Annotated in this window: 209 protein-coding genes, 4 tRNA genes and 2 pseudogenes (1 of these 215 only partly in view); 155 read left to right on the top strand and 60 right to left on the bottom strand. The window is 71.5% G+C overall.

The features are described from left to right. Positions 1-17 precede the first annotated feature (17 nt). Complete coding sequence (locus ACIGQF_RS14965) at positions 18-221, bottom strand: cold-shock protein (protein ID WP_030620150.1); 204 nt, start codon at positions 219-221, stop codon at positions 18-20. A gap of 322 nt (positions 222-543) precedes the next feature. On the opposite strand from ACIGQF_RS14965, the gene ACIGQF_RS14960 reads away from it, so the two are divergent. From ACIGQF_RS14960 to ACIGQF_RS14940, 5 genes are all read left to right on the top strand, one after another. Then, positions 544-1431 (top strand): menaquinone biosynthetic enzyme MqnA/MqnD family protein, encoded by an 888-nt coding sequence (locus ACIGQF_RS14960; RefSeq protein WP_399709908.1) that lies wholly within the window; start codon positions 544-546, stop codon positions 1429-1431. A gap of 426 nt (positions 1432-1857) precedes the next feature. Further along, positions 1858-3582 carry a serine/threonine-protein kinase gene (locus ACIGQF_RS14955; RefSeq protein WP_399709904.1) on the top strand — a complete coding sequence of 575 codons (1725 nt, stop codon included), beginning with the start codon at positions 1858-1860 and terminating at the stop codon, positions 3580-3582. 116 nt (positions 3583-3698) lie between these two features. Beyond that, entirely contained in the window at positions 3699-4895 is a 1197-nt protein-coding gene (mqnC, locus tag ACIGQF_RS14950; RefSeq protein ID WP_399709901.1) for a cyclic dehypoxanthinyl futalosine synthase, read from the top strand. A gap of 16 nt (positions 4896-4911) precedes the next feature. Then, a complete protein-coding gene (locus ACIGQF_RS14945; protein ID WP_399709898.1) occupies positions 4912-5454 on the top strand; it encodes an imidazolonepropionase-like domain-containing protein in 543 nt (180 codons plus the stop codon). 37 nt (positions 5455-5491) lie between these two features. Further along, positions 5492-6190: a demethylmenaquinone methyltransferase gene (locus tag ACIGQF_RS14940; protein ID WP_399709895.1), complete on the top strand. Its 699-nt coding sequence runs from the start codon at positions 5492-5494 to the stop codon at positions 6188-6190. 12 nt (positions 6191-6202) lie between these two features. On the opposite strand, the gene ACIGQF_RS14935 is transcribed toward ACIGQF_RS14940, so the two are convergent. After that, entirely contained in the window at positions 6203-6724 is a 522-nt protein-coding gene (locus tag ACIGQF_RS14935; RefSeq protein ID WP_399709892.1) for a GNAT family N-acetyltransferase, read from the bottom strand. A gap of 55 nt (positions 6725-6779) precedes the next feature. Between ACIGQF_RS14935 and ACIGQF_RS14930 the strand changes: the two are divergent. The 4 genes and pseudogenes from ACIGQF_RS14930 to ACIGQF_RS14915 form a co-directional block, all read left to right on the top strand. Beyond that, a pseudogene (locus ACIGQF_RS14930) lies at positions 6780-8132 on the top strand (geranylgeranyl reductase family protein); the annotation flags it as partial. Positions 8133-8426: 294 nt separating this feature from the next. Beyond that, entirely contained in the window at positions 8427-8585 is a 159-nt protein-coding gene (locus tag ACIGQF_RS14925; protein WP_399709889.1) for a hypothetical protein, read from the top strand. A gap of 52 nt (positions 8586-8637) precedes the next feature. Next, on the top strand, positions 8638-9426 hold the full coding sequence (locus ACIGQF_RS14920; protein WP_399709886.1) for an IclR family transcriptional regulator: 789 nt from the start codon (positions 8638-8640) through the stop codon (positions 9424-9426). Between the two features lie 108 nt (positions 9427-9534). Beyond that, on the top strand, positions 9535-9861 hold the full coding sequence (locus ACIGQF_RS14915) for a putative quinol monooxygenase (RefSeq protein ID WP_399709883.1): 327 nt from the start codon (positions 9535-9537) through the stop codon (positions 9859-9861). Positions 9862-9980: 119 nt separating this feature from the next. On the opposite strand, the gene ACIGQF_RS14910 is transcribed toward ACIGQF_RS14915, so the two are convergent. Beyond that, positions 9981-10796: a C40 family peptidase gene (locus ACIGQF_RS14910; protein ID WP_399709880.1), complete on the bottom strand. Its 816-nt coding sequence runs from the start codon at positions 10794-10796 to the stop codon at positions 9981-9983. Positions 10797-11521: 725 nt separating this feature from the next. Between ACIGQF_RS14910 and ACIGQF_RS14905 the strand changes: the two genes are divergently transcribed. From ACIGQF_RS14905 to nuoN, 14 genes are read left to right on the top strand one after another with little or no spacing between them, the layout of a single operon-like run. After that, positions 11522-11881, top strand: a complete 360-nt coding sequence (locus ACIGQF_RS14905; RefSeq protein ID WP_030262580.1) for an NADH-quinone oxidoreductase subunit A — start codon at positions 11522-11524, stop codon at positions 11879-11881. A gap of 10 nt (positions 11882-11891) precedes the next feature. Continuing rightward, positions 11892-12446, top strand: a complete 555-nt coding sequence (locus ACIGQF_RS14900) for an NADH-quinone oxidoreductase subunit B family protein (RefSeq protein ID WP_052864827.1) — start codon at positions 11892-11894, stop codon at positions 12444-12446. Further along, entirely contained in the window at positions 12443-13204 is a 762-nt protein-coding gene (locus tag ACIGQF_RS14895) for an NADH-quinone oxidoreductase subunit C (RefSeq protein ID WP_399709876.1), read from the top strand. Before ACIGQF_RS14900 ends, ACIGQF_RS14895 begins: the two co-directional genes overlap by 4 nt. After that, a complete protein-coding gene (locus ACIGQF_RS14890) occupies positions 13204-14526 on the top strand; it encodes an NADH-quinone oxidoreductase subunit D (RefSeq protein WP_399709872.1) in 1323 nt (440 codons plus the stop codon). The genes ACIGQF_RS14895 and ACIGQF_RS14890 overlap by 1 nt, the downstream gene beginning before the upstream one ends. After that, on the top strand, positions 14523-15389 hold the full coding sequence (gene nuoE, locus ACIGQF_RS14885; protein WP_399709869.1) for an NADH-quinone oxidoreductase subunit NuoE: 867 nt from the start codon (positions 14523-14525) through the stop codon (positions 15387-15389). Before ACIGQF_RS14890 ends, nuoE begins: the two co-directional genes overlap by 4 nt. Continuing rightward, on the top strand, positions 15389-16765 hold the full coding sequence (gene nuoF, locus ACIGQF_RS14880) for an NADH-quinone oxidoreductase subunit NuoF (RefSeq protein WP_399709866.1): 1377 nt from the start codon (positions 15389-15391) through the stop codon (positions 16763-16765). The genes nuoE and nuoF overlap by 1 nt, the downstream gene beginning before the upstream one ends. Continuing rightward, entirely contained in the window at positions 16762-19308 is a 2547-nt protein-coding gene (locus tag ACIGQF_RS14875) for an NADH-quinone oxidoreductase subunit G (RefSeq protein ID WP_399709863.1), read from the top strand. Before nuoF ends, ACIGQF_RS14875 begins: the two co-directional genes overlap by 4 nt. Continuing rightward, positions 19308-20699, top strand: a complete 1392-nt coding sequence (gene nuoH / locus ACIGQF_RS14870; protein ID WP_399710158.1) for an NADH-quinone oxidoreductase subunit NuoH — start codon at positions 19308-19310, stop codon at positions 20697-20699. The genes ACIGQF_RS14875 and nuoH overlap by 1 nt, the downstream gene beginning before the upstream one ends. Then, positions 20692-21312: an NADH-quinone oxidoreductase subunit NuoI gene (nuoI, locus tag ACIGQF_RS14865; protein ID WP_399709860.1), complete on the top strand. Its 621-nt coding sequence runs from the start codon at positions 20692-20694 to the stop codon at positions 21310-21312. The genes nuoH and nuoI overlap by 8 nt, the downstream gene beginning before the upstream one ends. Further along, complete coding sequence (locus ACIGQF_RS14860) at positions 21309-22166, top strand: NADH-quinone oxidoreductase subunit J (protein WP_399709857.1); 858 nt, start codon at positions 21309-21311, stop codon at positions 22164-22166. Before nuoI ends, ACIGQF_RS14860 begins: the two co-directional genes overlap by 4 nt. Further along, positions 22163-22462, top strand: a complete 300-nt coding sequence (nuoK, locus tag ACIGQF_RS14855; RefSeq protein ID WP_030262617.1) for an NADH-quinone oxidoreductase subunit NuoK — start codon at positions 22163-22165, stop codon at positions 22460-22462. Before ACIGQF_RS14860 ends, nuoK (ACIGQF_RS14855) begins: the two co-directional genes overlap by 4 nt. 12 nt (positions 22463-22474) lie before the next feature. Continuing rightward, on the top strand, positions 22475-24421 hold the full coding sequence (nuoL, locus tag ACIGQF_RS14850; RefSeq protein ID WP_399709853.1) for an NADH-quinone oxidoreductase subunit L: 1947 nt from the start codon (positions 22475-22477) through the stop codon (positions 24419-24421). A 3-nt stretch (positions 24422-24424) separates the two neighbouring features. Next, complete coding sequence (locus ACIGQF_RS14845) at positions 24425-26068, top strand: NADH-quinone oxidoreductase subunit M (protein WP_399709850.1); 1644 nt, start codon at positions 24425-24427, stop codon at positions 26066-26068. Positions 26069-26100: 32 nt separating this feature from the next. Next, the gene (gene nuoN, locus ACIGQF_RS14840) at positions 26101-27744 is read left to right on the top strand and encodes an NADH-quinone oxidoreductase subunit NuoN (RefSeq protein ID WP_399710156.1); all 1644 of its coding nucleotides are present in this window, start codon (positions 26101-26103) and stop codon (positions 27742-27744) included. A gap of 91 nt (positions 27745-27835) precedes the next feature. Here the strand turns inward: nuoN and ACIGQF_RS14835 are convergent, their stop codons facing one another. Further along, the gene (locus tag ACIGQF_RS14835) at positions 27836-28342 is read right to left on the bottom strand and encodes a hypothetical protein (protein ID WP_399709847.1); all 507 of its coding nucleotides are present in this window, start codon (positions 28340-28342) and stop codon (positions 27836-27838) included. Positions 28343-28365: 23 nt separating this feature from the next. After that, complete coding sequence (locus tag ACIGQF_RS14830; protein WP_399709844.1) at positions 28366-28806, bottom strand: hypothetical protein; 441 nt, start codon at positions 28804-28806, stop codon at positions 28366-28368. Between the two features lie 333 nt (positions 28807-29139). Between ACIGQF_RS14830 and ACIGQF_RS14825 the strand changes: the two genes are divergently transcribed. Next, positions 29140-30303: an ATP-grasp domain-containing protein gene (locus ACIGQF_RS14825; RefSeq protein ID WP_399709841.1), complete on the top strand. Its 1164-nt coding sequence runs from the start codon at positions 29140-29142 to the stop codon at positions 30301-30303. Positions 30304-30442: 139 nt separating this feature from the next. After that, positions 30443-31639, top strand: a complete 1197-nt coding sequence (locus tag ACIGQF_RS14820) for an NAD(P)-binding domain-containing protein (RefSeq protein ID WP_399709839.1) — start codon at positions 30443-30445, stop codon at positions 31637-31639. Between the two features lie 256 nt (positions 31640-31895). Here ACIGQF_RS14820 and ACIGQF_RS14815 read toward each other — a convergent pair whose 3' ends face one another. Both ACIGQF_RS14815 and ACIGQF_RS14810 read right to left on the bottom strand, forming a co-directional pair. Further along, complete coding sequence (locus ACIGQF_RS14815; RefSeq protein WP_399709836.1) at positions 31896-33893, bottom strand: CocE/NonD family hydrolase; 1998 nt, start codon at positions 33891-33893, stop codon at positions 31896-31898. 20 nt (positions 33894-33913) lie between these two features. Continuing rightward, positions 33914-35386, bottom strand: coding sequence for a peptide MFS transporter (locus ACIGQF_RS14810; protein WP_399709833.1), 1473 nt, complete (start codon positions 35384-35386; stop codon positions 33914-33916). Positions 35387-35634: 248 nt separating this feature from the next. On the opposite strand from ACIGQF_RS14810, the gene ACIGQF_RS14805 reads away from it, so the two are divergent. The 4 genes from ACIGQF_RS14805 to ACIGQF_RS14790 all read left to right on the top strand — a co-directional run bounded on the left by ACIGQF_RS14805 (position 35635) and on the right by ACIGQF_RS14790 (position 40174). Next, entirely contained in the window at positions 35635-36648 is a 1014-nt protein-coding gene (locus tag ACIGQF_RS14805; RefSeq protein WP_399709830.1) for a polyprenyl synthetase family protein, read from the top strand. Between the two features lie 201 nt (positions 36649-36849). After that, positions 36850-38106: an outer membrane lipoprotein carrier protein LolA gene (locus tag ACIGQF_RS14800; protein ID WP_399709827.1), complete on the top strand. Its 1257-nt coding sequence runs from the start codon at positions 36850-36852 to the stop codon at positions 38104-38106. A 111-nt stretch (positions 38107-38217) separates the two neighbouring features. Next, positions 38218-39261, top strand: a complete 1044-nt coding sequence (locus ACIGQF_RS14795; RefSeq protein ID WP_399709824.1) for an ATP-binding cassette domain-containing protein — start codon at positions 38218-38220, stop codon at positions 39259-39261. Continuing rightward, positions 39248-40174, top strand: a complete 927-nt coding sequence (locus tag ACIGQF_RS14790) for an ABC transporter permease (RefSeq protein ID WP_399709821.1) — start codon at positions 39248-39250, stop codon at positions 40172-40174. Before ACIGQF_RS14795 ends, ACIGQF_RS14790 begins: the two co-directional genes overlap by 14 nt. Before the next feature lie 78 nt (positions 40175-40252). Here ACIGQF_RS14790 and rarD read toward each other — a convergent pair whose 3' ends face one another. The 6 genes from rarD to ACIGQF_RS14760 form a co-directional block, all read right to left on the bottom strand. After that, positions 40253-41263 carry an EamA family transporter RarD gene (gene rarD / locus ACIGQF_RS14785; RefSeq protein ID WP_399709818.1) on the bottom strand — a complete coding sequence of 337 codons (1011 nt, stop codon included), beginning with the start codon at positions 41261-41263 and terminating at the stop codon, positions 40253-40255. A 307-nt stretch (positions 41264-41570) separates the two neighbouring features. Continuing rightward, complete coding sequence (locus ACIGQF_RS14780) at positions 41571-42665, bottom strand: 2-oxoacid:ferredoxin oxidoreductase subunit beta (protein ID WP_399709815.1); 1095 nt, start codon at positions 42663-42665, stop codon at positions 41571-41573. Then, complete coding sequence (locus ACIGQF_RS14775) at positions 42658-44628, bottom strand: 2-oxoacid:acceptor oxidoreductase subunit alpha (RefSeq protein WP_399709812.1); 1971 nt, start codon at positions 44626-44628, stop codon at positions 42658-42660. The genes ACIGQF_RS14780 and ACIGQF_RS14775 overlap by 8 nt, the downstream gene beginning before the upstream one ends. A gap of 331 nt (positions 44629-44959) precedes the next feature. Then, the gene (locus tag ACIGQF_RS14770; protein WP_399710154.1) at positions 44960-45619 is read right to left on the bottom strand and encodes a LuxR C-terminal-related transcriptional regulator; all 660 of its coding nucleotides are present in this window, start codon (positions 45617-45619) and stop codon (positions 44960-44962) included. A 254-nt stretch (positions 45620-45873) separates the two neighbouring features. After that, a complete protein-coding gene (locus ACIGQF_RS14765) occupies positions 45874-47211 on the bottom strand; it encodes a sensor histidine kinase (RefSeq protein ID WP_399709810.1) in 1338 nt (445 codons plus the stop codon). A gap of 193 nt (positions 47212-47404) precedes the next feature. Next, positions 47405-48598 carry a sensor histidine kinase gene (locus ACIGQF_RS14760; RefSeq protein ID WP_399709807.1) on the bottom strand — a complete coding sequence of 398 codons (1194 nt, stop codon included), beginning with the start codon at positions 48596-48598 and terminating at the stop codon, positions 47405-47407. Between the two features lie 241 nt (positions 48599-48839). On the opposite strand from ACIGQF_RS14760, the gene ACIGQF_RS14755 reads away from it, so the two are divergent. From ACIGQF_RS14755 to ACIGQF_RS14700, 12 genes are all read left to right on the top strand, one after another. Beyond that, a complete protein-coding gene (locus ACIGQF_RS14755) occupies positions 48840-49241 on the top strand; it encodes an NADH-quinone oxidoreductase subunit A (protein WP_052864802.1) in 402 nt (133 codons plus the stop codon). Then, positions 49232-49975, top strand: coding sequence for an NADH-quinone oxidoreductase subunit B (locus ACIGQF_RS14750; RefSeq protein WP_399709803.1), 744 nt, complete (start codon positions 49232-49234; stop codon positions 49973-49975). The genes ACIGQF_RS14755 and ACIGQF_RS14750 overlap by 10 nt, the downstream gene beginning before the upstream one ends. Continuing rightward, positions 49972-51402, top strand: a complete 1431-nt coding sequence (locus ACIGQF_RS14745; RefSeq protein ID WP_399709800.1) for an NADH-quinone oxidoreductase subunit C — start codon at positions 49972-49974, stop codon at positions 51400-51402. The genes ACIGQF_RS14750 and ACIGQF_RS14745 overlap by 4 nt, the downstream gene beginning before the upstream one ends. Beyond that, a complete protein-coding gene (locus ACIGQF_RS14740) occupies positions 51399-52364 on the top strand; it encodes an NADH-quinone oxidoreductase subunit H (RefSeq protein ID WP_399709797.1) in 966 nt (321 codons plus the stop codon). The genes ACIGQF_RS14745 and ACIGQF_RS14740 overlap by 4 nt, the downstream gene beginning before the upstream one ends. Beyond that, the gene (locus ACIGQF_RS14735) at positions 52364-52963 is read left to right on the top strand and encodes a NuoI/complex I 23 kDa subunit family protein (RefSeq protein ID WP_399709794.1); all 600 of its coding nucleotides are present in this window, start codon (positions 52364-52366) and stop codon (positions 52961-52963) included. The genes ACIGQF_RS14740 and ACIGQF_RS14735 overlap by 1 nt, the downstream gene beginning before the upstream one ends. Next, the gene (locus ACIGQF_RS14730) at positions 52960-53574 is read left to right on the top strand and encodes an NADH-quinone oxidoreductase subunit J (protein WP_399709791.1); all 615 of its coding nucleotides are present in this window, start codon (positions 52960-52962) and stop codon (positions 53572-53574) included. Before ACIGQF_RS14735 ends, ACIGQF_RS14730 begins: the two co-directional genes overlap by 4 nt. Beyond that, positions 53574-53948, top strand: coding sequence for an NADH-quinone oxidoreductase subunit NuoK (gene nuoK, locus ACIGQF_RS14725; protein ID WP_399709788.1), 375 nt, complete (start codon positions 53574-53576; stop codon positions 53946-53948). Before ACIGQF_RS14730 ends, nuoK (ACIGQF_RS14725) begins: the two co-directional genes overlap by 1 nt. Beyond that, the gene (locus ACIGQF_RS14720) at positions 53945-55981 is read left to right on the top strand and encodes an NADH-quinone oxidoreductase subunit L (protein WP_399709785.1); all 2037 of its coding nucleotides are present in this window, start codon (positions 53945-53947) and stop codon (positions 55979-55981) included. The genes nuoK (ACIGQF_RS14725) and ACIGQF_RS14720 overlap by 4 nt, the downstream gene beginning before the upstream one ends. Before the next feature lie 5 nt (positions 55982-55986). Beyond that, complete coding sequence (locus tag ACIGQF_RS14715; RefSeq protein WP_399709782.1) at positions 55987-57666, top strand: NuoM family protein; 1680 nt, start codon at positions 55987-55989, stop codon at positions 57664-57666. A gap of 2 nt (positions 57667-57668) precedes the next feature. Further along, the gene (locus ACIGQF_RS14710) at positions 57669-59252 is read left to right on the top strand and encodes an NADH-quinone oxidoreductase subunit N (RefSeq protein WP_399710152.1); all 1584 of its coding nucleotides are present in this window, start codon (positions 57669-57671) and stop codon (positions 59250-59252) included. Between the two features lie 158 nt (positions 59253-59410). Continuing rightward, positions 59411-60274, top strand: coding sequence for a zinc metalloprotease HtpX (gene htpX / locus ACIGQF_RS14705; protein ID WP_362212851.1), 864 nt, complete (start codon positions 59411-59413; stop codon positions 60272-60274). After that, positions 60271-60663, top strand: a complete 393-nt coding sequence (locus ACIGQF_RS14700) for a YccF domain-containing protein (RefSeq protein ID WP_362212854.1) — start codon at positions 60271-60273, stop codon at positions 60661-60663. Before htpX ends, ACIGQF_RS14700 begins: the two co-directional genes overlap by 4 nt. Before the next feature lie 130 nt (positions 60664-60793). Here the strand turns inward: ACIGQF_RS14700 and ACIGQF_RS14695 are convergent, their stop codons facing one another. Continuing rightward, complete coding sequence (locus ACIGQF_RS14695) at positions 60794-61282, bottom strand: YajQ family cyclic di-GMP-binding protein (RefSeq protein WP_227046462.1); 489 nt, start codon at positions 61280-61282, stop codon at positions 60794-60796. 199 nt (positions 61283-61481) lie between these two features. On the opposite strand from ACIGQF_RS14695, the gene ACIGQF_RS14690 reads away from it, so the two are divergent. Continuing rightward, a tRNA-Tyr gene (locus ACIGQF_RS14690) sits at positions 61482-61563 on the top strand. Positions 61564-61664: 101 nt separating this feature from the next. Here the strand turns inward: ACIGQF_RS14690 and ACIGQF_RS14685 are convergent. Both ACIGQF_RS14685 and ACIGQF_RS14680 read right to left on the bottom strand, forming a co-directional pair. After that, complete coding sequence (locus ACIGQF_RS14685) at positions 61665-62327, bottom strand: SDR family oxidoreductase (protein ID WP_399709778.1); 663 nt, start codon at positions 62325-62327, stop codon at positions 61665-61667. Between the two features lie 160 nt (positions 62328-62487). Next, positions 62488-63747: an amidohydrolase family protein gene (locus tag ACIGQF_RS14680; RefSeq protein WP_399709775.1), complete on the bottom strand. Its 1260-nt coding sequence runs from the start codon at positions 63745-63747 to the stop codon at positions 62488-62490. 172 nt (positions 63748-63919) lie between these two features. On the opposite strand from ACIGQF_RS14680, the gene ACIGQF_RS14675 reads away from it, so the two are divergent. The 6 genes from ACIGQF_RS14675 (at position 63920) to ACIGQF_RS14650 (ending at position 66528) form a co-directional block, all read left to right on the top strand. Beyond that, positions 63920-63992 (top strand) — tRNA-Thr (locus ACIGQF_RS14675). Between the two features lie 46 nt (positions 63993-64038). Continuing rightward, positions 64039-64111 (top strand) — tRNA-Met (locus ACIGQF_RS14670). A gap of 88 nt (positions 64112-64199) precedes the next feature. Beyond that, on the top strand, positions 64200-64364 hold the full coding sequence (rpmG, locus tag ACIGQF_RS14665; RefSeq protein ID WP_003956487.1) for a 50S ribosomal protein L33: 165 nt from the start codon (positions 64200-64202) through the stop codon (positions 64362-64364). 100 nt (positions 64365-64464) lie between these two features. After that, positions 64465-64929, top strand: coding sequence for a MaoC family dehydratase N-terminal domain-containing protein (locus ACIGQF_RS14660; protein WP_399709772.1), 465 nt, complete (start codon positions 64465-64467; stop codon positions 64927-64929). Beyond that, complete coding sequence (locus tag ACIGQF_RS14655) at positions 64926-65360, top strand: MaoC family dehydratase (protein ID WP_399709769.1); 435 nt, start codon at positions 64926-64928, stop codon at positions 65358-65360. Before ACIGQF_RS14660 ends, ACIGQF_RS14655 begins: the two co-directional genes overlap by 4 nt. A gap of 112 nt (positions 65361-65472) precedes the next feature. Then, entirely contained in the window at positions 65473-66528 is a 1056-nt protein-coding gene (locus ACIGQF_RS14650) for a UDP-N-acetylmuramate dehydrogenase (RefSeq protein ID WP_399709766.1), read from the top strand. Positions 66529-66543: 15 nt separating this feature from the next. On the opposite strand, the gene ACIGQF_RS14645 is transcribed toward ACIGQF_RS14650, so the two are convergent. Further along, a complete protein-coding gene (locus ACIGQF_RS14645) occupies positions 66544-67182 on the bottom strand; it encodes an NAD(P)-dependent oxidoreductase (protein WP_399709763.1) in 639 nt (212 codons plus the stop codon). Between the two features lie 71 nt (positions 67183-67253). Between ACIGQF_RS14645 and ACIGQF_RS14640 the strand changes: the two genes are divergently transcribed. Then, positions 67254-67856, top strand: a complete 603-nt coding sequence (locus ACIGQF_RS14640; RefSeq protein ID WP_399709760.1) for a TetR/AcrR family transcriptional regulator — start codon at positions 67254-67256, stop codon at positions 67854-67856. A gap of 22 nt (positions 67857-67878) precedes the next feature. Here the strand turns inward: ACIGQF_RS14640 and ACIGQF_RS14635 are convergent, their stop codons facing one another. Next, positions 67879-68898 carry an adenosine deaminase gene (locus tag ACIGQF_RS14635; protein ID WP_399709758.1) on the bottom strand — a complete coding sequence of 340 codons (1020 nt, stop codon included), beginning with the start codon at positions 68896-68898 and terminating at the stop codon, positions 67879-67881. Positions 68899-69043: 145 nt separating this feature from the next. After that, entirely contained in the window at positions 69044-70279 is a 1236-nt protein-coding gene (locus ACIGQF_RS14630) for a pyridoxal phosphate-dependent aminotransferase (protein WP_399709755.1), read from the bottom strand. 183 nt (positions 70280-70462) lie between these two features. Here ACIGQF_RS14630 and ACIGQF_RS14625 point away from each other — a divergent pair. From ACIGQF_RS14625 to tuf, 14 genes are all read left to right on the top strand, one after another. Beyond that, positions 70463-70535, top strand: a tRNA-Trp gene (locus ACIGQF_RS14625). 110 nt (positions 70536-70645) lie between these two features. Continuing rightward, positions 70646-70942, top strand: coding sequence for a preprotein translocase subunit SecE (gene secE / locus ACIGQF_RS14620; RefSeq protein ID WP_030619976.1), 297 nt, complete (start codon positions 70646-70648; stop codon positions 70940-70942). A gap of 73 nt (positions 70943-71015) precedes the next feature. Further along, the gene (gene nusG / locus ACIGQF_RS14615; RefSeq protein ID WP_361558173.1) at positions 71016-71885 is read left to right on the top strand and encodes a transcription termination/antitermination protein NusG; all 870 of its coding nucleotides are present in this window, start codon (positions 71016-71018) and stop codon (positions 71883-71885) included. A gap of 295 nt (positions 71886-72180) precedes the next feature. Further along, complete coding sequence (gene rplK / locus ACIGQF_RS14610) at positions 72181-72615, top strand: 50S ribosomal protein L11 (protein ID WP_156726493.1); 435 nt, start codon at positions 72181-72183, stop codon at positions 72613-72615. Between the two features lie 106 nt (positions 72616-72721). Then, complete coding sequence (rplA, locus tag ACIGQF_RS14605) at positions 72722-73444, top strand: 50S ribosomal protein L1 (protein ID WP_399709749.1); 723 nt, start codon at positions 72722-72724, stop codon at positions 73442-73444. A 414-nt stretch (positions 73445-73858) separates the two neighbouring features. Then, entirely contained in the window at positions 73859-74386 is a 528-nt protein-coding gene (rplJ, locus tag ACIGQF_RS14600; RefSeq protein ID WP_361558178.1) for a 50S ribosomal protein L10, read from the top strand. A gap of 128 nt (positions 74387-74514) precedes the next feature. After that, complete coding sequence (rplL, locus tag ACIGQF_RS14595; protein ID WP_030262775.1) at positions 74515-74901, top strand: 50S ribosomal protein L7/L12; 387 nt, start codon at positions 74515-74517, stop codon at positions 74899-74901. A gap of 617 nt (positions 74902-75518) precedes the next feature. Further along, the gene (rpoB, locus tag ACIGQF_RS14590; protein ID WP_361558181.1) at positions 75519-79001 is read left to right on the top strand and encodes a DNA-directed RNA polymerase subunit beta; all 3483 of its coding nucleotides are present in this window, start codon (positions 75519-75521) and stop codon (positions 78999-79001) included. Between the two features lie 96 nt (positions 79002-79097). Further along, positions 79098-82997 (top strand): DNA-directed RNA polymerase subunit beta', encoded by a 3900-nt coding sequence (locus ACIGQF_RS14585; protein WP_399710150.1) that lies wholly within the window; start codon positions 79098-79100, stop codon positions 82995-82997. A 202-nt stretch (positions 82998-83199) separates the two neighbouring features. Further along, the gene (locus ACIGQF_RS14580; protein WP_399709743.1) at positions 83200-83673 is read left to right on the top strand and encodes a DUF1707 and DUF4190 domain-containing protein; all 474 of its coding nucleotides are present in this window, start codon (positions 83200-83202) and stop codon (positions 83671-83673) included. A gap of 377 nt (positions 83674-84050) precedes the next feature. Further along, positions 84051-84422, top strand: a complete 372-nt coding sequence (gene rpsL / locus ACIGQF_RS14575) for a 30S ribosomal protein S12 (protein WP_003948652.1) — start codon at positions 84051-84053, stop codon at positions 84420-84422. 2 nt (positions 84423-84424) lie between these two features. Then, entirely contained in the window at positions 84425-84895 is a 471-nt protein-coding gene (rpsG, locus tag ACIGQF_RS14570; protein ID WP_030262788.1) for a 30S ribosomal protein S7, read from the top strand. Between the two features lie 39 nt (positions 84896-84934). Beyond that, positions 84935-87055, top strand: a complete 2121-nt coding sequence (gene fusA, locus ACIGQF_RS14565) for an elongation factor G (RefSeq protein ID WP_361558187.1) — start codon at positions 84935-84937, stop codon at positions 87053-87055. A 165-nt stretch (positions 87056-87220) separates the two neighbouring features. Continuing rightward, positions 87221-88414, top strand: coding sequence for an elongation factor Tu (tuf, locus tag ACIGQF_RS14560; RefSeq protein ID WP_399709738.1), 1194 nt, complete (start codon positions 87221-87223; stop codon positions 88412-88414). A gap of 142 nt (positions 88415-88556) precedes the next feature. Here tuf and ACIGQF_RS14555 read toward each other — a convergent pair. Continuing rightward, positions 88557-89143: pseudogene (locus ACIGQF_RS14555) on the bottom strand (Uma2 family endonuclease). 315 nt (positions 89144-89458) lie between these two features. Here ACIGQF_RS14555 and ACIGQF_RS14550 point away from each other — a divergent pair. The 34 genes from ACIGQF_RS14550 (at position 89459) to truA (ending at position 109016) form a co-directional block, all read left to right on the top strand. Further along, positions 89459-89989: a DUF4232 domain-containing protein gene (locus ACIGQF_RS14550; protein WP_399709735.1), complete on the top strand. Its 531-nt coding sequence runs from the start codon at positions 89459-89461 to the stop codon at positions 89987-89989. Between the two features lie 210 nt (positions 89990-90199). Next, positions 90200-90625, top strand: a complete 426-nt coding sequence (gene panD / locus ACIGQF_RS14545) for an aspartate 1-decarboxylase (protein WP_399709732.1) — start codon at positions 90200-90202, stop codon at positions 90623-90625. Between the two features lie 439 nt (positions 90626-91064). Continuing rightward, on the top strand, positions 91065-91373 hold the full coding sequence (gene rpsJ, locus ACIGQF_RS14540; RefSeq protein ID WP_003948644.1) for a 30S ribosomal protein S10: 309 nt from the start codon (positions 91065-91067) through the stop codon (positions 91371-91373). A gap of 17 nt (positions 91374-91390) precedes the next feature. Further along, a complete protein-coding gene (gene rplC / locus ACIGQF_RS14535; protein WP_361558202.1) occupies positions 91391-92035 on the top strand; it encodes a 50S ribosomal protein L3 in 645 nt (214 codons plus the stop codon). 8 nt (positions 92036-92043) lie between these two features. Further along, positions 92044-92694 carry a 50S ribosomal protein L4 gene (gene rplD, locus ACIGQF_RS14530; RefSeq protein WP_399709728.1) on the top strand — a complete coding sequence of 217 codons (651 nt, stop codon included), beginning with the start codon at positions 92044-92046 and terminating at the stop codon, positions 92692-92694. Next, entirely contained in the window at positions 92694-93017 is a 324-nt protein-coding gene (rplW, locus tag ACIGQF_RS14525) for a 50S ribosomal protein L23 (RefSeq protein ID WP_030619932.1), read from the top strand. The genes rplD and rplW overlap by 1 nt, the downstream gene beginning before the upstream one ends. A 40-nt stretch (positions 93018-93057) precedes the next feature. Beyond that, positions 93058-93894 carry a 50S ribosomal protein L2 gene (rplB, locus tag ACIGQF_RS14520; RefSeq protein WP_361558211.1) on the top strand — a complete coding sequence of 279 codons (837 nt, stop codon included), beginning with the start codon at positions 93058-93060 and terminating at the stop codon, positions 93892-93894. Between the two features lie 12 nt (positions 93895-93906). Next, the gene (gene rpsS, locus ACIGQF_RS14515; RefSeq protein WP_030262810.1) at positions 93907-94188 is read left to right on the top strand and encodes a 30S ribosomal protein S19; all 282 of its coding nucleotides are present in this window, start codon (positions 93907-93909) and stop codon (positions 94186-94188) included. 44 nt (positions 94189-94232) lie between these two features. Next, on the top strand, positions 94233-94580 hold the full coding sequence (gene rplV, locus ACIGQF_RS14510) for a 50S ribosomal protein L22 (RefSeq protein ID WP_037772835.1): 348 nt from the start codon (positions 94233-94235) through the stop codon (positions 94578-94580). After that, positions 94580-95401, top strand: a complete 822-nt coding sequence (gene rpsC, locus ACIGQF_RS14505) for a 30S ribosomal protein S3 (RefSeq protein ID WP_361558218.1) — start codon at positions 94580-94582, stop codon at positions 95399-95401. Before rplV ends, rpsC begins: the two co-directional genes overlap by 1 nt. A gap of 5 nt (positions 95402-95406) precedes the next feature. Then, on the top strand, positions 95407-95826 hold the full coding sequence (gene rplP, locus ACIGQF_RS14500; protein ID WP_052864765.1) for a 50S ribosomal protein L16: 420 nt from the start codon (positions 95407-95409) through the stop codon (positions 95824-95826). Further along, complete coding sequence (gene rpmC, locus ACIGQF_RS14495; protein ID WP_004950453.1) at positions 95826-96050, top strand: 50S ribosomal protein L29; 225 nt, start codon at positions 95826-95828, stop codon at positions 96048-96050. Before rplP ends, rpmC begins: the two co-directional genes overlap by 1 nt. Beyond that, positions 96050-96334, top strand: coding sequence for a 30S ribosomal protein S17 (gene rpsQ / locus ACIGQF_RS14490; protein ID WP_030619920.1), 285 nt, complete (start codon positions 96050-96052; stop codon positions 96332-96334). The genes rpmC and rpsQ overlap by 1 nt, the downstream gene beginning before the upstream one ends. A 131-nt stretch (positions 96335-96465) precedes the next feature. Continuing rightward, positions 96466-96834 (top strand): 50S ribosomal protein L14, encoded by a 369-nt coding sequence (rplN, locus tag ACIGQF_RS14485; protein WP_003974257.1) that lies wholly within the window; start codon positions 96466-96468, stop codon positions 96832-96834. Positions 96835-96837: 3 nt separating this feature from the next. Beyond that, a complete protein-coding gene (rplX, locus tag ACIGQF_RS14480) occupies positions 96838-97161 on the top strand; it encodes a 50S ribosomal protein L24 (protein WP_030062892.1) in 324 nt (107 codons plus the stop codon). Next, positions 97161-97721, top strand: a complete 561-nt coding sequence (rplE, locus tag ACIGQF_RS14475) for a 50S ribosomal protein L5 (RefSeq protein WP_030262823.1) — start codon at positions 97161-97163, stop codon at positions 97719-97721. Before rplX ends, rplE begins: the two co-directional genes overlap by 1 nt. 5 nt (positions 97722-97726) lie before the next feature. Further along, positions 97727-97912, top strand: coding sequence for a type Z 30S ribosomal protein S14 (locus ACIGQF_RS14470; protein ID WP_003956452.1), 186 nt, complete (start codon positions 97727-97729; stop codon positions 97910-97912). 239 nt (positions 97913-98151) lie between these two features. After that, on the top strand, positions 98152-98550 hold the full coding sequence (gene rpsH, locus ACIGQF_RS14465) for a 30S ribosomal protein S8 (RefSeq protein WP_260639342.1): 399 nt from the start codon (positions 98152-98154) through the stop codon (positions 98548-98550). Positions 98551-98572: 22 nt separating this feature from the next. Beyond that, the gene (gene rplF / locus ACIGQF_RS14460) at positions 98573-99112 is read left to right on the top strand and encodes a 50S ribosomal protein L6 (RefSeq protein WP_361558225.1); all 540 of its coding nucleotides are present in this window, start codon (positions 98573-98575) and stop codon (positions 99110-99112) included. A gap of 3 nt (positions 99113-99115) precedes the next feature. Further along, a complete protein-coding gene (gene rplR / locus ACIGQF_RS14455) occupies positions 99116-99499 on the top strand; it encodes a 50S ribosomal protein L18 (protein ID WP_361558228.1) in 384 nt (127 codons plus the stop codon). A 46-nt stretch (positions 99500-99545) separates the two neighbouring features. Then, entirely contained in the window at positions 99546-100151 is a 606-nt protein-coding gene (gene rpsE, locus ACIGQF_RS14450) for a 30S ribosomal protein S5 (protein WP_361558231.1), read from the top strand. After that, positions 100148-100330, top strand: a complete 183-nt coding sequence (gene rpmD, locus ACIGQF_RS14445; RefSeq protein ID WP_383411262.1) for a 50S ribosomal protein L30 — start codon at positions 100148-100150, stop codon at positions 100328-100330. Before rpsE ends, rpmD begins: the two co-directional genes overlap by 4 nt. A gap of 1 nt (position 100331) precedes the next feature. After that, positions 100332-100787 (top strand): 50S ribosomal protein L15, encoded by a 456-nt coding sequence (rplO, locus tag ACIGQF_RS14440; protein WP_346092392.1) that lies wholly within the window; start codon positions 100332-100334, stop codon positions 100785-100787. Between the two features lie 272 nt (positions 100788-101059). Then, on the top strand, positions 101060-102373 hold the full coding sequence (secY, locus tag ACIGQF_RS14435; protein WP_361558238.1) for a preprotein translocase subunit SecY: 1314 nt from the start codon (positions 101060-101062) through the stop codon (positions 102371-102373). Continuing rightward, positions 102373-103029, top strand: a complete 657-nt coding sequence (locus ACIGQF_RS14430; RefSeq protein ID WP_399709712.1) for an adenylate kinase — start codon at positions 102373-102375, stop codon at positions 103027-103029. Before secY ends, ACIGQF_RS14430 begins: the two co-directional genes overlap by 1 nt. 138 nt (positions 103030-103167) lie before the next feature. Further along, a complete protein-coding gene (gene map / locus ACIGQF_RS14425; protein ID WP_399709709.1) occupies positions 103168-104004 on the top strand; it encodes a type I methionyl aminopeptidase in 837 nt (278 codons plus the stop codon). Positions 104005-104186: 182 nt separating this feature from the next. Beyond that, positions 104187-104408, top strand: a complete 222-nt coding sequence (infA, locus tag ACIGQF_RS14420; protein WP_030262853.1) for a translation initiation factor IF-1 — start codon at positions 104187-104189, stop codon at positions 104406-104408. A gap of 59 nt (positions 104409-104467) precedes the next feature. Beyond that, a complete protein-coding gene (gene rpmJ / locus ACIGQF_RS14415) occupies positions 104468-104581 on the top strand; it encodes a 50S ribosomal protein L36 (protein ID WP_003956441.1) in 114 nt (37 codons plus the stop codon). Between the two features lie 199 nt (positions 104582-104780). Continuing rightward, complete coding sequence (gene rpsM, locus ACIGQF_RS14410; protein WP_030262856.1) at positions 104781-105161, top strand: 30S ribosomal protein S13; 381 nt, start codon at positions 104781-104783, stop codon at positions 105159-105161. A 63-nt stretch (positions 105162-105224) separates the two neighbouring features. Continuing rightward, positions 105225-105629, top strand: coding sequence for a 30S ribosomal protein S11 (rpsK, locus tag ACIGQF_RS14405; protein ID WP_004571845.1), 405 nt, complete (start codon positions 105225-105227; stop codon positions 105627-105629). A gap of 27 nt (positions 105630-105656) precedes the next feature. Continuing rightward, on the top strand, positions 105657-106283 hold the full coding sequence (gene rpsD / locus ACIGQF_RS14400) for a 30S ribosomal protein S4 (protein WP_361558249.1): 627 nt from the start codon (positions 105657-105659) through the stop codon (positions 106281-106283). Between the two features lie 107 nt (positions 106284-106390). Further along, positions 106391-107413, top strand: coding sequence for a DNA-directed RNA polymerase subunit alpha (locus ACIGQF_RS14395; RefSeq protein WP_003956430.1), 1023 nt, complete (start codon positions 106391-106393; stop codon positions 107411-107413). A gap of 182 nt (positions 107414-107595) precedes the next feature. Further along, on the top strand, positions 107596-108090 hold the full coding sequence (gene rplQ, locus ACIGQF_RS14390) for a 50S ribosomal protein L17 (protein WP_361558252.1): 495 nt from the start codon (positions 107596-107598) through the stop codon (positions 108088-108090). Between the two features lie 74 nt (positions 108091-108164). Then, positions 108165-109016, top strand: a complete 852-nt coding sequence (gene truA / locus ACIGQF_RS14385) for a tRNA pseudouridine(38-40) synthase TruA (RefSeq protein ID WP_399709699.1) — start codon at positions 108165-108167, stop codon at positions 109014-109016. Positions 109017-109076: 60 nt separating this feature from the next. Here truA and ACIGQF_RS14380 read toward each other — a convergent pair whose 3' ends face one another. After that, positions 109077-109916 (bottom strand): hypothetical protein, encoded by an 840-nt coding sequence (locus ACIGQF_RS14380; protein ID WP_399709696.1) that lies wholly within the window; start codon positions 109914-109916, stop codon positions 109077-109079. Between the two features lie 109 nt (positions 109917-110025). On the opposite strand from ACIGQF_RS14380, the gene ACIGQF_RS14375 reads away from it, so the two are divergent. The 6 genes from ACIGQF_RS14375 to glmM all read left to right on the top strand — a co-directional run bounded on the left by ACIGQF_RS14375 (position 110026) and on the right by glmM (position 115842). Continuing rightward, positions 110026-111645, top strand: a complete 1620-nt coding sequence (locus tag ACIGQF_RS14375; RefSeq protein WP_399709693.1) for an ABC-F family ATP-binding cassette domain-containing protein — start codon at positions 110026-110028, stop codon at positions 111643-111645. 72 nt (positions 111646-111717) lie between these two features. Continuing rightward, on the top strand, positions 111718-111840 hold the full coding sequence (locus tag ACIGQF_RS14370; RefSeq protein ID WP_399709690.1) for a hypothetical protein: 123 nt from the start codon (positions 111718-111720) through the stop codon (positions 111838-111840). 57 nt (positions 111841-111897) lie between these two features. Further along, positions 111898-113085, top strand: coding sequence for a glycosyltransferase 87 family protein (locus tag ACIGQF_RS14365; protein ID WP_399709687.1), 1188 nt, complete (start codon positions 111898-111900; stop codon positions 113083-113085). 203 nt (positions 113086-113288) lie between these two features. Continuing rightward, complete coding sequence (gene rplM / locus ACIGQF_RS14360) at positions 113289-113732, top strand: 50S ribosomal protein L13 (RefSeq protein ID WP_346092403.1); 444 nt, start codon at positions 113289-113291, stop codon at positions 113730-113732. Positions 113733-113775: 43 nt separating this feature from the next. Beyond that, the gene (gene rpsI, locus ACIGQF_RS14355) at positions 113776-114279 is read left to right on the top strand and encodes a 30S ribosomal protein S9 (RefSeq protein ID WP_361558269.1); all 504 of its coding nucleotides are present in this window, start codon (positions 113776-113778) and stop codon (positions 114277-114279) included. A gap of 153 nt (positions 114280-114432) precedes the next feature. After that, entirely contained in the window at positions 114433-115842 is a 1410-nt protein-coding gene (gene glmM, locus ACIGQF_RS14350; RefSeq protein ID WP_399709682.1) for a phosphoglucosamine mutase, read from the top strand. A gap of 21 nt (positions 115843-115863) precedes the next feature. Here glmM and ACIGQF_RS14345 read toward each other — a convergent pair whose 3' ends face one another. Both ACIGQF_RS14345 and coaA read right to left on the bottom strand, forming a co-directional pair. Further along, on the bottom strand, positions 115864-116805 hold the full coding sequence (locus ACIGQF_RS14345; protein ID WP_399709679.1) for a DUF389 domain-containing protein: 942 nt from the start codon (positions 116803-116805) through the stop codon (positions 115864-115866). A gap of 21 nt (positions 116806-116826) precedes the next feature. Then, positions 116827-117816 (bottom strand): type I pantothenate kinase, encoded by a 990-nt coding sequence (gene coaA / locus ACIGQF_RS14340; protein WP_361558278.1) that lies wholly within the window; start codon positions 117814-117816, stop codon positions 116827-116829. A gap of 205 nt (positions 117817-118021) precedes the next feature. Here coaA and ACIGQF_RS14335 point away from each other — a divergent pair, with 205 nt between their 5' ends. The 3 genes from ACIGQF_RS14335 (at position 118022) to ACIGQF_RS14325 (ending at position 120506) form a co-directional block, all read left to right on the top strand. After that, entirely contained in the window at positions 118022-118222 is a 201-nt protein-coding gene (locus ACIGQF_RS14335) for a hypothetical protein (RefSeq protein WP_399710148.1), read from the top strand. A gap of 71 nt (positions 118223-118293) precedes the next feature. After that, positions 118294-120141, top strand: coding sequence for a glutamine--fructose-6-phosphate transaminase (isomerizing) (gene glmS, locus ACIGQF_RS14330; protein ID WP_399709675.1), 1848 nt, complete (start codon positions 118294-118296; stop codon positions 120139-120141). Further along, positions 120138-120506 (top strand): holo-ACP synthase, encoded by a 369-nt coding sequence (locus ACIGQF_RS14325; protein WP_361558284.1) that lies wholly within the window; start codon positions 120138-120140, stop codon positions 120504-120506. Before glmS ends, ACIGQF_RS14325 begins: the two co-directional genes overlap by 4 nt. Positions 120507-120550: 44 nt before the next feature. On the opposite strand, the gene ACIGQF_RS14320 is transcribed toward ACIGQF_RS14325, so the two are convergent. Further along, entirely contained in the window at positions 120551-121969 is a 1419-nt protein-coding gene (locus tag ACIGQF_RS14320) for an NAD(P)H-hydrate dehydratase (protein ID WP_399709670.1), read from the bottom strand. 186 nt (positions 121970-122155) lie between these two features. Between ACIGQF_RS14320 and ACIGQF_RS14315 the strand changes: the two genes are divergently transcribed. From ACIGQF_RS14315 to ACIGQF_RS14295, 5 genes are all read left to right on the top strand, one after another. After that, on the top strand, positions 122156-123202 hold the full coding sequence (locus ACIGQF_RS14315; RefSeq protein WP_399709667.1) for a L,D-transpeptidase family protein: 1047 nt from the start codon (positions 122156-122158) through the stop codon (positions 123200-123202). Positions 123203-123281: 79 nt separating this feature from the next. After that, positions 123282-124460, top strand: a complete 1179-nt coding sequence (gene alr / locus ACIGQF_RS14310) for an alanine racemase (protein ID WP_399709664.1) — start codon at positions 123282-123284, stop codon at positions 124458-124460. Beyond that, on the top strand, positions 124457-125701 hold the full coding sequence (locus ACIGQF_RS14305; RefSeq protein ID WP_399709661.1) for an alpha/beta fold hydrolase: 1245 nt from the start codon (positions 124457-124459) through the stop codon (positions 125699-125701). The genes alr and ACIGQF_RS14305 overlap by 4 nt, the downstream gene beginning before the upstream one ends. A 70-nt stretch (positions 125702-125771) precedes the next feature. Continuing rightward, positions 125772-126290: a tRNA (adenosine(37)-N6)-threonylcarbamoyltransferase complex ATPase subunit type 1 TsaE gene (gene tsaE / locus ACIGQF_RS14300; protein WP_399709658.1), complete on the top strand. Its 519-nt coding sequence runs from the start codon at positions 125772-125774 to the stop codon at positions 126288-126290. Between the two features lie 249 nt (positions 126291-126539). Then, on the top strand, positions 126540-126776 hold the full coding sequence (locus tag ACIGQF_RS14295; protein WP_399709655.1) for a hypothetical protein: 237 nt from the start codon (positions 126540-126542) through the stop codon (positions 126774-126776). Positions 126777-126987: 211 nt separating this feature from the next. Here the strand turns inward: ACIGQF_RS14295 and ACIGQF_RS14290 are convergent, their stop codons facing one another. Beyond that, a complete protein-coding gene (locus ACIGQF_RS14290; RefSeq protein WP_399709652.1) occupies positions 126988-127548 on the bottom strand; it encodes a hypothetical protein in 561 nt (186 codons plus the stop codon). A 166-nt stretch (positions 127549-127714) separates the two neighbouring features. Between ACIGQF_RS14290 and tsaB the strand changes: the two genes are divergently transcribed. From tsaB to tsaD, 3 genes are read left to right on the top strand one after another with little or no spacing between them, the layout of a single operon-like run. After that, positions 127715-128404 carry a tRNA (adenosine(37)-N6)-threonylcarbamoyltransferase complex dimerization subunit type 1 TsaB gene (gene tsaB / locus ACIGQF_RS14285; protein WP_399709649.1) on the top strand — a complete coding sequence of 230 codons (690 nt, stop codon included), beginning with the start codon at positions 127715-127717 and terminating at the stop codon, positions 128402-128404. 53 nt (positions 128405-128457) lie between these two features. Continuing rightward, the gene (rimI, locus tag ACIGQF_RS14280; protein WP_361558817.1) at positions 128458-128928 is read left to right on the top strand and encodes a ribosomal protein S18-alanine N-acetyltransferase; all 471 of its coding nucleotides are present in this window, start codon (positions 128458-128460) and stop codon (positions 128926-128928) included. Further along, a complete protein-coding gene (gene tsaD, locus ACIGQF_RS14275) occupies positions 128921-130069 on the top strand; it encodes a tRNA (adenosine(37)-N6)-threonylcarbamoyltransferase complex transferase subunit TsaD (protein ID WP_399709646.1) in 1149 nt (382 codons plus the stop codon). The genes rimI and tsaD overlap by 8 nt, the downstream gene beginning before the upstream one ends. Here tsaD and ACIGQF_RS14270 read toward each other — a convergent pair whose 3' ends face one another. Continuing rightward, positions 130070-131323: a methyltransferase domain-containing protein gene (locus ACIGQF_RS14270; protein WP_399709643.1), complete on the bottom strand. Its 1254-nt coding sequence runs from the start codon at positions 131321-131323 to the stop codon at positions 130070-130072. It abuts the gene before it with no gap. A 232-nt stretch (positions 131324-131555) separates the two neighbouring features. Between ACIGQF_RS14270 and groES the strand changes: the two genes are divergently transcribed. Both groES and groL read left to right on the top strand, forming a co-directional pair. Then, positions 131556-131864, top strand: coding sequence for a co-chaperone GroES (gene groES, locus ACIGQF_RS14265; protein ID WP_019329594.1), 309 nt, complete (start codon positions 131556-131558; stop codon positions 131862-131864). A gap of 129 nt (positions 131865-131993) precedes the next feature. Continuing rightward, positions 131994-133619: a chaperonin GroEL gene (groL, locus tag ACIGQF_RS14260; RefSeq protein WP_399709640.1), complete on the top strand. Its 1626-nt coding sequence runs from the start codon at positions 131994-131996 to the stop codon at positions 133617-133619. A 178-nt stretch (positions 133620-133797) separates the two neighbouring features. Here the strand turns inward: groL and ACIGQF_RS14255 are convergent, their stop codons facing one another. Further along, positions 133798-134571, bottom strand: a complete 774-nt coding sequence (locus tag ACIGQF_RS14255) for an SDR family oxidoreductase (protein ID WP_361558321.1) — start codon at positions 134569-134571, stop codon at positions 133798-133800. A gap of 227 nt (positions 134572-134798) precedes the next feature. Here ACIGQF_RS14255 and ACIGQF_RS14250 point away from each other — a divergent pair, with 227 nt between their 5' ends. Beyond that, a complete protein-coding gene (locus ACIGQF_RS14250; protein ID WP_399709636.1) occupies positions 134799-135710 on the top strand; it encodes a LysR family transcriptional regulator in 912 nt (303 codons plus the stop codon). Between the two features lie 97 nt (positions 135711-135807). Here the strand turns inward: ACIGQF_RS14250 and ACIGQF_RS14245 are convergent, their stop codons facing one another. Next, positions 135808-136137, bottom strand: a complete 330-nt coding sequence (locus ACIGQF_RS14245; RefSeq protein ID WP_361558327.1) for a WhiB family transcriptional regulator — start codon at positions 136135-136137, stop codon at positions 135808-135810. Positions 136138-136526: 389 nt separating this feature from the next. Here ACIGQF_RS14245 and ACIGQF_RS14240 point away from each other — a divergent pair, with 389 nt between their 5' ends. From ACIGQF_RS14240 to ACIGQF_RS14225, 4 genes are all read left to right on the top strand, one after another. Beyond that, the gene (locus ACIGQF_RS14240) at positions 136527-137138 is read left to right on the top strand and encodes a response regulator transcription factor (RefSeq protein WP_003948568.1); all 612 of its coding nucleotides are present in this window, start codon (positions 136527-136529) and stop codon (positions 137136-137138) included. A 373-nt stretch (positions 137139-137511) separates the two neighbouring features. Beyond that, positions 137512-138087 carry a sigma-70 family RNA polymerase sigma factor gene (locus ACIGQF_RS14235; protein ID WP_399709631.1) on the top strand — a complete coding sequence of 192 codons (576 nt, stop codon included), beginning with the start codon at positions 137512-137514 and terminating at the stop codon, positions 138085-138087. Between the two features lie 159 nt (positions 138088-138246). After that, positions 138247-139746: an IMP dehydrogenase gene (gene guaB / locus ACIGQF_RS14230; protein ID WP_399709628.1), complete on the top strand. Its 1500-nt coding sequence runs from the start codon at positions 138247-138249 to the stop codon at positions 139744-139746. Between the two features lie 117 nt (positions 139747-139863). Then, positions 139864-140973, top strand: coding sequence for a GuaB3 family IMP dehydrogenase-related protein (locus ACIGQF_RS14225; protein WP_399709625.1), 1110 nt, complete (start codon positions 139864-139866; stop codon positions 140971-140973). A 66-nt stretch (positions 140974-141039) separates the two neighbouring features. Here ACIGQF_RS14225 and ACIGQF_RS14220 read toward each other — a convergent pair whose 3' ends face one another. Continuing rightward, positions 141040-142290 (bottom strand): nucleotide sugar dehydrogenase, encoded by a 1251-nt coding sequence (locus ACIGQF_RS14220; protein WP_399709622.1) that lies wholly within the window; start codon positions 142288-142290, stop codon positions 141040-141042. 212 nt (positions 142291-142502) lie between these two features. Between ACIGQF_RS14220 and ACIGQF_RS14215 the strand changes: the two genes are divergently transcribed. Next, the gene (locus ACIGQF_RS14215) at positions 142503-144209 is read left to right on the top strand and encodes a glycerol-3-phosphate dehydrogenase/oxidase (protein ID WP_399709619.1); all 1707 of its coding nucleotides are present in this window, start codon (positions 142503-142505) and stop codon (positions 144207-144209) included. 67 nt (positions 144210-144276) lie between these two features. On the opposite strand, the gene ACIGQF_RS14210 is transcribed toward ACIGQF_RS14215, so the two are convergent. After that, positions 144277-145611, bottom strand: coding sequence for a serine hydrolase domain-containing protein (locus tag ACIGQF_RS14210; RefSeq protein ID WP_399709615.1), 1335 nt, complete (start codon positions 145609-145611; stop codon positions 144277-144279). 179 nt (positions 145612-145790) lie between these two features. Between ACIGQF_RS14210 and ACIGQF_RS14205 the strand changes: the two genes are divergently transcribed. Together ACIGQF_RS14205 and ACIGQF_RS14200 are read left to right on the top strand one after the other, a co-directional pair. Further along, complete coding sequence (locus ACIGQF_RS14205; protein ID WP_399709612.1) at positions 145791-147662, top strand: serine/threonine-protein kinase; 1872 nt, start codon at positions 145791-145793, stop codon at positions 147660-147662. Positions 147663-147927: 265 nt separating this feature from the next. Then, positions 147928-151026, top strand: coding sequence for a serine/threonine protein kinase (locus tag ACIGQF_RS14200; protein WP_399709609.1), 3099 nt, complete (start codon positions 147928-147930; stop codon positions 151024-151026). Here ACIGQF_RS14200 and ACIGQF_RS14195 read toward each other — a convergent pair. Continuing rightward, positions 150993-152603, bottom strand: a complete 1611-nt coding sequence (locus ACIGQF_RS14195) for a class I adenylate-forming enzyme family protein (RefSeq protein WP_399709606.1) — start codon at positions 152601-152603, stop codon at positions 150993-150995. The two genes, ACIGQF_RS14200 and ACIGQF_RS14195, sit on opposite strands and share 34 nt — an antisense overlap. Before the next feature lie 162 nt (positions 152604-152765). On the opposite strand from ACIGQF_RS14195, the gene ACIGQF_RS14190 reads away from it, so the two are divergent. The 4 genes from ACIGQF_RS14190 (at position 152766) to ACIGQF_RS14175 (ending at position 157035) form a co-directional block, all read left to right on the top strand. After that, positions 152766-153962 (top strand): amidohydrolase family protein, encoded by a 1197-nt coding sequence (locus tag ACIGQF_RS14190; protein ID WP_362212948.1) that lies wholly within the window; start codon positions 152766-152768, stop codon positions 153960-153962. Next, entirely contained in the window at positions 153962-155161 is a 1200-nt protein-coding gene (locus ACIGQF_RS14185; protein ID WP_399709601.1) for an acyl-CoA dehydrogenase family protein, read from the top strand. Before ACIGQF_RS14190 ends, ACIGQF_RS14185 begins: the two co-directional genes overlap by 1 nt. 2 nt (positions 155162-155163) lie before the next feature. After that, positions 155164-156138, top strand: a complete 975-nt coding sequence (locus ACIGQF_RS14180) for an acyl-CoA dehydrogenase family protein (RefSeq protein WP_399709598.1) — start codon at positions 155164-155166, stop codon at positions 156136-156138. 414 nt (positions 156139-156552) lie between these two features. Beyond that, positions 156553-157035, top strand: a complete 483-nt coding sequence (locus tag ACIGQF_RS14175) for an ATP-binding protein (RefSeq protein ID WP_399709595.1) — start codon at positions 156553-156555, stop codon at positions 157033-157035. A 227-nt stretch (positions 157036-157262) separates the two neighbouring features. Here ACIGQF_RS14175 and ACIGQF_RS14170 read toward each other — a convergent pair whose 3' ends face one another. Beyond that, positions 157263-158198, bottom strand: a complete 936-nt coding sequence (locus ACIGQF_RS14170) for a cyclase family protein (protein ID WP_399709593.1) — start codon at positions 158196-158198, stop codon at positions 157263-157265. Positions 158199-158295: 97 nt separating this feature from the next. Here ACIGQF_RS14170 and ACIGQF_RS14165 point away from each other — a divergent pair, with 97 nt between their 5' ends. The 3 genes from ACIGQF_RS14165 (at position 158296) to ACIGQF_RS14155 (ending at position 161695) form a co-directional block, all read left to right on the top strand. Further along, positions 158296-159207: an SDR family NAD(P)-dependent oxidoreductase gene (locus ACIGQF_RS14165; protein ID WP_399709589.1), complete on the top strand. Its 912-nt coding sequence runs from the start codon at positions 158296-158298 to the stop codon at positions 159205-159207. Between the two features lie 39 nt (positions 159208-159246). Next, positions 159247-160314 carry a Zn-dependent alcohol dehydrogenase gene (locus tag ACIGQF_RS14160; protein WP_399709585.1) on the top strand — a complete coding sequence of 356 codons (1068 nt, stop codon included), beginning with the start codon at positions 159247-159249 and terminating at the stop codon, positions 160312-160314. Positions 160315-160393: 79 nt separating this feature from the next. Continuing rightward, positions 160394-161695 carry an MFS transporter gene (locus tag ACIGQF_RS14155; RefSeq protein ID WP_399709582.1) on the top strand — a complete coding sequence of 434 codons (1302 nt, stop codon included), beginning with the start codon at positions 160394-160396 and terminating at the stop codon, positions 161693-161695. Here the strand turns inward: ACIGQF_RS14155 and ACIGQF_RS14150 are convergent. Further along, positions 161676-162353, bottom strand: a complete 678-nt coding sequence (locus ACIGQF_RS14150) for a flavin reductase family protein (protein WP_399709579.1) — start codon at positions 162351-162353, stop codon at positions 161676-161678. The two genes, ACIGQF_RS14155 and ACIGQF_RS14150, sit on opposite strands and share 20 nt — an antisense overlap. A gap of 213 nt (positions 162354-162566) precedes the next feature. Here ACIGQF_RS14150 and ACIGQF_RS14145 point away from each other — a divergent pair, with 213 nt between their 5' ends. Both ACIGQF_RS14145 and ACIGQF_RS14140 read left to right on the top strand, forming a co-directional pair. Then, positions 162567-163136 (top strand): RNA polymerase sigma factor, encoded by a 570-nt coding sequence (locus ACIGQF_RS14145; protein ID WP_399709575.1) that lies wholly within the window; start codon positions 162567-162569, stop codon positions 163134-163136. 6 nt (positions 163137-163142) lie between these two features. Further along, positions 163143-163901 (top strand): hypothetical protein, encoded by a 759-nt coding sequence (locus ACIGQF_RS14140; RefSeq protein WP_399709572.1) that lies wholly within the window; start codon positions 163143-163145, stop codon positions 163899-163901. Positions 163902-163968: 67 nt separating this feature from the next. On the opposite strand, the gene ACIGQF_RS14135 is transcribed toward ACIGQF_RS14140, so the two are convergent. Beyond that, positions 163969-164820: an enoyl-CoA hydratase/isomerase family protein gene (locus tag ACIGQF_RS14135; RefSeq protein WP_399709569.1), complete on the bottom strand. Its 852-nt coding sequence runs from the start codon at positions 164818-164820 to the stop codon at positions 163969-163971. Between the two features lie 76 nt (positions 164821-164896). Next, positions 164897-167167, bottom strand: coding sequence for an acetate--CoA ligase family protein (locus ACIGQF_RS14130; RefSeq protein ID WP_399709566.1), 2271 nt, complete (start codon positions 167165-167167; stop codon positions 164897-164899). A 250-nt stretch (positions 167168-167417) separates the two neighbouring features. Between ACIGQF_RS14130 and ACIGQF_RS14125 the strand changes: the two genes are divergently transcribed. The 3 genes from ACIGQF_RS14125 (at position 167418) to ACIGQF_RS14115 (ending at position 168901) form a co-directional block, all read left to right on the top strand. Further along, positions 167418-167870 (top strand): DoxX family protein, encoded by a 453-nt coding sequence (locus ACIGQF_RS14125; RefSeq protein WP_399709563.1) that lies wholly within the window; start codon positions 167418-167420, stop codon positions 167868-167870. Further along, positions 167867-168295: a Zn-ribbon domain-containing OB-fold protein gene (locus ACIGQF_RS14120; RefSeq protein ID WP_399709560.1), complete on the top strand. Its 429-nt coding sequence runs from the start codon at positions 167867-167869 to the stop codon at positions 168293-168295. The genes ACIGQF_RS14125 and ACIGQF_RS14120 overlap by 4 nt, the downstream gene beginning before the upstream one ends. Before the next feature lie 117 nt (positions 168296-168412). Beyond that, the gene (locus ACIGQF_RS14115) at positions 168413-168901 is read left to right on the top strand and encodes a GNAT family N-acetyltransferase (protein ID WP_399709557.1); all 489 of its coding nucleotides are present in this window, start codon (positions 168413-168415) and stop codon (positions 168899-168901) included. 76 nt (positions 168902-168977) lie between these two features. Here ACIGQF_RS14115 and ACIGQF_RS14110 read toward each other — a convergent pair whose 3' ends face one another. Continuing rightward, the gene (locus ACIGQF_RS14110) at positions 168978-169658 is read right to left on the bottom strand and encodes a pyridoxal 5'-phosphate synthase (protein WP_399709554.1); all 681 of its coding nucleotides are present in this window, start codon (positions 169656-169658) and stop codon (positions 168978-168980) included. A 94-nt stretch (positions 169659-169752) separates the two neighbouring features. Between ACIGQF_RS14110 and ACIGQF_RS14105 the strand changes: the two genes are divergently transcribed. Next, on the top strand, positions 169753-170643 hold the full coding sequence (locus ACIGQF_RS14105; RefSeq protein ID WP_399709551.1) for an alpha/beta fold hydrolase: 891 nt from the start codon (positions 169753-169755) through the stop codon (positions 170641-170643). A gap of 70 nt (positions 170644-170713) precedes the next feature. Here the strand turns inward: ACIGQF_RS14105 and ACIGQF_RS14100 are convergent, their stop codons facing one another. Then, positions 170714-171772, bottom strand: coding sequence for an aldo/keto reductase (locus ACIGQF_RS14100; protein ID WP_399709548.1), 1059 nt, complete (start codon positions 171770-171772; stop codon positions 170714-170716). A 104-nt stretch (positions 171773-171876) separates the two neighbouring features. Further along, complete coding sequence (locus ACIGQF_RS14095) at positions 171877-173067, bottom strand: thiolase C-terminal domain-containing protein (RefSeq protein ID WP_399709545.1); 1191 nt, start codon at positions 173065-173067, stop codon at positions 171877-171879. A gap of 217 nt (positions 173068-173284) precedes the next feature. Here ACIGQF_RS14095 and ACIGQF_RS14090 point away from each other — a divergent pair, with 217 nt between their 5' ends. Together ACIGQF_RS14090 and ACIGQF_RS14085 are read left to right on the top strand one after the other, a co-directional pair. Further along, positions 173285-174481: an acyl-CoA dehydrogenase family protein gene (locus ACIGQF_RS14090; protein WP_399709542.1), complete on the top strand. Its 1197-nt coding sequence runs from the start codon at positions 173285-173287 to the stop codon at positions 174479-174481. Next, the gene (locus ACIGQF_RS14085; RefSeq protein WP_399709540.1) at positions 174481-174753 is read left to right on the top strand and encodes a hypothetical protein; all 273 of its coding nucleotides are present in this window, start codon (positions 174481-174483) and stop codon (positions 174751-174753) included. The genes ACIGQF_RS14090 and ACIGQF_RS14085 overlap by 1 nt, the downstream gene beginning before the upstream one ends. A 255-nt stretch (positions 174754-175008) precedes the next feature. Here ACIGQF_RS14085 and ACIGQF_RS14080 read toward each other — a convergent pair whose 3' ends face one another. Continuing rightward, positions 175009-175656 (bottom strand): TetR family transcriptional regulator, encoded by a 648-nt coding sequence (locus ACIGQF_RS14080; RefSeq protein WP_399709537.1) that lies wholly within the window; start codon positions 175654-175656, stop codon positions 175009-175011. Between the two features lie 250 nt (positions 175657-175906). Between ACIGQF_RS14080 and ACIGQF_RS14075 the strand changes: the two genes are divergently transcribed. Beyond that, a complete protein-coding gene (locus ACIGQF_RS14075; protein WP_399709534.1) occupies positions 175907-176671 on the top strand; it encodes a VOC family protein in 765 nt (254 codons plus the stop codon). A 705-nt stretch (positions 176672-177376) separates the two neighbouring features. Next, complete coding sequence (locus ACIGQF_RS14070) at positions 177377-179974, top strand: PQQ-binding-like beta-propeller repeat protein (protein ID WP_399709531.1); 2598 nt, start codon at positions 177377-177379, stop codon at positions 179972-179974. Positions 179975-180007: 33 nt separating this feature from the next. On the opposite strand, the gene ACIGQF_RS14065 is transcribed toward ACIGQF_RS14070, so the two are convergent. Further along, positions 180008-180883: a hypothetical protein gene (locus ACIGQF_RS14065; RefSeq protein WP_399709528.1), complete on the bottom strand. Its 876-nt coding sequence runs from the start codon at positions 180881-180883 to the stop codon at positions 180008-180010. A 126-nt stretch (positions 180884-181009) separates the two neighbouring features. Here ACIGQF_RS14065 and ACIGQF_RS14060 point away from each other — a divergent pair, with 126 nt between their 5' ends. Beyond that, positions 181010-181510: a hypothetical protein gene (locus ACIGQF_RS14060; RefSeq protein ID WP_399709525.1), complete on the top strand. Its 501-nt coding sequence runs from the start codon at positions 181010-181012 to the stop codon at positions 181508-181510. A 48-nt stretch (positions 181511-181558) separates the two neighbouring features. Here ACIGQF_RS14060 and ACIGQF_RS14055 read toward each other — a convergent pair whose 3' ends face one another. The 3 genes from ACIGQF_RS14055 to ACIGQF_RS14045 all read right to left on the bottom strand — a co-directional run bounded on the left by ACIGQF_RS14055 (position 181559) and on the right by ACIGQF_RS14045 (position 184068). Further along, positions 181559-182329, bottom strand: coding sequence for an enoyl-CoA hydratase/isomerase family protein (locus tag ACIGQF_RS14055; RefSeq protein WP_399709522.1), 771 nt, complete (start codon positions 182327-182329; stop codon positions 181559-181561). Then, the gene (locus ACIGQF_RS14050; protein WP_399710146.1) at positions 182326-182751 is read right to left on the bottom strand and encodes a Zn-ribbon domain-containing OB-fold protein; all 426 of its coding nucleotides are present in this window, start codon (positions 182749-182751) and stop codon (positions 182326-182328) included. The genes ACIGQF_RS14055 and ACIGQF_RS14050 overlap by 4 nt, the downstream gene beginning before the upstream one ends. Before the next feature lie 165 nt (positions 182752-182916). Next, the gene (locus ACIGQF_RS14045; RefSeq protein WP_399709519.1) at positions 182917-184068 is read right to left on the bottom strand and encodes a lipid-transfer protein; all 1152 of its coding nucleotides are present in this window, start codon (positions 184066-184068) and stop codon (positions 182917-182919) included. 177 nt (positions 184069-184245) lie between these two features. Between ACIGQF_RS14045 and ACIGQF_RS14040 the strand changes: the two genes are divergently transcribed. Then, positions 184246-186006, top strand: a complete 1761-nt coding sequence (locus ACIGQF_RS14040) for a FadD3 family acyl-CoA ligase (protein ID WP_399709516.1) — start codon at positions 184246-184248, stop codon at positions 186004-186006. Between the two features lie 71 nt (positions 186007-186077). Here ACIGQF_RS14040 and ACIGQF_RS14035 read toward each other — a convergent pair whose 3' ends face one another. The 9 genes from ACIGQF_RS14035 to ACIGQF_RS13995 form a co-directional block, all read right to left on the bottom strand. Further along, on the bottom strand, positions 186078-187298 hold the full coding sequence (locus ACIGQF_RS14035) for a cytochrome P450 (RefSeq protein ID WP_399709513.1): 1221 nt from the start codon (positions 187296-187298) through the stop codon (positions 186078-186080). After that, complete coding sequence (locus ACIGQF_RS14030; RefSeq protein WP_399709510.1) at positions 187223-188755, bottom strand: cytochrome P450; 1533 nt, start codon at positions 188753-188755, stop codon at positions 187223-187225. The genes ACIGQF_RS14035 and ACIGQF_RS14030 overlap by 76 nt, the downstream gene beginning before the upstream one ends. Further along, on the bottom strand, positions 188752-189324 hold the full coding sequence (locus tag ACIGQF_RS14025; protein ID WP_052864697.1) for an ATP/GTP-binding protein: 573 nt from the start codon (positions 189322-189324) through the stop codon (positions 188752-188754). The genes ACIGQF_RS14030 and ACIGQF_RS14025 overlap by 4 nt, the downstream gene beginning before the upstream one ends. A gap of 37 nt (positions 189325-189361) precedes the next feature. Next, the gene (locus tag ACIGQF_RS14020; protein WP_361558445.1) at positions 189362-189721 is read right to left on the bottom strand and encodes a DUF742 domain-containing protein; all 360 of its coding nucleotides are present in this window, start codon (positions 189719-189721) and stop codon (positions 189362-189364) included. After that, positions 189718-190146: a roadblock/LC7 domain-containing protein gene (locus tag ACIGQF_RS14015; protein WP_361558448.1), complete on the bottom strand. Its 429-nt coding sequence runs from the start codon at positions 190144-190146 to the stop codon at positions 189718-189720. Before ACIGQF_RS14015 ends, ACIGQF_RS14020 begins: the two co-directional genes overlap by 4 nt. Further along, the gene (locus ACIGQF_RS14010) at positions 190143-191729 is read right to left on the bottom strand and encodes an ATP-binding protein (RefSeq protein ID WP_399709505.1); all 1587 of its coding nucleotides are present in this window, start codon (positions 191727-191729) and stop codon (positions 190143-190145) included. The genes ACIGQF_RS14015 and ACIGQF_RS14010 overlap by 4 nt, the downstream gene beginning before the upstream one ends. 167 nt (positions 191730-191896) lie before the next feature. Continuing rightward, a complete protein-coding gene (locus ACIGQF_RS14005; protein WP_399709502.1) occupies positions 191897-193501 on the bottom strand; it encodes a class I adenylate-forming enzyme family protein in 1605 nt (534 codons plus the stop codon). Positions 193502-193731: 230 nt separating this feature from the next. Continuing rightward, a complete protein-coding gene (locus ACIGQF_RS14000; protein WP_399709499.1) occupies positions 193732-193971 on the bottom strand; it encodes a hypothetical protein in 240 nt (79 codons plus the stop codon). 222 nt (positions 193972-194193) lie between these two features. Beyond that, positions 194194-197133 (bottom strand): BTAD domain-containing putative transcriptional regulator, encoded by a 2940-nt coding sequence (locus tag ACIGQF_RS13995; RefSeq protein WP_399709496.1) that lies wholly within the window; start codon positions 197131-197133, stop codon positions 194194-194196. Between the two features lie 221 nt (positions 197134-197354). Here ACIGQF_RS13995 and ACIGQF_RS13990 point away from each other — a divergent pair, with 221 nt between their 5' ends. The 7 genes from ACIGQF_RS13990 (at position 197355) to ACIGQF_RS13960 (ending at position 206743) form a co-directional block, all read left to right on the top strand. Beyond that, positions 197355-198599 (top strand): amidohydrolase family protein, encoded by a 1245-nt coding sequence (locus ACIGQF_RS13990; RefSeq protein WP_399710144.1) that lies wholly within the window; start codon positions 197355-197357, stop codon positions 198597-198599. 62 nt (positions 198600-198661) lie between these two features. Then, complete coding sequence (locus ACIGQF_RS13985) at positions 198662-199573, top strand: TIGR03619 family F420-dependent LLM class oxidoreductase (RefSeq protein WP_399710142.1); 912 nt, start codon at positions 198662-198664, stop codon at positions 199571-199573. A 20-nt stretch (positions 199574-199593) separates the two neighbouring features. Further along, on the top strand, positions 199594-200379 hold the full coding sequence (locus ACIGQF_RS13980) for an SDR family NAD(P)-dependent oxidoreductase (RefSeq protein WP_399709493.1): 786 nt from the start codon (positions 199594-199596) through the stop codon (positions 200377-200379). 122 nt (positions 200380-200501) lie between these two features. Then, a complete protein-coding gene (locus ACIGQF_RS13975) occupies positions 200502-201626 on the top strand; it encodes an LLM class flavin-dependent oxidoreductase (RefSeq protein ID WP_399709489.1) in 1125 nt (374 codons plus the stop codon). 32 nt (positions 201627-201658) lie between these two features. After that, positions 201659-203398 carry an amidohydrolase family protein gene (locus ACIGQF_RS13970; RefSeq protein WP_399709486.1) on the top strand — a complete coding sequence of 580 codons (1740 nt, stop codon included), beginning with the start codon at positions 201659-201661 and terminating at the stop codon, positions 203396-203398. Beyond that, entirely contained in the window at positions 203395-204852 is a 1458-nt protein-coding gene (locus ACIGQF_RS13965) for an aldehyde dehydrogenase family protein (protein ID WP_399709483.1), read from the top strand. The genes ACIGQF_RS13970 and ACIGQF_RS13965 overlap by 4 nt, the downstream gene beginning before the upstream one ends. 322 nt (positions 204853-205174) lie before the next feature. Further along, positions 205175-206743, top strand: a complete 1569-nt coding sequence (locus ACIGQF_RS13960; RefSeq protein WP_399709479.1) for an APC family permease — start codon at positions 205175-205177, stop codon at positions 206741-206743. Positions 206744-207057: 314 nt separating this feature from the next. Here ACIGQF_RS13960 and ACIGQF_RS13955 read toward each other — a convergent pair whose 3' ends face one another. Continuing rightward, positions 207058-208581, bottom strand: coding sequence for a CehA/McbA family metallohydrolase (locus tag ACIGQF_RS13955; protein WP_399709476.1), 1524 nt, complete (start codon positions 208579-208581; stop codon positions 207058-207060). A gap of 161 nt (positions 208582-208742) precedes the next feature. Between ACIGQF_RS13955 and ACIGQF_RS13950 the strand changes: the two genes are divergently transcribed. Further along, the gene (locus ACIGQF_RS13950; RefSeq protein ID WP_399710140.1) at positions 208743-209567 is read left to right on the top strand and encodes an LLM class F420-dependent oxidoreductase; all 825 of its coding nucleotides are present in this window, start codon (positions 208743-208745) and stop codon (positions 209565-209567) included. Between the two features lie 188 nt (positions 209568-209755). Beyond that, positions 209756-212410 (top strand): bifunctional FO biosynthesis protein CofGH, encoded by a 2655-nt coding sequence (locus tag ACIGQF_RS13945; RefSeq protein ID WP_399709473.1) that lies wholly within the window; start codon positions 209756-209758, stop codon positions 212408-212410. Between the two features lie 39 nt (positions 212411-212449). On the opposite strand, the gene ACIGQF_RS13940 is transcribed toward ACIGQF_RS13945, so the two are convergent. Next, positions 212450-212707: a hypothetical protein gene (locus ACIGQF_RS13940; protein WP_361558486.1), complete on the bottom strand. Its 258-nt coding sequence runs from the start codon at positions 212705-212707 to the stop codon at positions 212450-212452. Between the two features lie 234 nt (positions 212708-212941). Here ACIGQF_RS13940 and ACIGQF_RS13935 point away from each other — a divergent pair, with 234 nt between their 5' ends. After that, positions 212942-214051, top strand: a complete 1110-nt coding sequence (locus ACIGQF_RS13935) for an ADP-ribosylglycohydrolase family protein (RefSeq protein ID WP_399709469.1) — start codon at positions 212942-212944, stop codon at positions 214049-214051. Between the two features lie 150 nt (positions 214052-214201). Here ACIGQF_RS13935 and ACIGQF_RS13930 read toward each other — a convergent pair whose 3' ends face one another. The 3 genes from ACIGQF_RS13930 to ACIGQF_RS13920 all read right to left on the bottom strand — a co-directional run bounded on the left by ACIGQF_RS13930 (position 214202) and on the right by ACIGQF_RS13920 (position 218268). After that, complete coding sequence (locus ACIGQF_RS13930; protein ID WP_399709466.1) at positions 214202-215758, bottom strand: sodium:solute symporter family protein; 1557 nt, start codon at positions 215756-215758, stop codon at positions 214202-214204. Positions 215759-216119: 361 nt separating this feature from the next. Then, positions 216120-216905 carry an SDR family oxidoreductase gene (locus ACIGQF_RS13925; protein ID WP_399709463.1) on the bottom strand — a complete coding sequence of 262 codons (786 nt, stop codon included), beginning with the start codon at positions 216903-216905 and terminating at the stop codon, positions 216120-216122. Between the two features lie 148 nt (positions 216906-217053). Then, positions 217054-218268 carry a PLP-dependent aminotransferase family protein gene (locus ACIGQF_RS13920; protein ID WP_399709460.1) on the bottom strand — a complete coding sequence of 405 codons (1215 nt, stop codon included), beginning with the start codon at positions 218266-218268 and terminating at the stop codon, positions 217054-217056. Between the two features lie 196 nt (positions 218269-218464). On the opposite strand from ACIGQF_RS13920, the gene ACIGQF_RS13915 reads away from it, so the two are divergent. Further along, positions 218465-219304 carry a hypothetical protein gene (locus ACIGQF_RS13915; RefSeq protein ID WP_399709457.1) on the top strand — a complete coding sequence of 280 codons (840 nt, stop codon included), beginning with the start codon at positions 218465-218467 and terminating at the stop codon, positions 219302-219304. A 271-nt stretch (positions 219305-219575) separates the two neighbouring features. Here the strand turns inward: ACIGQF_RS13915 and ACIGQF_RS13910 are convergent, their stop codons facing one another. From ACIGQF_RS13910 to ACIGQF_RS13900, 3 genes are all read right to left on the bottom strand, one after another. Next, positions 219576-219785, bottom strand: coding sequence for a DUF397 domain-containing protein (locus ACIGQF_RS13910; RefSeq protein ID WP_399709454.1), 210 nt, complete (start codon positions 219783-219785; stop codon positions 219576-219578). Positions 219786-220067: 282 nt separating this feature from the next. Next, the gene (locus ACIGQF_RS13905) at positions 220068-220934 is read right to left on the bottom strand and encodes a helix-turn-helix domain-containing protein (RefSeq protein ID WP_399709451.1); all 867 of its coding nucleotides are present in this window, start codon (positions 220932-220934) and stop codon (positions 220068-220070) included. 896 nt (positions 220935-221830) lie between these two features. Next, entirely contained in the window at positions 221831-222598 is a 768-nt protein-coding gene (locus tag ACIGQF_RS13900) for a GPP34 family phosphoprotein (protein WP_361558509.1), read from the bottom strand. Between the two features lie 239 nt (positions 222599-222837). Between ACIGQF_RS13900 and ACIGQF_RS13895 the strand changes: the two genes are divergently transcribed. Next, positions 222838-225563, top strand: the 5' portion of a protein-coding gene (locus ACIGQF_RS13895; RefSeq protein ID WP_399709447.1) for a hypothetical protein. 145 nt of this gene lie beyond the right edge of the window; only the first 2726 of its 2871 coding nucleotides appear in the window; its start codon is at positions 222838-222840; its stop codon lies off the right edge, out of view.

The raw sequence follows: 225563 nt of genomic DNA, 5'->3' as shown, positions 1-225563 counted from the left end.
CCGGCCGACCCGGGCAACTAGGCCGGGGTGACGTTCTCCGCCTGCGGGCCCTTCGGGCCCTGGGTGACGTCGAAGGTCACGGTCTGGTTCTCCTCCAGGGAGCGGAAGCCAGACGCGTTGATCGCGGAGTAGTGGACGAAGACATCGGGGCCGCCGCCGTCCTGGGCGATGAAGCCGAAGCCCTTCTCGGCGTTGAACCACTTGACGGTTCCGGTAGCCATAAGCCCTCCTTGGGCCAAAGGGTTGCCCTGCTCCAGAACCTGCAAAGAAGTCTGAAAACTACAAATGCCTGCGGGTCACATGATCCGCAGGCTCTGTACTGCAAGGGAAACCAAACTGCAACTTGCGCTGAGCCTAGCACGGTGCGCTGAGAAGGCGGAAGAGCCAAAGATCACGTTTATCGTCGTGCCGGGGTTCAGGCCACTCCTGGAGCGCCGGACCCGAAGCGCCGGGATCCGCTGCGGATGTGCGCGCATGGCGGGTGCACGCCATACGGAGGCCCCCGCCGCCTTGTGGCGCGTTCCGCGGGTCTAGCCTCCACATGTGGACAATTCAACCGTAGGAGACGCACCCGCACCGACCGCCGGCCACCGCCGGACCCGGCCGCGGGTGGGCCACATCCAGTTTCTGAACTGCCTGCCCCTCTATTGGGGCCTGGCCCGTACGGGCACCCTGCTCGATCTGGAGCTCACCAAGGACACCCCTGACCAGCTGAACGACAAGCTGGTCGCGGGCGAGCTGGACATGGGTCCGATCACCCTCGTCGAGTTCCTCAAGCACGCCGACCAGCTGGTCGCCTTCCCCGACATCGCGGTGGGCTGCGACGGTCCGGTGATGTCCTGCGTGATCGTCTCGCAGAAGCCGCTGGAGCAGCTGGACGGCGCCCGGGTCGCGCTCGGCTCGACCTCGCGCACCTCCGTACGGCTGGCGCAGCTGCTGCTCGCGGAGAAGGTCGGCGTCACGCCGGAGTACTACACCTGCCCGCCCGACCTGGGCGTGATGATGCAGGAGGCGGACGCGGCCGTCCTCATCGGCGATGCCGCGCTGCGCGCCAACCTCCACGAGGCGCCCCGGCTGGGCCTGGAGGTCCACGACCTCGGCCAGATGTGGAAGGACTGGACCGGCCTGCCGTTCGTCTTCGCGGTGTGGGCGGCCCGGCGCGACTACCTGGAGCGCGAGCCGGTCGTCGTGCAGAAGGTGCACGAGGCGTTCCTGGCCTCCCGCGACCTGTCCCTGGAGGAGGTCGGCAAGGTCGCCGAGCAGGCGGCCCGCTGGGAGCACTTCGACGAGGACGTCCTCGCGAAGTACTTCACCACGCTGGACTTCCGCTTCGGCCCCGACCAGCTGCGCGGCGTCACCGAATTCGCCCGCCGCACGGGCCCGACCACGGGCTTCCCGGCGGACGTACGGGTGGACCTGCTGGACGTGTGATCCGTCACCGGGCCTCGCGGGCCCGGTGCCCGTACCGCTCGGTCCGGGATGCGGGGGCCGGTCGCCGGTGGGCGGCGCCGGCCCCTCGCATTTTTCATGCCCTGTACACCTTTCTGCTGTTCTTCTCTCCCCGCGCCCTCTTCCTTCCGGCCCTTCCGGCCCCTTGCGAACCTGCTTCCCGGCTCTCCCGCGCCGGGAATTCTTCGTGAACTCTGCGCGAACGACACGGCGGCATTTCCCGGAATGGGCGGCGCCCGGAATTGAGGGCCGATTTACCGGTGGCCGTTCGCCCCGCCCGCGGCCGGAAAACCTCCCCGCATTCCAGGCGGCGGCCCGGTGCCGGCCCACCCCATTCCTCCGGTGGCCGGATCGCCGCCGTCCTAAGCTGAGGCGAACGGGTGGGATGCGAGGGGGAGGCGGGAGTCCATGCAGCCGCTGGCGGCGGAGGATCCGGCGGAGATCGGCACGTACAAGCTGCTCGCCCGGCTCGGCGCGGGCGGCATGGGCCGGGTCTACCTGGGGCGCAGCCCCGGCGGCCGGACGGTCGCGGTGAAGGCCGTCCACCCGCAGTTCGCGGCCGACGACGAGTTCCGGGCCCGGTTCCGGCGCGAGGTGGCGTCCGCGCGCCGCGTCGGCGGCACCTGGACCGCTCCCGTCCTGGACGCCGACGCCGAAGCGGCCGTCCCCTGGGTCGCCACCGCGTATGTCGCGGCCCCCGCGCTGGACGCCGCGGTCACCGGCCACGGCCCGCTGCCCGAGCACTCCGTACGGGTCCTGGGCGCCGGCCTGGCCGAGGCGCTGGCCGCCGTGCACGGCCTGGGCCTGGTCCACCGGGACGTGAAGCCGTCCAACGTGCTGCTCACCCTGGACGGCCCGCTGCTGATCGACTTCGGGATCGCCCGCGCCACGGACGGCACCTCCTCGCTCACCGCCACCGGCGTCTCGGTCGGCTCGCCCGGCTACATGGCGCCCGAGCAGATCCTCGGCGACGGCGTCACCGACGCCTCGGACGTCTTCTCGCTGGGCGCGGTCCTGGCGTACGCGGCGACCGGAGAGAGCCCGTTCCCCGGGGACAGCTCGGCCGCGCTGCTCTACAAGGTCGTGCACGAGGAGCCGCGCCTCGGCCCCGAGCTGACCGGCGACCTGCGCGCGCTGGTCTCGGACTGCCTGCTCAAGCGGGCCGGGGACCGGCCGTCGCCCGCCGCGCTGGCCCGGCGGCTGGCGGGGGAGCGGGGCGCGGCGGCCCTGGCGCGCGCGGGATGGCTGCCGCCGCGAGTCGTCGAACAGGTCAGCCGCCGCGCCGTCGAGGTGCTGAACCTGGAGGCGGAGAACCGGGACGGCCCGCCGCCGGCCCCCGCCGCTCCCGTCGCCGGCTTCGGCCCGCCGGACCCCTCGTACGCGGCCGGCCCGCCCTGCGCCGCCGGCCCCGCGTACGGCCCCGGGGCGGTCGGCGGGCCCGCCTCCGGGCCCGTGCCGTTCGACTCCCGGGCGGTGGTCCCGCCGCGTCCGGAGTGGCCGGCGCCCGCGGCCGGCGGCGCCGGAGCGGGCACCGGCTCCGCCTCCGCGCGTCCGGCCGGCGGGAAGGAACGCCGGCTCTCGCTGACCGGCATGGTCGGCGGCCGGGTGCGGCCCCGCCGGCTGAGCTGCACGCTGGTGCTGTCCGTCGCCGGGGCGCTGGCCGCCGCGACCACCGCCGCCTTCGTCTTCCAGCTGCTGCCGGGCGGCGGCGGGAAGGGCGGCGGGGACCAGGCCGGGCCGCCGCCCGCCGCGACCCCGCCCGACGCGACCCCGTCCGGACCGGCGGGCGCCGTGTCCAAGGAGTTCCTCGGCACCTGGACCGGCACCGTCCGGCAGGACGACGGCTCGCCCAACGGCTCGGTCCTGGTGACCGTCGGCAAGGGGGCCGTGGGCGAGAAGGTGGCGAAGCTGACGTACGACGTGATGATCGCGAAGTGCCACGCCAAGGGTGAGCTGCGCGCGGCCACCGCCCGCCGGCTCACCCTCGAGGAGACGGCGGACGCCGACGCGGGCGCGCTGTGCACGGGGCAGACCGCGACCGTCACGCTCACCCGGGACGGCGACGGCCTCGCCTACGCCTCCGACGACGAGCGCGGCGGCCGCCCGACCGCACGACTCTCCCGGGTCGGCTGACGCCGGCCGGTGCGTACCGGACGAACCGGCCGACCGCCAACGGCCCCGTCGGACCCCTGGCGTACGCTGGATCGGGCGTGACGCATGCCCGCTCAAGAACCTCGAAGGGACGCCCGGTGACCGAGAACGCCGACCTCCAGTCCGTACTCGACCGCGCCGCGGAGGGCAGGCGGATCACCCCCGAGGAAGCCGTCGAGCTGTACCGGGACGCTCCGCTGCACGCCCTCGGCAAGGCCGCCGACGCCGTGCGCCGCCGTCGCTACGCCGGCACGGAGCACATCGCGACGTACATCATCGAGCGGAACATCAACTACACGAACTCGTGCGTGACGGCGTGCAAGTTCTGCGCCTTCTTCGCCGCGCCCAAGAGCCCCGACGTGTGGACACGGGACCTGGACGACATCCTGCGCCGCTGCGCGGAGACCGTGGAGCTGGGCGGCACCCAGATCATGTTCCAGGGCGGCCACCACCCGGACTACGGCGTCGAGTACTACGAAGAGCACTTCGCGGCGATCAAGAAGGCCTACCCGGAGCTGGTCATCCACTCCCTCGGCGCCTCCGAGGTCGAGCACATGGCGCGTATCTCCAAGGTCTCCACCAAGGAAGCCATCCAGCGCATCCACGCCGCCGGTCTCGACTCCTTCGCGGGCGCAGGGGCCGAGCTGCTCCCGGCCCGCCCCCGCAAGGCCATCGCCCCGCTGAAGGAGTCCGGCGAGCGCTGGCTGGAGATCATGGAGGAGGCCCACAACCTGGGCGTCGAGTCCACCTCCACCATGCTCATGGGCACGGGCGAGACCAACGCCGAGCGCATCGAGCACCTCCGCATGATCCGTGACGTACAGGACCGGACGGGCGGCTTCCGCGCGTTCATCCCGTACACCTACCAGCCGCAGAACAACGCGCTGAAGGGCCGCACCCAGGCCACGATCTTCGAGTACCTGCGGATGATCGCGATCGCCCGGATCTTCCTCGACAACGTCGCCCACATCCAGGGCTCCTGGCTGACCACGGGCAAGGAGGTCGGCCAGCTGTCGCTGCACTACGGCGCCGACGACCTCGGCTCGATCATGCTGGAGGAGAACGTCGTCTCCTCGGCCGGTGCCAAGCACCGCTCCAACCGCCAGGAGATCATCGACCTGATCCGCAAGGCGGGCCGCGTCCCGGCGCAGCGCGCCACGACGTACGAGCACCTCGTCGTCCACGACGACCCGGCGAACGACCCGGTCGACGACCGCGTCACCTCGCACATCTCCTCCACGGCGTTCGACAAGGCCAAGGACCACCCCGAGCTGAAGCTCGTCGAATCGAACTGACGAGGTCCTCGCCGCCGTGCTGACGATCCACCGGGTGACCGGAGTACGCCGCACCGAGCACGGGGCCGTCGCTGCCGGGCACGCGGTGGTCGTCGAGGGCGCGCGCATCGCCGCCCTCGGCCCGTACGACGAGCTGGCCGCCGAGTACGGCGACCGGGCCCGCGTACGGGAATGGGACGGCGTGCTGGCTCCCGGCCGCCACGAGCCCGACGGCGCCGCGTATCTGGAGGCGGCGTACCACCCCGACCCGCGCGAGGCCGCCGAACTGGGCACGGAACCCCTGACGGGCGCGGCTCTGTCCGCCCTCGACATGTCCGAAACCCGCTGGGGCGGCAGCGCCCGCCGCGGCCTCCAGCGCCTCCTGGCCACCGGCACGACGTCCCTCACGGGCCCCTTCACCCGGCCTTCGGTCCGCACGGCCGTCACCCGCTCCGGTCTCCGCGACCGCCCGGCCGCCCTGGCCCCGGGCGCCCCGGCCGACTTCGCGGTCTTCACCGCCGACGGCGACTGCCTCGTGACGGCGCTCGGCGGGCGGCTGGTGTACCGGCGCCGGGGGTGAGCCCGGCCGCCGCGGGGCGTGGTGAACAATGGCTTGCGTGACCCGAGCATCCCTGGACAAGCAGCCGCACGAAGTCGCCTCGATGTTCGACGACGTGGCGGAACGGTACGACCTGACCAATGACGTGCTGTCCCTCGGGCAGGCGCGGCTGTGGCGCAAGGCGGTGGACCGGGCGGTGGCCGCGCGGCCGGCCGAGCGGGTCCTGGACCTCGCGGCCGGTACGGGCACTTCCTCCGTGCCGTTCGCCCGCACCGGCGCGTACGTCGTGCCCTGCGACTTCTCCACCGGGATGCTCCGCGAGGGCAAGAAGCGGCAGCCGTGGCTGCCCTTCACCGCCGGTGACGCGATGAAGCTGCCCTTCGCGGACGGCGTGTTCGACGCCGTGACGATCTCCTTCGGGCTGCGGAACGTCCAGGACACGGACGCCGCGCTGGCCGAGCTGTACCGCGTGACCAAGCCCGGCGGCCGGGTCGTCATCTGCGAGTTCAGCCACCCGACGTGGGCGCCCTTCCGGACCGTCTACACCGAGTACCTGATGCGCGCGCTGCCGCCGGTCGCGACCGCGGTCAGCTCCAACCCCGACGCGTACGTCTACCTCGCCGACTCCATCCGCGCCTGGCCCGACCAGCCCGCACTGGCCGCTCGACTGCAGCGGGCGGGCTGGTCGAAGGTCGCCTGGCGCAACCTCACGGGCGGCATCGTCGCCCTGCACCGGGGGACGAAGCCGGCGGTCTGACGCCCGGCGGCCTCAGAGGTCCAGGCGGTGGCAGAGGCCCGTCACCTTGGACACCGGGGAGATGAACGTTTCGGTCTGCCGCATGCCGAGGCGCCGGGTCACCGCGATCGAGCGGGCGTTGCGCGCGTCCACCATCGCCACGACGTGCCGTACCCCGGCCGCCCGTACCTCCGTCAGGGCGAGCCGGGCGGCGGCCGTGGCGTAGCCCTTGCCCCAGTACTTCCGGCCCAGCCGCCAGCCGATCTCTATCTCGCCGACCGGGCCCCACTCCGTGCTCGGCCACGGCTGCGCGCCGGTGAAGCCGATCACCGCGCCGTCCGCCGGGTCGAGCATCGTGTAGAAGCAGTAGCCGAGTTCGGCGTGGTGGCGACGCTGGCGCGCGGTCAGCTCCTCGTAGACCGACAGTTCGGCGGACGCGCCGCCGTGGAACTCCATGACCTCCGGGTCGTCGAACACCCCGTGCCAGTTCCACGCGTCCTCCTCGGTGGGGACGCGCAGTTCGACAGGGGGAAGGGGCGGAAGCGGCTTCTGCATGGGCCAACCCTTCGGATTCGGATCACATCGGCCTGCATAGACTGCACGGGTCCAGTGCCGGTCGGCACCCAGATATCGAGTTCCGGGAGATTACGCCGTGACCGACGTGACCGAGGCCGACGCGCCCACCCAGGCCCGCTCCGAGCACACCGCCGATGTGATCGTCGTGGGGGCCGGTCCGGCCGGCTCGGCGACCGCGTACCACCTCGCCAAGTCGGGCCTGGACGTCCTCCTGCTGGAGAAGACGGCCTTCCCGCGCGAGAAGGTCTGCGGCGACGGGCTCACCCCGCGCGCCACCAAGCAGCTCGTGTCGATGGGCATCGACATCTCCGAAGAGGCCGGCTGGCTGCGCAACAAGGGCCTGCGGATCATCGGCGGCGGCGTACGGCTGCAGCTGGACTGGCCGGACCTCGCCTCGTACCCGAACTACGGACTCGTCCGTAAGCGCGACGACTTCGACGAGCAGCTGGCCCGGCAGGCGCAGAAGGCCGGCGCCCGGCTGTACGAGCGCTGCAACGTCGGCGGCCCGCTCATCAACGACCTCACCGGCCGCATCGAGGGCGTGACCGCCAAGCTCGGCGAGGAGAAGACCCCGGTCTCCTTCCACGCCCCGCTCGTGGTCGCCGCGGACGGCAACTCCACCCGGCTGTCGCTGGCCATGGGCCTGCACCGGCGCGAGGACCGGCCGATGGGCGTCGCGGTCCGTACGTACTTCGAGTCGCCGCGCCACGACGACGACTACCTGGAGTCCTGGCTGGAGCTGTGGGACCGCAGCGGCCCGCAGGACCGTCTGCTGCCCGGCTACGGCTGGATCTTCGGCATGGGCGACGGCACCTCCAACGTGGGCCTCGGCGTGCTGAACACCTCCAGCTCCTTCAAGGAGCTGGACTGGCGCGAGATCCTCAAGGCCTGGTGCGCCTCGATGCCGGAGGACTGGGGCTACACCCCGGACAACATGACGGGCCCGATCCGCGGCGCAGCGCTCCCCATGGCCTTCAACCGGCAGCCGCACTACACCAAGGGCCTGCTGCTGGTCGGTGACGCGGGCGGTCTGGTGAACCCGTTCAACGGCGAGGGCATCGCGTACGCCATGGAGTCCGGCCAGATCGCCGCCGACGTCATCGTGCAGGCGCACGCGCGCGCCACGTATGCGCAGCGCGAGCTGGCCCTCCAGCGGTACCCGAAGGTCCTCAAGGACACCTACGGCGGCTACTACTCCCTCGGCCGCGCCTTCGTGAAGCTCATCGGCAACCCGAAGGTGATGAAGATGGCCACCCAGCGCGGTCTGACCCATCCGATGCTGATGAAGTTCACCCTGAAGATGCTGGCCAACCTGACGGACCCCACGGGCGGCGACGCCATGGACCGCATCATCAACGGCCTGAGCAAGGTCGCCCCGAAGGCCTGACACCGGGCGCACCCCGCCCGACCTGCCGCCATCGGCCCCGCCGGTGGCGGCTTCGTGCTGCTCGCCGCCGTTGCCCTTCGGCTCTCCGCCCCCTCCGCTCCGGGGCGTGCGGGGCGTACTCGTGTCGAATGTTTGACCGAACGTACGTCTTGACACGTCAAGTTGGCGGATTGTGCCTGCTGTCTTCGCGCCGTGCCTGCGGTCAGGCTGGTGGCACGGAAAGTCCCGAGCTGACCACGGAGCGTGAACCATGGGGATGCCGAGGGCATGGCGCCGGATGCTGAGGGGGGAGCCATGAGTGACGGCCGGGAGGGCGACGAACGGGGCGAGGCCACCGAGCGCACCGAACCGGCGGCACCGCCGGCGGACGCGAAGGGCGTGCCGGACCGGAAGGCGGAGCTGCGCGCGAGGGTGCGCGAGGCCAACCGGCAGAGCAGGCTCCGGCCGAGGTGAGGGATCCTGGAGGGACAGCAGCCGCCGTCCGGCACGTCCGAAGGGATCCGACATGTCCGCCGCACCCGTCAACGGACCCGATGCCGCCGGCGGTGCCGGCGCGGGCGGCGCCACCGGCGGACCGCTCTCCGTCGACCGGGCGCTGGACGTGCTCGACGCGGTGGCCGGGTCGGCGGGGCCGGTGACGGCCAAGGCACTGGCCCGCCGGCTGGGCTGTTCGCTGTCCACGGTCTACAACCTGCTGGCGCCGCTGACCGCGCGCGGCCATCTGACGCGCACGGGCGGCGGCTACGCCCTCGGGCCCCGGATCCCCGCGCTGCACCGGGCCTTCCAGCGGCAGACCGGCATCGAGGACGGCGCGCGCGAGCTGCTGCTCGGCGTACGGCGCGCCACGGGCACGCACGTGTACCTCAGCGCGGTGGGGCGGGGCCGGATCGCGGTCGTCGACAGCACGCTCCCGGTGTCGGCGGCCGGCGGTCCGTTCGCGGTGGGGCCCGACCACGGCGCACACGCCACCGCGCACGGCAAGGTCCTGCTCGCCGCCCTGAACCGGCCCGCGCGCCGCCGCTATGTCGCCGCGCACGGCCTGCCCCGGCTGACGGACCGTACGATCACCTCGCCCGAGCGCTTCGAGGCGGAGCTGGCGCGGGTACGCCGGGACGGCATCGCCGTGTCGGTGGGGGAGACCGACCCGGCGCACACCTGCCTCGCCGTACGCCTCCCGGGCGAGGGCCCCGACGGCTCCGTCCGCGCGCTGTCGGTGTCCCTGCCGACCGCCGACTACCCCGCGCGCCGGGGCGAGCTGGCGTCCGTGCTGCTCCGCGCGGCGGCCGGGGCCTGAGCGGCCGTACCGCTACGGGGCGCGAGCCGGGCGGCGGATTTTCCGGCATCGGTGGAAACGCGGCCGTGCCGGCTCGCGACGGCGCCGCCTCCGGCGCACAGTGGTCGCATGATTTTCATCGCTGTGAAGTTCACCGTCCGGCCGGAGAAGAGCGACGAGTGGCTGTCGCTGACCGAGCCCTTCACGCTCGCCACCCGCGCGGAGCCGGGCAACATCTTCTTCGAGTGGTCCCGGAGCGTCGAGAACCCGCACCAGTTCGTGCTGCTGGAGGCGTTCGCCGGCCAGGAGGCGGGCGTCGCGCACGTGCAGTCCGACCACTTCAAGGAGGCCATCGAGCTGATGTCCGGCCTCGTCGCGAGCACCCCGGAGATCATCAACGTCGAGACCGAGGGCACCGGCTGGGGCGAGATGGCCGAGGTCAAGCCCCGCCCGTAGTGGCGCACATCCGGCTGTAAGGCGCGGAGTACGGCGAAAGGGCCGTCGTTCCCGAGCGGGGGAACGACGGCCCTTTCGCCGTGTGCGCGGCCCTGGGAGGGGCCGGTGAGTCAGCGGACTCAGCGGACGCGGACGGCGCCCGTCGGCTGGTCGTAGCTCATGTCGCGCTGCACGACGCCCGTGCTGGAGTTCTGCGCGCCGATGAACTGGCCGCCGCCGATGTAGACCCCGACGTGGTACGCGCTGCCCGCGCTGCCCCAGTAGAGGATGTCGCCCACCTGGAGGTTGTCCAGGCCCACCTGGGTGCCGGCGGTCGACTGGTCCTGGGAGACGCGCGGCAGGTCGATGCCGATCTGCCGGAACGCGGCCTGGGTGAGGCCGGAGCAGTCGTACGCGGACGGGCCGGTCGCGCCGCTCACGTACGCCTTGCCGACCTGGGCCTTGAGGAAGCTCACCAGGGAGGCGGTGGAGCCGCTGAGCGAGCCGGTGTCCACCGACGCGGAGGCGGACAGGAGGGGGCCGCGGTCCGCGGAGCGCGAAGCGCGGGCCTGCTCGGCCTCCTTGGCCTTGCGGGCCGCGGCGGCCTTCTTCTCCGCCTCGGCCTTGCGCTTGGCCTCGACGGCCTTGTCCTTGGCCTTCTGGGCGGCCTTGTCGGCCTTCGAGAAGACCGAGTCCTGCGCTGCCTGCAGCTCGTACTGGTCCGCAACCTGCTGGGTGGTGTCCGCGGTCTTCGCCACGGACGTCGCGAGCTCAGCGGTGATGGTCGGCAGCTCCTGGGTCTCGGAGGCCGGCTTCTCAGCGGTGGCGTTCGCGGGGACGGCGGTACCGGTCACCGCCAGCGTGAGGATGCCACCGGTGAACCCTGCGCGCACGGCCCGCGAGGTCGCGGAACGGCGGGGCTTCCGGTGGCTGGGTATGAGTGCGTTCGGGGACATGGCACCACGGCTATCAGGCCCCACAGGTTGCTGCCAACAAAGGTGGTGTGCACCACTTTTGACGCGTACACGGTGAACAAAACGGGCCAATCGACCAGCCGTGAGTCGGTCCGAGACGTGTCCGAATTTCGTGATCATGTTCCTGCGCACGGCATTTACCGCTCGATGCGCGCCGGCGCGGCACTTACCACCTTCGCAACCGACTCGCCAATGCTTCCCGGGCGTCAAGGTTTTAGATATGTGAAACGCGTGGGATAGCTCACTCCTGAGTGACCGTTATGTCCTCGTGATGCGCGCTCGTGAAGGGATGCACGTACCGACGATCACGGCGAGGTCACGACTGGGTCACGCGGACGGGTGGGCGAGCGCTATCAGTTGACGGTGTCCAGCGCCAATTTGCTTGCGCTGCGTCACTCTTGATAGTGCAGCCACCTCCCTGACCAGGGGCAACCGCTGATTTTGTCACTTGAAGTGATCACTCGGACGCTTCCGGTGCGAAGATCACCGCTCATCCGACTTCATGATCCTTCGTCAGGTGGTGGAGATCACAAAGCCGTTGTCGCACCCCGTGTCGCAGATCACAGACTCGCGGGCATAAGATGCAGGCGGCCAGGGCTTGTGAACTGCCTCACATGGGCGCGATCTCTGTCGCGTCCCGTCGAGGAGCGAACGGGCCCGAGGCCGGACCGCCAACCAGTCATCGTCGACTGAAGGGAGCGAGGACGGTGAACGCCTATGCGCCCATCCTCGTACTGGGAGCCCTCGGGGCAGGCTTTGCGATCTTCTCTGTCGTCATGGCCACGCTCGTCGGACCCAGGCGCTACAACCGGGCCAAGCTCGAGGCGTACGAGTGCGGGATCGAGCCGACCCCACAGCCTTCAGGCGGCGGTCGCTTTCCGATCAAGTACTACCTGACGGCGATGCTCTTCATCGTCTTCGACATCGAGATCGTCTTCCTCTACCCCTGGGCCGTCACCTTCGACGCCCTGGGGCTGTTCGGGCTCGTCGAGATGCTGCTCTTCGCGCTCACCGTCTTCGTCGCCTACGCCTATGTCTGGCGCCGCGGCGGCCTGGAATGGGACTAGGGGTCACCCAATGGGACTTGAAGAGAAGCTGCCCAGCGGCTTTCTGCTGAGCACCGTCGAACAGGCCGCGGGATGGGTGCGCAAGTCATCGGTCTTCCCGGCCACCTTCGGGCTCGCGTGCTGCGCCATCGAGATGATGACCACCGGAGCCGGCCGCTACGACCTGGCGCGCTTCGGCATGGAGGTCTTCCGCGGCTCCCCGCGCCAGGCCGACCTGATGATCGTGGCCGGCCGGGTCAGCCAGAAGATGGCGCCCGTCCTCCGCCAGGTCTACGACCAGATGCCGAACCCGAAGTGGGTCATCTCCATGGGCGTCTGCGCCTCGTCGGGCGGCATGTTCAACAACTACGCCATCGTGCAGGGCGTCGACCACATCGTCCCGGTCGACATCTACCTCCCGGGCTGCCCGCCGCGCCCGGAGATGCTCATGGACGCCATCCTCAAGCTCCACGAGAAGATCCAGGGCTCCAAGCTCGGGGTCAACGCCGAGGAAGCGGCCCGCGAGGCGGAGGAGGCGGCGCTCAAGGCACTCCCGACGATCGAGATGAAGGGACTGCTGCGGTGAGCAACCCGGACAAGGGCACGCACGGTACGGGGGCCAACGGGGTCAACCCGGACAAGGACCTCAACGCGCAGAACCTCCCCGGCCAGCGCGGCGACCACGGCGAGGTCATCGGCGTCCGCCGCGGCATGTTCGGCGCGAACAACGGCGGCGACACCTCCGGCTACGGCGGCCTCGTACGGACCGTACGGCTGCCCGGCGCCGCTTCCCGGCCGTACGGGGGATGGTTCGACGAGGTCGCGGACGAGCTCGAAGGCGCGCTGGACGAGCAGGGCCTCGTCCCCGAGAACGTCATCGAGAAGACCGTCGTCGACCGCGACGAGCTGACCTTCCACATCGCCCGCGAATTCCTGCCGGCCGTCGCGAAGACCCTCCGCGACGACCCGGCCCTCCGCTTCGAGCTGTGCACCGGCGTCAGCGCCGTGCACTTCCCCGGCGACAAGGGCCGCGAGCTGCACGCCGTCTACCACCTGCGGTCGATCACCCACACCCGGCTGATCCGGCTGGAGGTCTCCGCGCCCGACGCCGATCCGCACATCCCGTCGGTCGTGAACGTCTACCCGACCAACGACTGGCACGAGCGCGAGGTCTACGACTTCTTCGGGCTGATCTTCGACGGACACCCGGCGCTCACCCGGATCATGATGCCGGACGACTGGCAGGGCTTCCCGCAGCGCAAGGACTACCCGCTCGGCGGCATCCCCGTCGAGTACAAGGGCGCCCAGATCCCGGCTCCCGACCAGCGGAGGTCGTACAGCTGATGAGCACTTCCCAAGCATCTGCCCGCGAGACCACCGAGGGCCCGGTCTACACCGTCACCGGCGGCGACTGGGACGAGGTCGTCGAGGCCGCGGCCAAGGCGGACGACGAGCGCATCGTCGTCAACATGGGCCCGCAGCACCCCTCCACGCACGGCGTGCTCCGGCTCATCCTGGAGATCGACGGCGAGACCGTCACCGAGGCCCGCTGCGGCATCGGCTACCTCCACACCGGCATCGAGAAGAACCTCGAATACCGCACGTGGACCCAGGGCACGACCTTCGTCACGCGGATGGACTACCTGACGCCGTTCTTCAACGAGACGGCGTACTGCCTGGCCGTGGAGAAGCTGCTCGGCATCACCGACGACATCCCGGACCGGGCGTCGGTCATCCGCGTGATGCTCATGGAGCTGAACCGGCTCTCCTCCCACCTGGTGTGCATCGCCACCGGCGGCATGGAGCTCGGCGCCACCACGATAATGATCTACGGCTTCCGCGACCGCGAACTGGTCCTGGACATCTACGAGCTGATCACCGGCCTGCGCATGAACCACGCGTACGTCCGGCCCGGCGGCCTCGCCCAGGACCTGCCGCCCGGCACCGTCGACCAGGTACGCGCCTTCGTGAAGAAGATGCGCAAGAACCTCCCGGAGTACGACAAGCTCGCCACCGGCAGCCCGGTCTTCAAGGGCCGGATGGAGGGCATCGGCTACCTGGACCTGGCCGGCTGCCTGGCCACCGGCGCCACCGGCCCGGTGCTGCGCTCCGCCGGCCTCCCGCACGACCTGCGCAAGACCGACCCGTACTGCGGCTACGAGACCTACGACTTCGAGGTCCCGACCACCGACACCTGCGACTCCTACGGCCGCTTCCTGCTCCGCCTGGAGGAGATGCGCCAGTCGCTGCGGATCATCGAGCAGTGCCTGGACCGGCTGGAGCCCGGCCCGGTCATGGTCGGGGACAAGAAGATCGCCTGGCCCGCGCAGCTCGCGCTCGGCCCGGACGGCCTCGGCAACTCCCTGGACCACATCAAGAAGATCATGGGCACCTCCATGGAGGCCCTGATCCACCACTTCAAGCTGGTGACGGAGGGCTTCCGGGTCCCGCCCGGCCAGGCCTACGCGGCCGTGGAGTCCCCCAAGGGCGAGCTGGGCGTGCACGCGGTCAGCGACGGCGGCACCCGCCCGTACCGCGTCCACTTCCGCGACCCCTCCTTCACCAACCTGCAGGCCATGGCGGCCATGTGCGAAGGCGGCCAGGTCGCCGACGTCATCGTCGCCGTCGCGTCCATCGACCCCGTGATGGGAGGCGTCGACCGGTGACAGACGTCAGTTTGGGGATGCCGCAGCTCCCCGCCCCCGATTACCCGGCCGATGTACGGGCCCGGCTCGAAGCGGAGGCGAAGGAGGTGATCGCCCGCTACCCCGGCTCGCGCTCGGCCCTGCTGCCGCTGCTGCACCTCGTCCAGTCCGAGGAAGGCCACGTCACGCGGACGGGCATCCGTTTCTGCGCCGAGCTGCTGGACCTCACCACCGCCGAGGTCACGGCCGTCTCGACCTTCTACACGATGTACCGCCGCAAGCCGAGCGGCGACTACCAGGTCGGGGTCTGCACCAACACGCTCTGTGCCGTCATGGGCGGCGACGCGATCTTCGACGAGCTGAAGGAGCACCTGGGCGTCGGCAACAACGAGACCACCGCCGACGGCAAGGTCACCCTCGAACACATCGAGTGCAACGCCGCCTGCGACTACGCGCCCGTGGTGATGGTCAACTGGGAGTTCTTCGACAACCAGACGCCGGAGAGCGCGAAGCAGCTGGTCGACGACCTGCGGGACGGACGGCCCGTCGCCCCGACCCGCGGCGCGCCCCTGTGCACGTACAAGGAAACGGCGCGCATCCTCGCCGGCTTCCCCGACCGACGGGAGGGCGCGGTCGAGGCGACCGGCGGCGCCGGGCACGCCTCGCTCGTCGGGCTCCGGCTGGCCAGGGGCGAGGAGCTGCCGAGCGGCACGGACCACGTCGTCGCCCCCCGCGACGGCGACCGCCCGACGGACGAGGCGCCCACCGGGCGCGCTCCCGGCGAAGCCCCGGCGACCCACCCGAGCTCGCACGACGCACCGCAGCACACTTCGGCCTCCGACCCCCAGCATCCCGCTGGCCCGGCTGCTGAGGAGGGGGAGTGATGACCGTGTCCACGGAATACGGGGGCGCCTCCCGGCCGGAGGCCGGGGGCGAGACCAGCCCCGAGAAGCTGCTCGCACCCGTCCTGTCGGCCTTCTGGGACCAGCCCAACTCCTGGACCCTGGAGACCTACCGGCGGCACGAGGGCTACGAAGGCGCGCGCAAGGCGCTCGCGATGGCCCCGGACGACGTCATCGCGTACGTCAAGGACGCGGGCCTGCGCGGCCGCGGCGGCGCGGGCTTTCCCACCGGCATGAAGTGGCAGTTCATCCCGCAGGGCGACGGCAAGCCGCACTATCTAGTTGTCAACGCCGACGAGTCGGAGCCCGGGACCTGCAAGGACATCCCGCTCCTCTTCGCGAACCCGCATTCCCTCATCGAGGGGATCATCATCGCCTGTCACGCGATCCGGTCGAATCACGCCTTCATCTACCTGCGCGGGGAGACCGTCCCCGTCCTGCGGCGGCTGCACGAGGCCGTACGGGAGGCCTACGCCGCGGGCTACCTCGGCAAGGACGCGCTCGGCGCCGGTCTGGACCTCGAACTCACCGTGCACGCGGGCGCGGGCGCGTACATCTGCGGCGAGGAGACCGCGCTGCTGGACTCCCTGGAGGGCCGTCGCGGACAGCCCCGGCTGCGTCCCCCCTTCCCCGCCGTGGCCGGCCTCTACGCCTGCCCCACTGTCGTGAACAACGTCGAATCCATCGCGTCGGTTCCCGCCATCATGAACCGGGGCAAGGAGTGGTTCCGGTCCATGGGCAGCGAGAAGTCCCCGGGCTTCACGCTCTACTCGCTGAGCGGCCACGTCGCCAACCCCGGCCAGTACGAAGCCCCGTTGGGGATCACGCTGCGCCAGCTCCTCGACATGAGCGGCGGCATGCGCCCCGGCCACCGGCTGAAGTTCTGGACGCCGGGCGGTTCGTCCACGCCGATGTTCACCGACGAGCACCTGGACGTCGCGCTGGACTACGAAGGCGTCGGCGCGGCCGGCTCGATGCTCGGCACCAAGGCCCTGCAGTGCTTCGACGAGACGACCTGCGTCGTCCGGGCGGTGACGCGCTGGACCGAGTTCTACGCGCACGAGTCCTGCGGCAAGTGCACGCCGTGCCGCGAGGGCACGTACTGGCTCGTCCAGCTGCTGCGCGACATCGAGGCCGGCAAGGGCCGCATGGAGGACCTCGACAAGCTGAACGACATCGCCGACAACATCAACGGCAAGTCCTTCTGCGCCCTCGGTGACGGCGCCGCCTCGCCGATCTTCTCCTCGCTCAAGTACTTCCGCGCGGAGTACGAGCAGCACGTCACCGGCAAGGGCTGCCCCTTCGACCCGGCCAAGTCCACCGCTTGGGCCGACAAGCACCTGGAGGTGAACGCATGACAGTGACCACTAATAACGCGCCCTCCGGGGGCGGCGAGGCGGCGGTCCCGCCCGAAGACCTCGTCTCGCTGACCATCGACGGCATCGAGATCAGCGTGCCCAAGGGCACCCTGGTCATCCGGGCCGCCGAAATGCTCGGCATCGAGATCCCGCGCTTCTGCGACCACCCGCTGCTGGACCCGGCGGGCGCCTGCCGCCAGTGCATCGTGGAGGTCGAGGGCCAGCGCAAGCCCATGGCGTCCTGCACGATCACCTGCACCGACGGCATGGTCGTGAAGTCCCAGCTCACCTCGCCGGTCGCCGACAAGGCCCAGCGCGGCGTGATGGAGCTGCTGCTCATCAACCACCCGCTGGACTGCCCGGTCTGCGACAAGGGCGGCGAGTGCCCGCTGCAGAACCAGGCCATGTCCGCCGGACAGGCCGACTCGCGTTTCGAGGGCAAGAAGCGCACCTACGAGAAGCCGGTGCCGATCTCCCAGCAGGTGCTGCTGGACCGCGAGCGCTGCGTACTGTGCGCCCGCTGCACCCGCTTCTCCAACCAGGTCGCCGGCGACCCGATGATCGAGCTGATCGAGCGCGGCGCGCTCCAGCAGGTCGGTACGGGGGAGGGCGACCCGTTCGAGTCGTACTTCTCCGGCAACACCATCCAGATCTGTCCGGTCGGCGCGCTCACCTCGGCGGCGTACCGCTTCCGTTCCCGCCCGTTCGACCTGGTCTCCTCGCCGTCCGTGTGCGAGCACTGCGCGGGCGGCTGCGCGACGCGTACGGACCACCGGCGCGGCAAGGTCATGCGGCGGCTCGCGGCGGACGACCCCGAGGTCAACGAGGAGTGGATGTGCGACAAGGGGCGGTTCGCCTTCCGGTACGGGCAGCTGCCCGACCGGCTGGAGACGCCGCTCGTCCGGGACGCCGACTCGGGTGAACTGACCCCGGCGAGCTGGCCCGAGGCACTGGAGGCCGCGGCGCGGGGGCTCGCCGCCGCACGCGGCCGGGCCGGGGTGCTGACCGGCGGCCGGCTCACCGTCGAGGACTCCTACGCGTACGCCAAGTTCGCCCGGACCGTCCTGGACACCGACGACATCGACTTCCGGGCCCGGGTGCACAGCTCCGAGGAGGCCGGCTTCCTCGCCGCACACGTGGCGGGCCACGGCCGCGACCTGGACGGGCAGGGAGTCACCTACCGCTCCCTGGAGGCGGCGCCGGCCGTCCTGCTGGCCGGCATCGAGGCCGAGGAGGAGGCGCCCGGCGTCTTCCTGAGGCTGCGCAAGGCGCACCGCAAGAACGGCCAGCGGACCTTCGGGCTCGCTTCGTACGCCACCCGCGGCCTCATCAAGGCGGGCGGCACGCTGCTGCCGGCCGCGCCCGGCACGGAGACGGAGTGGCTGGACGCGCTGGCCGGCGGGGTCGGCCTCGAAGGCGAGGGGCAGGCGGCTGCCGAGGCGCTGCGGGCCGAGGGCGCGGTGATCGTGGTCGGTGAGCGGCTGGCCGCCGTGCCGGGAGCGCTCACCGCCGCCGTACGTGCCGCCTCGGCCACCGGCGCGCGGCTCGTGTGGATCCCGCGCCGGGCGGGCGAGCGGGGCGCCGTCGAGGCGGGCGCGCTGCCCGGGCTGCTGCCCGGCGGCCGGCCCGGCACCGACCCGCGCGCCCGCGACGAGGTCGCCCGCGCCTGGGGCGTGGCCGCGCTGCCGCACCGGCTCGGCCGGGACACCGGGCAGATCCTGGAGGCCGCGGCCACCGGAGAGCTGAACGCCCTGGTGGTGGCCGGTGTCGGGGTCGAGGACCTGCCCGACCCGCGGCGCGCCGTCGAGGCGCTGGACGCGGTCGGATTCCTGGTCAGCCTGGAGCAGCGGCCCGGCGAGGTCACCCGCCGGGCCGATGTGGTGCTGCCGGTCGCGGCCGTGGTGGAGAAGGCGGGCACGTTCCTCAACTGGGAGGGCCGCGCGCGGCCCTTCGAGGCCGCGCTCAAGCCGGACCAGATGACGCGCCGCCACCTGCTCCCCGATGCGCGGGTGCTGCACATGCTCGCGGACGCGATGTCCGCCGTGGACGAGGCGGTGCCGGGCCTGGCGCTGCCGGACGTGCGTGCCGTACGCGCGGAGCTGGACCGGCTCGGCGGCTGGGACGGACCGCGCGCCACCGCCGACGCGCTCGCCGGTACCGAGACGCGGGCGCTGCCCCGGCCCGGCGCGGGCGAGGCGGTGCTCGCCGGTCACCGGCTGCTGCTGGACCTCGGGCGGCTGCAGGAGGGCGACGCGGCGCTGGCCGGCACCCGGCACGCCGCGGTGGCCCGGATGTCCGCCGCCACCGCCGCCGAGGCGGGCCTCAAGGACGGCGCGGAGGTCCTGGTCACGGGGCCGCACGGCGCGGTGGCGTTCCCTCTCCGGGTCAGCGAGATGCCCGACCGGGTGGTGTGGCTGCCGCTCAACTCCCAGGGGGGCGGCGTCCCGCACGACACGGGAGCGAACCCCGGTGACCTGGTGACGGTCGCCGCGATGACCGCGGGCCCGGCGGCCCCGGCGGACGGCACGGAGGTGGCGGAATGATGAACCTCGCCGCGGAACAGCTGGCGCTCGGCGCGGACCGCATCGCGCTGGCCGCCGAGGACCTGAGCGTCTTCGGGCGCGACCCGTGGTGGCTGGTGGGCATCAAGGCGGTCTTCTGCTTCGCGTTCCTGATGCTGACCGTGCTCTTCTCGATCGTCTGGGAGCGCAAGGTCGTCGCCTGGATGCAGCTGCGCATCGGGCCCAACCGGCACGGTCCCTGGGGCATGCTCCAGTCCCTCGCGGACGGCATCAAACTGATGCTGAAAGAGGACCTGGTCGTCAAGCGGGCCGACAAGGCGGTGTACATCCTCGCCCCGATCGTCGCGGCCATCCCGGCGTTCATGGCGTTCGCCGTCATTCCGTTCGGCCCGGCCGACAACGAGATCTCGATCTTCGGTCACCGTACGCCGATGCAGCTGACCGACCTGCCGATCGGCCTGCTCTACATCCTGGCCACGGCCTCGGTCGGCATCTACGGCATCGTGCTCGCCGGCTGGTCCTCGGGCTCGACGTACCCGCTGCTCGGCGGGCTCCGCTCGTGCGCCCAGATGATCAGCTACGAGATCGCGATGGGCATGGCCTTCGCGTCGGTGTTCCTCTACTCCGGCTCGATGTCCACCTCGGCGATCGTCGACGGGCAGCACAGCACCTGGTACGTCGCGCTGCTGCCGGTCTCCTTCCTGATCTACATCGTGGCGATGGTCGGCGAGACGAACCGTGCGCCGTTCGACATGCCGGAGTCCGAGGGCGACCTGGTCGGCGGCTTCAACACGGAGTACTCCTCCATCAAGTTCGCGATGTTCATGCTGGCCGAGTACGTCAACATGGTCACCGTCTCGGCGGTCGCGATCACCCTCTTCCTCGGCGGCTGGCGCGCCCCCTGGCCGATCAGCACGTTCTGGGAGGGCGCGAACCACGGCTGGTGGCCGCTGCTCTGGTTCACCATCAAGGTCCAGCTGCTGCTCTTCTTCTTCATCTGGCTGCGCGGCACGCTGCCACGCGTCCGCTACGACCAGTTCATGAAGCTGGGCTGGAAGGTCCTCATCCCGGTCTCCATGGTCTGGCTGATGCTGGTCGCGACCGTGCGGGCGCTGCGCAACGAGGGCTATGACTTCCAGCGGATCGTGCTGTACGTCGGCGGCGCCGCGGTCGCCCTGCTGCTGATCTCCCTCGTCGTGGACTTCTTCCGCAAGGGCGAGAAGCCCGAAGCGGCGCCGGCCGAGGAGCCGTTCGACGCGATGGCGGGCGGCTTCCCCGTACCACCGCTGCCCGGCCAGACCCTGCCGCCCGTGCCGCGCAGGCGCCCGCGCCACCAAGATCGCGAGCTGATTGTCAGTGGCGGAGTGAATACTGACAGTGACGAAAACGGGAAGGGGGACAACGGTGTCTGATTTCCAGAATCCGGTGGCCGGCTTCGGCGTGACCTTCAAGGCCATGTTCAAGAAGCGGCTCACCGAGCAGTACCCGGAGGAGAAGAAGCCGACCGCGCCTCGTTTCCACGGCCGGCACCAGCTCAACCGCCATCCGGACGGCCTGGAGAAGTGCGTGGGCTGCGAGCTGTGCGCCTGGGCGTGTCCGGCCGACGCGATCTATGTGGAGGGCGCGGACAACACCGACGAGGAGCGGTACTCGCCCGGCGAGCGGTACGGCCGCGTCTACCAGATCAACTACCTCCGCTGCATCCTCTGCGGCCTGTGCGTCGAGGCGTGCCCCACCCGGGCGCTCACGATGACGAACGAGTACGAGCTCGCCGACCGCAGCCGCGAGTCCCTGATCTACACCAAGGAAGAGCTGCTCGCGGGCCTCGACGAGAACATGGTCGACTCCCCGCACGCGATCTTCCCCGGGATGACGGAGAAGGACTACTACAACGGCCTGGTGACCGAGGCCGCGCCGGGCACGGAGCGGCAGGTCGCGGTCAGCAAGGGCGAGTGCCCGGCGGGGCTCCCCGAGACCCCCGCGCCGACCGCCGAACGCCCGGCGGGGACGGGGGCGGAGGCATGAGTCCCTCGATCCTGGCCGCGGCCTCCGCCACCTCCACCGGCGAGGCCGTGCAGTTCTGGGTCCTCGGCACGGTCGCCGTGATCGGCGCGCTGGCCACGATCCTGATGAAGCGGGCGGTGCACAGCGCGCTCTCGCTCGCCGGCACCATGATCATCCTGGCGGTCTTCTACCTCGCCAACGGCGCGTACTTCCTCGGCATCGTCCAGGTCGTCGTCTACACCGGCGCGATCATGATGCTCTTCCTCTTCGTCGTCATGCTGGTCGGCGTGACCGCGGCGGACTCCCTCAAGGAGACGCTCAAGGGCCAGCGCTGGCTGGCGGCCGGCGCCGGGCTCGGCTTCGGCATCCTGCTGATCGCCGGCCTCGGCAACGCCTCGGTGAAGCACTTCAACGGCCTGGCCGAGGCCAACGCCGGCGGCAACGTCCAGGGCCTGGCCGCCCTGATCTTCACCAAGTACGTCTTCGCCTTCGAGATCACCGGTGCGCTGCTGATCACCGCCGCGGTCGGCGCGATGGTGCTGACCCACAAGGAGCGCACCGAGCGGGCCCAGACCCAGCGCGAGCAGGCCGAGCGCCGCGTACGCGAAGGCACCCAGGTCACGCCGCTGCCGGCCCCCGGCGTCTACGCCCGCCACAACGCGGTCGACGTCCCCGGCCTGCTGCCCGACGGCACCCCCTCCGAGCTCACCGTCAATCCGACCCTGCGCAAGCGGGGCCAGATCCGGGACGTGTCGGGGGAGTCGCTGGCCGAGCTGGCGGCGCTGGAGCAGCGCTCGGCGGAGTGGCTGGAGCGCGGCGAGACCGACCGGCGCGGCGAGCAGGCGCGGGAGCGCGGCGAGGAGGCCACGCGATGAATCCGATCAACTACCTCTACCTGGCTGCGCTGCTCTTCACCATCGGTGCGGCCGGGGTGCTGATCAGGCGGAACGCCATCGTGCTCTTCATGTGCGTGGAGCTGATGCTGAACGCCTGCAACCTCGCCTTCGTGGCCTTCTCGCGGCTGCACGGAAATCTGGACGGCCAGATCATCGCGTTCTTCACGATGGTCGTCGCGGCGGCCGAGGTCGTGGTCGGCCTGGCGATCATCGTCACGATCTTCCGCACCCGCCATACGGCCTCGGTCGACGACGCCAGCCTGATGAAGCTGTAAGGGGTCGCACTCGTGGAATCTCTGATCGCGCTGCTCGTCGGGGCACCACTGGTCGGTGCGGCCGTGCTGCTCTGCGGCGGCAAACGCCTGGACCGTGCGGGCCACTGGCTCGGCACCCTGCTCGCGGTGGTGTCGTTCGTCATCGGCCTGGTGCTGTTCACCGACATGCTGGGCAGGGGCGCCGAGGACCGTGCGCTGCACCAGCACCTCTTCAGCTGGATCCCGGTGGGCGGCTTCCGGGCCGACATCGCCTTCCAGCTCGACCAGTTGTCGATGACGTTCGTACTGCTGATCACCGGTGTCGGATCGCTGATCCACATCTACTCGATCGGCTACATGGAGCACGACGAGCGGCGCCGCCGCTTCTTCGGCTATCTGAACCTCTTCCTCGCGGCGATGCTGCTGCTCGTCCTCGCCGACAACTACCTCCTGCTGTACGTCGGCTGGGAGGGCGTCGGCCTCGCCTCGTACCTCCTCATCGGGTTCTGGCAGCACAAGCCGAGCGCGGCGACGGCGGCCAAGAAGGCCTTCCTGGTCAACCGGGTCGGCGACATGGGCCTGTCCATCGCCATCATGCTGATGTTCACCACCTTCGGGACGTTCGCGTTCGGTCCCGTGCTGGGGGCTGCGAGCGAGACCAGCGAGGGCATGCTCACCGCCATCGGGCTGATGCTGCTGCTGGCGGCCTGCGGCAAGTCGGCCCAGGTGCCGCTCCAGTCCTGGCTGGGTGACGCGATGGAGGGCCCGACCCCGGTCTCGGCCCTGATCCACGCCGCCACGATGGTCACCGCTGGGGTCTACCTGATCACCCGCTCCGGGGCCGTCTTCGATGCGGCGCCGGACGCGCAGACCGCCGTGGTCGCGGTCGGCGCGGTGACGCTGCTCTTCGGTGCGATCGTCGGTTGCGCGAAGGACGACATCAAGAAGGCGCTCGCGGGCTCGACCATGTCGCAGATCGGGTACATGATCCTCGCGGCCGGCCTCGGCCCGATCGGGTACGCCTTCGCGATCATGCACCTGGTCACCCACGGCTTCTTCAAGGCGGGCCTCTTCCTCGGCGCCGGTTCCGTGATGCACGGGATGAACGACGAGGTGGACATGCGCCGCTACGGCGGCCTGCGGAAGCACATGCCGGTCACCTTCGTCACCTTCGGCCTCGGATACCTGGCGATCATCGGCTTCCCGGGCCTGTCCGGCTTCTTCTCCAAGGACAAGATCATCGAAGCGGCGTTCGCCAGCGGCGGCGCCCAGGGCTGGATCCTGGGTGCGGCCACCCTGCTGGGCGCCGGGATCACCGCGTTCTACATGACGCGCGTGATGCTGATGACGTTCTTCGGCGAGGAGCGCTGGCGCAAGGCGCCCACCCCCTCGCCCGAGGAGCCGAGCGCGGAGCCCGCCGCCGCGACCGAGGGCGAGTACACCCCGCCGCATCCGCACGAGTCGCCGAAGTCCATGACGATCCCCATGATCGTGCTGGCCTTCGGATCGGTCTTCGCCGGCGGTCTGTTCAGCATCAACGAGGCGTTCGTGCACTGGCTGGAGCCGGTCACCTCCTTCGAGCACGGCCACCCCCCGATCGGGGCGGCGGCCGTGACCGGGTCGACGATCGTGGTGCTGCTGATCGGCGTCGGCCTCGCCTGGCTGCAGTACGGCCGCAAGCCCGTCCCGGCCGTGGCGCCGCGCGGCTCGTTCCTCACCCGCGCCGCCCGGCGCGACCTGCTCCAGGACGACTTCAACCACGTCGTACTGGTCCGCGGCGGCGAGGAACTGACCCGGGCGCTGGTCCGGATCGACGACACCGTCGTCGACGGCGCGGTCAACGGCACCGCGGTGTCGGTCGGCGGTCTCTCCGGCCGGCTGCGCCGCCTGCAGACCGGTTACGTCCGCTCCTACGCCCTCCAGATGCTGGGCGGTGCCGCGGTGCTGGTCTTCGCGACCCTGTTGATGAGGGGTGTCTGAGCCATGTCGTTTCCCCTGCTGACGGCCGCCGCGGCGGTGCCGGCGATCGGCGCCGTCGCCACGGCCGCGGTGCCCGCCGCGAAGCGCACCGCCGCCAAGTGGCTGGCGCTGCTCTTCTCGCTGGCCACGCTGGCGCTGGCGCTGGTGATCGCGGTCCGCTTCGATCCCGGCGCCAAGGGCCCGTTCCAGCTCACCGAGTCGCACGCCTGGATCGCCGACTTCGGCGTCCGGTACGAGCTGGGCGTGGACGGCATCGCGGTGGCGCTGATCGCGCTGACCGCCCTGCTGATCCCGTTCGTGATCCTCGCGAGCTGGCACGACGCCGACGCCCTGGAGGCGGACAACTCGAATAGGCGCTGGCGCCCCACCCAGGGCTTCTTCGCGCTGATCCTCGCCGTCGAGGCGATGGTGATCATCTCCTTCGAGGCCACCGACGTATTCGTCTTCTACATCTTCTTCGAAGCCATGCTCATCCCGATGTACTTCCTCATCGGCGGCTTCGGGGACCGGGCCGACGGCCGGGACGCCGCGGAGAGCGCGAGCCGCCGCTCGTCCGCCGCGGTGAAGTTCCTGCTGTACAACCTCGCCGGCGGTCTGATCATGCTGGCCGCGGTGATCGGCCTGTACGCCGTCACCGCCGACCAGCTCGGCACCGGCACCTTCTCGCTCCAGCAGATCGTCCAGGCCCGCGCGGCCGGCGACCTGACCATGGGCGCGGGCACGGAGCGGCTGCTCTTCCTCGGCTTCTTCTTCGCCTTCGCGGTGAAGGCGCCGCTGTGGCCGCTGCACACCTGGCTGCCGGGCGCGATGGGCGAGTCCACCGCGCCGGTCGCCGTGCTGATCACCGCGGTGGTCGACAAGGTCGGCACGTTCGCGATGCTCCGCTTCTGCCTCCAGCTCTTCCCCGAGGCCAGCAAGTGGGCGACGCCGGTGGTTCTGGTCCTGGCGCTGGTGAGCATCCTGTACGGCGCGCTGCTCGCGGTCGCCCAGAAGGACATCAAGCGGCTGGTCGCGTACGCCTCCATCTCGCACTTCGGCTTCATCATCCTGGGCATCTTCGCGATGACCAGCCAGGGCCAGGGCGGCGCGACGCTCTACATGGTCAACCACGGCATCTCCACCGCCGCGCTGATGCTGGTGGCCGGCTTCCTGATCACCCGCCGCGGCTCCCGCCTCATCGCGGACTACGGCGGCGTGCAGAAGGTGGCCCCGGTGCTGGCCGGCACCTTCCTGATCGGCGGTCTCGCCACCCTCTCGCTGCCCGGCCTCGCGCCGTTCGTCAGTGAGTTCCTGGTCCTGGTCGGCACGTTCAGCCGGTATCCGGTCATCGGCATCATCGCCACGGTGGGCATCGTGCTGGCCGCGCTGTACGTCCTCGTGCTGTACCAGCGCACGATGACCGGGCCGGTCAAGGCGGAGGTCCGGGCCATGCCCGACCTCAAGGCCCGCGAGCTGGTGGTGATGGCGCCGCTGATCGCGCTGCTGCTCTTCCTCGGCGTCTACCCGAAGCCGCTGACCAATCTGGTGAACCCCGCGGTGGACCACACCCTGTCCGTCGTGGACCAGCAGGACCCCAAGCCCGACGTCCGGGTCAACGCCGTGCCGAACGAGCCCGGCACCGATCGAGATGCGGAGGCCGCGAAGTGACATCCGTGGCAGCGGTCCACAGTCTGTGGACGATGGCGGACGGAGCGGCCGGCTCCCCCTTCGCCCCCGACGGCCCGGGCCGGATCCCGGCGCCGCACATCGAGTACGCCCAGCTGGCGCCCACCCTCATCGTGCTCGGTGCGGCGGTGCTCGCCGTGCTGGTCGAGGCGTTCTGGCCGCGCCGCGGCCGGTACTACGCGCAGGTGCTGCTCTCCGTCGTCGCGCTGGCCGCCGCGTTCGCCGCGGTGATCGGCCTCGCGGCGGGCGGCTTCGGCACGACGAAGGCGCACATCGCCGCGATGGGCGCGCTCGCGGTGGACGGCCCGGCGCTCTTCCTCCAGGGCACGATCCTGCTGGTCTCGCTGATCGCCGTCTTCACCTTCGCCGAGCGCCGGCTGGACCCCGCGGCGCACGGCCGGCCGGTGGACTCCTTCGCGGCCCAGGGCGCCGCGGTGCCCGGCGGCGAGGCCGAGAAGGCGGCGGTCAAGGCCGGGTTCACCACCACCGAGGTCTTCCCGCTGGCCCTCTTCGCGATCGGCGGCATGCTGGTCTTCCCGGCGGCCAACGACCTGCTGACGCTCTTCGTCGCGCTGGAGGTCTTCTCCCTCCCGCTGTACATCCTGTGCGCGCTCGCCCGCCGCCAGCGGCTCCTCTCGCAGGAGTCGGCGGTGAAGTACTTCCTGCTCGGCGCCTTCTCCTCGGCGTTCCTGCTGTTCGGCGTCGCGCTGCTGTACGGCTACGCCGGCACGGTCACGTACGCGGGCATCGCCGACGTGGTGAGCGACGGGGCCAAGCAGATCGACCCGGCGCTCGCCGACACCATGGGCAACGACGCGCTGCTGCTGATCGGCGGCGCGCTGGTGGTCATGGGCCTGCTGTTCAAGGTCGGCGCGGTCCCGTTCCACATGTGGACGCCGGACGTGTACCAGGGCGCGCCCACCCCGGTGACCGGCTTCATGGCCGCCGCGACCAAGGTCGCCGCGTTCGGCGCGCTGCTGCGCCTGCTGTACGTCGCGCTGCCGGGCCTGCGCTGGGACTGGCGGCCGGTGATGTGGGGCGTGGCGATCCTGACGATGCTGGCCGGTGCGGTCATCGCGGTCACCCAGACCGATGTGAAGCGGCTGCTGGCGTACTCCTCCATCGCGCACGCCGGGTTCATCCTGGCCGGTGTGATCGCCACCAGCGAGGACGGCATCTCCTCGGTGCTCTTCTACCTCCTGGCGTACTCCTTCGTGACGCTCGGCGCGTTCGCGGTGGTCACGCTGGTGCGGGACGCGGGCGGCGAGGCGACCCAGCTGTCCAAGTGGGCCGGACTCGGGCGGCGTTCGCCGCTGGTGGCCGCGGTCTTCGCGGTGTTCCTGCTGGCCTTCGCCGGTATCCCGCTGACCTCCGGGTTCGCGGGCAAGTTCGCGGTGTTCAAGGCGGCGGCCGAGGGCGGTGCCGGCTGGCTGGTCGTGATCGGTGTGCTCTCGTCGGCCATCGCCGCGTTCTTCTACATCCGGGTCATCGTCCTGATGTTCTTCAACGAGCCGAAGGCCGACGGCCCGACGGTGGCGGTACCCAGCCCGCTGACCATGACGGCCATCGCGGCCGGCGTGGTGGTGACCCTCGTCCTGGGGCTCGCGCCGCAGTACTTCCTCGACCTGGCGGGGCAGGCGGGCGTGTTCGTCCGCTGACCCCGGGGCCAGGTGCCCGTACGTACGCCGCTGCCCGGCTCTCCGCGAGGAGGCCGGGCAGCGGCGTACGTATGCGGGGCGGCCGGGTACGTCAGGCGTTCTGCTGGAAGCCGTCGAGTGACGAGGGGTCGATGGACGGGAGGTCCGTCGTGCCCTCGGTGCGGGTGAAGACGTCCTCCTTGCCCGAGGCCCAGGCGATGGTGAGTTTCTTGCCCCGGAGGCTCTTCACCGTGCCCGAGGCGTGCTCGCTGTCGCCGTCGGTGCACTTGAAGGCGAGCTTGAGCGGCGTTCCGTCGACGACCTTGCCGCCGCAGGACTTCTTGCCGATGAGCACCGCCTTGTCCTTCGAGACGGAGAGGATCAGCAGGCCCTTGTCGGCGTGGAGCGCGTCGGTGGTCCAGCCGCCCTCCAGGGAGGCCAGGGTGACCTTGCCGCCCCCGCCGCCCTCTTCGCCGGGCGTCGGGCCGGCCGACGAGGCGGACGGCGACGGCGACGTCGAATCCTTCTCGCCACCGCCGTTGTCGCTGCCGCCGCCGCAGCCGGCGAGCAGGAGCGTGGCCGTGGCGGCCGCGGCGGCGAACGCAATGCCCTTGCGCACGATGTTCTCCTCGGGGAAGACGGTCAGTTGGCGGCGGTCGGCAGGTCGGGCTCGGGGATCTCCACCTTGCCCTCGGCCTTCTTGTATTCCTCGTTGAGGCCGTATTTCCAGTCGACGGAGAGCGTGCTGCCGATCCGCCGCACCTCGCCCATCGAGCGGGTGTCGTTGCCGTTGCACTTCAGCGCCAGCATGGTGGTTCCCATGTCCCGGACCTTGCCCTGGCAGGCGGTCTTGCCGACGGCCAGGGTCGCGGACTCGCCGATGATCGCGAGGGTGACCGTGCCGTCCCCGGACTGCGTCTGCCAGGCGCCGTCGATGCCGCCGGCGGCCTTGTCCCCGCCGCCCGTCGACGCCGACTCCGACGGGCTCGGCCTGCTCTCGTTGCCGCCCCCGCCGCTGCCGCAGCCACTGAGCAACAGCGCGGCGACGGCGGCCGCCCCGGCGATCTGCGCTGCCTTGCGCACGTACGTCTCCTCCGTTGTGGGACAGGTTTCGAGAGGCTAGCAGTCACGCGCATGACAACCGTCCCGATGGCCCCGGAGGGCATCTTCCGCCCGTCGGGTCGCACGCGCCCGTTTCGTAACGGCCTTCCGAGACGTACATAAAGTGTTGGCAATGTCCTGAAATGGATTGGCGAACGCCCCAGGGGGGTCCTAGCGTCCTTTCGAGGCGCGGCCGGGGTGGGGCTGTGGCCGTAGGGGGGACACGTGGCTCATGCCAGCACACGGTTCACGGTCGACCGGACCGTGCCCGGGCTGATTGTGAAAATTGGTGACTATCCGCTGCACCATGGCGGGGTGGGGGCGATCCGCAGCCTGGGACGGCTGGGCGTGCCCATGTACGCGATCACGGAGGACAGATACACGCCCGCCGCGGCGTCGCGGTACCTCCACGGGCGGTTCGTCTGGCCGACCACCGGACGTGAGGACCCGGAGCGGCTGGTCGACGGCCTGCTGCGGATCGGCCGCCGGATCGGCCGGCCGACGGTCCTCGTACCGACCGACGAGGAGGCCGCGGTACTGATCGCCGAGCACGCCGACGTGCTGGGCGACCGCTTCCTCTTCCCGCGCACGCCGCCCGGGCTCTCCCGCAGAGTGGCCAGCAAGCAGGGCCTGCACGAACTGTGCACCGAACACGGCATCCCGTCCCCCCGGGCGGCCTTCCCGCAGACGCAGGCGGACATCGAGGACTTCGCCGAGCACGCCTGCTTCCCGGTCGTCGCCAAGAACCGCGAGGCGTTCCAGCGCCGCAGCCGGCCCGCGGTGAACGGCACGACACGCATCGCGGACGCGGCGCACCTCCGGCATCTCGCCAAGGGCTGGGGCCCGCGCCCCGGCGTGATCCTCCAGGAGTACCTCCCGCGCGAGGAGGCCGAGGACTGGGTCGTGCACGCGTACTTCGACGCGGACAGCGCGGCCTCGGCGATGTTCACCGGGGTGAAGGTTCGTTCCTGGCCGCCGCACGCCGGGATGACCGCCTGCGCGTACGTCGTGGACAATCCCGAACTGGCCGACATGACCGCGCAGTTCATCAAGCGCATCGGCTTCAGCGGCATCATCGACCTGGACTGGCGCTACGACCGGCGGGACCGCCGCTACAAGCTGCTGGACTTCAATCCGCGGATGGGCGCCCAGTTCCGGCTCTTCGAGAACGAGGCCGGGGTGGACGTGGTCCGCGCCCAGCACCTGGACCTGACCGGGCGCGCGGTCCCGGAGGCCGAACAGCGTGACGGGCACCGCTTCGTCGTGGAGAACATCGACCTGCCCGCCTGGCTGGCCTACCGCCGCAGCGGCTACACCACGCCGCACGTCCCGGCCCGGCCGGCGAGCACGGAGCTGGCCTGGCTGGCCGCCGACGACATGAAGCCGTTCTTCACCATGCTCGCGCGGTTCGTCCGCCCGGGGGCCAAGCACCTCTGGCAGCTGTGGCGCGGCCGGGCGGGCCGGCACCACGACCGCTGAGGCCGCACGGCGCCCCGTACCGCTCCGCGCGATCCGCCGTTTGACCCCGCGCACGGCTCCGGGCAGCGCGGCCCAGAGCCGTGTCCGGCACGCAGTACGCAGCACGACGATCAGCAGCACCCTGGGGAGGGAAACCCGAGTGAACACTCCGGTAGCAGTCATCGGCGCAGGCCCCTTCGGCCTGTCCACCGCCGCTCATCTCCGCGCACGCGGTATACCCGTCCGCACCTTCGGCCGCCCGATGGTGAGCTGGAGCGACCACATGCCGGCCGGCATGCTGCTCAAGTCCACGCCGGCGGCGTCCAGCATCGACACCCCGCAGCCCGGCCACACCCTCGTCGACTACTGCGCGGCCGCGGGGGAGCGGCGGTACGAGTCGGACTGGGACATCATCCCGGTGGAGACCTTCGTCCGGTACGGGCGGTGGTTCCAGCAGCGGCTGGTGCCGGACCTGGAAGAGGTCCGGGTGGTCTCCGTCGACCGGCAGCGGGACGCCTTCGGGCTGAAGCTGGACAGCGGCGAGCAGTTCGAGGCCCGCGCGGTGGTCGTGGCGACCGGCCTCACCGGCTTCGCGCACGTCCCCGCCGAACTGGCCGACGCGGCACCCGACGGACCGGCCCCCACCGGCCCCGTTTCGCACAGCTCCCAGCACGCCGACCTGTCCGGGTTCGCCGGCCGGGAGGTCGTGGTCGTGGGGGCGGGGCAGTCGGCGCTGGAGAGCGCGGTGCTGCTCGCGGACGCCGGGGCGACGGTACGGGTGGTGGCCCGGGGCCGGCAGGCGGTCGGCTTCGGCGCGCCGCCGGACCGGCAGCCCAAGCTGCGCCCCGAGACGCCGTTCGGCAACGCCTGGTCGCTGTACGCCTTCTCGTACCACGCGGGCGGCTTCCGCTACCTGCCCGCGCCGTCGCGGCAGTTCCTGGTCAAGCGGGTGCTGGGGCCGCTGGGCGCGTGGTGGCTGCGGGACCGGTTCGTGGGCCGCGTGCAGGTGACGGCGGGGCGCCGGATCGTCCGGGCCCGGGTCGAGGGCGGCCGTACGGTGCTGTCGCTGCGGGGCGCCGACGGATACGACGGCGAGCTGTCCGCCGACCACGTGCTGGCGGCCACCGGCTACCGGGTGGACCTGGGCGCGCTGGACTTCCTCGGCCAGGGGCTGCGGACCGAGCTGGCGGTCGGCGCGGGCGGGCCGCGGCTGGGCGCCGGATTCGAGTCGTCGGTACCGGGGCTGTACTTCACGGGGCTGCCGGCGGCGGCCAGCTACGGCCCGGTGATGCGGTTCGTGTGCGGCACGGAGTTCGCGTCGCCGCGGTTGGCCGCTTCGCTGGCCGGGCGGCGGTAGGGCTTCGCCGCGGGGCGACCGTGAGTCTGCGGCTGCCGGCCGTGGGTGGCTGGTCGCGCAGTTCCCCCGCGCCCCTGAGCGGGGGGGGGGGGGGGGGGGGGGGGGGGGGGGGGGGGGCGGCGGGGGCCGCGCCCCCGGCGCCCCGCCGCCCGCGCGGCGGGGGGGGGGCGGGGCCCGCCCCCCCCCCCCGCCCCGGGGGGGGGGGGGCCCCCGCTAGATTGGTGCCCCCCCCCCCCCCCCCGCCCGCTCTTCGGGCTCACACCGCCGTACGCGGGATGCGGCGCTCCCAGCTGCGGCGGAAGAGTTCCTCCTCGCCGTCCCGGCATACGACCTCGTTCCGCGTCACGAAGTCGCCGCCGTCCGTGGTGATCTCCGAGCGGGTCTCGATCCGGGCGTCCCAGCCCAGGTCGGGCCGGTGCAGCCGGATCGACCAGTCCGAGCGGGTCGCGGCGCTCTCCGGGGCGTCGCTGTCGATGCGGTACGTCTCCAGCGCGTCCTCGGTGAACTCCAGGCCGTCCGGGTAGATCCGGGTGCCGCCGTACCGGGGGTCGACCTCCAGCGTCCAGGTGCCGGCCGCGACGTCCCGGATCACCTTGCGCTCGGGGCGCTGGTCACCGCCGCCGGGGAACACCACGCCCAGCGGCTCGGACTGCTCCGGCTCGGCGAAGGCGATCTCCGGCTCGTCGGCCCGGGGCGTACGGACCGGCAGTTCGACGGAGCTGGCGGCCGGGTCGACCGTCCAGCCGGCCTCGCTGCCCGCGTGCGGCCAGACCCACGGCCAGTACGCGGAGGAGAGCGCGACGCGGATGCGGTGCCCGGCGGGGAAGGCGTGCCCGATGCCGTTCAGCTCGAACGTCACGTCCTCCGTCGTGCCCGGCATCCACTCGACGGCCCGGTCCCGGCCGTGCCGGGTGAGCAGGTTGAGCACCCCGCGGGTGACCAGCGTCGAGGAGCCGTCCGGCGCCACGTCGCAGATGCGGGCGATGACCTGGCCGTGCGGCACCTCGGACGTCAGGCGCAGGGTGACCCGGGGGCGGCCCAGGATCTCCACCCGCTCGGTCAGCTCCGGCAGGTCGAAGCAGACCGAGCGGCCGTCCTCCTCGCGCTGGTCCGGCGGCAGGTCCGCGTCGTTGCCGAACGGGAAGTAGCGGCCCGCGTCGACGCCGGTGTGCTGGGGCGAGCGGACCAGCAGCGGCCGGTCGCCGGGCAGCGTGTGCGTCGTCGGCGTGACGTGCGGGGAGGGCCAGGCGGGGTCGGCGACCCAGCGGCCCGGCAGCTCGTCGTAGACGGTGGCCGGCGGGTGGGACTCGCTGATCCAGGAACGCAGCAGCGGGTCGTCCTCGACACCGGTGTCCTCGTCCTTGAGCCAGTGGTCCCACCAGCGCAGGGTCTCCTGGAGGAAGCCGATGGCGGGGCCCGGCGGCAGGCCGCGGTCCGGGTACTGGTGCGACCAGGGCCCGACGATCCCGCGTACGGGCGCGTCGAGGTGTTCGATCAGCCGCAGCACGGTGTCGCGGTACGGGTCGTGCCAGCCGCCGACGGCGAGCACCGCCGCCTTGATCGCGGAGTAGTCCTCGCAGGCGCTGCCGTGCTGCCAGTACGCGTCCCGGGACTGGTGCGCGAGCCAGGTGTGGAGGAACGGGTCGACCGCTTCGAGGCGGTCCGTCCACTGCTTGCGCCAGCCGTCGCCTACCTGCGCGGGGTCCGGCGGCCGGGAGACGAAGGCGAGCATCGTGGCGGCCCAGGCGTGCATGTCGACGGCGAGCAGCGAGCCGCCGATGTAGTGCACGTCGTTGTCGAAGCGGTCGTCCGCCGAGCAGACCGTGACGATCGCCTTCAGCGCCTCGGGTGCGCGGGCCGCGAGCTGGAGGCTGTTGAAGCCGCCCCAGGAAATGCCGAACATGCCGACCTTGCCGGAGCACCAGGGCTGCGCGGCCAGCCACTCGATGACGGCGATGCCGTCGGCCAGCTCGGTCTCGGAGTACTCGTCGGTCGGCAGTCCCTCGGAGTTGCCGTGCCCGCGGACGTCCACGCGGACGGAGGCGTAGCCGTGGCCCGCGTAGTAGGGATGGCGCTGCGCGTCGCGCGGCGCGGTCCAGTCGCTGAGCCGGTAGGGCAGGTATTCGAGGAGGGCCGGGACGGGCTCTGTGCCGTACGGGCGCCAGATGCGGGCGTAGAGCTGGGTGCCGTCCGGGAGGGGGATGCGGACGTCCTCCTGGAACGTCCGGTGCGGGAAGTCGGTCCGGATGTGCATGGGGGCAGGTCCAATGAGCGTTAGTGGACGGGGTGCATGGTGCGGCGCAGCCACGGCCCTGCGCCGATCACCGCGAGGCCCACGACGACCGCGAAGGCGCCGTTGAGACCGAAGTACAGCTCGTCGGAGATCTCACCGAAGAACTTCACGGCCTGTGCCTGGATGCCGTTGGCCAGGGCGAGCGAGAGGAACCACAGGGCCATCGTCTGGCTGGCGAAGGCGGCGGGCGCGAGCTTGGTCGTCGCGGACATGCCGGTGGTCTCCAGCAGGATGTCGCCGAGGCCGAGCAGCACGAAGGAGATCAGGATCCACCAGGCGGCCATCTTCCAGTCGCCGGTGCGCCCGTGCGTGGCGGGCACCATGACGAGGAAGGACAGCCCGCCCAGGATCACGCCGTACGCGATCTTGTGCGAGGCGTGCGGCTGGCGCCTGCCGAGCTTGACCCAGACGGCCGCGACGACCGGCGCGAGCAGCACTTCGGCGCCGCCGAGCACCGAGTTGTACCAGGTGGAGGGGAACTCCCAGCCGAGGATCTCGGTGTCGGCATGGTTCGCCGCCAGCAGCGTCATCGTCGAGTACGACTGGAAGAGGACGAAGTTGAAGACCACGGAGGCGGCGAAGAGCACCAGGTAGGGGCGGAGCCGGCCGCGCTCCTCGGCGCTGACCCGGGGGCTGCGGAACATCACCACGAAATAGGCGACGGGCGCGAGCACCGAGATCACCGTCAGGACGTCCACGGTGCGGTCCATGGTGAGCCAGCCGGCCAGGGCCAGGCCCGTGGCGACGGCGGCGACCAGCACGCAGCCGCCGGCGATCAGCCAGGTCGCGCGGCGCATCGCCGACTGCGGCAGGGCGAACTCCGCGCTGTGCTTGCGGCCCGCGAGCCCCTTGCGGCCCGCGATGTACTGGATGAGGCCCAGCGTCATGCCGACCGCGGCGGCCGAGAAGCCCCAGTGCCAGCCCTGCTTCTGACCCAGCCAGCCGATGATCAGCGGGGCGAGGAAGGCACCGATGTTGATGCCCATGTAGTACAGCGCGAAGCCGGCGTCCCGGCGCTCGTCCTCGGTGGCGTAGAGCTTGCCGACCATGGTCGAGACGTTCGGCTTCAGCAGGCCCGTACCGGCGATGATCAGTCCCAGGCCCACCCAGGTCATGGCGGCCGTGGGCACTGCCATGGAGTAGTGGCCGCAGGCGATGAGGACGCCGCCCCACAGGACCGCGCGGTAGGAGCCGAGCATCCGGTCCGCGAGCCAGCCGCCGGCGACCGAGACGAGGTAGACCAGGGTGCCGTAGGCGGCGGTGACCGACGCCGCGGTGTTCTCGGCCATGCCCAGTCCGCCGTGCGCGACCGTGTCGGCGAAGTACAGGACCAGGATGGCCTGCATGCCGAGGAAGGAGAACCGTTCCCAGACCTCCAGGCCCGAGAGGGTCAGCAGGCCTCGTGGGTGGCCGAGGAACGAACGGTCGTCGCGAGGGTGCGGTGGTCCGGACACGGGTGTGGCTCCTGGGGCTGGCGGGCGATTAACTTGCTTCTGCTCTCCGTTCCTCCGAGTACAAAACCCACAACCTTGGGTGATCAAGAACATACCGGGCCCGGGGCCGCACGGCCCGTCGGCCGCGGGGACCATGGAGACGGGCGGGCGCTCACGGTGATCGAACTGGGACCGGATACGCTGGCCAATGGTGGAGACAGCGACAGATCGACAATCAGTTTGATCGTCAGCAGACAGGAGTAACCCTCGTGACCGTCGTCGGGCCCTTCGGGCTGAGCGTGCGGGACCAGGCTCTTGAGGCCGATGTCCAGGCCGGGTTGGCGGCTGTCGAGGAGGGCCTGCTGGAGGCCACCAAGAGCGACGTGCCGTTCATCACCGATGCCGCGCAGCATCTCGTCCGCGCAGGTGGCAAGCGCTTCCGGCCGCTGCTGGGGATGCTCGCCGCGCAGTTCGGCGACCCGCACGCCCCGGGCGTGGTGCCCTCGGCCGTGGTCGTGGAGCTGACGCACCTCGCGACGCTGTACCACGACGACGTCATGGACGAGGCCACCGTGCGCCGCGGTGTGCCCAGCGCCAACGTCCGCTGGGACAACTCCGTCGCGGTCCTCACCGGCGACTTCCTCTTCGCCCGTGCCTCGCACATGCTGGCGGACCTGGGTCCGGAGGCGGTCCGCATCCAGGCCGAGGCGTTCGAACGGCTGGTGACCGGCCAGATCCTGGAGACCGCCGGCCCGCGTGACGGCCGCGACCCGGTCGACCACTACCTCGACGTCCTCGCCGGCAAGACCGGTTCGCTGATCGCCGTCGCCTGCCGCTTCGGCGCGATGATGGCCGGCTCCGATGAGTCCACGGTCAACATCCTCACCCAGTACGGCGAGCGGCTGGGCACCGCCTTCCAGCTCGCCGACGACGTGCTGGACATCGCCAGCGACTCCCACGAGTCCGGCAAGACCCCCGGCACCGACCTGCGCGAGGGCATCCCGACGCTGCCGGTCCTGCACCTCCGGGCGCTCGCCGCCTCGGACCGGGCGACCGACGCCGACCGCGCGCTGGCCGCCCTGCTGGAAGAAGACCTCACCGACGACGCCCGGCACGCCGAGGCGCTGGCCGGACTGCGCGCCCACCCCGCCCTGGAGCAGGCCCGCCGCGACACCGTCCGGTACGCGCAGGAGGCCCGCGCGACGCTGGTGCCGCTGCCGGAGTGCCCGGCCAAGACGGCGCTCCAGGAGCTGTGCGACGCGGTGGTGCACCGGGCGGGCTGAGCCCGGCCGCCGGCCTCCCCTCGTCTCAGGGGTGGTCTCATCCTTCAGCAGTACACCGTTCCAGCCCCGGGGCTGACGCTTTGTGTTGGCGGATTTGGTGGCATTGACACCACCACGCCACGGCGGAGCGGGCCACAATGAGCCCGAGGTGTGGACGAGTGCATCGGGACGGGACCGCCGCCTACGACGGAGGTAGAGCACATGCCACGGAACGAACCGACACGGATCACCGGCGAATGGGACGACGGAGGGGACCGGCCGCGACGGAGCAAGGTCGTCCGTTACGGCGTTCCGGTCGCGGTGGCGGGGGTGGCGGCAGCGACGATCGGGCTGGTCCCGGCGTTCGCCGGCTCCCCCGACCTGCCGGAGATATCCGCTCAGGACCTCATCGCCAAGGCAGCGGCGTCGGACGTGCAGCAGCTGTCCGGCACGGTACAGATCAGTACCGACCTCGGCCTGCCGGAGCTGCCCGGCGGGATGAGCGCCGGTGCGTTCGGCGGCGCGGGAGGGGACAAGGACGGCGGAGCCGCCGACCCCAAGGACAAGCTGATGGAGCTGGCCTCCGGCACGCACACGCTGCGGGTGGCCGCCGACGGCGCCGACCGGCAGCGGGTGTCGGTCCTCGACAAGGCCGCCGAGTACAGCCTGGTCCGCAACGGCGACAAGGTATGGGCGTACGACAGCGGCAGCAACACCGCCTTCCGCGCCACCGGCCCGAAGGCCGAGAAGCACGCGGCGCCGCGGTCGATGGGGGACATGACCCCGCAGAAGCTCGCCGAGGAGGCCCTCGCGGCGGCCGGTGACACCACGTCGGTCACCGTCGACGGCACCGCCAAGGTCGCCGGCCGGGACGCCTACCAGCTGCTGATCAAGCCCAAGCAGTCCGGCTCGACCGTCGGCTCGATCCGCATCGCGGTCGACGCGCAGAACGGCGTACCGCTGCGCTTCACGCTGGCCCCGAAGAGCGGCGGCGCACCGGTCGTCCAGGCGGGCTTCACCTCCGTGGACTTCGCCAGGCCCGAGGCCGGCACGTTCGCGTTCAAGCCGCCCAAGGACGCGAAGGTCATCGACGGCGACGAGGTCCGTACGCAGCACGACCGCAAGGCCGAGGACCGCCCGAACAAGCTCCCCGGCGTCCTGCCGCACGGCCTGGGCGAGGTGGGCGGCCGGGACTCCGGCGGCATGGATGTCATCGGCCACGGCTGGACCGCGATCGCGAAGATCGACGGCGGCGGCAAGGGCCAGGGCGAGAAGGCGGCCCCCGGGGGCAAGCCGGGCGCCACCGGCGACGCCGCCAAGTTCCTGGACTCGATGGGCGAGAAGGTGACCGGCAGCTTCGGCTCCGGGCACGTCTTCAGCACCCGCCTGGTGAACGCCCTGATGACGGACGACGGCACGGTCTACGTCGGCGCCGTCGACCGGCAGACCCTGGTCAAGGCGGCGAACGCGGCGAAGTGACCGCGGTGGTGGCACCCGGCCACCACCCGGTGATTCCGGCAGACGGCCGGGGGCACGTCCGCGCTGAGTGCGCGGCGGTGCCCCCGGCCCCGGATCGCAGTGGGGGAGTGCATGGCGCCACCGTCGTCGGACGGGGACCGTGGAGCGGCACCGGAGACCGGCTTGGATCAGGAGGGCGGCTCGGTACCGGAGGGCGGCGAGGCCGGTCCGCCCGTCATCGAGACGCGCGGGCTGACCAAGGCGTACGGGAGCGGCCGGCCGGCCGTCGAGGGGCTCGACCTGTCCGTGCCGCCCGGCAGCATCTTCGGCTTCCTCGGCCCCAACGGCTCCGGCAAGACCACCACCATCCGCATGCTGATGGGGCTCATCCGGCCGACGGCGGGCAGCGCCCGGCTGCTCGGCGAGCCGATGCCCGCGGCCGCGCGGCGGGTGCTGCCCAGGGTCGGCGCGCTCATCGAGGGCCCGGCCCTCTACGGCTTCCTCACCGGCCGGGCCAATCTGCTGCGGTACGACGCCGCCGATCCGACGGCCGACCCCCGTACCCGGCCGGCGCGGGTGGCCGCAGCCCTGGAGCGGGTCGGTCTGGCCGCCGCGGCCGGCAAGCGGGCCCGCGCGTACTCGCTCGGCATGAAGCAGCGGCTCGGGCTCGCCGCAGCGCTGCTCCAGCCCCGCGAGCTGCTGATCCTGGACGAGCCGACCAACGGCCTGGACCCGCAGGGCATGCGCGAGATCCGCGGCCTGGTGCGCGAACTGGCCGCCGACGGCACGACCGTCTTCCTCTCCTCCCACCTCCTGGACGAGATCGAGCAGGTCTGCACGCACGCCGCGGTGATGTCCCGCGGCCGGCTGATCACCCAGGGCACGGTCGCCGGACTCGCGGCCGGGGCGCGCGGCCGGCTGGCCGTCACCACCCCGGACACCGCGGACGCCGTACGGGTCCTCAAGGAGCAGGGCCTCTCCGACCTCGTGGTCACCGGGGACCGGGTGACGGGGGAGCTGCCGCCGGGGCCGGGCGGGGAGGAGCCGGATCCGGCCGAACTGAACGCCGCGCTCGTCGCGGTCGGGGTACGCGTCCGCGGCTTCGGGACCGAACGCGCCTCACTGGAGGACGTCTTCGTGGCACTGACGGGAGAGGGCTTCGATGTCGCGGGGTGACACGGCGGTGCGGGGGAAGGGGCGGGGCCAGGCGCGTACGCCGGACCGGGCGGCAGACGGGGAACGGGGCGCGGCCGGTGTGCGTGCCCCGCGCCCGCTGTGGTCGCTCGGCCTGCTGCGCAACGAGCTCGGTACGACGTTCCGGCGGCGCCGCACGCTCATGCTGCTCGCCGTACTGGCCTGCGTACCGGTCCTGGTCGGGATCGCGGTACGGGTCCAGACCGCGGACGGCGGGCGGGGCGGCCCTGCCTTCATCTCGCTGGTGACCAACAACGGCCTCTTCCTGGTCTTCACCTCGCTCGCGGCCACGCTCCCGGTGTTCCTGCCGATGGCGCTGGCGGTGGTCGCCGGGGACGCGGTCGCGGGCGAGGCGGGCGCGGGGACGCTGCGGTACCTGCTGGTCGCGCCGGCCGGGCGGACCCGGCTGCTGCTCGTCAAGTACGTCACCGCGCTGGTGTTCTCGCTGGCCGCGACCCTGGTGGTGGCGGCCTCCGCGCTGGCCGTCGGCGCGCTGCTGTTCCCGCTGGGCGAGGTCACGCTGCTGTCGGGTACGGCCGTGCCGTTCGCCGAGGGCCTGCTGCGGGCGCTCGCCGTCGCGGGCACGGTCGCGCTGTCGCTGACCGGGGTGGCGGCGCTGGGCCTGTGCGTCTCCACGCTCACCGGGAGCGGGATCGCGGCGATGGCGACGACGGTGGGGCTGGTGGTCACCGTGCAGATCCTGGACACCCTCCCCCAGCTGGCGCCCGTACAGCCCTACCTCTTCCCGCACTACTGGCTGAGCTTCGCCGACCTGCTGCGCGCCCCGGTCTACTGGGACGACATCCGCGCCAACCTGGGCCTCCAGGCGGTCTACGTACTCGTCTTCGGCTCGGCGGCATGGGCCCGCTTCACCACGCGGGACGTCACGGCCTGAGGGGTCGGCGAGGGCGCGTGGTCCCTGGCCCCCGGCGTCTGGCTCCCGGCCCCTGGCCGGTTACGGCCTGAGGGCCGGTTACGGCTTGGCGGGGGACGGGGTCGTGGTCGGTTCGGTGGCGGCCGCCTCCGCCACGGCCTCCGGGCCGGCGCCCTCCGCCACCGCTTCGGCGGCCGAGGCGCGGGCGGTGGCCAGTGCGGCCCGGGACGAGCGGGCCGTGCGCAGCGCATCCCAGGTCAGGACGGCCAGGGCGAGCCACACCAGGGCGAAGCCCGCCCAGCGCTCGGGCGGCATGGTCTCGTGGAAGACGGTGAGGCCCAGCACGAACTGGAAGGTCGGCGCGAGGTACTGAAGCATGCCGAGCACCGACAGTGGCAGCCGGACCGCGGCCATGCCGAAGGCGATCAGCGGCAGCGCGGTGGCGAGGCCGCTGCCCGCGAGCAGCAAGGCCTGGCCGGTGCCGCCGCTGACGAGCCCGGACTCGCCGCGTACGCCGAGCAGCACGAGGCAGGCCAGCGCGGGCAGGAACTGGATCACCGTCTCCGTGCTGAACCCCTCGATGCCGCCGAGCTTGATCCCCTTCTTCACCAGGCTGTACGTGGCGAAGGAGAACGCGAGCGTGAGCGCGATCCACGGCACCCGGCCGTACGCGATGGCCATGATCAAAACCGCCAGCGTGCCGACGCCCACCGCGGTCCACTGCAGCGGGCGCAGCCGCTCCCGCAGAAAGAGCACGCCGAAGGCGATGCTGACCAGCGGGTTGATGAAGTAGCCGAGGGACGCCTCCAGCACGTGGCCGGTGTTGACCGCCCAGATGTAGAGGTACCAGTTGACCGAGATGACGGCGGCCGCGACCACGATCAGGCCGAGCCGCTTCGGCTGCCGCAGCAGCGGGCGTATCCACGACCAGCGGCGCAGCGCGGCCAGCATGACGAGGACCACCGGCAGCGACCAGGCCATGCGGCTGGCCAGGATCTCGGTGGCGGAGGCGGCGGACAGCAGGTGCCAGTAGAGGGGGAGGAAGCCCCACAGGCCGTACGCGACGAAGCCGTAGACCAGGCCGGTGCGCTGGTCGGACTGAGCGGACAAGGGTTCCTCCTGGGCGGGACGGACGCGATACGGCGCGGCTCTTCGAAAGGTAGCGCCGCTCGCCCCGCCTGTCATGCCCGTATCTTAAATACGGTCGTTACAGATCCGGATCCGGGCAGGGGCGGACGCCGGGGGAGGGCGCGGGGCCCCGTACGGCGGGGCCTCGGGCATCCGGCCGGGCCTCGGGCACACGCGGCCGCCCCCGACGCGGCTGCCCTCGGCCACACGCACCGCTGCCCGGGACCGGTACGTGAACCGGTCCCGGGCAGCCGGGAAACCGGGGCGGCCGTGGCCGCCCCGCGAGGCGTCAGCCGACGACCGTCCAGGTGTCGTTGCCTGCGAGCAGGGTGGCGAGGTCACCCTTGCCCTTCTGCTCGATGGCGGCGTCCAGCTGGTCGCTCATCTCCGTGTCGTAGACGGGCCGGTCCACGCTGCGCAGCACGCCGATGGGCGTGTGGTGCAGGGTGTCCGCGTCGGCGAGCCGGGAGAGGGCGAAGGCCGTGGTGGGGGAGGGGTTGTGCGCGTCGTGCACCAGCACGCCCGCGGTGCCCTCCTGGGTGACGTCGACGACCCGCAGGTCGCCCGTGGCCGGGTCGCGCACGACGCCCTTGGAGCCCAGGCCGTCCTCGGCAGGCACGCCGAACCGGATCGGTTGCCCGTGCTCCAGCTGGATCACGGCCTCCTGTGCCTGCTCCTTGTCCTTCAGCGCCTCGAACGCGCCGTCGTTGAAGATGTTGCAGTTCTGGTAGATCTCCACCAGCGCCGTGCCCGGGTGTTCCGCGGCCTGGCGGAGCACCGAGGTGAGGTGCTTGCGGTCGGAGTCGACGGTGCGCGCGACGAAGGACGCCTCGGCGCCGATCGCCAGCGAGATCGGGTTGAAGGGCGCGTCCAGCGACCCCATCGGCGTCGACTTGGTGATCTTGCCGACCTCGGAGGTGGGCGAGTACTGCCCCTTGGTCAGCCCGTAGATCCGGTTGTTGAACAGCAGGATCTTGAGGTTGACGTTCCGCCGCAGGGCGTGGATGAGGTGGTTGCCGCCGATGGAGAGCGCGTCGCCGTCACCGGTGACCACCCACACCGACAGGTCGCGCCGGGACGAGGCGAGGCCCGTGGCGATGGCCGGGGCACGGCCGTGGATGGAGTGCACCCCGTAGGTGTTCATGTAGTACGGGAAGCGGGAGGAACAGCCGATGCCGGAGACGAAGACGATGTTCTCCTTCGCCAGGCCGAGCTCGGGCATGAAGCCCTGCACGGCGGCGAGGATGGCGTAGTCGCCACAGCCGGGGCACCAGCGCACTTCCTGATCGGACTTGAAGTCCTTCATGGACTGCTTGGCCTCGGCCTTGGGCACCAGGGAAAGCGCCTCGATCTGCGCCGCACCCTCCGCGATCGTCTCAGTCATTGATGGCCTCCTTCGGGCCCTGCTTCATTACCTCTTGGAGGTGGGCGGCGAGCTGCTCCGCCTTGAACGGCATCCCGCTCACCTGGGTGTGCGACTGGGCGTCCACGAGGAACTTCGCCCGCAGCAGCGTCGCGAGCTGGCCCAGGTTCATCTCGGGAACGACCACCTTGTCGTAACGCCCCAGCACCGCACCGAGATTCCCCGGGAAGGGGTTGAGGTGACGCAGGTGGGCCTGGGCGATCTCGCCCCCGGCGCGGCGCACCCGGCGTACGGCCGCGGTGATCGGCCCGTACGTCGAACCCCAGCCGATGACCAGGGTGTCGGCGGTGCCCGAGGGGTCGTCGACCTCCAGGTCGGGCACCTCGATGCCGTCGATCTTGGCCTGCCGGGTGCGGACCATGAAGTCGTGGTTGGCCGGGTCGTAGGAGATGTTGCCCGTGCCGTCCTGCTTCTCGATGCCGCCGATGCGGTGCTCCAGGCCCGGCGTGCCGGGCACCGCCCACGGCCGGGCCATGGTCTGCGGGTCGCGCTTGTACGGCCAGAAGACCTCGGTGCCGTCCGCCAGCTCGTGGTTGGGCGAGGTGGCGAACTGCACGCGCAGGTCGGGCAGTTCGTCGACCTCCGGGATGCGCCACGGCTCGGAGCCGTTGGCCAGGTAGCCGTCGGAGAGCAGGAAGACCGGCGTGCGGTACGTCAGCGCGATACGGGCCGCGTCCAGCGTCGCGTCGAAGCAGTCCGCCGGGGTGCGCGGCGCCACGATCGGCACCGGCGCCTCGCCGTTGCGCCCGTACATCGCCTGCAGCAGGTCGGCCTGCTCGGTCTTGGTCGGCAGGCCCGTCGACGGCCCGCCGCGCTGGATGTCCACGATCAGCAGCGGCAGTTCGAGGGAGACGGCCAGGCCGATCGTCTCCGACTTCAGCGCCACCCCCGGGCCTGAGGTGGTCGTCACGGCCAGCGCGCCGCCGAACGCCGCGCCCAGCGCCGCGCCGATGCCCGCGATCTCGTCCTCCGCCTGGAACGTCCGCACACCGAAGTTCTTGTGCTTGGACAGCTCGTGCAGGATGTCGGAGGCCGGGGTGATGGGGTACGAGCCGAGGTAGACGGGCAGGTCCGCCTGGCGGCCCGCGGCGACCAGGCCGTAGGACAGCGCGAGGTTGCCGGAGATGTTCCGGTACGTACCCGTCGGGAACGCCTTGGTCGCCGGCGCCACCTCGTAGGAGACCGCGAAGTCCTCCGTGGTCTCACCGAAGTTCCAGCCCGCCCGGAACGCGGTGACGTTGGCCTCCGCGATCTCCGGCTTCTTGGCGAACTTCTGCCGCAGGAACGCCTCGGTGCTCTCCGTCGGTCGGTGGTACATCCACGACAGCAGACCGAGCGCGAACATGTTCTTGGAACGCTCGGCCTCCTTCCGGGAGAGGCCGAAGTCCTTGAGCGCCTCGATGGTCAGCGTCGTGAGCGGCACCGGGTGGACGTTCCACGCCTCCAGCGAGCCGTCCTCCAGCGGGCTGGTGGTGTAACCGACCTTCGCCATCGGGCGCTTGGTGAACTCGTCGGTGTTCACGATGATGTCCGCGCCGCGCGGCACGTCCGCGAGGTTGGCCTTCAGTGCCGCGGGGTTCATCGCGACCAGGACGTTGGGCGCGTCACCGGGCGTGAGGATGTCGTGGTCGGCGAAGTGCAGCTGGAAGCTGGAGACGCCGGGCAGCGTGCCGGCGGGGGCGCGGATCTCTGCGGGGAAGTTCGGCAGCGTGGACAGGTCGTTGCCGAACGAGGCCGTCTCGGAGGTGAACCGGTCGCCCGTGAGCTGCATTCCGTCACCGGAGTCGCCCGCGAACCGGATGATGACCCGGTCCAGCCGGCGGACCTCCTTGCCGGCGCCGTTCTCCGTCGCGGGGGCTTGCGACCGCTCTCCCGCGAGTGCACCGTCGGTCTTGTCGGCTGGGCTACTGACCTGGCTGGTCACTGCTTCGGACCTCCCTCGGGGCCTTGGGTGTCCCCGCCATGGGCAGGGCATCCGGGACGCATCGTGCGGACCTGTCGTCCCACGGCCATCGTACGTCTGTAAGGGTCGCCTTCCTGGAGGCGATCACATGGTGGACGTGAAAATGAGACGCCGTGCTCGCATCGTGGACGCGCGAGCGAGGTGCCGCTCTGTCGTACTTCGTCATGAATTATCCGCCCCCCGCGGCTTCTTCTGTAGACGCTCCGTGCTTCAACGCTGGTTCAGCGCTCCGTACTCCGTGCCGGAGTGGCGCCCCCGCACCGGCGCCATTGACTGACAGGGTGTCAGTCGATCAGGAATTGAGGTAGGTGAGTACCGCAAGCACGCGGCGGTGATCCCCGTCACTCGGGGCCAGGCCGAGCTTGAGGAAGATGTTGCTGACGTGCTTCTCCACCGCGCCGTCGCTCACCACCAGCTGCCGGGCTATCGCGGAGTTCGTCCGCCCCTCGGCCATCAGTCCCAGCACCTCACGCTCCCGCGGCGTGAGACCGGCCAGTACGTCCTGCTTACGGCTGCGGCCCAGCAACTGGGCGACGACCTCGGGGTCGAGGGCCGTGCCGCCCTCCGCCACCCGCACCACCGCGTCGACGAACTCACGCACTTCTGCTACCCGGTCCTTGAGCAGATAGCCGACGCCCCGGCTCGAACCGGCCAGCAGCTCCGTCGCGTACTGCTCCTCGACGTACTGCGACAGCACCAGTACTCCCAGGTCGGGGTGGTCCCGACGGAGCCGGATCGCGGCGCGCACGCCCTCGTCCGTATGTGTCGGTGGCATACGGACGTCCGCAACGACCACGTCCGGCGACTCCCCGCCGTCCGCCAGCTCCCCGATGACCTTGATCAACGCCTCGGCGTCCCCCACCCCCGCGACGACCTCGTGCCCCCGGTCCGTCAGCAGGCGCGTCAGCCCCTCTCTCAGCAGCACCGAGTCCTCGGCGATGACCACCCGCACGCTGTTCTCCACGATCTCGGCTCCCCCACCCCGTTCTGATTCGACGTGCTTCAGCATCCCAGGATTCGGACGCGTGTGTCGGATCACCGTGCGGGTTGTGGATAACTCGGAATGGCCGGTTGTGGACGGCCGCGTGAGCGGGCGAAAAGCCGTACGATCACCGGCCCGCGGGCGCGGTACGCCGAACGGCGGAGGCGGGTGTTCCCCCTCCGCCGCGCGAGGTGCTACCCGCCCCGTCTGGCCGCCGCCCGGTGTCAGTCGCGCCAGGGCAGCTCCGCCGTGACCGCCGTCGGCCCGCCCGCCGGCGAGTCGACGACCAGCAGCCCGTCCACTGCGTCCAGCCGCTCGGCCAGCCCCGCCAGGCCGCTGCCGGACCCGGTGTGCGCGCCGCCCCGACCGTCGTCGGAGACCAGCACCATCAGCCGGTTCTCGGTCCGCCACACGTCGACCGACGCGCTGCGCGCGGCCGCGTGCTTGGAGACGTTCTGCAGCAGTTCGGAGACCGTGAAGTACGCGATGCCCTCGATCGCAGCGGCGGGCCGCGCCGTCAGGTCCACGCTCACCTCCACCGGCACGGTGCAGCGCGCGGCGAGCGCCGAGAGCGCCGGGCCCAGGCCGCGGTCGGTGAGGATCGCGGGGTGGATGCCGCGGGCCAGGTCGCGCAGCTCCTGGAGCGCGATCTTCACCTCGCCGTGCGCCTCGTCCACCATGCGGGCCGCCGCCTCCGGATCCTCCTGGAGCTTCTCCTTGGCCAGCCCGAGATCCATGGCCAGCGCCACGAGGCGGGCCTGCGCGCCGTCGTGCAGGTCGCGTTCGATGCGCCGCAGGTCGGCCGCCGCGGTCTCGGACACCGCCGTACGGTCCGACTCCAGCTCCGTGACCCGGTCGGCCAGCCGCGAGGGGCCGAGCAGCCCGTGCACCAGCAGCCGGTCCACCTGGCTCAGGCCACGCACCGTCCCGCCCCAGACCAGGACGAGGAGCAGTCCGACGACGCTGGTCACGGCGATCTCGCCGGGGGTGTCCAGGTAGCTGCCGTGCGTCCCGTCGCCGTAGAGCTGGATGCCGTCCTGGCCGAGGTACATCGGGAAGGTCCAGCGCCACAGCGGGTACGTGAGGAGGCTCCAGCCGGCCGTCCACAGCGTCACCGCGACGGAGAACGCGAAGACGGCCCACGGGAAGTGCAGCAGGCAGTAGAGGAAGTGCCGCCAGGACGCCCCGCTCTTGAGGACGCCGCCCACCCGGCTCATGAGACCCGGCCGGCCGGTCCGCACGGGCTCCGGGGCGCGGACGTCCAGCCCGAGCAGGGCCCGCGCCCGTACCCGCTCCACGGCGCCGAGACCGCGGCAGCCGACGAGGCCGGCGGCCAGCACCGGTATCCCGAGGAAGGTGATCAGCAGCCCCGCGCCGAGCGAGAACATCGTGACCGCGTAGCTGAACATCACGACGGCGACCGGCAGGCCGAGCAATAGATGCAGGAACTCCCGCCAGGTACGGCCGGAGAAGGGCGCGCGCAGTACGAAGGGGATGCGGCTCGTGCCGCGTCCTTCGGGGGCGTGCGGTGCCCGGGGTGCCGGGCCGTATGCGGTGTCCATGGCGTCTCGTCCCGTCCGTTCTGCCGGTGTGCAGCGTTTTGTGGTCGCCCTCGGGAGCCGGGAGCCGGATGCCGGTTGGCGGGCGCTTCGGTGGTCGTGCACGTCCACCTTGTCCGTTCCGGGGCGGAGGGGACATGGAGCCGGTCGGCGTCTTGAACCTCGGGTTTTCCCCACCCCACGCGACGGGCGGACGTCAGGGCGCGCTGCGCCACGGCAGTTCGGCCGTGACCTGCGTCGGCCCGCCCGCCGGCGAGTCGAGGACGAACAGCCCGTCCACCGAGCCGAGCCGGTCGGCCAGGCCGGCCAGCCCGCTGCCCGCGTCCGGCCGCGCCCCGCCGCGCCCGTCGTCGCGCACCTGGAGCAGCAGCCGGTCCCCGGACCGCCACACCTCCACGGAGGCGCTGCGCGCGGCCGCGTGCTTGGAGACGTTCTGCAGCAGTTCGGAGACCGTGAAGTACGCGATGCCCTCGATGGCCGGCGCGGGCCGCGCCCCGATGTCCACCGTGACGGTGACCGGCACCGTGCAGCGCGTCGCGAGTGCCGACAGGGCCGGCCCGAGACCGCGGTCGGTGAGGATCGCCGGGTGGATGCCGCGGGCCAGGTCGCGCAGCTCCTGAAGGGCCAGCTTCACCTCGCCGTGCGCCTCGTCCACCATGCGGGCCGCCGCGTCCGGGTCCTCCAGCAGCTTCTCCTTGGCCAGCCCGAGGCCCATGGCCAGCGCCACGAGGCGGGCCTGCGCGCCGTCGTGCAGGTCGCGTTCGATGCGCCGCAGATCGGCCGCCGCGGTGTCCACGACCGCGCCCCGCCCCGACTCCAGCTCGGCGATCCGCCGCTCCAGCTCGTCGGAGGGCGACAGCAGCCCCCGTACCAGCGCCCGGTCCACGTTCGACAGCCAGCGCGCCAGCCACGGCAGCGCCGGCCAGGCCACGAAGAGCGACACGAAGGTCAGCGTGAAAGTCAGGACGCCCCAGGGCAGCCGCACGAAGGCGTGCAGCGCGTGCCGCCAGCCGACCGGGTCCTTCAGATGCGCCCACAGCCAGGGGAAGAAGCCCGGCTCCCGGACGAGCGGCGGGCTCGGCAGGCCGACGCGCACCCCGAGGAGCACGCGGGCCCTGGCCCGCTCCAGCCTCCCGTACTGCCGGCAGCCCAACAGGACCAGAGCGAGCAGCGGCAGCCCGATGACCGTGACCGACAGCCCCAGGCTCGCCACGAGGCAGCCGACCTGCAGCCCGAAGGCCACCACGGCCACCGGCAGGTTGCACAGCAGATGCGCGATCTCCCGCCAGGTGGCGGCGCTCAGGGCCGCGCGGGGCGGGGGCGGGGCAGGGGCCACGCCGTCGTCAACGCCGGCATCGGCGTGCGTACCCGGGTCGGAGGTCACCGTCATGCCGGTCAGCTTGCCGGGACGCGCGGCCCGGTGCCATGGGGTGGATAGGTGGGGCGAAGTAGGGATATCCCCACCTTCCCGCAGATGGGACTGCTCGGCCGGACCCCCGCAGGGCCTAGACTCCCGTGCGTACAGATCGTCGAAAAATTTCGGCGAAAGCGGTTGCAGAGGGGTGGCCGGACGCCTACGGGGCGTGAAGGCGACCCGCTGCACACGAGCAGTCAGGGAGCGAGGGGCGGACGTGCCGGACACGACCGTACGCACCATCAGCGCCGCGGACTACTTCCAAGGCTATTCGGCCGTCGGGCTCATCGCCGTGATCGGTGTGCTCTTCGTGGCCGTGGCCTTCGGGGCGGGCCGGCTGATGCGTCCAGTGGTGCCCACACCCGAGAAGCTGCTCACGTACGAGTGCGGCGTGGACCCCGTGGGGGAGGGCTGGGCGCACACCCAGGTCCGCTACTACGTCTACGCCTTCCTGTACGTCATCTTCGCCGTCGACTCGATCTTCCTTTTCCCCTGGGCGACGGTCTACGCCGCCCCTGGTTTCGGCGGCATCACGCTGGTGGAGATGTTCATCTTCCTCGGCTTCCTCGCCGTCGGCCTGCTCTACGCATGGAAGAAGGGCGTCCTGGAATGGACGTGACCCCCGCCTCCGCGGCCAACGGAGCCTCGCCGGGCCCCGAGCTCCTGCCCGAGCCGCGCCGCCTCGGCCCGCTGGCCCGTCTCGCCCCCGAACCGATGAAGGTGGTCCTGAACTGGGGCCGCCGCTACAGCCTGTGGGTCTTCAACTTCGGGCTCGCCTGCTGCGCGATCGAGTTCATCGCCGCCTCCATGGCGCGCCACGACTTCATCCGGCTCGGCGTGATCCCGTTCGCGCCCGGCCCGCGTCAGGCCGACCTGATGGTCGTGTCCGGCACGGTCACGGACAAGATGGCGCCCGCGGTGAAGCGGTTGTACGAGCAGATGCCCGAACCGAAGTACGTGATCTCCTTCGGGGCCTGCTCCAACTGCGGCGGCCCGTACTGGGACTCGTACTCCGTCACCAAGGGCGTCGACCAGATCATCCCGGTGGACGTGTACGTACCGGGCTGTCCGCCGCGCCCCGAAGCGCTGCTCCAGGGCATCCTCAAGCTCCAGGAGAAGATCGCCCGCGAGTCGCTGGGCGAGCGCTACGGCCACGGCGGCAAGGCCGGTAAGGCGGGCAAGCGCGCCGGCCGGGCGTCCACCGAGGCGCTGCGCAGCGGCCTGGTCGCTCCGCCGACGCCGCCCGCCGCGACGGACCGGCCGTCGGCCGCACAGCCGGATGCCGGGCAGCCGGGCGCCGGGCGCCGGACCGAGCAGCCGTCGTCCGAGCAGACCGGGGAGGACACCCGATGACGGCCCAGCCGCCAGAGCCGGGCACGCCCGAGGAGCCGACGGGCACGGCACCTGAGAAGGCCGAGAGCGCTGCGCCCGAAGGGGCCTCCGCCGAAGCGCCCGAGGGCGCCGGGACTGCCGAGGCCCCGCCCGCTCCTCCCGCCCCTCCCGTGGGCTGGCTGCCGGAGCCGGCCGAGCGGATCTTCGGTGCCGGGGCCACGGCCGAGGAGGCGTACGGCCTGCTCACCGTCGACGTACCGGCGACCGCCTGGACCGACGCGCTGACCGCCGCCCGGGACGTCCTGGGCTGCACGTACTTCGACTGGCTGAGCGCCGTCGACGAGCCCGGCACGGGCTTCCGCGTCTGCGCGCACGTCGCCGACGTGTCCCGCCCCGGCGGGGCCCGGCGGCTCCTCGTACGGACGACCGTGCCGCACGAGAAGGCCGTGCTGCCCACGGCGATCGACGTGTACGCCGGCGCGGGCTGGCACGAGCGCGAGACGCACGAGATGTTCGGCGTGGAGTTCGCCGGCCACCCGGGCCTCACGCCGCTGCTGCTGCCCGAGAACTTCGAAGGCCACCCGCTGCGCAAGGACTTCGTGCTCGCCGCGCGGGTCGCCAAGGCGTGGCCGGGTGCCAAGGAGCCGGGCGAGTCCGAGCACGGCGGCCCCAAGCGCCGCCAGATGCTGCCGCCGGGCGTCCCCGATCCGAACGAGTGGGGCCCGCTCAAGGGCCAGCTGCCGCCCGCTCCGGCCCGTCCGGCACGCGGGGCCGCCCGCGGCGCCCGAGCGGCCGGCGGTGCCGGTGCCGCGGGGCGTGCGGGGGCCGGCCGGGCGGCCGGTGCGGCCGGTGCGGCCGGTGAGCGTCCGGCCCGCCGGACGCGCAGCGCGAGCGCCGGTTCGGCGAGCCAGCAGGCCGCGGCGGCCACCGAGAAGCCCGAGTCCAAGGGCGTCGAGCCGCCGAAGGACACGGAGGCCCCGAAGGCCGCCGAGGCCGCCAAGGAAGCGGCGGCCGACCCGGCTCGTACGCCGGAGGCCGGTGCGTCCGAGGCCGGCGCCCCTGGGGCCGGCGCGCCGGAGACCGGTACGGCGGCGTCCGCCCCGCGGACTGCTCCGCGCTCCTCGGACGCACCGTGGCACCATGCGCGTCCCGCGTTCGAGGCGAAGACCCCGGGGGCCGAGTCCCCGGGGGCCAAGTCCTCGGATGCCGAATCCTCCAGGACGGAGCCCCCCGAGGCGCGGCCCGCCGAGGCGTCCCCCAAGGAGGCCTCTGAGGAGGCCCCCAAGAAGGACGCTCCCCAGGACGAGGGCGGCGCTTCCGAGGACGTGCCGGCCGACGCCCCCGAAGGCACCGCCCGGCCCGCAGGCGCCGAAGGCGCCCACGGCGCCACCCGCACCGAACGGACCGACGGGTCAACCGACGACGAGACAGGAGGCGGCACCCCATGAGTGACACGCTCGCGATCGTGCTCCGCGTGCTCGCCGTCTTCGTGGTCTTCCTCGTCTTCCCGCTGGTCATCGGGCAGACCGAACACAAGGTCATGGCGCACATGCAGGGCCGTCTCGGCCCGATGTACGCCGGTGGCTTCCACGGGTGGGCGCAGCTGGTCGCCGACGGCGTGAAGTTCGCGCAGAAGGAAGACATCGTCCCGACGGGCGCCGACCGCAGGATCTTCCAGCTCGCGCCGGCCGTCGCCCTGCTGCCGTACCTCCTCGTACTGATCGCCATCCCGGTCGGCCCGGGCAACGCGGTCGGACAGGCGCTCGATGCGGGTGTCTTCTTCGTGCTCGCGGTGATGGGCGTCGGCGTCCTCGGCTCCCTCATGGCGGGCTGGGCGTCGGCGAACAAGTTCTCGCTGCTCGGCGGTCTCCGTACGGCCGCGCAGCTGCTGGCGTACGAGCTGCCGATGCTGCTCGCCGCCGCGTCCGTCGCGATGGCCGCGGGCACGCTGTCGCTGCCCGGCATCCTCGACGCCTTCCACTGGTGGTGGGTGCCGTGGCAGATCGTCGGCGGCCTGGTGTTCTTCACGGCCGGGCTCGCGGAGCTGCAGCGCCCGCCGTTCGACATGCCGGTGGCCGACTCGGAGATCATCTTCGGCGCTTACACCGAGTACACCGGGCTCCGCTTCGCGCTCTTCCTGCTCGCGGAGTACGCCGGCATCGTCGTGCTCTGCGCGCTGACCGCGGTCCTCTTCCTGGGCGGCTGGCACGGTCCCTTCGGCGCCGACGGGCTCGGCTGGCTCTGGATGCTGCTGAAGACCGCCGTCCTGGCCTTCGGCGTCATCTGGCTCCGGGTCAGCTACCCGCGTCTGCGCGAGGACCAGCTGCAGAAGCTCGCCTGGACCTGCCTCATCCCGCTCGCTCTCGCCCAGATCGCCCTCACCGGCGTCATCAAGGTGGTGATCTCGTAATGGGCATCCCCGGCTCCGGCCTCGCCAAGGGCCTCGCCGTGACCCTCCGGACCATGACCAAGCGCACGGTCACCGAGCAGTACCCGGACGTCCAGCCCGAGCTGGCACCCCGTACCCGTGGTGTCATCGGGCTGTTCGAGGAGAACTGCACGGTCTGCATGCTGTGCGCCCGTGAGTGCCCGGACTGGTGCATCTACATCGACTCCCACAAGGAGACCGTGCCGCCGGCGGCCCCCGGGGGCCGCGAGCGCAGCCGTAACGTGCTCGACCGCTTCGCCATCGACTTCTCGTTGTGCATGTACTGCGGGATCTGCATCGAGGTGTGTCCGTTCGACGCTCTCTTCTGGTCGCCGGAGTTCGAGTACGCCGAGACCGACATCCATGAACTGACCCACGAGCGCGACAAGCTGCGCGAGTGGATGTGGACGGTGCCCGAGCCGCCCGCGCTCGACCCGGGCGCGGAGCAGCCCAAGGAGATCACCGCCGCGCAGAAGGCCGCCGACAAGCTGGCGGCCCAGCAGGCCAAGGAGGCCGAGGAGGCCCGGCAGGCTGCCGAGCAGGCCGGCGGGACCGGCCCGGCCGAGGGGGAGGAAGCGTGACGCTCGCCGCCGCAAGCCACGGCTTCCTGACGCCCAGCGGCGTGGAGATCGCGTTCCTCCTCGTCGGCATGGTCACGCTCGGCGCGGCCGTGGTCACCGTCACCACCAAGCAGCTGGTGCACGCCGCCCTGTGGCTGGTGGTCGCCCTCGGCGGGATCGCCGTGGAGTACCTCCTGCTCACCGCGGAGTTCATCGCGTGGGTGCAGGTGCTCATCTACGTCGGTTCCGTGGTCGTCCTCCTCCTCTTCGGACTGATGCTGACCAGGGCGCCCATCGGCCGTTCCCCGGACGCCGACTCCGGCAACCGCTGGGCCGCGCTCCTGGTGGCCGTGGCCTCCGCGGCAGTACTCGTCTGGGTCGTCGTCGACGCCTTCCGGGCGTCCTGGATCGACCTCGACGCCGTCCAGGGCTCCACCGAGGTCTCCGGGCGCAGCCTCTTCCAGCACTGGGTGCTGCCCTTCGAGGCGCTGTCCGTGCTCCTGCTGGCCGCCCTCGTCGGCGCGATCGTCCTGTCCCGCAAGGACGGGGCGGACACGCCGGACGGCCGGTCCGTACCGGGCGCCGCCGCGGCCGTCGTGCCCGACTCCGCACGCCGAGAGGGACAGCGCTGATGCATCTCGCCTACCCCGCCGTCCTCGCCGTCCTCCTCTTCTGCGTCGGCCTCTACGGCGTCCTCGCCCGGCGCAACGCGATCCTGGTCCTGATGTCCGTCGAGCTGATGCTCAACGCCGTCAACCTCAACCTCGTCGCCTTCGACGTCTGGCTGCGCGACGCCCTGCACGCCGGCCAGGCGCTCACCCTCTTCACGATCGCCGTCGCCGCCGCCGAGATCGGCATCGGCCTCGCGATCGTCCTGCTCGTGTACCGCAACCGCGGCAGCTCCGACGTCGACCGGCTCACCGACCTCGCCGAGCGCCCCGCCGGAGACGGCGCGGACGAGCATGCGCACCACCCGTCCGACCAGCAGGCGGAGGCCGCCGCGTGACGACCACGACCACCGCCGTCCTCGTCCCCCTCCTGCCGTTCCTCGGTGCCGCCTTCGGCCTCCTGCTGGGACGGCGCGCGCCCGGGTTCGTGCGGCCGCTGGCCGTCCTGCCGCCCCTCACCGCGGCCGTGCTGGCCGTCGTCGTGGCCGTACGGCAGGGCGGGGGAGCGGCCGTCGATGCGGCGACGGAGCTGACCCCGACCGGCTCGGTCCCCATCGAGCTGGCCCTGCACATCGACGGCTTCGCCGCCCTCGTGGCGGTGCTCGTCGGCGTCGTCGCCACGTGCGTGCACGTCTACTCCACCGGCTATCTGCGCGACGACCCGCGCTACGCCTCCTATGCCGCGCTGGTCTCCCTCTTCACCTCCGCGATGCTGCTCGTCGTCTACTCCGGCGACCTGATGGTGCTGCTGGTCGGCTGGGAGATCATGGGCATCTGCTCGTACTTCCTCGTCGGCCACTACTGGGAGACCGAGGCCGCCCGGTCCGCCTCCCTCAAGGCCTTCCTGGTCACCAAGCTCGGCGACGTCCCCTTCCTCTTCGGGCTCTTCGCGCTGGCCGCGGACGCCGGCACCTTCCGCATCACCGGCATCCTGAACGCCGTCGCCGGCGGCGACCTGCACCACCCGACGCTGGTCGCGCTGCTGCTGCTCGCCGGTGTCGCGGGCAAGTCCGCGCAGTTCCCCCTGCACACCTGGCTGCCCGACGCGATGGCCGGCCCCACGCCGGTCTCCGCGCTGATCCACGCCGCCACGATGGTCGCGGCCGGTGTCTACTTCATCGCCCGGCTCCTCCCGGTCTTCGCGGCGTCCGCCGCCGCGCTGGTCGTGCTCGCCGTGATGGCCGCCGTGACCATGGTCGGCTCGGCGCTCGCGGCCCTCGCCCAGGACGACATCAAGCGCGTCCTGGCGTACTCCACGGTCGGCCAGCTCGGCTACATGACCGGCGCGCTGGCCGTCGGCGACCGCGGCGCGGCCGTCTTCCACCTCCTCTCGCACGGCGCCTTCAAGGCGCTGCTCTTCCTCGGCGCCGGCGTGATCATCCACGCGGCCGGCACCAACTCGCTCGCCGCCATGTCGCGGATGCGCGGCCTGTCCAAGCGCATCCCCGACGCCTTCTGGACGGTGACCGTGGCGCTGCTCGCGCTCGCCGCGATCCCGCCCTTCGCGGGCTTCTTCTCCAAGGAGGCCGTCCTCGGCGCGGCCGAGCACGCCGCCGTCGGCGAGGCCCACCTCGCGTTCGGCGGTGCCGCCCAGGACCACCTCGGCTCCGTACCGACCGCCGCCGGCTGGACCGTCCTCATCGCCGGTCTGCTCACCGCCCTCCTCACGGCCGCCTACGCGACCCGCTTCTGGCTGCTCGCCTTCTTCGGCCGCGGCCCGCAGGAGGCCCCCGACCACGGGAAGCAGCCGCTGGTCATGAACGCCGTGCTGTGGGTGCTCTTCATCCCCACCGCCGCGTTCGGCATCGCCGCGCCCGTCCTCCCCGACTGGTTCGACGGCAACGAACTGGCGCCGACCCTGGTCACCTCCGTCCTCGGCACCGGCCTCGCGCTGGCCGGCGCGCTGATCATGTACGGCGCCTGGCGGCACACGACCGCGGTCGCCGCCCGCGCACCCCTCGGCGCGGTCGCGGTGGACCCGGAAGCCGCCCCCGCGGTCTCCGAGGAGGAGGCCATCGCCACGCACGCCGCGGCGTACGGCGACAACGCCGGAGCGCCGGACCCGGCCGACCCGGGCCGTCTCCTGCTCGGCCCGCTGCACGCCTCCGCCACCCGCGGCTTCCACCTCGACGCCGTCTACACCGCGCTCTTCGTCCGGCCCGTACGCGCCGCCGCCCGGCTCGTCCGCTTCCTCGACCGCGAGGTCGTCGACACGTACGTGCACGGCGCCGGCACCGGAGCCCGCTGGCTGGGCACGGCCGTCCGCCGGGCGCAGACCGGCAACGTGCAGACCTATCTCGGCGCGCTGCTCGCGGGCTCACTCGTGCTGGCCGTCGCCGCCGTCCTCGTCGCTACGGGCACGGGAGCCTGACACTGATGAATCACACCGTCATGCAGATCCTTCTCGCGGGCGTCGTCGTGCTCCCGCTGATCGGCGCGCTCGCGGCGCTGCTCCCAGCGCCGCCGGGACTGAAGGGCCGCAACCCGGACCAGGCCGTGCTCCGCCACGGCGTGACCGTCACCGGTGTCGTGCTGGCCGCGTCCATCGCGCTCGCGGCCGGCTTCGACCACGCCAAGCCCGCGGAGATGCAGGGTCAGACGGATATCAGCTGGATCCCGGCGCTCGGCATCCGTATCCACCTCGGCATCGACGGCATCTCGCTCCCCCTCCTGGTCCTGACCGCGCTGCTGACCTTCCTCTGCGCGCTGTACTCGTACTTCAAAATGCCGGCGGGCCCGTCCCCCAAGGCATTCGTCGCGCTGATCCTCGTGCTGGAGTCCGGCACCCTGGCGACCTTCGCCGTGCTGGACCTGATGCTCTTCTTCCTCGCCTTCGAGATGGTCCTCATCCCGATGTACTTCCTGATCAACCGCTGGGGCGGGGAGAACAGGACGTACGCGGCGTGGAAATTCATCCTCTACACGCTGCTCGGCTCCGTCGTGATGCTGCTGGGCCTCCTCCTCATCGGCCTGAAGTCCGGCACGTTCGACATGGTGGCACTCGCCACTGACAACGGCCCGAAGTCCCAGCTCAGCCACACCGTTCAGCTGCTCGCCGTGCTCGCGATCGGCATCGGCCTGGCGGTCAAGGCGCCGATGTGGCCGCTGCACAGCTGGCTGCCCGACGCCCACACCGCGGCGCCCACCGTCGGCTCGGTCCTGCTGGCCGGCGTCCTGCTGAAGATGGGCACGTACGGTTTCGTGCGCATCGCCCTGCCGATCGCGCCGGACGGCATGCACACCTTCGCGCCGTACCTCGCCGCCTTCGCCGCGATCGGGATCATCTACGGCTCGCTCGCCTGCCTGGCGCTGGCCCGCCGCGGTGCGAAGGGCGACCTCAAGCGCCTGATCGCGTACAGCTCGGTCGGCCACATGGGCTTCGTGCTGCTCGGCATCGCCTCCATGACGCCCACCGGCATCAACGGCGCGCTCTTCGCCAACATCGCCCACGGCCTCATCACCGGCCTGCTCTTCTTCCTGGTCGGCGCGCTCAAGGACCGGTACGGGACCACCGACCTGGACCGGCTCGCGGGCCGCACCGGCGCCGCGCTCTACGGCCGCGCGCCCCGCTTCGGCGGCCTGCTCGCCTTCGCCGCGATCGCCTCGCTCGGCCTGCCGGGCCTGGCCGGCTTCTGGGGCGAGATGCTCGCGATGTTCGGCGCGTTCAAGCCCGCGGCCGGCCTCAGCCGACCCGCCTTCCTGACCTTCATGGTCCTGGCGGGCATCGGCACCCTGCTCACCGCCGCGTACCTCCTGATCGTCGTCCGCCGGGTCTGCATGGGCAGCAAGGAGACCGCCGAGCAGGACGCGCTGGCCGCCGCCACCGGCGAGGGCGCGACCGCCGGGGTGGCCTCCGGCCCGGCCGCCTCGACCACCGTCGCCACGGCCCCCACCGCGGTCAAGGAGCGGGCCCCCGCCGTCCCCGACGTCGCCCCCTACGAGTACGTGGCCTGGACCCCGCTGGCCGCCCTCACCGTCCTCGCCGGTCTCTGGCCGGCGGCCCTGCTGGGCCTCACCGACCCGGCCGTGCAGAACCTCCTCGGAGGCGGTAGCTGATGATGACTGTCCTCGCCGCGGGCGCCGGGAGCGCAGTGGCCGACGGCACCGCCGCGCAGGCCGCCGGCGGTGTCGCGAGCCTCGTCCAGTCCGTCGACTGGCTCGCCATCGCCCCGCCGACCCTCGCCGCGCTCTTCGCGCTGATCGTGCTCGTCACCGATCTCTTCCTCCCCGAGCGCCGCAAGCCGGTACTCGGCTGGATCAGCGTCGCGGGCCTGGTCCTGGCCGGACTGTCCCTGCTGCCCCTCCTCAGGGGCGACCGCACCACCTTCTGCCTGACCGCGCGCCCCGAGGTGTGCAGCTACGCCGCCGACCACTTCGCTGTGGTCATCCAGCTGCTCGTCCTGGGCGGTGCGCTGCTCACCGCGCTGCTGTCGATCAATCCGATCAAGGACCAGAAGCTGCCCGGCGGTGAGTTCTGGTTCCTGCTGCTGTCCTCCGCGGCCGGCGCGGCCCTGCTCCCGGCCTCCCGGGATCTCGCCACGCTGGTCATCGCCCTCGAAGTGGCCTCGCTGCCCGTCTTCGCCCTCGTGGGCATCCGGCGCGGCGACAAGCTCTCCTCCGAGGCGGCGCTGAAGTTCTTCCTCTCCTCGGTCACGGCCACCGCGGTCATGCTGCTCGGCGTCAGCTTCGTGTACGCCGCCACGGGCAGCCTGCACCTGGACCGGGTCGCCGAGGCCCTCACGCACCCGGACCCGCAGCTCGACGTCCTCGCCAAGGCCGGCGTCGCGCTCACCCTCGTGGGCTTCGCTTTCAAGACAGCCGTCGCGCCCTTCCACTTCTGGGTGCCCGACACGTATGTGGGCGCGCCGCTCCCCGTGGCCGCGTACCTCTCCGTGGTCGGCAAGGCAGTCGGCTTCTCCGGCCTGATCGTCGTCACCGTCGAGGCGTTCCCCTCGTACGGCGATGTCTGGGGCCCCGTGCTCGCCGTACTGGCCGCGCTCACCATGACGGTCGGCAACGTCGCCGCGCTGCGCCAGCGCCCCGACCGTGCGCACAGCGCCGTCCGCCTGCTCGCCTGGTCCTCCGTGGGCCAGGCCGGGTATCTGCTGGTGCCGATCGCGTCCGCCGCCTATGCCGACGACGCCGCACACGCCGTCGGCTCCACGGTGGCGTACGCCCTGATGTACGCGGCGGTGAACCTCGGGGCCTTCGCGGTGGCCGCCCTCGTGGCCCGTACGCACCCGGACAACCGCATCGCCGACTACCGGGGCCTGTACGCCTCCCGCCCTCTGTACGCGCTCGCCCTCGGCTTCTTCCTGCTGTGCCTGGCGGGTCTGCCGCCGGGCATCATCGGCCTGTTCGCCAAGGTCACGGTCTTCTCCGCGGCCGTCGACGCGGGCCTGGCCTGGCTGGCCGTCGTGATGGCCGTGAACGTCGTGATCGCGCTCTACTACTACCTGCAGTGGACCGCGGTCCTCTTCCGCGCGCCGGAGGCCGCCCCCGAGGGCGCGGCCGTGCCCGTCGCCCGGCCGCGCATCCCGGCCGCGCTCGCCACCGCGGTCGGCCTCACCGCGCTCGTCGGCATCGTGCTCTCCGGGGCGCCGCAGCTCGTGCTGCGCTTCGCCTCCGGGGCACTGCTCTAGCGCCCCGAAGAGGAACACTCGAACGGACGAACGCCCCCTCCAGGGGGTGCAGGGAACCACGCTCCGCCGTCTGGCGTTGACCAGAAACGGAGGGTCCACTGAAAAGTGGACACGTGATCGCAAAGGGTTCCCCTGCCGCACCACCTGGAGGGCGTACCGTGCACCGCCGGCACAACGGGCTCAGGACCGCGGTTCTCCTCGGAGGACTGTCCGCGCTCATCATCGTCATCGGCAGTATGTTCGGCCGTACGGGCCTGGTCGTCGCCGTCCTCGTCGCGCTGGGCACCAACGCGTACGCGTACTGGAACAGCGACAAGCTCGCCCTGCGCGCCATGCGGGCCCGTCCGGTCAGCGAGTTCCAGGCGCCGCAGCTCTACCGCATGGTCCGCGAGCTCTCCACGGCAGCCCGCCAGCCCATGCCGCGCCTGTACATCTCGCCCACCCAGGCCCCCAACGCCTTCGCCACCGGGCGCAACCCGCGCAACGCCGCGGTCTGCTGCACCGAGGGCATCCTGCAGCTGCTGGACGAGCGCGAGCTGCGCGGCGTCATCGGGCACGAGCTCAGCCATGTCTACAACCGGGACATCCTGATCTCCTCGGTCGCGGGCGCGCTCGCCTCCGTGGTGATGTTCCTGGTGAACTTCGCCTGGCTGATCCCGATCGGCAGGTCGGACGACGACGAGGGCCCCGGGCTGTTCGGCATGCTGCTGATCATGATCCTCGGGCCGGTCGCCGCGTCCCTCATCCAACTCGCCGTCAGCCGCTCCCGGGAGTACGAGGCGGACGCCTCCGGAGCCCGGCTGACCGGCGACCCGCTCGCCCTGGCCTCGGCCCTGCGGAAGCTGGAGTACGGCACCCAGCAGCTACCGCTGCCGCCCGAGCCGCGGCTGGAAACGGCGAGCCACATGATGATCGCCAACCCGTTCCGGGCCGGTGAGGGGCTCTCCAGGCTCTTCTCGACACACCCGCCCATGCGGGAGCGCATCAGCCGTCTGGAGGAACTGGCAGGGTACCGACCGTGAAAACCATCCTGAATGTCATCTGGCTCGTCCTCTCCGGCTTCTGGCTGTTCCTCGGATACGCCCTGGCCGGCGTGATCATGTGCATCCTGATCGTCACGATCCCGTGGGGCATAGCCTCCTTCCGGATCGGCGTGTACGCCCTCTGGCCGTTCGGCCGCACCACGGTCGACCGGCGCGACGCGGGCGCCGCCTCCTGCCTGGGCAACGGCATCTGGCTGCTGCTCGCGGGCTGGTGGCTGGCGATCGGGCACATCGTCACGGGCGTCGCCCTGTGCGTCACGATCATCGGGATCCCGTTCGGCATCGCCAACTTCAAGCTGATCCCGGTCTCCCTGATGCCCCTGGGCCGCGAGATCGTCCCCACGGACCAGCCCTTCGCGGCACGCTGAGGCGGCCCGGACGGCCCGCGGCGGGCCCCGCGCCCCCGCCCGGCCGCCCGTGCCCGGGTACGCCGACGGGGCGGCCCGCGGTGTGCGGTGCCGCCCCGTCCGGTGTGTCCGTGGCCCGTGGGCGCAGCGCCTACCGGTAGTTCACGAACTGGATGGCGAAGTCCAGGTCCTTGCCCTTCAGGAGCTGCTGGACGGACTGGAGGTCGTCGCGGCTCTTGGAGGAGACGCGCAGCTCGTCACCCTGGACCTGGGCCTTGACGCCCTTGGGGCCCTCATCGCGGATGATCTTGGCGACCTTCTTCGCGTTGTCCTGGGAGATGCCCTCCTCGATCGAAGCGAAGATCTTGTACTCCTTGCCGGAGGCCTGCGGCTCGCCCGCGTCCAGGGCCTTCAGCGAGATCCCGCGCTTGACCAGCTTGGACTGGAAGATGTCGAGGACAGCCTTCACCCGCTCCTCGGCGTTGGCACGCATCTCGATCTTCTCGCCGGACCACTCGATCGACGCGCCCACGCCCTTGAAGTCGTAGCGCTGCGAGATCTCCTTGGCGGCCTGGTTGAGGGCGTTGTCGACCTCCTGCCGCTCGACCTTCGAGACGATGTCGAAACTGGAGTCGGCCATGTTGAGTTGGCTCCTCGTGGGTAGATCCGTCAGGGACGCGGCCCGTCCCGGACCGCCCCGCAAGCCTAGCCACCCGCGCCGCGGCCCGGTCATGATCAGGGCGCGCGGAACCGAGTGGCGGACCACCCCCCGCCATCAGGTATGGTTTACGTCGTTGCCACGGAGCACCGCCCAGGCGGGACTCCCGGCAGCAATCCCAGGCGGTGTGCCCGAGCGGCCAAAGGGAGCAGACTGTAAATCTGCCGGCTCAGCCTTCCCAGGTTCGAATCCTGGCGCCGCCACAGGAGAGCGAAAGGCCCCCACGAGAGTGGGGGCCTTTGGCGTTTCCGCTGCACGGTGCGGCGGTGGGGCCTTCGGCGGCCGGCCGCCGAAGGCCCGGTACTCAGGACCGGGCCGCGTTCCGTACCGCGTCCTCGATCGGGGTGTCGCCGCCGATCAGCTCCAGCGTCCGGCCGCTCGTCGCCGGCTCGTCCAGCAGGGCGACCAGCACCGCCGCCACGTCGTCCCGGGAGACCTCGCCCCGGCCCGTGGACTCGGCCAGCCGCACCGACCCGGTGCCCGGGTCGTTCGTCAGCCGGCCCGGCCGCAGAATCGTCCAGTCCAGGGCCGTCCTGGCCCGTACGTCAGCGTCCGCCGCGCCCTTCGCGCGCAGGTAGGCGGCGAACACCGGGTCCGTGCCCTCCGGCGGCTCGTGGTCCGCGCCCATGGCCGAGATCACCACGAACCGCCGTACGCCGGCGGCCTCCGCCGCGTTCGCGAAGAGCTTGGCGGCGTCCCGGTCCACGGTCTCCTTGCGGTCCTCACCGCTGCCGGGGCCCGCGCCCGCGGCGAAGACCGCGGCGTCCGCGCCGTCCAGATGCCGCGCGACCTCGCCGGCCGACGCTTTCTCCAGGTCGCACACGACCGGTTCGGCGCCCGCGGCCAGCAGATCCCCGGCCTGTTCGGGCCGCCGGACGATGCCCGCGACCTCGTCCCCGCGGGCGGCGAGCAGACGCTCCAGCCGCAACGCGATCTGACCATGTCCTCCTGCGATGACAATGCGCATGATCCCGACCGTACGCCCGCACGCGGCGGACCGGGCGCCGAAGCCCCGCACACGCCGTCGGGCGCGCGCTTTCCACGCCATCCGGCGCACAGCGCGCCCGCGGGACGTGGCCGAACATCCCCGGACACCCGCCGGTGCCCCGCACGCGCCGTACGGCCGCTCAGCGCTGCGACTGGCGCGGCAGCTCCAGCGCCACCGTCGCCTCGGAGTCGCAGTACTCGCGGACCGCGCTCGTCCGGGCCACCACCCGCCCCCGGTGCACCACGATCCGGCTGTACGCCAGGGACAGCGCGGCCGCGACGCTGTTCCCGCGCAGGGCCAGCAGCTCGGCCGGGAAGCCCGCCTCCACGCGCACCTCCGGGAGGCCCAGCGTCTCCCGCGCCGCCGCGCTCACCGCCTCGTACGCCTCTTCGGGGGTCGCCTCGCCGCGCGCCGCGAGCAGATACGCGGCCTCCAGCGGGTCGCCCCGGCCGACCGGGTTCGCCGCGTCCCGGAGGGCGCCGCTGCCCGCCGTGACCCGCACCCCGGCCGCCCGCAGCAGCCGTACCGGTGCCGGGCCCGTCACCTGCGAGGACGGCCGCTCCAGGCCCGTGCAGTCGCCCTGCGGCAGGCAGACGACCGTGACCCCGGCCGCCGCCAGCTGCTCGGCAGCGCGCGCGGCCACCCGCCACGGCATCCGGCCCAGCCCCGCGCACGGCCCGATGGCCACACCGGGCCGTAGCCCGCCGGCCATAGCGGCCAGCCGCCCCAGCCGGGCCGGGTCGTCGCCGTCGGTGTGCAGGTCCACGGCGCAGCCGTGCTCGGCGGCCAGCTCCAGGACCGTCTCCGCGTAGCCCGCCGGGTCGGGGTCCAGGTCGGGGCAGCCGCCGACGACCGTGGCGCCCATCTCCACCGCGTCCCGCAGCATCGCCAGTCCGTCCGCGCCCGCGGCACCGGTCAGCAGCCGCGGTACGGCCACGGCGGTCAGGTCGGCGAGGTCGTGCAGCGTCCGGCGGGCCTGGAGGACGGCCTCCAGCGAGCGCAGCCCGGAGACATCACCGATTCGTACGTGCGTCCGCAGCGCCGTCGCGCCGTGCCCGAGGTGCAGCAGCGCCGACTCCGTGGTGCGGCGCTGCACGTCGTCCGGGGCGTCGGAGGCGGGCCCGGAGCAGTCGGCGGTCAGTGCCGTGTCACAGTGCGCGTGCGGCTCGGCCGGGGCCGGCAGCAGCAGATAGCCGTGCAGGTCGATGCGGTGCCCCCGGGCGTCGAGCCGGCCCGCCGTGCCGACCGCCTCGATGCGCCCGCCGCCGAGCCGGACGTCCACCGTCCGGCCGTCGGCCAGCCGGGCGCCGCACAGCGTCAGGGAGTTCGCCTCGGGCCGCTCGGACCGGCCGGCCCCGTGCGGCTTCCCCGGATTCGGCTGCTGACTGCTGTCGGCCATCGCGCTCCTAGGGGTGCAAGATCACGCAGCGTGGTCCGAGCCTAGGGCGCGGTACGGGCGCGTTCGAGCAGGCGCGGAATAGTCGTACCGGTGTGGTGCACGTGGCAGTTGGGGCGACGGGCCGATTCGGATTTCACGTTTGGCTGTCGGCCGTGTAATGTCTTCATCGCTCGCCCCAATAGCTCAGTCGGCAGAGCGTCTCCATGGTAAGGAGAAGGTCTACGGTTCGATTCCGTATTGGGGCTCTGGTGTGTGAGGTACTCACCTTCGGGTGAGTCCCACTCGCATCACAGCGGTGTAGCTCAGTCGGTAGAGCAAGCGGCTCATAATCGCTGTGTCACCGGTTCAAGTCCGGTCACCGCTACACACAGTAGCCGATTGTGGGGTCGGTCCTCCGATCGGCTACTCTTCATGCGTTAATCCGTCCATCTTGTTCGTCAAGGAGCACTCACGTGGCTGCCACCGACGTCCGCCCGAAGATCACGCTGGCCTGCGTGGAGTGCAAGGAGCGGAACTACATCACCAAGAAGAACCGGCGTAACAACCCGGACCGTCTTGAGATGAAGAAGCACTGCCCGCGTTGCAACTCGCACACTGCGCACCGCGAGACGCGATAACAAAGGCGCTGTACTGAAGCAGTAACCACGAGGCCGCCCCCACACCGGGGGCGGCCTTGTGGCGTTGGAGCCTGCGTCACACCTCAGGAGGTTGCGAGCCATGGCGCTCGATCAGTCCTTTGTCGGACGGACGTATCCGCCCACCACTCCGTACGAAGTGGGCCGCGAGAAGATCCGGGAATTCGCCGAGGCGATCGGTGACACCAACCCGGTCTACACGGACACCGAAGCCGCCAAGGCGCTCGGTCACCCCGATGTGATCGCTCCGCCGACTTTTGTGTTCGCCATCACTTTCCAGGCCGCAGGCCAGGTGATCGAGGACCCGCAGCTGGGCCTGGATTACAGCCGGGTGGTGCACGGCGACCAGAAGTTCTCGTACACCCGTCCGGTGCGCTCCGGTGACCGGCTGACCGTCACCTCCACCATCGAGACGATCAAGTCCCTCGCGGGCAACGACATCCTCGACGTCCGCGGCGAGGTGTACGACGAGGCCGGCGAGCACGTGGTGACGGCCGTCACCAAGCTGGTGGCCCGCGCGGCCGACGAGGAGGCCCGACAGCGATGACGGCGAAGATCTCTTACGACGACGTCGAGGTCGGCACGGAACTGCCCGCGCAGACCTTCCCCGTGACGCGCGCCACGCTCGTCCGGTACGCGGGCGCGTCCGGCGACTTCAACCCGATCCACTGGAACGAGAAGTTCGCCAAGGAGGTGGGCCTCCCGGACGTCATCGCGCACGGCATGTTCACCATGGCCGAGGCGGCCCGGGTGATCACGGACTGGGCGGGCGACCCGGCGGCGGTGGCCGAGTACGGCGTGCGCTTCACCAAGCCGGTGGTCGTGCCGAACGACGACCAGGGTGCGGTGATCGAGGTCTCCGGGAAGGTCGCGGCGAAGCTCGACGACGACGCGCGGACGGTACGGGTCGACCTGACGGCCACCAGCGCCGGGCAGAAGGTGCTGGGGATGTCGCGGGCTGTCGTACGGCTCGCCTGAGACGCCGGATGTGCAGGGGGCGCTCCCGGCCCGGTGCCGGGGGCGCTTCCGTGCGCTGAGGGCACCGCTACAGAGGTGCACGCGCAACACTTCAACGGCATACCCTTGCGGGGTGCAGGAACTTCACGACGCCCCCCTCGCCCCCCTGACCACCTTCCGGCTCGGCGGACCCGCCGCGCGGCTCGTCACGGCCACGACCGACGACGAGGTGATCGCGGCCGTCCGCGAGGCCGACGCGAGCGGCACCCCGCTGCTGCTCGTCGGCGGCGGTTCCAACCTCGTCATCGGTGACAAGGGTTTCGAGGGCACCGCGCTGCGCATCGCGACCCGCGGCTTCGCGCTGGACGGCACCGAACTGACCCTCGCGGCCGGTGAGAACTGGTCCGACGCCGTGGCCCGCACGGTCGAGGCGGGCCTGGCGGGCGTCGAGTGCCTGGCCGGCATCCCCGGTTCGGCGGGCGCCACGCCCATCCAGAACGTGGGTGCGTACGGCCAGGAAGTGTCGTCCACCATCACCGAAGTGATCGCTTTCGACCGCCAGGCGGACGAGACGGTGACGCTGACGAACGCCGAGTGCGACTTCTCGTACCGGCACAGCCGCTTCAAGGAGCACCCCGAGCGGTACGTCGTGCTGCGCGTCCGCTTCGCCCTGGAGGACGCCGACGGCCTGTCCGCGCCCATCAAGTACCCCGAGACCGCCCGCGTGCTGGGCGTCGAGGCGGGGGACCGGGTGCCGGCGGCGACCGCCCGCGAGACCGTGCTCAAGCTGCGCGCGGGCAAGGGCATGGTCCTGGACCCCGAGGACCACGACACCTGGTCGGCGGGTTCCTTCTTCACCAACCCGATCCTCACGGCCGACGAGTACCAGGAGTTCGTCGCCAAGGTGCACGCGCGGCTCGGCGACGACGTCATGCCGCCCGCCTTCCCCACCGGGGACGGGCGGACGAAGACCTCGGCCGCCTGGGTGATCGACAAGGCCGGCTTCACCAAGGGGTACGGCGACGGGCCGGCCCGGATCTCCACCAAGCACACGCTCGCGCTCACCAACAGGGGAGCGGCGACGACGGAGGACCTGCTCGCGCTGGCGCGCGAGGTGCGCGACGGCGTGCGCGCGGCCTTCGGGGTGACCCTGGTCAACGAGCCCGTGATGGTGGGCGTCGGGCTCTGAGGCGCGCGGCGTGGCTCAGTAGGCCACGCCCACGCCCTGCTTCACGGTCGCCGCGTCCGTGGCCATCGCGAGCATCGCGTGCGCCACGTCGGCGCGGGAGATCGTCCGGCCGCTGCGCGGCGTTCCGCCGACGGCCGTGCGATACGTGCCGGTCGCCGGCCCGTCGGTCAGCTTCGGCGGGCGCACGGCCGTCCAGTCCGTGGTGGAGCGGGCCAGCTCCGCCTCCATCGCGGTGAGGTCGGTGTAGATGTCCTTCAGGACCGTGCCGATCACCGCCCGCACCGCCCGGTCCAGGAACGGCTCGCCCGCCGGCACCGGGCCCACGGGTGCCGCGCTCACCACCAGGAGGCGGCGTACCTGCTCCGCCTCCATGGCGCGCAGGACGGGGACGGTCACCCGGGTGGCGGTCCCCGCCTCCTTACGAGAGCGCGCGCCCAGCCCCGAGAGCACCGCGTCCCGCCCCGCCACCGCCGGGCGCAGCGCCTCCGGGTCCGCGAGCTCCGCCCGCACCACCTCCAGGCCCGGCCCCGAGACCGTCAGCCGCGCGGGATCACGCACCACCGCCGTCACCTCGTGGCCCGCCGCGAGGCCCTGCTTGACGATCTCCTGTCCGATACCGCCGGTCGCGCCGAAGACCGTGAGCCGGAGCGCCATGATGTCCGCACCTCCAAGAGAAGCGTGAGCAAGGGGTGAGTAAGTGCCCACTCACCCCTTAGGGTGAGTGAATGCCCACCCAGAAGTCAACGCCGGTACGAATCCTCGACGCGGCCCACGAACTGCTGCGCACCACCGGCCTCGCCCGCGTCACGACCAAGGAGATCGCGCGCGGCGCCGGCTGCTCCGAAGCCGCGCTCTACAAGCACTTCGCGAACAAGGAGGAGATCTTCGTACGGGTGCTCAAGGAGCGGCTGCCGAGCGTCGGCCCGCTGCTGGAGGAGCTCACCGCGGACCCGGGGGAGCGCACCGTGGCGGAGTGCCTGACGGCCGTCGCCCGCCGGGCCGTGGACCTGTACGCGCAGACCCTGCCGATCGCCGGCTCGCTCTTCGCCGAGCCCGCGCTGCTCCGGCGGCACCGGGAAGGGCTGGCGGAGCTGGGCACCGGGCCGCAGGAACCGCGCGACCAGCTCGCCCGCTACCTGCGCCGCGAACGGGACCGCGGCCGCATCCGGGCCGACGCCGACCCCGAGGCCGCCGCCGCGCTGCTGCTCGGCGCCTGCTTCCAGCACGTCTTCTTCACGGCCTTCGCGGCGCCGGACGCCGGGCAGGGCGGAGGAGCGGACGAATTCGCCGCGCGGCTGGCCCGTACGGTCCTCACGGGCATCGGCTGAGGCCCCTCGGGGCCCGCGCCGCTCAGCCCGCCAGCCAGGCGTCGATGTCCGCCACCAGCCGCCGCTGCTCGTCCAGCGGCGCACGGGAGCCGCGTACCGACTGCCGGGCCAGCTCGGCCAGTTCGGCGTCCGAGAAGCCGTGGTGCTCGCGGGCGATCTCGTACTGCGCCGCCAGCCGGGACCCGAAGAGCAGCGGGTCGTCCGCGCCCAGCGCCATCGGCACCCCGGCGTCGAACAGCGTCCGCAGAGGCACGTCCTCGGGCTTCTCGTACACGCCCAGCGCCACGTTCGAGGCCGGGCACACCTCGCAGGTCACCCCGGAGTCCGCCAGCCGCCCCAGCAGGCGCGAGTCCTCGGCGGCCCGTACGCCGTGCCCGACCCGGCCGGCGTGCAGGTCGTCCAGGCAGTCCCGGACGCTCGCGGGGCCCGACAGCTCGCCGCCGTGCGGGGCGGCGAGCAGCCCGCCGTCCCGGGCGATCGCGAACGCCCGGTCGAAGTCGCGCGCGAAACCCCGCCGTTCGTCGTTGGAGAGGCCGAAACCCACCACCCCGTGGTCGGCGTAGCGCACCGCAAGGCGGGCCAGCGTACGGGCGTCCAGCGGGTGCTTCATACGGTTCGCGGCGACCAGGACGCGCATGCCGAGTCCGGTCTCGCGGGAGGCGGCGGCCACCGCGTCGAGGATGATCTCCAGCGCCGGGATCAGCCCGCCCAGCCGTGGCGCGTACGAGGTCGGGTCGACCTGGATCTCCAGCCAGCGGGAGCCGTCCCGGACGTCCTCCTCGGCCGCCTCGCGCACCAGCCGCTGGATGTCCTCGGGCGTTCTCAGGCAGGACCGCGCGATGTCGTAGAGCCGCTGGAATCTGAACCAGCCCCGCTCGTCGGTCGCCCGCAGCTTCGGCGGCTCACCGCCGCTCAGCGCCTCCGGCAGGTGGACGCCGTACTTCTCGGCGAGTTCCAGCAGGGTCGAGGACCGCATCGAGCCGGTGAAGTGCAGATGCAGATGGGCCTTGGGCAGCAGACGGAGATCTCGGGCACGCTCCATTCCAGGATCTTGCCGCACACAACCGCCGATCCGGTAGGCCCCTTCCCGAACGGAGGGTTCCGCGAACAGACGAACGGCGGGTCCCGGACAACTTCCGGGACCCGCCGTTCGTCTGTTCACCTCCGAAAATTCGGAGGTGGTGAGGTCACTTCGCCTCGGCCAGCAGCTTCTGGATGCGCGACACGCCCTCGACGAGGTCCTCGTCGCCCAGCGCGTACGAGAGGCGCAGGTAGCCCGGGGTACCGAAGGCCTCGCCCGGGACGACCGCGACCTCGGCCTCCTCCAGGATGACCTCGGCCAGCTCCACGGAGGTCTGCGGACGCTTGCCGCGGATCTCCTTGCCGAGCAGGCCCTTCACCGACGGGTACGCGTAGAACGCGCCCTCCGGCTCCGGGCACACGATGCCGTCGATCTCGTTCAGCATCTGCACGATCTTCTTGCGGCGGCGGTCGAAGGCGACCTTCATCTCGTCGACGGCCTTCAGATCGCCGGAGACGGCCGCGATGGCGGCGGCCTGCGCGACGTTGGAGACGTTCGACGTGGCGTGCGACTGCAGGTTGGTCGCGGCCTTGATGACGTCCTTGGGGCCGATGACCCAGCCCACCCGCCAGCCGGTCATGGCGTACGTCTTCGCCACGCCGTTGACGACGACGCACTTGTCGCGCAGCTCCGGCACCACGACGGGCAGCGAGGAGAACTCCGCGTCGCCGTAGACGAGGTGCTCGTAGATCTCGTCCGTCATGACCCACAGGCCGTGCTCGGCGGCCCAGCGGCCGATCGCCTCGACCTGCTCGCGGCTGTAGACCGCGCCGGTCGGGTTGGACGGCGACACGAAGAGCACGACCTTGGTGTTCTCCGTGCGGGCCGCCTCCAGCTGCTCCACGCTCACGCGGTAGCCGGTCGTCTCGTCGGCCACGACCGGGACCGGGACACCGCCCGCGAGCTGGATCGACTCGGGGTAGGTGGTCCAGTACGGGGCCGGGACGATGACCTCGTCGCCCGGGTCGAGGATCGCCGCGAACGCCTCGTAGATGGCCTGCTTGCCACCATTGGTCACCAGGATGTTGGCGGCCTCGACCTCGTACCCCGAGTCGCGCAGCGTCTTCGCGGCGATCGCGGACTTCAGCTCCGGGAGGCCGCCGGCCGGCGTGTAGCGGTGGAACTTGGGGTTGCGGCAGGCCTCGACCGCGGCCTCGACGATGTAGTCCGGGGTCGGGAAGTCGGGCTCACCGGCGCCGAAGCCGATCACCGGGCGCCCGGCGGCCTTCAGGGCCTTGGCCTTGGCGTCCACGGCCAGCGTGGCGGACTCGGAGATCGCGCCGACACGGGCCGACACGCGACGCTCGGTAGGGGACTGTGCGGGAGGAGTAGCAGCACTCATACCTGCATCGTCCCAGACCGGCCGGGTGCCCGGCACAGGGGTTTGTCCCGGCCGCCCCGGAGGTTCCCGTTCGACGCCCGGCCGCTGACCACGTACACTCGACCACCGTTGGCTCCCCGACGGGTCGTCATCGGCCGTGCGCACACTGCGCCGGTCGCATGCTGTAGGTTGGGGGAACCACAAAGGGTCGTAGCTCAATTGGTAGAGCACTGGTCTCCAAAACCAGCGGTTGGGGGTTCAAGTCCCTCCGGCCCTGCTACACGCACTTCTTCACCGGGGTGCGTGCACGCGTACGTAAGGCAATGCACCGCCGTGCGGGCTCTACCGGGCGCGGCACGGCCACGACCCGGATTCAGGTGAGGACGAGTGACGGACGCCCTGGGCTCCATCGACATGCCTGAGCGTGGTCGCTCCGATGACGACGCCACCGAGTCCAAGAAGAAGCCCCGCCGCGGCGGCAAGCGCGGCAAGAAGGGCCCTCTCGCCCGGCTCGCACTGTTCTACCGCCAGATCATCGCGGAGCTCCGCAAGGTCGTCTGGCCGACGCGAAATCAGCTTTCGACGTACACCACCGTGGTGATCGTCTTCGTAGTCATCGTCATCGGTCTCGTAACCGTGATTGACTTGGGAATCAAAGAAGTCGTCGATTACGTCTTCGCCTGATCCCGCGATGGGCGCCTGAAGCGGGCGCCCGTTCGCATGTTCAACCCCTTGAAGCCAGGAAGAAGCAGCCACAGTGTCTGACCCGAACCTGAACGAGCCCGCCGAGCCCGTCGCGGCGGCAGCGGCCGACGTCGACGCGGCGGCTACGGCCGAGGTCGAGGGCGACGACACCCCGCAGGAGATCGTCGAGGGCGCCGACGCCGTCGACGAGCTCGACGCGGAGGACGCTGCCGCCGGCGAGCCCGCCGAAGAAGCGGCGGTGCACGTCGAGGACGAGGCCGAGGCCACCGAAGAGGTCGCCGAGGATGCAGAGGACGAGGAGCCCGTCGACCCGATCGCGGCGCTCCGCGACGAGCTGCGCGGTCTCCCCGGCGAGTGGTACGTCATCCACACCTACGCGGGCTACGAGAAGCGCGTGAAGGCCAACCTGGAGCAGCGCGCCGTCTCGCTCAACGTCGAGGACTTCATCTACCAGGCCGAGGTCCCCGAGGAAGAGATCGTCCAGATCAAGAACGGCGAGCGGAAGAACGTCCGTCAGAACAAGCTCCCGGGCTATGTGCTCGTGCGCATGGACCTGACGAACGAGTCCTGGGGCGTCGTCCGCAACACCCCGGGTGTCACCGGCTTCGTGGGCAACGCCTACGACCCGTACCCGCTCACGCTCGACGAGATCGTCAAGATGCTCGCCCCGGAGGCCGAGGAGAAGGCCGCCAAGGAGGCCGCCGAGGCCGAGGGCAAGCCGGCGCCGCAGCGCAAGGTCGAGGTCCAGGTGCTGGACTTCGAGGTGGGCGACTCGGTCACCGTCACCGACGGCCCGTTCGCCACGCTGCAGGCCACGATCAACGAGATCAACGCCGACTCGAAGAAGGTCAAGGGTCTCGTCGAGATCTTCGGCCGCGAGACCCCGGTCGAGCTGAGCTTCGACCAGATCCAGAAGAACTGACACCTCCTGGAACACGCACTTCCGAGCAGGTCAGGCGGGTCATCGCGACCGGCCTGACCTGCTCGGTTTTTAGCCGCACCTCTATACCCGTTATCGTTGTGCGGTATGCCTCCATCCGGATGACCGGATAGGCGGCGAAACACCTCTCACATGCCGTGCGAGCCGAAGGGCGCGCCGGTGTCGAAAGGGAGAGCGCGCGGAGGGCCCGAGGCACGAGGCCCCGAGCACGGTCGACCGTCGACGCCGGATTTGAGCGCCCGGAGGCGAGCGCGGGAAAACAGGACCCGGAGAGAGCATGCCTCCCAAGAAGAAGAAGGTCACGGGGCTCATCAAGCTCCAGATCCAGGCCGGCGCCGCGAACCCGGCTCCGCCGGTCGGCCCCGCGCTGGGTCAGCACGGCGTCAACATCATGGAGTTCTGCAAGGCCTACAACGCCGCGACCGAGTCGCAGCGCGGTTGGGTCGTGCCGGTGGAGATCACGGTCTACGAGGACCGCTCCTTCACCTTCATCACGAAGACCCCGCCGGCCGCCAAGATGATCCTGAAGGCCGCGGGCGTGGAGAAGGGCTCCGGCGAGCCCCACAAGACCAAGGTCGCCAAGGTCACCGAGGCGCAGATCCGTGAGATCGCGCAGACCAAGATGGAAGACCTGAACGCCAACGACCTGGACGCCGCGTCGAAGATCATCGCGGGTACCGCCCGGTCCATGGGCATCACGGTCGAGGGCTGACCGAGCCTCGTCGTACCTACGTGGCAGGGCCAGGCGCTGGCCCGGACCACGACTCCACCTGCCAGGCGGCACGAGCCGCATGGCGTAACTGCATTCAGGAGCAGCAGTGAAGCGCAGCAAGACTCTTCGCAACGCGGACGCGAAGATCGACCGGGAGCGTCTGTACGCCCCGCTCGAGGCCGTTCGTCTCGCCAAGGACACCTCGTCCGCCAAGTTCGACGCGACCGTCGAGGTTGCCATGCGTCTGGGTGTCGACCCGCGCAAGGCCGACCAGATGGTCCGTGGCACCGTGAACCTCCCGCACGGCACCGGTAAGACCGCCCGGGTCCTGGTCTTCGCGACCGGCGACCGTGCTGCGGCCGCGGAAGCCGCCGGCGCCGACATCGTCGGCGCGGACGAGCTCATCGACGAGGTCTCCAAGGGCCGTCTGGACTTCGACGCCGTCGTCGCCACCCCGGACCTCATGGGCAAGGTCGGCCGCCTCGGCCGCGTGCTCGGTCCCCGTGGTCTGATGCCGAACCCGAAGACCGGCACCGTCACCCCGGATGTCGCCAAGGCTGTCACCGACATCAAGGGCGGCAAGATCGAGTTCCGCGTGGACAAGCACGCGAACCTCCACTTCATCATCGGCAAGGTGTCCTTCGACGACACCAAGCTGGTGGAGAACTACGCCGCGGCGCTCGAGGAGATCAACCGCCTCAAGCCGTCCGCCGCCAAGGGCCGCTACATCAAGAAGGCCACCATCACCACCACGATGGGCCCCGGCATTCCGCTGGACGCCAACCGCACCCGCAACCTCCTCGTCGAGGAGGACCCGGCCGCCGTCTGAGCCTGACGACAGCCGCGCGTACTGCGTGAGCCGGGCCCCGCACCTGTTTCCTCAGGTGCGGGGCCCGGCCCTTTTGTACGGCGCCTGAGCGGCCCGTACGGGGCTCCGGGGCCGGCGGCGGGCGGGAGGAGCGGCCCGCGGCGGTAGGGCCGTACGGAGGCGATTTGCCTGCACGCGAGTGGTTCGCGTACCGTAACGGAGAAGCCAAAGACCGCTGGTTGTCTCTGTGCGCCCATCCGGGTGTGCGGTGGCCGAAGGATCCGCTAGCTGCGGACGGCCTGCGCAGGTGACGCTGGAAGAATTCCCGGATACGCATGTATCCGGTCGAGTCTGCCCCGTGCGCCTGCGCCGGGGCGTTTGTTTTGCCCAGCCCCTTCTGCGCGGTCCTCATCACCCGGAAGGAGGCCGAGGCTCATGGCAAGTCCTGACAAGGTCGATGCTGTCGAGGAGATCACGGACAAGTTCCGTAACTCCAACGCCGCTGTCGTCACTGCGTACACCGGACTTTCTGTTGCGCAGCTCAAGCAGCTGCGTCGTTCGCTCGGTGACAACGCTCAGTACCGTGTGGTGAAGAACACGCTGACCAAGATCGCGGCCCAGGAGGCCGGGATCTCCGTGCTGGACGAGCACCTTGTGGGCTCGACGGCCGTCGCCTTCGTCACCGGTGACCCGGTCGAGGCGGCGAAGGGTCTTCGTGACTTCGCCAAGGAGAACCAGAACCTCGTCATCAAGGGCGGTGTCTTCGAGGGGAAGGCACTCTCCGCTGACGACATCAAGAAGCTTGCGGACCTCGAGTCCCGCGAGGTTCTGCTCGCCAAGCTGGCGGGCGCCATGAAGGGATCCATGGCCAAGGCCGCGGCGACCTTCCAGGCCCCGCTCACGAAGTTCGCCCGCACCGCGGACGCGCTTCGCAGCAAGGCCGAGCAGGGCGGTGCCGAGTAATTCGGCTCGCACATTGGCAGCCCCTGCCCAGGCAGCACGCCTGAGCGCGGGGAGGCCACAGCGGGCCAGACGTACGCCCGCCGACATGTACATCCGGCACCAGCCGATTTAGTGGAAGGACCGCCACCATGGCGAAGCTCAGCCAGGAAGACCTGCTCGCGCAGTTCGAGGAGATGACCCTCATCGAGCTCTCCGAGTTCGTGAAGGCCTTCGAGGAGAAGTTCGACGTCGAGGCCGCCGCCCCGGTCGCCGTTGCCGCCGCCGGTGCCCCGGGCGCCCCGGCCGCCGAGGCCGCTGAGGAGCAGGACGAGTTCGACGTCATCCTCACCGGTGCGGGCGACAAGAAGATCCAGGTCATTAAGGTCGTGCGTGAGCTGACCTCCCTGGGTCTGAAGGAGGCCAAGGACCTCGTCGACGGCACCCCGAAGCCGGTCCTCGAGAAGGTCGCCAAGGACGCCGCTGACAAGGCCAAGGAGGCCCTCGAGGGCGCCGGCGCCTCCGTCGAGGTCAAGTGACCTCTGTCAGTCGCTGACTGAACACCTCCGGGACCCCGGTCTCACCGGGTCCCGTGCCAAGGGCGATCACCCATGCGGGTGGTCGCCCTTCGGCGTTCCGATGTCCTTGCCGGGTTGCCGCGCACTGCCGTGCGAGTATGGTGATCTTCGTTGTCCGGCCCATGTGTCCCGTGACGATCTCGCAGGGGTGGGGGGCCTTGACGAACAGCACGCGGCGCGCAATTCTCAGGGACGCGACGTCGGAAGCGATCCGGAGTCCGAGGCATGGATCGCCGACGAAGAGGGCAGTATCGATGTGCGCCCAGGGGCGCACGGTATGCAGCAGGCGCTGAGCGTGAAGAACTACAACGAGGGGTATCCCTCTTAGAGGGAGTCACCTTCCGGAGGAGAGATTGGGTGCAGAGCCGGTCTCCGAAAACCCGGGCTGGACATCAGTGTGCCGAGTGGCTACACTGACCCTTTGCGCTGCCTGTTAGCTGCTCCCTGCCCGTCACCAGGGGCATACCCACATCTCAGCACTGCGGTTCAGACATCCCTGACCAGGGATTTCCTGGCCGTTGAGCGGACGTGGGACCGGTACGCGCGTAGTGAGTCCGAGCCCTCGGAAGGACCCCCTCTTGGCCGCCTCGCGCAACGCCTCGACTGCCAATACGAACAACGGCGACAGCACCGCCCCGCTGCGCATCTCTTTTGCGAAGATCAAGGAGCCCCTCGGGGTTCCGAACCTCCTTGCGCTGCAGACCGAAAGCTTCGACTGGCTGCTCGGCAACGCCGCATGGAAGGGTCGCGTCGAGGCTGCGCTGGAGTCCGGTCAGGACGTCCCCACCAAGTCCGGTCTGGAGGAGATCTTCGAAGAGATCTCCCCGATCGAGGACTTCTCCGGGTCGATGTCGCTGACGTTCCGCGACCACCGCTTCGAGCCCCCGAAGAACAGCATCGACGAGTGCAAGGAGCGCGACTTCACGTACGCGGCTCCGCTGTTCGTCACCGCCGAATTCACCAACAACGAGACCGGCGAGATCAAGTCCCAGACGGTCTTCATGGGCGACTTCCCGCTCATGACCAACAAGGGCACCTTCTGCATCAACGGCACCGAGCGTGTCGTCGTCTCGCAGCTGGTCCGCTCGCCGGGCGTCTACTTCGACAGCCAGATCGACAAGACGTCCGACAAGGACATCTTCTCCGCCAAGATCATCCCGTCCCGGGGTGCCTGGCTGGAGATGGAGATCGACAAGCGCGACATGGTCGGTGTCCGCATCGACCGCAAGCGCAAGCAGTCGGTCACCGTCCTCCTCAAGGCCCTCGGCTGGACGACCGAGCAGATCCTGGAGGAGTTCGGCGAGTACGAGTCGATGCGCGCCACCCTGGAGAAGGACCACACCCAGGGCCAGGACGACGCGCTGCTCGACATCTACCGCAAGCTGCGCCCGGGCGAGCCGCCGACGCGTGAGGCCGCGCAGACGCTGCTGGAGAACCTCTACTTCAACCCGAAGCGCTACGACCTCGCGAAGGTCGGCCGCTACAAGGTCAACAAGAAGCTGGGCGGGGACGAGCCGCTCGACGCCGGTGTGCTGACCACCGACGACATCATCGCCACGATCAAGTACCTCGTGAAGCTGCACGCCGGCGAGACCGAGACGATCGGCGAGAACGGCACGGAGATCGTCGTCGAGACCGACGACATCGACCACTTCGGCAACCGCCGCCTGCGCAACGTCGGCGAGCTGATCCAGAACCAGGTCCGTACGGGTCTCGCCCGTATGGAGCGCGTCGTGCGTGAGCGCATGACCACCCAGGACGTCGAGGCGATCACGCCGCAGACCCTGATCAACATCCGGCCGGTCGTCGCCTCCATCAAGGAGTTCTTCGGCACCAGCCAGCTGTCCCAGTTCATGGACCAGACCAACCCGCTGTCGGGTCTGACCCACAAGCGTCGTCTGTCGGCGCTGGGCCCGGGTGGTCTCTCCCGTGAGCGGGCCGGCCTGGACGTCCGTGACGTGCACCCGTCGCACTACGGCCGCATGTGCCCGATCGAGACCCCCGAGGGTCCCAACATTGGTCTGATCGGTTCGCTCGCCTCGTACGGCCGGGTGAACGTCTTCGGCTTCATCGAGACCCCGTACCGCCGCGTCGTCGACGGCCAGGTCACCGAAGAGGTCAAGTACCTCACGGCCGATGAGGAAGACCGCTTCATCATCGCCCAGGCGAACGCGCCGCTGACCGAGGACATGCGCTTCGCCGAGCAGCGTGTCCTGGTCCGCCGTCGTGGCGGCGAGGCCGACCTCGTCACCGTCGACGAGGTGGACTTCATGGACGTCTCGCCGCGCCAGATGGTGTCGGCCGCGACCGCCATGATTCCGTTCCTCGAGCACGACGACGCCAACCGCGCGCTCATGGGCTCGAACATGATGCGCCAGGCCGTGCCGCTCATCAAGGCCGAGGCACCGCTGGTCGGTACCGGCATGGAGTACCGCTGCGCGGTCGACGCCGGTGACGTCATCAAGGCCGAGAAGGACGGTGTGGTCCAGGAGGTCTCCGCGGACTACATCACCGTCGCCAACGACGACGGCACGTACACCACGTACCGCGTCGCCAAGTTCACCCGCTCCAACCAGGGCACCTCCTTCAACCAGAAGGTCGTCGTGGACGAGGGCGCGCGGGTCATCGAGGGCCAGGTCCTCGCCGACGGTCCGTCCACGGACGAAGGCGAGATGGCGCTCGGCAAGAACCTGCTCGTGGCGTTCATGCCGTGGGAGGGTCACAACTACGAGGACGCGATCATCCTGTCGCAGCGCCTCGTGCAGGACGACGTCCTCTCCTCGATCCACATCGAGGAGCACGAGGTCGACGCCCGTGACACCAAGCTGGGCCCCGAGGAGATCACCCGGGACATCCCGAACGTCTCCGAGGAGGTCCTCGCCGACCTCGACGAGCGCGGCATCATCCGCATCGGTGCCGAGGTCGTCGCCGGCGACATCCTGGTCGGCAAGGTCACCCCGAAGGGTGAGACCGAGCTGACCCCGGAGGAGCGCCTGCTCCGCGCGATCTTCGGTGAGAAGGCCCGTGAGGTCCGCGACACCTCGCTGAAGGTGCCGCACGGTGAGACCGGCAAGGTCATCGGCGTGCGCGTCTTCGACCGCGAGGAGGGCGACGAGCTGCCCCCGGGCGTGAACCAGCTGGTCCGCGTCTACGTCGCGCAGAAGCGCAAGATCACCGACGGTGACAAGCTCGCAGGCCGCCACGGCAACAAGGGCGTCATCTCGAAGATCCTGCCCGTCGAGGACATGCCGTTCCTGGAGGACGGCACCCCGGTCGACATCATCCTCAACCCGCTGGGTGTCCCGTCCCGAATGAACCCGGGACAGGTCCTGGAGATCCACCTCGGCTGGCTCGCCAGCCAGGGCTGGAAGGTCGAGGGTGCCGAGGAGTGGCAGCAGCGTCTGCAGTCCATCGGCGCCGACGACGTCGCGCCGCGGACCAACGTCGCCACGCCGGTCTTCGACGGTGCGCGCCAGGACGAGCTGCAGGGTCTCTTCGACTCCACGCTGCCGAACCGCGACGGCGAGCGCATGGTCAAGAGCTCCGGCAAGGCGCAGCTCTTCGACGGCCGCTCCGGCGAGCCGTTCCCGGACCCGATCTCGGTCGGGTACATGTACATCCTCAAGCTCCACCACCTGGTCGACGACAAGCTCCACGCCCGCTCGACCGGTCCGTACTCGATGATCACCCAGCAGCCGCTGGGTGGTAAGGCCCAGTTCGGTGGCCAGCGCTTCGGTGAGATGGAGGTGTGGGCGCTGGAGGCGTACGGCGCCGCTTACGCCCTCCAGGAGCTGCTGACGATCAAGTCCGACGACGTGACCGGCCGCGTGAAGGTCTACGAGGCCATCGTCAAGGGCGAGAACATCCCCGAGCCCGGCATTCCCGAGTCCTTCAAGGTGCTCATCAAGGAAATGCAGTCGCTGTGCCTGAACGTGGAGGTGCTGTCCTCGGACGGCATGTCCATCGAGATGCGCGACACCGACGAGGACGTCTTCCGCGCGGCGGAAGAGCTCGGTATCGACCTGTCCCGGCGCGAGCCGAGCAGCGTCGAAGAGGTCTGACGGGTCTGGCCGGGACCTCCCCGCGAGGTCCCGGCCCCACCCCGGACCCCCTCAGACCATGATTGAGACTCGACCCTGAAAGAGGGATTGACGACAGTGCTCGACGTCAACTTCTTCGACGAGCTGCGGATCGGCCTTGCCACCGCTGACGACATCCGTCAGTGGTCCCACGGCGAGGTCAAGAAGCCGGAGACCATCAACTACCGCACCCTCAAGCCCGAGAAGGACGGCCTCTTCTGCGAGAAGATCTTCGGCCCCACCCGGGACTGGGAGTGCTACTGCGGTAAGTACAAGCGCGTCCGCTTCAAGGGCATCATCTGCGAGCGCTGCGGCGTGGAGGTCACCCGCGCCAAGGTGCGCCGTGAGCGGATGGGCCACATCGAGCTGGCCGCCCCCGTCACGCACATCTGGTACTTCAAGGGCGTGCCGAGCCGGCTGGGCTACCTGCTGGACCTCGCCCCCAAGGACCTTGAGAAGGTCATCTACTTCGCCGCCTACATGATCACGTGGGTGGACGAGGAGCGCCGTACGCGCGACCTGCCCTCGCTGGAGGCGCATGTCTCCGTCGAGCGCCAGCAGATCGAGCAGCGCCGCGACGCGGACCTCGAGGCCCGCGCCAAGAAGCTGGAGACCGACCTCGCCGAGCTGGAGGCCGAGGGCGCCAAGGCCGACGTGCGCCGCAAGGTGCGCGAGGGTGCCGAGCGTGAGATGAAGCAGCTGCGCGACCGTGCGCAGCGCGAGATCGACCGCCTGGACGAGGTCTGGAACCGCTTCAAGAACCTCAAGGTCCAGGACCTCGAGGGCGACGAGCTCCTCTACCGCGAGCTGCGTGACCGCTTCGGCACGTACTTCGACGGCTCCATGGGTGCCGCTTCGCTGCAGAAGCGCCTGGAGACCTTCGACCTGGAGGAGGAGGCCGAGCGCCTCCGCGAGATCATCCGTACCGGCAAGGGCCAGAAGAAGACCCGTGCGCTCAAGCGACTGAAGGTCGTCTCCGCGTTCCTGCAGACCAGCAACAGCCCCAAGGGCATGGTGCTCGACTGCATCCCGGTCATCCCGCCGGACCTGCGTCCGATGGTGCAGCTGGACGGTGGCCGCTTCGCGACCTCCGACCTGAACGACCTGTACCGCCGTGTGATCAACCGCAACAACCGCCTCAAGCGTCTCCTCGACCTCGGTGCCCCCGAGATCATCGTGAACAACGAGAAGCGGATGCTGCAGGAGGCCGTCGACGCGCTGTTCGACAACGGCCGCCGCGGTCGCCCGGTCACCGGTCCCGGTAACCGCCCGCTGAAGTCCCTCAGCGACATGCTGAAGGGTAAGCAGGGCCGGTTCCGTCAGAACCTGCTCGGTAAGCGTGTGGACTACTCCGCGCGTTCCGTCATCGTCGTCGGCCCGCAGCTGAAGCTGCACCAGTGCGGTCTGCCGAAGGCCATGGCGCTGGAGCTCTTCAAGCCGTTCGTGATGAAGCGCCTGGTCGATCTGAACCACGCGCAGAACATCAAGTCGGCGAAGCGGATGGTCGAGCGCGGCCGCACGGTCGTGTACGACGTCCTCGAAGAGGTCATCGCCGAGCACCCGGTTCTGCTGAACCGTGCGCCCACCCTGCACCGCCTCGGCATCCAGGCCTTCGAGCCGCAGCTGGTCGAGGGCAAGGCCATTCAGATTCACCCGCTCGTCTGCACCGCGTTCAACGCGGACTTCGACGGTGACCAGATGGCCGTGCACCTGCCGCTGTCCGCGGAGGCGCAGGCCGAGGCCCGCATCCTGATGCTGTCCTCGAACAACATCCTCAAGCCGGCCGACGGCCGTCCGGTCACCATGCCGACCCAGGACATGGTGCTGGGCCTGTTCTTCCTCACCACCGACGAGGAGGAGCGCAAGGTCATCGGTGAGGGCCGGGCCTTCGGTTCGGTCGCCGAGGCGATCATGGCGTTCGACGCCAAGGAGCTGTCGCTCCAGGCGAAGGTCGACATCCGCTTCCCGATCGGCACCGTTCCGCCCCGCGGCTGGACCCCGCCGGCGCCGGAGGAGGGCGAGCCCGAGTGGCAGCCCGGTGACAGCTTCCGCCTGCGGACGACCCTGGGCCGCGCGCTCTTCAACGAGCTGCTGCCCGAGGACTACCCCTTCGTCGACTACTCGGTGGGCAAGAAGCAGCTCTCCGCGATCGTCAACGACCTGGCCGAGCGGTACCCGAAGGTCATCGTCGCGGCGACCCTGGACAACCTGAAGGCGGCCGGTTTCCACTGGGCCACCCGCTCCGGTGTCACCGTCGCCGTCTCCGACATCGTCGTGCCGGAGGCCAAGAAGGAGATCGTCGCGGGCTACGAGGCCCAGGACGAGAAGGTCCAGAAGCAGTACGAGCGCGGTCTGATCACCAAGGACGAGCGCACGCAGGAACTGATCAACATCTGGACCAAGGCGACCAACGAGGTCGCCGAGGCGATGAACGAGAACTTCCCCAAGACGAACCCCATCTTCATGATGGTTGACTCGGGTGCCCGAGGAAACATGATGCAGATGCGGCAGATCGCCGGTATGCGTGGTCTGGTGTCGAACGCGAAGAACGAGACCATCCCGCGACCCATTAAGGCGTCGTTCCGCGAGGGTCTCTCCGTGCTGGAGTACTTCATCTCCACCCACGGTGCCCGTAAGGGTCTCGCGGACACCGCCCTCCGTACCGCCGACTCGGGTTACCTCACCCGTCGTCTCGTGGACGTCTCCCAGGACGTCATCATCCGCGAGGAGGACTGCGGCACCGAGCGCGGCCTCAAGCTGCGGATCGCCAGCAAGGACGCCACCGGCGTGCTGCGCAAGGCGGAAGACGTCGAGTCCTCCGTGTACGCGCGGATGCTCGCCGAGGACGTCGTGGTGGACGGCAAGGTCATCGCGTCGGCCAACGTGGACCTCGGTGACGTGCTCATCGACCAGCTGGTCGCGCACGGCGTCGAGGAGGTCAAGACCCGCTCGGTCCTGACCTGTGAGTCCGCGGTCGGCACCTGTGCCTTCTGCTACGGCCGTTCGCTGGCCACCGGCAAGCTGGTCGACATCGGTGAGGCCGTCGGCATCATCGCCGCCCAGTCCATCGGTGAGCCCGGTACCCAGCTGACGATGCGTACCTTCCACACCGGTGGTGTGGCGGGTGACGACATCACCCTGGGTCTGCCGCGAGTCGTCGAGCTCTTCGAGGCCCGTACGCCCAAGGGTGTCGCCCCGATCTCCGAGGCCGCCGGCCGCGTGCGGATCGAGGAGACCGAGAAGACCAAGAAGGTCATCGTCACGCCGGACGACGGCAGCGACGAGACGTCCTACGGCGTCTCCAAGCGTGCCCGTCTGCTGGTCGGCGAGGGCGACCACGTCACGGTCGGCCAGCCGCTGACCGTCGGTGCGATCAACCCGCACGACGTGCTGCGCATCCTCGGCCAGCGTGCGGTCCAGGTCCACCTGGTCGGCGAGGTCCAGAAGGTCTACAACAGCCAGGGCGTGGCGATCCACGACAAGCACATCGAGATCATCATCCGGCAGATGCTGCGCCGCGTGACGATCATCGAGTCCGGCGACGCGGAGCTGCTGCCGGGCGAGCTGGTGGAGCGCTCGAAGTTCGAGGGCGAGAACCGTCGCGTCGTGGCGGAGGGTGGCCACCCGGCCTCCGGCCGTCCGCAGCTGATGGGTATCACCAAGGCCTCGCTGGCGACGGAGTCCTGGCTGTCGGCCGCCTCCTTCCAGGAGACGACCCGAGTCCTGACGGATGCGGCGATCAACGCCAAGTCCGACAGCCTCATCGGCCTCAAGGAGAACGTCATCATCGGTAAGCTCATCCCGGCCGGTACGGGCCTGTCCCGCTACCGCAACATCCGGGTCGAGCCGACCGAGGAGGCCAAGGCCGCGATGTACTCGGCCGTCGGCTACGACGACATCGACTACTCGCCGTTCGGCACCGGCTCCGGCCAGGCCGTCCCGCTGGAGGACTACGACTACGGTCCGTACAACCAGTAAGCGGTGGCCGGCGGCGGCCGGCACGCGAGGCACCACATAAAAGCGCAGCCACAGGGCGGTCATCCTCATGTCGGGTGACCGCCCTGCGGTGTCTGGGGGATGATGGGACGGTCAGCGCTCCGGCCTGGGGGAGGTCATAGAGGTGGCGTTCGAACCATGGCAGGGTGGCCCGCCGGCCCACCCGCCTCGTCAGGTGCCCGCCATGCGTGCCTCGCACGCGGACCGGGAGCGGGCGGTCGATGTGCTGAAGGCGGGGTTCGCCGAGGGGCGGCTCTCCAAGGACGAGTACGAGCAGCGGGTCGCCCGCGCGTACCAGTCCGTGACCTATGCGGACCTGCAGTTACTGGTGGGGGACCTGCCGCAGGGGCCGGTACCGCAGCCGATGGTGCTGCCACAGCCGATGGTCCCGCCGACGTTCCTCCCGCTGCCACCGCCGCAACGGACCAATCCGTCCGCGGCCGGTGCCATGATCTGCGGTCTGCTCACCCCGCTGACCTGGGGTGTCACCGCCGTTCCCGCGGTCATCCTGGGACACAAGGCGCGCACGGAGATCCGCCGCAGTGGGGAGCGGGGCGACGGCATGGCGCTGACCGGCGTGGTGCTCGGCTGGCTGGCGATCGGGGGCTGGTGCCTGGTGATGCTGGTCACGTTGCTGGCCCTGCTGCCGAAGACCTGAGGGGGCGGCGGGCCGGCCGACGGGCCCGCCGCATCGGGGCCGAGGACGTTCTTCCGTATGCCGCACCGGCCCACTACGGTGGCGGCAGCGCCGAAGGAGTCCGGCGTGTCCTACGCGTGTGCATTTGTTTTGACCGCAGCCCATGCGGTAGGTACGCTCTGACCTTGTGCCTGGGGTGTCCCTGGCCTGCCGTGCGCGCATCTCCTCAAGCCTTCGGGCGGGCGGTGCCGGTGCGCACGAAGCCGGGTCTCGACACCGTAATCCGCCGCTCCTCGTTCCAGCGAGGAAGTCTGCGGTATTCGACACACCCGACCTCGTGGGTCGGCGAAGTTCCAGGTTAGCTTTACCGAGACTGGCACACAGAAACCGGAGAAACGGTGCCTACGATCCAGCAGCTGGTCCGCAAGGGCCGGCAGGACAAGGTCGAGAAGAACAAGACGCCCGCACTTGAGGGTTCGCCCCAGCGCCGCGGCGTCTGCACGCGTGTTTTCACCACCACCCCGAAGAAGCCGAACTCGGCCCTGCGTAAGGTCGCGCGTGTGCGTCTGACCAGCGGCATCGAGGTCACCGCTTACATTCCGGGTGAGGGCCACAACCTGCAGGAGCACTCGATCGTGCTCGTGCGTGGCGGTCGTGTGAAGGACCTGCCGGGTGTTCGGTACAAGATCATCCGCGGCTCCCTCGACACGCAGGGCGTCAAGAACCGCAAGCAGGCTCGCAGCCGCTACGGCGCCAAGAAGGAGAAGTAAGAATGCCTCGTAAGGGCCCCGCCCCGAAGCGCCCGGTCATCATCGACCCGGTCTACAACTCTCCTCTGGTGACCTCCCTCATCAACAAGGTGCTGCTGAACGGAAAGCGCTCCACCGCCGAGCGCATCGTTTACGGCGCCATGGAGGGCCTGCGCGAGAAGACCGGCAACGACCCGGTCATCACGCTGAAGCGCGCGCTGGAGAACATCAAGCCGACCCTCGAGGTCAAGTCCCGCCGTGTCGGTGGCGCGACCTACCAGGTTCCGGTCGAGGTCAAGCCGGGTCGCGCGTCGACCCTGGCGCTGCGCTGGCTCGTGGGTTACTCCCGTGCCCGCCGTGAGAAGACCATGACCGAGCGCCTCATGAACGAGCTGCTGGACGCCTCGAACGGCCTCGGCGCTTCGGTCAAGAAGCGCGAGGACACGCACAAGATGGCCGAGTCCAACAAGGCCTTCGCGCACTACCGCTGGTAGTCGCTACCCACATCGAGACCGAGAGAAGACGAAAGCCTTATGGCTACCACTTCACTTGACCTGGCCAAGGTCCGCAACATCGGGATCATGGCCCACATCGACGCGGGCAAGACGACGACCACCGAGCGGATCCTGTTCTACACCGGTGTTTCGTACAAGATCGGTGAGGTCCACGACGGCGCTGCCACCATGGACTGGATGGAGCAGGAGCAGGAGCGTGGCATCACGATCACCTCTGCTGCCACCACCTGTCACTGGCCGCTGGAGAACGTCGACCACACCATCAACATCATCGACACCCCGGGGCACGTCGACTTCACCGTCGAGGTGGAGCGGTCCCTGCGCGTGCTCGACGGTGCCGTGACGGTGTTCGACGGCGTTGCCGGCGTTGAGCCCCAGTCCGAGACGGTGTGGCGTCAGGCGGACCGCTACGGCGTTCCGCGTATCTGCTTCGTCAACAAGCTCGACCGCACCGGCGCCGAGTTCCACCGCTGCGTCGACATGATCACGGAGCGCCTCGGCGCGACCCCGATCGTGATGCAGCTGCCGATCGGCACCGAGGCGGACTTCAAGGGCGTCGTCGACCTCGTCACCATGAAGGCCCTGCTGTGGTCCGCCGAGGCCGCCAAGGGCGAGATGTACGACACCGTCGACATCCCGGACACCCACATCGAGGCTGCCGAGGAATGGCGCGGCAAGCTCCTCGAGACGGTCGCCGAGAACGACGAAGAGCTGATGGAGCTGTACCTGGAGGGCCAGGAGCCCACCGTGGAGCAGCTGTACGCGGCGATCCGCCGTATCACCATCAGCGCCGGCAAGGCGGAGAACACCACCGTCACGCCCGTGTTCTGTGGCACCGCCTTCAAGAACAAGGGTGTCCAGCCGCTGCTGGACGCGGTCGTGCGTTACCTCCCCTCGCCGCTCGACGTCGAGGCCATCGAGGGCCACGCGGTCAACGACCCCGACGAGGTCATCAAGCGCCGCCCCTCCGAGGAGGAGCCGCTCGCCGCTCTTGCGTTCAAGATCGCGAGCGACCCGCACCTCGGCAAGCTCACCTTCATCCGGGTCTACTCGGGTCGCCTGGAGTCCGGCACGCAGGTGCTGAACTCCGTCAAGGGCAAGAAGGAGCGCATCGGCAAGATCTACCGCATGCACGCGAACAAGCGTGAGGAGATCGAGTCGGTGGGCGCCGGTGACATCGTCGCCGTCATGGGTCTGAAGCAGACCACCACCGGTGAGACGCTGTGCGACTCCTCCAACCAGGTGATCCTGGAGTCGATGGAGTTCCCGGCCCCGGTCATCCAGGTCGCCATTGAGCCCAAGTCCAAGGGCGACCAGGAGAAGCTGGGTGTCGCCATCCAGCGCCTCGCCGAGGAGGACCCGAGCTTCCAGGTCCACACCGACGAGGAGACCGGCCAGACCATCATCGCGGGTATGGGCGAGCTGCACCTCGACGTGCTGGTCGACCGTATGAAGCGTGAGTTCCGGGTCGAGGCCAACGTCGGTAAGCCGCAGGTCGCGTACCGCGAGACGCTGCGCAAGCCCGTCGAGCGTCTCGACTACACGCACAAGAAGCAGACTGGTGGTTCCGGCCAGTTCGCGAAGGTGCAGATCGCGATCGCGCCCCTCGAGGGCGACGGTTACGAGTTCGAGAACAAGGTCACCGGTGGCCGCATCCCGCGGGAGTACATCCCGTCCGTGGACGCGGGCTGCCAGGAGGCCATGGAGTTCGGTGTGCTCGCCGGCTACCCGCTGACGGGTGTCCGCGTCACGCTCCTCGACGGTGCCTTCCACGAGGTCGACTCCTCCGAGATGGCGTTCAAGATCGCCGGTTCGATGGCCTTCAAGGAGGCCGCGCGCAAGGCCTCCCCGGCCCTGCTCGAGCCGATGATGAAGGTCGAGGTCACCACGCCCGAGGACTACATGGGCGACGTGATCGGCGACATCAACTCCCGCCGTGGACAGATTCAGTCCATGGAGGACCGTCACGGTGCCAAGCTCGTCACGGGCCTGGTTCCGCTCTCGGAGATGTTCGGCTACGTCGGAGACCTCCGTAGCAAGACGTCGGGTCGCGCGAGCTACTCGATGCAGTTCGACTCCTACGCCGAGGTTCCGCGGAACGTCGCCGAGGAGATCATCGCGAAGGCCAAGGGCGAGTAAGACCCGTCTCGTCAGAGTCGGACCCCGACACGCTTTAGGCTTGACACCGACTGACGGGGCAATCCCCGCCATCCGTGAGGATTGCCCCCGTCAGCCGGCACCCCAGCAAAGATCACCTGGCGCCGATGAGTAAGGCGTACAGAACCACTCCACAGGAGGACCCCAGTGGCGAAGGCGAAGTTCGAGCGGACTAAGCCGCACGTCAACATCGGCACCATCGGTCACATCGACCACGGTAAGACGACCCTCACGGCCGCCATTACCAAGGTGCTGCACGACGCGTTCCCGGACCTGAACGAGGCCTCGGCCTTCGACATGATCGACAAGGCGCCGGAAGAGCGCCAGCGTGGTATCACCATCTCCATCGCGCACGTCGAGTACCAGACGGAGAACCGTCACTACGCCCACGTCGACTGCCCGGGTCACGCGGACTACATCAAGAACATGATCACCGGTGCCGCCCAGATGGACGGCGCGATCCTCGTGGTCGCCGCGACCGACGGTCCGATGCCGCAGACCAAGGAGCACGTGCTCCTGGCCCGCCAGGTTGGCGTTCCCTACATCGTTGTCGCCCTGAACAAGGCCGACATGGTGGACGACGAGGAGATCCTGGAGCTCGTCGAGCTCGAGGTCCGTGAGCTCCTCTCCGAGTACGAGTTCCCGGGCGACGACGTTCCGGTCGTCAAGGTCTCGGCGCTCAAGGCGCTCGAGGGCGACAAGGAGTGGGGCCAGTCGGTCCTGAACCTGATGAACGCCGTCGACGAGGCCATCCCGGCCCCGGAGCGCGACACGGACAAGCCGTTCCTGATGCCGATCGAGGACGTCTTCACGATCACCGGCCGTGGCACCGTTGTCACCGGTCGTATCGAGCGTGGTGTCCTCAAGGTCAACGAGACCGTCGACATCATCGGCATCAAGACCGAGAAGACCACCACCACGGTCACCGGCATCGAGATGTTCCGGAAGCTGCTGGACGAGGGTCAGGCCGGTGAGAACGTCGGTCTGCTGCTTCGCGGTATCAAGCGCGAGGACGTCGAGCGCGGCCAGGTCATCATCAAGCCCGGTTCGGTCACGCCGCACACCGAGTTCGAGGCCCAGGCCTACATCCTGTCGAAGGACGAGGGTGGCCGCCACACCCCGTTCTTCAACAACTACCGCCCGCAGTTCTACTTCCGTACCACGGACGTGACCGGCGTCGTGACCCTCCCCGAGGGCACCGAGATGGTCATGCCGGGCGACAACACCTCCATGTCCGTCCAGCTGATCCAGCCGGTCGCCATGGAGGAGGGCCTGAAGTTCGCCATCCGTGAGGGTGGCCGGACCGTCGGCGCCGGCCAGGTCACCAAGATCGTCAAGTAAGACCTCTTACTGACGATCGGGGAGACCCGGCGCTCCTGGCGAGCGAGGGCCCCGCACACCTTCGGGTGTGCGGGGCCCTTTGTCGTGCTTACGGGGCGCCTGCGGTGTGCCTGGGTGCGGCGCGGCGGAGCCGTGCGACCGGCTACGGATATCGCGGGAGGTCCCGCGTCGGGATGATCCACACCCCGATCGCGACGTCTTCGCCGTAGACGAAGTCCTTGCGCACCGAGTAGCGGGGCCCGAGAGGTGTGTCGTGGATGCCGGACAACACGGCTCCGGATGCGCTGCGGGGGTCGAAGAGCGCGTAGACGGGAATTCCGAGCAGGGGGTAATCCCGCATCTTGCCCACCCAGTCGTTGTCGGGGTGGGAACGGGAGACCACTTCGACGGTGGCGACGAGGGCGCGCGGGTCGAAGGAGCCCTCGACCTCCATGTCCCCCTCCGCGATGACCCTGATGTCCGGGTGACGCATGATGCCCTGCGTCTCGCCCTCAACGTCGGGCGCCCCCGTGTGAGCGACGAACTCCTCCGGCATCACCTTTTCGAGGCGTTTCCGGCCCCGCAGCACCGTCAGCTCGTGGGGGCCGACGGGGCCGTCATGTCGTGGACGATCCCTTCCTCCGTGATCTCGAACTTGCCGGGAAGGGTGTCGTCCATCGACTGGATGAAGCCCCTCATGGCCCGGTACAGAAGGGCGTCCCGCTGTGCGTCGTCCGGGGCGATGGTCATGGCGTCCGCTCCTCGTCCCGGTCGGCACGTGCGCCGGCGGCTCGGCCGTGCCGCTGCCGGGACATCGCCTTCATGCTGGCGACGGAGGGGCGGGCCGTCCGTGGTTCCGTTACCCACGGACGAAGGCACCCTTCCCTCGGCGGAGGCGGGCTGACCGGCGAGTGTGCCGCCGGACGTGTACGGGCCAAAGGGGCAAGTGGACCGTTAGTGAGGTATTAGCCGATCATCAGCGACGGTCGGCAGGCTGGTGTGTGCCAGTTGAGGAGCGGGACTGCACTACCGGGCGCACCCGCGTGGGAGAAGGAGCTGATGACCATGCGTGGTCTGCGTACCGTCGTGACCGCTGCCGCCGTTGCCGTCATGGCCGCGGGAGGGCTCGCGGGAGCCGCTGCCGCCGCGCAGGCGAGCGACGCCGGCGCGGGGGCCTGCCAGCCGGGCACGCTGAAGGTGACGACCACCGACGCCGGCCGGAGCCAGGCCGGGATGAACCACGCCGGCACCTACCTGAAGGTGCAGAACACCGGCGACGAGACCTGCGCGATCAAGGGCTACGCCGGGCTGGCGCTGGAGGGCGCGGGACACACCGCGCTCAACACCGAGGTGCGCCACGGTGACACGTACTTCGCCAAGGACCCGGGTGCCCGCACCGTCACGCTCAAGCCCGGGGGCGTCGCCTACGCGGACCTGGTCTGGACGCACACCGGCGCCGACCCGGCCCCCGCCAAGTACCTCCAGGTCTCCCCGACGGGCAGCAACTCCCACAGCGTCGTCCCGCTGGAGGACGACGTGGACAACGGCACCCTGAGCCTGACCGCCTGGTCCGCGAAGCTCCCGACCGCCGGCTGACGACTGCCGGGAGCCGTCCGACACCCGTCAGGCACCCACCGAGCCGTGCCCCCGGCCGCGCACCCCCACGCGCGGCCGGGGGCACCCTCCTGCGCGCAGGAGGGTGAGGCGGACATCACTCGGCGCCGGCGCTGCCGGGCGCCCTAGCATGGCCGAGTCGGCGCGCACCTCGTACCGGGGGCGCGACCTGCCTCACACAGGAGTGACGCCATGCTGCGCACCATGTTCAAGTCCAAGATCCACCGGGCCACCGTGACCCAGGCCGATCTGCACTACGTAGGGTCCGTGACGATCGACGCGGAGCTGATGGAGGCCGCCGATCTGCTGCCCGGCGAGCTGGTCCACATCGTCGACATCACGAACGGCGCCCGGCTGGAGACGTACGTGATCGAGGGCGAGCGGGGGAGCGGGGTCATCGGGATCAATGGCGCGGCCGCACATCTCGTCCACCCCGGTGACCTGGTCATTCTCATCAGTTACGCGCAGGTCGAGGACGCCGAGGCCCGGGTGCTGAAGCCGAGCGTCGTGCACGTGGATGCGGACAACCGGATTGTCGCGGTGGGCGCCGACGCCTCCGCGCCGGTGCCGGGGAGCGAGCAGGAGCGGAGTCCGCAGGCGGTCGTTCCGGCCGGCTGAGGGAGGGGGCGAGGGGTCCGTCCGGAGGTGATCGGGCGGGCCCGAGGATTCGCGCGGTGTGGCGTGGGGTACTCTCTCCCCTTCGGTTGGCCAGCCGTGTGCCCCATATGGCACACTAGCCAAGTTGCTCGGTTGAGTGCCGATGCTGCGCGCCTCCCGCCGGGAGGACCGGAAGCGAGTCCCAGGTATTCGTCATCCCTTCTCAGGGGTGGAAGTACGGGAATCTTCCGGGAAGCTCAGCGGGGTGCCTCAGCCAGGCGCCCGGTGGGTGTCCATGACCCCACGTCCTCCTTCTCGAAGGATCTCCCCTGCGGAGATATGCGGGAAGGGATGCGACACGCCCGACCGCGTGGGTCGGACGGATCGCAGGATGTGGCGGACGGGGACGTGAACGCACCGGGTCCCAGAGCGTTACGAGACAAAGGACTACTAAGTAGCCATGGCGGGACAGAAGATCCGCATCCGGCTCAAGGCCTACGACCACGAGGTCATCGACAGCTCGGCGAAGAAGATCGTCGAGACGGTGACCCGCACTGGTGCGTCGGTCGCGGGCCCGGTGCCGCTGCCCACTGAAAAGAACGTGTACTGCGTCATCAAGTCGCCGCACAAGTACAAGGACTCGCGCGAGCACTTCGAGATGCGCACGCACAAGCGCCTGATCGACATTCTCGACCCGACGCCGAAGACCGTTGACTCCCTGATGCGACTCGACCTTCCGGCCGGCGTCGACATCGAGATCAAGCTCTGAGGGCCGGTGAGCTGAGAATGACTAAGCAGATCAAGGGCCTCCTGGGCGAGAAGCTCGGCATGACCCAGGTCTGGGACGACAACAACCGTGTTGTCCCGGTCACCGTGGTCAAGGCCGGTCCCTGTGTCGTCACCCAGGTGCGCACCGCAGACCAGGACGGTTACGACTCCGTCCAGATCGCCTTCGGCGAGATCGACCCGCGCAAGGTGAACAAGCCCCTCAAGGGCCACTTCGCCAAGGCCGACGTCACCCCCCGCCGTCACCTCGTCGAGGTCCGTACCGCCGACGCCGGCGAGTACTCCCTCGGCCAGGAGATCAACGCCGAGGTCTTCGACGCCGGCATCAAGGTGGACGTGACCGGCAAGACCAAGGGCAAGGGCACCGCCGGTGTCATGAAGCGCCATGGCTTCGCCGGTGGCAAGGCTTCGCACGGTGCGCACCGCATCCACCGCAAGCCGGGCTCCATCGGTGGCTGCGCCACCCCGGGCCGCGTGTTCAAGGGCATGCGGATGGCCGGCCGTATGGGCAATGAGCGGGTCACCACCCAGAACCTGACCGTCCACGCCGTTGACGCGGAGAAGGGTCTGCTGCTCATCAAGGGCGCAGTTCCTGGTCCGAACGGCGGCCTCGTCCTGGTCCGTACCGCGGCCAAGGGGGCCTGAGGTAACCGATGAGCACCATTGACATCCTTTCGCCGGCAGGCGACAAGGCCGGGACCGTCGAGCTCCCCGCGGAGATCTTCGACGCGAAGGTCAGCGTTCCGCTGATCCACCAGGTCGTCGTCGCACAGCTGGCCGCTGCCCGTCAGGGCACGCACAAGACCAAGACCCGTGGCGAGGTCCGCGGCGGTGGCAAGAAGCCGTACCGCCAGAAGGGCACCGGCCGCGCGCGTCAGGGTTCGACCCGTGCGCCGCAGTTCGCCGGTGGTGGCGTCGTCCACGGCCCCGTGCCGCGTGACTACTCGCAGCGGACCCCGAAGAAGATGAAGGCCGCCGCCCTGCGCGGTGCCCTCACCGACCGGGCCCGCAACGCTCGTGTCCACGTCGTTTCCGGCGTGGTCGAGGGCGCGACCTCCACCAAGGCCGCCAAGACGCTGTTCGGCAAGATCTCGGAGCGCAAGAACCTGCTCCTGGTCGCCGAGCGTTCCGACGAGGCCGCGTGGCTGTCCGCCCGCAACCTGCCCCAGGTTCACATCCTGGAGCCGGGCCAGCTGAACACGTACGACGTGCTCGTCTCCGACGACGTGGTCTTCACCAAGGCCGCTCTCGAGTCCTTCGTGTCTGGCCCCAAGGCCGTTGAGACCGAAGGGAGCGACGCCTGATGAGTGAGGCCGTCGTCACCAGCAAGACCTTCACGGACCCCCGTGACGTGCTCGTGAAGCCCGTCGTGTCCGAGAAGAGCTACGCGCTGCTGGACGAGAACAAGTACACGTTCATCGTCGACCCGCGTGCCAACAAGACCCAGATCAAGCAGGCCGTCGAGGCGGTCTTCTCGGTCAAGGTCACCGGGGTGAACACGATCAACCGGCAGGGCAAGCGCAAGCGCACCCGCACCGGTTTCGGCAAGCGCGCTGACACCAAGCGCGCCATCGTGACCCTCGCCGAGGGCGACCGCATCGACATCTTCGGCGGTCCGACCGCCTAACGGCGGTCTGGATCGTCCGGAATCGGACGAGGACTGAGAAATGGGTATCCGCAAGTACAAGCCGACGACCCCGGGCCGTCGTGGCTCCAGCGTCGCCGACTTTGTCGAGATCACGCGGTCCACGCCGGAGAAGTCGCTGGTTCGCCCGCTGCACAGCAAGGGCGGCCGTAACAACGCCGGTCGTGTGACCGTTCGCCACCAGGGCGGTGGCCACAAGCGCGCCTACCGAGTGATCGACTTCCGTCGTCACGACAAGGACGGCGTGCCGGCCAAGGTCGCGCACATCGAGTACGACCCCAACCGCACCGCGCGCATCGCGCTCCTGCACTACGCGGACGGCGAGAAGCGCTACATCCTGGCGCCTCGCGGTCTGTCGCAGGGTGACCGGATTGAGAACGGCCCTGGCGCCGACATCAAGCCCGGCAACAACCTGGCGCTGCGCAACATCCCGGTCGGTACGACGCTCCACGCCATCGAGCTGCGGCCCGGCGGCGGCGCGAAGTTCGCCCGCTCCGCGGGTGCCTCCGTGCAGCTGCTGGCGAAGGAGGGCCAGATGGCCCACCTGCGTATGCCGTCCGGTGAGATCCGCCTGGTCGACGTTCGCTGCCGCGCCACTGTCGGCGAGGTCGGCAACGCCGAGCAGTCGAACATCAACTGGGGCAAGGCCGGCCGCATGCGCTGGAAGGGCGTCCGCCCGACCGTGCGTGGTGTCGTGATGAACCCCGTCGACCACCCGCACGGTGGTGGTGAGGGCAAGACCTCCGGTGGTCGCCACCCGGTCTCGCCGTGGGGTCAGAAGGAGGGTCGTACGCGTTCGCCTAAGAAGGCTTCGAACAAGTACATCGTCCGCCGCCGCAAGACGAACAAGAAGCGCTAGGAGCGGGTTTAGATGCCGCGCAGTCTCAAGAAGGGGCCCTTCGTCGACGACCACCTGATCAAGAAGGTGGATGTTCAGAACGAAGCCGGCACCAAGAACGTCATCAAGACCTGGTCCCGTCGCTCCATGATCGTGCCGGCCATGCTTGGCCACACGCTGGCGGTGCACAACGGCAAGACCCACGTCCCGGTGTTCGTCACCGAGTCGATGGTCGGCCACAAGCTCGGCGAGTTTGCGCCGACCCGCACCTTCCGCGGCCACGAGAAGGACGACCGCAAGTCGCGTCGTCGCTGATCTGCGGAAGAGCGAAGACTATGACTGACACCGAAGGGACAACCATGGAAGCCAGGGCCCAGGCGCGCTACGTGCGTGTCACGCCCATGAAGGCCCGCCGCGTGGTGGACCTTGTCCGTGGCATGGATGCCACGGAGGCTCAGGCGGTCCTGCGTTTCGCCCCGCAGGCCGCGAGCGTGCCGGTGGGCAAGGTGCTGGACAGTGCCATTGCCAACGCCGCGCACAACTACGACCACACGGACGCCTCCCAGCTGTTCATCAGCGAGGCGTACGTCGACGAGGGCCCGACCCTGAAGCGCTTCCGTCCGCGCGCCCAGGGCCGTGCCTACCGGATCCGCAAGCGGACCAGCCACATCACCGTGGTCGTCAGCAGCAAGGAAGGAACCCGGTAATGGGCCAGAAGGTAAACCCGCACGGGTTCCGGCTCGGCATCACCACGGACTTCAAGAGCCGCTGGTACGCCGACAAGCTGTACAAGGACTACGTCAAGGAAGACGTCGCCATTCGTCGCATGATGACGAAGGGCATGGAGCGCGCCGGTATCTCCAAGGTGGAGATCGAGCGCACCCGTGAGCGCGTCCGCGTTGACATCCACACCGCCCGTCCGGGCATCGTCATCGGCCGCCGCGGCGCCGAGGCCGACCGCATCCGCGGTGAGCTGGAGAAGCTCACCGGCAAGCAGGTCCAGCTGAACATTCTCGAGGTCAAGAACCCCGAGACTGACGCTCAGCTGGTCGCGCAGGCCGTCGCGGAGCAGCTGTCCTCGCGTGTCTCCTTCCGTCGCGCCATGCGTAAGAGCATGCAGTCGACGATGAAGGCCGGCGCCAAGGGCATCAAGATCCAGTGCGGCGGTCGTCTCGGCGGCGCCGAGATGTCCCGCTCGGAGTTCTACCGCGAGGGCCGTGTGCCCCTGCACACGCTCCGTGCGAACGTCGACTACGGCTTCTTCGAGGCCCGTACGACCTTCGGCCGCATCGGCGTGAAGGTCTGGATCTACAAGGGCGACGTCAAGAACATCGCCGAGGTTCGCGCGGAGAACGCCGCTGCCCGTGCGGGTAACCGCCCGGCCCGCGGTGGCAACGACCGCCCGCGTCGCGGTGGCGAGCGCGGTGGTCGCGGCCGCAAGCCGCAGCAGCAGAACGCCGCTGCCGAGGCCCCCAAGGCCGAGGCCGCTGCCGCTGCTCCGGCTGAGAGCACCGGAACGGAGGCCTGACCGACATGCTGATCCCTCGCAGGGTCAAGCACCGCAAGCAGCACCACCCCAAGCGCCATGGCATGGCCAAGGGTGGTACCGAGCTCGCTTTCGGTGAGTACGGTATCCAGGCCCTGACCGGGGCCTACGTGACGAACCGGCAGATCGAGTCCGCTCGTATCGCCATGACCCGTCACATCAAGCGTGGCGGCAAGGTGTGGATCAACATCTACCCCGACCGTCCGCTGACGAAGAAGCCTGCCGAGACCCGCATGGGTTCCGGTAAGGGTTCTCCGGAGTGGTGGGTCGCGAACGTCAAGCCCGGCCGGGTGATGTTCGAGCTGTCCTTCCCGAACGAAAAGGTTGCCAAGGAGGCGCTGACCCGCGCCGCCCACAAGCTTCCGATGAAGTGCCGCATCGTGCGGCGCGAGGCAGGTGAGTCGTGATGGCGGCCGGTACCAAGGCGACCGAGCTGCGCGAGCTGAACAACGAGGACCTCGTTGCGAAGCTTCGTGAGGCCAAGGAGGAGCTGTTCAACCTCCGCTTCCAGGCGGCGACCGGACAGCTTGAGAACCACGGCCGGCTGAAGGCCGTCCGCAAGGACATCGCCCGGATCTACACCCTGATGCGTGAGCGCGAGCTCGGCATCGAGACGGTGGAGAGCGCCTGATGAGCGAGACGAATGTGACTGAGAAGAAGCAGGAGCGCGGCTTCCGCAAGACCCGTGAGGGTCTGGTCGTCAGCGACAAGATGGACAAGACCGTCGTCGTCGCCGTCGAGGACCGCGTCAAGCACGCGCTGTACGGCAAGGTCATCCGTCGTACCAACAAGCTCAAGGCGCACGACGAGCAGAACGCCGCGGGTGTCGGCGACCGTGTCCTCCTCATGGAGACCCGGCCGCAGTCCGCGACGAAGCGCTGGCGCGTCGTCGAGATCCTCGAGAAGGCCAAGTAATTCCCTTTAGGGAATTCAGGCAAGCACATCCCCCCGAGGGGGATTCCCTCGGAAAAGTTCCGCCAGGCTCGGCAGGGACGCACCACTAGGAGCGTCCCTGCCGGGAACCGGCAGACGATCAGGAGATAGACGTGATCCAGCAGGAGTCTCGGCTGCGCGTCGCCGACAACACGGGTGCGAAGGAAATTCTCACCATCCGTGTTCTCGGTGGCTCGGGCCGACGCTACGCGGGCATCGGTGACGTCATCGTCGCCACCGTGAAGGATGCGATCCCCGGTGGCAACGTGAAGAAGGGTGACGTCGTCAAGGCGGTCATCGTGCGCACCGTGAAGGAGCGCCGCCGTCCCGACGGTTCGTACATCCGCTTCGACGAGAACGCGGCCGTCATCCTCAAGAACGATGGCGACCCCCGCGGCACCCGTATCTTCGGCCCCGTGGGCCGTGAGCTGCGCGAGAAGAAGTTCATGAAGATCATCTCGCTCGCGCCGGAGGTGCTGTAACCGATGAAGATCAAGAAGGGCGACCTGGTCCAGGTCATCACCGGTAAGGACAAGGGCAAGCAGGGCAAGGTCATTCAGGCCTTCCCCCGCGAGGACCGCGTCCTGGTCGAGGGTGTCAACCGGGTCAAGAAGCACACCAAGGCCGGCCAGACCGCTCGTGGTTCGAAGACCGGCGGCATCGTGACGACCGAGGCCCCGATCCACGTGAGCAACGTTCAGCTCGTGGTGGAGAAGGACGGCAACAAGGTCGTCACCCGCGTCGGGTACCGCTTCGACGACGAGGGCAACAAGATCCGCGTTGCCAAGCGGACCGGTGAGGACATCTGATGACTGCCACCACCAACGCACCGCGCCTCAAGCAGCGCTACCGCGAAGAGATCGCCGGGAAGCTGAAGGACGAGTTCTCGTACGAGAACGTCATGCAGATCCCCGGCCTGACCAAGATCGTGGTCAACATGGGTGTGGGCGACGCCGCCCGCGACTCCAAGCTGATCGAGGGCGCCATCCGCGACCTCACCACGATCACCGGCCAGAAGCCGGCCGTGACCAAGGCCCGTAAGTCCATCGCGCAGTTCAAGCTGCGTGAGGGCCAGCCGATCGGTGCCCACGTCACCCTCCGCGGTGACCGCATGTGGGAGTTCCTGGACCGCCTGCTGTCGCTCGCGCTGCCGCGCATCCGCGACTTCCGTGGTCTGTCGCCGAAGCAGTTCGACGGCCGCGGCAACTACACCTTCGGTCTCACGGAGCAGGTCATGTTCCACGAGATCGACCAGGACAAGATCGACCGCACCCGGGGTATGGACATCACCGTGGTCACCACGGCGACCAACGACGACGAGGGCCGTGCCCTTCTGCGTCACCTCGGCTTCCCGTTCAAGGAGGCGTGAGCGAGATGGCGAAGAAGGCTCTGATTGCCAAGGCTGCTCGTAAGCCCAAGTTCGGTGTGCGTGCGTACACCCGCTGCCAGCGCTGCGGCCGTCCGCACTCCGTCTACCGCAAGTTCGGCCTCTGCCGCGTGTGCCTTCGTGAGATGGCTCACCGTGGCGAGCTGCCGGGCGTGACCAAGAGCTCCTGGTAATTCCCTACTTGGGAATTTCTGGAGACTCTCGGTAAGCAGCCGGACGGCGGGGGCCTACCCCTTCATCACCTAGAGTGGAAGGGTTGGGCGCCCGCCGCCCGAGACCGACCGCGGACCTCGCGTCCGCTCAAAGTCGCTTACTACGCCGTAGGTCCCCGTGCCGCACCCGTCCCGCCAAGGAGTGGGGAGAGGGATGGCGCATATAGGAAACCCCGGCGAGAGAGGCCGAAGGCCAATTCATGACCATGACTGACCCCATCGCAGACATGCTGACCCGTCTGCGGAACGCGAACTCGGCGTACCACGACACCGTCGTGATGCCGCACAGCAAGATCAAGTCGCACATCGCGGAGATCCTCCAGCAGGAGGGCTACATCACCGGCTGGAAGGTCGAGGACGCCGAGGTCGGCAAGAACCTCGTCCTCGAGCTGAAGTTCGGCCCGAACCGCGAGCGCTCGATCGCCGGCATCAAGCGGATTTCGAAGCCGGGCCTGCGGGTCTACGCAAAGTCCACCAACCTGCCGAAGGTCCTCGGCGGCCTGGGCGTGGCGATCATCTCCACGTCCCACGGTCTCCTGACCGGTCAGCAGGCCAGCAAGAAGGGTGTAGGCGGAGAAGTTCTCGCCTACGTCTGGTAACCAGGGAACGGAGGAATAGCTAATGTCGCGTATTGGCAAGCTGCCCATCCAGGTTCCCGCTGGTGTGGACGTCACCATCGACGGCCGGACGGTCTCCGTGAAGGGCCCCAAGGGTTCCCTTCAGCACACCGTCGCCGCGCCGATCGATGTCGCCAAGGGTGAGGACGGCGCCATTGCCGTCACCCGCCCGAACGACGAGCGTCAGAACAAGGCCCTGCACGGCCTGTCCCGCACGCTGGTGGCGAACATGATCACCGGCGTGACCCAGGGCTACAGCAAGGCGCTCGAGATCAGCGGTGTGGGTTACCGCGTCCAGGCGAAGGGCTCCAACCTGGAGTTCTCGCTGGGCTACAGCCACCCGATCCTGGTCGAGGCCCCCGAGGGGATCTCGTTCAAGGTCGAGTCCCCGACCAAGCTCAGCGTCGAGGGCATCGACAAGCAGAAGGTCGGCGAGGTCGCCGCGAACATCCGCAAGCTGCGCAAGCCCGACCCGTACAAGGCCAAGGGCGTCAAGTACGCCGGCGAGGTCATCCGCCGCAAGGTCGGAAAGGCTGGTAAGTAAGCCATGGCATACGGTGTGAAGATCGCGAAGGGCGACGCCTACAAGCGCGCCGCCGCTAAGCGTCGCCACATCCGCATCCGCAAGCGGATTTCGGGTACCCCGGAGCGTCCTCGTCTGGTCGTGACGCGCTCCAACCGTGGCATCACTGCGCAGGTCATCGACGACATCAAGGGCCACACCGTGGCCTCGGCGTCGAGCCTGGACGCGTCGATCCGCGGTGGCGAGGGCGACAAGAGCGCCCAGGCGAAGCAGGTCGGCGCCCTGGTCGCCGAGCGTGCCAAGGCTGCCGGTGTCGAGGCCGTCGTGTTCGACCGTGGTGGCAAGCAGTACGCAGGGCGGATTGCCGCTCTGGCCGACGCCGCCCGCGAAGCCGGGCTGAAGTTCTGAGCCCCGGTTCCGTAGCTAGCGGACGTAACAGAGAGAGGTAATTCCAATGGCTGGACCCCAGCGCCGCGGTGGCGGCGCCGGTGGCGGCGAGCGGCGGGACCGTAAGGACCGGCGGGACGGCGGCGCAGCTGCCGAGAAGACCGCCTACGTCGAGCGTGTTGTCGCCATCAACCGTGTCGCCAAGGTTGTGAAGGGTGGTCGTCGCTTCAGCTTCACCGCGCTGGTCGTGGTGGGCGACGGTGACGGCACCGTGGGTGTCGGTTACGGCAAGGCCAAGGAGGTGCCGGCCGCCATCGCCAAGGGCGTTGAGGAGGCCAAGAAGCACTTCTTCAAGGTCCCCCGTATCGCCGGCACCATCCCGCACCCCATCCAGGGCGAGAAGGCCGCGGGCGTCGTCCTGCTCAAGCCTGCTTCCCCCGGTACCGGTGTGATCGCCGGTGGCCCGGTGCGCGCCGTGCTCGAGTGCGCCGGCATTCACGACGTGCTGAGCAAGTCGCTCGGTTCGTCGAACCCGATCAACATCGTGCACGCCACGGTGACGGCGCTCCAGGGCCTCAAGCGGCCCGAGGAGATCGCTGCCCGTCGTGGTCTGCCGCTGGAGGACGTTGCTCCCGCCGCTCTGCTGCGGGCGCGTGCCGGGGTGAACGCGTGATGCGCATCAAGATCACCCAGACCAAGTCCTACATCGGTAGCAAGCAGAACCACCGTGACACGCTGCGTTCGCTCGGCCTCAAGCGGCTGAACGACAGCGTCGTGCGGGATGCCCGTCCCGAGGTCGTCGGCATGGTGCACACCGTGCGTCACCTCGTGACGGTCGAGGAGGTCGACTGACATGGCGGAGAACAACCCGCTGAAGGTCCACAACCTCCGTCCTGCCCCGGGCGCCAAGACCGCCAAGACCCGTGTGGGTCGTGGTGAGGCGTCCAAGGGTAAGACCGCTGGTCGTGGTACCAAGGGCACGAAGGCCCGTTACCAGGTTCCGGAGCGCTTCGAGGGTGGGCAGATGCCCCTCCACATGCGCCTCCCGAAGCTGAAGGGCTTCAAGAACCCCGCCCACAAGCAGTTCCAGGTCGTGAACCTGGAGAAGCTGGCCGCGCTCTACCCGCAGGGTGGCGAGGTCACGGTGGCCGACCTGGTCGCCAAGGGCGCGGTGCGCAACAACGAGCTCGTCAAGGTCCTGGGCCAGGGCGAGATCTCCGTGGCGCTGCAGGTGACGGTCGACGCCGTCTCCGGCTCCGCCAAGGAGAAGATTGCCGCCGCGGGCGGCAGCGTCACCGAGCTGCTCTGACGCGGCTCGCACGCGAGTGAATCAACTGACCGGGGATGCCCACGAATTGGGGCATCCCCGGTTGGTCGTTCCAAGGGGGGCATGGTCGCCGGTAAGGTGGCGTGCACTATTGCTGTACTTTCGCCGGGGACTGCCGCGTCGGGTACCTGATGCGGCGGGCCGCGGAGAATACGCCGCGTGGCCGGGGGCCACGCGGTTTTCGGCCGCTCAGTATTCGTAGATCCTCAAGACCGTCACCTCTCGCCCACGAGGCGGGGGGCGCAGGAGGCACCGTGCTCACCGCGTTCGCCCGAGCGTTCAAGACGCCCGACCTGCGCAAGAAGCTGCTGTTCACGCTGGGCATCGTGCTGGTGTATCGGCTCGGGGCGCACGTACCGGTTCCGGGAGTCAACTACTCCAATGTCGAAGCCTGCATGAAGCAGGCCGGCTCCGGTAGTGGGCTTTTCGGTCTGGTGAACATGTTCAGCGGCGGTGCGCTGCTCAAGATCACACTTTTCGCGCTGGGGATCATGCCGTACATCACGGCAAGCATCATCCTTCAGCTGCTCACCGTGGTGATCCCACGGCTGGAGGCCCTGAAGAAGGAGGGGCAGTCCGGGCAGGCGAAGATCACGCAGTACACCCGGTACCTCACCGTGGCGCTGGCCATCCTTCAGGGCACCGGCCTCGTGGCCACCGCCCGCAGTGGCTCGCTGTTCAGCACCTGCACCCTGCGCAACGAGATCATTCCGGACCCCGCGATCTTCACGACCATCACGATGGTCATCTGCATGACCGCCGGCACCGGCGTCGTCATGTGGCTGGGTGAGCTCATCACCGACCGCGGTATCGGCAACGGCATGTCGATCCTGATGTTCATCTCGATCGCCTCCGGCTTCCCGGCCGCGCTGTGGCAGATCAAGGTGTCCGGCAAGCTCGCCGACGGCTGGATCGAGTTCGGCTCCGTGATCGCGATCGGACTCGTCATGATCGCGCTGGTGGTCTTCGTCGAGCAGGCTCAGCGCCGTATTCCGGTGCAGTACGCCAAGCGGATGATCGGTCGTCGTTCGTACGGCGGAACGTCCACCTATATCCCGCTCAAGGTGAACCAGGCAGGTGTGATTCCTGTCATTTTCGCGTCGTCGCTGCTCTACATCCCGGCGCTGATCGCGCAGTTCAGTGGCTCCAAGGCCGGCTGGGCCACGTGGCTTCAGACACATTTCCAGCGCGGAGATGGCCCGGTTTACATCGTTACGTACTTCCTGCTGATCGTGTTCTTCGCCTTCTTCTACGTCGCCATCTCCTTCAACCCCGAAGAAGTTGCCGACAACATGAAGAAGTATGGTGGCTTCATCCCGGGTATCCGGGCTGGTCGCCCGACGGCCGAGTACCTCAGCTACGTGCTCAACCGGATCACGTGGCCGGGCTCGCTGTATCTGGGTCTCATCGCACTGGTGCCGACCGTGGCGTTGGTGCTCTTCAACGCGGACCAGAACTTCCCGTTCGGCGGGACGAGCATCCTGATCATCGTGGGTGTGGGTCTGGAGACCGTGAAGCAGATCGAGAGCCAGCTTCAGCAGCGTAACTACGAAGGGTTCCTCCGCTGATGCGAATCGTCCTCGTCGGTCCTCCTGGGGCAGGCAAGGGTACGCAGGCTGCGTACCTCGCCGAGAACCTCGCCATCCCGCACATCTCCACGGGTGACCTGTTCCGCGCCAACATCAGCCAGGGCACCGAGCTCGGCAAGGCGGCCAAGGCCTACATGGACGCGGGCAACCTGGTGCCGGACGAGGTCACGATCGGCATGGCCAAGGACCGCATGGAGCAGGCCGACGCGGCGGACGGCTTTCTGCTGGACGGCTTCCCGCGCAACCTCGCGCAGGCCAAGGCGCTGGACGGGATCCTGGAGGACGCCGGCCTGAAGCTGGACGCGGTGCTTGACCTGGAGGTCCCGGAGGACGAGGTCGTCAAGCGGATCTCCGGCCGCCGGATGTGCCGCAAGGACGGCAAGCACATCTTCCACGTCGAGTACAGCCCGTCGAAGACCGACGGCAGCTGCGACATCTGCGGCGGCGACCTGTACCAGCGCGAGGACGACCGCGAGGAGACCGTGCGCAAGCGGCTGGAGGTCTACCACACGGAGACCGAGCCGATCATCGACTACTACAAGGCGCAGGACCTCGTGGTGACCATCCCGGCGCTCGGGAAGGTCGACGAGGTCACGCAGCGGGCCATGGGCGCGCTGGAGCGCGACGCCGCGTAGGCGGTACGCACCGGCTCTTCGATACGGCCGCGGCACCCGGCAGGGGCGCCGCGGCCGTATCGTGTACGGGAGCGGCTTTTCGGGGCCGCCCACAAAGAAGAAACGTTCGAGTCGTCGGTTCAGGAAGGCGTCAGCTCAATGCTGGAGATCAAGACCCCCGAGCAGATCGCGAAGATGCGCGAGGCGGGGCTGGTCGTCGCCGCTATCCACGCCGCCACCCGTGAGGTGGCCGTGCCCGGAGCCACCACCAAGGACCTGGACGACGCCGCTCGCAAGGTGCTCGCCGAGCACGGCGCGAAGTCGAACTTCCTCGGCTACGGCGGCTTCCCCGCGACGATCTGCACGTCGGTGAACGACGTGGTCGTGCACGGTATCCCGTCCGCCGACACCGTGCTGCAGGACGGCGACATCATCTCCATCGACTGCGGCGCCATCGTCGACGGCTGGCACGGCGACGCCGCGTACACCGCCTTCGTGGGCTCCGGTCACTCCGCGGAGCTGGTCGAGCTCAGCCGGGTGACCGAGGAGTCGATGTGGGCCGGCATCGCCGCGGTCCGCAAGGGCAACCGCCTGGTCGACATCTCCAAGGCCATCGAGGGCTACATCAAGCGCCAGCCGCGCCCCTCCGCCGGCAAGTACGGCATCGTCGAGGACTACGGCGGCCACGGCATCGGGTCCCAGATGCACATGGACCCGCACCTGCTGAACTACGTCGACCGCAAGCGCGGCCGCGGCCCCAAGCTGGTCCCGGGCTTCTGCATCGCCATCGAGCCGATGGTCAACCTCGGCACCGCGAAGACCCACGTCCTCGAGGACGACTGGACCGTAAAGTCGAACGACGGCGGCTGGTCCTCGCACTGGGAGCACTCGGTCGCGCTGACCGAAGAGGGCCCGCTGGTCCTGACGGCTCCGGACGGCGGCAAGGCCAAGCTGGCGGAGCTGGGCATCGAGACCGCTCCCGATCCCCTGGCGTAACTCCGGAGCCCCTGGCGTAACGATCTCCCAGGCTGGGCAATAATCGTGGATTCGTCTTTTCGGGTGCGCTGACGTAGACTGACGCGTCGGCTCTCGTGCATCTGCATGCCTGCGTCCTCGGACGCGGGAATCGGGTGATTCTGACGAGAGCTGATCAAGGTAGCCGATTCGAAGGGCGAAGCGTGGCCAAGAAGCAAGGTGCCATCGAGATTGAGGGCACCGTGATCGAGTCCCTCCCGAACGCGATGTTCAAGGTGGAGCTTCAGAACGGTCACCAGGTCCTCGCGCACATCAGTGGCAAGATGCGGATGCACTACATCCGCATCCTCCCGGATGACCGGGTCGTCGTGGAGCTTTCTCCGTACGACCTGACGCGTGGGCGGATCGTCTACCGCTACAAGTAGATCTTGCCCGCGCCCCGCTCCCGTGGGGCAAGGCACTGACCCGGAGAACCTCACATCCCATGAAGGTCAAGCCGAGCGTCAAGAAGATCTGCGACAAGTGCAAGGTGATCCGCCGCCACGGCCGGGTCATGGTCATCTGCGACAACCTGCGCCACAAGCAGCGCCAGGGCTGACGCACGCCGACCTGCATTTCGCAGTTCTTCGCGCGACGCAAGCGATACGTACATACGCAGAGCCCGTCCGGCCGTAATGGCCGACGACACCTCCGGCGGGGGCCGGAGACCTGGGCCGTACCACTGCTCCGAGAAGCGAGCGGTCGGCGGTCAGGAACGACTCTGCGGAAGACCCCCGATTCAACACAGGAGCCATTCGATGGCACGCGTTTCAGGTGTTGACATCCCGCGCGAAAAGCGTGTGGAGGTCGCCCTCACCTACGTCTTCGGCATCGGCCGCACGCTGGCGAAGCAGACCCTCGCCGCTGCCGGTGTCGACCCGAACACCCGCGTTCGTGACCTTCCCGAAGAGGACCTGGTCAAGATCCGCGAGTACGTGGACGCCAACCTCCAGACCGAGGGTGACCTCCGTCGCGAGATCCAGGCCGACATCCGCCGCAAGGTCGAGATCGGCTGCTACCAGGGCCTGCGCCACCGTCGTGGCCTGCCCGTCCACGGCCAGCGCACCAGCACGAACGCTCGTACCCGCAAGGGCCCGCGTCGCGCGATCGCCGGCAAGAAGAAGCCGGGCAAGAAGTAGTCCTCAGCGGACGCTTATCAGCGGTCTTCGCTGTAGGACCGACCACCTCCACGGGAGTAATTCATGCCTCCGAAGGGCCGTACGGCCGGCGCCAAGAAGGTGCGCCGCAAGGAGAAGAAGAACGTCGCCCACGGGCACGCTCACATCAAGAGCACGTTCAACAACACGATCGTTTCGATCACCGACCCCACCGGCAACGTGATTTCCTGGGCTTCGGCCGGTCACGTGGGCTTCAAGGGTTCGCGCAAGTCCACCCCGTTCGCCGCGCAGATGGCCGCCGAGTCGGCCGCGCGTCGCGCGCAGGAGCACGGCATGCGCAAGGTCGACGTCTTCGTCAAGGGTCCCGGCTCCGGCCGTGAGACCGCGATCCGCTCCCTCCAGGCCACCGGCCTCGAGGTGGGTTCGATCCAGGACGTCACCCCGACCCCGCACAACGGCTGCCGCCCGCCGAAGCGCCGCCGCGTCTGACCCGCTGAAGTAGGAGACAACTAGACAATGGCGCGTTACACCGGGGCCGACTGCAAGCGTTGCCGTCGGGAGAAGCAGAAGCTCTTCCTCAAGGGGAGCAAGTGCGAGAGCGCAAAGTGCCCGATCGAGATCCGTCCTTACCCCCCGGGTGAGCACGGTCGCGGGCGCACCAAGGACAGCGAGTACCTGCTGCAGCTGCGTGAGAAGCAGAAGTGCAGCCGTATCTACGGTGTTCTTGAGAAGCAGTTCCTTGGGTACTACAAGGAGGCGAACCAGAAGACCGGCAAGACCGGTGAGAACCTGCTTCGCATCCTTGAGACCCGGCTGGACAACGTGGTCTACCGCGCGGGCTTCGCGAAGTCCCGTGACCACGCCCGTCAGCTGGTCCGTCACGGCCACATCAACGTGAACGGCCGCAAGACCGACATCCCGTCGGCTCGCGTCTCCGTGAACGACATCATCGAGGTCCGCGAGGGCTCTCGGAACCTGACCCCCTTCCAGGTGGCGCAGGCCGAGGCCGGCGAGAAGACCGTCCCGGCGTGGCTGGAGGCGATCCCCTCGAAGCTCCGGATCCTCGTGCACTCCCTGCCCGAGCGCCCGGTGATCGACACCCAGGTGCAGGAGCAGCTGATCGTCGAGCTCTACTCCAAGTAGTAGGGATCTGCGGTCGCGGGCGGTACGGGCTCTTTCGGGCCGTACCGCCCGTACCCTTGTAGTGACTGGCATCAAATAGCGGGTGCCAAGACTGGAGGCAACACCTCATGCTGATCGCTCAGCGTCCTTCGTTGACCGAAGAGGTCGTCGACGAGTACCGCTCCCGGTTCGTGATCGAGCCGCTGGAGCCGGGCTTCGGTTACACCCTCGGCAACTCCCTGCGTCGTACGCTCCTCTCCTCGATTCCGGGTGCGGCGGTCACGTCCATCCGTATCGACGGTGTCCTGCACGAGTTCACCACCGTGCCGGGCGTCAAGGAGGACGTCACCGACCTCATCCTCAACATCAAGCAGCTGGTCGTCTCCTCGGAGCACGACGAGCCGGTCGTGATGTACCTGCGCAAGCAGGGCCCCGGCCTGGTGACCGCTGCCGACATCGCGCCCCCGGCCGGTGTCGAGGTCCACAACCCGGACCTGGTCCTCGCCACGCTGAACGGCAAGGGCAAGCTGGAGATGGAGCTGACCGTCGAGCGCGGTCGCGGCTACGTCTCCGCGGTCCAGAACAAGCAGGTGGGCCAGGAGATCGGCCGTATCCCGGTCGACTCCATCTACAGCCCCGTGCTGAAGGTCACCTACAAGGTCGAGGCGACCCGTGTCGAGCAGCGCACCGACTTCGACAAGCTGATCGTCGACGTCGAGACCAAGCAGGCCATGCGCCCGCGCGACGCCATGGCGTCCGCCGGTAAGACCCTGGTCGAGCTGTTCGGTCTGGCGCGCGAGCTCAACATCGACGCCGAGGGCATCGACATGGGCCCGTCTCCCACGGACGCCGCCCTGGCCGCCGACCTGGCGCTGCCGATCGAGGAGCTGGAGCTCACCGTTCGGTCGTACAACTGCCTCAAGCGCGAGGGCATCCACTCCGTGGGTGAGCTCGTCGCCCGCTCCGAGGCCGACCTGCTCGACATCCGCAACTTCGGTGCGAAGTCGATCGACGAGGTCAAGGCGAAGCTGGCCGGCATGGGCCTGGCCCTCAAGGACAGCCCGCCCGGATTCGACCCGACCGCCGCCGCGGACGCCTTTGGCGCCGACGACGACGCGGACGCGGGTTTCGTCGAGACCGAGCAGTACTGATCCGCCTACGGCGGGGGGCCGACCCATGCGGTCGGCTGCCCCGCCGTCGGGGCTGAGGCCTTGTCCTCAATCGCCGGACGGGCTTTCTGTTCGGCAGCACGGAAACTTCCGACGGGCGCCCGCCCGATCGGTAACTGACACCGGTACCTGACACGGCCGGTGCAGAGTGAAGGAGAAACACCATGCCGCGTCCCGCCAAGGGAGCCCGTCTGGGCGGCAGCGCCGCGCACGAGCGTCTTCTGCTCGCGAACCTCGCGAAGTCGCTGTTCGAGCACGGCCGCATCACCACGACCGAGGCCAAGGCCCGCCGCCTGCGCCCCGTCGCGGAGAAGCTGATCACCAAGGCGAAGAAGGGCGACATCCACAACCGTCGCCTGGTGCTCGCGACGATCACGGACAAGAGCGTCGTCCACACGCTCTTCACCGAGATCGCCCCGCGCTACACCGAGCGCCCGGGTGGCTACACCCGCATCACCAAGATCGGCAACCGTCGTGGCGACAACGCCCCGATGGCCGTCATCGAGCTGGTCGAGGGCGAGATCGCCAAGAAAGCCACCGTCGACGAGGCCGAGGCCGCGACCAAGCGCGCGGTGAAGGAGGCCGACGAGGCCGCCAAGGCCGAGGAGACCAAGGACGAGGCCGCCGAGGCCCCGGCCGAGGAGTCCAAGGACGCCTGAGCCTGATCCAGGCCGCTGAACGGGCCCGTTCCCCGCTGGGGGAGCGGGCCCGTTCCGCTTGAGAGGATGGTCGCGTGAGCGATGAGGTGGAGCCCGGGTTCGTCCGGGTGCGGCTGGATCTTTCCTACGACGGCAAGGACTTCTCCGGCTGGGCGAAGCAGCGGGAGCGGCGGACGGTCCAGGGGGAGATCGAGGACGCGCTGCGCACCGTGATGCGGGCGTCGGAGACGTACGAGCTGACCGTGGCGGGGCGGACCGACGCGGGCGTGCACGCCCGGGGGCAGGTGGCCCAGGTGGACCTGCCGCAGGAGCTGTGGGCCGAGCACGGCGACAAGCTGCGCCGGCGGCTCGCCGGGCGGCTCCCGAAGGACGTACGGATCTGGCGGGTGAGCGAGGCGCCGGCCGGCTTCAACGCGCGGTTCTCGGCGATCTGGCGCCGGTACGCGTACCGGGTCACCGACCACCCCGGCGGCGTCGACCCGCTGCTGCGCGGGCACGTGCTCTGGCACGACTGGGACCTGGACGTCGCGGCGATGAACGAGGCGTCGCAGGCGCTGCTGGGCGAGCACGACTTCGCGGCGTACTGCAAGCGGCGCGAGGGCGCCACGACCATCCGTACGCTCCAGGAGCTGAGCTGGGAGCGCGGCGCGGACGGGATCATCACGGCGACGGTGAAGGCGGACGCCTTCTGCCACAACATGGTGCGCTCGCTGGTGGGCGCGCTGCTGTTCGTCGGGGACGGGCACCGGCCCGTGGAGTGGCCGGGCAAGGTGCTCGCGGCCGGGGTGCGGGACTCGGCGGTGCACGTCGTACGGCCGCACGGGCTGACCCTGGAAGAGGTCGGCTACCCGGCCGACGAGCTGCTGGCCGCCCGCAACAAGGAAGCGCGGAACAAGCGGACCCTGCCGGGCGCGGGCTGCTGCTGAGCGCGGGGGCGGGGCCGTGCGCGGGGGCGGGGCCGTGCGCCCCGCCCGCCGCGGCCGGCCTCAGTCCTGGAGCTGCTTCTTCGCCGCCACGTCGGCCTGGTCGCGGCCGCGCTGCATGACCCGGCTCCAGGCGTACGCGGCACCGTCCCGGCTCGCCTGCAGGGCCTTGGTCTCGCTGGTGACGACGGGCTTGCCGTTGAGGTAGCCGGCGATCGTGAAGTACGCGTACCGGCCGGCCGAGTTCGCCGAGGTCCGGCAGTCGGTGCCCTGGCAGAACGGAGCGACCTCGCCGCCGGCGAGCGCCGCGAGGTTGGGCTTGTACTCCTCCTTCACCGCGGCCGCCGCTGCCTTGGTGTCGAACCGGGCGATGCCCACGGTCACCGCCACGCCGTCCCGGGAGAACGTGGCGCGCAGCAGCTTCTCGCAGCCGTGCTTCTTCAGGACCGCGCCGAGGCCGCCCTGGGCGACGCTCGCGCAGCTGTCGGTGCTGCTGGTGGTGGCCTTCGGGTAGACGCGGTCGCCGGCCTTCAGCTGCTTGTCGGGGAAGAGCGAGGCGGCGGTGAGCGGCGCGGTGTCCTTCTTGCTGTCGGTGATGTAGTCCATCGGGTCCGGCGGGGGCGGGACCGTGACGTCGGAGAAGGTGGGCTTCGGGTCGTCCGGCTCGTCGGGAAGCTTCTCCGGTGAGGGGAGCGAGGACGGCTTGCCGTTGTCGTTGCCGGCGATCACGGCGGTGGCGACGATGCCGGCCACCGCCAGGGTGGCCACGGCGCCGCCGCCGATCAGGAGCCAGCGTCTGCGCTTGCCGCGTGCTTCGCTCTGTTCCGCCAGTGCGGCCCAGTCCGGAGTGGACGACGGACCGGATCCCCCGGGGCCGAACGGCCCCCCTTCCCCAAAGCTCATGGCGCGCATCCTAATGCGCACAGGTCACAGAAGGACTTCGGCCGCCGGACGGGCGGGCTCGGGGAAACCCGTTTGTTCCGTGTGGTGCCCCGGGCCGAGAATTCCCCGTATGGGACATGTGGAAGCGGGACATCTGGAGTACTACCTGCCGGACGGGCGGGTGCTGCTGGCCGACGTCTCCTTCCGGGTGGGCGAGGGCGCCACGGTCGCCCTGGTCGGGGCGAACGGCGCGGGCAAGACGACGCTGCTGAAGCTGATCGCGGGGGAGCTGCAGCCGCACGGCGGCGCGGTGACGGTCACCGGCGGGCTGGGCGTGATGCCGCAGTTCGTGGGTTCGGTGCGGGACGAGCGGACCGTGCGGGACCTGCTGGTGTCGGTGGCCCCGCAGCGGCTGCGGACGGCCGCGAAGGCCGTGGACGAGGCCGAGCACGCCGTCATGACCGTGGACGACGAGGCCGCGCAGATGGCGTACGCGCAGGCGCTGAGCGACTGGGCCGAGGCCCGCGGGTACGAGGCCGAGACGGTCTGGGACATGTGCACCATGGCCGCGCTCGGTGTGCCGTACGAGAAGGCGCAGTGGCGGCAGGTGCGGACGCTCTCCGGCGGTGAGCAGAAGCGGCTCGTGCTGGAGTCGCTGCTGCGCGGCCCGGAGGAGGTGCTGCTGCTGGACGAGCCGGACAACTATCTGGACGTGCCCGGCAAGCGCTGGCTTGAGGAGCAGCTGCGGGAGACGAAGAAGACGGTCCTGTTCGTCAGCCACGACCGGGAGCTGCTGGCCCGTTCCGCCGAGAAGATCGTCAGCGTCGAGCCGGGCCCGGCGGGCAGCGACGTCTGGGTGCACGGCGGCGGCTTCGGCACGTACCACGAGGCCCGCAAGGAGCGCTTCGCGCGCTTCGAGGAGCTGCGGCGGCGCTGGGACGAGAAGCACGTACAGCTGAAGCAGCTGGTCCACACGCTGAAGAACAAGGCGGCCTACAACGACGGCCTGGCCTCGCGCTATCAGGCCGCCCAGACGCGGCTGCGGAAGTTCGAGGAGGCGGGGCCGCCGCAGGAGCCGCCGCGCGAGCAGGAGATCACCATGCGGCTGCGCGGCGGCCGCACCGGCGTCCGGGCCGTGACCTGCGAGAACCTCGAACTGACGGGGTTGATGAAGCCCTTCTCCCTGGAGGTCTTCTACGGCGAGCGGGTCGCGGTGCTGGGCTCGAACGGCTCGGGCAAGTCCCACTTCCTGCGCCTCCTCGCCGGGGAAGACGTGGCGCACACCGGCGCGTGGAAGCTCGGCGCCCGCGTCGTACCGGGCCACTTCGCCCAGACCCACGCCCACCCGGAGCTGGAGGGCCGCACCCTCCTCGACATCCTCTGGACCGAGCACGCCAAGGACCGCGGCAAGGCGATGAGCGCGCTGCGCCGGTACGAGCTGGAGCGCCAGGCCGAGCAGCGCTTCGACCGCCTCTCCGGCGGCCAGCAGGCCCGCTTCCAGATCCTCCTGCTGGAGCTGGCGGGAACGACGGCGCTGCTGCTGGACGAGCCGACCGACAACCTCGACCTGGAGTCCGCGGAGGCGCTGCAGGAGGGGCTGGAGGCGTATGAGGGGACGGTGCTGGCGGTGACGCACGACCGGTGGTTCGCGCGCTCCTTCGACCGGTATCTGGTCTTCGGCTCGGACGGCCGGGTCCGGGAGACATCGGAGCCGGTGTGGGACGAGCGGCGGGTGGCGCGGGAGCGGTAGCCGGCAGGCCCGAGGGGTCTGGGGTGTCCCCAGAGGGAGGGGCTGGAGGCGTATGAGGGGACGGTGCTGGCGGTGACGCACGACCGGTGGTTCGCGCGCTCCTTCGACCGGTATCTGGTCTTCGGCTCGAACGGCCGGGTCCGGGAGACGCCGGAGCCGGTGTGGGACGACTGGGGGTCCCTCCCTGCTCCTTGAGAGCTTGGGGGAGTGTCGAGCGGGAGCGGTGACGCGGGCGCCTTCTAGTCTGGCCGCGTGACGGCGGAGGACAAAGCGGGGCAATCGCCCAGAGTGGCGTGGCTGCTGCGGCCCGCTCCCTGGCCGCTGCGGGCCGTCGCCGCGGGGCTGACGGCCGTGGTGGTCGTGGCGACCGTACGGCGCGGCGGTCACCTCGGCATGGACAACGCCTTCGCGGTGAAGGCGGCGCGGGCGCTGCTGGACGGCGGCGCGCCGTATGCCGACAAGCGGTTCCTCTACCTGCCGGGGGCGGTGCTCGCGGCCGTGCCCGAGGCGCTGCTGCCCGAGCGGTGGCTGCCGTGGCTGGTGCCGGCGGCCGGGGTCTGTCTCGTCCTGCTGGGCTGGTTCCTGAGCCTGCGGATCTTCGGCGTACGTGCCGACAGCCGGCTCGCGGTGCTGGTCGTGGCCGCGCTGCCGTTCTTCCAGCCGTTCCGCAACCTCGTCACGCTCGGCAACTGGACGCTCGCCTCGGTCGTGGCGCTGCCGCTCGCGCTGCTACTGGCCCGCCGCGCGCGGTGGACGGCGGCGGGCGCGGTGATCGGGTGCGCGCTGGCCCTGAAGCCGATGCTGCTGCCGGTCCTGCTGCTGTTCGTCCTCGCCCGGCGGTGGGGCGCGCTGGCCGCCGCGGTCGCCGTGCCGGTGGCCGTGTCCCTGGCGGCGGCGCTGGTGATGCCGCGGCCCGGCATGTTCCTCACCCGTACGCTGCCGTTCCTCCTCCGCGGCCAGGACGCCTTCGCGCGGCCGTACGACGCCTCGCTCGGCGCGGTCCTGACCAGGCTCGGGGTGCCGCCGGCGCCGGCCTACGGGCTGGCGGTGGCGGCGGCCGCCGCGGGCGTGCTCTGCGCGTACCTGCGCTGGCGGCGGGGGGACGAGGGGCCGCTCCGGCTCGTCGAGACCGCGGCGATGCTGCTGCTCGCGGCCTTCCTGGTGTCCCGGCCGTCCTTCGACCACTATCTGCTGGTGGTGCTGGGGCCCCTGCTGGCCTCTGTTGTGGTGCCCGGCGCCGTGCCCCGTACGGTGTGGTTCTGGGCCGCTCTCGTGCCGCAGGTCGCCGGGCTGGACTGGCCGTATCTGGAGGACGTCAGGCGGCGGGCCTTCAAGGACGCGGTGATGCTGTGGGCGCTCGCCGCGGTGGTCGCCTGCGCCTGTCTGCGCCGCCCGGACCGGAGTGGCGGGGACCGGACCCCCGTACCGGGCGCGTTTTGACCCGCCTGGGGGAGGCCCGGTATTCTGCCTGTTTGTTATGCGTATTGGCTTGCTCTATCTCACGTGAGGGGCCCTTACGCCGGTCCACCGGACCGATGACCGACGGCAGGCGATGGGTTGCGTCACCCGGAGCCGCCACTCCCGGCTCGTCGTCCGAAGCGGCCCAGTACAGGTCCCAATCACTTAGAAGCGAAGGCTAAAACGTGCGTACGTTCAGCCCCAAGCCCGGCGATGTCCAGCGCCAGTGGCACATCATTGACGCGCAGGACGTTGTCCTGGGCCGTCTGGCATCTCAGGCCGCGTCCCTCCTGCGGGGCAAGCACAAGCCGGTCTACGCCCCTCACGTCGACACCGGTGACTTCGTCGTCATCATCAACGCCGACAAGGTGCACCTGTCCGGCAACAAGCGCGAGCAGAAGATGGCCTACCGCCACTCCGGCTTCCCGGGTGGTCTGCGCTCCGTCCGTTACGACGAGCTGCTCGACAAGAACCCCGAGAAGGCTGTCGAGAAGGCCATCAAGGGCATGCTTCCCAAGAACACCCTGGGCCGTCAGATGCTCTCGAAGCTGAAGGTCTACGCGGGCGCCGAGCACCCGCACGCTGCTCAGCAGCCGGTCCCGTTCGAGATCACCCAGGTCGCGCAGTAAGTCCGGCCACACCCCCTAAGACGAAGAGAATCTGAGGAGCATCGTGGCTGAGACCACCGCCGAGACCCCGCTCGAGGTCGAGGAGTACACCACCGAGACCGAGGCGCCGCTGGAGGGTGAGTACACCTCCGAGTCGCTCGCCTCCCGCTTCGGTGACCCGCAGCCGGCCGCCGGCCTGGGCCGTCGCAAGAACGCCATTGCCCGCGTCCGGATCATCCCCGGCACCGGCCAGTGGAAGATCAACGGCCGCACCCTTGAGGGCTACTTCCCGAACAAGGTGCACCAGCAGGAAGTCAACGAGCCCTTCAAGGTGCTCGAGCTGGACAACCGCTACGACGTTGTCGCCCGCATCTCCGGCGGCGGCATCTCCGGCCAGGCCGGCGCGCTGCGCCTGGGCGTGGCCCGTGCGCTGAACGAGGCGGACGTCGAGAACAACCGCGGCCCGCTGAAGAAGGCCGGCTTCCTGAGCCGCGACGACCGTGCGGTCGAGCGCAAGAAGGCCGGTCTCAAGAAGGCCCGCAAGGCGCCGCAGTACAGCAAGCGCTAATTGCCGCTTGCTGCGATGCGCAGCTGTTTGGAACGCCCCGGTGGCACTTCTCGTGCCGCCGGGGCGTTCGGCTATCCGGGGACCAGATAGGCGTATACCTGTACAGAACGGTCATAACGGTCTGGTCCAAGCGAAATGACTCGGAGGACACCAGTGGGACGACTCTTCGGCACGGACGGGGTACGCGGTGTCGCCAATGCGGACCTGACGGCGGAGCTGGCGCTCGGGCTGTCGGTCGCTGCGGCGCACGTCCTGATGGAGGAGCCGGGGCGAGGCCCCGTCCAGCTGGGGCGGCGGTCGGGTGACGGGCGGGACAGCACTTTTGAAGATCACCGGCCGGTGGCCGTGGTCGGACGCGATCCGCGGGCGTCGGGGGAGTTCCTGGAGTCCGCCGTGGTGGCGGGGCTGGCCAGCGCGGGCGTGGACGTGCTGCGGGTGGGCGTGCTGCCGACCCCGGCGGTGGCGTACCTCACCGGCGCGCTCGGCGCCGACCTGGGCGTGATGCTCTCCGCCAGCCACAACCCGATGCCCGACAACGGCATCAAGTTCTTCGCGCGCGGCGGGCACAAGCTCCCCGACGAGCTGGAGGACCGGATCGAGAGCATGTACCGCGGCCACGCCTCCGGCGAGCCGTGGGACCGTCCGACCGGCGCGGGCGTGGGCCGGGTCATGGACTACGCCGAGGGCTTCGACAACTACGTCGCGCACCTGGTCGGCGTGCTCCCGAACCGCCTGGACGGCCTGAAGGTCGTCATCGACGGGGCGCACGGCGCCGCGGCGCGGGTCTCCCCGGAGGCCTTCGCGCGGGCGGGCGCCGACGTCATCACGATCGGCACCGACCCCGACGGCCTGAACATCAACGACGGCTGCGGCTCCACCCACCTCGACAAGCTGCGGGCCGCCGTGGTCGAGCACGGTGCCGACCTGGGTGTCGCGCACGACGGTGACGCGGACCGCTGCCTGGCCGTGGACCACGAGGGCAACGAGGTCGACGGCGACCAGATCCTCGCCGTGCTCGCGCTGGGCATGCGGGACGCCGGCACGCTGCGGCAGAACACCGTCGTCGCCACCGTCATGTCCAACCTGGGCTTCAAGCTGGCGCTGGAGCGGGAGGGCATCGAACTGGTGCGCACCGCGGTCGGTGACCGGTACGTCCTGGAGGAGATGAAGGCGCAGGGCTTCGCGCTGGGCGGCGAGCAGTCCGGGCACGTCATCGTGCTGGACCACGCCACGACCGGGGACGGCACGCTGACCGGTCTGATGCTGGGGGCGCGGGTCGCCGCGACCGGCCGCTCGCTGGCCGAGCTGGCGGGCGTCATGGAACGGCTGCCGCAGGTCCTGATCAACGTCCCGGACGTGGACAAGTCCCGGGTGACGACCTCCGCCGAGCTGTCGGCCGCGGTGACCGACGCGGAGCGGGAGCTGGGCGCGACCGGCCGGGTGCTGCTGCGCTCCTCCGGTACGGAGCCGCTGGTCCGGGTCATGGTCGAGGCGGCCGACCTGGAGCAGGCGCGCGCCGTGGCGGGGCGGCTGGCCGACGTGGTGAAGTCGGCGCTGGGCTGACCCCGCGGTGGAGCCGTGGCCTCAGGCCTTCCGGACGGCACGCCGGCGTTGCCGTGCCCAGAAGAACTTCTGGGTGAGCAGCGTCAGCGTGCCGGCGATGACGATGCCGCCGAGGTTCAGCAGCAGCTGCTGGCTGGAGCCCCAGGTCTGGTGGTAGTCGCCGTAGAGGAAGGCCACCGCGGCGTTGGAGGCGGCCGGCACGGTCGTCACCGAGATCGCGACGCCGACCAGCGCGCCGGACTTCGCCGAGGTCAGGGAGAGCGTGCCGGCGATCCCGGCGAGGAACGCCACCACGAAGGACATCGGGTCAGGCTGCCAGATGAAGGACGTGTTGGGCCGGTCGGCCTCGACCTGCCGTTCGCTGAAGAGGTCCAACGCGTCCATGAGGTAGCTGAAGCCGACGGTCAGGACCATCGCCAGCGCGAAGCCGACGAGCAGCGCGATCAGTGAGCGCCAGGCGAGGCGCGGGGCGCGCTGCACCAGTGCCGTACAGACACCGGCGAGCGGGCCGAACTCGGGTCCGACGGCCATCGCGCCCACGATGAGCAGCGCGTTGTCCAGCACCACACCGCAGGCCGCGAGCATCGTCGCCAGTGTCAGGAAGGCGACGTAGGTGACGGTGAGTGTGGACTCCTCGTGCGTGGCCTCGCCGAGCTGTTCCCACAGGACGGCGTCCGCGCCCTCGCCCGGCGCGTCCTCCTCGGCCCGGACGGCGCGTCGGGACAGCGACAGGTCGATGTCCTCGACGGCGATCGATCCGCAGTCGTCGATGCCGCGTTCGCGCAGTCCGCGCAGCAGCTCGTCCCCGGCCTCCCGGGCGACGTCGCAGGTGATCACGTCACCGGCCGGGTCCAGCGCGGCACCCTTGAGTACCACCAGGTGCGTGGTGCCGACCGTGCGCCGGAGCAGACCGGTCACCTCCTCTGTGCGGTCGGCCGGGACGATCAGGCGCAGGTGCAGCACGGCGGCATTCCTCGGGGAGTGTCAGAGTTTGCGCAGCGAGAGGCGCTGCACCTTGTGGTCCGGTCCCTTGCGGAGCACGAGGTTCGCGCGCCCGCGGGTCGGGGCCACATTCTGCTCCAGGTTCGGCTTGTTGATGGTGCGCCAGTTGAGCCGGGCGTAGTCCAGCGCCTCCTCCTCCGACACCTGCGCGTACTTGCGGAAGTAGGAGAAGGGATTCTGGAAGGCGGTCTCGCGCAGCTTGCGGAACCGGCCCAGGTACCACTGCTCGATGTCCTCCGTACGGGCGTCCACGTACACCGAGAAGTCGAAGAAGTCGGCGAGGCCGAGCCGGGTGCGGCCGTCCTTGCCGGGCAGCGCGGGCTGGAGGACGTTCAGTCCCTCGACGATGAGGATGTCCGGGCGGTGCACGGTCAGCCGCTCGCCGGGCACGATGTCGTAGATGAGGTGGGAGTAGACCGGTGCGGTGACCTCGGCCTTGCCGGACTTCACGTCGGCCACGAAGCGGGTCAGGGCGCGCCGGTCGTAGGACTCGGGGAAGCCCTTCCGGGACATCAGGCCGCGCCGGTGCAGTTCGGCGTTGGGCAGCAGGAAGCCGTCGGTGGTCACCAGCTCCACCCGCGGGTGGTCGGGCCAGCGGGCCAGCAGCGCCTGGAGCAGGCGCGCGGTGGTGGACTTGCCGACCGCGACGCTGCCGGCGACGCCGATCACGAACGGCGTGCCCTCCTGGGCGCCGTGCCCCTCCCGGTCCCCGAGGAAGGTGTTCAGGGCACCGCGGAGGCTGCTGGTGGCCCCGAAGTAGAGGTTCAGCAGCCGGGAGAGCGGCAGGTAGACGTCGCGCACCTCGTCCAGGTCGATGACGTCGCCCAGGCCACGCAACCGTTCGACCTCATCTGCCGTCAAGGGGAGCGGGGTCTTCTCGCGCAGGGCACTCCACTCCGCGCGGGTCATGTCGACGTACGGCGTGGCGTCGGCGCGGCGTCGTTGCTGCGGCTGCTCTGTCGTCATGGGCACGTCGCCCATTGTCCGCAGCCGGCCGCCACGGCTCATCCCGGGGGGTGGCGGAATACCGCATGTCTATACCAATCAGGCAATTCCCGGTACCGTCCGTCGCGGGGGAACGCGTCAATCACTGCGTCGCGAGAAATGGGGGGTGGGCACAGTGACACGCCTGCTCGATTACGTACGGCAGCGGCAGAAGAGAACCGTTGCCGAAGAGGTGAGAGTGCCGGCGCAGGGCGGCGGCCACGCCGGCCTGGTGCACAGCGAACTGGCCGCCGAACTGCCCGACGAGGACCTGGGGGAGGAGCTGGCGGACTGCCTGGTCCTGTACGAGATGGGCAGCAAACCGCGCTGCGAAGAGGTGGAATTCCTCGAACTGGTCCAGGAGGCCATCGACCGGATCGAGGAAAATCAATGAGCCGGACGGCCCCCGGCCGATGACCCGTACGGCACCGGGGCAATGATCCGCGCGCGCCGTAGGCTGCCTCCATGTGCGGAATCGTGGGATACGTGGGAGCCCAGTCGGCCCTTGACGTCGTACTGGCCGGACTGAAGCGGCTGGAGTACCGCGGCTACGACTCGGCGGGCGTCGCCGTGCTCGCCGACGGCGGCCTGGCGGCGGCGAAGAAGGCCGGCAAGCTCGCCAACCTGGAGAAGGAACTGGCCGTGCGTCCGCTGCCGGCCGGCAACACGGGCGTCGGGCACACCCGGTGGGCCACGCACGGCGGGCCCACCGACGCCAACGCCCATCCTCATCTGGACAACGCCGGACGGGTCTCGGTGGTGCACAACGGCATCATCGAGAACTTCGCCGCGCTGCGCGCCGAACTGACCGACCGCGGCCACGAACTGGCCTCCGAGACGGACACCGAGGTGACCGCCCACCTGCTGGCCGAGGCCTTCTCCTCGTGCGGCGACCTCGCCGAGGCGATGCGGCAGGTCTGCCGCCGGCTGGAGGGCGCGTTCACCCTCGTGGCCGTGCACGCCGACGCGCCGGACGTGGTGGTCGGCGCCCGCCGCAACTCCCCGCTGGTCGTCGGCCTCGGCGAGGACGAGGCGTTCCTCGCCTCCGATGTGGCCGCCTTCATCGCGCACACCCGCGAGGCCGTCGAACTGGGCCAGGACCAGGTCGTCGAGGTCCGCCGGGACGGCGTCCAGGTCACCGACTTCGACGGCCGCCCGGCCGAGGTGCGCCCGTACCACGTCGACTGGGACGCCTCGGCCGCCGAGAAGGGCGGCTACGACTACTTCATGCTCAAGGAGATCGCCGAGCAGCCCAAGGCCGTCGCGGACACCCTCCTGGGGCGGATCGGCGCGGACGGGCGGCTGTCGCTGGACGAGGTGCGCATCCCGGACGGGGTGCTGCGGGAGGCGCAGAAGGTCGTCATCGTGGCGTGCGGCACGGCCTTCCACGCCGGGCTGATCGCCAAGTACGCCATCGAGCACTGGACGCGCATCCCGTGCGAGGTCGAACTCGCCAGCGAGTTCCGCTACCGCGACCCGATCCTGGACCACCGCACGCTGGTCGTCGCGATCTCCCAGTCCGGCGAGACCATGGACACCCTGATGGCGCTGCGGCACGCCCGTGAGCAGGGCGCCAAGGTACTCGCCATCTGCAACACCAACGGCTCCACCATTCCGCGCGAGTCCGACGCCGTGCTCTACACGCACGCCGGGCCCGAGGTCGCCGTCGCGTCCACGAAGGCGTTCCTCACCCAGCTCGTCGCCTGCTACCTGGTCGCGCTCTACCTGGGCCAGGTGCGGGGCACGAAGTGGGGCGACGAGATCCGGGCCGTGGTCAAGGAGCTGGCCGAGATCGGCACCCAGGTGGACGAGGTGCTGGGCACGATGGAGCCGGTACGGGAGCTGGCCCGTGGCCTGGCCGACAAGCGGACCGTGCTCTTCCTCGGCCGCCACGTGGGCTACCCGGTCGCCCTGGAGGGCGCGCTGAAGCTCAAGGAGCTGGCGTACATGCACGCCGAGGGGTTCGCGGCGGGCGAGCTGAAGCACGGGCCGATCGCGCTGATCGAGGAGGACCTGCCGGTGGTGGTGATCGTGCCGTCGCCGCGCGGCCGCTCCGTCCTGCACGACAAGATCGTCTCCAATATCCAGGAGATCCGGGCCCGCGGCGCCCGCACCATCGTCATCGCCGAGGAGGGCGACGAGACGGTCGTGCCGTACGCCGACCACCTCGTCCGCATCCCCGTGACGCCGACCCTGCTCCAGCCGCTGGTGGCCACCGTGCCGCTGCAGGTCTTCGCCTGCGAGCTGGCCACGGCCCGCGGCAACGAGGTCGACCAGCCGCGCAACCTCGCCAAGTCGGTGACCGTCGAATGATCATCGGGGTCGGCATCGACGTCGCCGAGATCGACCGGTTCGCCGCCGCGCTGGAGCGCACGCCCCAGATGCTGGACCGGCTCTTCGTCGACAGCGAGCGGTACCTGCCCGGCGGCGAGCCGCGCGGCGTCGCCTCCCTCGCGGCCCGGTTCGCCGCGAAGGAGGCGCTGGCCAAGGCGCTGGGCGCGCCGCGCGGGCTGCACTGGACGGACGCGGAGGTGTACGTCGAGGACAGCGGACAGCCGCGCCTGCGGGTGCGGGGCACGGTCGCGGCGGCCGCGCAGGAGCGGGGCGTGCAGTCCTGGCACATCTCGCTCAGCCATGACGCGGGGGTGGCTTCGGCTGTGGTGATCGCGGAGGGATGAGGCGCACGGGGTACGCGGTCGCCCCGCGTACCCCGTCCGGCGCCTCAGTCCGCCAGCGAGTGCCAGGCCCCCGGCAGCGCGCCCGCCACGTCGCAGGCCGTCAGCGGGACGGTCTCCGCGGCCGCCTGTCGCGCCGCCAGCCCGTGCAGGTACGCGCCCGCCGACGCCGCGTCCAGTGGTGTCAGCCCCGTGGCCAGCAGCGATCCGGACAGGCCCGAGAGCACGTCACCGCTGCCCGCGGTGGCCAGCCAGCCCGTGCCGGTCGGGTTGACGCGTACGGCTCCGCCGTCGGGGCCGGCGATCAGCGTCGAGGAGCCCTTGAGCAGCACCGTCGCGCCGTACCTGGCGGCCAGCTCGCGTACCGCGTGCAGCCGCGCCGACTCCACCTCCTCGCGCGCCGCGCCGAGCAGCGCGGCCGCCTCGCCCGCGTGCGGGGTGAGCAGCGTCGGCGCCGTACGGGCCCGCAGCCGCGCCGGGTCCAGGCCGTGCAGTCCGTCGGCGTCGATCAGCACCGGTACGTCGGAGGCCAGGACGTCGGCCATGGCCTCCTCGTTGTCGCCCAGCCCGGGGCCGATCACCCACGCCTGTACCCGTCCCGCCTTCGAGGGCGGGCCCGTGTGCACCAGCGTCTCCGGGTGCGCCGCGATCACCGCGTCGGCGCCGGGACCCACGTACCGGACGGCGCCCGCGCCGCCGCGCAGCGCGCCCGACACCGAGAGCACCGCGGCGCCCGGATAGCGCGCGGAGCCCGCCACGACGCCGACGACGCCGCGCCGGTACTTGTCGCTGTCCGCCGAGGGGACGGGCAGCAGCTCCGCCACGTCCGCATGCTGCAGCGCCTCGACGTCCGGGGCCGGCAGCTCCAGGCCGATGTCCACCAGCCGCAGCGCGCCCACGTACTCGCGCGCCGGGTCGATCAGCAGCCCCGGCTTGTACGCGCCGAACGTCACCGTCGCGTCCGCCCGTACCGCGGCGCCGTCGACCTCGCCGGTGTCCGCGTTCACCCCGCTCGGCAGGTCCACCGCCAGGACGGTCGAGGAGCGCGCCGCGTCGGCCAGCTCCGCCGCCTCGGGCCGCAGTCCGCCCTTGCCGCCGATGCCCACGATGCCGTCCACGACGAGGTCCGCGCGGCCGATGTCGCCACGCGGGTCGGCCGACACCCGGCCGCCCGCCGCCCGGAGGGCCGCCAGACCGCCCTGGTGCGCCCGCTCCGGGGACAGCAGCACCGCGCGCACCCCGGCGCCCCGGCGGGCCAGCCGGGCGCCCGCGTACAGGGCGTCGCCGCCGTTGTCGCCGCTGCCCGTCAGCAGCACCACCCGCGACCCGTACACCCGTCCCAGGAGGTCCGCACAGGCCACCGCCAGGCCCGCCGCGGCCCGCTGCATCAGGGCACCGTCCGGCAGCCGCGCCATCAGGTCCCGCTCCGCCGCCCGCACCTTCTCCACGCTGTAAGCAGTCCGCATGCCACCAGTCTCACCCGGCGGGCGGCGGCCACGCCCGCCCGGCCCGGCGTGCCCGGCCCGTACCGTCGGCGTCCCCGGCGCGGCCCGCTCGTCCGGCACCTCCGCCCGGCCGAAAAACCCGCTCGCCAGGGCGAACCTGCGCCCCTCCGCGGGGCGTGGGGCCCCCGTCACGGCACACCTGATCGTATGAACCGATACTTCTCCACCCTGCTGGCCGGTGCCACGGGCACGGCCACGCTGCTGGGTCTCGTGGTCGCCCCGGGGGCCGCCGCCGACCCCGGGCCGCAGAAGCCGCACGTCTACACCGTGTCCGAGCTGGTACCCGGCGTCCCCAACTCCGCGCAGCCGAAGGACACGCCCGACCAGACGTACGAGTCGAAGCCGTCGGCCAACGGCAAGAAGCCCGGGAAGAAGCCGGGGAAGAAGCCCGGCAAGCACACGGGCAAGCCCGGAAAGCAGAGCGGCAAGCCGGGCAAGCACACCGGTAAGCCGGCGGCCGGCAAGCCGGGTGGGCAGGAGGCCGCCGGCTCTCGCGCCGAGAAGGCCCCGGTCGTGGAGTACGTGCCGCGTACCGAGGTCCTGCGCGCCCCGGAGAGCGCCAAGGCCGAGCCGGCGGAGCCCGCGTGCACCACCGCCACCGGTCCCTTCCAGAAGCAGGTGGAGCGGTACCTGAAGCTGAAGGCGGACGGCAAGCAGTCACCGGCCGACTGCAAGGCCATCGCCGCCCTGCAGAAGAGGGAGAACATCAGCCCGGCCAACGGCTTCGCCGGCCCGGCCACCTGGGGCACCATCCGGCTCCTGGAGGCCAGGGCGAACCCGAACAAGGAGGGCCGCTGCCCGGTGCCCCGGATGCGCAAGAAGGGCGAGCACTGGGCACCGCGGGTGGCCTGCGTCGACCTGCCGCGCCAGATCATGTGGGTGCAGAACCACGACAAGGTGATCTTCGGCCCGGTGGCGATCCGCAGCGGGCGGGCCGGCTATCCCACCCGTCCCGGCAAGCACAAGGTCTACCTGCGCAACCGCCACCACCACTCGACGATCTACAACTCGCCGATGCCGCACTCCCAGTTCTTCGACGGCGGCCAGGCGTTCCACGGGATCTCCGGCAACATCTACAGCCCGCCCGGCTCGTACGGCTGCGTGAACATGCGGCGGCCGCACGCGGCCAAGCTGTGGAACATCCTCAGGAAGGGCGACGACGTCTTCGTCTGGGGCCGCAAACCGGCCGAGTGACCCGGCATCAGGCGCCCGAAAGCACCTCATCGCGGCGGTCGGAAGGGCTCCGCCCGCCGCACCTGAGACACTGATGACGATGAACGAGAGAGCACTGCGCGCCCGCGCCACCATCGACCTCGACGCACTGAGGTCGAACGTGCGTGCCCTGAAGGCGCGCGCTCCGCGGGCACAGCTGATGGCCGTGGTCAAGTCCGACGGGTACGGGCACGGCGCGGTGCAGTGCGCCGCGGCGGCCCGTGGGGCCGGTGCCGAGTGGCTGGGCACGGCCCTCCCAGAGGAGGCCTTCGCGCTGCGCGAGGCGGGCGACACCGGCCGCCTCATGGCGTGGCTGTGGACGCCCGGCGGCCCGTGGCGCAAGGCCGTGCTGCTCGACATCGACGTCTCGGTGAGCGGGCTGTGGGCGCTGCACGAGGTGCGCCACGCGGCGCACGCCGCCGGCCGCCCGGCCCGCGTCCAGCTGAAGATCGACACCGGCCTCGGCCGCAACGGCTGCCCGCCCGCCGACTGGGCGGAGCTGACCGAGGCCGCCCGCGCCGCCGAGGCCGAGGGCCTCATCCGGGTCACCGGCGTCTGGTCGCACTTCGCCTGCGCCGACGAGCCCGGCCATCCCTCGGTCGACGCCCAGCTCGCCGTCTTCCGCGACGCGCTCGCCGCCGCGGAGGCGGCCGGCCTGCGGCCCGAGGTCCGGCACATCTGCAACACCCCGGGCCTGCTCACCCGCCCCGACGCGCACTTCGACCTCGTCCGCGCCGGGATCGGCGTCTACGGCATCTCGCCGAGCCCGGAGGTCGGCACGCCCGCCGACTTCGGGCTGCGCCCCGTGATGACGCTGTCCGCCTCCCTGGCGTCGGTCAAGCACGTACCGGGCGGCCACGGCGTCTCGTACGGCCACCACTACACGACCCCCGGGGACACCACGCTCGCACTGGTCCCGCTGGGCTACGCCGACGGCATCCCGCGGCACGCCTCCGGCACCGGCCCGGTGCTGATCGCCGGCAAGCGGCGGACGATCGCCGGCCGGGTCGCCATGGACCAGTTCGTCGTCGACCTCGGCGGGGACACCGCCGCCGCGGGGGACGAGGCGGTGCTCTTCGGGCCGGGGGACCGCGGCGAACCGACCGCCGAGGACTGGGCACAGGCCATCGGAACCATCGGCTACGAGATCGTCACCCGCATCGGAAGCCGGGTGCCACGCGTCCATGTCCCCGAGCACGGGAATGTCCCGGAGGACGAGGGAACGGGGGACGGGACATGAGCGAGGGCACGCAAGGCGTCCCGGGCGTGGCCGGGGCCGCCGCCGGGGCCGCCGCAGAGGCCGCGGGCGGCTGGGCCCGCGCCGGCCGGCACGCGGGCATCGCCGGCGCCGCGATCGGCGTGGTCGCGGCCGGCGCCGCCGCGGGGGTGGCGCTGGAGCGGCTGACGGTCGGCCGGGGCGTGCGCCGCAAGGCGCGGACGGCGCTGGACTCGGCGGGCCCGTACGGCACCCTGCGCGGCGTGCCGGGCAGCGCGTACGCCGAGGACGGCACCGAGCTGTACTACGAGATCGACGAGCCGGACGAGCACCCGGACGGCGAGGCGCAGAAGGCCCGCCGCAAGCGACTGCTGGGTGCCCTGGGGCGACGCTCAGTGGCCCCCACCGTCGTCTTCAGCCACGGCTACTGCCTCAGCCAGGACGCCTGGCACTTCCAGCGCGCCGCGCTGCGCGGCAACGTCCGTACGGTCCACTGGGACCAGCGCAGCCACGGACGCTCCTCCCGCGGGCACGCCCAGATCGAGGGCACCGCACCGGTCACCATCGACATGCTGGGCCGGGACCTGAAGGCGGTGCTGGACGCCGCCGTGCCGGAGGGCCCGATCGTGCTGATCGGGCACTCCATGGGCGGCATGACGGTGATGGCGCTGGCCGACCAGTACCCGGAGTACGTCGCCGAGCGCGTGGTGGGCGTCGGCCTGATCGGCACGTCGGCCGGGCGGCTGAGCGAGGTCGCCTTCGGGCTGCCGTCGCTGGGCGTGAAGGCGTTCCACCGCTTCGCGCCCGGGGTGCTGAAGGCGCTGGGCGCGCAGAGCGAGCTGGTCGAGAAGGGCCGGCGGGCGACGGCCGACCTCTTCGCCGGGCTGGTGAAGCGGTACTCCTTCGGCGCGCCCAAGGACGTCGACCCGGGCGTCGCGCGCTTCGCCGAGCGGCTGATCGAGGCGACGCCGATCGACGTGGTGGCGGAGTTCTTCCCGGCGTTCGCCGTGCACGACAAGACGGCGGCGCTGGCGGCCTACGACGGCGTACCGGCGCTCGTACTGGCCGGCGACCGCGACCTGATCACGCCGCCCGAGCACAGCCGCACGATCGGCGAGCTGCTCCCGGCGGCGGAGCTGGCCTGCGTACCGGACGCCGGCCACCTGGTCATGCTGGAACACCCCGAGCTGGTCAACGACCGCCTGACGGCCCTGGTCGCACGCGCGGTGTCGGAATCCCGCGCCCGGCGGCCGGCCCGGGCCTGACGCCCGGGCCGGGAGGGGGCTGCCGCCGCCGTGGCGCGCGGTGTCCGCCCGGCCTCGTACCATCGGCGGCATGAGCACCACCGATGCCATCACGCAGGTAACCGTCAAGTCTCCGGACCGGATGCAGGAGTTGGGCCGCCGGCTCGCCGGCCTGCTGCGGCCGGGCGATCTGGTGCTGCTGAGCGGAGAGCTCGGCGCGGGCAAGACGACGCTGACCCGGGGCCTCGGCGAGGGCCTGGGCGTACGCGGCGCCGTCACCTCGCCGACGTTCGTCATCGCCCGCGTGCACCCCTCGCTGCACGTGGGCCCGCCCCTGGTGCACGTCGACGCCTACCGGCTCGGCGGCGGCCTGGACGAGATGGAGGACCTGGACCTGGACGTCTCCCTGCCGGAGTCCGTGGTCGTCGTGGAGTGGGGCGAGGGCAAGGTCGAGGAGCTGTCCGAGGACCGGCTGCACGTCACGATCGCGCGCACGGTGGGTGCCGCGGCGGTCGTGGCGGAGGACGAGGACGACGTCCGCGAGGTGACGGTCACCGGCGTCGGCGAACGCTGGGCGGGCAGCGACCTGAGCGTGCTCCAGGAACTCTGAGAGGCCTGCTCCGGGAGCTTTGAGAGGCCTGCTCCGGGAACGCCGAGCAGGGCGCTCCTGGAACGCTGAGGAGGGCGCGGGCGCGGCCTCCCCCGGGCCGCCGTTTACGGGGCGGTGGACTCGGTAGTTTCCGACAAGCCGTCGGCAAGATGTTGCGTCGGCGGTACCGGGCGTGGTCACATGGAGGGAGAGAGCCGGTTAGGTCTACCTGACTATGCCCGCTCGCCCCAGGATCCCCGGGAGGCATCCATGTCGGCCCACCAGTCCCTCGCCGCGGCGGCCCGCCGCGACGACAGCGAACCGTCTCCGTTCCGGCGTGAGGACGGCCCCCGGCCGACGATGAACGAACTCCTGGCGTCCTGTGCGGCCGCCAGCGCGGTCTCCACGCCCCCGGAAGCCCCCGAGGCCCCGGCCACCGCCGAAACCCGCCCCGAGCCCGCTCCTGAGGCCTCCCACCTGCCGAACAGCGACCGCGACGCGGCGTAGGCCGCCGGGTGCGGCAGGGCTTCCCGTCCGGCCGCGCGCACAGGCCGTCCACTCGCCGCCACGGCACCCTGTAGCCCGTACGGGGGATTCATCAGCCCACGCCGGCCCCCTGCTCCGTACGGGTGCAGCGATGCCCCTGCGGCGACTCCGAAAGCCCCCGAGCCCGTGCCGGTGGCCGGCGGCCGCCGGGTGACCTCGGTCCTCGCGGACGCTACGAAACGACGACGACCTTCGTGCCGATCGTGGCGAACTTCCACATGGCCGCGCCGTCGGCGCGCTTTTCGCGGACGCCGCCCGTCTTCTTCTGCTGGGCGTCCGGCTGCGGCATCGAGCCGTCGACCGCCGCGCTGAAGCCGACCACCACGTTGTCGACCGTCGCGAACCGTACGACGTTCTCGATCGGGATTCCGTCGGAACCGGTCACGCTCGCCGAGCGCGTGGTCACCGAGTACGCCCCGGGCGCCGGGCTGACCTTGCTCGGTACGACCTCGTACGTGCGCAGGACCTGCTCCTTCGGGCCGATCAGCCACACCCGCCGGTCGTCCAGCGCGTACACCACGCGCTTGCCCGAACCGGAGTGCGCCGGCACCGCGGTCTCGCGCTTCTCCTTCTCCTCCGCCGACTCCTTCGGCTTCTGGTCGGCCGAGGGCGCCGGCGAGGCCGAGCCGCCCTTGGCCGAGCGCACCGGCTTCAGCGGGTCGGAGGCGTCGGCCGAGGCCTGGAAGCCCAGGAAACCGACCGCGGCCAGTGCCACCACGGTGAGAGCCGTCACGATCGAGCTGCTCCTAGCGGCCACCGCCGTGCCACCTTTCCGTACGGATCCGTACGCGTCCGAGGTCCGAAGGCCGGCACACAGCGTGCCGGAGTCCCAGCACGCAGCGTACCGGCGAGCGCAGCACCCGGCAGGGCGGCGTCCGCCGCGCCGTAGTCTTGAGGGCGTGCTGCTGCTTGCCCTTGACACCGCAACCCCCGCCGTTTCCGCCGCGCTGCTCAGCTGCGCCCCCGACACCGGCGGCGGCCCGGCCGCTCCCCGCGTGCTCGCCGAGGCGCGTGAGGTGGACGCCCGCCGCCACGGCGAACTGCTGCTGCCCGCCGTCGACCGGGTGCTCGGCGAGGCCGGCGTGAAGCTCGACGCGGTCACCGACATCGTCGTGGGCGTCGGCCCCGGCCCCTACACCGGGCTGCGCGTCGGCCTGGTCACCGCCGCCACGTTCGGCGCGGCCCTGGACGTGCCCGTGCACGGCCTGTGCTCGCTGGACGGCATCGCGTACGCCTCCGGGATCGAGGAGCCCTTCGTCGTGGCGACGGACGCGCGCCGCAAGGAGGTCTACTGGGCCCGGTACGCGGACTTCCGTACCCGCACGACGGAGCCGGCCGTCGACCGCCCGGCCGACATCGCCGAGCAGGTCGCCGGGGTGCCGGCGGTGGGCGCGGGCGCGGTGCTGTACGACGCCACCTTCGACGGCCTGCGCGCCGACGGGCCCGAGCACCAGTCGGCGGCGGCCCTCGGCGCGCTCGCCGCCGAGAAGCTGGCCCGCGGCGAGACGCTGCTGCCCCCGCAGCCGCTGTACCTGCGCCGGCCGGACGCGCAGGTCCCGGCCAACTACAAGGTGGTCACCCCCAAGTGACCGCCCACGCCGACCAGTCCGCCACCACCGCGCCCGCCGCCGTGCTGCGCGAGATGCGCTGGTGGGACATCGAGCCGGTGCTGGCGCTGGAGGAGGAGCTGTTCCCCGAGGACGCCTGGTCGCGGGGGATGTTCTGGTCCGAGCTGGCGCACTCCCGAGGGCGCGGCGCGAACCGCCACTACACCGTCGCCGAGCAGGACGGCCGGCTCGTCGGCTACGGCGGGCTCGCCGCCGTCGACGGCACCGGCGACGTCCAGACCATCGCCACGGCCCGCGACCAGTGGGGCTCCGGGCTCGGCGCCCGGCTGCTGACCGACCTGCTCACCGCCGCCAACACCTTCGAGTGCCACGAAGTGCTGCTCGAAGTGCGCGTCGACAACCTCCGCGCCCAGCGGCTGTACGAACGCTTCGGCTTCGAGCCCATCGGCTTCCGCCGCGGCTACTACCAGCCGGGCAACGTCGACGCCCTGGTCATGCGCTACACCTCCGAATCCCTCGTACAAGGAACACCGATCAATGGCTGACGAACCGCTCGTCCTCGGCATCGAGACCTCCTGCGACGAAACCGGTGTCGGCATCGTCCGCGGGCACACCCTGCTGGCCGACGCGATCGCCTCCAGCGTCGACGAACACGCCCGTTACGGCGGCGTCGTCCCCGAGGTCGCCTCGCGCGCCCACCTGGAGGCGATGGTCCCCACCATCCAGCGCGCCCTGAAGGACGCCGGCGTCGCCGCCTCCGACCTGGACGGCATCGCGGTGACGGCCGGCCCCGGCCTCGCCGGAGCGCTGCTCGTCGGCACCTCGGCGGCCAAGGCGTACGCGTACGCCCTCGGCAAGCCGCTGTACGGCGTCAACCACCTCGCCTCGCACATCTGCGTCGACCAGCTCGAACACGGCGCGCTGCCCGAGCCGACGATGGCGCTGCTGGTCTCCGGCGGCCACTCCTCGCTGCTGCTCGCGCCGGATATCACCTCCGACGTGCGGCCGCTCGGCTCGACGATCGACGACGCGGCGGGCGAGGCGTTCGACAAGGTCGCGCGGGTGCTGAACCTCGGCTTCCCGGGCGGGCCGGTCATCGACCGCATGGCGCGCGAGGGCGACCCGGAGGCGATCGCGTTCCCGCGCGGCCTGACCGGTTCGCGCGACCCGAAGTACGACTTCTCCTTCTCCGGCCTGAAGACCGCCGTGGCCCGCTGGATCGAGGCCAGGCGCGCGGCCGGCGAGGAGGTCCCGGTGGCCGACGTCTCGGCGTCCTTCCAGGAGGCCGTCGTGGACGTGCTGACGCGGAAGGCCGTACGGGCCTGCAAGGACCACGGCGTGGAGCACCTGATGATCGGCGGTGGCGTGGCGGCCAACTCGCGGCTGCGCGCGATGGCCGAGCGGCGCTGCGAGGACGCGGGCATCACGCTGCGCGTGCCGCGTCCGAAGCTGTGCACGGACAACGGCGCGATGGTCGCGGCCCTCGGCGCCGAGATGGTCGCGCGGAACCGGCCGCACTCCGCCTGGGAGCTGTCCGCCGACTCCTCCCTGCCGGTCACCGAGCCGCACGTCCCGGCCCCGGGCCACCAGCACCGGCACGGCGTCCCGCACTCCCACCACGGGCACGGTCACGGCCATGACCACGACCACGTGCACGAGGTCAGCAAGGACAACCTGTACTCGTGATCAGCCGCCGGCCGGCCGCGGCGCGGGCTGTCCGACGAGCATCGTCGGCGCGCCCGCGACGCGGGTGAGCAGGACCGTGGCCGCGTTCGGGCCGCGGAGCTTCACCTTGCGGCGGATCTCCTCCGGCTCGACGGCGGAGCCGCGCTTCTTGACCGTCAGCACGCCGATCTCGCGTTCACGAAGGAGTGACTTGAGCTTCTTCAGGTTGAACGGCAGCACGTCGGTGATCTCGTAGGCGGCGGCGTACGGGGTGGGGCGCAGCTCGTCGGCGGTGACGTACGCGATGGTCTCGTCGATCAGTCCCCCGTCCAGCTCGGCGGCGGCCTCGGCGACCAGGTGGGCGCGGATGACGGCGCCGTCCGGCTCGTAGAGGTACCGGCCCACGGGGCGTACGGGCGGGTCGGGGAGCGGCGCCGTGGTGCTGAGCGAGGCGCCCGAGGGCAGCAGGGTGGCGCGTACGGAGCCGGGTTCCGTGCCGAACCAGAGGACCGCTTCCTTCACGTCGCCGCCGTCCGAGATCCACTCCGCCGCGGCGTCCTCGGGGATCGCCTCGTGCGGGATGCCGGGCGCGATCTTCAGCGCGGCGCGCGGGGCCTTGCGGGCCGCCTCGATGGCCCAGGAGAGCGGCGGGGAGTACGCCTCCGGGTCGAAGATCCGCCCGCCCGTCGCCCGGCCACCGCCCCTCATCGACGCGCTGCGCGCGGCCCCTGCCCCCTTGCCCCCTCTGCGCGCAGGGTCCACGAAGACCGCGTCGTACGGGCTCGTGTCGATCTCCGTGACGTCCGCGCAGCGCACCTCGATCAGGTCGGCCAGGCCCAGCGCCTCGGCGTTCGCCCGCGCGACCTCCGCCGTCAGCGGGTCGTGGTCCACCGCGAGCACCTTGATCCCGGCCCGCGCGTACGCGATCGCGTCGCCGCCGATGCCGCAGCACAGGTCGGCGACGGACCGTACGCCGAGCGCGGCCAGGCGCGCCGCGCGGTGCACGGCGACGGTGCGGCGGGTGGACTGCTCGACGCCGTTCGGGGTGAAGAACATCCGGTACGCGTCCTCGGCGCCGAACTTCGCGACCGCGCGCTGCCGCAGCCTGGCCTGGCCGAGGGCCGCGGACACCAGCTCCGCGGGGTGCTCGCGGCGCAGCCGGGTGGCGGTTGCGAGCTCCTGGGCGGGGTCGTGGTCGCGGAGGCCGGCCAGCAGGGTCCGGCCCTCGTCGCTGAGCAGCGCGGAGAAGGCGTCGAGAGGGTTCACCCGTCCCATTCTGGGGCAGGTCACGAGACTGCCGTCCGGTCAGGCCGCGGATCTCTTTACGAGCCACGTTGGCACTCCGCTTGACCGAGTGCTAACCGCGTCATAGTCTCGGCGCTGGCACTCACCACTGGAGAGTGCCAAACACAGCGACGGGCAGGTCCGGCACCCGCGACGACGGATCCACCTGGTCGCCACCTCAGACAGTTAACCCCGTGAGATCTCCGAAGGGGGAGGTCGGATCGTGACGACCGCCAGCTCCAAGGTTGCCATCAAGCCGCTCGAGGACCGCATTGTGGTCCAGCCGCTCGACGCCGAGCAGACCACGGCTTCGGGCCTGGTCATTCCGGACACCGCCAAGGAGAAGCCCCAGGAGGGCGTCGTCCTGGCCGTGGGCCCGGGCCGCTTCGAGGACGGCAACCGTCTTCCGCTCGACGTTTCCGTCGGCGACGTCGTGCTCTACAGCAAGTACGGCGGCACCGAGGTGAAGTACAACGGCGAGGAGTACCTCGTCCTCTCGGCCCGCGACGTTCTCGCGATCGTCGAGAAGTAAGCCGGGACCTGGGATTTCCCAGGCCGACGCTTCACCCCAGCTGTTCTGATCTGCGCCCCTGGTTCCCGCGTCTCACCACCCGGGGCAGGGGCGCATTTCGTTGAGAGTACGACTAAGGACACGTAACTCATGGCGAAGATTCTGAAGTTCGACGAGGACGCCCGTCGCGCCCTCGAGCGCGGCGTCAACAAGCTTGCCGACACGGTCAAGGTGACGATCGGCCCCAAGGGCCGCAACGTCGTCATCGACAAGAAGTTCGGCGCCCCGACCATCACCAACGACGGTGTCACCATCGCCCGCGAGGTCGAGGTCGACGACCCGTACGAGAACCTCGGCGCCCAGCTGGTGAAGGAGGTGGCGACCAAGACCAACGACATCGCTGGTGACGGCACCACCACCGCCACCGTCCTGGCCCAGGCGCTGGTCCGTGAGGGTCTGCGCAACGTCGCCGCCGGTGCCTCCCCCGCCGCCCTGAAGAAGGGCATCGACGCCGCCGTCAAGGCCGTGTCCGACGACCTCCTCGCGATCGCCAGCCCGATCGACTCCAAGGAGGACATCGCCGCCGTGGCCGGCCTGTCCGCCCAGGACAAGCAGGTCGGTGAGCTCATCGCCGAGGCGATGGACAAGGTCGGCAAGGACGGTGTCATCACCGTCGAGGAGTCCAACACCTTCGGCCTGGAGCTCGACTTCACCGAGGGCATGGCCTTCGACAAGGGTTACCTCTCCCCGTACATGGTCACCGACCAGGAGCGGATGGAGGCCGTCCTCGAGGACCCGTACATCCTCATCCACCAGGGCAAGATCGGTTCGATCCAGGACCTGCTGCCGCTGCTGGAGAAGGTCATCCAGGCCGGCTCCTCCAAGCCGCTGCTGATCATCGCCGAGGACGTCGAGGGCGAGGCCCTGTCGACCCTGGTCGTGAACAAGATCCGTGGCACCTTCAACGCCGTCGCCGTGAAGGCCCCCGGCTTCGGTGACCGCCGCAAGGCGATGCTCGGCGACATGGCCACCCTCACCGGTGCGACCGTCATCGCCGAGGAGGTCGGCCTCAAGCTCGACCAGGCCGGTCTGGACGTGCTGGGCACCGCCCGCCGCGTGACCGTGACCAAGGACGACACCACCATCGTCGACGGTGGCGGCAACTCCGAGGACGTCGCGGGCCGCGTCGCGCAGATCAAGGCCGAGATCGAGTCCACCGACTCGGACTGGGACCGCGAGAAGCTCCAGGAGCGCCTCGCCAAGCTCGCCGGTGGCGTCTGCGTCATCCGCGTGGGTGCGGCCACCGAGGTCGAGCTCAAGGAGAAGAAGCACCGTCTTGAGGACGCCATCTCCGCGACCCGCGCCGCGGTCGAGGAGGGCATCGTCTCCGGTGGTGGCTCCGCGCTCGTCCACGCCGTCAAGGTGCTCGAGGGCAACCTCGGCAAGGAGGGCGACGAGGCCACCGGTGTCGCCGTCGTCCGCCGCGCCGCCGTCGAGCCGCTGCGCTGGATCGCCGAGAACGCCGGCCTGGAGGGCTACGTCATCACCTCCAAGGTCGCCGAGCTCGACAAGGGCAACGGCTTCAACGCCGCCACCGGTGAGTACGGCGACCTGGTGAAGGCCGGCGTCATCGACCCGGTCAAGGTCACCCGCTCCGCCCTGGAGAACGCCGCCTCCATCGCCTCCCTGCTGCTCACGACCGAGACCCTGGTCGTCGAGAAGCCGGCCGAGGAGGAGCCCGAGGCCGCCGGCCACGGACACGGCCACGCGCACTGAGTGTGAGCTGACCTGCTCTTCGCGGTTGAACCTCCCCCAGCTACCGCTGGGAGGTACCCCCAGCCGCTCTCGCGGACCTGGTAACTCGCCGCGGGGGTAACTCAAGCGGTGGTTGCGGTACGAACGGGCCCGGCATCTCCCAGGGAGGTGCCGGGCCCGTCGTCTTTGGCGCGACCGGCTACTGCGGCCCGTACTTGCGGCCCGTGCGGGAGGTGACGCCGCCCAGGAGGTTGCGCGGGGCGAGCTTCACCACGCCCATCAGCGCCTTGTACCGGGGGTCGGGGATGGACAGCGAACGGCCCCTGGCCAGGTCCTTCATCGCCGCGTCCACCAGGTTGTCGGCGTCCAGCCACATCCAGCCGGGGATGTTGTCCGTGCCCATGCCCGCGCGCTCGTGGAACTCGGTACGGACGAAGCCCGGGCACAGCGCCATCAGCCGCACCCCGCTCCCGGCCAGGTCCCGTGCCGCGCCCTGGGTGAACTGCACGACCCACGCCTTGCTCGCGCCGTAGGTCCCGCGCGGGACGAAGGCCGCGACCGAGGCGACGTTCACCACCCCGCCGCGCCGCCGCTCGCGCATCCCCTTCACCGCCGCCGACGTCAGCCGCAGCACCGCCTCGCAGTGCACCTTCAGCATCGTCAGCTCGTCGGCCATGGGCACTTCGAGGAACTCGCCCTTGTTGCCGAAGCCCGCGTTGTTCACGAGCAGGTCCACCGGGTGCTTCCGGTCGTCCAGCCGTTCCTCGACGGCCGTGATGCCTTCCTCCGTCGCCAGGTCGGCGACCAGCACCCCGACCTCGACGCCGTGCCGGTCGTGCAGCTCGGCCGCGTGATTGCGCAGCTTCTCTTCGTTACGGGCCACCAGCACCAGGTTGTGTCCGTCGGCCGCCAGCCGGCGTGCGAACGCCGCTCCGATGCCCGCCGTCGCTCCCGTGACCAATGCAGTCGTCATAAGAGAACGCTATCGGCCCGGGGCCGCCCCGCCCGCCCGGGCGGCGAGTCGTCAAGTGCTGTGTGCGGGAAGGGACCTCGGTGTGGGGGTCGATGCCATTCGGTCCATTGGTGGTGGGTTTCGCGCCGAAAGTCCGCCCGGAATGCCCGCCTCCTGCGGGCTTTGGCTGCTCCAAAGCTGTGACCGAATATTCCGACTGCGCCCCAAGTAGTGCTTATGCTTGAGGAATGATCGAGGCTCGTCATCTCCGTGTGCTGCGTGCCGTCGCCCGGACCGGCTCCTTCTCCGCCGCCGCACGGGAGCTCGGCTGCACCCAGCCCGCCGTCTCCCAGCAGATAAAGGCGCTGGAGCAGTCGGCGGGCACCCCGCTGATCGTCCGCACCGGCCGTGAAATGCGTCTCACGGAGGCGGGCGAAGCCCTCGTCCGGCACGCCGCCGGCATCCTCGCCGGGCTCACCGCCGCCGAGGAGGAGGTCGCCGCGATCGCCGGACTGCGGGCCGGGCGGGTGCGGCTGGTGTCCTTCCCCTCGGGCAGCTCGACGCTGGTGCCGACCGCGCTGGCCGCGATGCGGTCGGCGCACCCCGGTACGGCGGTGTCGCTGGACGAGGCGGAGCCGCCGCGCTCCATCGAGATGCTGCGCGGCGGGGACTGCGAGATCGCGCTGGCCTTCCGCTACCCCGAAGTGCCGGGCGCCGACCCGGCCGCCGAGTCCGAGTGGGACGACCTGGTCGTCCGCCGGGTGCTCACCGACAGGCTGGTGGGGCTCGTGCCCGAGCAGCACCGGTTCGCCGGCGTCGGCCGGGCCGGCTTCGCCGAGCTGGCCGAGGAGCCGTGGATCGCGGGCTGCCCGCGCTGCCGCCGGCACCTGGTCTCGGTGTGCGAGAACGCCGGTTTCACGCCGCGCATCGACTTCGCCACCGACGACTATCCGGCCGTGATCGGCCTCGTCGGCGCAGGGCTGGGCGTCGCCGCGCTCCCGGAGCTGGCGCTGTCCTCGGTACGCCCCAAGGGCGCGCGCACGATCGTGCTGGAGCCGGTCGTGCAGCGCGAGATCGTGGCCCTCACCCTCCCGGACCTGGCCCAGGTCCCGGCGGTGACGGCGATGCTCGACCAGCTGGCGGCCGCGGGCCGCCGCTGACCTTCCCGTACCGCTCTCCCGGCGGTACGGGAGGCCGCACCGCCGTCGGCGGCTGCGGTGGAGAAACGTTTCGCCTGTTCGGGTGTCGGGCCCGGCGTCAGCCGCCGGACATCGTCGCGTGCCCCGGGCCGCCCGCCGGCACCAGGCGGTGGCGGGCCCGGCCCATCAGCTCTTCCCTCTCGTCCTCGGTCAGTCCTCCCCAGACGCCGTAGGGCTCACGAACGGCCAGCGCGTGCGCCGCGCACTCGGCACGTACCGGGCAGCGCATGCAGACCTCTTTCGCCGACGTCTCGCGCGCGCTGCGGGCCGCACCGCGCTCGCCCTCGGGGTGGAAGAAGAGCGAACTGTCCACGCCGCGGCAGGCGGCGAGCAGTTGCCAGTCCCAGAGGTCTGCGTTCGGGCCCGGAAGGCGGGAGAAATCTGCCATTGCTAGTCCCCTCGAAGCGTGGCGGTATCGGGCTCCTGGTCAAGACCGTACATCTACCGTCTAAGTAGATGTAAATATGACTCTTCTCGAATCTTGCCCCAGAACCAAGAAACACGGAAGAAAAGTCACCAAACAGGGCAAAGCGGACTGCTTGCAGAAAGTGTGGCGCCAAGGGGCGCGGGTCTTGCTGCTGCGTGTCCGGCCCCTCACATAGAGTGTCGAAAACGGCTCCTCAGCCCGTAACTCTTTCGGGTGACCGTCGTTGAGAGTGCGGAAGCGGTTGACAGAGGGACCCCCCGGGCAGGTGTCCGAGGCCGTCAATCGCACAGGTGACGATACGTACCAGCCTGGAGGCACAACGTGACGCGCATCAGCTGCGGAGGACGGCCATGACTTCCGTCCTCGTCTGCGACGACTCCCCGCTTGCCCGAGAGGCGCTCCGTCGGGCGGTTGCGACCGTCCCCGGCGTCGAGCGCGTGACGACCGCGGCCAACGGCGAGGAAGTGCTCCGCCGCTGGGGTGCCGATCGCTCGGACCTGATTCTGATGGACGTACGCATGCCGGGCCTCGGCGGTGTCGAGACCGTGCGCCGGCTGCTGTCCGCCGATCCGGGCGCCCGGATCATCATGCTCACCGTCGCGGAGGACCTCGACGGGGTGGCGCTCGCCGTCGCCGCCGGCGCCCGCGGCTATCTGCACAAGGACGCCTCGCGCGCCGAGCTGCGCGCGACCGTCACCCAGGCGCTCGCCGACCCGACCTGGCGCCTCGCCCCGCGCCGGCTGCGGTCCGCCGAGATGGGTGCGGCCCCGACGCTCACCGCGCGGGAGATCCAGGTGCTGGAGGGCATGAGCCACGGGCGGTCCAACGCCGAGATCGGGCGCGAGCTGTTCCTCTCCGAGGACACGGTCAAGACGCACGCCCGACGGCTCTTCAAGAAGCTCGGCGCCTCCGACCGCGCGCACGCCGTGGCGCTCGGCTTCCGTTGGGGCCTGGTCCGCTGAGCCGTCCGCCGCATGAGGGCACAGCGGGGCCGCGGCGCGCGCCGTCCTGACGGGGTGGCGCGTGCCACGGCCCCGCTGTGCCGCCGTCCGGCGCCGAAACCTCACGCGATGCCGCATGCTTGAGGTGTGACTCCTCCCCGGCTCCAGGGCCGGGGCTTCTCACTCGGCCAGAAGAGACCTCATGACGGACATGCCCCTGACGGTGCCGCGCGGCACCGCTGAACGCCGTGGGCGACGTCTCGGGTCCGGCATGGGCAACACCCGAAAGGGGGAGGCGTGGGACGTGAGTGCTGGCACACCGACGCATAACACTTCGGTGCACAACTACGGGGGCGATGCCGCGAACCGTGCGGCGTCAAGGCACCATGGACCGATGCGCGAGGACGGGACCCAGGAGATCGGCGGGCTCGTCGCACGTGCCGTCGAGGGGGACCGGCAGGCGACGCACGACCTCCTCGCGCACGTGCACCCGCTCGCCCTGCGCTACTGCCGTACGCGGCTCTCCAGGCTGCCCGGCGACGCGCGGCACTTTGTCGAGGACCTCGCGCAGGAGGTCTGCGTGGCGGTGCTCTGCGCGCTGCCGCGTTACCGCGACACCGGAAAGCCCTTCGAGGCGTTCGTCTTCGCCATCGCCGGCCACAAGGTCGCCGATCTGCAGCGGGCAGCCATGCGCGGCCCCGGCAGCACGGCCGTGCCCTCGGACGAGATGCCGGAGCAGCCGGACGACTCGCTCGGGCCCGAGGAGCGGGCGCTGCTCAGCAGTGACGCGGAGTGGGCCAAGCAGCTGCTGGCCAGCCTGCCGGAGAACCAGCGGGAGCTGGTGCTGCTGCGGGTGGCGGTCGGGCTGACGGCGGAGGAGACCGGGCAGATGCTGGGGATGTCGCCGGGTGCCGTACGGGTCGCGCAGCACCGCGCGCTCAGCCGGCTCCGGGCGCTCGCCGAACAGTAGGCGCCGCCGCTCCGCGTACGGAGCGGGGCGGCCTCGGCGCGCCCTGATCCGTACGTGTGAAGGTACAAAAAATGCGGGTGATCTTGCTCGTGGAATGAGCCACCGGTCATTCCCGTTAGCATGGACATCCGCACTGATCAAGGCCATTGGGAAGGTGTCATGACCAACGTCGACGGAGTGCCCGGAAAATTCGCGACACTCGGGCTGACCTACGACGATGTGCTGCTGCTGCCGGGCTCCTCGGACATGGCGCCCGATCAGATCGACACCTCCTCGTACATCTCGAAGAACGTCCGCGTGAACGTCCCGCTGCTGTCCGCGGCGATGGACAAGGTCACCGAGGCCCGGATGGCGATCGCCATGGCCCGTCAGGGCGGCGTCGGCGTGCTGCACCGCAACCTCTCCATCGAGGACCAGGCCAACCAGGTCGACCTCGTCAAGCGCTCCGAGTCCGGCATGGTCACGGACCCGATCACGGTGCACCCGGACGCGACCCTGGCCGAGGCCGACGACCTCTGCGCGCGCTTCCGCATCAGCGGCGTGCCGGTGACCGACGCGGCGGGCAAGCTGCTCGGCATCGTCACCAACCGCGACATGGCCTTCGAGACCGACCGCGGCCGCCAGGTCCGTGACGTCATGACGCCGATGCCGCTGGTCACGGGCAAGGTCGGGATCTCCGGCGTGGACGCCATGGAGCTGCTCCGCCGCCACAAGATCGAGAAGCTGCCGCTGGTCGACGACTCGGGCGTCCTCAAGGGCCTCATCACGGTCAAGGACTTCGTGAAGGCCGAGCAGTACCCGAACGCCGCCAAGGACTCCGAGGGCCGGCTGCTGGTCGGCGCCGCGGTCGGCGTCGCCGGTGACTCGTACGAGCGGGCCCAGGCACTGATCGAGTCCGGCGTGGACTTCATCGTCGTGGACACCGCGCACGGCCACTCCCGGCTGGTCGGCGACATGGTCGCCAAGATCAAGTCGAACTCCTCCGTCGACGTGGTCGGCGGCAACGTCGCCACCCGTGACGGCGCCCAGGCGCTGATCGACGCCGGCGTGGACGGCATCAAGGTCGGTGTCGGCCCCGGCTCCATCTGCACCACCCGCGTGGTCGCCGGCATCGGCGTCCCCCAGGTCACCGCGATCTACGAGGCCTCGCTCGCCGCGAAGGAGGCCGGTGTCCCGGTCATCGGCGACGGTGGCCTCCAGTACAGCGGTGACATCGCGAAGGCCCTGGTCGCGGGCGCCGACACGGTCATGCTCGGCTCGCTCCTCGCCGGCTGCGAGGAGTCCCCGGGCGAGCTGCTGTTCATCAACGGCAAGCAGTTCAAGTCCTACCGGGGCATGGGCTCGCTCGGCGCGATGCAGACCCGCGGCGACCGCAAGTCCTTCTCCAAGGACCGGTACTTCCAGGAGGGCGTCGCCTCCGACGAGAAGCTGGTGCCCGAGGGCATCGAGGGCCAGGTGCCCTACCGCGGCCCGCTCTCCTCGGTCGTCCACCAGCTCGCCGGCGGCCTGCGCCAGTCGATGTTCTACGTCGGCGGCCGCACGGTTCCGGAGCTGCAGGAGCGGGGCCGCTTCGTGCGGATCACCTCGGCGGGCCTCAAGGAGAGCCACCCGCACGACATCCAGATGACGGTCGAGGCACCGAACTACAACGCCCGCTGAGCGGGTAGGCCCGGTTCCGGGCCACACGGCTTGAGGGGGAGCCCGCGGACGCCCGTCCGCGGGCTCCTCAGCGTGTCGGGGATACTGGAACGGCAGACACAGAGGAAAGGCCACACAGTGACTGAGATCGAGATCGGGCGCGGCAAGCGCGGCCGCCGGGCGTACGCCTTCGACGACATCGCCGTCGTACCGAGTCGGCGCACCCGCGACCCGAAGGAGGTCTCGATCGCCTGGCAGATCGACGCCTACCGGTTCGAGCTGCCGTTCCTGGCCGCGCCGATGGACTCCGTGGTCTCCCCGGAGACCGCCATCCGCATCGGTGAGCTGGGCGGTCTGGGCGTTCTCAACCTGGAAGGCCTGTGGACCCGGTACGAGGACCCGGAGCCGCTGCTCGCGGAGATCGCGGAGCTGGACGAGGCCGCCGCGACCCGCCGCCTCCAGGAGATCTACGCGGCGCCGATCAAGGAAGAGCTGATCGGCCAGCGCATCAAGGAGGTGCGCGACTCCGGTGTGGTCACCGCCGCCGCGCTCTCCCCGCAGCGCACCGCCCAGTTCTCCAAGGCCGTCGTGGACGCGGGCGTGGACATCTTCGTGATCCGTGGCACCACCGTCTCGGCCGAGCACGTCTCCAGCGCCGCCGAGCCGCTGAACCTGAAGCAGTTCATCTACGAGCTGGACGTCCCGGTCATCGTCGGCGGCTGCGCGACCTACACCGCCGCGCTGCACCTGATGCGTACCGGCGCGGCGGGTGTGCTGGTGGGCTTCGGCGGCGGCGCCGCGCACACCACCCGTAACGTCCTGGGCATCCAGGTCCCGATGGCCACCGCCGTCGCGGACGTCGCGGCCGCGCGCCGTGACTACATGGACGAGTCCGGCGGCCGGTACGTGCACGTGATCGCCGACGGCGGCGTGGGCTGGTCCGGCGACCTGCCCAAGGCCATCGCCTGCGGCGCCGACGCCGTGATGATGGGCTCCCCGCTGGCCCGCGCCACCGACGCGCCGGGCCGCGGCCACCACTGGGGCATGGAGGCCGTCCACGAGGACGTGCCGCGCGGCAAGCGCATGGACCTCGGTGCCGTCGGCACGACCGAGGAGGTGCTGCTCGGCCCGTCGCACACGCCGGACGGTTCGATGAACTTCTTCGGCGCGCTGCGCCGTGCGATGGCCACGACCGGCTACTCCGACCTGAAGGAGTTCCAGCGGGTCGAGGTCACGGTGACCGCCTGATACGCGCATCCTCACGAGAGGGGTCCGGCCGCTGCGGCCGGACCCCTCTCGCATGCCCGCGGGCGTTCACAGCCGGTACGCAGCCCCCGTGGGCGTTGCTCCCCGCGTGTCCAGCAGCAGCTGCGCCTTGACCGCCAGGCCCTGGAGGTCGTACGTGCGGTGGTGCTGGAGGAGCAGGGTGAGGTCGGCGCCGGAGGCGGCCTCGTAGAGGGAGTCCGCGCGGGGCACGGGGCGGCCGTGGACGCGCCACTGGGGGACGTGCGGGTCGTGGTACGTCAGATGGGCGCCCAGCTCCAGCAGCCGGGCGGCGATCTCGCGGGCCGGTGAGCCCTCCTGGTCGGCGATGTCGGGCTTGTACGTGACGCCGAGGAGCAGGATGCGGGCGCCGCGCGCCGACTTGCCGTGCTCGTTGAGGAGGGTGGCGCAGCGCTGGATGACGTACCGGGGCATCCGCCCGTTGACCTCCTGGGCCAGTTCGACCATGCGGAGCGGGTGGCCGCCGGACGTGCGGCCCCGGCCGGCGAGGTGGTGGGGGTCGACGGGGGCCGCGTGGCCGCCGACGCCGGGCCCGGGGCGGAAGGCCTGGAAGCCGAAGGGCTTGGTCTCGGCGCAGCGGATGACGTCCCAGAGGTCCACGTCGATGTCGTGGCAGAGCACGGCCATCTCGTTCATCAGGGCGATGTTGACGTGCCGGTAGTTGGTCTCCAGGAGGCCGGCGGTCTCGGCTTCCTTGGGCCCGCGGGCGCGGACGACCTTGTCAGTGAGCCGGCCGTAGAAGGCGGCGGCGGCTTCGGTGCAGGCGGGGGTGAGGCCGCCGATGACCTTCGGGGTGTTGGCGTGCCCGTAGCGGCGGTTGCCGGGGTCGTACCGGGCGGGGGAGCAGGCGAGGTGGAAGTCGCGCCCCGCGGTGAGGCCGGAGCCCGCTTCGAGGAGCGGCCGGAGGAATTCCTCGGTGGTACCGGGGTACCCCGCCGACTCAAGGATCACCGTGGTGTGGGGGCGCAGATGTGCGGCGAGGGTGCGGGCGGCGTCGGCCACCGCGTGCAGGTCCAGGGCGCGGTCCTCGCCGAGCGGGGTCGGGGCGCAGATGACCGCCGTACGGACCCGGCCGAGCGCGGCGGGGTCGGTGGTGGTGCGGAAGCCGGCGGTGAGCAGCCGGCGCACTTCGGTGGGGGAGAGCGGGCCGTCGGCGCCGAGCGCCGCGGCCGTGTGCGGTTCGGGGGCGTATCCGATGGTGCCGAGGCCGGCGGCGACGGCGGCCTGGGCGAGGGGGAGGCCGATGTGGCCGAGTCCGATGACGGCGAGGTCTGCGGGCATGCTGCTGGCCGTCCTTCCCGAGCGATTCCAGGTGACGCATAAGTAGACTAAGCCGACATTTGACCCAGACTGGGGATTGGTGGATCAAGGGTGCGGAGTGGCGTCTTCCCACCCAGTCAGCGCGCGGAGGGTGGCTGGCCCCGTCACCTCCGGACAGAATCGACTACGGGGTGTGGCAGCGATCACAGCACCGACCGAAGCGGGAGGCAGTGGTGAGGACAGCGACACTGGGACCGGCCGAGCGCGCCGGAGCACTGGCACGGATGGCGGAACGCGAGCTGGACGTGCTGGTCATCGGCGGCGGAGTCGTCGGCGCGGGCACCGCTCTGGACGCGGTGACACGCGGACTGTCCACCGGCCTGGTCGAGGCGCGGGACTGGGCCTCGGGCACGTCATCGCGCTCCAGCAAGCTGATCCACGGAGGGTTGCGCTATCTGGAGATGCTGGACTTCGCGCTGGTACGGGAGGCGCTGAAGGAACGCGGGCTGCTGCTGGAGCGGATCGCGCCGCATCTGGTGAAGCCGGTGCCGTTCCTCTATCCGCTCCAGCACAAGGGCTGGGAGCGCTGGTACGCCGGGACCGGCGTGGTGATGTACGACGCGATGTCGCTCTCCTCGGGGCACGGCCGGGGGCTGCCGGCCCACCGCCATCTCACCCGTTCCGGCGCGCTGCGGGTGGCGCCCTGCCTGAAGAAGGACGCGCTGGTCGGCGCATTGCAGTACTACGACGCCCAGATGGATGACGCCCGGTACGTCGCCACCATCGTGCGCACCGCGTCCGCGTACGGCGCCGCGGTCGCCAACCGGGCCCGGGTCATCGGCTTCCTCCGCGAGGGCGAGCGGGTGGTCGGCGCGCGCGTGCAGGACGTGGAGGCCGGCGGCGAGTACGAGGTGCGCGCCCGGCAGATCGTCAACGCCACGGGCGTGTGGACCGACGACACCCAGGGGCTGATCAACGAGCGCGGCCAGTTCCACGTCCGCGCCTCCAAGGGCATCCACCTGGTCGTGCCGAAGGACCGCATCCACTCCACCACCGGGCTGATCCTGCGCACGGAGAAGAGCGTGCTGTTCGTCATCCCCTGGGGACGGCACTGGATCGTGGGCACCACCGACACCGACTGGGACCTGGACAAGGCGCACCCGGCCGCCTCCAGCGCCGACATCGACTACCTCCTGGAGCATGTGAACGCGGTCCTCGCGACCCCGCTGACCAGGGACGACGTCGAGGGCGTCTACGCGGGCCTGCGGCCGCTGCTGGCGGGCGAGTCGGACGCGACGAGCAAGCTGTCCCGCGAGCACACCGTCGCGCACCCCGTACCGGGCCTGGTCGTGGTCGCGGGCGGCAAGTACACGACGTACCGGGTCATGGCCAAGGACGCGGTGGACGAGGCGGTGCACGGGCTGGACCAGCGGGTCGCGGACTGCGTCACCGAGGACGTCCCGCTGGTCGGCGCGGAGGGGTACAAGGCGCTGTGGAACGCGCGGGCGCACATCGCGGCGCGCACCGGCCTGCATGTCGCCCGCATAGAGCACCTGCTGAACCGCTACGGCTCGCTCGCGGAGGAGGTGCTGGCGCTGATCACCGAGGACCCGTCGCTCGGCGCGCCGCTGGCCGCCGCCGACGACTACCTCCGTGCCGAGGTCGTCTACGCCTGCACCCACGAGGGCGCCCGGCACCTGGACGACGTGCTGACCCGGCGCACCCGGATCTCCATCGAGACCTTCGACCGGGGCACCCGCAGCGCGCGCGAGGTCGCCGAGCTGATGGCGCCGGCGCTGGGCTGGGACCAGGACCAGGTCGACCGGGAGATCGAGCACTACGAGAAGCGCGTGGAGGCCGAGCGCGAGTCCCAGCGGCAGCCGGACGACCTGACGGCGGACGCGGCCCGGCTCGGCGCGCCGGACATCGTGCCGCGATGAGCGCGCGCCGGGGGCGGTGTCCGGTGATGGGTGACCACCACCGGACACCGCCCCCGGCGCGCGGACGTCAGGCGCGCGGGCAGAACTCCGCCGTCAGCAGGTCGTGGATGCGCCGGGGCGTGTCCGGCTGATCCGTGTTCAGCCGGAAGGTCAGCACGTGCTGCCCGTCCGGGGTGGCCGCCGTCTGCGCATACGAACCGTTGATGTCGCCGTCGTGGCCCCAGACCGTGACGCCGCACGACAGCCGCGTGCCGTACAGGCCCAGCCCGTACACCCCGTCCGTGTCCTCCTCGTCCCGCATCTGGGCGAGCTGACGGGGCGGCAGCAGCCGGCCGCCGAGCAGCGACGAGAAGAAACGGTTCAGGTCGCCGAGCGTCGTGACCAGCTCGCCCGCCGCGCCCGCCCGGCTGGGGTCCAGCGCCGTGCTGTCCACCCGCTCCGTCCCCACCTGGGAGTAGCCGCGCCCGTACGGCCGCGGCAGGCGCGGGTCGGTCCCGGGGAAGGACGTGCCCGACAGGCCCAGCGGGGCGATGATCCGCTGCCGCGCCTCAGCGGCGTACGTGTGTCCGGTGACCGCCTCGATGATCTGCCCCAGTACGAGGTAGTTGGTGTTGGAGTAGGCGTACCGCGCGCCGGGCGCGTCCGCCGGGGCGTGGGACAGCGCGATCCGGAGCAGTTCGTCCGGGGTGTACGTGTCGTAGCGGTGGGCCGTGAAACCGGCGCCGCGCAGCTCCGCCGACAGCTCCGGGTCGACGGTGTAGTTGTACAGGCCGCTGGTGTGGTCCAGCAGTTCGCGGACGGTGATGCCGCGCGGGTCCGTGGCGCCGGGCGCGAGTCCGGGCAGCAGCCGGCCGACGGTGTCGTCCAGGGAGAGCCGGTGCTCGGCGGTCAGCTGGAGCACGACCGTGGCGATGAAGGTCTTGGTCAGGCTGCCGGCGCGGAAGTGGTCGGCGGGGGTGATGCGCCGGTCGGTCCGCACGTCCGACACGCCCGCCGCGGTGAATCGCGAGGCGTACCGGTGTCCGTCACGGGTCGTCAGCGCGGCGGCCCCCGGCGCCTCGCCCGCGGCCAGCGCGCGGACGGCCCGGGCCGTCGCGGGCTTCGGCGGCCGCGCGGTGTGCCGCGGCCCGGCCGGCGGTCCGGGTGTGTGCCGGGTACGGGGCGGCGTGGCCCGGCCGGGAGCGGATTTCTTCGGGCTGGGGCGCGGCGTACGGGCCGCGGGCGGCGGTGCGGCCGCGCCGGGGCCCGGCCGTGCCCCGGCGGGGGACCGTGCGCCGGGCGCGTCCGGCGAGGCGGTGTGCGCCGGGGCACGGTGGTGGGCGGCACATCCGGCCACGAGAAGCACGCCGAAGGCAGCCGTCAGCGCTGCCGCGCGGCTAAAATTCACGGATCGCAAGGTCAATCGGGACTCCCGGTCGTCGGGCCCATCATGACGGGTGCCCAGCGCAAACTCCTGCTGGACCCGGGCCTTCCCCACCGCCACGGATGAGGGAGAATGAAGGCTCTGCCAGGGTGGGTTGTCCGAGTTGGGGCAGTTTGGTGTTGAGGTTGCCAACTCGGCTGGATTGCAGAGGGGATTCAGTGGGCGACGAGGACGCCAAGAGCGCCAAGGACGGCGAGCCGGGCCGGCTGCTCGCCGGCCGTTACCGGCTGGCCGATGTCCTCGGCCGGGGTGGCATGGGGACGGTCTGGCGGGCGCGGGACGAGGTCCTCGGTCGCACGGTCGCGGTCAAGGAGCTGCGCTTCCCGGGCGGGGTCGAGGAGGACGAGAAGCGCCGCCTGATCACCCGTACGCTGCGCGAGGCCAAGGCCATTGCCCGGATCCGCAACAACGGCGCGGTCACGGTCTACGACGTGGTCGACGAGGACGACCGCCCGTGGATCGTCATGGAGCTGGTCGAGGGCCGCTCGCTCGCCGAGGTCATCCGCGACGACGGCGCGCTCACCCCGCGCCGCGCCGCCGAGGTCGGCCTCGCCGTCCTCGACGTGCTGTGCGCCGCGCACCGCGAGGGCATCCTGCACCGCGACGTGAAGCCGTCCAACGTCCTGATCGCCGAGGACGGCCGGGTCGTGCTCACCGACTTCGGCATCGCCCAGGTCGAGGGCGACCCCTCGGTCACCTCCACCGGCATGCTCGTCGGCGCGCCCTCGTACATCGCGCCGGAGCGCGCCCGTGGCCAGAAGCCCGGCCCGCCGTCCGACCTGTGGTCGCTGGGCGGCCTGCTGTACGCCTGCGTCGAGGGCGTGCCCCCGTACGACAAGGGTTCGGCGATCGCCACCCTGACCGCGGTGATGACCGAGCCGGTGGACCCGCCGAAGAACGCCGCCGGACTCGAAGAGGTCATCTACGGGCTGCTGGTGAAGGACCCGGCGCAGCGGCTGTCGGACGAGGCCGCCCGCGCGCTGCTGACGGACGCCGTCAACGCACCCGAGGACACCGGCCCCAAGCCGCCCGAGAAGCCCGCCGAGGCGACGCGCATGATGGCGCTGCCGCCGAAGCCCGCGGCGCCGCCGAGACCCGCCGCCGCGTCCGCGGGCGCGGCCGCCGAGCCGGCCAGGGAGCGGATGCGCGGCGCCTTGAAGTCGGTGCGCAACGCCGCGACGGCCGCCGCCGCGACCCGTTCCGAGCCGGCGTCCGGTGGGGCGCCCGCGTCCGGCCGCGCGTCGACGGGTGTCGGCCGGGCCTCGCTGACCGACGTCGTACCGAAGCGCACGCTCGTCATCGTCGCGGTGGTCGCCGTCCTCGCGGTGCTCGGCACGGTGCTCGCCTTCGCGCTGAGCGGCGGGGACGACACGGGCAACAAGGGCGCGGCCGAGGGGAAGAAGAGCGCCGACGCGGCCCCCGCGTCCTCCGACGGGCCGAAGAGCGACGGCAAGGCGAGCCCGGAGACCGGCAGCGCCTCGCCGGACGGGTCGGCGAGCAGCGAGCCGGCGGGCGACGAGGACGAGCCGGACGAGGACGAGCCCGACGAGAACGAGAGCGACGGCAAGGACGTCCCGGCGGGCTTCGAGAACATCTCCAACGGCCGGTTCCACTTCTCGATGGCGATGCCGAAGGGGTGGAAGCAGACCGCCACGGCGGGGCAGGGCTCGGGCGCCATATACAGCGCGTCCGGCGGGTTCCCGCGCATTCAGGTCGATTACAACCCCAAGCCGACGGACGACGCGGCGGCGGCCTGGCGGAGCCTGGAGCCCGCGGTGCGCGGCAGCAGCTCCGGCTACCACCTCATCGGCATCAAGAAGGCCGACTGGCGGAACTACCCGACCGTCGCCGACTGGTCGTTCACCCGTGAGCAGCACGGTCAGAAGGTGCGCGTGCTGAACCGCGGCTTCAAGGCCGACGGCGACCACGGCTACGCCATCATGCTCTCCTGCAAGGCGGGCACCTGGTCGGACAAGCAGTGCCGGCAGCTCCGGGAGACCGCGTTCCGCACCTTCGAGGTGAAGGACTGATCCCTCCTGTGAGGGACTGACCCTTCCGTTTCGTATGTGACGCCGGTCCGCACCCGCCCCCATGGCAGAAAGCTGCCGGGGCGGGTGAGGACTGTTGCGCCGAGCGGTCCCCAGGCGCACCCGGGACACGTATCGTGGCACCGCATAGACCGTAGGCAGCCGTAAATCGGCAGTATTGCGACCGGAACTGACCACGGACCGCTTTGCCGGGGGGTAGGAACGGTCCGTCAGGCGGCCGCGGGATCGCGCGCACTGGGGAGGCGTCGTGGACGAGTACGCGGGGCGAGTGCTCGCCGAGCGCTACCGCCTTCCGGTGCCGCCGCCGGACGCGCCCGAGCCGTCCCTGGTCCGCGCGCTGGACACGCACAGCGGGCAGGAGGTGCTGGTCCGTCAGGTCCCGCTCCCCGAGGTCGTGGACGCGGAGCTGGTCGACGAGTACGACGCGGACGGCGGGTACGGCCGGGGGTACGGTGCCGGGGGCGGCAGCCGGGGCCGGCGTACCGGGCCGGGCGCGGGCGCCGGGTACGGCGCGGGCTCGCGGGCCGACCGCGATCCGTCCGACCCCGTGGTGCGGCGCGCCGTGGAGGCCGCGACGGCCGCCGCGCGCCTCCCCGACCACCCCCGGCTCGACCAGGTCTTCGACGTCTTCGCGCAGGACGGCAGCCTGTGGATCGTCAGCGAACGGATCCCCGCGCGGCCGCTGTCCTCGCTGCTCGCCGAGGGGACGCTGTCCCCGCACCGCGCGGCGGAGATCGCCGCCGACGTCCTCACCGCCCTGCGCGCCCTGCACGCGCACGGCTGGACGCACCGCAACATCACCCCGCGCACGGTCCTGGTCTGCGACGACGGCCGGGTGGTCCTCACCGGCCTGGCCGCCGGCGCCGCGGAAGAAGCCCTGTGCGGATACGACCCGGTACCGCGCGAGCCGGCCAGGCGCGAGCCGGCCAGGCGTGAGTCGGCCCCGCGTGAGTCGGCCCCGCGTGAGTCGTCCCCGCCCCCGGGCGCCGTCCACCCGGGGGTCGTACGGGAGTGGCGCGCCGGGGGCGGCGGAGGGGCGGGCGCGGGCGCTTCCCGGGGTGCCGGAGCGTCCGAAGGCGCGGGCGCGGGCGCTTCCGGGGGCGCTTCCGGAGTGCCGGGGCCGCGGGTGTCGGCGGCGGAAGGGGCGGGACGCGGTGGGGTGACGCGGGCCGTGCCGGAGGCGGGACAGCAGCCGGGTCGTGAGCCGGGCCGTGGGGCCGAGGACGATCCGCGGCGGGCGCGGGCCGGGGCGATCGCCGCCTACCGGGCCGGGGCCAGGGCCGCGGCCGCACGTACCGCGCACGACGCGCACGCGGCGTACCGGCCCGACCGGGGCGGCGCAGCGCCCGAAGGCGGTCGCCCGCACGACCAGGATCCGGAACAGGGCGGGAGCCGGGAGGGCGCTCGGGGAAACCGTTCCGCCGCCCAGCCGGGTGCGCCCACCGCTCCGCCGGGAGCCCCGGCCGCCCCGCCGGGTGCGCTTCCGCCGGGTCCCCCCGGCGTGCCGCAGCGTCGGCCGGGCCCGCCCGGTCAGCCTGCCGCGCCGCAGGGCCGCCCCGCGGGGGCTCCGCCCGCCTCTCCGCAGTTGCCGCCCGGCCCGCCGGGGGTGCCGCGCCGGGGGCAGCCGGGAGGTGATCGGCGGCAGGGGAGCGGGACGCCGCCCGCCGCGCGGCAGTCGGCCCCGCCCGGCAGCGCCACGTACGGCGGCGGCCTGCCGGGCCCGACACGCCGCCCCCAGGGCGGCACGCACGCACTGCCCCCGGGCGCCGTTCCCGCGCCGGGTGTCGGTCCCGGGTCGGCTGCCGTTCCCGGGCCGCGCGCCGGTGTGCCGAACGGCTCGCGGCCGGGCACGGACACCGGTGTGTACTCGGGCGGGTACTCCGGCGCGAGCACCGGTGGGTACTCCGGTGCCGGTGCCGGCTCCGGGAGTGGGCTGGCGGCCGAGCGGGCGCGGCAGGCGCGGATCACCATGGTCGGCGCGGTCACCGAACGCTGGGCGCCCGAACAGGCGGGTCCCGTGCACGCCCACTGGCAGCTCGCGCCGCCCGTAGGTCCGGCCACCGACCTCTGGGCGCTCGGTGCCCTGCTGTTCCGCAGCGTGCAGGGCCACGCCCCGTACCCGGAGGACAGCGCCGCCGAACTGGTTCAGCTGGTGTGCTCACGCGCCCCCGCGCATGCCGAGGAGTGCGGCGCGCTGCGCCCGGTGGTGGAGTCGCTGCTGCGCCAGGACCCGACCGACCGGCCGGACTTCGAGGAGCTGCGCGGCTGGCTCAGCTCACTGGTCCGTACGGCCCCGGAGCCGGACGCCGGCCACGCCGTGGTGACCGTGCCCGCACTCGGGCCGAGCGGCGATCCGCGCCGGCTGCCGATCGTCCGGCGCCGCGGCGAGCTCGTACGCCGCGGCCGGCACAAGAAGCCGCGTCCGGGCCGGGAGCGCCCGCACAAGCCCGCGGCCCGCGCGGCCCGGCCCGCGCCGCCGCCTCCCGTGCGCTCCGCCCCCGCGCCCCCGCCACCCCCGCCGCACCACTACGAAGGCTTCCGCGAGCACGACGGCGTTCGTGACCACGACGGCTTCCGTGACCACGACAGCCCCCGTGCCCCCGACCGCGGGCGGCAGCGGGAGCCGCAGGCGGGCCGGGACCGCGCGCCCCGCGGCGGCCCCCGGCGGCTGGGCATGCTGCTGCTCGGCCTCGTCCTGCTGCTGGTCGTCGGGGCTGTGCTGATCGCCGTGCTGTTCCTGCCCGGTTCCGGCTCGGACGCGGGCGCCTCGGGGGGCGCGCGGAGCGCCGGCCCCAGCGGTGCCGCGACCGGCGCGCCCGCGCCCGACCCGGCGCGGTCGCAGCCGGAGGGCACGGACTCAGGGAGCAGTCACTCGCAGACCACGGCCCCGGCGGGCCTCGCCGACGGCTTCGAGATGCGCGACGACCCCGAGGGCTTCCGAATCGCCGTGCACAAGGGCTGGCAGCGGCAGGCCAAGAACGGCAAGGGCCAGGTGCGGTACACGAAGGGCGACTTCACGCTGATCGTGGTGCCGGGCCGGGACACCGCGAAGCGGTTCGGCTCCGACCCGATGGCGTACCAGCAGGACAAGGAGGCAGAGCTGGCGCCGTTCCGGGACGCGAGCTGGACCTCGACCTCGGGGCTGCGGCGTACCGACGTCGGCCGCACGGCCATGGCCGAGGGCACGTTCACCTGGGGCGAGGACAGCAACGCCGCGACGTACGCACGCAATCTGGCGCTGCTGGACGGCGGCCGCTACCACCTTGTGCTGGTCATCGGCCCGGACCGCGACCGGGCCGAGGTGGACCGCTGCTACGAGCAGGCGTCCACGTCCTTCCGCCCCTGAGGCGCGGAGCCTCTGCCGTCCGAGGGCGTCCCAGGCCCCGGCGCCCCGCCCCCGCCCGGTGCCCCGCCCGCGCCCGGCGTGAAGCGGGCGCGCAGCTCGCCCTTGAGCACCTTGCGCAGCGTCGCGCCCCGGGGGAGCGCGTCCACCACCTCGACCCGTTCGGGCACCTTGTGCGGGGCGAGTCCGCGCCCCCGTAGCCACGCGCCCAGCGTCTCCGGTGTCATCGCCCCGGCGCCGTCCCGCTGTTCGACGACCGCGCACACCAGCTCCCCGCGCCCGGCGTCCGGCAGTCCGATGACGGCCGCGTCCCGGAGGTCCGGATGGCGCTGGAGCAGGTCCTCGATCTCGCGCGCCGAGACGTTCTCGCCCTTGCGGATGATGATGTCCTTCAGCCGCCCGGTGACGACCAGGTGACCCTCGGGGGTGAGGCGTCCGAGGTCCCCGGTGGGCAGGAACCCGTCGGCGTCGAAGGGGTCGGGTTCGCCGAGGTATCCCTGGCACACGGCAGGGCCCCGCAGCCGGATCTCCCCGTCGGGGCCGATGCGGATCTCCATGCCGGCCGGCGGGCGGCCGTCGGTCGTGGCGAGGTGCGCGTCGCTGTCCAGCGGGTCGCCCATCGTGACCATCGGGGCCTCGGTCAGCGCGTACCCGTGGGTGAGGGCGCATCCCAGCTCGCGGACGACGTCGTCGTACAGCCCGGGTGGTTTGGGCGCGCCGCCGCCCGCCAACAGGCGCAGCGCGGGGAGCAGCGGCCCGGCCGCGGACCGCTGCCGCTGTGCGTCGAGGAAGAGCTGGTAGAACGCGGTGGAGCCGCCGGCGACGGTGACCCCGTGCCGGCGGTAGGCGGCGAGCGCTTCGGGGAGCGCGAAGTGTTCGAAGAGGACGGCCGGGATGCCGTACCGGAGCAGCATCACGGTGTAGTCGGGGCCCGCGACGTGCGCGTACGGGAACGCCATCGAGCCGATGTCGCGGGTGGTGAGGCGCAGCGCGCGCCCGAGGTCGGTGCCGGCCGTGAGCAGTGCGCGGTCGCAGTGGAGCACGCCCTTCGGGCCCGCTGTGGTGCCGGAGGTCCAGTAGATCCAGCGGGTCTCGCCGGCGTCGGCGGGCGGTGGCGGCAGCCGGGCGGGGTCGCCGTCGGGCAGCGCCGCGTACACGTCGAGGACGGTGAGAGGGCCGGGCAGCCGCTCGGCGGCGCGGCGGGCCATGGCGGTGTGGTCGACGCCGCGCCGGGTGCCGGGCGAGAGGAAGAACTCCGCGGCGGTGCGGCGCAGTACGTGGGCGACCTCGCGGTCCCGGTAGAGCGGCACGACCGGGCTCTGCACCGCGCCGATCCGGGCCAGCGCGAGGGTGACCAGGACCGTCTCGATGCGGGTCGGGAGCTGCCAGACGACCCGGCTGCCGGGGCGTACGCCCCGCGCGTACAGCCCGGCCGCGACCCTTTCCGCGCGGGCGTGCAGCGCGCCGAAGGTGAGGCGTATGTCGTCCTCGGGAGCGCCGTCCGCCTGGATGAGCGCGGTGGCGTCCGGGCTCCGTCCTGCGCGGTGCACGACCAGGTCCCAGAGCGTCTCGCCGGCCATACGCCCTCCCGCACCATAACTGACGGACCATCAGATATATCCGGGAGCGTAAGGGCCTGCGCCTTGTCGGTCCAGGGGGTCGGGGCTAGCCTGCATCCGACAGTCATCTGACGGTCCATCAGAAATGGACGACGGTCCATCGGAAAAGGACAGGGGACTGCGATGGAGCTACCGCGCATCATCAGCGTCGACGACCACGTCATCGAACCCGCGCACCTCTTCGGGACCTGGCTGCCGAAGAAGTACCGGGACCGCGGGCCCAGGCCGCTGACCGCGGGCATCGGCGAGCTGGAGTACGTGGGCGGCAAGTACGTCATCACCATGGACCCCGAAGGGCCGCCCACCGACTGGTGGATCTACGAGGACCTGAAGTTCCCGTACAAGCGCAACATCGCCGCCGTCGGCTTCGACCGCGACGACATGACCCTGGAGGGCATCACCCGCGCCGAGATGCGCCCCGGCTGCTGGGACCCGGCCGAACGGCTGAAGGACATGGACCTCAACCACGTCGAGGCGTCCCTGTGCTTCCCGACCTTCCCCCGCTTCTGCGGCCAGACCTTCGCGGAGGCGCACGACAAGGAGGTCGCGCTGGCCTGCGTGCGGGCGTACAACGACTGGATGGTCGAGGAGTGGTGCGGCGACAGCGGCGGCCGGCTGATCCCGCTGTGCATCATCCCGCTCTGGGACATCGACCTGGCCGTCGCCGAGATCCGCCGCAACGCCGCGCGCGGGGTACGGGCCGTGACCTTCAGCGAGATCCCCACCCACCTCGGCCTGCCGTCCATCCACAGCGGCTACTGGGACCCCTTCTTCGCCGTCTGCGAGGAGACCGGCACGGTCGTCAACATGCACATCGGGTCCAGCTCCCAGATGCCCGCCGCCTCCCCCGACGCGCCGCCCGCCGTCCAGGCCTCGCTGTCCTTCAACAACGCGATGGCCTCGATGATGGACTTCCTCTTCAGCGGCGTCCTGGTGCGGTTCCCCCGGCTGAAGCTCGCCTACAGCGAGGGCCAGATGGGCTGGATCCCGTACGCGCTGGAACGGGCCGACGACGTGTGGGAGGAGCACCGGGCCTGGGGCGGGGTGCGCGACCTGATCCCCGAACCGCCCTCCACGTACTACTACCGGCAGATCTTCTGCTGCTTCTTCCGCGACAAGCACGGCGTCGCCTCGCTGGACGCGGTCGGCCGGGACAACGCGACCTTCGAGACGGACTACCCGCACGTGGATTCGACCTTCCCGCACACGAAGGAGGTCGCGCTCGACCACGTGAAGGGGCTGGACGACGAGACCACGTACAAGCTGATGCGGGGGAACGCCATCCGGATGCTGGACCTGGACCTCGACCGGGCCCGCTGATGGACCTCACGTACACGGCCGAGGAGGAGGACTTCCGGGCCCGGCTGCGGGAGTGGCTGTCCGAGGTGCTGCCGAAGCTGCCCCCGAAGCCCGCGGCGACCGACTGGCCCGGCCGCCGCGCCTACGACACGGCCTGGCAGCGGGCGCTGTACGACGCCGGATACGCGGGGCTGCACTGGCCCGCCGACGCCGGCGGGCGGGGCGCGACGCCCACCCAGCACCTGATCTTCCTGGAGGAGACCGAACGCGCGGGCGCGCCGTACGTGGGGGCCAACTTCGTCGGCCTGCTGCACGCCGGGCCCACCCTCGCCGCCGAGGGCACGGCGGAGCAGCGCGCCCGCTGGCTGCCGCCGATCCTGCGCGGCGAGGAGATCTGGTGCCAGGGGTTCAGCGAGCCGGAGGCCGGGTCCGACCTGGCGGCGCTGCGCACGAAGGCGGTGCGGGACGGCGACTCCTATGTGGTCAGCGGCAGCAAGATCTGGACCTCGCACGCCGAGGTCGCCGACTGGTGCGAGCTGCTGGTCCGCACCGACTCCGAAGCGCCCCGGCACCGCGGCATCAGCTGGCTCGCGATGCCCATGGACGCGCCCGGCATCACCGTGCGGCCGCTGCGCACGCTCGCCGGGTCGGCGGAGTTCGCCGAGGTCTTCCTCGACGAGGTGCGGGTGCCGGTCGCCAACCGCGTGGGGGCCGAGAACGACGGCTGGCGGGTGACGATGGTGACCCTCTCCTTCGAGCGCGGCACCGCCTTCGTCGGCGAGGTGGTCGCCTGCCATCGGGTGCTCGCCGCGCTGGCCCGTAAGGCACGCGAGAACGGCCGCTGGGACGACGCGGTGCTGCGGCGCAGGCTGGGGCGGCTGGCCGCGGAGTTCGCCGCGCTGTGGCGGCTCACGCAGTGGAACGTCAGCGAGGCCGTGCGGGCCACCGGCGACGGCCGGGCGGCGAAGCCGGGGGCCCGGGGCGGCGGCGGAGGCGTGCCCGGCACCGGCGGCTCCGTCTTCAAGCTGCGGTTCTCGCACGCGCGCCAGGAGCTGTACGACGCGGCCGCCGAGGTGCTGGGCGCCGGGGCGCTCGACGCGGACCAGGAGTGGGTCGCCGACCGGCTCTCGTCCCTCTCGTACACGATCGCGGCCGGTACCTCGCAGATCCAGCGGAACATCGTCGCCGAGCGGATCCTCGGCCTCCCGAAAGGACGCTGACCGTGGACTTCCACCTCTCCGACGATCAACGGGCGCTGCGCGCGGGCGTGCGCGAGCTGCTGGCCGGGCGGTTCCCCCCGGAGCGGCTGCGGGCGGCGGTCGACGCGTACGAGGCGGCCGGTACCGGGCCCGTGCTGGACCGCGGCCTGTGGCGCGAGCTGGCCGGCGCGGGCTTCTTCTCGCTGCTGCTGTCCGAGGCGGCGGGCGGCGCCGGGCTCGGGCCGCAGGAAGCGGTGCTGGTCATGGAGGAGGCCGGCCGGGCGCTGCTGCCGGGGCCGCTGGTGGCGGGGGTGCTGCTGGCGGGCGCCGTGGACGGGGCGGCGGCCGGCGAGCGGATCGCGGGGCTGTGCGACGCGACGGCGGCCCCCGTGCTGTGGGAACACCCGGCCGACTGCGACGAGGTGATCGTGGTGGGCGCCGACGCCGCCCACCGGTGTGCGGCCGGGGAGCTGCGGACCGCGTCGGTGCGCTCGGTCGACCCGCTCACGCCCCTCGCCCGGGTCCTCGACCGCCCGCCCGGCGTGCCGTACGAGGTGGACGTCCCCCGGCTCCGCCGTGACGCCGCGCTGCTGACCGCCGCGCAGCAGCTGGGCGGCGCCGTGCGCGCCCTGGAGGCGGCGGTGGCGTACGCGGGGCAGCGGGAGCAGTTCGGGGCGCCGATCGGCTCCTTCCAGGCGGTCAAGCACCTGTGCGCGGAGATGCTGGTACGGGTGGAGATCGCCCGGAGCGCCGTCTACGCGGCATCCGTCACCGGGGATCCGGCGGAGGTGGCGGGCGCGAAGCTGCTCGCCGACGAGGCCGCCACGGACAATGCCCGGGACTGCCTTCAGGTGCACGGCGGGACGGGATTCACCTGGGAGGCGGACGTACATCTCGCACTGAAGCGCGCATGGCTGCGCGCGGAGGCCTGGCAGACGGCCGCGGACGGGGCGGAGCTGCTGGCCGGGGCGCTGACCGACGGGCATATCGCTCTGTGACCGACGTTGGGTGGAATGTCGGACTCCGCACGCATGAGCGGTCACACAGCGTCGATATCGGGTTGTGTCCTTCGCGTGACTCGTTACGCGGGGGAGTCGGCATGACGCTCGGGTACGCTCGCTCGGGTGCGAGTGGTTCTGAGGCGCAACCGGCCCGGCGTTGCCTGTGAGGCACCTCCGGGGCGCGGGATGCGTGCCGCTGGCACCGGGCGGGGGCCCGCGAAACCCCCGCGTTCGACTCCCCGCACTGCGCGTCGCACAGTATGCAGCACGCATACTCCCTTCCGCTGGAATATGCCTGAAGCGCTTGTTGGGGTGACTGAACGTCAACCATGCTGTGCTTCGCCGGGGTCACGCACCGTGATCCCGTGGAGGCGCGAGGCGATGTTTCCGCCGGTTCGGATGGTGTGAGCGGTGCAGGTGCTTCAGGTGCAGTTGGAAGTGCGGCCCGACCCCGCTGAGGTGGGTCGGGCCCGCAGGTGGGCCCGGTCGAGGCTGGCCGGGTCCGGCATAGGGGCCGACGAGCCGCTGGCGGAGACGCTGATCCTGCTGGTCTCCGAGCTCGTCACCAACGCCGTGGTGCATGCCGGCTCGCCCGCCGAGCTGCGGCTGCGCTTCTCCGGGACAGGACCCGTCGTCGGAACCGTACGGCTGGAAGTGGTGGACGGCAGCGCCCGCCCGCCGCGGCAGCGCCGCGCGGAGGGCGACGACACCAACGGCCGGGGGCTGGAGCTGGTCGACGGCCTGGCCGACCGCTGGGGATGGCAGCCCGAAGGGGTCGGCAAGCGCATCTGGTGCGAGGTGGACCGCGGCCGCCCGCTGCTGAGAGGGGCCGGCGCGGAGCCTGCCGCGATGGGTGCGTTCGAGCAGCCGTGCGCCGTCACAAACTGGGCGTAACGGAAAAAGTCCAGACCAGGTGTTGACGTGCCGTGGCAGCTTGATCACGCTTGGGGTCAGCGATTCGCCGCGAGGGGACGCCGAGGGTACGGGGGAGACGCCCCCTTGGCGAGTGCGGGTCGCGCCCGGAGCCGGGTGGCGGTCCGCGGTGCCGCGCTCGGGGTGCGCATGGGCGCACCGCCACTTCGGCCGGGCTCCCCGCAGGAAGCCCTGCGATCCGGCGCCCGCTAGAGCACCGCAACGGGTGCGACCGGCGCTCCTGCGCCCCCGGTGAACGGCTCGGCCACCGCCGAGAGCAGGAAGGAGTACCGCCCCTCGGCCGCACAGGCCGCCGACAGCTCCTCCAGGTTCCAGTTCTGGCCCTGCAGCATCCCCATCTCGACCAGGTGCAGCGCGTGCACGGGCATCCACAGATTCTCGATCTCCGGCGGGAAGATCTCGAAGGTCAGGGTGTCCGTGGCGACCGCGGCGGCGTCGCGGGCGTGGAACCACTCCGGGGTGCGGACCGACAGCCCCGGTGAGGGGAACGCGTATCCCTGCTTGTCGCCCGCCAGGTAGCGCCGTATCTGCCCGGTGCGTACGAGCACCACGTCGCCCGCGCGTACGGCCGTGCCGGCCAGCTCCTCCGCCGCCGCCAGGTCCTCCGGGGTGACGGCGTGCGTGCCGTCCAGCGGGCGGTCGCCGCCGCCGTCCCGTACGCGCGCCACGTCCAGCAGCACCCCGCGGGACACGACCGGCGGCGCCTTCTCGATGCCGAGCGCGGTGGCGCCCGCGTGGGCGGTGACGGCGGTGGCCGGGCGGCCGTTGTAGAGCCGCCCCGAGTGCGAGACATGGGTGAGGCCGTCCCAGTGGGTGGCCGCCTGCAGGCCCATGGTCACCACGTCGTCGCTGGTCGCGACCGTATCGGGGCCGAACATCTCGTAGTTGACCGCGACCATCGTGTGCAGCGGGTTGACCCGCCCCGGGATGGCGCCGGTCTGCACACCGTCCTGCTGGAGCGGCAGCGCGAGCGGGATGCGCAGGCCGCTGGCGACGCTCGCGGCGGCGGCGCGCACCACGTCGGCGGTGATCAGGTTCAGGGTGCCCTGCTCGTCGTCCGGGCCCCACCGCCCCCAGTTGTTCACCCGTCCAGCGATGTCGTGGAACTCCTGCGGCAGGGGCATGGGCCCTCCTCGGGGGATTCGGCCGTGGGGCTTGTCTTCGTACCGCGTCTGCTCAAAAATCTAACGGTCCGTCAGAAACTGCGGGAAGGGGCGCGGCATGGGGAACTTCTTGACCGGCAAGGTGGTCGCCGTCACCGGTGCCGGCCGCGGCATCGGGCGGGCGGTGGCCCTGGCGGCCGCCGCCGAGGGCGCCAGGGTGATCGTCAACGACTACGGCGTCTCGATGGACGGCAGCGAACCCGGCAGCGAGGTCGCCGCCGGGGTGGTGAAGGAGATCGAGGCGGCCGGCGGCGAGGCCGTCGCCGTCGCCGACGACGTGGCCACGATGGACGGCGGGCAGCGCATCGTCGACACGGCCCTCGCCCGGTACGGACGCATCGACGGCGTGGTGTGCGTGGCCGGCATCCTGCGCGAGCGGATGCTCTTCAACATGTCCGAGGCGGAGTGGGACCCGGTGCTCGCCACCCATCTCAAGGGGACGTTCACCGTCTTCCGGGCCGCGGCCGCGGTGATGCGCCGCCAGAAGGCCGGCACGCTCATCGGCTTCACCAGCGGGAACCACCAGGGCAGCGTCTCCCAGGCCAACTACTCGGCGGCCAAGGGCGGGATCATCTCCCTTGTGCGCAGCGCGGCGCTGGGCCTGCACAAGTACGGCGTGACCGCGAACGCGGTGGCGCCCGTCGCGCGCACCCGGATGTCCGCCAACGTGCCCATGGAACTCACGGAGATCGGCGAACCCGAGGACGTCGCGGCCCTGGTGGTCTACCTGTTGAGCGACCGCGCCAAGGAGGAGCGGATCACCGGGCAGGTGTACACGGTCGCCGGGCCGAAGATCGCGGTCTGGGCCCAGCCCCGCGAACTGCGCGCCGGGTACGCCGACGGCCCCTGGACCCCGGAGAAGATCGCCGACTTCCTCCCGGGGACGGTCGGGACCGACCCCATGCCGATGCTGGCACGCCTGGAGGAGATGGCGGCGGCGGCGTCGGCCGGGGGCCGGCCCAATGCCTAGCGGGGGCCGGGCGGTCCCGGTGGGGGAGAGGCGGCCCTCGTGCGCGGTGTGATCTTCGACGGGAAGGCGTCGCAGGTCGTCACGGACCTGGAGGTGCGCGATCCGGGCCCGGGTGAGGTGCTGGTCGGCATCCGTGCGGCGGGGCTGTGCCACAGCGACGTGTCGGTGCTCGACGGGACGATCCCCTTCCCTGTGCCGGTCGTGCTGGGCCACGAGGGGGCCGGGGTCGTCGAGGCCGTGGGGGACGGTGTGTCGCACGTGGCGCCGGGCGACCATGTCGCGCTGTCCACGCTCGCCAACTGCGGGACCTGCGCGGAGTGCGACCGCGGCCGGCCGACGATGTGCCGGCAGGCGATCGGCAGGCCCGGCAGGCCGTTCCGCCGCGGGGGCACCCGGCTCTTCCACTTCGCCTCGAACTCCGCCTTCGCCGAACGCACGGTCGTCAGCGCCGTCCAGGCGGTGAAGATCCCCGCTGACCTCCCGATGGCCTCCGCCGCGCTCCTGGGGTGCGGCGTACTGACCGGGGTCGGGGCCGTGCTCAACCGCGCCCGAGTGGGCCACGGTGAGTCCGTGGTGGTTCTCGGGGCGGGCGGCATCGGTCTGAACGTCCTGCAGGGCGCCCGCATCGCGGGCGCGACGACCATCGTCGCGGTCGACGCGAACCCGGCGAAGGAGGCGGCGGCCCGGCAGTTCGGCGCGACGCACTTCGTGGACGCCTCGGCCGAGCCGGACACCGTCGCGGCGGTGCGCGCCGTCCTGCCGACGGGGGCCGACCACACCTTCGAGTGCGTGGGCAGCACAGGGCTGATCCGGCAGGCCGTCGACCTGCTCGACCGGCACGGCCAGGCGGTCCTGCTGGGCGTCCCGCCGGCCGACGCGGAGGCCTCGTTCCTGGTGTCCTCGATGTACCTGGACAAGTCGATCCTGGGCTGCCGGTACGGCTCCTCGCGTCCGCAGCGGGACATCGCGCGCTATGCCGCGCTGTACCGGGCGGGGCGGCTGCTGCTGGACGAGCTGGTGACCCGGACGTACCCCGTGGAGGACTTCGCCGAGGCGGTGGCGGACGCGGAGGCGGGACGGGTGGCACGCGGGGTGCTGCTGTTCTGACCTGGTGATGGCCCGATCCTGATGGGTCGTGGCCATCAGGCCACTCGCAGGGGGCGGGCCGCTGCCGGAAGCTGATCGGGTGGCGCAGACTCCAGAGCTCCGAGAAGTCCCGACGACGGCGGTACCGGCCACCCGGCGGCGCAGGCCGCACCGCGCCTGGTCCGTCGCCGCGGTCACCTTCCTCGCCCTCGTCGGCGCCGCCGGCTTCGCCTCGCTCCCGGGCCTGCTGATCGAGCCGCTGCACGAGGAGTTCCGATGGTCGCGCGGCACCATCGGGTTCGCGGTCTCGGTCAACCTCGCCCTGTACGGGCTCACCGCACCGTTCGCGGCCGCGCTGATGGACCGTTTCGGCATCCGCCGGGTCGTCGCCGCCGCGCTCGTGGTGATCGCGGCCGGCGCCGGGCTCACCGTAGGGATGACCGCCTCCTGGCAACTGATCCTCTACTGGGGCGTCCTGGTCGGCCTGGGCAGCGGCTCCATGGCGCTGGCCTTCGCCGCGACCGTCACCGGCCGCTGGTTCGCCGCGCGGCGCGGCCTGGTCACCGGCATCCTCACCGCCGGGGGCGCCTCCGGGCAGCTCGTCTTCCTGCCGCTGCTGTCCTGGATCGTGGAGAGCCACGGCTGGCGCCCCGCGGCCGTCACGGTCACGCTGACAGCGCTGGCCGTCGTACCGCTGGTCTGGCTGCTGCTCCGCGACCACCCGGCGGACGTGGGCCTGGCGCCGTACGGCGCACGCGAGTTCGTGCCCCGGCCCGAGCCCCGGCGAGGCGCCGCCAGGCGTGCGCTGAAGGCGCTCGCCGACGCCGCGCGCACCGGGCCGTTCTGGCTGCTCGCCGGTACCTTCGCGATCTGCGGCGCCACCACGAACGGCCTGGTCAAGACGCACTTCGTGCCCGCGGCCCACGACCACGGCATGCCGATGACGCTGGCCGCCTCGCTGCTCGCGGTCATCGGGGTCTTCGACATCCTCGGGACGGTCGCCTCCGGCTGGTTCACCGACCGCTTCGACAGCCGCCGGCTCCTCGCCGCCTACTACGGGCTGCGCGGCGTCTCCCTCATGTTCCTGCCGATGCTGCTCTCGGACGCCGTGCACCCGCCGATGCTCTTCTTCATCGTCTTCTACGGGCTGGACTGGGTCGCGACCGTGCCGCCCACGATTGCGCTGTGCCGCGAGCACTACGGGGAGGACGCCGCGATCGTCTTCGGGTGGGTCCTGGCCTCCCATCAAGTGGGCGCGGCGCTCATCGCCTTCGTGGGCGGCCTGGCGCGCGACGCCCTGGGGGCGTACGACCCGGTCTGGTACGCCTCCGGAGCGCTGTGCGCCCTGGCCGTACTGATGGCCCTGGTGATCCGGCGCCGGGTCAGTCCCGCAACGGCCTGAACTCCCCGAATCCGCCCCGGTGGAAGAGCAGCGGCCCCGTGGCGGCCGCGGCGTCGTCCGTGCCGAGCGCGTCCACCCTCCCCACGACGACGAGGTGGTCGCCGCCGGTGTGAACGGCCCGCATCGTGCAGTCGATCCACGCCGGTACGCCCGCCAGCAGCGGCGATCCGCTCACCGGTGCCGGGGTGTGCCGGACCCCGGCGAACTTGTCGGCGCCGCGTACCGCGAAGGCGCGGCACAGCGCACCCTGGTCCGCGCCCAGGATGTTCACGCAGAAGACGCCGGCCCGGGCGATCCGCGGCCAGGTCGTGGACGTGCGCGCCACCATGAAGGCCACCAGCGGTGGATCCAGGGACAGCGAGGCGAACGACTGGCAGGCGAAGCCGGCGGGCGCGGGCGCCGCCGCGTCGCCGGGTGCCGTGACGATCGTGACGCCGCTCGCGAAATGGCCCAGGACGCGCCGGAATTCGGCGCCGTCGACCGGGGCCCGCTCGTCCTCGCGCACGGCCCGCAGAACGGGCCTGGCGGCCGCTCCCGTGCCGCCTGGCGGGGCATCGGGCGGGGCGCCGGGCCCGGGTGTCGCGGGGGCCGAGGTGGCGGCGCCCACCGCACGCAGATAGCGCACCGCCGTGGCCGCCATGCCGGCATGACCCATCATGCTGCGCTCCCTTCCTCCCTCCCATTGAAGCTGACGGTTCGTCAGATAGAAAGTGCCGGGGCGTGCGGGTCTGGGCGGGCTGCGCGGGCGGCGCCCGGTGGCGGATCAGCGGCGAACCGAATGATTGTCGGTATTCGGCCGGTTGGCGGCGGATCATGCCGGGTATCTCCCTCACGGCCGGACCCGTATCGGATTCGGGAGAGTTCCAACCTCATGGCCGATGCGATGCCGTCGTCACCCTTTCCGTCGCCGTCCTTCGACGACGTCTTCAGCGGACTGCTTCCGCGGCTCTACCGGCGCGCTGTGCTGCTGGCCGGGTCCCGGCAGGCGGCGGAGGACATCGTGCACGAGACCTACCTGAAGCTCGCCGCGCGCCCGTACCGCTTCCTGGCGCACCCCGAGCCGTACGCCCGTGCCTTCACCGCCCTGCTGAGCGTGGCCCGGGAGACGCACCGCCGCGAGCGGCGGCAGGCGCTGATCGGTGAGGGCGGACCGGACGACGGGCCCGGAAGCGGCGCGCTCATGCGCGAGCTGCCCGGTGCCGGCTGGGACGGCCGGCGCGAGCGTCGGCAGGCGGAACTGGAGGCGGTACGGCTGCTGAGCCGGCTCACGCACCGCCAGGCCGGCTTGGTCATCCTCGTCGACCTGGACGGCTACACCCTCGGGAAGGCCGCCAGGATCATGAAGGTGCAGCGGTGCACGGCGGTCCGGCACCGAAGGCGCGCCCTGGAGCGGTTACGGGAGTACCTCGCCGCTTCGCCCTACGACCTCGCGGGGAGGTGAGCACACGTGGCGCGGAACGACACGGGCAACACGCACGTGGACCCGGGGAACGGCCCGGTGGACCCGGGGGACGGACCCACGGGGCCGGGCAGCGGCCGGGGCGGTACCGGCGGCGGTTCCGTGGGCGGCCCGCGCGGGCGCTCCGGGGGCGGGCGGCGGAACCACCGGACCGGCTATCGGAACGGCCGGGGGCGGCGCGCTGCTGAAACGATATTGCGCGAGCGTCTGCGCGCCGCCGACGAGGAAATCCAGCCACCTCCCGGGCTGTGGACCCGTATCGCCGAGTCCGCGCCCGCCCCGGGAGCCCCGCGCAACCCCCTGTCGTATCTGCGCAGGCGGCCGCAGTTGATGACCACGCTGTTCGTCGTGGCGGCACTGGCGCTGGCCTTCGGGGTGTGGCGGGTGGTCGGTACGAGTGGCGAGCGCCCCGCGCCGCCGGGGCCCGGCACGGGCCTGGAGGTCACCGTCCACAACAGCGATCCGACGTGCGAGAAGGCCCGTACGGACCGGTGCGCGCTCCGCCTGGCACGGGACCCGCACCAGGCGTACTCGGCGCCCGGCAACGTGGCGGGCCGGGTCTGGAACAAGGACCGGCTGGCCACGGAGTGCGTCATCACCGACGGCCGCCTCGTGCGGGACAGGACCGGCGCGATCGCCAACCGCTGGTACCGGGTGACGTCCGTGGAGGGCGCCGAGGGCTGGCTGCCGGCCGTCCACACCCGCGACGTCCACCAGGTACCGCTCTGCCCCAGCGAGCAGACGTAGCCGCGGCGGCAGCGCGGCACGCCGTCCGCGCGGAGACCGCACGTGGCGGCGCGCTACGAGGACCGGGTCAGCGGCCCCGGTACTCGGGCGGGCGGCGCGCCACGAAGGCCGCCACCCCCTCCTGCGCGTCCGCCGTCGTCATGTTGATCTCCTGAGCGGCGGCCTCGGCGGCGAAGGCCGCGCCGCGGTCGGCCTCCAGCGCCCCGTTGACCAGCTGCTTGGTCAGGGCGAGGGCGCGCGTCGGGCCGGCCGCCAGCCGGTCCGCCCAGGCGCCCGCCGTCTTCGCCAGATCGCCGTCCGGCACGACCCGGTTGACCAGGCCGATCCGCTCCGCCTCGGCGGCCGGCACCGCGTCGCCGAAGAACATCAGCTCCTTGGCCCGCTGCGGTCCGACCAGCCGCGGCAGCAGGTACGCACCTCCGCCGTCCGGCACGAGCCCCCGGCGCGCGAACACCTCGATGAACGCCGCCGATTCGGCCGCGAGCACCAGATCGCAGGCGAACGCCAGGTGCGCGCCGAGGCCGGCGGCGGTGCCGTTCACCGCCGCGACGACCGGCTTCTCGCAGTCCATGACCGCGGCGATCAGGCGCTGGGCGCCCTGCCGGATCAGCCGCGCGACATCGCCCGCGACCCGCTCCGCCGCACCGGAGCCGCCCGGTGCCGTTCCGGCGTCCGGGCCGGGGCCGCGGAGGTCGGCGCCCGCGCAGAACGCCCGGCCGGTGGCGGTGAGCACCACGGCGCGCACGGCCGGGTCGGCGGAGGCGTCCGCGAGTTGCGCGACAAGGCGTTCCCGCTGGTCGGCGGTGAGGGCGTGCAGCGCCTGCGGCCGGTTGAGGGTGATCCACAGCACGCCGTTGTCAGTGGTGCGGAGTATCAAGGAACCGGAGGTCCCGCCGGGACCGTCGGGGGAGGTCGTCATGGTCGGGCAGCTCCAGCTTCGGATGCGGTCGCGAGCGGGTTCACGGTGGCGTTCGGCGGCGGTGGCCGGGCGGCGTTCAGTGGCAGACGGCGAGCGCGTCGAGCGCTACGGCGCCCTGCCCCCTCGGCAACACGACCAGGGGATTGATGTCCAGCTCGGCCAGCCCGTCGGCCAGCTCCAGCGCCATCCGCTGGACCCGCAGCATGACCTCGACCAGCGCGTCGGTGTCGGCCGGCGCCGCCCCCCTGACCCCCTCCAGCAGTGCGCCGCCCCGCAGCCGGCCGAGCGCCGCGCGCGCCTGGTCCTCGCCGAAGGGCGGCACCGCGACCGCCGTGTCCCGCAGGACCTCGACGAGCACCCCGCCCAGCCCGACGGTCACGGTCGGCCCGAAGAGGGGGTCGGGCGTCACGCCGACCACCATCTCCACCCCCGGCTCGACCATCTGGCAGACCAGCACACCGTCCAGCTGAAGGTCGTCGTAGCGCGCGATGTCCGTCAGCTCGCGGTAGGCGTCCCGGACCTGGCTGGCCGAGGTCAGCCCGATCTTCACCAGCCCCAGCTCGCTCTTGTGCGCCAGCCGCGGGCCGGAGGCCTTCATGACGACGGGGTAGCCGATCTGGGCCGCCGCCCGGACCGCCCCCGCCGCGCTGGTCACCAGCTGCTCGCGGGGCACGCGAATGCCGTAGGCGCGCAGCAGCTGCTTCCCGGCGTACTCGCTGAGCTGCTCGCCCGGGCGCAGCAGCGCCTGCGCCTTGCGTGCGGAGGGCGAGGGGGTGCGCGGCGCGTCCTCGAAGGGGGAGCGGTAGGAGGCGGTGAAGCGGTGGTGCTCCAGGTGGGCGCGGACGGCCGTGATGCAGTTCGCGAAGGTGCGGAAGGTGGCCACCCGCGAGGAGCCGAGCAGGGTCTTCCGGTAGGCGTCCTCGGTGCCGACGGGCGAGCCCCAGACCACGCACACCAGCTTGTCCGTCTGCTCCGCCGCGTCCACCAGGTCCTGCGCGAGCTTGTCGCTCATCGGCGGGAAGGGGCCGGTGATCGGGCAGATCAGCACGCCGACGGACGGGTCGGCGAGGATCGCGTCGATGATCTTCCGGCCGCGCCAGTCACCGACCGGGTGGCCGCCGTTGTCGATGGGGTTGGCGACGCCGAGGTAGTCCGGGATCCACTGGTGCAGCTCCCGCTGCTTCTTCTCCCCGAGCGTGGGCAGCCGCAGCCCCGCCGCGGTCGCCAGGTCGGCGAAGTGCGCGCCGGTGCCGCCCGATATCGAATAGACGGCGACGCCCTCGGCCACCGGCGGCCTGGCCCTGGCGAGCAGCGCCGCGGTGTCCTGCAGCTCGTCCAGGCCGTCCACGCGGACCACGCCGAACTGCCGCATCGCCGCGTCCACCACCTCGTCGGCGCCGGTGAGCTTGCCGGTGTGCGAGGCGGCGGTACGGGCGCCGGTCTCGGTGCGGCCGACCTTCACGGCGACGACCGGCACCTTGTTGCGGGCCGCGTGGTCGGCGGCGAGCAGGAAGCTGCGGCCGTCCTTGAGCCCTTCCACGTACGCGGCGATGGCGCCGACCTCGGGACGGGAGGCGAAGTAGGAGAGGAAGTCCGCGGTCTCCAGGTCGGCCTCGTTGCCGGTGGGGGCCCAGTGGGAGAGGCGGATGCCGAGTTCCTGGAGGGCGAAGACGGGGCGGCCCTGGTGTCCCGACTGGGTGATCAGCGCGATCGCCGGCCCGTCCAGGTCCTCGCGGAACGTCTCGAACGCGTTGAGGTTGGTGTTCGGCCCGAGCAGCCGGATCCCCGACCGGGCGACGGCCGCGGCCAGCCGTTCCTGGGCGGCGGCGCCGTCCGCGCCGGTCTCCGCGAAGCCGGAGGCGAAGGCGACCGCGAACTTCACCCCGCTGACCGCCAGTTCCTCGACGACCGGTAGCGGGTCGGCGACCAGCAGGACGGCGAGATCGACCTGTTCTGGCAGGTCGGAGACGGAGGCGTGACAGGGCAGACCGAAGACGGTGGCGCGGCCCGGGTTGACCGGATGGAGCCGGGCGCCGACCCGCTCGGCCCAGTCGACCAGCCGGCGGGTGATGCCGGTGTGGGGCCGCCCCTCGCTGTCCGAGGCGCCGACGACGGCGACGGACTCGGGCCGGAAGAAGCGGTCCAGGTCCGGTACGGCCGCGGCGAGCGGGCGCCCGCTCACGTCCGGGTCGTCGGTGCCGCCCCGGCCGCCGACGCCCGTGCCGGCCCCGGGGCCGGTGCCCGGGCCCGCCGTCCCGTGCACGGCCCGCGGCGTCGTGCCGTCGCAGGCCACGACCCGGGCGGGCCGCGAGTGCGTGGTGAGGGTGCCATGAGTGGATCCCAGCATCGCTTCGCCGCTCCCGTCTGACCGCCGATACGTATCTGACGCTCAGTCAGGTTACATAACTGACGGCCAGTCAGGAATGCCCCGCGCAAGCCGCACTAAAGGGGGGTCGGCTTACACGCCCGAGCGGAGTCGGCTCCCTTGGTGCCCCTCTTGCGCACCTTCCCTCTCTCCGCTGAACTGTCTCCTCCAGAAAGAACTGACGGGCCGTCAGTCTCGGTTCGCCGGTCGGAGTCGACGTGCGGGAGGTGCGATGCAGACGATCTGGCTCGGCGGCCCCGAATGGCTCGCCGTGCTCCGTATCGGCCTGGGCCTGTGGTGGCTGGAGAGCTGGCGCCACAAGGACAAGAAGGCCTGGTTCGAGCGGGGTACGGGCATCGCGTGGGCCGCCGACGTGGCGGCCGAGCACCGCTGGGCCGCCGTGCGCCGCGGCTTCGACGTGGCCGTACGGCCCCGCCCCAAGGTGATGGCACACATCGTCGTCCACGCCGAACTCGCGCTCGGGGCCGGGCTCGTCCTCGGCTTCCTCACCCCGGTCGCGCTGGTCGCCGGGCTGCTGCTCAACCTGCTCTACCTCGTACTGATGATCCACGACTGGGCCGAGCAGGGGCAGAACTCGATGATGGCCCTCATCTCGCTCGTCGCGTTCGGCGCGATGAGCTGGCAGACCTGGTCGCTCGACGCCGCGATGGGACTCTTCCGATGACCGGTACCGCACCCCGGTACGACCTGCCCGAGACCGATGCCTTCACCCGCCCGTACTGGGACGCCGCGGCGGACGGGCGGCTGCTGATCCGGCGCTGCCGGGCCCCCGCCTGCGGCGTGGCGCACCACTACCCCCGGGAGTTCTGTCCGCGCTGCTGGAGCGAGGACGTGGTCTGGGAGGAGGCGAGCGGCCGCGCCACGCTCTACACCTGGTCCGTGGTGCACCGGAACGACCTGCCGCCGTTCGGCGGGCGCGTGCCGTACACGGCCGCCGTCGTGGACCTCGCCGAAGGGCCGCGGATGATGACCGAGGTCGTCGACTGCCCCGAGGCGGAGCTGCGCATCGGGATGGCGCTGCGGGCCGGCTTCCGCAGCGACGGCGATGACGGGCCCGCGGTCGCGGTCTTCCGGCCGGCGGACCGGTAGCCGGTGGCCGGTGGCCGCGGTCCTCGGCCGTCGCCGGGTTGCCGGCCCCGGCCGTTGACCGGTGGCCCCGGCGGTTATTCGGTGGCACCGCGTCGTCGGCGGCGGGACCCTGGGCGGATGCGGATCAGAGAAGCCATCACCGAGGACTGGGACGCCGTCTGGCCGTTCTTCCACGCGATCGTGGCCGCCGGGGAGACGTACACCTACCCGCGCGACCTCGACAAGGAGGCGGGCCGCGCGCTGTGGATGCTCGCCCCGCCGGGCCGCACGGTCGTGGCGGTCGACGAGGACGGCACGGTCCTGGGGTCGGCCAAGATGAACCCCAACCACATGGGCGCGGCCTCCCACATCGCCGGCGCGAGCTTCATGGTCGACCCGGCACACGGCGGCAAGGGCGTCGGCCGGGCCCTGGGCGAGTACGCGCTCCGCTGGGCGCGTGCAGAGGGCTACCGCGCGATGCAGTTCAACGCCGTCGTGGAGAGCAACACGGGTGCCGTGGCGCTGTGGCGGTCACTGGGCTTCGAGATCATGACGACCCTGCCGGAGGGCTTCCTGCACCCGACGAAGGGATACGTCGGGCTGCACATCATGTACCAGCGCTTCTGAGGCCCCGGCTGCCCCGGCGGGACCCGCCGGCCGGCGGCGTCACGGCCGGTCCGGCTCCACCCGGCCGATCAGCGCGTCACGGCCACAGCAGTTCCCGCCGCCACCCGTCGTCCGACCGCCGGTAGCTCAGCCGTACGTGGCGGCGGCGGTCGTCGCCCTGGAAGAACTCCACCTCATCGGGGCGCAGCACGTACGCCGTCCAGCTCGGCACGTCGGCGTCCGGCTCGCGCTGCGCCCGTTCCCAGGACTCCGCCGAGGCCCGCTCCAGCTCCGCGTAGGAGTCCAGGACCTCGCTCTGCCGCCCCACGAGTGCGGCGGCCAGCGCGCCGGGGGAGCGGCGGTGCAGGTCGGCCGCGCTCTCCTCGGGAGTGCCCGCGACGACCTCCCCGGTGACCCGCACCTGGCGCGCGACCAGCGGCCAGTAGAAGCACAGGGCGGCGCGCGGGCGGGCGGCCAGCTCGCGGCCCTTGCGGCTGCCGCGGTGCGAGGCGAAGTGCCAGCCGGCCTCGTCGGCGTCGTGCAGCATCACGATCCGGGCGGACGGGTCGCCCGCCGCGTCCGCGGTGGCCAGCGTCATCGTGTGCGGCTCCGGAACGCCCGCGGCGGCCGCCTCGCCCAGCCACTGCCGGAACAGCGGAAGCGGCGCCGCGGGGGCCGCGTCCGGATCGAACTCCGGCAGCTCGCCGGTCCAGACCCGCAGGCCGCGCAGCAGGTCACGGAAGGCGTGGGCCTCGGGGGTTTCGTCCGTGGTGGTCATGCCGGGCAGCGTACGTCGGGGAGCGCCCGCGCCCCTCGTGGCCCCACCGGCAATTCGGTTGCGGCGGCCCGTCCCGGCGGCCGAGGGTGGTGCCATGACTGTGATCGAGACCGGGGCGGCCGTCGCCGTGCCCGCGCCCGCCCGGCTCGGGGCCGTCCGGCTCGCCGGCGGACGGCGGCTGGCCTGGGCGGAGTGGGGGCCCGAGGACGGTGTGCCGGTGCTGCTGTGCCCCGGCGCCGCCACGTCCCGGCGGCTCGGTTTCGGCGCGGAGGCGGTGGACGGGCTGGGCGTACGGCTGATCTCCGTGGACCGCCCGGGGCTGGGCGCGTCCGACCCGTCGCCCGGGCGCACGCTCACCGGCTGGGCGGAGGACGTACGGGAGTTCGCGACGCTGCGGGGGCTCGTCGGGCTGCGCGGCGTCGGCTTCTCGCAGGGCGCGCCGTTCGCGCTGGCGTGCGCGGCGGCGGGCGTGCTGACCCGGCTCGCGGTGGTCTCCGGTACGGACGAGCTGGCCGCGCCCGCCTTCGACCGGCTGCTGCCGGAGGAGGTGCGGTATCTGATCGACCGGGCCGCGGTGGATCCGGCGGCCGCCGAGCGGTCGTTCGCCGGGTTCGGCAGCCCGGAGACGCTGTACGAGCTGGTCGTGGCGGGCAGCGGGAAGCGGGACCGGGCGCTCCTGGAGCAGCCCGCGTTCGCCGCTGCTTTTCAGGAGGCGATGGCCGAGGGCTTTGCCCAGGGCCCGGCCGGGTACGCCCGGGACACGCTGCTCACCATGAGCCACTGGCCGTTCGACCCGGCGGTGATCCGGGTGCCGGTGGACCTCTGGTACGGCGCGCTGGACGCCGCGCCCACCCACTCGCCGGACCACGGCGCCCGGCTCGCCGGCCGCATACCCGGCGCGCGGCGCCACCCGATCCCGGACGCGGGCGGCATGCTCCTGTGGACGCACGCAGCGCCGGTCCTCAGGACGCTGCTCGACGGGTGACACGGCGGGCTCGACGGGTGCGCCGCGAGGGCGGGTGCCGGCGGGCTCCGTACACCGCGCGCAGCGGGCGCTAGCGGACCTCGTGCGCCGTCCGGCGGTAGGTGGAGCGCCGGTCGTCGATGTCGGCCCAGCGGTCGCCGTACACCGTCTCGGTGATCCCCGGCTCGCGCAGGAACTGGTGCGGGAAGCCGAGGGGCACCGCGCTCACCTCGTCCAGCCGGGCCACCGCGTCGGCGTCCAGCTGCACGTCGGCCGCGCCGAGGTTGTCCCGGAGCTGGCTCTCCTTCGTGGCGCCGACGATCGGGACGATGGTGCCGGGGCGCTGCCGCAGCCAGGCCAGCGCGACCTGCGCGGGGCTCCAGCCGCCCTGCTCGGCGATGTCCAGGACCGCGGAGACGATCGCTTCCTCGTGGTGGTCGCTGCGGTTGTCCCAGTCGTGGGTGTTGAGCCGGCCGGGCTCGCCGCGGCGGTACTTTCCCGTGAGCTTGCCGGCGGCCAGCGGTGCCCAGGCGAGGACGGCCAGGTCGAAGGCGCGGGCCTGCGGGAGCAGTTCGCGCTCCGGCGTGCGCTCCAGCAGGTTGTAGCGCAGCTGCGAACCGGCGAAGGCGGTCCAGCCGCGCAGCTCGGCGAGGGTGTTGGCCTGCGCGATCTCCCAGGCCGGCCAGTCGGACACCCCGACGTACAGCACCTTGCCGGCCCGCACGATGTCGTCCAGCGCCCGCATGACCTCCTCGACGGGCGTGAAGTTGTCGCGCGCGTGCACCCACAGGATGTCCAGGCGGTCGGTCCGCAGCCGCTCCAGGCTCGCCTCGACCGACTGCACGAGGTTCTTGCGGTGGCTGCCGCCCGCGTTCACATCGCCCTTGCGGGTGGCGCAGGTGTACTTGCTCGCCAGCACGAACCGGTCCCGGCGGCCGGCGAGCAGGCCGCCGATGATGCGTTCGGCGCTGCCGTCCGTGTAGTTGTTCGCGGTGTCGAGGAAGTTGCCGCCCGCGTCGGCGTACGTGTCGAGGAGGCGGCGGCTGGTGTCCTCGGTGGCGCCCCAGCCCCACTCCTCGCCGAACGTCATGGTGCCCAGGCTCAGTTCGCTCACCCGGAGACCGGTCCGGCCGAACAGTGTGTAGCGCATCGCTCCCCCTCGGGTCGGGTCGTGGACCGGACGCTACGAGCTGGAGCGCGCTCCAACGCAACCCCGGCCCACGGCCCGGCGGCCCCGGCCCCTCGCACCACCCGTCAGTCGGCCCCGAGCACCACCGTCCCCGAGGAGCAGAACCAGCCGCCGGTGCCCGAGGCGACCGCGAGCCGTGGCGGGCGCCCGTCGGCCCGGCGTACCTGGCGGCCGTCGCCGGCCTCGCCGCGCAGCTGCCGTACGGCTTCCACCAGCAGGAACAGTCCGCGCATCCCGGGGTGGCAGGCGGCCAGCCCGCCGCCGTCGGTGTTCGTCGGCAGCGCGCCGTCCCGGAGCAGTCGCCCCTTCTCCACGAACGCGCCGCCCTCGCCCTTCGGGCAGAAGCCGAGGTCCTCCAGCGTCACCAGCGTCATGTAGGTGAAGGCGTCGTAGAGCTGCGCGACCTCGATCTCCGCCGGGCGGACGCCCGCCCGTTCGAAGGCCAGCCGCCCCGAGACGGCCGCCGGGGAGACGGTGAAGTCGTCCCATTCCGACATCGCGCTGTGCGAGACCGCGGTGCCCGAGCCGAGGATCCATACCGGCGGCCGGGCCAGGTCCGGTGCCCGGTCCTCGGCCACGAGCAGGACCGCGCAGCCGCCGTCGGAGCGGATGCAGCAGTGCAGCTTGGTGAAGGGGTCGGCGATCACCGGGCCGGACAGCACGTCGTCGGTGGTGATCGGGTCCCGGTACATCGCGTCCGGGTTGGCCGCGGCGTTGGCGCGCGCCTGCACGGCGACCTCGGCGAGTTGTTCCAGGGTCGTGCCGTACTGGTGCATGTGCCGGCGCGCGGCCATCGCGTACTTGGCGATCAGGGTGTGACCGTAGGGCGCTTCGAACTGCAGCGGACCGCGTGCCCCGAAGGAGAGGTCGGCGGTGCGGCGCCGCGCCTTGAGGTCGGCGCGGGCGGTCGACCCGTACACCAGCAGTACCGCGTCGGCGTGCCCGGCGGCGATCGCGTCGGCGGCGTGCGCGGCCATGACCTCCCACGTGGCGCCGCCGACGGACGTCGAGTCGACCCACGTGGGGCGGAGGCCGAGGTACTCCGCGACCTCGATGGGGGCGAGCGTGCCGAGCCCGGCCGAGGCGAACCCGTCGACGGCCGAGCGGTCCAGCCCGGAGTCGGCCAGCGCGCGGCGGGCGGCCTGGGCGTGCAGGGCGTAGGGGGTGGCGTCGTCGACCCGGCCGCAGTCGGCCAGCGCCACTCCGGCGACGGCGACCTTGCGGGTACGTGCGGGAGTCCCGGTCCCTGGAGTCATGAATCTGACGGTACATCAGATAATGGCGGCCGGGCAGGGCGCTGTACGGGGCAGGGGCGGCGTACGGGGTCGGGGAGGGCGGTCCACGAGGCGGGCGGGTCGGTGCACGGTGCCGGGTCAGGTGGTGCGCGGGGCTGGGAAAGTGCGCGGCCGCTCCCTACCATGACGGCCCGTCAGGTCTGACGGGTGTCACCGTACGGCCGGGAGGAGCCCGCCGATGGATGCCGCGTTCACCGAGGAGCAGGACGAGGACCGCAGCAGCGCCCTGCGCGCACTGCTGCGGGGCCACCACGGCCCGGACGGACCAGGGGCCGCCGGGGAGGGGCCACGGGACCACGACGAGGAGCTGTGGCGGACCCTCGCCGGGCGGCTCGGGCTGCCGGGCCTCGTGCTGCCGACCGCGTACGGCGGCGCCGGCCGCGGGGTCACCGCACTGGCCCTCGCCTGCGAGGAGGCCGGCCGCGTGCTGCTGCCCTCGCCCCTGCTGCCCACCGCCGCGCTGGCCGCGCCGCTGCTCCTCGCGCTTGGCAGTAAGGCGCAGCGCAGCGAACTGCTGCCCGCCCTCGCGGCCGGTGAGCTGACCGGCACGCTGGCCGTACCGGGCGCACGGCTGGCCACCGCGCTCGCGCTCACCGGGCCCAACACGGGCGACTGGGCGGGCGGCGGCCGCGCCGGCGGCATCCAGGCCCGGGCCGATGGCCGCGGCGGGTGGCGCCTCTATGGGGAGGCCGGTCAGGTGCTCCACGGGTGCGGCGCCGACGTGCTGTTCGTGGCCGCGCGTGCCGGGGCGTACGTACGCGGCCGCACGCTGCTCTTCGTCGTACGTGCCGGCGTACCGGGCCTGCGGCGGACCCGGTCGGCCGCGCTCGACGAGACCCGGCCGCAGGCCCGCCTCGAACTGCGGGACGTGTCCGGCGCGTTGCTGGGCGAGGACGAGGAGGGTGCGGCCGTGCCCGCCGCGCTGGCCGCCGCGGGGGCGACGGCGGCCGCCGCGCTGGCCGCCGAGGCCGTGGGCGCCGCCGACGCCGCGCTGGCCCGCGCCGCCGCGCACCTCCGGCCCGGCACCGGCGACCCCGCGGTGCGGCACCGGCTCGCCGACCTGTACGCCGCGGTGCGGTCCGCGCGCGCAGCGGCGTACAGCGCCGCCTGGGAGGCGGACGCCGGACGTGGCGCTCCCGGCGAGTGCGGCCTCGCCCCGGCGCAGGCGCTGGAGACGCTGCGCGCCGTGGCGGGCGAGGCCGTACAACTGCACGGCGGGGCCGGCTCCCCTGAAGAGCGCGTGGCGCAGCGGTATGCCCGGCGCGCGGCCGGCGACGAGCTGCTGTTCGGCCCGGCGCACCGGTTGCGCGCGCACGCCGCCGACATGTGCGGCCTGTTCGCGGAGCGCCGTACGGGAGCGGCGGTGCCGGCCTGATGGGGGCGACGGGAGAGACGGCGGTGCCGGTGCGTTTCGGGGTGCGCCTGGTGCAGAAGGTGTCGGCGACCCGGGTGTTCGCCAGGGCCGCACCGCACCTCGTGCCGGCCCCGGACCGCGCTGTGCACCGGCCGACCCGGGGAAAGGTGCCGCTCACCGGGCCGGAGCGGGACGCCGCCTGGCGGGCGGTGCTGGCCTTCGGGCCGCCGTACGCCGCTTACCAGTCACGGGTGACGCGTGAGATCCGGCTGTTCCGGCTCGGCCGGCGCTGATTCCGTACGGGCCGCCTACGCACTCCGTACGGCGTACGGACGCGGCCCATCGGCCGGGTACGGGATCGGCTGCGCACTCGGTACCGCGCGCGGATACGCATCGGGCACCGTCCGGCTCTCGGAAGAGTCCGGGCGGTGCCCGATGTGGTGTGCAGATATGGCAGGACGAAGGGCGGACCGGCGAGGACGCGTCGGCAGCATGCCGAGGCTGTCGTCGCCTCGTACCGGGGGCGGCGGTCGCACGCCGCGCCCCGGTTACCTGGCGGGCTTCTTGCCCGTGACGCCGAGGTGGACGAGCAGCGCGAGGTTCGGCTTGAGCTCGGCCTGCTTGACGCCCCAGCTGGTGAAGCCCTTCTGGTGGCCGGCGACCGCGGCGAGCATGGCGACCAGCGAGCCGGCCATCGCCGCCGGGCTGACGTCCTTGTCCACCTTGTTCTTGGCCTGGAGCTCCTTGATGGAGTCCGTAAGGGAGTTGGTGACGGCGTTCAGGATCTTCATGCGGATCTTGTAGAACCGCTTGTCGCCCTCCGCCGCGCCGAGATCGACGACGCGCAGGATGGCGTCGTGCTTGCGCCAGAAGGAGAGGAAGCCGTCGACCAGTTCCTCGGCCGTCTGGCGGCCGGACTTGCCGACCCAGGAGCGCCCGGCGACCAGTTCGGTCAGGTTCGCGCCCTCCTTGGCCATCTCCTCGGCGATCTCGAGGACGGCGCCCTCGACATCGGGGAAGTACTGGTAGAACGTCGCGGGTGACGTGCCCGCCTTGCGTGCGACGTCGATGACCTTGACGTCCCGGTACGGGGACGAACTGAGCATCTCGCTGAGGCAGTCGAGCAGCTTCTGCCGGGTCGCCTGCCCGCGGCGGCCGGCGACTCTGCCGTCGACGGTTCGAACTTGTCCTGTCATGCCGTCAGCTTACCGAGGGGTGATCGGAGCGCGATTTGGCTGCCTGCAAATGGGGATGGGGCGCCACGGGCCCCGAAGAGGCTTCTGCCGCCTGGCTTCGGGGCCGCGAATCCGGTCCGGCCGCTTTGGCCTGAACAAGTGAATCGTCTTATCAACAGCCTGTGGACAATCCCGGTGGACAACCTCCCAGGGGTATTGCCGGAGGCCGCATCCGGGGGCGCACGCGGAGATCCCGGGATAATTTGTCCGTATGACGGCTTTTGTGGATGGCGCGCCCTGTTGGGCGGATGCGATGCTGCCCGACCTGGAAGCGGGCAAGCGCTTCTACGGTGAGCTGTTCGGCTGGTCCTTCGTGGGCAGCGATCCCGCCTTCGGGAGTTACGCCACCGCGCTGCTCGACGGGCGGAAGGCCGCGGGTCTGATGCCCAAGAGGGACGGCCGGATGCCCACCGTGTGGGGCGTCTACTTCGCGTCCTCCGACCTGGCCGCCACCGTGGCCGGGGTCCGGGAGGCGGGCGGCCAGGTGATCACGGGTGTCACTCCGGTCGGCGACCTGGGCGCGATGATGCTGGGCGTCGACCCCGGGGGAGCGGTCTTCGGTGCCTGGCAGGCCGGCCGGCACGAGGGCTTCGAGGTGCAGGCCGAGCCCGGCTCCTACGTATGGATGGGCCTCAGTACGCGGGCCCCCGAGGCGGTGGACGTCTTCTACGGGGAGGTCTTCGGCTTCGAGGGCGTGACCGACGGCCAGGGGGCCACCGCGACGTTCCTGCCGTGGCGGGTCGCGGGCGTAGAGCGCGAGATCGGCTGCCGGATCGTGCTGGACGCGCGGGCGCCGGCCGAGCTGCCCGCGCACTTCACCGTCTTCTTCCTGGCGGAGGAGATGGAGGCGGCCGTGCGGACGGTGGTCCGGCAGGGCGGCAAGGTCCTCAGTGAGCCCCAGGGGACGCCCAGCGGTCCCCTCGCCCTGGTGGTCGACAATCAGGGCGCGGCCTTCGGGCTGATGGCCCCGAAGTAGCCGACGGTCCCGCAGGGGGCGCGGCCGTCGGGGGCGCTCTTGCGTCCCGCCTCAGCCGCCACACCTGCCTCTCTCGCCTCAGAAGTATGAACGTTTGCTTGACGAGTCATGGCGCATAACCCGCCAAGACGGTGCAAAGAGTCACTCCTCTTGCCAAGTAGGCGTGCCCGTCCGGCAATTAGTTCGTGGTCATGGCCCCCGAACGGCTTTCGGCACAGCAGAATTGGGGTCAGAGGCAGCTCCCGTTGCCGGGCCGCGGGCGGCGCGGTCCGGCAACGGGTCCGCAGGCTCCGCGGAAACCGTTGAGCGAGCGGGACGGACAGTACGTACGGGGAAGTGAATGGCGACGACGGACGGCACACCGGTGCACGGACCGGAGCCCGGGGACATCAGGCCGGGGTGTACGGCCGTGACCTCGGCCACCCGGTGGTCACCGGACATATGTGCGGCCGGCGTGTGAACCGGACCCGTCGGGCTCCCGCACGTGGGGTGTAACGGCAGGTAACGACCCCTGCGCGTACCGCTCGGCGGGACACGGGACACGGCGGGAAGCCCCCGGGTTCGCAACCGTCGGCTTCGCCAGGAAGAATCAGCATGCGTACGGCCGAATCGGCCAGGCGGTGAGACGCTGCTCGGGGCAGTGGCTCTCGGCGGCTCTTGGCTTTTGAGAGTCTCTTTGACGCCCCACGGGGAGGTGGCAGGCAAGTGGTGGAGCAGCTGACGCAGCACGATCCCCGGCGGATCGGCCCGTTCGAGGTGCTCGGCCGTCTCGGTGCCGGCGGTATGGGGCTGGTGTATCTCGCGCGCTCGGCGTCCGGCCGGCGGGTGGCGATCAAGACAGTCCGTACCGAGCTCGCCGAGGACCAGCTGTTCCGGGTCCGCTTCACGCGTGAGGTCGAGGCGGCGCGGGCGGTCAGCGGCTTCTACACCGCGGCGGTGGTCGACGCCGATCCGCGTGCGGCGGTGCCCTGGCTGGCGACCGCGTACGTCCCTGCCCCGTCGCTGGAAGAAATAGTCAATGAGTGCGGGCCGCTGCCGGCCCAGGCGGTGCGCTGGCTGGCGGCCGGCGTCGCCGAGGCCCTGCAGTCCATTCATGGCGCGGGGCTGGTCCACCGCGACCTGAAGCCGTCGAACGTGCTGGTCGTGGAGGACGGCCCCCGAGTGATCGACTTCGGTATCGCCAGCGGGGTGTCGAACACCCGCCTGACGATGACGAACGTCGCCGTCGGCACGCCTGCGTACATGTCACCCGAACAGGCGCGCGACTCGCGCAGCGTCACGGGTGCCAGCGACATCTTCTCGCTCGGCTCCACCCTGGTCTTCGCCGCCACCGGGCACGCGCCCTTCCACGGCGCCAACCCGGTCGAGACGGTCTTCATGCTGCTGCGCGAGGGTCCGGACCTCGAAGGGCTGCCCGACGAGCTGCGGCCGCTGATCGAGTCCACCATGCAGATGGCCGCCGAGCACCGCCCGAGCCCCGCCGACCTGCAGTCCCAGCTGGCGCCGCATCTGTTCGGTTCCGGTACCGACGACAGCGGTACGGCCTCGGCCTGGCTCCCCGGGAACGCCGTGGGCCTGATCGAGAGCAGGCGCGGTGGCCGGGTCGCTGCCGCGCGGCAGGCCGCCCAGCGGGCCGCCGCCTCCTCGGGGCGCGGCGCCCGTGGCGCGTACTCCGAGCCGGAGCGGCCGCCTGCCGCCCCGCCCGCGCAGCCGTCGGCGCCGCCCGCCTCCCGGCCGGCCCCGCAGCGCCAGGAGAGCGCGCCGATGCCCGCGGCCGCGGGCGACCCCGGCTGGGCCGCTTCCGCGGCGGTAGGGCCGGGCGCACGCCGGATCGGCGACCCGCGCAGCAGCGCGCCGCTCGCACAGGCGGCGCCCACCGGCCCGGTCGCGCCCGCCGCGCCGCTGCCCCCGGAGGCCGAGGGCCCGGACGGCTCCCTGCGGCTCGGCGGCTCCGTCGCCCCGATAGGGCCCGGCCCCCGGGCGGACGGACCGGCCCCGCAGGCGCAGCCCGGAGGGGCGACCAACTGGGTGCGGCCGCCGGCCGGCGTGCAGGCCCCGGCCGGGCCCGCCGGACCGCCGCCCGCCGTGCCTCCGCAGACACCGGGCCCGCAGGCCGGTCACGGCGCGCCCGCGCCCGGCCGGCCGGGCGACCCCGCGGCGCAGGGCGGCCCCGGCCGCTGGCGCCCCTGGCGGTTCCGTATGTCGAACGACGTGTGGGGCACCCCGGTCGTCTCCGGCGACCTGCTGTACGTCACGTCCTTCGAGGTGCACGCGCTGGACGTGGCCAGCGGGCGGCGTCAGTTCAAGACCCGCGAGGTCGCCTGGGCGATGGCCGTCTCGGACGGCCGGATCCACGCCTCGGACGGCCCGAGCCTGTACGCGCTGGACGCCACCGACGGCTCCGAGCTGTGGCGGCTGAACACCGAGGGCTGGGTCTACAGCCTGGGCGTGGACCGCGGTACGGTCGTCACCGGCACCCGTGGCGGCGGCGTGCAGGCCTGGGAGGCGGCCAACGGCGAGCTGCTGTGGGAGATCGGCGGCGCGCAGACCGACTTCGAGACCGCCGAGTCCGGCCCGGTCGTGCACGAGGGCACGGTCTACGTGTGGGCGGACGCGCGGCTGAAGGCGCTGGAGGCCCGTACGGGTGCCGAACGCTGGTCGTACCCCGTGGGGGACGCGGCGTCCTGCGGTGGGGTGCCGGTGCGCCTCCTGACCGCTCCGGACGGGGTGGCCTACGTCGTGGCCGGCACCCGCGTGCTGGCCATCGACATCAACCGCGGCGACGTCCGCTGGCACTTCGAGGCGCCGGCGGTCTTCCTGTCGCCGCCCGCCTACGCCCCCGGGCCCGCCGTCACCGGTGGCGGCATCTACCTCGCCGACTACCTCGGCACGGTCTACGCGCTGGACGCCAGCGACGGCCGGGACCGCTGGCGGATCGCCACCGAGGCGCGCCAGTCGACCGAGCCGGTACTGGTCGCCGACGGCGCGGTGCACCTGGGCAGCGGCAACGCGCTGTACACGCTGGACGCGGTGACGGGCACGCCCCGCTGGCGTTTCCAGGCGGGCGGCGAGGTCATCGGCACCCCGGTGGCCGCGGACGGCCGGGTGCACTTCGGGTCCGCCGACTCCTGCCTGTACACGCTGGACGCGATGGGCGGACAGCTGCGCTGGAAGCTGGCGACGGGCGGCGAGATCACCGGTACCCCGGTGGCCGCGGCGGGCGTCGTCTACGCCTGCAGCAAGGACCGCTGCGTGTACGCGCTGGACGCGGCCAAGGGGACCGGACAGGCGCGGCGCTCCTAAGGAGCGCCGCGGCGCTTCTCGGGGCCTCGGGTCTCAGCGCTCCTCGGGCGGGCGGTCGCGGCCCTGCTGCCGCTCGTCGCCCGGAATGCGCGGCAGCCGCTGCGTGGGCGCGGCGGGCTCGTCCCGGTAGGGGCCGTCCGGCGGTGGCCCGTCGGGGCGGGGCTCCTGCGGCACGGCCCGCGGCGTACCGGCCGGCGGCGTCGTGCCGTCGTGCGTCGGCGGCCACGGCTCCTGGTGGGCGCCGCCGAGCGGTCCCGGCCCTCCGTAGGGCACGTCCGGGTGTCCCGTGTGCGGGCCCGGGCCCGGCGGCTCCCCGTAGGGCGGCTCCCCGTAGGCGTAGGGGCCGCCTCGCGGCCCGCCCTCGTAGGGAGGGGGAGCGCCGCCCTCGTACGGAGCGGGGGCGCCGCCCTCGAAGGCGTACCGGCCCTCGGGCTCTCCGTAGGGCGCCGGTTCGTAGTCCCGCTCGTCCCTCGTGCGGCGTCTGCGGGCGCGTACGCCGCGGCGGCCGCTCATCATGACGGCGCCCAGCAACAGCAGGATGCCGCCGCCCGCGGCCGCGGCCACGCCGACGCCCAGCCCCCTGCCCCCGCTCCCGGCGGTGAGGCTGCCGGCGGCCTGGCCCTGCCGCACCATCCACAGGACGGTGAAGCCCAGGACGACCAGGCCGGCGAGGGTGACGAGCAGACGCGACCTCAGCAGGACGCCGAGCAGCGTGAGCACGGCCCCGGCCAGCATCGGCAGCAGGAGCGAGCGCATGACGTCCGCGCCGGTGCCGGTGATGCCGTTGAAGAGGTCGGCGACGCGGAAGTCCTCGCCGTGACGGCCGTCGTACCAAGGACGGAAGGGGCTCCATACGGCGGCCGCCGCTCCGATGAGGGCGATCAGGGAGCCGATGACGTTGCGAATCACCAGCATCGCCTCGTTTCGCTTCGCTGATGTCCTCCACCGCCGACGCTACGCCGTGCCGCCGGGCCCCGCCACGGCAATGCGGTGGTTGTATCGTGACGTGCGCTCGTCAAGCACTCGGGGGATTTCATGGCACGCCGTCATCTGCGGCTCACGGCCGTCGTGGCCGTCGTTCTCGTCACGCTCACCGGCTTCCGGCCGCACGGTCATGGCAGCAGCGGTGGCGGCGGAGGCTGCAGTGCGCACTCCAGCAGCAGCGGTTCCCACGGCAGCAGCCACCACTACGACGATGACGATGACGACTCCTCGGGCAGCGACGACTCGACGTACGACCCGTATGCCGAGCGGCGCGGCAAGATCGTCGGCTGCGTCGGCGACGACCCGGACGCGGCGGAGCCCGGGGCCGAGGTGGCACTGACGGTGGAGGACCCGAACGAGGACGTGACGGTCACGGTCGAGTTCCGCGGCGCCGGCCGCACGACGGTGGACACCGCGCGCGTCACCGTCAATCCCTCTATGGACGCCGTCTACGGGTACGACTCGTCGGAGGACACCGTGGTCGCCGTTCCGATGGCTCACCCCGCCCGCGCCGCCAAGGTCACCGACTGCGTCCTCACCGACCTGCACTGAGCCACGGTCACCCGTCTCCGGAACCGGGCCGGGCGGCGGACGAGGGCATCACCGCGTCCGGTACTCCTTTCCGCGCTCTCCGAAGAGCCCGGCCTGCCGCTCCGGTGGCAGGTTGCCGAGGGCGATCAGCTGCGGGGCGTGCGCCAGCGCCCGCTCGCGGGTCGCCTCCTTGGCCGCCCAGAGGGCCCGTACGGTCCCCTGCACGGCCTCGGTGGGCTGTGCCGCGATGGTCTCGGCCACTCGCAACGCGGCCGGCACCGCCTCGCCCGGCGGCGTCAGCTCCGACACCAGTCCCACCTCGTGGGCGCGGCGCGCGCCGAGCCGTTCGGCGGTGCCCGTCAGCGCGAGCCGGGCGATCTCCCCGTACGGCATCCGCTGCGCCATGAGCACCGACTCGTACGCGCTGACCATGCCGTACGTCGTGTGCGGGTCGAAGAACGTCGAGGTCTCCGACGCCACGACGAACTCGCACTCGCCCAGCAGATAGAAGGCGCCGCCGCAGGCCATGCCGTCGACCGCGGCGATCACCGGTTTCCACAGGTCGGCCGCCTTGGGGCCGATGCGGAGCAGCGGGTCGTCGAGGGAGTAGGGGGACGGCGGCTGCGGCACGCGGACCGAGCGGTCGATGCCCGTGCAGAAGGCCCGGCCGCCGGCGCCGGCCACCACCGCGGCGCGTACGGTGCCGTCGAAACGGAAGGCGCGCCAGGCGTCCGCCAGTTCGCCGGCGGTCTCCAGGTCGATGGCGTTGTGACGGTCGGGCCGGTCGAGGGTGACCAGCGCGACGCCCGCGCCGGCCCGGGTGTCGATACGTACGGTCACGGGCGCTCCAACAGCCAGCGCGGCACGGTCACGCCGTCCGCCATTTCGTGGAAGGCCACCTTCACCGCCGCGCCGATGCGCAGCCGTTCCGGGGGTACGGAATCCAGTGCGGCGTCGGGGGCGCTGACGAGGTTGCCGACCAGCCGGATGCGGGGCGCCTCGGCCAGTTCGACGACGATCGCGTTGTAGGGGGCCAGGGCCGCGTACGCGGGCAGCAGCGGCGGGTGCGGCCGGACATAGGACCAGATCCGGCCGCGGCCGCTCATCCGCCGCCATCCGCTCGCGAAGGACTGGCAGTGCGGGCAGCAGGGGCGGGGCGGGAAGCGCAGTTCGCCGCAGTCGGCGCAGGCCTGGACGCGCAGTTCGCCGCGTGCCGCGTACGCCCAGAACGGCGCGCCGTCCTCGTCGGGGACGGGGAGCAGGAAGCCGTCGGCGGTGAGGGCATCCCCGGTGGTGGCGGTGGGTGCGGTGGCTGCGGGTTCGGGTGCGGGCTGGGTCGCTGCGGGGGAGTTATCCACAGGCCGGGCGGGGGCGGTGCGGCTGTCGGCGGCCGGTGTCACACTCGGCTTCATGAACGTCACAGCGGGTCAACTCCTCAGCAGGAGAGCGGAAGTCGGGACGCATTCGCCGGCGGTGACCAGGCAGGTCGCGGCGTCGGGCACCTGCGCGGTGCTGGTGCCGCGCAGCTGCTCGACCCCCTCGGTGATCAGGTTGAAACCGTGGACGTACCCCTCGGAGAGGCCGCCGCCGCCCGTGTTCAGAGGGAGCCGGCCGCCGATCTCCAGGGCGCCGCCCTCGGTGAAGGCCGCGCCCTCGCCGCGCCCGCAGAAGCCGTAGCCCTCCAGCGAGAGGGGGACGAGCGGGGTGAAGGCGTCGTAGATCTGGGCGACGTCCACGTCCTGCGGGCCGAAGTCGGCGGACTTCCACAGGTGGCGTGCCGCTGTCCAGGCGGGCCCGGTGAGTGGGTCGTCGGTCCAGTAGTTGACCATGCCGTGGTGCTGGGCGGGCAGGCCCTGCGCGGCGGCGTGGACGTAGACGGGGGCGGACCGGCAGTCGCGGGCGCGCTCGGCGGAGACCAGGACGCAGGCCAGCGCCCCGTCGGTCTCCAGGCAGTTGTCGAAGAGGCAGAGCGGCTCACTGATCCAGCGGGAGGTCATGTACATCTCGCGGGTCAGCGGGCGGTCGTACATGACGGCCGCGGGGTTCTGGTTGGCGCGGTTGCGACAGGCCAGCGCGACGTTGAAGAGGTGATCGCGGGTGGCTCCGTACTGGTGCATGTAGCGACGGGCGAGCATCCCGATCTCGTCGGCCGGGCGGAGCAGGCCGAAGGGGCGGGTCCATTGAGCGGGGGTGGGGAGTTGGGCGGCCGTGTTCTTCCAGGGGCGGGGCCCGGAGCCGCGTTTGCGCGAGCGCCAGGCGACGCCGACGGTGGCCTGGCCGGTCGCGATGGCGGCGGCCAGATGGGCCACGGTGGCGCAGGAACCGCCGCCGCCGTAGCCGACCTTGGAGAAGAAGGTGATGTCACCGGCGCCGATGGCCTTGGCGACCTCGACCTCGTCGGTCTCCTCCATCGTGTAGGAGGCGAAGGCGTCGACCTCGGAGGGGGCGATGCCGGCGTCGGCGAGGGCCGCGGTGATCGCGCGGCAGGCCAGTGTCTTCTCGGACTCGGGCAGTTGCTTGGCGAACGGCGTCCGGCCGATGCCGACGATCGCCGTAGCGTCCTTGAGGGCCGTCCCCATCGCCACCTCCGTGCTCGGTCGTCCGTACTGACAGCCGAGGAGGCTACCGCTAATCTGACGGGTAGTCAGCTAACTCACACAGGGATCTCCCGGCCGGTACGCGCCGCACGGCCCCCGGGCGGACACCCGGACACCGCGTACGGCCCGCTCCGCCGCCGGGGGAGAGAGGCAGGCGCGATGCCCGGCGACGTGCAGCGGCGGGACGGCGAGGGCGCCGAGAGCGGCAGGGGCGTCGAGGGCGTCAAAGGCCTTGTGGACGCCGGCCCGTGGGAGACGGGATCCGGGGCGGACGAGGTGGCGGATCCGCGTGCCGATGTGGAGTTCGGGACGCTTCCGCGGCTGGTGCGGGCGGCGGCAGCGCGGTACGGCGCGCGCGAGGCGGTCGCCGAGGGACGGACCCGCGTCTCGTACGCCGAGCTGGGCGTGCGGGTGGAGCGCGCGGCCGCGGCCTGCATCGCCGCCGGGGTAGTGCCCGGCGACCGGGTGGCGGTGTGGGCGCCGAACACCACGGACTGGATCGTCTCCGCGCTCGGCGCCGTCTCGGCGGGCGCGGTCCTGGTGCCGGTCAACACCCGTTTCAAGGGCGCCGAGGCCGCGGACGTCCTGCGCCGCACCCGCGCCCGGCTGCTCTTCGTCACCGGCACCTTCCTCGGCACCTCGTACGTCGCCTCGCTGCGCCGGGCCACCGCGGAAGGCCCGGGGAACGGCCCGCTGCCGGGGCTGCCGGACCTGCGGGACGTGGTGGTGCTGGCCGACGACGCCCCCGTCGGGCTGCGCACCTGGCGGGAGTTCCTGGCCGGCGGCGAGCGGGTGCCGGCCGCGGCCGTACGGGAGCGCGCGGACGCCGTGCCGCCCGAGGCGCCCTCGGACATCGTGTTCACCTCGGGCACCACGGGCCGCCCCAAGGGGGCCGTGATCACCCACGCCCAGACGCTGCGCGCGTACGGCGTCTGGAGCGAGCTGGCGGGGCTGCGCGAGGGCGACCGCTACCTCGTCGTCAACCCGTTCTTCCACACCTTCGGCTACAAGGCGGGCGTGCTCGCCTGCCTACTGCGGGGCGCGACGATCGTCCCGCAACCGGTCTTCAGCGCCGACACCGCGCTCGCCAACGTCGCCGCCGAGCGCATCACCGTCCTGCCCGGCCCGCCCTCCCTCCACCGGCAGCTGCTGGACCATCCCGCGCGCGGGCGGCACGACCTCTCGACGCTGCGGCTGGTGGTGACGGGCGCGGCGGTGGTGCCGCTGGAGCTGGTCGAGCAGCTGCGCGGCGAGCTGGGCGTCGCCACGGTACTGACCGCTTACGGCCTGTCGGAGAGTACGGGCGTGGTGACGATGTGCCGGCGCGGCGACCCGCCGGGGATCGTCGCCGGCACGTCGGGCCGGGCGATACCGGGCACCGAGGTCGCGGTGGTCGACGCGAAGGGGCAACCGGTGGCGCCGGGCCGGCCCGGCGAGGTACGGGTGCGCGGCTATCACGTCATGACGGGCTACTTCGAGGATCCCGAGGGCACCGCCCGCGCCGTCACGCCCGACGGCTGGCTGTGCACGGGCGACGTGGGCGTCCTGGACGAGGCGGGCAATCTCCGGATCACCGACCGGATCAAGGACATGTTCATCGTCGGCGGGTTCAACGCCTACCCGGCCGAGATCGAGCAACTGCTGCTCCGTCACCCGGACGTCGCCGACGCCGCCGTGATCGGGATACCCGACGCCCGGCTGGGCGAGGTCGGCCGGGCGTACGTGGTGCGGCGCCCCGGCGCGACGGTGACAGGGGACGAACTGATCGTCTGGTCGCGCCGGGAGATGGCCAACTACAAGGTGCCGAGGGAGGTGAGCTTCCTGCCCGAACTCCCGCGCAACGCGGGCGGCAAGGTCCTCAAGGAACGGCTCCGCCGCACAGCGACGGCCGCGGCCGACCGGGCCACCGACGGACCGTGACCCGCGGCCGGGCGTCCGGCAGCCGGCCGGTCGGCGGCTGAGACGGACCGGCCACCGGCTGCGGCGATCCGTCAGCGGCTGAGGCGTACCGGGAGCGACTGGAGACCGTTGCCGATGAAGGAGCCGGTGGCCCGCAGCTCTTCGGGGGGCACCGCGAGCTCCAGGTCCGGGAAGCGCTCGAAGAGCGCGGGCAGGGCGGCGCGCGCCTCCATCCGGGCCAGCGGCGCGCCCAGGCAGTAGTGCACCCCGTGGCCGAAGGCGAGGTGCTCGCGGTCGGCGCGGCTCAGCTCGAAGGTGTCCGCGTCCGGCCCGTGCCGCTCGGGGTCCCGGCCGGCCGCGGCGTAGGCGGCGAGGATCGGGTCGCCCTGCCGGATGACCGTGCCGTCCGGCAGCGGGATGTCCTCGACGGCGTACCGCAGCGGCAGGTTGGCGATGCTGGGCGCCCAGCGCAGCGTCTCCTCGATGACGTCGTCCCAGCCGGCCCGCCCCTCGGCCAGCAGGGCGCGCTGCTCGGGGTGGACGAGCAGGGCGTGGACGGCGTTGCCGATGAGGTTGACGGTGGTCTCGTAGCCGGCGCCGATCACCAGCAGGAGGGTGTCGAGCAGTTCCCGCTCCTCCAGGCGGGAGCCGTCGTCGTCGCGGGTGGAGACCAGCACGCTGGTCATGTCGTCACCGGGCTCGCGCCGCTTCAGCGCGATCAGGTCGCCCAGCACGGCGGCGATCTTCGCGGCGGTGGCGGAGGCCTGCTCCGGGGTCGCGGAGGTGTCCATGACCTCGTCGATGACCGAACCGACCTCGACCCGGGACTCCTCGGGAATGCCGAAGAGTTCGCAGATCATCCGCATCGGAAGGGGGAGCGCGTAGGAGGAGATGAGATCGACCGGCTCGCCGGCGGGGACCGCCTCCAGGTCCGCCAGCAACTCCTTGGTGATCCGCTCGACGCGCGGGGCCATGGCCTCGGTGCGCCGTCCGGTGAAGGCGGGCGCCACCAGCTTGCGGAGCCGGCGGTGGTCGGTGCCGTAGGCGGTGAACATGTTGGTCACCCCGACCCAGGACTGCAGCCAGCTGTCGTGGTGTTCGCCGTTGCGCCAGGCCGGCCAGTGCTGCCGCGGGTCCTTGCTCACCCGCGGGTCGGCCAGCAGCTGCTTGAGCAGGCCGTGCCCGCCCACCGACCAGGCCTGGATGCCGCCGGGCAGCTCGATGAGCGCCGCCGGGCCTATCGCGCGGAGGCGGGCGGCCTCGCCGGGGAGGTCGGTGCCTGCCGGGTCGATGACGACGGGCTGCTGTCCCATGGGGTAGCTCCTGCCTGATCGGGGGTGAGAGGGGTGAAGCGGGCCGGAAGCGCGGCCAGTGCGCGGTGGAACGCGCCGACCCGCCACTCCAGCTGCTCGAACGGCACCGTGAGTTCGATGTCGGAGAGCCAGGCGGTGAGCCGCTCGATCGCGGTGGTCGCGATGAGCAGCGCGGTGGGGCGTACGGGGCAGGCGTGCGGCCCGGCGGCCCAGGACAGGTGCGCGCCGCCGCCCGCGCGGGGCTGCTCCAGCGGCGTGGTGCCGAACTGCGCGTTGGCCGCGGCGTAGGAGACCAGGGTGAGCTGGTTCGCGCGGATCCAGGTGCCGTGGAAGAAGACGTCCCGGCGGGGGTAGTGCGCGGAGTAGTTGCCGAGCGGCGGGTCGTTCCACAGCACGTCGTTGATGGCGTCGCGGGCGGTGAGCGCGCCGCCGGACAGGGTGCCGTAGTACCGGTCGTCGGAGAGCATGCGGGCGAGCGCGTTGCCGATGAGGTTGGTGGTCGGCTCGTGCCCGGCGCCCATGGTGATGACGATCTGGTGGATCAGTTCCTCGTCGGTGAGCCCGGCGGGGTGGTCCATGAACCAGGAGGTGAGGTCGGGGCCGCGGCGCTCCTTCTTGGCGGCCACCAGCTCCATGATGTAGCCCGTGAAGTTCTCGTTGGCCTTCGCGGCCTGCTCGGGCGTGGCTCCGTCCAGCATGTCCGCGAGGGCGGAGATCAGCCGGTCGCTGTAGGAGTCGGGGAGCCCGAAGACCCGGTTGAAGATCATCAGGGGCAGGCTGCGCGCGTACTGGGAGATCAGGTCGACCCGGCCCTCGGCGCCGAACCGGCTGATCAGCTGGTCCGCCGCGCCGCGCACGTAGGAGCGCAGCTCGTGCGGCTCGATCAGCGCGAAGCTGTCGGTGATCACCTTGCGGTAGCGGTCGTGCGCCTCGCCGTCGCTGAAGAACACGTTGGGCCGCCACGCGAGCATCGGCATGACCTGCGAGTCCGCCGGCACGGTCGGCATCCAGGGCCGGGAGTCCTTGGACCAGGTGGCCTCGTCGTTCAGCAGCTCCAGCGCGGCGCGGTAGTCGGTGACCAGCATCGCGGGCACGCCCGGCGCGATCTCGACCTGCGCGACCGGCCCCTGCCGCCGCAGCAGCTCGTAGATGCCGTGCGGATCGGCCGCGAAGTCCGGTCCGTACAGCCGCACGATGTCCTGCGCGGGGTCGTAGGGCGCGGCGTGGGACGCCTGGGGCGGGAACGGGGCTGCGGTGCCGCCGCTGTGCGCCGGACCGCCGTGCGCGGGGCAGCCGGGGGGCGGCTCGGCTCCGCCGGGAGCGGCGTTCTCGGGTGGCAGCGCGCCGGACCCGTACGCGGGCCGCGGCGCGCCGGTCCCGTACTCGGGCGGCGGGGCGCCCGTCCCGTACGCGTGGTTCTCGGGCGGCAGGGCCCCGGGCTCGTGGGGGGAGGTCATGCGGTGTCTCCGGGCGTGTGGTCCAGGACGTGCCCGACCAGGGCGATCAGTGCGTCGAGGGACTGGTCGCGGTCGCGCGCGTCGCACACCACCAGCGGGGTGTCGTCGTGCAGGTCGAGGTGGTCGCGCAGGGTTTCGACGGGGTGCGCCGGCGCGTCGGGGAAGGCGTTGACCGCCACCGCGTACCGCAGCCCGGCCTCCTCGATGATGTCCATGACCTCGAAGGAGTCGGCCAGTCGGCGGGTGTCGGCCAGGACCAGCGCGCCGACCGCGCCGCGCGCGATGTCCTGCCACAGCGGCCGGAACCGCTTCTGGCCCGGCGTGCCGAAGAGGTACAGCACCAGGTCGCCGGCGAGCGTGATCCGCCCGAAGTCGATGGCGACGGTGGTCGTGGTCTTGTCGCGTACCCCGGCCAGGTTGTCGACGAACGCGCCGGTCTGCGTCATCACCTCTTCGGTGTGCAGCGGCGGGGTCTCCGACAGGGCCCGGATGAACGTGGTCTTGCCGACGCCGAAGGGGCCGGCGACCAGCAGCTTCACCAGGGTCTGGTCGGTGCCGGACAGGTACATGGCGCCCTCGGCGGCGCTGTCGGTGCCGCCCGCTGCGCTAGGACTTGAGAGTGCGGAGTCCATCGAGGACCCTCTCCAGAATCTGCCGGTCGATCTGTTCGGCTTCGGGGATGGGGGAACGGGCGTGCAGGTGCCCGGCGTCGACGAGGTCGGCCACCAGGACCTTCACGACGCTGACCGGCAGCCGCAGGTGCGAGGCGGTCTCGGCGAGGGTCAGCGCGCCGGGCCGCAGCAGCGCCAGGAGGCGGAGCGCTTCGGGGCGCAGCTCGGCGGGCGCGGTGACGGTGGCGCCGTACAGGACGGTGAGCCGGTCCAGGGTGTTGCGGCTGGGGCGGGCGCGGCCGCCGGTCGCCAGATAGGCCGGTACGAGACGCCGGTTGCTCTGGCGGGGCGTCATGCGGACGAGCCCGTCTCCCGCGGCGGCGAGCTCATCGCCTTCGCGCCGAGCGTGGCGACCTGCACCTGCATCTGGTGCGAGACGACGCCCATGTTGACGTCGGGCGCGGCGAAGACCGCGAGGCAGGTGTTCTCGCCGGCCGGGATGGCGAGCACCCAGCCCTCCTCGGACTCCACGACGGTCTGCCGCAGCTTGGCGTCGTCCTGGCCGGTGAACGCGGCGGTGACGGCGCGGCCCGCGCCCTGGAGCGCCGACATCATGGCGGCCACGCCCTCGGCCGCCTCGCGGGCGAGGCCGGGCGAGGAACCTTCGATGAAGCCGTCGCCGGAGATGACGGCCGCGTGCAGGACGTGCGGCAGTTCCAGTAGCGGCGCCAGCACCCAGGACTGGTCCTGCGTGACGCGGCGGCGGACGGGGGTGCTCATGCTCGGTCGTTCCCTTCGGGGCGCGGAATGCGGTTATCGGCTTCGGCCCGCCCGGAGAGGGTGCCGCGCTGCAGGGCTGCCCAGCGGTTGGCGGACTCCTGGGGGCTGCGCTCGGCGACGGGTTCCGTACGGGGGAGAGCGGGTTCGTGTGGGGCGGAGGGTCGGCGGCGCCGGCGGCGCGGCAGTCCGGTCGCCGGGTCGGTCGCGGACTCCGGCGCGGCAGCGGGCCCGTGCTCGGGCGTACGAGCGGGCGCAGGGTCCGGCGTACGGACGTCCAGGGACTCCGGCGCACGCGCAGGCTCGGCCTCCGGCGCGCGCTCGGGCGTATCGGCGGGCGTACGAGTGGGCGTGCGCTCCATGGCAGCCTCCGGGGCGCGTGCGGACATGTGCTCTCCCGCGGTCACCGGAGTGGCGCCCGCTGTGGGTGCCGTGAGCGGTGCGGCCTGCGGCGGTGTCAGTGGCGTCGAGTGCGCCCGCATCATCTGCGGCGGCAGCGGCGCCATCACCGACATCGGCTGGGTGTCCTGGTTCATCAGCGTCAGCAGCGGGTCGCCCGGGATGTACACGACCGCCCGCACGCCGCCGTACGGCGAGGACTCGACGTGCACCGTGAAGCCGTACTGCCGCACCAGCTGGCCCACGGCCGCGAAACCGGACCGCGGCGGGTCGCCCAGCTCCGTGAGCAGTACCCGCTCCCCGCCGCCCAGCAGGCGCATGGCGTGCTCGACCTCGTCGCGGTGCATGCCGATGCCGTAGTCGTCGACGATGACGGAGGCGCCGCGGTTGCCCTGCTGGAGCGTGACGGCGACGGGCAGTTCGTGGTGGGAGTGGTGCAGCGCGTTGGCCAGCAGCTCGGTGAGGGCGACGGCGACCGGCTCGACGGCGCGGGCGACCACGCCGACCGGGTCCCGCAGCAGGTTGCTGACCTGGATGCGTTCGTAGCCGCGCAGTCGCGACATGGAGCCGACCACGAGGTCGGCGAGGTGCGAGTCGTCGCGGGTCAGCCCCGGCCAGGCGCCGCAGACCACGCCGGTGGTCTGCACCCGGCGCAGCGCCTGCTCGTTGAGGAAGTCGGCCTGCAGCAGGTCCTGGGCGACGGCCTGGTCGTCGTACCGGTGCTGCATCTCCTGGAGGAGCGTCTGGAGCCGGTACAGCAGCGCCTGGATGGTGGTGGTGGCGCCGCGCATCGCGGCCTGCGCCGCCTCGTCCACCCGGGCCCGCTCCTTGGTGACCGCCTGCGAGAGCTGGTCCAGGGCCCCGGTGAGCGCCTGGTCCAGGTCGGTGCCCGTGAAGCGCGGGTCGTTCAGGCCGCGGACCTTGACGTGCGGGTGGGCGAGGGCGGTGGCGAGGTCGGGCAGCCGGGCCTCGGCGAGGTGGCGGATCTCGGCTTCGGTGGCGCGGAGTTGCGCGGCGATCTCGGTGTGACCGCGCTCGGCGGCGGAGGCGCGGGCCTCGGCCGTGGCCAGGTGCCGGCGCAGGGCCTGGCCGTGCTGCCGGCCACGGACCAGGAAGAAGATCATCACCACCGCGGCGGCCGTGCCTGCGGCCAGGCACCAGAACAGTGTCGCCGGTATGGAAGTCATCGGGTTCCTCGTGTGGGGGGCGGCTTGACGACGGTGTGCGAACACCTGATCGCCGCCGCGATGTTACCCACCAAGTGACCTTTCGCACGGGGAAGTGGGAAAGCGGCATTCCGTGTGGACAAGATCACTCCGTTTTACCGGCGGTCACGTCGGAAACACCCGGAATGTCAACTTCCAATTGTGAACCTGCCCTGGTCGGTAACGGGTTTGTCCGCGTACCGCTCCCGCAGGACGTTCTTCAGCACCTTGCCCAGCGGGCCGCCGCGCGGCAGCGCATCCGTGACCTCCAGCTGCTCCGGCAGCTTCTGCGTCATCAGCCCCGACCGCCGCAGATGATCCGTCAGCAATTCCAGGGTCAGCGGCGGTCCGCCCGGGTCCGCGAGCGTGACCACCGCGCACACCCGCTCCCCGCGTTCCCGGTCCGGCAGTCCGACGACCGCCGCCTCCGCCACCGCCGGATGGCCGTGCACCAGGTCCTCGATCTCCTGGGCCGAGATGTTCTCGCCCTTGCGGATGATGATGTCCTTCAGCCGCCCGGTCAGTACGAGATGGCCGTCCGCGCGCAGGAACCCCAGATCGCCGGTGTGGAACCAACCGCCGGCGTCGAACGAGGCGGCCGTCAGCGCCGGATCCGTGTACCCCTGGAAGAGCATCGGCCCCTTGAGCGTCACCTCCCCGGTCTCCCCGCCGGGCAGCGCCCGGCCGTCCGGCCCGGCGATCCGCACCTCGGCGCCCGGCACCGGCCGCCCCACCGTCCGCGCCAGCTGCTCGTCGCTGTCGTGCGGTGCGCCCATCGTGATCATCGGGCACTCCGTCATCCCGTACCCGTGCAGCACAGCGCAGCCCAGCTCGCGGCCGGCCGCGGCGTACAGCTCCGGAGGCAGCGGCGCGCCCCCGCCCGAGAGCACGCGCAGCGACGGGATCAGCTTCGCGTCCCCCTCGCGCCGCCGCGACTCGTCCAGGAAGGCCTGGTAGAAGGCGGTGCTGCCGCCCGCCATGGTGACGCCGAGACGCGCGTACGTATCGGCCGCCGCGCCCGGCGCGAACGTCTCCAATACCACCGCCGGGAACCCGCTGACCAGCATGGCGACGACGTAGTCGGGTCCCGCGATGTGCGCGTACGGGAAGGCGATCGACCCGATGTCCGAGGCCGACATCCCGATCGCGGCCGCCAGCCCGGCGCCGCCCGCGATCAGTGAGGCGTCCGTGTGCCGCACGCCCTTCGGTGCCGCCGTCGTCCCCGAGGTGTAGTAGATCCAGGAGGCGGGCTCCGGCGCGTCCGCCCGCCGCCGGAAGCCGCCCGGCGGGAAATCCGGCAGGGCGGCCGGGTCGCCCTCGGGCAGCCCCGCCGCGTCGTCCACGACGACGGTCCGCGTCCCCTCCGGCGCCGCCCGGCGGGCCAGCGCCGCGAAGTCGACGTCCCGCCACACGCCCGGCACCAGGAAGAACTCCGCGCCGGACTCGGCCAGTACGAAGCCGACCTCGCGCTCCCGGTGCAGAGGAATGACCGGTATCTGCACGGCCCCCAGCCGGGCCAGCGCGAGCGAGGCGAGCACCGTGCTGATCCGGGTCGGGAGCTGCCACGCCACCCGCGTCCCCGCTTCGATGCCCAGCTCCCGGAAGCCGGCCGCCGCGCGGAGCGCCCGCTGCCGCGCCTCCCCGAAGGTGACGGTCCGCCCGTCCGCCTCGTAGAACATCACCGCGTCGGCCGAAGCGGCGGCCCGCCGCTCGACCAGTTCCCAGAGCGTACGTATCGGAGCGGAGTCCTGCACGGCGCGCCTCCCGGCAAGGGTCGGGACGGGACGGATGTGGCGCGACTGTAGCAGCAGAACTGACGGAGCGTCAGATGATGCGTCCCCCTTGACCGGTCATGCCGTTCCGCCGAGCGGCCGTCCCGTACCCGGACATGCCGCAGGGACCGGCTACGACGGCATCCCCTCCTTGCCGTCGGAGCCGGCCCCTGCGATCCCCCGGGTTGTGGTTCAGCGGGCCGTACGCGAGATCAGTGCTCCAGCTTCGGCTCGGCGATCGGCCGGTGGCTGTCCTGCGGTGCCAGCGTGCCGTTGCCGTCCGCCGCGACCGGGCGCGGGGCGTCGTGCGCCGCCAGCACGTCGTCACCGATGATCGGCCGGTGGCTGTCGCCCATCGTGGCGACCTCCTCGCCGATGATGGGCCGGTGGCTGTCGAGCGGCTTGATGACGTCCTTGTCGCCTGTACGCGGAACCTTCTTCTCGGTGCTCACAGTGATCAACTCCTGTGTGTGGGCGCTTGCGGTCCACCGGCCCGGCGACTCCCCCGTGGGTCGCCGGACGGGTGAACCAAGGGCCGAACACCATACGGTGGGGCCTCGATACCGAGCCGCTTGCCCCCCGAGGCGGCGGATCGGTACGTAGAAGAGTGACGCGCGGCGATGAACGATCGATAAACGGCGGCGATTACGTCGCCGACCTGGGGTGATGACCGGTCAGGCGACGGCGGCCGGGGAGAGCAGCTGCTGCACCTGAGTGCTCTCCGCCGCGCCGAGCCGCTCGTACACGCTCAGCGCCTCCTGCCAGCACACCCGGGCCCGGCCGGTGTGCCCGACCTGGCTCAGCGCCCGCCCCAGCGTGGTCAGCGCGTTGGCGCGCCAGAGCTCGCCACCGACGCCGCGCAGCGCGGTCAGGGCCTGCTCGGCGTAGTTGGCGGCGCGGGCCGGCCGCTGGGCCGCCAGGTCGACCTCGGCCAGCCGGAAGTACGTCATGCCCTCCCAGAAGGGCTGCCGGCTGTCCTGGAAGATGGTCAGCGCGGCGTTGAGCTGCTGCGCCGCGTCGTCCAGACGTCCGGCGGCGGTGAAGGCGAGCGCCAGCGCGTACATGCCGTTGGCCAGCCGCCGGGTGGCGCCGATTCTGTGGTAGATCGCGACGCCTTCCTCGGCCAGCTCGATGGCGCTGTCCACCCGCCCGGTGTCGAGGTGCACGCGCGAGAGGTTGCACAGCGCGCTGGCCTCGGACTGCTGGTTGCGGTCGTCGCGGAAGGCCACCAGCGCCTGGCTGAGGTACGCCTCGGCGTCGTCGTGCCGGCCCAGTGCGCCCGCGATGATGCCGCGGTCGTTGGGCGCGTACGAGGAGGAGATCGGGTCGTCCGTCGCGAGCCCGAGCAGCATCGCCGACTTGGCGTGGTCGTCGGCGTCGTCCAGCCGCCCGGCCAGCGTGCGGATGTAGGCGAGCGAGGTGTGGATACGGGCCTCGGCGTGCTGGTCGCCGAGGGCCCGGGCGGCGGCGAGGACGGTCATGTTGGCCTGGTCGTGCTGGCGCGCGTCGGCACCGGACTCGGCCAGGTCCTTGGTGAGCAGGAGCAGGTCGGCGGCGCGGCGTACCGTGTCGGCGCCGGTGGACTGCTGCGCGCAGGCCAGCAGGCAGCCCGCCTCGCTGAACAGCCACTCCAGGGCCACCGCGCGGTCCTCGAAGGCCAGCCCGGGGTAGCGGGTGCTCTCCATGTGGTCCACGAGCCGGTCGCCGGGGCGCTCCAGCGCGTACATGCGGGCCGCCGAGGCCAGGTAGAAGTCCAGCAGGCGGGAGAGGGCCGCGGCGCGCTCCGACGGCGGGTGCTCGTCACGCTCGGCACATGCACGCGCGTAGAGGCGGACCAGGTCGTGGAAGCGGTAGCGGCCGGGGGCGGCGGATTCGAGGAGCGAGGCATCGACGAGGGACTCGATCAGTTCCTCGGCGGCGTCGACGTCCATGTCCAGCACGGCCGCCGCGGCGGCCAGCGAGATGTCGGGGCCGTCGGCCAGCCCCAGCAGCCGGAACGCGCGGGCCTGCACCGGCTCCAGCTGCCCGTACCCCAGCTCGAAGGTGGCCTTGACGGCCAGGTCGCCGGCGCGCAGCTCGTCCAGGCGGCGGCGCTCGTCGGCGAGCTTGCGGGCCAGTACGGAGACGGTCCAGGTGCGGCGGGAGGCGAGCCGGGAGGCGGCGATGCGGATGGCCAGTGGCAGGAAGCCGCAGGCGCCCACGACGTCCATGGCGGCCTTGCGTTCGGCGCCGACCCGCTCCTCGCCGACGATGCGGGTGAAGAGCGTCAGCGCTTCCTCGGGGCTCATCACGTCGAGGTCGATGAGGTGGGCACCGGCCAGGTCGATCATGCGGGCGCGGCTGGTGATCAGCGCGGCGCAGCCCTCCGTACCGGGCAGCAGCGGCCGTACCTGGGCGGAGTCCCGCGCGTTGTCCAGCAGCGCCAGCACGCGGCGCCCGGCGAGCGTGGAGCGGTACAGCGCGGCCCGTTCCTCCAGCCCGTCGGGGATGGAGGAGTCCGGGGTGCCGAGCGCGCGCAGGAACGCGCCGAGCACGGCCTCCGGCTCGGCGGGGGTGTGGCCGGCGCCCTGCAGGTCGATGTAGAGCTGGCCGTCGGGGAAGTGCTCGCGCGCGGCGTGCGCGACGTGGACGGCGAGGGTGGTCTTGCCGACGCCGCCGATGCCGGTGAGCGCGGAGACCGCCATGACGCTGCCCTCGGCGGTGGCGAGCTGGGCGCCCAGCTCCGCGACGAAGGGGGCGCGCCCGGTGAAGTCCGCGACGGTGGCCGGGAGCTGCCGGGGGCGCAGGACGGCGGTGCTCGCGCCGGTGTGCTCCTCCGGCGGCGGGCTGGGCGCCTCCAGGCCGGCGTCGGCGCGCAGGATGCGCTGGTGCAGTTCAGCGAGGGAGGCGCAGGGTTCGACGCCCAGCTCGGTGTCGAGCAGACGGCGGGTATCGGCATAGACGGCCAGCGCCTCGGCCTGCCGTCCAGAGCGGTACAGCGCGAGCATGAGGAGTTCGCGGAGCCGTTCGCGCAGCGGGTGGGCGGCCGTGAGCGCGGTCAGCTCGGACACCGCCTCGGCGTGGCTGCCCAGCTCCAGGTCGAGGTCGAGGCGGGCCTCGGTGAGGGAGAGTCGCCACTCCTCCAGGCGGGTGCGCTGGTTCTCCGCGTACGGCCCGGGCACGCTCGCGAGCGGTTCGCCGTCCCACAGGGTGAGGGCGGAGACCAGCAGGTCACGGGCGCGGCAGCGGTCGCCGCTCGCGCGGGCCTTCTCGGCCTCTGCCGCGAAGGCCTCGGCGCGGTCCAGGTCGAGGTCGAGGGCGCCCGGCGGGTCGGACTGGAGGGCGTAGCCGCCGGACTCGCTCACCAGCGCGTCGGCGTCGTCGCCCAGCGCCTTCCGCAGCCGGGAGGCGTAGGTGCGCAGCGCTGCGAGGGCCGCGTGCGGGGGCTCGTCGCCCCAGATGGCGTCGACCAGTTCGGCCGCGGTCGCGGTGCGTCCGCCGCGCAGCAGCAGGGCGGCGAGCAGGGCACGCTGCTGCGGGGTGCCGGCCGCCAGCGGCGTGCCGCCCCGCCAGGCCCGTACGGGACCGAGCACGGTGAAGCGGAGCTGCTGCCCCTGCCCCGGACTCTCGTCCATGGTCTCCCCCTGCCTGTGCATCTCGTTCGCATCGGCCAGTCTGCCTTGTCGGCGGCCCCTGCGTCAGTAGGGGTCAGGTCTGTGCACAATCCCTCCTCTTGTGATCCACCGGGGCGGAAGGCTTGCCGGGGCCGGACGTCGGGCCGCTCCCCGGAGGGAAATCGTCCGCTTCCCGATAGCTGACGGTTCGTCAGATCGGCGCTACCGTGAGGCGCATGGCGATGCACACGGAGACCCCGGAAACCTTCCCGAGGATCATCTCGGTGGACGACCACACGGTGGAGCCCCCGCACGTCTGGCGGGACCGGCTGCCCTCGAAGTACCGCGACACCGGCCCGCGCATCGTGCGCGCGCCCCTGAAGGAAATGACCTTTGTGGGCGGAAAGTTCGCCCCGAAGATGGGCGCGCCGGGCGACGACGGGCCGCTCGCCGACTGGTGGGTGTACGAGGACCTGCACCGACCCCTCACCCGCCTGGACACCGCGGTCGGCTACTCCCGGGACGAGATCAGGCTGGAGGGGATCACCTACGAACAGATGCGCCCCGGTTCGTACAGCGTGCCGGAGCGGCTGGCGGACATGGACGTCAACCACGTCCAGTCGGCGCTGTGTTTCCCCACCTTCCCGCGCTTCTGCGGCCAGACGTTCACCGAGGCGTCCGACCGCGAGCTGGGCCTCCTCGGGGTGCGCGCCTACAACGACTGGATGGTGGAGGAGTGGTGCGGCCCCGAGGCGCAGGGCCGGCTCATACCGCTCGCCCTCATCCCCCTGTGGGACGCCGAACTCGCCGCCCAGGAGGTGCGGCGCAACGCGGCCCGCGGGGTGCGCGCCGTCTGCTTCAGCGAGATCCCGCCGCACCTGGGCCTGCCCAGCATCCACACCGACTACTGGGATCCCTTCCTGCGGGCCTGCGACGAGACCGGCACGGTCGTCGCCATGCACATCGGCTCGTCGTCGCGGATGCCCTCCACCTCGGCCGACGCACCGCCCGCCGTCGGCTCCACGATCACCTTCGCCAACTGCTGCTTCTCGATGACCGACTGGCTCATGAGCGGCAAGTTCGAGCGCTTCCCGAACCTGCGGATCATGTACGCGGAGGGGCAGATCGGCTGGATCCCCTACATCCTGGAGCGCGCCGACGTGGTCTGGGAGGAGAACCGCGCCTGGGGCGGGGTGGCCGACAAGGTCCTCCGGCCGCCCTCCGAGCTCTTCGCCGAGCACGTCTACGGCTGCTTCTTCGACGACGCCTTCGGCCTGAAGAACCTCGACGCGATCGGCGTCGGCAACGTCCTGTACGAGACGGACTACCCGCACTCCGACTCCACCTGGCCCAAGTCCAAGGAGGTCGGCGAGGCCCAGATGGGGCACCTGGCCCCGGACGTCGTCGAGCGCATCGTCCGCGGCAACGCCATCGAGCTGCTGGGCCTGACGCCGGACGGCCGCTGGCCGGGGCCGGGGGCCCGGTGACCGCCCCGGCGGCAGCACCCGGGCAGGTCTGGCGGCCGCCCGAGGGCCGCCTGGTGTACGGCATGCAGCTGCCCGTGCAGTCGCAGAGCACGCTCTACACCGAGGCGTGGGAGGCGGCCGCGGGCCCCGCCGACCTGGTGGAGATCGCCAGGACCGCCGACCGGCACGGCTTCGCCTACATCGCCTGCTGCGAGCACGTGGCGATCCCGCGCCGGCTGGCCGGGGCGATGAGCACCGTGTGGTACGACCCGGTGGCCACCCTGGCGCACCTTGCCGCCGTGACCGAGCACGTACGGCTGCTGAGCCATGTGGCGGTGGTCGGGCTGCGGCACCCGCTGCTCACGGCGAAGCAGTACGCCACGCTCGACCGGCTCTCGGGCGGACGGCTGATCCTCGGGGTCGGCGCCGGGCACGTACGGGAGGAGTTCGAGGCGCTGGGGGTGGACTTCGAGGGCCGGGGAGCCGTGCTGGACGAGACGGTCGATGCCTTGAAAACGGCCCTGGGGCCCGAGGAGTTCCCGGAGTTCGCGGGGGAGCGGTTCCCGTTCGAGGGGCTGGGGCAGTCGCCGCGGCCGGTCCAGACGCCGCGTCCCCCGCTGTGGGTCGGCGGCTCCTCCCCGGCCGCGGTCCGCCGGGCCGCCGAGCGCGGCGACGGCTGGCTGCCGCAGGGCGACCGCAGGGACCGGCTGCCGGGACAGATCGCGAAGCTGGCCGCGCTCCGCGAGCGGGCCGGCGTGACCGACCCGGTGGTGATCGGCGCCATCGCCGAGCCCGTGTACGTGGGCGAGCCCGCCTGGGACACCGGCAAATGGACGCTGACCGGGCCGCCGGAACGTATCGCCGCCTCGCTGCGGGAGTACGGCGCGCTCGGCGTGCACCAGATCCAGCTCCGCTTCCGCAGCCGGAGCCGTGACGAGCTGACCGACCAGATGGCGGCCTTCGGGGCGGACGTGGCCCCGCTGCTCGCCGGCTGACCCCACCGAGGAGTGCAGGCATGGGCAAGCTCGACGGGCGGGTCGTCGTGATCACCGGCGCCGCGCGCGGACAGGGGGAGCAGGAGGCGCGGCTGTTCGCGGCCGAGGGCGCCCGGGTCGTCCTCGCGGACGTGCTGGACGAACAGGGCGGCGCGCTCGCGAAGGAGCTGGGCGAGGACACCGCGCGCTACGTGCATCTGGACGTGTCCCGCGAGGACGACTGGACGGCCGCCGTCGCCGCCGCCAAGGACGCCTTCGGCGCGATCGACGGGCTGGTCAACAACGCCGGGATCCTCCGCTTCAACGAGCTGACCAGGACACCGCTGGCGGAGTTCCAGGAGATCGTCCAGGTCAACCAGACCGGCTGCTTCCTGGGCATCCGTACCGTAGCGCCGGAGATCGGGGCGGCCGGCGGCGGCACGATCGTCAACACCTCGTCCTACACCGGACTCACCGGTATGGCGCTGGTCGGCGCCTACGCGGCGAGCAAGCACGCCGTCCTCGGGCTGACCCGGGTCGCCGCGCTGGAGCTGGCGCCCCGCGGGATCCGGGTGAACGCGGTGTGCCCGGGGGCCGTGGACACCCCGATGACCAATCCGGCCGCGTTCGACCCGGCGGCGGACCCGGCCGCCGCCCAGCAGGCGATGGACGAGCTGTACCGGAAGCTCGTGCCACTGGGGCGGGCCGGGCGGCCCGAGGAGGTGGCCAGGCTGGCGCTGTTCCTGTCCTGTGCCGACTCCTCGTACATCACCGGGCAGCCGTTCGTCGTCGACGGCGGCTGGCTGGCGGGTGTGGGGCTCTTCTGAGGCACTGCCTCTTCCAAGGGCCGGGCTGACGGTTCGTCAGGTATTGACCGGGCCGGTCGCCGGTGGAACAGTCGACGCAATAAATCTGACGGAGCGTCAGAAAAACGAGGAGGGTGGACCCCTTGGAATTCGGGCTCTTTGTACAGGGATACGTTCCGGCGGCGCGTGCGGCGGCCGACCCGGAGGCGGAGCACAAGGCACTGATCGAGGAGACCGAGTACGTCATCCAGGCGGACCGGTCCGGCTTCAAGTACGCCTGGGCCTCCGAGCACCACTTCCTGGAGGAGTACTCCCACCTCTCCGCCAACGACGTCTTCCTCGGCTACCTCGCACACGCCACCGAACGCATCCACCTCGGCTCCGGCATCTTCAACCCGCTCGCCCCCGTCAACCACCCCGTCAAGGTCGCCGAGAAGGTCGCCATGCTCGACCACCTCTCCGGCGGCCGCTTCGAGTTCGGCTCCGGACGCGGCGCGGGCAGCCACGAGATCCTGGGCTTCATGCCGGGCGTCACCGACATGAACCACACCAAGGAACTCTGGGAGGAGACCATCGCGGAGTTCCCCAAGATGTGGCTCCAGGACGAGTACGTCGGCTTCAAGGGCAAGCACTGGGAACTGCCGCCCCGCAAGGTCCTCCCCAAGCCGTACGGCAAGGGACACCCGCCCATGTGGTACGCCGCCGGGTCCCCCTCCTCGTACGCCATGGCCGCCAAGAAGGGCCTCGGCGTCCTCGGCTTCAGCGTCCAGAAGGTCTCCGACATGGAATGGGTCCTGGAGTCCTACAAGTCCGCGATCCAGGAGGCCGAACCCGTAGGCGCCTTCATCAACGACAACGTCATGGTCACCTCCACCGCGATCTGCGCCGAGACCCACCAGAAAGCCGTCGAGATCGCCGTCAACGGCGGCCTGAACTACCTCCAGTCGCTGCTCTTCCGCTACCACGACACCTTCCCGCGGCCCGACGGCATCCCCGAGTGGCCCGAACTCCTCCCCGACTACACCGAGGAGATCATCGAGCTGCTGATCGCCGAGGAACTGATGATCTGCGGCGACCCGGACGAGGTGCTGCGCCAGTGCAAGCGCTGGGAACAGGCCGGCGCCGACCAGCTCTCCTTCGGCCTGCCCGTCGGCGTCTCCCGCGAGGACACCCTCACCACCATCAAGCTGCTCGGCGAACACGTCATCCCGAAGATCGACACCGACCCCGTGCACCGCACCACCCGCTTCCGCCGGGCGGCCGGCTGACCCGCCCCCTGCCCGAGAGGAGGACCGGCACCATGCTCGACCACCTGATCAAGGGCGCCACCGTCGTCGACGGCACCGGCGCCCCCGCGCACCCGGCCGACCTCGGCATCCGCGACGGCAGGATCGCCGTACTCGCCGAACCCGGCACGGTCGCCGAACCCGCCCGCACCAGTGAGGACGCCACAGGACTCGTCCTCGCCCCCGGCTTCGTCGACCCCCACACCCACTACGACGCGCAGCTCTTCTGGGACCCCTACGCCACCCCCTCCATGCACCACGGCGTCACCACGGTCGTCGGCGGCAACTGCGGCTTCACCCTCGCCCCGCTGCACCCCGGCCGCCCCGAGGACGCCGACTACACCCGGCGCATGATGAGCAAGGTCGAAGGCATGTCCCTCGTCGCCCTCGAACAGGGCGCCCCCTGGAACTGGCACACCTTCGGCGACTACCTCGACGCCCTCGAAGGCCGCACCGCCGTCAACGCCGGCTTCATGGTCGGCCACTGCGCACTGCGCCGCCACGTCATGGGCGCCGACGCCGTCGGCGGACAGCCCACACCCGGGCAGCTGGAGGAGATGCTCCGCCTCTTCCACGAGGCCATGGACGCGGGCGCCTGGGGCCTGTCCACCACCCAGTCCTCCTCGCACTCCGACGGCGACGGCGAACCCGTCGCCTCCCGGCACGCCGGCCCCGACGAACTCCTCGCCCTCTCCCGCGCCGTCGCCGACCACGAAGGCACCCAGATCGAAGCCATCGTCGCCGGCTGCCTGGACCAGTTCAGCGACGCCGAGATCGACCTCTTCGTCGCCATGTCGGCAGCCGCCGGACGGCCCCTGAACTGGAACGTCCTCACCATCGACGCAGCGGTACCGGAACGGGTCCCGCGCCAGCTCCTCGCCAGTGAACGGGCCCGGAAGGAAGGCGGCCGCATCGTCGCCCTCACCATGCCCATCCTCACGCCCATGAACATGTCCCTCGGCACCTTCTGCGCCCTCAACCTCATCCCCGGCTGGGGCGAGATCCTCGGCCTGCCCGTACCCGAACGCATCGCGAAACTGCGCGACCCCGCCGTACGCGAGGACATGCTGCGCCGCGCGCGGAGCAAGGAAGCCGGCGTCTTCCGGCGGCTCGCCCACTTCGACCGGTACGTCATCGGCGACACCTACTCACCAGCCAACGAAGGCCTCACCGGCCGCGTCGTCCGCGACATCGCCGCCGAACGCGGCCTCGACCCCTTCCACTGCCTCGTCGAGATCTGCGCCGCCGACGACCTCCGCACCGTCCTGTGGCCCATGCCCACCGACAACGACCCGGACAGCTGGGAACTGCGCCGGCAGACCTGGGAACACGAGGACGTCCTGCTCGGCGGCTCCGACGCGGGCGCCCACCTGGACCGGATGTGCGGCGCCCCCTACACCACCCGTTTCCTCGGTGACTGCCTGCGCGGACGCCGGCTCGTCGGCCTCGAACGCGCCGTGCAGATGCTCACCGACGCCCCCGCACGCCTCTTCGGACTGCGCGACCGCGGCCGGATCGCCGAGGGGTACCACGCGGACCTCGTCCTCTTCGACCCCGCACGCATCGACGCGGGGCCCGCCACCCTCGTCCACGACCTGCCCGGCGACAGCCCCCGGCTCGACTCCCGCGCGCTGGGCGTGGTGAGCGTACGCGTCAACGGCGTGCAGACCCTGCGCGACGACGAGCCGACCGGCGCCGTACCGGGCACCGTGCTGCGCTCCGGACGGGACACGGAGACGGTGAGCACCCGGTGACGGACGGCGAGCGGCTGTACATCGGGGGCCGCTGGGTGGCACCGGACCACGGCCACTACGAAGTGACCGACCCGGCGACCGAAGAGACCGTCGGCCACGCCCCCGAAGCGAGCCGGGAGCAGGTGTACGCGGCGGCCGCCGCCGCCCGCGAGGCGTTCGACGGCTGGTCGCGCACCGCCCCCGAGGAACGCGCCAGGATTTTGGCCCGCACCGCGGAGATCATCCGGGACCGGGCAGGACCGTACGCCGAACTGGCCCGCGCGGAATCCGGCGCGACCACCGCCACCGCGCGGGGCATGCAGGTCGCGGTGGGCGCCGCCCGGTTCGAGCGGTACGCCCGCGGCGCCCTGGAACCGGTCGAGGAACCACTTCCCCCGCAGGTCAACCCGGCCGGACCGATGGGGAGGGCGGCGGTCCTCGGCGCCCTCGCCGTCCGCCGCCCGGTCGGCGTCGTCACCTGCATCACCTCCTACAACAACCCCTGGGCCAACCCGGCGGGCAAGATCGCACCGGCCCTCGCCATGGGCAACACCGTCCTCGTCAAACCCGCGCCCCAGGACCCGCTGTCGGTCTTGCGGATGGCCGAGGCGCTGGCGGAGGCCGGGGCGCCACCGGGTGTGGTGAACGTGGTGACCGGCTCGCGCCCTGAAGCCGGGGAGGCGGCGGTGGCGGCGCCGGACGTCGACATGGTCAGCTTCACCGGCAGTACGCAGGTCGGCCGGGCCATCGCCGAGGTGTGCGGCCGCGGCATGAAACGCCAGCTCATGGAGCTGGGCGGCAAGGGCGCCGCACTCGTCTTCGACGACGCCGACCTGTCGGCGGCCGTGGCCGGCATCGGCACCACCTTCTCCTTCTACAGCGGCCAGATCTGCACCGCGCCCACCCGGGTGCTCGCCCAGCGGGGCGTGTACGAGCGGCTCGTCGAGGGGCTCGCGCGGTACGCCGGGGCCCTGAAGGTGGGCGACCCGAGGGAGCGGGACACGGTCGTCGGCCCGGTCATCTCCGCCGCCCACCGCGACCGCGTCGAGTCGTACGTCGAACTCGGCCGCAAGGAGGGCGCCCGGCTCGTGGCAGGCGGCGAGCGCCCGGCGCTGGACCGCGGCTGGTACGTCGCCCCCACCCTCTTCGCGGACTGCGCTCCGGGGATGCGGATCGTCCGGGAGGAGATCTTCGGCCCGGTCGTCGCGGTGCTGCCCTTCGACGACGAGGAGGAGGCCGTCGCGCTCGCCGGCGACAGCGACTACGGGCTGATCGACTACGTCTGGTCCGGCGACGTCGCGCGGGCCTTCCGGGTGGCTAGCCGGCTGCGGGCCGGCGGGGTCGGCATCAACACCGTCGGCCGCAACATGGAGGCCCCGTTCGGCGGCTTCAAGCAGAGCGGCGTGGGCCGCGACGTCGGCTCCTACGCGCTGCGTGCGTACAGCGAGCTGCAGTCGCTCGTCTGGCCGGGGTGACTCGTCTGGCCGGGGTGACTCGTCCGGCCGGGGGAGGGGAGGGGGAACGGACAAGCGCCGCGAGGCCGCTCGCGGCGCCTGGAGACGGTCCGGAGTCCGAATAACGGACACCGACGGGAAAATTTTGAACCCCCGCAAAACGGGCATGGCTGCGGTTCCCGTAATCCGGTTCTCAACTAATGGACCTTGCTGTTGCTTGGTGAAATCCGTTAATGGCCTTCTGTGTAGCTGCCGTTTCGCCCAACTCACCTTCACAAGGAAGGTGTAGACGCCGGAGTCCGATCATCCGGATACGAATACAGCAGCGCTTAACGTCCTGTTCATGGTTCAGGTAGACCCTCGGCCACCGGCCGGAGACACGGTAACGAGCGTCAATGGCGACGCATCGGGCGAAACCCGCAGCAAAGGCCTCAGCGGCAACTCCGTCGGCCTGCTGGGCAGCGCCGTCATCGGCGTGTCCACCGTCGGGCCCGTCTACTGCCTGACCTCCACCCTCGGCCCCACCGTCGGCGAGGTCGGCCTCCAGATGCCCGCGGTCTTCCTCGCGGGCTTCCTGCCGATGCTGCTGGTCGCATTCGCGTACCGCGAGCTGAACAAGGCCGTCCCCGACTGCGGCACCTCCTTCACCTGGACGGTGAAGGCCTTCGGGCCCCGCGTCGGCTGGATGTGCGGCTGGGGCCTCGTGATCGCGACGATCATCGTGCTGTCGAACCTCGCCGGCGTCGCCACCTCGTTCTTCTACCTCCTCCTCGGCCAGCTCACCGGCAGCGACTCCATCGCCTCCCTGGACGGCAACAAACCCGTCCACGTACTGACCTGCCTCGCCTTCGTCGCCATCGCCACCGCGATCAGCTACCGCGGTGTGACCACCACCAAAGGCATCCAGTACGCACTGGTCGGACTGCAGCTCGCCGTCCTGGTCGTCTTCGTCGCGATGGCCATCGGCAAGGCGAGGGCCGGTGACTTCACCGGCTCCATCGACTTCCACTGGTCCTGGCTGAACCCCTTCGAGGTCAAGTCGTTCGCGTCCTTCACCGCCGGACTCTCCCTCTCGATCTTCATGTTCTGGGGCTGGGACACCTGCCTCACCGTGAACGAGGAGACCTCCGGCAGCGAGAAGACCCCCGGCCGCGCCGCCATGCTCGCCATGGTCGTCCTCATCGGCTCCTACCTGACCACCGCGGTGGCCGCGCAGATGTTCTCCGGCGTCGGCACCAAGGGCCTGGGCCTGGGCAACCCCGACACCTCGGACAACGTCTTCGCGACCCTCGCCGGACCGGTCATGGGCTCCGCCCTCGGCGTGCTGCTCTTCGTCGCCGTACTCGCCTCGGCCGCCGCCTCGCTGCAGACCACCTTCATTCCGGTCGCCCGTACAGTCCTGGCGATGTCCACGTACGAGGCGCTGCCGGCCTCCTTCGCCCGCATCCACCCGCGGTTCCGGTCCCCGGGCCGGGCCACCATCGCGGCGGGCGTCGCCACCGGCGTCTTCTACGCCGTGATGACCTTCCTCAGCGAGAACGTCCTCGTCGACACGATCTACGCGCTCGGCCTCATGATCTGCTTCTACTACGCGATCACGGCCTTCGCCTGCGCCTGGTACTTCCGCTCCGACCTGCGGAACTCCGTCCGCGACCTGATCTTCAAGGGCGTCTTCCCGGCCCTCGGCGGACTGCTGCTGACCGGCGTCTTCGTGAAGACGCTCGTCGACATCTGGGACCCGGCCTACGGCACCGGCAGCTCCGTCCTCGGCGTCGGCTCGGTCTTCGTCATCGGCGTCGGCCTCCTCGTACTCGGCCTGGTCCTCATGCTCGTCATGCAGCGCCGCAGCCCGGCCTTCTTCCGCGGCGAGGTCCTGACCCGGAACACTCCGGCGCTGGTGGTGGAGGACTGAGGGGGCCTGAGGGGGGCTGCGGGGGCTGAGGAGGGGCGTGCGGGGGCCTGCGGGGGCTGAGGCGGGGCGTGCGGGCTTGGCATGTTGGGCCCTGAGGGTCCACGTAGCTGTAGGTTTCCCTTCCCCCCCGGGGGGGGCTCCCCCCCCGCCCCCACCCCACCCCCTCCTCCCCGCCCCGCCGCTCAAGGGCAGCCCTCTCAAGGACGGCCCGCTCAAGGACGGCTGCCCTCTCAAGGGCAGCTCTCCGCGCCCCCGCCCCCCGCCCCGCCCCCGCCCCTCAAGCCCGGCGGCCCCCTAGCCCAACCCGGCCCCCCTCACCCCCGTCCCACGAACACAGGGTTGGTCAGGGCTGCCATCGGGCCCGGGAGGCCCGTTGTCGTCGCCGGGTGGCGGACCTCGGCGCGTATGTAGGCGGCGTTGTCGGCCGTGGTAGGCCAGGTGACCGTGCCGGAGCCGGAGTCCGGCAGCGGTTCGGAGTACCGCAGGCCCTGGTCGGTGACGTACGAGACCGTGCAGCCGGGGGCGCCGCTCACCTCCAGCCGGGCGGTCACCGCGGACGTACCGGCCACCCGCAGCCGCTCGCCGATGTTGGCGTGCTCTCCGCGCTCCCCGGTGACGGTGAAGGAGAGGCCGATCTTCGCGGACTCGGCGATCCAGACGCGGCCCGCCCGTATGCCCTCCTGGATGGCCTGCCGGGAGAGGTCGTCGGCGAGGACGACGGTCTGCGGGAGGCCCACTACGTCCGGGTCGCGGTGGGCATCGCTGTGGCCGACCGCGGGGAGCCACGCGCCGCGCCCCTGGGCGTGGGCGACCAGCGTGTTGTCCCACTCCGCGAGCGTGATCTCGTCGTCCGCGGTGTACGGGCCGTTCCACACCTCCACTGCGTCGGCCTCGTTCAGTCCGAACTTCCAGTTGCAGCCGATGCAGGTGGCGTGCGGGTGCGCGGGGATGACCAGGCCGCCCGCCCGGCGGACGACGCGTGCGAACTTCCCGAAGGCGTTGTCCCGGGCGCGGTACCGCCAGTCCACGAAGACGCCGGGGTCGGTGCCCATGGCGACCACGTGGCCGTTGCGCGTGGTGATCTCCTCGCCGGTGAGGATGAGGAGGTCGTCGCCCCACAGCCCCTCCCACGCGCTGTGGGCGGAGGTGGTGTTGTGCTCGGTGGTGGTGAGGAAGTCCAGGCCGGCCGCTCTGGCGAGGGCGGCGATCTCCGCCGGGGTGCGTCTGCCGTCGGAGTGGATGCTGTGGAGGTGGTTGTCGCCGCGGTACCACGCCCGGCCGCGGCCCTTGGCGCGCTCGGGCGGGTACACCGGTTTCGGCGTCTCGCCTGCCGCGCCGTACCGCAGCGTCACGGTGATCTCGTAGTCCATGCCCTGGGGCGCGACGGTGTAGGGGCCGAGGACGATGTGCCAGGTGCCGGGGCGGACCGGGCCGGGGAGGTAGCCGGGCGTCGCGGCGTCGGCGCGGAGGAAGAACTCCGTGCGCGCCCCGCCGGACCAGCCGCGGAAGCCCGCGCCGCCCAGTTCCGTGCCGCGCTGGTCGAAGATGCCGATGTCGCAGGCGTTGCCGTTGGTACCCGCGGGGACGGTCGGCTTGTCGTACCGGTACGAGACGGCGATCTCGCGGACGCCGCGCGGGACTTCCACCGGGACGTACACGAAATCGGGTGCGCCGGTCGGGAGGTGGCCGGAGACGGTCCGGGTCTCCTCGGCCGGTCCGTCGTCCCCGGCGGATCCGTCCGTGCGCGCCTCGGCGCCTGCGAAGTTCACGGGGCCGAGCGTAAGTGCTCCGGTGGCGCCCGCGACGGCACCGAGTCTCAGGATGTCGCGCCGGTCCATCGCAGCTCCTCCGTCGGTTCTTCCGGGTCTCTCCCGCGTCGTGTGAAAACTGTTGTACGCGGGTGTGACACAGACGGAAAGGCCTGTGGATAACCCGGCGAAGGTGCGGCAACATGCGCTCACACCTTCCTGAGCAGGACGGCCGACGCGGAGGCGACACCATGCGGATCGCGACGACGATCTTCCTGACCGACGAGACCATCCGGCCGGTGCGGCTGGCCGGCGAGCTGGAGCAGCGCGGGTTCGCCGGGCTGTATCTGCCCGAGCACACCCACATCCCGGCCTCCCGGGACACGCCGGCGCCGATGGGCGAGCCGCTGCCGCGCGAGTACGGCCGTACCCTCGACCCGTTCGTCGCGCTGGGCCAGGCGGCGGCCGTCACCGAGCGGCTGGCGCTGGGCACGGGCATCACGCTGGTCGCCCAGCACGACCCGATCGACCTGGCGAAGCAGGTGGCGACGCTGGATTTCCTCTCCGGCGGGCGGTTCACGCTGGGCGTCGGCTTCGGCTGGAACGTGGAGGAGGCCGCGGATCACGGCGTGGAGTGGGCGTCGCGGCGGGCGCTCACCCAGGACCGGATCGCGCTGATGCGGGCGCTGTGGGCGGACGAACCGACGGCGTACGACGGGACTTTCGGGTCGGTGCGGGCGAGCCACGCGTATCCCAAGCCGGTGAAGGGCGCGCCGCGCATCCTGGTCGGCGGCGCGGCGGGGCCGAAGCTGTTCGCGCAGATCGCGGAGTACGCGGACGGCTGGCTGCCGATCGGCGGCGGAGGCCTTACCGAGGCGGTGCCGGAGCTGCGCCGGGTGTGGACGGAGGCCGGCCGGGAGGGGGAGCCGGTGGTCGTCCCGTACGCGGTGCGGCCCTCGGCGGGGAAGCTGGCGCACTTTCAGGAGCTGGGCGTGGACGAGGTGGTGGTGCAGCTGCCGCCGGCGGGCGAGGGTGAGGTGCTGCGGACGCTCGACGCGTACGCGGAGCACCTGTGAGACGGGTGCGGTGAGCCGCCGGGGGAGGCGCGCGCGGTGCGGTGCCGGTGAGATGCGTGCGGCGCGGGGTGGCCCGGCGCCTGCCCGGACGGAACCCGGAGGGAACCTCCGGCTGGGGTGATCATTAGCACACAAAACGGCCTCGATGGCCTGCCGGTCGCCCTGCCACCCGCTCGTATCCTCGGAGAATGACTTCCAGCCCGCAGGGACCCGAGCAGCCACCGCAGGGGGCCGAGCAGCCTCCGCAGGGAAACCGGCGCCCCGCGCCGACCGCGAACGCCATGCGCCGGGCGCTGAAGCGCGCACGGGACGGCGTCGCGCTGGACGTGGCCGAGGCGGCCGTGCTCCTCCAGGCGCGCGGCGACGACCTGGACGATCTGTGTGCCTCCGCCTCCCGGGTGCGGGACGCGGGGCTGGACGCCGCGGGCCGCCCCGGCGTCATCACGTACTCCAAGAGCGTCTTCATCCCGCTCACCCGTCTGTGCCGCGACAAGTGCCACTACTGCACCTTCGCCACCGTGCCCGGCAAGCTGCGACGCGAGGGGCACGGGATGTTCATGTCCCCGGACGAGGTCCTGGACATCGCCCGCCGCGGTGCCGAAATGGGCTGCAAGGAAGCCCTGATCACCCTCGGGGACAAGCCGGAGGACCGCTGGCCCGAGGCGCGCGAGTGGCTGGAGGCCGAGGGGTACGACGACACGCTCGCCTACGTGCGGGCGATGGCGATCCGCATCCTGGAGGAGACCGGGCTGCTGCCCCATCTGAACCCGGGCGTCATGTCCTGGACGGACTTCCAGCGGCTCAAGCCGGTCGCGCCCTCGATGGGCATGATGCTGGAGACCACCTCGGAGCGGCTGTGGAGCGAGCCCGGCAACCCGCACTACGGCTCGCCCGACAAGGAGCCCGCGGTGCGGCTGCGCGTCCTGGAGGACGCCGGGCGCAGCTCCGTGCCCTTCACCAGCGGCCTGCTGATCGGCATCGGGGAGACGTACGAGGAGCGCGCGGACTCGCTGTTCGCGCTGCGCCGGGTCTCCCGGGCGTACCACGGCGTCCAGGAGCTGATCATCCAGAACTTCCGCGCCAAGCCGGACACCGCGATGCGCGGCATGCCGGACGCCGAGCTGGACGAGCTGGTCGCCACCGTGGCGGTCGCGCGGCACATCATGGGCCCGTCGGGGTGCCTTCAGGCGCCGCCGAACCTCGTGGACGCGGAGTACGGGCGGCTCATCGGGGCCGGCATCGACGACTGGGGCGGCGTCTCGCCGCTCACCCCGGACCACGTCAACCCCGAGCGCCCCTGGCCCCGGATCGAGGAGCTGGCCGCGCGCTCCGCGGAGAGCGGCTTCGAGCTGAAGGAACGTCTCGCCGTCTACCCGGAGTTCGTGCTGCGCGGCGAGCCCTGGCTGGACCCGCGGCTGGTGCCGCACGTACGGGCGCTCGCCGACCCGGAGACGGGCCTCGCGCGCGAGGACGCGGTGGTCGAGGGGCGCCCCTGGCAGGAGCCGGACGAGGAGTTCTCGCTGCACGGCTCGGGCCGTACGGACCTGCACCGCACCATCGACACCGAGGGCCGCACCGGTGACCGCCGGAACGACTTCGACGAGGTGTACGGCGACTGGGAGGCGCTGCGGGAGGCGGCGGCCCCCGGGATGGTGCCGCAGCGCATCGACACCGACGTACGGGCCGCACTGAAGCAGGCGGCGGACGACCCCACGAAGCTGAGCGACGACGAGGCGCTGGCCCTGCTGCACGCCGACGGGCCGGCCCTGGACGCGCTCTGCGGCATCGCGGACGACCTGCGCAGGGCCACCGTGGGCGACGACGTCACGTACATCGTCACGCGCAACATCAACTTCACCAACGTCTGCTACACCGGCTGCCGGTTCTGTGCCTTCGCGCAGCGCCGTACGGACGCCGACGCGTACACGCTCTCCCTGGGCCAGGTCGCCGACCGCGCCCAGCAGGCGTGGGAGGTGGGCGCGACCGAGGTGTGCATGCAGGGCGGCATCCACCCCGACCTGCCCGGCACCGCGTACTTCGACATCGCGCGGGCGGTGAAGGAACGCGTCCCGGGGATGCACGTCCACGCGTACTCGCCCATGGAGGTCGTCAACGGCGCGACGCGTACGGGGATGTCCATCCGGGAGTGGCTGACCGCTGCCAAGGAGGCGGGGCTCGACTCGATCCCCGGTACGGCCGCCGAGATCCTCGACGACGAGGTGCGCTGGGTGCTGACCAAGGGCAAGCTGCCCACGGCCACCTGGATCGAGGTCATCAAGACCGCCCACGAACTGGGCCTTCGCTCGTCCTCGACGATGATGTACGGGCACGTGGACCAGCCCCGGCACTGGCTCGGCCACCTCCGGCTGCTGGCCGACATCCAGCGCTCGGCACGGGAGAAGGGCGTCGAGGGCTTCACGGAGTTCGTGACGCTGCCGTTCATCCACACCAACGCGCCGGTCTACCTGGCGGGCATCGCCCGCCCGGGACCCACCGCGCGCGACAACCGTGCCGTGACCGCGATGGCACGGCTGCTGCTGCACCCGTACATCCCCAACATCCAGACCAGCTGGGTCAAGCTCGGCACCCAGGGCGCGGCCGAAATGCTGCGCTCGGGCGCCAACGACCTGGGCGGCACGCTGATGGAGGAGACGATCTCCCGGATGGCCGGGTCCAGTTACGGCTCCTACCGCTCGGTGCGGGACCTGGTCGCCATCGCCGAGGAGGCGGGGCGTCCGGCCCGTGCCCGGACGACCACGTACGGGCCCGTGCCCGAGGAGCGCCAGGAGGCGGCCAGGCGCTCCGACGGGCATCTGCCGGAGCTGCTGCCGGTGCTGGAGTAGCGGCGCCGGGCCGCCCGGCCACCGGGCGGCCCGCCCGCCTCAGCCCTCGCCGCCGTGCTCCGTTTCGTGCTGGAGGATGCACTGCTGCCAGCGGGCCAGGGCTTCGGCCCGGTCGCCGCCGGCGTCCTCGGCCGCGCTGATGAGCGCGTCGGCCGCCATCGCCGCGAGCCGTACGGCGATGTGACAGGTGTCGCGCTGGGGGAGCGGCCGCAGCAGCTCCACCGCCCCCTCGCTGTCTCCGGCCAGCGCGCACGCGACGACGGCCATGGTCGTGCGGTCCCACTCGTACTCGGACATGGACGGAGCATGCCCACAGCGGGGGCGGAGGATGACTGCTGTGCCCATATTGCACAGGTGAACGGAAAGTTCCGTTAACGATCAAAAGCCGCCCGATGGGTACCTCTTCGCATTCCCTTCCTGCCCTCTGATGGCCGAATCTTTGTCTATTACAGTGCCCTGCGTCAGACGGGCGCCAAAGGGCGCCGGGCGCGGCCGCACGGTCCGGGAGGGCGCAGTGCCGGGAGGGACACAGTGAGCGCGAACGCCATCTGGGGCCGCGCCGAGCAGCAGGACTTCCGCAGCCGGGTACGCGGCTGCCTCCTGGGCGGAGCGATCGGCGACGCCCTCGGGGCCGGCGCGGCGGGAGCCTCCCTGGACGCCCTCCGCCAGGCGCACGGCGCCGAGGGGCTGACCGACTACGTGGCCGTCTTCGAACGGCGCGGCGCCGTCACGGACGCCACCCAGCTCACCCTCTTCACCGTCGACGGCCTCATCCGGGCCCAGGTACGCCGCGACACCGGCGCCTGGCACCCGCCCACCGACCTGTACCGCGCGTACCGCCGCTGGGCCGTCACACAGCACGACTGGGGCCCGGACGAGCGCCGCTCGGACGACGGCTGGCTGGCCCGCGAGGAGTGGCTCTACGCCCGCCGCGACCCCGCCCGCGACTGCCTCACCGGCCTCGGCGACCAGGTGATGGGCACCCTGGACGCGCCCCGCAACCCCCAGGCCGACGGCGGCGGCGCGGTGATGCGCTCGGCGCCCTTCGGACTGCTGGTCGGCTGGGAACCCCAGCTGGTCTTCCAGCTCGCCGTGGAGTGCGCGGCGCAGACCCACGGCCACCCCACCGGCTATCTGGCGGCCGGCGCGTACGCCGTGGTCGTCCACTCCCTCGCCCGCGGCGAGGACCTCGACAGCGCTGTCCAGAAGGCGCTGGCGCACCTCGCGACCCGCCCCGGCCACGAGGACACCACCGACGCGCTCAAGCGGGCGCTGGGCGCCGTGCGGCAGGGCATGCCCACCGCCGCCCGGGTCGAGTCGCTGGGCGAGGCCGGACACGCGGGCAGCGCCCTGGCCATCGCCGTGTACTGCGCGCTGGTCGCCGAGGACATCCGGCACGGGCTGCTCCTCGCCGTCAATCACGGCGGCCCCTCCGACATCACCGGGGCGCTCTGCGGCAACCTGCTCGGCACGCTGCACGGCGAGACGGCGCTGCCGCCGGTCTGGCTGGTCGAGCTGGAGGGCCGCGCCACCGTCCTCCAGCTCGCCGACGACTTCGCCATGGAGATGACCCAGGGCCCCGCCCTCCACGGCCCCGCCAACTCGGCCCCGGGCTGGCTGACGCGCTACCCGAGGGCGTAGCCCCCCCCGCCTCCCCCCACAGACCGTGCGCGGAGCCCGCCCTACAAGACCTGCGCGGGGCCCCTCCTACAGGACCTGCGCCAAGCGCTCCCGCAGGACGGACCCCGACGGCCCTATCGGGCCCGGCGTCACAGGCCTCCCCCGGCGGCGTCACACAGGCTTCTCCTGCCCCTGCGGAGCGCCCTGCTCGGGAAGGGGCAGGGCCGCGGCGCCCCCGGGGCCGTCGCCGTCCCCGTCGGAGTTGATCCGGGCCAGTACCGCGTCCCGCTCCGGGGTGTCCTCCGGCTTCACCAGCCCGATCAGCGCGAACAGCACGAGTGAGACGGCGACCGGCGAGACGATCTGGATCTGCAGCGAGACGCCCGTGATCCCGTAGTTCGTCAGCCAGAAGGCGAACAGGCCCGCCGCCCAGGACGTCAGCGCCGCGACCGGACCCGACCTGCGGAAGACCGGCAGCATGCCCAGCAGGAACGGGATCGAGATGGGCCCGACCAGACCGGCCACCCACTTGATCACGACGGAGATGATGCCGGCGAAGGCCGGCGAGTCGACCTGCGTCGCGATCGCCATCGACAGGCCGAGGAAGGCCAGCGTCGACAGCCGCGCGGCCACCAGGCCCGCCCGGTGCGACCAGGCCCGGGCCTTCGCCGAGACGGCCGGCGCGATGTCCCGGGTGAACACCGCCGCGATGGCGTTGGCGTCCGAGGAGCACATCGCCATCGTGTGCGAGAAGAAGCCCACGATGACCAGCCCCAGCAGACCGTGCGGCAGCAGATGCTCGGTCAGCAGCGCGTAGGAGTCCGACGCGTCCGGCTTCTGGGCCTTGACCAGCAGCGGCGCGACCCACATCGGGAAGAACAGCACCACCGGCCAGACGAACCACAGCGCGGCCGACAGCAGGGCCGAGCGCCGCGCCTCGTGGGCGCTGCCGGTGGCCATGTAGCGCTGCGCCTGGTTCCACATGCCGCCGCTGTACTCGAAGGTCTTGATGAACAGGTACGCGAGCAGGAAGGTCAGCGTGTACGGGCCCACGGTCGGCTGGGTATGGGTGTCCGGCAGGTCGTCCCAGACGGTCCACAGGGCGCTGACGCCGCCGAGTTCGGCCAGCACGGTCACCAGCATGGCGATGCCCGCCAGCAGCTGGATGACGAACTGGCCCAGTTCGGTGAGCGCGTCCGCCCACAGCCCGCCGACCGTGCAGTAGACGGCCGTGACGGCGCCGGTGATCAGGATGCCCTGGTTGAGCGACACCCCGGTGAACACGGACAGCAGGGTCGCGATCGCGGCCCATTTCGCACCCACGTCCACGATCTTCAGCAGCACACCGGACCAGGCGAGCGCCTGCTGGGTGGGCAGGTTGTAGCGGGACTTGAGGTATTCGAGCGGCGAGGCGACGTGCAGCCGGGAACGCAGCCTGTTGAGCCGGCCGGCGAACAGCCTGGCCCCGATGGCGATACCGATCGCGATGGGGAAGGACCAGGTGACGTACGAGGTGATGCCGTACTGGTAGGCGATGCCCGCGTACCCGGTGAACATCACGGCGCTGTACCCGGACATGTGGTGCGAGATGCCGGACAGCCACCACGGCATCCGGCCGCCCGCGGTGAAGAAGTCGCTCACGTCGTCGACGCGTTTGTGCGACCACACGCCGATGCCGACCATGACGCCGAAGTATCCGATGAGCACAGCCCAGTCGAGACCGTTCATGCCCCCTCCAAGGGGTCCGCCTTGTGAACGTGCAAGAACGCAACAGCACTTCGCCTCGGCGGCGCCCCCGTGCGGGAGTGGGGACTTCCGGGATTGAACCGTCGGTACGGGGCCTGGTCAAGAGGGTTCGTAGGTCACGGATGTGAACTCGGGTCACCTAACCGAACGATTTTACTCTCTCTTGACTCCACGCCTCGTTGTCGTGCGCGCGACGGCGACCGCACCATGAGCGGACACTTCGCCAGGCTCCGCGCATGCGTCGGCACCACACGGGAGCGGGATCCCGTGCGGTGCGGAGAGGAGGTTGTTCGTACGGGGCGCCCTTGGGGCGCCCGGCCGGTCCGGCGCGCCCCGAAGCGCGTCACCGCATCAGCTCACCCGCGTTCACCAGCAACGACTGGCCCGTGATGGCCCGCGCCCGGTCGGACGCGAGGAAGACCGCGGCCTCGGCCACATCGCCGTCCGTGGCCAGCTCGGGCAGCGCCATGCGCTCCGCGAGCCGGCCCAGCACCTCCGGCTCCGGCACCCCCTCGGCCTCCGCCGTCATCCGTACGTACGCCTCGACCGGCGGGCCCCACATCCAGCCCGGCTGCACGGTGTTCACCCGGATCCGGTCCGGCCCCAGCTCCCGCGCCAGCGAGTACATCGCGGAGACCAGTGCCCCCTTGGACGCCGCGTACGCCGCCTGCCGCACCTGCGAGGGCGCGGCCACCGACGACTGGGTGCCGATCATCACGACCGAGCCGCCGCCGCGCGCCCGCATCGACGGCAGGCAGGCCCGCGTCATCCGCAGCGTCCCGAACAGGTTGACGTCCACCACCCGCTGCCACTCGTCGAAGTCCGCGTCGCCCAGCCCGCCGAAGTGCCCGTCCAGCGCGGCCACGTGAACCACCGCGTCTACCCCGCCGAACCGTTCCTCCGCGAGCCCCGCAAGGGCCGTGCACTGCGCTTCGTCCCCGATGTCGGTCACCCGCCAGGCCGTCCAGCCGCCCGCCGGATCGATGCGCTCGGCGCACGCCGCGAGCCGCTCCTCCGTACGTGCGCCCAGCACGACGGAGGCCCCGTCCCGTACGCAGGCCTCCGCGACCCGGAACCCCAGCCCCGGCCCCACGCCCGACACGATCACGGTCTTGCCCTGCAGGAGCATGCGAATCCCCTCCGGTCCCGTGCTGACGGGTCGTCAGCGTAGGACCGGAGGGGACCGTCACGGAAGGGTGCTGCCAGTGGCACCCGCCCCGGCGCCGCCCGGTGCGTACCACCGGGACTCGGCCTCACGGAGCGCCACCGGAGTCACCTCAGCGGAGCGCCGCGCCCAGCCGCCGCAGCCCCTCACGGATCTCCTCCGGGGAGTGCGTCACGAAGGACAGCCGCATGGCCCCCGCGTCGGCAGGGCCGGCGAAGAACGGCGCCCCCGGCACGTACGCCACATCGTGCTCGACCACCGACGGCAGCAGCTCCGTCGCGTCGTACCCGGCGGGCAGCTGCGCCCAGACGAACATTCCGCCCGCCGGCCGGTTCCAGCGCGACCCCGCCGGCAGCGCGTCCGCCAGCCCCGCCAGCAGCGCGTCCCGCCGCTCCCGGTAGGCGCCGCACACCCGCTCCAGGTGCCCGGACAGGTCCGCGTGCCTCAGGTAGTGTGCCGTCGCCGCCTGGTCGACCGTGGAGGTGTGCAGGTCCGCCGCCTGCTTGGCGATCACGCAGGCGCGCCGCAGTGCGGCCGGCGCCCGCAGCCAGCCCAGCCGCAGCCCGGGCGCCAGGATCTTGGAGAACGACCCGAGCAGCGCCGTACGGTCCTCGGCCCCCGGGAACGTCGCCACCCACGGCACCGCCTCGCCCTCGAAGCGCAGCTCGCCGTACGGGTCGTCCTCCACGATCCACATGCCCCGGCGCGCGGCGACCGCCCCGATCGCGGCCCGGCGCTCGGCGGGCAGCGTGCGCCCGGACGGATTCTGGAACGTCGGCACGGTGTAGAGCAGCTTCGGCCGCTCCCGGGCCACGATCTCGTCCAGCGCCTCGGGGATCAGCCCGTCGTCGTCGCAGGGCACGGGCACGACCCGGGCGCCCGCGAACGAAAAGATCTGCAGGGCCGCGAGGTAGCACGGGTCCTCGACCACGACTGTGTCGCCCGGCTCCAGCAGCCCGGTCGACAGCAGCGTGAGGCCCTGCTGCGAGCCGGTGGTGATCAGTACGTCGTCGGCGTCCGTGGGCAGGCCGCGCCCGGTGGCCCGCTCGGCGACGATCCGGCGCAGCGCCGGGTCGCCCTCGGTGGTCGAGTACTGGAGCACCTGCTGCGGCCGGTCGGCCAGCACCCGCCCGAAGGCCTCGGCCATGCCGGCCGCGTCGAACAGCTCCGGCGCGGGCAGCCCGCCGGCGAACGAGATCACCTCGGGCCGTGCGGTCAGCGCCAGGATCTCCCGTACGGGCGAGGCTCCCGTCCGCGACGCCCGCGCGGCCAGCCCGGGAACGGGCGCCGAGGCGGCGAGGGTGGATGCGGTGGCGGTTTCCGGCATGACGGCTGACTCCATTCACTCGTCCCGCGCCAACGCCGTTAACAGACGTTAGCTGCAGAGGGCATGGAGCTTATGCCGGTATCCGCCCGGCGTGCACGGCCTTCCACATCCTGGGCGCCCGCGGGCGGCGCCCCCTCCCGCTCCGGCGCCGACGCGCCCCTCCCCATCTGACGTTGCGTCAGCTACACCTGTGCCCATGACCGAAGACACCAGGAGCGGAACGTACGGGGAACTGGCCGCCGTCGGGCCGTACGGAGTGCGCCCCGGGCACGCGCTGATCACCATGGTCGAGCCGCACCCCGGCCAGGAGCATGCCTACAACCGCTGGTACGAGGACGACCACTTCATCGCCGGCGCGATGGCCATGCCGTGGATCTTCGCGGGGCGCCGCTGGGTCGCCACCCGTGACCTGCAACTCCTGCGCTATCCGGACCCGTCGGCGGTGGCCCGCCCGGTCACGGCCGGCTGCTACCTGTCCACGTACTGGCTCACCGAGGGCCGCTACGACGACCACATGCGCTGGACGGTGGCCATCAACCGCCGCCTCAACAGCGACGACCGGGTCCACCAGGACCGTACCCACGTCTTCACGGCCTTCCAGGACCACGAGGCGACCGTGTACCGGGACGGCGCCGCCGGGCCGCGCGACTTCCATGCCCTGGACCATCCGTACGCCGGGCTGGTCCTCCAGGTGATCGACGCGGCGGAGCCCGGACAGCGGGCCGAACTGCTGGAGTGGCTGCGTACGCGGCAGCTGCCGGCCCGGCTCGCGGGCTCACGGGCGGCGCTCGTCACGGCCTTCCGGCCGACGCCGCTGCCGGCCGACCGGATGGCCTACGTGGCGCAGGTGGCGGGCGTGGACACCCGGCTGACACTGCTGTGGTTCCTGGAGGCGGACCCGCGGGACTGCTGGGCGGACACCTTCGAAGGGCTGGACACCGAAGTGGCGGCATCCGGGCTGGGGAGGGTGGAGCTGGTCGCGCCCTTCATCCCGACGGTGCCGGGGACCGACCGCTACGTGGACCAGCTGCGCTGACGGGCGGGGCGCTCACGCGGGGGAGGCGGGCCGGTGGTAAACGGGCCGAGCCCCCTCGGCCGGGACGGCGATCCAGTCGAGAGGGCTCCTTGCGGTGGTGCGGTGTGGTGCGGTGAAGCGATGAAATTGTGTGTGGTGCGGTGGTGCAGTGGTGCATTGGTGCTGTGGTGCGCTTATGAAGTTGTGCGGTGGTGAAACTTTACGGGGAGGTGCTGAGGGGCAGTACGCGTGTGGAGGACGCGGACTTCTGAGAGGTGAGACGACGGCCCGCTCAGGCCGGGTCGTACGTACCGGCGCCAACCTCGGCCACGAACGTACTCCAGGCGGCGCTGTCGAACGTCAGGCGAGGACCGTCCGGGTCCTTGGAGTCGCGCACCGCGATGGCCTGGACGGCCGGCACGGCAATCTCGACGCAGGCTCCGTTGCCACCGGAGTACGAGGACTTCTGCCAGGAAAACGCGGAATTGGGCTGAATGGCCATGTTCTCTCCGACTCACTCTGGGTTGCCGCGACTTGGCGCGGATTCGGTATGCATGACGCTACGCGCCAACATCACCGATGCCAGAGGTGTGTCACCCATTCGTATGGCATATTCCTTGATCTCTTTTCAGGGAAAGTGGAGCGGGTGTACCTTGCCCCACTCCCCTTCCGAAGCCCGCCGTCCGGCATTCCGTAGCCCTTTGCCCGGCCGTCGGGAAAGCGACTTCCTGCCAGGTGACAGCGGTCGGGTGGCAGCTCTGCGAGGGCGCCGGGCAGGCCCGGCTCAATCCGTGCTGTCGGCGTGCTGCTTGGCGGCCTCGGCGATGAACTCCCGGCTCTGGTCGGCATTGAGGGCCTGCGCCCGCAGGTGCTCGTACATGATCGTGTACTTGTGCACGTCGTTGGTCTTCTCCAGGTACAGGTCGCTCGTGACGCCCTCGATGTAGACCACGCTGGAGTCGGCCGCGTCGTCGAACTCCAGGATCGAGAACGTGCCGGACATCCCGGCGTGCGCCCCGGTGTCGTACGGCAGTACCTGCACCGTCACGTGCGGCAGCTTGCTCATCTCCACGAGGTGTTCCAGCTGTTCGCGCATGATGAGATGGCTGCCGACGACCCGGCGCAGCGCGCTCTCGTCCAGCACGACCCACAGCCGCAGCGGGCTGTGCGGTTCACTGACCCGCTCCTGGCGCCGCATGCGCACCTGGATGCGCTTCTCCAGCTGGTCCGGCGCCAGTTCCGGGACGGTGCCGGGGATCACGGACTCCGCGTAACCGGGCGTCTGCAGCAGGCCGGGCACGAGCAGCGACTCGTACACGCGCAGCGAGGCCGCCTCCGTCTCCAGGCCGATGTAGACGCTGTACGGGATGTCGCCGAAGGCGTGCCACCAGCCCTGCTGGCGGGAGTCCTTCGCCATCTGCATCAGCGAATCGACGATGCGGTGATCCTCGACTTCGTACACGCCGCAGAGATCGCGGACATCGCGCTGGCTGATGCTGCGACGGCCGTTCTCCAGCCTGCTGATCTTCGATTGCGAGACCAGCAGCCGCTCCGCGACCTCCTCCGCGGTCATGCCCTTGAGCTCCCGGAGCCTGCGCAGCTCCTGGCCCAACCGGCGACGCCTGACGGTCGGATTCACATTGGACGCCACGGGACGTGCACCTCCGGCTCCGGACTGCTGTTTTTTCCTGTTCAGCAGATTGCCACCACCGGTCGGCGCCGCGCTGGGAAATGGCCGGACAAGGTAGGTGCGGGTATGAGAGGCGCTACGCGATGCGGTGGGCCGGACCCCGCCACTGCGACGTACGGGCGGATACCGGGAGCGCGTACGGACGCGTCGCGTCGCCCGGTGAGCGGTACGCGAATCCGTACGCGGCGTGGGACCCGCCTGCGCGGGCGTGCGGCCCGGCCAGGGGCGCTCAGGCCCCGCCCGGGCGCCGGCCGTCGGAACGGCCCTCTCCGGCCCTCTCCCGCCCTCTCCGGCCCCGTTCCGGCTTCGTGGCCCTGCTCGGCCTTGTCCGGCCCCGCTCGGCCCTGTCGGTCCCGGACATGCACGCGGGGTGGCGGGTCTGCCGTCGTCCGGAACGGCAGGCCCGCCACCCCGCGCTTGCTGCGGCTCCCGAACGGGACCTGGGGACGGTGCTGTCGGTGCTGGTGTCTGTGCCGGTATCGGTGCTGGTGTTGCGGTGTGTGCCGGGTACTGCGTCGCCGGCTGTTCCGCCGCCGGGTACTTCGCGGGTACGCCGCGTTGGCGGGCGGTTCGTCGCCGGGCGCTACGTTGCCGATGGTGTCGGTGTGGGTGAGGGGTGCTGCGTGGTTGCTGCCGCGGACGGGGGTTCCCGCTCGGGCGGGCGTCGCGCGCTGCTGCCGCGTGATCACCGCTCGGGCCGGTGCCGCCCTGGGGTCGGCGGCGTCCTGCCGATGTCCGTCCTGCTGCTGCCCGTCCTGCGACCTGCGCCTGAACGCGTCCGGCCGGCCCGTCCGTCCGGGCCCGTCGTACGGATCCTGCGCTGCCGAGTCCTGTCCGTCCTGGTCCTGCTCGTCCGGCTAACGGGCGCCGACGCGGGCCATGCTGCCCCGCCGCGGCTGCACCGGAACGCCGCCCGGCGTCCCGTCCGTCGCCCGGGCTGCGGGCTGCCGGCCGCCGGCTCCGGGGGCGGGCCCCGCTGCCGGTGCGCGCCTCGGCTGCGCCGCGACGCCGTTCTGCACGTCCATGACGGCGTGTGCGACCAGCCCGCCCATGGGGTCGTGCCGGATGAGGTCCCGGAGGCGAGAGCGCGACGAGCGCCCTTCGTTCCCGGGGTAGAGATGCTTGCCGAGACCGACCGCGTGGGCCAGTGCGGCGAGCGCCGCGGTCCGCGGGTCCGGGGGTACGCCGGTGCGGATCGCGTTGTCCAGCCGGGCCCTGATTTCCCGGCTGATGGCCGTGTCCGTCGCCTGGTAGCGAGTCGTCGGCAGTACCCCGCACATCTGACCCGCCACGGCATGCACCATGCCGCACCGCTCCAGATGCGTGAGGTAGGTCTGGCGCAGCCCCAGCCGGGGCCCGCCGATCCAGTGGACCGCGCGTACCGGGCTGCCGCGGCGTCGCAGCAACTCGAGTGCGGAGTCCAGTGTCGGATCTCCAGTCGGCCGTGGAAGTACCACGGCGATACGATCCCCGTCAGGGGCTATCCGTCCTGCCAGAGCCAGCTCCACTAGCTGGGCCCCGGCCAGACCGAGGTCGAGCGACTGCGGCTGCGCTGTGGTTCCCGTGGCCGGGTCCAAAGCGAGCAGCAGAAGCTCCTCCGGAATTGTTCTGCGGCTCCTGCCCATCCATGCCTCCCCGCGTGGATGAATGACAGGGTGACCCCTCTCACATTCATCTGTCGAGAGTGCGTGGGTGATTCGGTAGGGAACCGGTAGGTATGTCGTTCTCGTCTACTGCGTGGGTGACAGCCTCCGAGAGCAGGACGCGGGCCCGGGACCGCGCGGCGGCGCAGCCGCGCTTCTCGCACACAGGACACTTGGCAACACTGGGCACAGCAGCAGCGCGACATACGAAGGAGACACCGGTGGCGGGCGAGTCCCCCGACAAGTCGGAGCAGAAGCAGTCGTCGGGGGAGACGGCGGGGAGCGAACGCGATCCGCGGCTCGCGGTCTTCCGCGATGCACCGACGGATACGGAGACGTCGGCGGAGCCGGATTCGGTTGCACCGGACACGGGCCGGGACGACGCGGAGCCGGAGGGCCCGAGGGCGGCGGATTCGGAGACCCCGAAGGCGGGCGCTTCGTCGGCGGTCGCCGCGACGGCGGACAACGCGACGGCGGGCGGCAAGAAGGCCGGTGGTGGGAAGGCCGCCGGCAAGAAGGCCGCAGGTGGGAAGCAGGACGCGGGGGCGTCGGACGCCGAGGAGCCGGACGCGGAGAAGGCAGGCCCCGAGGAGGCTGACGCCGGGCAGGGTGCGCCCGAGAAGGGCGATGCACGGCTCAAGGCGGCGGTGGCCGCCTGGGTGGCCGGCAAGGGCGCCCAGGAGGACGAGACGGGCGCGGAGGGCGCGGAGAAGGCGGAGGCGCGCGACGGCGCCTCTGAAGGCCCCTCCGGCGCTGAGAAGACCCCTGCGGGCGACGCCGCTGGGGCCACGGGCGCCGGTACCGAGGCCGACGACGCGGCGAAGGACCGCGAGGGTACGGCGAAGGGTGGCGAGGACGCCGAGTCCGGGCTGCCCGTACGGAAGCCGGGAGCCAAGGGCAAGCAGGACGCCGGTCAGGTGGACCAGCCGACGGCGGTTTTCGGCACGCTGGCCCCGAAGTCGCCCCCGGCCGACGAGGCGACCCGAGTGTTTGCTGCCGTGAATCCGAAGGGCGTCAAGAAGGGCGCCGGCAAGGACGCGCCGAAGGGCGCCGAGGACGTCGAGGGCGGCAAGGGCACGAAGGACGCCAAGAAGGACACCAAGAAGGACGCCGAGGCCCGTAAGGCGACGGCGGCGGCCATCCCGAAGCGCTCCGACGCCGCGAAGAAGGCCGCGGCCGGCACCCCGGACGCGGACAAGGGCGAGAGCAAGTCCGAGGCCGGGGGCGGGGCCAAGAAGGCGGACGCCGAGTCCGAAGGCAAGTCCACCGCCTCCCCCGAGAAGGCGGCCGACGGCGAGAAGGCAGCCGAAGGCGAGAAGCCGGCGGCTGACAAGAAGTCGGCTGACGGCGAGAGGGCGCCCGAAGCCGATAAGAAGCTGACCGACAAGAAGTCGACCGACGCCGACAAGAGCAAGAAGCCGGCCGAAGCCGATAAGAACGCTGACGCTGCCGCCGGCAAGGGCGAAAAGGGCGAAAAGAAGGACGCCGAGCGGGACTCGGAGCGGACCAGCCAGTTCGTCGCGCTGAAGTCGACGGACGAGCGTCCGGTGAAGCCGCCGAAGCCCGTGAGCAAGCCCACCGGCAAGTCCGGCGTCGCCGCGGACACCCCCAAGGCCAAGGCCCCTGCGGACACCTCCAAGGCCCCGGCGGAAGCCGCCAAGTCGCCGGGCGACCCGGCCGCGACCGCCGCGATGCCGGCCGCCGTGTCCCCGGCCGGCCCCCAGCCGCCGGCCGCCCCGTCGTCGTCCGCCGCCCCCGAAGCGGGGCCCGGCGCGCTGCCCGAGTCCGAGCGTACGAAGCAGCAGCCGCTGCCCCCGCTCGACCTGCTGGCGCAGCTCACCAACACTCCGCCGCCGCCGGAGACCCCGATCCGTACGATCGTGCGGCGGTTCAAGATCTGGACTCCGCTGGCCCTGCTGCTCCTGCTCGTCTTCGTGATCGTGCAGGCCGTGCGCCCGCTCCCCGACCCGGGCCTCACACTGACCGCGGACGCCACGTACTCCTTCGACGGCAGCAAGCCGTCGATGCCCTGGCCGTCCGAGGGCCAGGCGTACGTCGACGTCTCCGGGCTCGGCCCGATCGGCTCGTACGGCGATCAGAAGCCGGTGCCGATCGGCAGCGTCGCCAAGACGATGACCGCGTACATCATCATGCGCGACCATCCGCTGAAGCCCGGTAAGCCGGGGAAGAAGATCCGGATCGACAAGCAGGCCGAGGAGGACGGCAAGAAGGGCGCCGGGCACGGCGACGAGTCGGTGCTCGACACCGTCAAGGAAGGCGACACGATCACGCAGAAGGACGCGCTGTCCGCTGTCATGATCCCGTCCGCGAACAACATCGCCCGCCTGCTGGCCCGTTGGGACGCCGGTTCCCAGGAGGCGTTCGTCAAGAAGATGAACGCCACCGCCAAGGAACTCGGTATGAAGAACACCACCTACACCGACCCCAGCGGTCTGATCGAGACCACCGTCAGCACCGCCGAGGACCAGGTGAAGCTGGGCAAGAAGGCGATGGAGATGCCGGCGCTGGTCGACATCACCAAGCTGCCGTCGTGGACGGACCCGTCCGGCAAGCAGTGGCGCAACTACAACACCCTGCCGCCGTACAACAACGCGATCGGCCTCAAGACCGGCTCCACCTCGAAGGCGGGCGGCAACCTGCTCTTCGCGGGCCGTCAGCAGGTCGGTGACACGACGCAGCTGATCGTCGGCGCGGTGCTCGGCCAGCACCGAACGCCGATCATCGACACCGCCAACGCCGTCAGCAAGGGCCTGCTCACCACGACGCAGGACGCGCTGGAGGACCGTACGGTCCTGAAGAAGGGCGATGTCGTCGGCGTGGTCGACGACGGCCTCGGCGGCACCACGCCGGTCGTGGTGACCGAGGACGTCAAGGCGGTCGGCTGGAACGGCCTGACGGTGAAGCTGGGACTGTCGGACAACGGAAA

This window comes from Streptomyces sp. NPDC053560, from assembly GCF_044544605.1.
In the GTDB taxonomy this organism is placed as follows: Bacteria; Actinomycetota; Actinomycetes; order Streptomycetales; family Streptomycetaceae; genus Streptomyces.
Note: the sequence above shows the minus strand (reverse complement) of the source record. Positions and strands in the feature narration are given on the sequence as shown.

Excerpts from the sequence above, each read along its gene's own strand:
- ACIGQF_RS14965 (WP_030620150.1), bottom strand. The coding sequence starts at position 221 with ATGGCTACCGGAACCGTCAAGTGGTTCAACGCCGAGAAGGGCTTCGGC.
- ACIGQF_RS14955 (WP_399709904.1), top strand. The coding sequence starts at position 1,858 with ATGCAGCCGCTGGCGGCGGAGGATCCGGCGGAGATCGGCACGTACAAG.
- ACIGQF_RS14935 (WP_399709892.1), bottom strand. The coding sequence starts at position 6,724 with ATGCAGAAGCCGCTTCCGCCCCTTCCCCCTGTCGAACTGCGCGTCCCC.
- ACIGQF_RS14925 (WP_399709889.1), top strand. The coding sequence starts at position 8,427 with ATGAGTGACGGCCGGGAGGGCGACGAACGGGGCGAGGCCACCGAGCGC.
- ACIGQF_RS14920 (WP_399709886.1), top strand. The coding sequence starts at position 8,638 with ATGTCCGCCGCACCCGTCAACGGACCCGATGCCGCCGGCGGTGCCGGC.
- ACIGQF_RS14915 (WP_399709883.1), top strand. The coding sequence starts at position 9,535 with ATGATTTTCATCGCTGTGAAGTTCACCGTCCGGCCGGAGAAGAGCGAC.
- ACIGQF_RS14910 (WP_399709880.1), bottom strand. The coding sequence starts at position 10,796 with ATGTCCCCGAACGCACTCATACCCAGCCACCGGAAGCCCCGCCGTTCC.
- ACIGQF_RS14900 (WP_052864827.1), top strand. The coding sequence starts at position 11,892 with ATGGGACTTGAAGAGAAGCTGCCCAGCGGCTTTCTGCTGAGCACCGTC.
- ACIGQF_RS14890 (WP_399709872.1), top strand. The coding sequence starts at position 13,204 with ATGAGCACTTCCCAAGCATCTGCCCGCGAGACCACCGAGGGCCCGGTC.
- nuoF (WP_399709866.1), top strand. The coding sequence starts at position 15,389 with ATGACCGTGTCCACGGAATACGGGGGCGCCTCCCGGCCGGAGGCCGGG.
- ACIGQF_RS14875 (WP_399709863.1), top strand. The coding sequence starts at position 16,762 with ATGACAGTGACCACTAATAACGCGCCCTCCGGGGGCGGCGAGGCGGCG.
- nuoH (WP_399710158.1), top strand. The coding sequence starts at position 19,308 with ATGAACCTCGCCGCGGAACAGCTGGCGCTCGGCGCGGACCGCATCGCG.
- ACIGQF_RS14860 (WP_399709857.1), top strand. The coding sequence starts at position 21,309 with ATGAGTCCCTCGATCCTGGCCGCGGCCTCCGCCACCTCCACCGGCGAG.
- nuoK (WP_030262617.1), top strand. The coding sequence starts at position 22,163 with ATGAATCCGATCAACTACCTCTACCTGGCTGCGCTGCTCTTCACCATC.
- ACIGQF_RS14845 (WP_399709850.1), top strand. The coding sequence starts at position 24,425 with ATGTCGTTTCCCCTGCTGACGGCCGCCGCGGCGGTGCCGGCGATCGGC.
- nuoN (WP_399710156.1), top strand. The coding sequence starts at position 26,101 with ATGGCGGACGGAGCGGCCGGCTCCCCCTTCGCCCCCGACGGCCCGGGC.
- ACIGQF_RS14815 (WP_399709836.1), bottom strand. The coding sequence starts at position 33,893 with ATGCACATCCGGACCGACTTCCCGCACCGGACGTTCCAGGAGGACGTC.
- ACIGQF_RS14800 (WP_399709827.1), top strand. The coding sequence starts at position 36,850 with ATGCCACGGAACGAACCGACACGGATCACCGGCGAATGGGACGACGGA.
- ACIGQF_RS14795 (WP_399709824.1), top strand. The coding sequence starts at position 38,218 with ATGGCGCCACCGTCGTCGGACGGGGACCGTGGAGCGGCACCGGAGACC.
- ACIGQF_RS14790 (WP_399709821.1), top strand. The coding sequence starts at position 39,248 with ATGTCGCGGGGTGACACGGCGGTGCGGGGGAAGGGGCGGGGCCAGGCG.
- ACIGQF_RS14780 (WP_399709815.1), bottom strand. The coding sequence starts at position 42,665 with ATGACTGAGACGATCGCGGAGGGTGCGGCGCAGATCGAGGCGCTTTCC.
- ACIGQF_RS14765 (WP_399709810.1), bottom strand. The coding sequence starts at position 47,211 with ATGGACACCGCATACGGCCCGGCACCCCGGGCACCGCACGCCCCCGAA.
- ACIGQF_RS14760 (WP_399709807.1), bottom strand. The coding sequence starts at position 48,598 with ATGACGGTGACCTCCGACCCGGGTACGCACGCCGATGCCGGCGTTGAC.
- ACIGQF_RS14750 (WP_399709803.1), top strand. The coding sequence starts at position 49,232 with ATGGACGTGACCCCCGCCTCCGCGGCCAACGGAGCCTCGCCGGGCCCC.
- ACIGQF_RS14745 (WP_399709800.1), top strand. The coding sequence starts at position 49,972 with ATGACGGCCCAGCCGCCAGAGCCGGGCACGCCCGAGGAGCCGACGGGC.
- ACIGQF_RS14740 (WP_399709797.1), top strand. The coding sequence starts at position 51,399 with ATGAGTGACACGCTCGCGATCGTGCTCCGCGTGCTCGCCGTCTTCGTG.
- ACIGQF_RS14735 (WP_399709794.1), top strand. The coding sequence starts at position 52,364 with ATGGGCATCCCCGGCTCCGGCCTCGCCAAGGGCCTCGCCGTGACCCTC.
- nuoK (WP_399709788.1), top strand. The coding sequence starts at position 53,574 with ATGCATCTCGCCTACCCCGCCGTCCTCGCCGTCCTCCTCTTCTGCGTC.
- ACIGQF_RS14715 (WP_399709782.1), top strand. The coding sequence starts at position 55,987 with ATGAATCACACCGTCATGCAGATCCTTCTCGCGGGCGTCGTCGTGCTC.
- ACIGQF_RS14710 (WP_399710152.1), top strand. The coding sequence starts at position 57,669 with ATGACTGTCCTCGCCGCGGGCGCCGGGAGCGCAGTGGCCGACGGCACC.
- ACIGQF_RS14695 (WP_227046462.1), bottom strand. The coding sequence starts at position 61,282 with ATGGCCGACTCCAGTTTCGACATCGTCTCGAAGGTCGAGCGGCAGGAG.
- ACIGQF_RS14685 (WP_399709778.1), bottom strand. The coding sequence starts at position 62,327 with ATGCGCATTGTCATCGCAGGAGGACATGGTCAGATCGCGTTGCGGCTG.
- ACIGQF_RS14680 (WP_399709775.1), bottom strand. The coding sequence starts at position 63,747 with ATGGCCGACAGCAGTCAGCAGCCGAATCCGGGGAAGCCGCACGGGGCC.
- ACIGQF_RS14660 (WP_399709772.1), top strand. The coding sequence starts at position 64,465 with ATGGCGCTCGATCAGTCCTTTGTCGGACGGACGTATCCGCCCACCACT.
- ACIGQF_RS14655 (WP_399709769.1), top strand. The coding sequence starts at position 64,926 with ATGACGGCGAAGATCTCTTACGACGACGTCGAGGTCGGCACGGAACTG.
- ACIGQF_RS14645 (WP_399709763.1), bottom strand. The coding sequence starts at position 67,182 with ATGGCGCTCCGGCTCACGGTCTTCGGCGCGACCGGCGGTATCGGACAG.
- ACIGQF_RS14640 (WP_399709760.1), top strand. The coding sequence starts at position 67,254 with ATGCCCACCCAGAAGTCAACGCCGGTACGAATCCTCGACGCGGCCCAC.
- ACIGQF_RS14635 (WP_399709758.1), bottom strand. The coding sequence starts at position 68,898 with ATGGAGCGTGCCCGAGATCTCCGTCTGCTGCCCAAGGCCCATCTGCAT.
- ACIGQF_RS14630 (WP_399709755.1), bottom strand. The coding sequence starts at position 70,279 with ATGAGTGCTGCTACTCCTCCCGCACAGTCCCCTACCGAGCGTCGCGTG.
- rplK (WP_156726493.1), top strand. The coding sequence starts at position 72,181 with ATGCCTCCCAAGAAGAAGAAGGTCACGGGGCTCATCAAGCTCCAGATC.
- rplJ (WP_361558178.1), top strand. The coding sequence starts at position 73,859 with ATGGCAAGTCCTGACAAGGTCGATGCTGTCGAGGAGATCACGGACAAG.
- rplL (WP_030262775.1), top strand. The coding sequence starts at position 74,515 with ATGGCGAAGCTCAGCCAGGAAGACCTGCTCGCGCAGTTCGAGGAGATG.
- ACIGQF_RS14580 (WP_399709743.1), top strand. The coding sequence starts at position 83,200 with ATGCGTGCCTCGCACGCGGACCGGGAGCGGGCGGTCGATGTGCTGAAG.
- rpsG (WP_030262788.1), top strand. The coding sequence starts at position 84,425 with ATGCCTCGTAAGGGCCCCGCCCCGAAGCGCCCGGTCATCATCGACCCG.
- fusA (WP_361558187.1), top strand. The coding sequence starts at position 84,935 with ATGGCTACCACTTCACTTGACCTGGCCAAGGTCCGCAACATCGGGATC.
- ACIGQF_RS14550 (WP_399709735.1), top strand. The coding sequence starts at position 89,459 with ATGCGTGGTCTGCGTACCGTCGTGACCGCTGCCGCCGTTGCCGTCATG.
- panD (WP_399709732.1), top strand. The coding sequence starts at position 90,200 with ATGCTGCGCACCATGTTCAAGTCCAAGATCCACCGGGCCACCGTGACC.
- rpsJ (WP_003948644.1), top strand. The coding sequence starts at position 91,065 with ATGGCGGGACAGAAGATCCGCATCCGGCTCAAGGCCTACGACCACGAG.
- rplC (WP_361558202.1), top strand. The coding sequence starts at position 91,391 with ATGACTAAGCAGATCAAGGGCCTCCTGGGCGAGAAGCTCGGCATGACC.
- rplD (WP_399709728.1), top strand. The coding sequence starts at position 92,044 with ATGAGCACCATTGACATCCTTTCGCCGGCAGGCGACAAGGCCGGGACC.
- rplW (WP_030619932.1), top strand. The coding sequence starts at position 92,694 with ATGAGTGAGGCCGTCGTCACCAGCAAGACCTTCACGGACCCCCGTGAC.
- rplB (WP_361558211.1), top strand. The coding sequence starts at position 93,058 with ATGGGTATCCGCAAGTACAAGCCGACGACCCCGGGCCGTCGTGGCTCC.
- rpsS (WP_030262810.1), top strand. The coding sequence starts at position 93,907 with ATGCCGCGCAGTCTCAAGAAGGGGCCCTTCGTCGACGACCACCTGATC.
- rplV (WP_037772835.1), top strand. The coding sequence starts at position 94,233 with ATGGAAGCCAGGGCCCAGGCGCGCTACGTGCGTGTCACGCCCATGAAG.
- rpsC (WP_361558218.1), top strand. The coding sequence starts at position 94,580 with ATGGGCCAGAAGGTAAACCCGCACGGGTTCCGGCTCGGCATCACCACG.
- rplP (WP_052864765.1), top strand. The coding sequence starts at position 95,407 with ATGCTGATCCCTCGCAGGGTCAAGCACCGCAAGCAGCACCACCCCAAG.
- rpmC (WP_004950453.1), top strand. The coding sequence starts at position 95,826 with ATGGCGGCCGGTACCAAGGCGACCGAGCTGCGCGAGCTGAACAACGAG.
- rpsQ (WP_030619920.1), top strand. The coding sequence starts at position 96,050 with ATGAGCGAGACGAATGTGACTGAGAAGAAGCAGGAGCGCGGCTTCCGC.
- rplX (WP_030062892.1), top strand. The coding sequence starts at position 96,838 with ATGAAGATCAAGAAGGGCGACCTGGTCCAGGTCATCACCGGTAAGGAC.
- rplE (WP_030262823.1), top strand. The coding sequence starts at position 97,161 with ATGACTGCCACCACCAACGCACCGCGCCTCAAGCAGCGCTACCGCGAA.
- ACIGQF_RS14470 (WP_003956452.1), top strand. The coding sequence starts at position 97,727 with ATGGCGAAGAAGGCTCTGATTGCCAAGGCTGCTCGTAAGCCCAAGTTC.
- rpsH (WP_260639342.1), top strand. The coding sequence starts at position 98,152 with ATGACCATGACTGACCCCATCGCAGACATGCTGACCCGTCTGCGGAAC.
- rplF (WP_361558225.1), top strand. The coding sequence starts at position 98,573 with ATGTCGCGTATTGGCAAGCTGCCCATCCAGGTTCCCGCTGGTGTGGAC.
- rplR (WP_361558228.1), top strand. The coding sequence starts at position 99,116 with ATGGCATACGGTGTGAAGATCGCGAAGGGCGACGCCTACAAGCGCGCC.
- rpsE (WP_361558231.1), top strand. The coding sequence starts at position 99,546 with ATGGCTGGACCCCAGCGCCGCGGTGGCGGCGCCGGTGGCGGCGAGCGG.
- rplO (WP_346092392.1), top strand. The coding sequence starts at position 100,332 with ATGGCGGAGAACAACCCGCTGAAGGTCCACAACCTCCGTCCTGCCCCG.
- ACIGQF_RS14430 (WP_399709712.1), top strand. The coding sequence starts at position 102,373 with ATGCGAATCGTCCTCGTCGGTCCTCCTGGGGCAGGCAAGGGTACGCAG.
- map (WP_399709709.1), top strand. The coding sequence starts at position 103,168 with ATGCTGGAGATCAAGACCCCCGAGCAGATCGCGAAGATGCGCGAGGCG.
- rpmJ (WP_003956441.1), top strand. The coding sequence starts at position 104,468 with ATGAAGGTCAAGCCGAGCGTCAAGAAGATCTGCGACAAGTGCAAGGTG.
- rpsM (WP_030262856.1), top strand. The coding sequence starts at position 104,781 with ATGGCACGCGTTTCAGGTGTTGACATCCCGCGCGAAAAGCGTGTGGAG.
- rpsK (WP_004571845.1), top strand. The coding sequence starts at position 105,225 with ATGCCTCCGAAGGGCCGTACGGCCGGCGCCAAGAAGGTGCGCCGCAAG.
- rpsD (WP_361558249.1), top strand. The coding sequence starts at position 105,657 with ATGGCGCGTTACACCGGGGCCGACTGCAAGCGTTGCCGTCGGGAGAAG.
- ACIGQF_RS14395 (WP_003956430.1), top strand. The coding sequence starts at position 106,391 with ATGCTGATCGCTCAGCGTCCTTCGTTGACCGAAGAGGTCGTCGACGAG.
- rplQ (WP_361558252.1), top strand. The coding sequence starts at position 107,596 with ATGCCGCGTCCCGCCAAGGGAGCCCGTCTGGGCGGCAGCGCCGCGCAC.
- ACIGQF_RS14380 (WP_399709696.1), bottom strand. The coding sequence starts at position 109,916 with ATGAGCTTTGGGGAAGGGGGGCCGTTCGGCCCCGGGGGATCCGGTCCG.
- ACIGQF_RS14375 (WP_399709693.1), top strand. The coding sequence starts at position 110,026 with ATGGGACATGTGGAAGCGGGACATCTGGAGTACTACCTGCCGGACGGG.
- glmS (WP_399709675.1), top strand. The coding sequence starts at position 118,294 with ATGTGCGGAATCGTGGGATACGTGGGAGCCCAGTCGGCCCTTGACGTC.
- ACIGQF_RS14325 (WP_361558284.1), top strand. The coding sequence starts at position 120,138 with ATGATCATCGGGGTCGGCATCGACGTCGCCGAGATCGACCGGTTCGCC.
- ACIGQF_RS14320 (WP_399709670.1), bottom strand. The coding sequence starts at position 121,969 with ATGCGGACTGCTTACAGCGTGGAGAAGGTGCGGGCGGCGGAGCGGGAC.
- ACIGQF_RS14315 (WP_399709667.1), top strand. The coding sequence starts at position 122,156 with ATGAACCGATACTTCTCCACCCTGCTGGCCGGTGCCACGGGCACGGCC.
- alr (WP_399709664.1), top strand. The coding sequence starts at position 123,282 with ATGAACGAGAGAGCACTGCGCGCCCGCGCCACCATCGACCTCGACGCA.
- ACIGQF_RS14305 (WP_399709661.1), top strand. The coding sequence starts at position 124,457 with ATGAGCGAGGGCACGCAAGGCGTCCCGGGCGTGGCCGGGGCCGCCGCC.
- tsaE (WP_399709658.1), top strand. The coding sequence starts at position 125,772 with ATGAGCACCACCGATGCCATCACGCAGGTAACCGTCAAGTCTCCGGAC.
- ACIGQF_RS14295 (WP_399709655.1), top strand. The coding sequence starts at position 126,540 with ATGTCGGCCCACCAGTCCCTCGCCGCGGCGGCCCGCCGCGACGACAGC.
- rimI (WP_361558817.1), top strand. The coding sequence starts at position 128,458 with ATGCGCTGGTGGGACATCGAGCCGGTGCTGGCGCTGGAGGAGGAGCTG.
- tsaD (WP_399709646.1), top strand. The coding sequence starts at position 128,921 with ATGGCTGACGAACCGCTCGTCCTCGGCATCGAGACCTCCTGCGACGAA.
- ACIGQF_RS14270 (WP_399709643.1), bottom strand. The coding sequence starts at position 131,323 with ATGGGACGGGTGAACCCTCTCGACGCCTTCTCCGCGCTGCTCAGCGAC.
- groL (WP_399709640.1), top strand. The coding sequence starts at position 131,994 with ATGGCGAAGATTCTGAAGTTCGACGAGGACGCCCGTCGCGCCCTCGAG.
- ACIGQF_RS14255 (WP_361558321.1), bottom strand. The coding sequence starts at position 134,571 with ATGACGACTGCATTGGTCACGGGAGCGACGGCGGGCATCGGAGCGGCG.
- ACIGQF_RS14250 (WP_399709636.1), top strand. The coding sequence starts at position 134,799 with ATGATCGAGGCTCGTCATCTCCGTGTGCTGCGTGCCGTCGCCCGGACC.
- ACIGQF_RS14245 (WP_361558327.1), bottom strand. The coding sequence starts at position 136,137 with ATGGCAGATTTCTCCCGCCTTCCGGGCCCGAACGCAGACCTCTGGGAC.
- ACIGQF_RS14240 (WP_003948568.1), top strand. The coding sequence starts at position 136,527 with ATGACTTCCGTCCTCGTCTGCGACGACTCCCCGCTTGCCCGAGAGGCG.
- ACIGQF_RS14235 (WP_399709631.1), top strand. The coding sequence starts at position 137,512 with ATGCGCGAGGACGGGACCCAGGAGATCGGCGGGCTCGTCGCACGTGCC.
- guaB (WP_399709628.1), top strand. The coding sequence starts at position 138,247 with ATGACCAACGTCGACGGAGTGCCCGGAAAATTCGCGACACTCGGGCTG.
- ACIGQF_RS14220 (WP_399709622.1), bottom strand. The coding sequence starts at position 142,290 with ATGCCCGCAGACCTCGCCGTCATCGGACTCGGCCACATCGGCCTCCCC.
- ACIGQF_RS14195 (WP_399709606.1), bottom strand. The coding sequence starts at position 152,603 with ATGGCCGGCGAGACGCTCTGGGACCTGGTCGTGCACCGCGCAGGACGG.
- ACIGQF_RS14190 (WP_362212948.1), top strand. The coding sequence starts at position 152,766 with ATGGAGCTACCGCGCATCATCAGCGTCGACGACCACGTCATCGAACCC.
- ACIGQF_RS14185 (WP_399709601.1), top strand. The coding sequence starts at position 153,962 with ATGGACCTCACGTACACGGCCGAGGAGGAGGACTTCCGGGCCCGGCTG.
- ACIGQF_RS14170 (WP_399709593.1), bottom strand. The coding sequence starts at position 158,198 with ATGCCCCTGCCGCAGGAGTTCCACGACATCGCTGGACGGGTGAACAAC.
- ACIGQF_RS14165 (WP_399709589.1), top strand. The coding sequence starts at position 158,296 with ATGGGGAACTTCTTGACCGGCAAGGTGGTCGCCGTCACCGGTGCCGGC.
- ACIGQF_RS14150 (WP_399709579.1), bottom strand. The coding sequence starts at position 162,353 with ATGATGGGTCATGCCGGCATGGCGGCCACGGCGGTGCGCTATCTGCGT.
- ACIGQF_RS14145 (WP_399709575.1), top strand. The coding sequence starts at position 162,567 with ATGGCCGATGCGATGCCGTCGTCACCCTTTCCGTCGCCGTCCTTCGAC.
- ACIGQF_RS14135 (WP_399709569.1), bottom strand. The coding sequence starts at position 164,820 with ATGACGACCTCCCCCGACGGTCCCGGCGGGACCTCCGGTTCCTTGATA.
- ACIGQF_RS14130 (WP_399709566.1), bottom strand. The coding sequence starts at position 167,167 with ATGCTGGGATCCACTCATGGCACCCTCACCACGCACTCGCGGCCCGCC.
- ACIGQF_RS14125 (WP_399709563.1), top strand. The coding sequence starts at position 167,418 with ATGCAGACGATCTGGCTCGGCGGCCCCGAATGGCTCGCCGTGCTCCGT.
- ACIGQF_RS14120 (WP_399709560.1), top strand. The coding sequence starts at position 167,867 with ATGACCGGTACCGCACCCCGGTACGACCTGCCCGAGACCGATGCCTTC.
- ACIGQF_RS14115 (WP_399709557.1), top strand. The coding sequence starts at position 168,413 with ATGCGGATCAGAGAAGCCATCACCGAGGACTGGGACGCCGTCTGGCCG.
- ACIGQF_RS14110 (WP_399709554.1), bottom strand. The coding sequence starts at position 169,658 with ATGACCACCACGGACGAAACCCCCGAGGCCCACGCCTTCCGTGACCTG.
- ACIGQF_RS14105 (WP_399709551.1), top strand. The coding sequence starts at position 169,753 with ATGACTGTGATCGAGACCGGGGCGGCCGTCGCCGTGCCCGCGCCCGCC.
- ACIGQF_RS14100 (WP_399709548.1), bottom strand. The coding sequence starts at position 171,772 with ATGCGCTACACACTGTTCGGCCGGACCGGTCTCCGGGTGAGCGAACTG.
- ACIGQF_RS14095 (WP_399709545.1), bottom strand. The coding sequence starts at position 173,067 with ATGACTCCAGGGACCGGGACTCCCGCACGTACCCGCAAGGTCGCCGTC.
- ACIGQF_RS14090 (WP_399709542.1), top strand. The coding sequence starts at position 173,285 with ATGGATGCCGCGTTCACCGAGGAGCAGGACGAGGACCGCAGCAGCGCC.
- ACIGQF_RS14085 (WP_399709540.1), top strand. The coding sequence starts at position 174,481 with ATGGGGGCGACGGGAGAGACGGCGGTGCCGGTGCGTTTCGGGGTGCGC.
- ACIGQF_RS14080 (WP_399709537.1), bottom strand. The coding sequence starts at position 175,656 with ATGACAGGACAAGTTCGAACCGTCGACGGCAGAGTCGCCGGCCGCCGC.
- ACIGQF_RS14075 (WP_399709534.1), top strand. The coding sequence starts at position 175,907 with ATGACGGCTTTTGTGGATGGCGCGCCCTGTTGGGCGGATGCGATGCTG.
- ACIGQF_RS14060 (WP_399709525.1), top strand. The coding sequence starts at position 181,010 with ATGGCACGCCGTCATCTGCGGCTCACGGCCGTCGTGGCCGTCGTTCTC.
- ACIGQF_RS14045 (WP_399709519.1), bottom strand. The coding sequence starts at position 184,068 with ATGGGGACGGCCCTCAAGGACGCTACGGCGATCGTCGGCATCGGCCGG.
- ACIGQF_RS14040 (WP_399709516.1), top strand. The coding sequence starts at position 184,246 with ATGCCCGGCGACGTGCAGCGGCGGGACGGCGAGGGCGCCGAGAGCGGC.
- ACIGQF_RS14035 (WP_399709513.1), bottom strand. The coding sequence starts at position 187,298 with ATGGGACAGCAGCCCGTCGTCATCGACCCGGCAGGCACCGACCTCCCC.
- ACIGQF_RS14030 (WP_399709510.1), bottom strand. The coding sequence starts at position 188,755 with ATGACCTCCCCCCACGAGCCCGGGGCCCTGCCGCCCGAGAACCACGCG.
- ACIGQF_RS14025 (WP_052864697.1), bottom strand. The coding sequence starts at position 189,324 with ATGTACCTGTCCGGCACCGACCAGACCCTGGTGAAGCTGCTGGTCGCC.
- ACIGQF_RS14020 (WP_361558445.1), bottom strand. The coding sequence starts at position 189,721 with ATGACGCCCCGCCAGAGCAACCGGCGTCTCGTACCGGCCTATCTGGCG.
- ACIGQF_RS14015 (WP_361558448.1), bottom strand. The coding sequence starts at position 190,146 with ATGAGCACCCCCGTCCGCCGCCGCGTCACGCAGGACCAGTCCTGGGTG.
- ACIGQF_RS14010 (WP_399709505.1), bottom strand. The coding sequence starts at position 191,729 with ATGACTTCCATACCGGCGACACTGTTCTGGTGCCTGGCCGCAGGCACG.
- ACIGQF_RS13995 (WP_399709496.1), bottom strand. The coding sequence starts at position 197,133 with ATGGACGAGAGTCCGGGGCAGGGGCAGCAGCTCCGCTTCACCGTGCTC.
- ACIGQF_RS13990 (WP_399710144.1), top strand. The coding sequence starts at position 197,355 with ATGCACACGGAGACCCCGGAAACCTTCCCGAGGATCATCTCGGTGGAC.
- ACIGQF_RS13985 (WP_399710142.1), top strand. The coding sequence starts at position 198,662 with ATGCAGCTGCCCGTGCAGTCGCAGAGCACGCTCTACACCGAGGCGTGG.
- ACIGQF_RS13980 (WP_399709493.1), top strand. The coding sequence starts at position 199,594 with ATGGGCAAGCTCGACGGGCGGGTCGTCGTGATCACCGGCGCCGCGCGC.
- ACIGQF_RS13970 (WP_399709486.1), top strand. The coding sequence starts at position 201,659 with ATGCTCGACCACCTGATCAAGGGCGCCACCGTCGTCGACGGCACCGGC.
- ACIGQF_RS13960 (WP_399709479.1), top strand. The coding sequence starts at position 205,175 with ATGGTTCAGGTAGACCCTCGGCCACCGGCCGGAGACACGGTAACGAGC.
- ACIGQF_RS13955 (WP_399709476.1), bottom strand. The coding sequence starts at position 208,581 with ATGGACCGGCGCGACATCCTGAGACTCGGTGCCGTCGCGGGCGCCACC.
- ACIGQF_RS13950 (WP_399710140.1), top strand. The coding sequence starts at position 208,743 with ATGCGGATCGCGACGACGATCTTCCTGACCGACGAGACCATCCGGCCG.
- ACIGQF_RS13945 (WP_399709473.1), top strand. The coding sequence starts at position 209,756 with ATGACTTCCAGCCCGCAGGGACCCGAGCAGCCACCGCAGGGGGCCGAG.
- ACIGQF_RS13940 (WP_361558486.1), bottom strand. The coding sequence starts at position 212,707 with ATGTCCGAGTACGAGTGGGACCGCACGACCATGGCCGTCGTCGCGTGC.
- ACIGQF_RS13930 (WP_399709466.1), bottom strand. The coding sequence starts at position 215,758 with ATGAACGGTCTCGACTGGGCTGTGCTCATCGGATACTTCGGCGTCATG.
- ACIGQF_RS13925 (WP_399709463.1), bottom strand. The coding sequence starts at position 216,905 with ATGCTCCTGCAGGGCAAGACCGTGATCGTGTCGGGCGTGGGGCCGGGG.
- ACIGQF_RS13920 (WP_399709460.1), bottom strand. The coding sequence starts at position 218,268 with ATGCCGGAAACCGCCACCGCATCCACCCTCGCCGCCTCGGCGCCCGTT.
- ACIGQF_RS13915 (WP_399709457.1), top strand. The coding sequence starts at position 218,465 with ATGACCGAAGACACCAGGAGCGGAACGTACGGGGAACTGGCCGCCGTC.
- ACIGQF_RS13910 (WP_399709454.1), bottom strand. The coding sequence starts at position 219,785 with ATGGCCATTCAGCCCAATTCCGCGTTTTCCTGGCAGAAGTCCTCGTAC.
- ACIGQF_RS13900 (WP_361558509.1), bottom strand. The coding sequence starts at position 222,598 with ATGGGCAGGAGCCGCAGAACAATTCCGGAGGAGCTTCTGCTGCTCGCT.